Here is a 224,828-nt window from a genome sequence, read left to right as displayed (position 1 = left end):
CGCTCGGGCTTTGCCCGAGCGCTGCCGGGCCCAACGGGAGGAAAGGTTTTGCCAAAGACCTTAACGACAGGCGGGAGCGCGCTCTGCTCTTGTGTCACCACGGTGACCCCCGTATCTAGGCACAAACCGGACTTACAGGAGAAGCAACATGCTCAAAGGACTAGGCGGCCTGGGCGATATGGCCAAGATGATGAAATCCGCGCAGGATCTTCAGACCAAGATGACCGAGATGCAGGAAGAGCTGAACAACCTTATGGTTGTAGGCGAGTCCGGCGCAGGGCTGGTCAAGGCAACCGCAACCGCCAAAGGAGAGCTGAAGGGCCTGGATATCGACCCGTCGATCTTCAATGGCGACGACAAGGAAGTGGTCGAAGACCTGATCCTGGCGGCCATCAAGGACGCACAGACCAAAGCCGCCGAGCGCTCGCAGGCCGAGATGGCCAAGCTGACCGAAAGCATGGGCCTGCCCGCGGACATCAAACTGCCGTTCTGATCTCCATCTTTTCAACAATACTCCCGCCGGAGGCTCCCTCCGGCGCCAGACAGGACAGGCCGTGAGTTCCAACAGCGACATCGACAATCTGATTGACCTGATGGCCAAACTTCCCGGCCTCGGCCCTCGCTCGGCCCGCCGCGCGGTGCTGCACCTGATCCGCAAGCGTTCCCTGCTGCTAACGCCCCTGTCCGACGTGATGCAGCAGGTCGCCATCACCGCCCGCGAGTGCCTGAATTGCGGCAATGTGGGCACCACCGACATCTGTGACATCTGCAACGATGAGGCCCGAGCGACCGGAGAGCTTTGCGTCGTCGAGGACGTCTCCGACCTCTGGGCGATGGAGCGTTCAGGTGTGTTCAAAGGCCGCTATCACGTGCTGGGCGGCACGCTCTCGGCGCTGGATGGCGTCGGCCCGGATGAGCTGCGCATTCCCCGCCTCAAGGACCGGGTTGTTGCCGAAGGCGTCTCCGAGATCATTCTGGCCCTGAACGCCACCGTCGACGGCCAGACCACAGCGCATTACATCGCCGATCAGTTGGAGGGGCAGGTCCGCCTGACCTCACTGGCGCAAGGCGTGCCGATTGGAGGCGAGCTCGACTATCTGGATGACGGGACGATTACCGCAGCACTGAGGGCACGAAAAGAGCTCTGAGCATTGCAATATGACAGCAACCGGAACGCTTTCACCCCTTCCGGTTGCACACGAGACACCGCCTCGTATTTCAGGTGTAGGCGCCCGAAGAGTACGTCAATTCGTAAGAATGGCTGTAGATCTCGAAGACAATACCAAAGGGGTCTTCGACGTAGACCATTCGGTAGGGTTTCTCTCCGGGATAATAGTATCGAATCGGCATACGTTGTTTGCCACCCGCTGCAACGATTTTTTCTACCAGGCCTTCGACATCCGGGTCTTGGACGCAAAAATGGAACGTACCATTCTGGCGAAAGTCGATATTGTTTTCCGGTACATAATTCCCGTCAAACTCGAAAAGTTCGAACCCGATGCGATCAGCAGTCGCGAGATGCGCAATACGTAGTTTTTTCCACTCAGGACCAAACACATCAGTGCACATGACACCGATATCCGTATCATCCTCTACCACGTCCGTTGGCGGCATGATCACGTAGAAACCAAGGACTTCGGAGTAGAACTTTACAGCCTCGTCAACGTTTGGGACGGACAATCCGATGTGAGAGAATGTTCTTGGATGTTGCGGCATGGCTCGTTCCTTGTTTTATGGGGCAAAACTATTGTGCCACAGCCGAGTTTCAAGCGCCTCCCCGGCGAGACATAGCCGGGTTCCGCCATGCACTTAGGTCTTCTTTCGCGGTGACATCAGTCAAGAATGGCCTTTGCCTGCCGCACGCGGCGTGTACTATGGCGATGACCTTATCCGTTTGATTTTGGGAACTGTTATGAAACGCCTTTTTGCCCTCACACTTGCCGCCTTTACAGCCACTGCAGCGTTTTCGCAGCAACTGATCGACAAGGGCTTTGTCGACGGCTGGAACATCATGATGGACCCGGCGTTGGGCAATGGGTGCCTGATCCAGACGGTGTATCAGGACCTCTCGGTGGTGCGGATCGGTTATGACGCGCTTGGCAATCGCGGATATTTCGCTGTCTACAACAAGGCCTGGGGCGATATCGAGCAGGGCAAAACCTACCCGATCCGGTTTGCTCTGGACGGCAAAAGCTATGACGCCACTGCCATTGGCTTCAACGAACGTGATGTCCCCGGCGCGACCGTCTTTTTCACTGACCGGAATTTCGTCACCGCGATTGCTCAAAATAAGACGATGACGGTTTACAACCCGGCGGGCGAAGTGGTGATGGCCATCGACCTCAAAGGCACCGCCAAGGCGCTGGAATACGCGCGAGACTGTCAGAACAAAAAGCTCTAGCGAATCGGGTCGAACAGGGCGTCTTTGGCGGTGCAGTCCCGGATGACATCCCGGCCGCAGGGCACGGGATCAAGGTCGCGGGACAAGCACAGGCGCACCTCTTCGATGTAGCCCTGTTTGCAGGTGATGGTGATCATGTCGCGCTCGAGCTTAGGGTTGGCCTTTAGAAAGGCCTCTTCGACAATCGACGCGGGCAGTTTGACCGAGGTATCAAGCTGGCGGAACACCTCGGGCCGGGTCACGCGACCATACGCTTCGCGCGACAGATCCATATAGCCCTGCGCCGACAGGCCCGAACAGGTGCCGTGTTTCTTCCACTGATGCCACGCAAGACCCGCACTGCCCTGAATATCCTCCATCGCGCGGGTCATTGCGCGCGACGGCGGGGCCTCGGGCGTACGGCAATAGGAGGGCCAGCCCTGATGGAACTGCGGCCAGAGCCCGTGCAATATCCAACCGTGGTCGTGCCGGGCGTCGCATTGATCTGATCCACGCGCATCCCCTTCGCGCGCGCACCAGTTCGGAGACCAGCTCAGCGCGAGGACGAAATAGTCGAACTCACCGGCCTTTTCGCCCTCGGCCAGCGCGGCGACGGCGCTTATGGCCCACAAAACCAGCGCTAAAAACCCATGGCGCATTCGCCTCTTCCCTTCTTGCGTCGCGGCGACTATATACACCCCAAGTTCCCCGACAACGGAAACCTGCCCCAAAACCCCGGGGCCGCCGAATTCCGGCGACGGGACAGATGTATGTATAGGAGACGGGCTGATGGCAAAACCGCTTATGGCCAAGGCAACAGCCGTATGGCTGGTGGACAACACCACGATCAGCTTTAAGCAGATCGCGGATTTCGTAGGAATGCACGAGCTTGAAGTGCAGGGCATTGCCGATGGCGATGTGGCCGCTGGTGTTAAAGGGTTCGACCCGCTTGCCAACAACCAGTTGACGCAGGAAGAGATCGATGCAGCGCAGAACAACCCGCTGCACAAGCTGAAGCTCAAGTTCAACCCGTCGGCAACGGGCGAGGAAAAGCGCCGTGGCCCGCGCTATACCCCGCTGTCCAAGCGTCAGGACCGTCCGAACTCGATCCTATGGCTGGTCAAGTTCCACCCCGAGCTTAGCGACGGTCAGATCGCCAAGCTGGTTGGCACCACCAAGCCGACCATCCAGTCGATCCGCGAACGCACGCACTGGAACATCGCCAACATGCAGCCCATCGACCCGGTTGCCTTGGGCCTGTGTAAACAGTCCGAACTGGACGCTGTGGTGCAGAAGGCCGCCGCGAAGAAAGCCGCCGAAGGCGGCGTGATGAGCGATGACGAGCGCCGCAAGCTGGTCTCGACCGAGCAGTCGCTGGAGATGGATGCAGCACCGAAGATCCCGACCGCGATTGAGGGTCTGGAAACCTTCTCGCTGTCTGAAGAGCCGGAAGCCGACAAGGAAGACGGTGATCCGATCGTGGACGCCGACAGCTTCTTCAACCTGCCCAAAGGCGGTGGGGACGACGAAGACGAAGACGATCTGCGCCCCTGATTTCTGACCCGCCCCGGTCTAAACTGGCCGGGGCGTTTTCTTGGGACCTCTCATGCTCAACATTCTATCTGCCATCTTTGGCCCACACCGCGCCGTAACGATCTACGCCTTCCTAAAAACCTGGGGTTTGGGTCTGGCCGCTGCCGTGGTCATGGCTTTCATCGTCGGCGGTCTTTTCCTGTTGGGGGATGACGGCGAGCATGAGCATCATTCTTTCATGACCGTCCCGGTTCTGTCGGCCACAGCGATCAACGGGGACCTGAAAAACGGGGTCATCGCTTCGGTTCGTCTGCCGGATGGAACGGCCACGTCGATCACCTCGACCGAGGCGCCAATATCCCAATCGGTGGGCACCAGCGCCTGCGTGGAAAAACGCGTCTACGTGGAAAGCGGAGAGGCACGATACCGGTTCAAACTGCCTCGGTTCTGCGAGGCTGGTTGATCCCTAGCGAACCAGAGGAAAACGCCCGGGCACTGCGCCGGGCGTTTTCTTTTTCAGAGCATCTGGAACAAGATCCCGGCGACAATCGCGCCCCCGACCCCGAGGGTCAGATAGGTCGCAAAGACGCGCGGTTTCACCAATGACCAGACCGCAGCCATGGCCGGGATTGAGCTTACCGCCCCTGCCACCATGAAGGACATGGCCGCGCCCGCCGTCATGCCTTGCTCCATCAGCCCCGCCAAAAGCGGTGGCGCGACGTAGGAGTTCAGATAGGCGGGCATTCCGACCAGCGCGGCAACGACGATGGGCAGAACGCCTTCTCCGCCGACAACGCGCGCGATCAGGTCTGCAGGCACATAGCTGACCAGAAGCGCCTCAAGCACATAGGCCAGAGCAAGCCATTTCAGCAGGAAAATACCGTTATGCACGAACTCAGAGCGGAAACGCTGACGGCGTTCGGGTTCCTGCCAGAACTTCCAGACGGGTTTGTCATCCAGCTTGGGGCCGCAGCCACAGCAACCAGCGGGTTTGTATTCGCGCAGGGGCTGAGCGAAGGCTCCGTTGCGCATCAGAAGGCGCACAGCGAACCCGCCGAACAGGCCCAAGGCAACCGCTGCAACAGCCTTGCCGATGGCAAAAGGCCACCCCAACGCGCCTGCGGTGATCAGCAATGTCGGCGGATCAATCAGCGGAGAGCTAAGCCAGAAGGCCATCACCGCAGAGAGCGGCGCGCCCAGTGCCAGAAGCCCGGCGATGAACGGGATCACCTCACAGGAACAAAACGGCGCAAGCCCTCCGAACAAGGCAGCCAGAAAGATCATCCGGGTTTCCCGCCCCTCAAAAGCGCGCGCCACCATAACCTCGGCCCCAGTGGCCTTGAGATAGGACAGCAGAAGGACGGCGAACAGGATATACTGGCCCGTATGCGCCAGCGCCTTGGCGGCGAAGGTTACGACCTCAGCCCAGTTGCCCGGATCGAAAACTGCGACCAACGCCAGTATCGCGACGATCAAAGCCCAAGGCGTTTTGATCACATCCAGCGCGAGTTTGGCCGAGGCTTTTGGGTTTTGTGATAGTTCAGCCATCGTTTGCGGCCTTTCCTACTTCGTCTGCGCAGCATTCGCTTAGAATAAACTGCGCCAGGTTTCGCAACTCGTTGAAACAGGCGCGATTGATCGTCGTGCGCCCGATCTTTTCCTGTTCAACCACACCACCTGCAGCCAGAAACCGAAGGTGATGCGCAAGGGTGGAGGGAGCGATGCCGGTACGTGTCTGGATCTCACCCACGGTCAGACCGGCCTGCCCGGCCCTCACAAGTGTTTTCAGAACCTTCAACCGGGCCTCGGACCCCATGGCCGAAAATCCTGCTGCAGCGGTTTCCCACATCTGAACTCTCCATTAAACTAGATTTCTAGTTATTTAGGTGATTCGAATTTACTCGTCAAGCCGCATCACAAATTCACTTCGAGGCATGTAAGTCCAGATTGCCACCACCTTAAGTCCAATCTATAAGCGCGCATGGCTATTTCGGTTGACACTTTCTTTCTTGAGCTGAACGGACAAGGGACTCTGCAGGCGCAAATCCAGCAGATGATCGCCGAAGGCATTCTGTCGGGTCGGTTCCACATTGGGGAAAAGCTACCGTCGTCCCGCAAGCTGGCGACCCATCTGGGCGTCAGTCGGATTACGGTGACACTGGCCTATACCGAACTTCTGGCCAATGACTACCTGACCGCCAAAGGGCGTTCGGGCTACTATGTATCCGAAAACGCGCCGGTCCCGCCGAAATACACGCCCGTCCCGCGCAGCGAAGAGACGGTCGACTGGGACAACGCGCTGGCCCGGCGGTTCTCGGGCGGCAATGTGCTGACCAAACCTCAGGACTGGCGCAACTACAAATACCCGTTCATCTACGGGCAGGCCGACCGGACGCTGTTTGACCACGCGAACTGGCGGCTTTGCGCGGTTCGGGCGCTGGGACATAAGGATTTCGAGTCCCTAACGACTGACTACGCTGATCAGGACGATCCTCTGCTGGTCGAGTTCATTGCCCGCCACACCCTGCCGCGCAGAGGCATCACCGCCCGCCCCGAAGAGATCCTGATCACACTGGGCGCGCAGAACGCGTTGTGGCTGGCCTCGCGCATTCTTTTGAAAAAGGGGCGCACAGCGGCAATCGAAGACCCCTGCTACTACGCTTTGCGCGAACTGCTGAGCCATTCGGATTGCACCATGGCACCGATCCGCGTGGATGGCGACGGGCTGCCGCCTGAGGCTCTGCCAAACGACACGGACGTGATCTTTACCACCCCCAGCCACCAAAGCCCCACAACGGCCACCATGCCCGTCAGCCGCAGAACCGCCCTTTTGGAACGCGCGTCCACGCTGAACGCCATGATCGTTGAGGATGACTACGAGTTCGAGATGGCCTATCTGGGCGCGCCTTCACCCGCGCTCAAGTCAATGGATCGCGAAGGGCGGGTGGTCTATGTGGGCAGCTTCTCTAAATCGCTATTTCCGGGGTTGCGTCTGGGCTACATGGTCGGGTCCGAGACCTTCATCCGCGAGGCACGCGCGCTGCGGTCGCTCGTGTTGCGGCATCCTCCGGGGCATGTTCAGCGCACGGCAGCCTATTTCTTGTCCCTCGGGCACTACGACGCTCAGATCCGGCGTATGTCGAACGCCCTGGCCCAACGGCGCGAGGCGTTGGACGAAGCCGTTCAGACCCATGCGCTACAGGTCGCGGGGCGCGGTGTACTCGGCGGGTCCTCCATATGGATGCAGGCCCCCGCGCATGTGGACACCGCGCAGCTGGCGGCCACGTTGCAGGCGCAAGGGGTGCATATCGAACCTGGCGCGCCGTTCTTTTCGGGGCCAAGGCCGCCTGGGAATTTCTACCGTCTGGGATATTCCTCGATTGCACCCGACCGCATCGAGGCCGGGGTGAAACTGATCGCGGATGCGATCCGGGCCAGTTAGCCCTCGGCTGGACGTATTCCGCCGCCTCATCTGGCCCTAACGCCATCCGCACCCATACGCCAAAACCGTATCAAAGGCCGGGCTGAACCCCCCCGGCCAATTCACGCATTCAGTTTTGGAGAGCCACCGATGAAAATGACCACGGAAGAAGCCTTTGTTAAGGTTCTGCAGATGCACGGGATCGAGCATGCCTTTGGCATCATCGGTTCTGCCATGATGCCGATCTCGGATATTTTCGGGAAAGCTGGCATCACCTTCTGGGATTGCGCGCATGAAGGCTCGGGCGGCATGATGGCCGACGGCTACACCCGCGCCACCGGCAAAATGTCGATGATGATTGCGCAGAACGGCCCCGGCATCACCAACTTTGTCACCGCCGTCAAAACCGCCTACTGGAACCACACCCCGCTGCTGCTAGTCACTCCTCAGGCCGCGAACAAGACCATGGGCCAGGGCGGTTTCCAGGAAATGGAACAGATGCGGATGTTCGCAGACTGCGTCTGCTATCAGGAAGAAGTGCGCGACCCGTCGCGTATGGCCGAAGTCCTCAGCCGCGTAATCACCAAAGCCAAGCGCGCCTCAGCCCCGGCACAAATCAACGTGCCCCGTGACTTCTTCACTCAGGTCGTCGATATCGAACTGCCAGCCGTGGTCGAATTCGAACTGCCTTCGGGCGGCGCCTCTGCCGTGACCGAAGCCGCCGCTCTGCTGTCCGATGCCAAGAACCCGGTCATTCTGAACGGTGCTGGCACGGTGCTGTCCGCAGGAGGCATCGAAGCGTCGAAAGAACTGGCCGAGCGTCTGGACGCCCCCGTGTGCGTTGGCTACCAGCACAACGACGCTTTCCCCGGCTCGCACCCGCTGTTTGCCGGCCCTCTGGGTTACAACGGCTCGAAGGCTGCGATGGAGCTGATCAAGGAAGCGGACGTTGTTCTGTGCCTTGGCACCCGTCTGAACCCGTTCTCGACCCTGCCCGGATACGGTATGGAATACTGGCCGACCGAAGCAAAAATCATTCAGGTCGACATCAACCCAGACCGCATCGGCCTGACCAAGAAAGTCTCCGTTGGTATCGTTGGCGACGCAGCCACCGTTGCAACCAGCATCCTGGCACAGCTTTCGGGCACTGCGGGCGATGAAGGCCGCGATGCGCGTAAGGCGAAAATCGCTGAAACCAAGTCGCGTTGGGCGCAGGAACTGACCTCTATGGACCACGAGCAGGACGACCCGGGCACCACCTGGAACGAACGCGCCCGTGCGGCCAAGCCCGACTGGATGAGCCCGCGCATGGCATGGCGTGCGATTCAATCAGCGCTGCCGAAAGAGGCGATCATCTCGTCCGACATCGGCAACAACTGCGCCATCGGCAACGCTTACCCCTCGTTTGAGGAAGGCCGCAAATATCTGGCCCCTGGCCTGTTCGGCCCCTGTGGATATGGTCTGCCGTCGGTGATCGGCGCCAAGATCGGCTGCCCGGATGTGCCCGTTGTTGGTTTCTCGGGCGATGGTGCCTTTGGCATCGCCGTAACCGAGCTGACTGCAATCGGCCGTGAAGAATGGCCCGCGGTGACCCAGATCGTCTTCCGCAACTACCAGTGGGGCGCTGAAAAGCGGAACTCGACCCTGTGGTTCGACGACAACTTCGTCGGCACCGAATTGGACACCAAGGTCTCTTACGCCGGTATCGCAGAGGCCTGTGGCCTGAAAGGCGTCGTCGCACGTACGCAGGACGAACTGACAGCTGCGCTGAACCAGGCGATCGAAGATCAGAAGAACGGCATCACCACTCTGATCGAAGCCATGATCAACCAGGAACTGGGTGAGCCGTTCCGTCGCGACGCGATGAAGAAGCCGGTTGCGGTTGCGGGTATCGAAGCAGCAGACATGAAGCCGCAAGTCGAGGCCTGATCGCGTTGAAGCCCCTAAATCAAATTCTCGGGGCTGCGACCAGTTCCAAAAAGATCATCGCCCTTGCTGAGGGCGATGATCCACGTATTGTAGAAGGTGCGCTGAAAGCACGTGCCGAAGATGCAGCCGATATTATCCTTGTCGGCGATCAGACCAAAGTTGCCTCTTTGCTGGCTGAAATAGGCGGAGGTGATGTAGCCGGGATAGACATCCACGATCCGGCAACTTCGCCCCATTTGGAACGCTTTGCCGATGCCTATTTCGAATTGCGCAAACACAAAGGCGTAGCGCCTGAGACTGCGAAATCGCTGGTGCGAAACCGTCTGAACTACGCCGCCATGTTGGTCCATCTCGGGCTGGCTGATGGCACGGTCGGCGGTGCCGTCGAAACCACTTCGGACACTGTTCGGGCCGCTTTGCAGATCATTGGAAAAGCACCTGACGCCCATATGGTGTCCAGTTTCTTTCTGATGATCTATGACCGCGACCATCACAAAGTTCAGGGCGCCCATATTTTCGCCGATTGCGGGTTGGTCGTTGATCCGAACGAACGCGAGTTGGCTGAGATCGCTCAGGCCTCGGCCGCGTCCTATCGCACACTCACCGGGAAAGAGCCTCGTGTTGCGATGCTATCTTTCTCGACGAGCGGCAGCGCCAGCCATCCGAAAGTGTCAAAGGTGGTTGAGGCCACACAAATCGCCAAAACCGCCAATCCGGACCTGATCATCGACGGAGAGTTGCAGTTCGACGCTGCCTATGTGCCAGAGGTCGCCAGTAAAAAGGCCAAGAACTCACCTCTGGAAGGGAAAGCAAACGTGTTTGTCTTTCCCAACCTCGATGCGGGCAACCTAGGGTACAAGATCGCCCAGCGCATTGGCGGGGCCGAGGCCATTGGGCCCGTTCTTCAAGGCTTGGCGAAACCCGCAAACGACCTGTCGCGCGGCTGTTCTTCAGACGATGTGTTGCACATGATCGCCGTGACCGCCGTGCAGGCACAACAAGTGGGTTCATCGCAAGAGCCAGTTCATCCAGCTACTGCATAACCTCTGCGGCTTTGCCGCTTAACTGTAAACGTGTTCAAGAAAGATCAACGAACCGATGCTGGGTAAGACTGAACTCAAAAGCTCCTTCGGCGCGGATGTCGCCCAGACGGCTCGAACCATGTTCCCCGGGGTTATGGTGGCGATCACCGTTGCTGTAACGGCAAAATTCCTGTCGGAACACTACGCGACCCCAGCCATGCTGATGGCCTTGCTGCTTGGCATCGCACTCAGTTTTCTGGGTGAAGAGGGCAAGACTGTTCCCGGCATTGGTTTTGCAGCCAGATCCCTTCTGCGCCTCGGCGTGGCACTTTTGGGTGTGCGGATATCGATGACGCTGATGATGGGATTGGGTTGGGACCTGATCGCCCTTGTGGTTGGCGGCGTATTGGCCACCATTGGGTTCGGCCTCGTGATCGCACGGTTCTTTGGTCACAAATGGCGTTTCGCGTTCCTGACGGCGGGCTCTGTCGCAATCTGCGGCGCGTCTGCGGCAATGGCGATCAGCGCCATCTTGCCAAAAGACGAACGCTCAGAGGAGCGGCTGATCTTTACCGTTCTGGGCGTCACCGTGCTGTCGACCATCGCCATGATCGCCTATCCTATCTTAGTCCGTTCACTGGGCATGGATGACGTGGCGGGCGGTGTGTTTCTGGGTGGCACGATCCACGATGTCGCCCAGGTTGTGGGCGCGGGGTTCTCAATCTCGGAACAAACCGGCGACACCGCCACGCTGGTCAAACTGTTCCGTGTGGCGATGCTGGCCCCGGTGGTTCTAGTCGCCTCACTGATCATCCGCAGCGTCACCGACATGGACGAAGCAGGCAAGCGCCCTCCCATCCTGCCCGGCTTTGTGATCGGGTTTCTAGTGCTGGCCGCGGCCAGCTCGTTCGGACTTATCCCGACCTTCCTGTCCGAGTTACTCAGCCAGACATCCCGCTGGTTGCTTCTGATCGCGATCGCTGCGGTTGGAATGAAGACGAACCTGAAACAAATCCTCTCGGTCGGAGGCGCAGCCATCGCCCTGATCGTCGTGGAAACTCTTTTTATTGCAGGAATTATCCTCGCCGGACTAACATTCCTAACCTGACCCGCCGCCCCGACATAAGGACGCCAGATGACAATCCAGCAACCGAAGATCGACACCAGCCCGAAAGTCTCGGACGAGATCCGGCGTACCACCTGCTATATGTGCGCCTGTCGCTGCGGCATTAATGTTCACATGAAGGACGGAAAGGTTGCCTATATCGAGGGCAACCGCGACCACCCAGTCAACAAAGGCGTGCTTTGCGCCAAGGGCAGCGCCGGCATCATGCAGGTCAACGCGCCCTCACGCCTGCGCAAACCGCTGCGCCGGGTCGGTCCACGCGGCTCGGGTGAGTTCCGCGAGATCGAGTGGGACGAGGCGATCAGCACCGCCGTCGGTTGGCTGAACGAGCTGCACGAGACCGCGCCGCACAAGCTGGCCTTCTTCACCGGTCGCGATCAAAGCCAAAGCTTCACCAGCTTCTGGGCGCAGAATTTTGGTACGCCCAACTATGCGGCCCATGGCGGCTTTTGCTCGGTCAACATGGCAGCGGGAGGCATTTACACGATGGGCGGCGCGTTTTGGGAGTTCGGCCAGCCCGATTGGGACCACACCAAGCTGTTCATGCTGTTCGGTGTGGCCGAGGACCACGACAGCAATCCAATCAAGATGGGCATCGGCAAGATCAAGGCGCGCGGCGCGCGGGTGATCGGGGTGAATCCGATCCGCTCAGGCTATAACGCGGTAGCTGACGATTGGGTCGGGATCACGCCGGGCACCGATGGGCTGTTCATCCTGTCGCTGATCCATGTGCTGATGAAGGCTGGCAAGATCGACCTCGACTACCTTGCCCGCTACACAAACGCGCCGGTTCTGGTGAATGCTTCTGATGGCCCGGAAAAGGGTCTGTTTCTGCGCGATGCCGACGGAAAGCCTTTGGTGATCGACCGTGTTACCGGTGACCCGACCGCCTTTGACAAGCCCGGCGTGCGCCCGGATCTGTCCGCCACCTACGACAAGGATGGCGTAACTCACCGCCCGGTCTTCCATCAGATGGCCGAGAAATACCTCTCGGACAATCACGCCCCCGAAAATGTGGCCGAGCGCTGCGGCATACCGGCCCAGAAAATCCGCGCCATTGCCGCCGAAATTGCCCGCGTCGCCTTTGATGAGGCCATCGAGCTCGACCAGGAATGGACCGATTTCCGCGGCGAAAAGCACAGCAAAATGACGGGCCGCCCTGTCAGCTTCCACGCCATGCGGGGGATCTCGGCCCATGCCAACGGCTTCCAGACCTGTCGCGCGCTGCATGTGCTGCAGATCCTGCTGGGCACGGTCGAGGTCCCCGGCGGCTTCCGCTTCAAACCGCCCTACCCCAAACCCGTCGAGGCGCACCCGACGCCACATGGAGACCGCCGCCCGGGCCGCCCGCTGGAAGGCCCTCACCTTGGCTTCCCGCGCGGCCCCGAGGACCTGCTGCTAGACGAAGACGGCACTGCTCAGCGTATCGATAAGGCCTTTACGTGGGAAAACCCAATGTCGGCCCACGGGCTGATGCATATGGTGATCTCGAACGCCGCCGCAGGCGATCCCTACAAGATCGACACGTTGTTCATGTATATGGCGAATATGTCGTGGAACTCCTCCATGAACACCAAAGGTGTGATGGAGATGCTGTCGGCCAAAACCGAAGACGGCAAATACGTCATCCCGCATATCATCTACTCGGATGCCTATTCCTCGGAAATGGTTGCCTACGCCGACCTGATCCTGCCGGATACAACCTATCTGGAACGGCACGACTGCATCTCGCTGCTGGATCGTCCGATCTGCGAGGCCGACGCCGCCGCAGATGCCATCCGCTGGCCAGTGGTCGAACCCGACCGTGACGTGCGCGGGTTCCAATCGGTTCTGATCCAACTCGCCAACCGAATGAGCCTGCCGGGCTTCACCAACGAAGACGACGGCACACCCAAGTGGAAGGACTACGCCGACTATATCGTCAATCACCAGCGCAAACCCGGCATCGGCCCGCTGGCCGGGTTCCGGGGCGAGGACGGTTCCAAAGAAGGCCGCGGAGAGGTAAACCCGGACCAGCTGAATCGCTATATCGACAACGGAGGCTTCTACGTCGCGCATATCCCGGAAGGTGCGGATTACTACAAACCGTGGAATGCCGCCTATCAGGACTGGGCCGTTGGAATGGGTCTTTATGACAGCCCGCAGCCCTACCTGTTTCAGCTGTACTCTGAGCCGATGCGCAAGTTCCAACTGGCCGCCGAAGGACACGGACCGAACCAGCCCCCCGACCACCTGCGACAACGCATCAAAGACGCCATGGACCCTCTGCCCATTTGGTACGAGACCGACCAGCAGGGCAACGAGGGCTTCACCGTCAACGCCCTGACTCAGCGCCCCATGGCGATGTATCACAGCTGGGGCACCCAAAACGCGTGGCTGAGACAACTTCATGGGCGCAACCCGCTTTACGTTCCAACCAAGCTGATGCGCGAACACGGGCTGCAAGACGGCGACTGGGCCAAGGTTACCTCTCCTCACGGCGAGATCACCGTACCCGTGATGGAAATGGCCGCGCTGAATGAAAACACCGTCTGGACATGGAACGCCATCGGCAAGCGCAAAGGTGCCTGGGCGCTGCAAGAGGACGCACCCGAGGCCACCAAGGGTTTCCTGCTCAACCACCTGATCCACGAATTGCTACCGCCCAAGGGGGACGGTATGCGATGGGCCAACTCAGACCCGATCACCGGTCAGGCCGCGTGGTTCGACCTGAAAGTCAGGATCGAAAAGGCCGCCCCTCCGGCGGATACCGAAAGCCAACCCGAATTTGCCCCGATCAATTCCCCCGTCGGCACCGGCCCGAAGGATATCGCGTGGAAGGTAGGCAAATGATCCAATCTTCATCTGGCCAAAAATATCTCGGGGGTGAATTGAGCCAACGGCTCAAGAGGGGGCTGGCCCCCTGCCCCGCCCACCAAAGCCGAGGTTCCTTGATATGACGCAACTCCCCGAATCCACCGATCGCAAAATGGGCCTCGTCATCGACCTCGACACCTGCGTCGGGTGCCACGCCTGCGTGATTTCCTGCAAAGGCTGGAACACCGAAAACTACGGCGCACCCTTGTCTGATCAGGATGCCTATGGCGGCAACCCCTCGGGCACATTCCTGAACCGTGTCCACTCCTACGAGGTCACACCGACCGAGGGCCCTGCCCAACTGATCCACTTCCCCAAATCCTGCCTGCATTGCGAAGACGCGCCCTGCGTCACGGTCTGCCCAACCGGGGCCAGCTACAAACGCGTCGAGGATGGGATCGTTTTGGTCAACGAAAGCGACTGCATCGGCTGTGGCCTCTGCGCCTGGTCCTGCCCCTATGGCGCGCGGGAAATGGATATGGCCGAGGGCGTGATGAAGAAATGCACCCTCTGCGTCGATCGCATCTATAACGAAAACCTGCCCGAAGTGGATCGGGTGCCGTCCTGCGTCCGCACCTGCCCGGCCGGAGCGCGTCATTTCGGGGACCTCGGCGATCCTAACAGCGATGTCAGCAAGCTGGTCGCTGAACGGGTCGGTATGGACCTGATGCCCGAAATGGGTACCAAACCTGTCAACAAATACCTGCCGCCCCGCCCCAAGGATCAAATTGAGGACCAGATCGACATTCTGGCCCCGCTGCTGGCCCCCGTCGCGGAAGAGCCTAAAGGGTTCCTTGGCTGGCTTGACAAAACTCTGGAGAAGCTCTGATGCATCCGGCCCCTTCCGTTATCATCTTCACCACCCTGTCCGGCCTCGGTTTTGGGCTGCTGTTCTTTCTGGGCCTCGGAATGCCAGACGCTACAGGCTGGGTCGCCTTTGTTTTCTTCCTGATTGCGTACGGGCTGGCCGTCGGCGGATTGCTGGCGTCAACCTTTCACCTCGGTCACCCGGAGCGAGCTTGGAAAGCGTTCACGCAATGGCGCTCTAGCTGGCTCAGCCGTGAGGGCTGGTGCGCGGTGATCGCACTGGTCCTGATGGGCCTGTTCGCAATCGGCTCGGTCTTTCTGGGCGAAAGGTGGAGCCTTTTGGGTTGGCTCGGCGCGTTGTTCTCGCTCGCCACGGTGTTCACCACGTCGATGATCTACACTCAACTCAAGACAATCCCTCGTTGGAACATGAAGCTGACACCGGCCATGTTCCTCAGCTTCAGCCTGGCCGGAGGGGCCTTGATGGCCGGACAAACCTCGGTCGCCCTGCCTTTGCTGTTGATCGCCGCTCTTGTGCAGATTCTGTACTGGCGTCAGGGGGACAAGGCGCTTTCCAGCTCGGGGACTGACCTTGGGACAGCAACAGGATTGGGTCAGCGCGGGTCGGTGCGGGCGTTTGAGCCTCCGCATACCGGAACCAACTACTTGCTACGAGAGTTCGTCCACGTGGTTGGCCGCAAACATGCCGAGAAGCTGCGGATCATCTCGTTCCTGTTGGCCTTTGCGCTGCCCGTCGTCTTCATCGCGATCCCGTTAGAAGGGCTCGCGCTAAAACACCTGCTTGCGCTGCTGGCAGTGGTTTCTCACCTGGCTGGGGTTGCCGCGTCACGCTGGCTGTTCTTCGCGCAGGCGGAGCATGTGGTTGGGCTCTACTACGGCAAACGTTGAGCACCTTTGCAGCAAACGAAAAAGGGCGGCGCTCGATATTTGAGGCCGCCCTTTTCAATAGAACGTTTAATTTAGATCAGACCTGCATGCGCCATCGCGGCTTCGATCGCAGTCTTGGTGCTGTCTTCCAGTTCAGTCAGAGGTGAGCGAACTTCGGTGCTGCACAGGCCCAGTTTTCTCAGCGCGTATTTAGCGCCGACTAGGCCGGGCTCGATGAAGATCGCTTCGTGCAGAGGCATCAGGCGATCCTGATAGTCCAGAGCCTTGGCATAGTCGCCCGCCAGCGTGGCCTGTTGGAACTCGGCGCAAAGTTTCGGAGCCACGTTGGCCGTGACCGAAATACAGCCTACCCCGCCATGCGCGTTGAAGCCCAACGCAGTGGCGTCTTCGCCCGACAGCTGACAGAAGTCGGCGCCACAGCTTGCGCGCTGCTGGCTGACGCGCGCCAGATCGCCTGTCGCGTCTTTGACACCGACAATCCGTGGCAGCTTTGCCAGTTCCCCCATGGTCGCGGGGGTCATGTCGATGACCGAACGGCCTGGGATGTTGTAGATGATGATCGGAATCTCGGCGCAATCGTGCAGGGCGCGGAAATGGGCCAACAGGCCTTTTTGGGTCGGCTTGTTATAATATGGTGTGACCACCAGTGCCGCATTGGCCCCGACATTCTTGGCAAACTGGACGAATCGAACTGCCTCGACCGTGTTGTTCGAACCTGCGCCCGCAATCACCGGCACCCGACCTGCGGCAGCTTTGACCACTTCGGCTACGACGGTTTCGTGCTCTTCGTGGCTTAGTGTCGGGCTTTCGCCAGTGGTGCCTACGGGAACCAGACCAGTTGAGCCTTCCATTATCTGCCACTCTACCAAGTGTTTGAGCGTATCCAGGTCCAACTCGCCGTTGCTGAACGGGGTGACGAGGGCTGGCATTGAGCCTTTGAACATGGGTCGCGCTCCTTGAAGTGCGGTTGCAGTATTTGCGCCATCCTCGCTCACGTTTTTGGCTTTGTGAGTTGATACTGGCGGCGCAAGGTTTATCCTGAATGGCTCTATCCTCGGTTGGTTGGGAAATGCAAGGGATGACACGCGTTCTGGCCTTTTTGGCAACAGTGATTCTGTGTTTTGGGATGCAGGCAAGCGCCGCGCGGGCCGATGCTGCCGGTGATCTGCGCGCCGGGCTGGCCGAAATGCGCAAAGGTGACTGGAACGAAGCGCTAGCGGTTTCTGGCTCACGCGGCTCGGTTACGCGTGACATCATAGTGTGGCATTGGCTGCGAGAGGGCTTTGGCAGCTCAGGCGATGTGCTTGTGTTTCTTGAGCGCCGCCCCGACTGGCCCGGACTGGCCTGGTTGCGCCGCAAGAGCGAGCCGTCCTTTACCGGGGCTGATCCGGATCGAGCGATGAACTTCTACGCCGATCAGCCGCCGCAAACGGCCGAAGGCGCGCTGAACTATGCTGTTGCCCTAAAAGCCAAAGGTCGGATTGGGGACGCCGAGGCCGATATCGTCACAGCCTGGCGCACCATGCCCATGGGCTCGGGCTTGCAGAAGGACTATCTTGAGAATTTCGGCAAATTGCTAAAACCGCACCACACTGCCCGACTGGATCGGATGCTGTGGGACAATCATCTGGTCAGCGCCGGGCGTATGCTGCCACTGGTCAGCGCCGATCAGCGCAAACTGGCAGAAGCCCGAATTGCCCTGCAAAAACGCGAACCGGGCGTGGACGGTAAGATTTCTGCCGTACCCAAGGCTCTGGCAGAGTCTCCGGGGTTGGCGTTTGATCGCTTTGTCTGGCGCGACAAGAAAGAGCTGGACGACAGCGCCATTGATTTGATGCTGGCACGCTCAACTGGCCCGGACGCCCTAGGTGAGCCCGACAAATGGGCCGAGGGACGACGCCGACTGGCCCGACTTGAGATGCGGCAGGGCAGTGCGGCGCGTGCCTATGAGGTTGCCGCCAACCACCATATGACCCCCGAAATGGGCTATGGATACGCCGATCTGGAATGGCTGGCCGGATTCCTGGCTTTGCGAAAGTTAAACGACCCGGCAACGGCGGTTCGGCATTTTCAAAACTTTGAAGGCGCGGTGAAATCGCCGATTTCAAGGGGCCGTGCTGGCTATTGGCTGGGTCGCGCTTACGCGGCGCAAGGGGATGCTGAGAAAGCCTATGACGCTTATGCAATGGGTGCGGATTATCAAACGTCTTTCTACGGCATTCTGGCAGCCGAACAGATCGGGCGACCGTTTGACAGCACCCTCGCCAACCCGCCCCGCGCCGCGCATTGGCGGCAAGCCGAATTTGCGAACTCCAGCGTATTGGAGGCCGGTCTGCTGCTGCTAAAGGCAGGGGAGGACAATCTCTCCGAACGGTTTCTGACCCACCTGGTCGAAAGCCTCGATACAGCGCAAGCCAATCAACTGGGCGATCTGGTCATCGAGTTGAAAGAGCCGCATCTGGCCGTAATGATCGCCAAACGCGCGGCGACTACGGGAACGGTTCTTCCCGCTGCCTATTACCCCGTGCATCCGGTCGCGGATATCGGCCTGCCGATGGCCAAAGAGATGACATTGGCCATCGCCCGCCGTGAAAGCGAATTTGATCCGGTGGTGATCAGCGGCGCAGGCGCGCGCGGCTTGATGCAGGTGATGCCAGCGACCGCCAAACTGGTCGCGCAGGAGTTGGGAATACTAAGCGGACATAAGACTGGTCGGCTGACCGCGGACTGGGAGTATAATGCCAAGTTAGGGGCCAACTACCTGTCCAGCCTTGCGGCGGATTTCAACGGCAATGTGGTCATGATGGCCGCCGGGTATAACGCCGGACCGCGGCGGCCGATCTCATGGATGGAGCGCTACGGCGACCCCCGCGCCGGTGAGGTGGATGTGGTCGACTGGATCGAGACCATCCCTTTCAGCGAAACGCGCAATTATGTGATGCGGGTGACCGAAAGCCTGCCGGTCTACCGCGCGCGGCTGGGCAAACCCGCCCTGCCCGTGCCCTTCTCGCAGGAACTGACCGGATCAACCCTTGCGGCGTTCGCGCCATAGGGTGAACAGCCCCGCCGCAACAACCAGCCCTGCGCCGATGACGACCTCGGGGCGCAGGACCTCATTGAAGATTGCGATGCCAAGGATCGCCACCCAGACCAGATGGAGGTAGGCAAAGGGCTGCACCGCACTGGCCTCGGCCGCCTCATAGCATTTGATCAGCAACCAATGGCCAAAGGCCCCGCTGACACAGAGCGTTGCCATCCAGGCCCAATCCGCCTTTGCCATCGGCTCCCAGAACCACATACCGACCAGCGTCATGGCAACGGCTCCGCTGACGCCGGTCCAGAAAAAGCTGGTGGCGGCGCTGTCTCGGCGCGCGGCATAACGGGTGAGCAGCGAATAGACCGCAAACATAAAGGCCGAGATCAGCGGTATGATCGCCCAAGGGTTAAACACGCCGACCCCCGGTTGCAGGATGATCAACACGCCGACGCAGCCGACCCCGATCGCCGTCCAACGCCGCCAACCCACGCTTTCACCCAGAACCGGGCCGCTGAGGGCCGCAACCAGAAGGGGGTAGCAGATGAAGACCGCCATGCTGTTGATCAGACCTAGCTTGGTGAAACCAAAAACAGCGACACAGATCTCAGTCACCAGCAGAACGCCGCGAAAGATCTGGAGTTTCGGCTGATCGGTACGCGCCGCCACCTTCAACCCACCCGTAGCACGGGCCGCCAATGCGATGACAAACGCTGCGAAAAACCAATAGCGGACCATCACCACCATATAGGTGTTATACGTCCCCGCCAGATGGCGCGAGATCCCGTCCTGCAAGGCGAAAACCACTGTCGCGGCGACCATCAGCGCGATCCCGGCCGAGATATTGTTCTGCTGCGTCACGCCTTTACCGCCCGTGTCATATGCCGTTTGCGACCGTATCCGGGCGCGCGGGTGACTGCGAAACCGGCCTCTTCCAACCCGCGACGGACAAAACCTGCTGCGGTGTAGGTGGCCGCGGTGCCGCCCGGTGTCGTGTGATCGGATACCTGCTGCATCAGATCCGCGCCCCAGAGTTCGGGGTTTTTGGCAGGCGAGAAGCCGTCCAGAAACCACGCATCGGCCTTGCCGATCCAGCCCGGCAGCGCTTGGCGAGCGTCGCCCTCGATCACCTCAAGGTGCAGCGTGTCGAACTGACAGGATCCGCCGCGCCATTTCGACAGGAAGCGGTCGGTCCAAGGTTGCAATTCGGGGAAAGCGGCCAAGGCGCGCGCCATATCCTCGGGGGCGATGGGGAAGGCCTCAAAACTGGTGAATCGCAGCGGGGTGGTCTGGCCCGCGGCCTCCCACGTGGACCAGACAGTCAGCAGGTTGAGGCCGGTGCCAAAGCCCAGTTCGGCAATATGAAACCCCGGAGCAAAGCGTGCGGGCAGATTGTTACCCGACAGAAAGACATGCCGCGTCTCCTCCAACCCGTTCTGCAACGAGAAATAGGGGTCATCGAACTGGTCCGAAACCGGAATCCGGTCCTCTCTCCATGTCAATTCGGCGTGCTGGTCTGCCATCGGGGAATCCTGTAGCTAAGCGGCGCGACACTGAACAAGGAAGAGGGGTTTGGCAATGGTCGATGTGACGGTACGCGGCGCTGGCATTTTTGGCCTGTCCATCGCCTGGACCTGCGCCCGGCGCGGCGCAAAGGTGCAGGTTGTCGATCCCTTTGGCCCCGGCGCGGGCTCCAGCGGAGGGTTGGTCGGCGCCCTGGCTCCGCATGTGCCCGAGAACTGGAACGCCAAGAAAGCCTTTCAGTTCGACAGTCTGATCATGGCCGAACCCTTTTGGGCGCAGGTCGAAGCGGCCGGAGGGGTCTCAGCCGGCTATGGGCGACTGGGACGTCTACAACCGATCATGGATGAGCGCAGCCTGCAGCTGGCGCACCAACGGCATGCCACCGCGCAAGAGCTCTGGCAGGGCCTGGCCGAGTGGACGGTGCTGTCCACGTCGGAGGCAGGCCAATGGTGCCCGCCCAGCCCAACCGGCTATGTTATCCACGATACCCTGACCGCGCGCTTGCACCCGCGCCGGGCCTGTGCCGCGCTGGTTGCGGCGCTCTCGGTCATAGGGGTTCAGGTCGTCGCCGAGGCCCCGGACAAGGGCCATGTGCTGCATGCGACAGGTGTCGCCGGGTTGCAGGAGCTCAGCCAAAGCTTCGGGAAAACCGTCGGCAATGGCGTCAAGGGACAGGCGGCATTGCTGCGCTTTGATGCGGGCGCGGTGCCGCAGCTATTCGCCGATGCGATCCATATCGTGCCGCATGCAGACAGTACGCTTGCAATCGGCTCGACCTCGGAGCGAGACTATGATGATCCGACCAGCACTGACGACGCGCTTGAGGATGTGATCAACCGCGCCACCCGCGCCGTTCCAGTGCTGCACGGAGCCGAGGTGATCGAGCGATGGGCCGGTGTCCGCCCTCGCAGCAAAAGCCGCGCTCCGATGCTGGGCGCGCACCCCCTGCACGACGGTCAGTTCATCGCCAATGGTGGCTTTAAGATCGGCTTTGGCATGGCTCCGAAAGTGGCCGAGGTGATGGCGGAACTCATTCTGGACGGTCGCGATGAAATCCCTGCGGACTTCCGGCCCGAAGCATCACTCTGACTGCGCTTCGGCCTGCATACACTGTCGCCCGTCGGGGCCTCGAACCCACAGGTCCGGCCCGTTGCGGCAGAGTGTGGCCGGCTCGAAATGCAAAAGCGGCGCGGTTGCGCGGAACGAAAAGCGCGTCAGCGGGCCGGCCACCTCCTCGGCAAACAGCATCAGCAGTTGCGCCAATAACGGCCCGTGTACGACCAGCCCGCCATACCCTTCAACATCGCGCGCATAGTCCAGATCGTAGTGGATACGGTGGCCGTTGAAGGTAAGCGCGGAATACCGGAACAAAAGGGTGCTGTCGAAGCTCACCTCGCGGTGGTCTGTTTCGTCACCACGCGCCACGGGCGGCGTTGGCTTTACCTCGTCCAAAGCGGGATCTTCGCGATAGACTAGGTCCTGCCATTCGGTGACGCAGAGCGCCCCATCCTGCCAGATCTCATGCTTGAGCGTGACAAACCCCAACGGCCCAGTGCGCCCGGCTTTGCGGTTCTGTTTCTCCAGAACGGAATGCCGCTCGGCCTCCACACCTGCCCGCAGGGAGGTATGGAAGTGCAACCGCCCCCCGGCCCACATCCGGCGCGGCAGACCCATGTCCGGGATCAGATCAATCCCGACCTGAGGGTGCCCGTCGCGCCCCAGATCAGATGGTGCACGCGGGGACCAGAAGTAAAGCTGATGAAAGAACGGTGGCAACGCTGAACCGTCAGAGATCTTAGGCTCCACCCCCAGCGCAACCTGCAAGGCCGCCGCCCGGGCCGGGTCCATCACATCGCTTTGCCGATCCTGATGCATACCGTATCCGCCTAAAGACGCTCGACCTCGGCCCGCAGCTTTTGCATCAACGCATGGATGGTCTTTTCATAGCGCTCGCTAGTCAGCCGTCCCCCGTCGTCAAACGCGTTGGAGCTGTCGGCCAGATGGACCTCGGGGCCTTGCAGAATGCGCGGTTGGAACGGCACCAAATAGGCGCGAAGGACCATCTGGGCGCGCTCCCCTCCGGCCCGACCCGCAGCGGCGGACATCACCGCAACCGGCTTGTCGGCCCAAGGTTTGCCCGACGTGCGGCTGACCCAGTCCAGAGCATTCTTCAGCACGCCCGACGGCCCCTTGTTGTATTCCGGTGTGGAGATAATCACCGCATCCGCTTGCCCGATCTGGTCAGCCAGCGTTTGCACGGCGGCTGGGATACCCTCACCCTCTTCCAGATCCCCATCATAGAGGGGCAGGTTCAGATCCGCTTCGACAAAGCTGGCAGGATCAAAAAGGCGTGCCGCCTCGCGCAGAAGCTTACGGTTTGTTGCTGACTGACGCAGGGAACCGGACAGGCCAAGAAGGGTCGGTTGGGACATTGCGGGAAACTCCGTTTCAGTGTTTCCCAATAGGTAGACCGAGACGCGCCCGATCCAAACCCCATTTCTTGCACAGATCGTGCGCGTAAAAGGGCAGCCCAAAGACCGCCCGCAATGCACATAGGATTACGAGTTTGCGCTGGGTACGATCACGATCTCGACCCGGCGGTTCTGCGATTTGCCTTCCGGCGTCAGGTTCGAGGCAACCGGGTTATCTTCACCGCGCCCGATGGTGACGATCCGGCTGTAGTTCACGCCGTTCGCCTGAAGGACGTCTGCAACCGCATTGGCGCGACGCTCGGACAGGCCTTGGTTATAGGAGGCCTCGCCATCACTGTCGGTGTGACCGATGATCTGCACGTTCGAGTTCGGATAGTTCACGAGGTTCTGACCAACCCGCACCAGATCGGCGCGCAAGGCCGGGCGGACCGTCGCACTGTCAGTGTCGAAGGTGATGTCATTGGGAACGGTCACAATCAGCCGGTCGCCCGCGTTGACGATGGTAATCCCGTCATTTGCCAGCTGCTGACGCAATTCTGCGGCCTGTTTATCAAGTTGGTTGCCGATCAGGCCTCCGCCAGCCGCACCGATGGCACCGCCTGCTACCGCGCCCAATAGAGGGTTCGAATTATTCGCGATTGCGCCAACACCAGCACCAACCAAACCACCCAAAACTGCGCCCTGCTTGGCATTCTGATTCGGATCGGAGGGCAGGTTCAACGTGCCCGGATCGGTACAGGCCGCCAGAGTCATGGCCGAGCATAGCCCGGTTGCCAGAAAAAACTTGGAAATCGTCATGGTATCACCTTCTGCTCGGGCACCCGTTGATCGGGTTTGCCTTGTTGCAGATCAGTATATCACGGCAGCGTTGCGCGGGCTCAAGCAACAAAGCGGTGAAGTCGGCGAATCCCCGCCCATACTTGTTCAGATGGTCTGCGCGGCCGGATCTTTGCCCTCCTGCTCGTTCCACAAATCCCGGAGCGAACTGCCTTGGCCACGGAAACTTTGGCCCGTGTCTTCACAGGCCCAGATACGGTCCGTCCGGAAATGCCGGAACCCGCCCCGCAGCTCGCACCATCCGGCGAGCATCGTGCATTCGATGTGGTAGATCAGAGCCACAGGCCGAATGACTCGCTCAGAGCGTTCGCCGGCGCCGTTTACATAGGTAATGCGCAGTTTCTGCTCGGCCCGTATGGCTTCGCGGTAGCTGGCAACCGGGATGCATCCTTTCGCAGGATCATCAACCGGCGCCCCCCAAGTCGAGACCTGCAGCCAATCGGCAGGACAGTGGAGCGCGTCGATCTTGTCACAGATGCGCCGCGCCGCCCGTTGCAGATGGCTGTCTCCGGTACGCGCCAGCATCGACAGCCCGACCCACAGCGCCTCAACCTCTTCGGCGTCGAAATTCAACGGTGGCAGATCATAGCCGCGCCGCATTAGATAGCCCACGCCTGCCTCACCCTCAATCGGTGTGCGCTGCGCCTGTAACTCGGCAATATCGCGGTAAACCGTGCGCGTGGAGACCTCGAGCTTTTCAGCCAGTTGATCGGCTGTCACAGGCGCATCTGCGGCCCTAAGCATTTGGATGATTTCGAACAACCGGGTCGAGCGGCTCATGTCGGGGTCTCCTGTCAAACTGCTGACAGCCTAGCACATCCCCCTGACAAGGGGGTGTCAGGAGTGGTGCGCGAGATTGGGTCAGATTTCAAAAACTCGGAGGCCCAATATGCCCAGTCTGGACAACCATGTTCTGATGCACCTGAAACTTGAACGCTGGTCGCAGGATCACACCCTTCGCGCCTATGAGATCGAGCGTGAACTTGCAGCCGATCGACACCGCGCACAACCCGCGCGCCGCAAAAGATCCCGTAAGTTTTCCCTCGGGAACCTGAAATTGTTGTGGACCAACGTGGCCTAAACCGAGAAATCCGCCTTGGCGCGAAACTTCATCGCCACGCCCCCCTCGGGGCTTTTCAGGCGCAACTCCTCGGAATGCAGCATGAGGCGCGGGAAATCGCGCGCTGCGCCTTCGGCGTAAAACGGGTCACCCAGAATCGGGTGGCCCAAGGCCAACATGTGAACGCGCAACTGATGCGAGCGACCGGTTTTCGGAAACAGCCGTACGCGCGTCGTACCGCCTTCGTATTTGACAACACGCCAATCGGTGACGGCCTGTTTGCCCGTGTCTTGGCACACCATCTGACGCGGTCGGTTGGGCCAGTCGACGATCAGTGGTAGATCAACCGTGCCCGTCTTGGCTTCCAGCCGCCCCCAAACACGGGCAATGTAGGTTTTGCGGGTTTGTCGCTGCTCGAACTGCATGCTCAGATTGCGTTGCGCGTGGGGCGTCTGCGCAAAGACCATCACGCCCGAGGTATCCCGGTCCAACCGATGCACCAACAGGGCCTGCGGAAACACAGCCTGCACGCGGGTCATTAGGCAATCCGCCAAATGCGCACCACGCCCCGGCACCGACAACAAGCCCGAGGGCTTGTTCACCACAATCAGTTGCGCATCTTCATGCAGCACATCCAGCGGTGTCTGGGGGGGATCGTAGGTCTCGCTCATGCCCGCGTGCCTATCCCACAGCGCCACTTCCCGCAACGTCGTCCTTGCGTGCGGCGCGCGTATCGTGAACCGTTGAGGCAAAAAGGGGAGAGGTCATGCATCCAACAATCGAACGTATGCAAGAGGTTGTCGCCAAAGGGGACGAAGCCCTCATTCACGAGCTTTTGGCCGAGGACGTCCGCTTCATGCCGCCCACCTACTACAGCACATGGACCGGCCGCGCGCCGGTTGCGGCCGTATTGAGCCATGTGGGCAAGGTATTTTCCGACTTCCGCTACCGGCGGATCATGGGCAGCGGCAATGACTGGGCGCTCGAGTTTCAATGCAAGGTCGGAGATCTGGATGCGGTCGGCGTGGACCTGATCACGCTGAACGACGACGGATTGATCCAGCATTTCGAGGTTGTGATGCGCCCTCACAAGACCATTGGTGCCCTGCGTGAAGCGATGATGGCCCGTGTGATGACCGACCCCCGGTTTCTGGAATTCAAATCCGCCCTAAGCTGATCATGTCAAATCCGATTGCCGCCGATCAGATTCTGCGTGTGCCCCTGCTGCCGGTTCTGGCGGCTCAGGGCTTGGCCGTACGCCGCAAAGCCCAGTTGCTGCCGGAACCGATTGGTCCGCGCGAAGGGCGAACGGGCCGTGGGCCTCGTCTGCGATTGTTGATCGCGGGCGATAGTTCCGCCGCCGGCGTAGGCGCGGGCACACAGGATCAGGCGCTGTCAGGCCATTTGGTCAAACACTTGGCACGGCATCACTCGGTCGAATGGCGGTTGGAAGCAACAACCGGACACACAACACGAGACACGCTTGAGAGGTTGCAAGCGATTGATGGCACATTCGATGCGGTCGTGACAGCGCTCGGCGTAAACGACGTGACCCGAGGCGTGACCTACAAACGCTTCGTCGAACGGCAAAACCAGTTGGCCAGGATATTGACCCAACGCCTCGGCGCGCGACGCGTTGTGGTGACAGCAGTGCCACAGATGAACCGCTTTCCGTCCCTTCCCCATCCTTTGGCTTGGGTTTTGGGTCGACAATCCACGCGCCTGGATCGTGGTCTGCAACAGGTCGTTGCCGCCCATCCGCAACTCCGACACTTGTCACTGGATTTACCGGATGATCCCGCTCTGGCGGCGCCGGATGGATACCACCCCAGTCCCAAAACCTACGCGATTTGGGCTGAAAGCGCCGCGCGGCTTCTACTTCAGGCCTGAGCCCGCGCCTGCCGGATCATCGGGATCGAATACACCACAAGCGCCGCCCAGATCAGAGGGAAGGCAATCATTCGGGCCCGGTCAATCTGTTCTCCGAACACGGCGACTGCGGTTATGAAGATCATGGTGGGCGCGATGTATTGCAGAATGCCCATCGTCGACAGCCTGACGAGCTTGGCCCCATTGGCATAGACCAGCAAAGGCACCGCCGTCACGACGCCTGCACAGGACAGCAAGACAGTATCCGAGGCCAAAACCCCGAAATGCCCAGTCCCTTGAACCGCCAGCCAGGTCACATAGGCGATCGCCGGGATCAAAAGGATCAGAACCTCAAGCAGAAACCCCTGATTGGGGCCAATCGGCAGAGACCTTTTGAAGAAGGCATAAAAACCCCAACTCACCATCAAACCCAGCGCCGCCCAAGGAAGACGCCCAGCCTCGACCACCAGAACCAGAACACCCATAGCCGCCAAACCGACGGCCACCAGTTGCATGCGCGTCAAAGGTTCTCGCAGCAACACAGCGCCCAAGGCTATACTGAACAAAGGGTTGATATAATACCCGAGCGCCGCATCCAACGCATGGCCGGTTGAGATCGCCCAGACGTAAATCGCCCAGTTCACCGAGATCAGCCCCGCCGTCAAAGCCGCCATTCCCAACATCTTGGGATTGCCCAACGCCGCCCTAAGGTCTCGGGTCCGCCCCAGAATGACCAGAAGAAGCCCTGCCACCGGCACCGACCAGATGACCCGATGCGCCACAACCTCAACCGGGCCAATATGGCTCAGCGCTTTCATATAGAGAGGCAGGAAACCCCACATGACATAGGCTGAAACCGCCAGCACAAACCCTTTTGGGGTGTCCGCATTTTGTGAAGGTGAGGAGGCAGTCGCCACGGGAAATCTCCGACAAGTATCGGACCCATTTACGGCAGTTCCTGAAGGGTTGAAAACTCTGAAAACAGTGAAGTCGCACATAACGAATTGTGATGGGTCGATTTCGAACTCGCGCTATTTTGCGAGGCTCTGCGTCGCGCTCCAGGATATTTTTGGCCAGATGAAGACCGGATCCCCTGCTTCATCTGGCCCTAAATATCTCGGGGGAGTCGCGGCTTGCCGCGGCGGGGGAAAGTCCCCTGTTCTGCGGTCTAGACTTTCACGCGCTCGGACTTGGGATCATACATCGGCTTCAAAGACGCCTCGGCCTTTACTTTGACACCGCAAACGTCGATTTCGTAGCTCGATGCAAGAACATCCGCAGCTTTTTCGCCTTCACACGGAACGTAGCCAAGACCGATCGCGCCACCCAGAGTGTGTCCGTAGTTGCCCGAACTCAGATAGCCGACATATTCACCGTCACGCACGATAGGTTCGTTGTGGAACAATAGCGGATCGGCATCGGTCAACTTGAACTGCACCAAGCGGTTTTTGGGGCCAGTCTCTTTCCGCGCGATCACGGCTTCGCGGCCGATGAAGTCGCAGCCCTTGTCGACCTTCACGGCAAAACCAAGCCCGGCATCAACCACGTGGTCTTCACAGGTGATGTCATGCCCAAAATGGCGGAAGCCCTTTTCGATGCGGCAGCTGTCCATCATGTGCATACCACACAGCTTTAGACCCATATCCTGCCCGGCTTCGTGTAGCGTCTCGAACGCATGACCTGCCATGTCAGAAGAGACATAGATCTCCCAACCCAGCTCTCCCACATAGGTGACGCGGTGCGCGCGGGCGAGGCCCATGCCAAGCTCAATCTCTTGCGCGGTACCAAATGGGTTGGTCGCGTTCGAGAAATCGTTGGGTGAGACTTTTTCGAGCAAAGCGCGCGCGTTCGGTCCCATGATAGCCAGAACGCCTTCGCCGGCAGTCACATCCGTGATGACCACGTTGAAGTTGCCCGCATTACGCTGCATCCATGTTTGATCCGACAGACGGGTCGCGGCTGGCGTGACGACCAAATAGGCGGTCTCGGTCAGGCGGGTCACGGTTACGTCGGCCTCGATCCCGCCGGTGCGGTTCAGGAACTGGGTGTAGACAATCTTGCCATTCGGCACCGAGTAGTCGCCACCGCCGATATAGTTCATGAATGCCTCGGCGTCGGGGCCTTCGACGCGGATTTTCCCGAAGGAGGACATGTCATACATGCCGACATTCTCGCGCACCGCGCGGTGTTCTGCGGCAGAGTTTTCGAACCAGTTCTGACGCTTCCAGCTATATTGGTATTCGCGTTCCTGACCTTCATTCGCGAACCAGTTGGCCCGCTCCCACCCGGCCAGTTCCCCCATGACCGCACCTTGCTCAAGCAGGTGGTGGTGAAACGGAGTTCGCCGCACCCCGCGTGCAGTGGCTTTCTGACGGTACGGGAAATGATCAGCGTAGAGCAGGCCCAGAGTCTCTTTCGAGCGCTCGAACAGGTACTGCTTGTTGCCTTGGAACGGCTGCATCCGGCTTATGTCGACATCGCCCAGATCAAACGGCTTCTCACCGCTGTCCATCCATTCGGCCAGCGCCATGCCCGCGCCACCGGCCGACTGGATACCAATGGAGTTAAAGCCCGCCGCGACCCAGACATTGTCCATCTCGGGCGCAAGACCCAGGTGATAGGCATCATCGGGGGTAAACGATTCAGGTCCGTTGAAGAAGGTGTGGATACCGGCTTCGGCCAGCATCGGCATACGGTTCACCGCCGCTTCGAGGATGGGTTCAAAGTGGTCGAAATCCTCGGGCAGTTGATCGAACTCAAAGCTGTCGGGGATACCATTCATGCCCCAGGGCTTGGCCTTCGGTTCAAACGCACCCAACAGGATTTTGCCCGCGTCTTCTTTGTAGTAGGCGCATTCATCCGGGACGCGCAGAACCGGCAGCTGGGTCAGGCCATCGATACCCTCGGTCACAATGTAGAAATGCTCACAGGCATGCAACGGAACGTTCACGCCTGCCATGCGACCCACTTCGTGGCCCCACATCCCGGCGCAGTTCACCACCATATCGCATTCGATATGGCCGGAGGCGCTGCCATCGTCGGCAACCCAGTCTACACCGGTGACCTTGCGTCCTTGTTTGACGACATCGGTGACCTTCACACGCTCTTTCACAATGCCACCGCGCTGGCGCGCACCTTTGGCCAGAGCAAGCGCGATATTCGCCGGGTCACCCTGCCCGTCCAGCGGCAGATACACAGCCCCTTTGACATCTTCGATGTTGAGATGCGGATACAGCTCGGCCACGCGTTCATTCGAGATCTCTTCGACCTCAACGCCAAAGGCGCGGGCCATGGCGGCCTGGCGGTAGATCTCTTCCTTACGCTCTTCGGTCAGCGCGACGGTGATTGAGCCACAGCGTTTGAAACCTGTCGCAACACCGGTTTCTTCCTCGAGCGAGCCGTAGAGCTCCTGACTGTACTTCGCCAGCTTGGTCATGTTCGCCGTCGCGCGCAGCTGCGCGATCAGACCGGCCGCATGCCAGGTCGTGCCGCTGGTCAGTTGCTTTCGCTCAAGCAGCACAACATCTTTCCAGCCCTTCTTGGTCAGGTGATAGGCAACCGAGCATCCGATCACGCCGCCGCCGATGATGACCACGCGGGCCTTGCTGGGAAGATCAACCATAGTGAAGACTCCGTTGGTTCAGGTTTGTCCCTGAATGGCATGAAAAATCGGCGCGGAATCCATCAAAAACGTCATCGCATCCGCAAAAATCATCTCTGCGCGGCTTGTCTCTTTTGTTGGCGCATCACAAAGGGCGTCACACCGAAAAAACTCCGGTAAACCGATGAGAACCCGTTCGGGAAACCGCAGGCCAAACCTATTTCACGCACGCTCATGGTGGTGTTCAGCAATAGGTTGTTGGCCTTGGCAAGCCGCATTTCGCGATAGAACCCGTTAGGTGTGGTGCCGAAGAACGCTTTGAACTTCCGCTCAAGCGATCGGTTCGAGATATTCAGGCTGTCCACGAGATCCTGGATCGGCAAAGGGTCTTCGATGTTGGCCTGCATCAGCTTGATGCACTGATCCAGCTTCTTATCCCCAGTCGCGGTGTTTTTCGCGCCCGAGAAGGGCTGCATCGACGAAAAATCGCGGATGTTTTCATGCAGCATGACGTCCGCCACGGTCAATTGCGTGGGCCCCGAGATATGCCGCCCAATCACGACCAGCGCGATATCGGTGGTGGCCCCCATACCTGCACAGGTGACAACTGCGCCGCGCTCGGTTGCGATGGACAGTTTCGCCTCGAACCGAGCGCCGCGCTCACGCAGGAATGAGGCGTTTTCCCAATGGGTTGCCAGATCGGCTGTGCCCTGCTCGTCGATATACCGGCTTGCCGCTTCGGCCAACAAAAACACCTGTGCGCCGCGATAGGTATAGTTCGACACCACCCGACCCAAAGACAGGTCGGGGTGATCCGGGTTAGAGTTTCCGATCACAAACAGATAGGTGGCAGCGGGTTGGGTAGGCACGGTTTCGGTCTGAACCGTTGCGTCGCTGCTGCTGGCCACCGGACCACCACGTAGGGATCGGTAAGTATAGGTGAACGGCGGCGTTGCAGACACCCGATTGGAAATCCGCAGAACATCCACCAGAGACGCGAGTTCCAACAGCACAAAGCCCGGCGCCACCAGAATGTCGAAATGCACGGGGCTGGTCTGAAGCGTTGTGGGGGCTGGCGATGGTGTCTCGGACATACCGTTCCCTTGTCGGTTCAGACGATCCGATGACCGGCTGCTTCCAGGCGACGCGCGAGGGCCTCGATATGATCCGGGCCAATCTCGCAGCATCCGCCAACGATTGTCGCGCCTTGGTCGACCCAGGCCATCGCGTGGTCGGCATAGGCCTCGGGGCTGAGATCGTGGCGCTGTGCGAGACTATCAACCGTGGGGGCGTCTTGCAAAAACCCCTCGGCGATATGCGTGAAGCCGTTGGCATATGCACCATATGGCAGCCCCATGCCTGACAATATCTCAAGCCCGGCTGGAACCGCTTCGGGACGGGTGCAATTGATCAGCACCGCTTGCGGATTGTAACGCTCGACCAAGGGGGCAATCTGATCCAACGGCTCACCGGATCGCAGACGCGTTCCGTCCTCATCCATCGGAGACAGGGCCAACCACACTGGTTTCCCGCAGCCAGCAGTGCCCCTCAGGGCGCCTTCGGCCTCCATCACCGAAGAGACGGTTTCGATCAGAATCAGATCCACACCATCCCCCATGAGCGCGACCAGTTCAGCGAATTTGCGTCCGGCCTCTTCCGGATCAGGCTCGAGATCGGGTCTGTAGGAGGCCAATAGCGGCCCGAGCGCTCCGGCAATGCGCCCGCCATTCCCTGCGCGCGCCAGATCGGCCTGAGACACGGCGGTGTGGATCAATTGCGCCAACTGGTCCTCGATCCCTTCGCGCACAAGGCGCGAGCGGTGGACGGCATAGGTGTTGGTTGTCGCAACTGTGGCCCCGCGCCGGAAGTATTCGGCATGAACCTCGCGCACCAATTCCGGTTGATCCATCATCACCCGCGTCGACCAGAGCGGCGTCGGTTGATTACCGCTGCGATTGACCAGCTCCTGCCCGATCGAGCCATCTAACAGAGTAATTTCGGCCATGTCATAAACTCCTTACGGGATCAGCACCAATTTCCCCGGCAACGCTTTGGATTGGAAATCCTCTTGTGCCTTAGCAATATCCCTTAGGGGATAGGTGCGGGAAATCAAAGGCTTGATCCGACCGGCATTCATCAGCTCAGCCAGACGGCCAAACACCTCAGGCGATTGGTGAGTGCAGCCGTGAATGGTAATATCGCGCAGGTAGATGTCGCGCAGATCGGCCTGCACCATCGGGCCTGCAATCGCACCTGATACAGCGTAGTGCCCGCCGGGTTTCAGGGCCAGCACGAGGCGCGCCCATTTAGGGCCTCCAACCACGTCAATCGCGACGTCGAACATGTCTGCAGGTAACGCAGCATCGCGATCAAAGGTCTCAACCGCGCCTTGGGATTTCACAACCTCGGCCTTGGCGGCACCGGTTATGCCCCAGACGGACGCGCCGCGCAGGCGGGCCAGTTGCACCGCCGCCAGACCGACACCGCCCGAAGCGCCCGTGATCAGCACCTTGTGGCCAGCGGTGACCCCGGCGCGGGTCAAAAGGTTCTCGGCCGTGCCAAAGGCGCAGGGAATGGCCGCGATCTCGGTATCTGACAATGGCGAGGCAGAGACATCGTAGAGATCATTCGCTTCGACCAGACAGTATTGGGCAAAGGCGCCATCAATCTCAGAGCCTAAGGCAATAAACCCCTGTGGATGGCCAGGTCGCGGGCGCGGCAGATTGATCGGGCAGGTCACGCGCTGACCGGGTTGAAACCCTGAACCCGGACCGGCTGCTTCGACAATGCCGCACAGGTCGCCGCCTTGAATTCGAGGGAATTGAAGCGCGCCGCCCCACCCTCCGGCATCGATATCCTGATCGACGTCATCGGTGGCCCCGGTCACGTCCGAAGAGTACCACCCGACCCGCGTATTGATATCGGTGTTGTTGACCCCGGCAGCTGCGACGCGGACCAGAACCTGCCCGGGACCGGGCGTTGGAACGGGAATATCCTCGCGCCACTGCAAAGCCTCCGGCCCGCCGTGATGAGTGAGGTAAACGCCGGACATATGTGCAGGGATCGTCATTTCAGCCTTCCGATTTGGACTTTGGTGAAAGGCAGACTGGGGCCCGCCATGGGCCCCAGCTTGGAGTTTTGTGCCAATTTGGCAATCCCCAAAGGGATCAGGCGCGCAGACGCTCGTTGGCGGGATCCCAGAGCGGCTGGTCTTCCTGCACCACAGCCCGGTACTTCTGGCCGTAGATCTCAACCTCAAGCTCTGTGCCCGGGTTTGCGACCTCGGTCTTGACCATGCCCAGCGCGATAGACTTGCCAACACGATAGCCCCATGCGCCCGAGGTCGTCTCGCCCACGATCTGATCGCCCTGCCAGATGCAGGACATGTAAGGCGCGTCGCAATTGCCTGCGTCCACTGTCAGCGTGACAAAGGATTTCTTCACGCCCTGCTGCTTTTCGTTCAGGATCGCGGCCTTGCCGGGGAAGTCTTGCGGTTTGTCCAGTTTAACGAACCGCTCCAGCCCGCCTTCCAGCAGCGAGTAGTCGGTCGAGAGATCACCCTTCCAAGCGCGGTAGCCTTTCTCGATCCGCAGCGAGTTCAGGGCGTACATACCGAACGGGGTTGCGCCGGCGTCGAGGATAGCGTCGTAGATCGCTGGCATATCCTCGTTGAGGGCGTGAACCTCCCAACCCAGCTCTCCGGCAAAGGAGACGCGGATCAGGAAGGCCGGTTTGCCCGCAACCGTCGCGGACTGATGCGTCAGCCAGCCGGTGGACAGATCCGCATCGCTGAGGCCCGAGAGGATCTCACGCGATTTCGGGCCGGTCACGATCAGCGTGTCGCGGGTGGTGGTGACGTCCTCGACCGAAACACTTGCCGGCATGGCGGACAACAGGATGTCGCGGTCGTGCCACTGCGCGGTGGCGGCTGTGATCATCACGAACTCATCCTCGCCCAGACGAATACAGGACATCTCGGTCAGGATACGGCCACGGTCGTCCGAAATGTAGACGAGGTTGATGCGGCCAATCTTGGGCAGACCACCGGTGATCAGGCCACGCAGAGCTTCTGCCGCTCCTTCACCTTTGACCATGAAACGCGAGAAGCCCGGCAGGTCCAGCACGCCGCAATTGTCGCGGACAGCTTCGCACTCTTCCTTGATGCGCTGCTCCCACGGGCCCGAGCGGCCCCATGTATGCGTGGCCTCAAGCGAGGTGTCGTCGCCAGGCTTGGCAAACCAGTTGGCGCGTTCCCAGCCGTTATAGACGCCCATGACTCCGCCCAGTTCTTTGACCTTGGCGTGGACTGGCGACAGCTTCTTGTCGCGCGCAGCAGGCCATTCATGGTGCGGGAAGTGCATGGCGTATTCGTTGCCGTAGACCTCCATGCCCTTCTGGTTGCAGTAGTCCTGATCGGTGTAGTCGGTGTAGCGGCGCGGATCGACGGCCCACATATCCCACTCGGTGTGGCCATCGACGATCCATTCGGCCAGCACCTTGCCTGCACCGCCGCCCTGCGCGATGCCAAAGGTGAAGCTGTGCGCCTCAAACGCGTTTTTCACACCGGGCATTGGGCCGATCATCGGCAGACCGTCCGGCGCGTAAGGGATCGGGCCGTTAATCACGCGACCAACGCCCGAGGTTGCCATCAGCGGAACCCGTTCCATCGCGTCCGTGATGATGTCCTCAATCCGGTCCAGATCGTCGTTCCAAAGCTGGAAGCTGAAATCCTCTGGCATCGGGTCGTCTTCTGTCATCCACTCGCCCTTGCAGTTGGGCTCGTAGGGGCCAAGGTTGAAGCCGTTCTTTTCCTGACGCAGGTAGTATGAGATATCCACGTCGCGCAGCAGAGGCAGTTTGCCACCGTTTTTCTTCGACCACGCCTCAACCTCGGGGACTTCGTCGGTCAGCAGGTACTGGTGGCTCATGACCATGGCGGGCACCATGCGGCCGCCATAGGGTTTGAACATCTCACCAACGCGCTGCGCGTAGTATCCGGCTGCGTTGACGACATAATCACAGGCGATATCGCCCTTTTCGGTGTGAACGGTCCAAGTGCCGTTATCGTGCTGTGTTACATCGGTGGCCGGGCAGAAGCGGATGATCTTTTGGCCCAGATCACGCGCGCCTTTGGCGAAGGCTTGTGTCAGCTGCGCCGGATCGATGTCGCCATCGGTCGGGTCGTACAGCACGCCCTCAAGATCGTGGGTTTCGAGGAACGGGTAGCGCTCTTTCGCCTGCTCCGGGGTCCACATCTCCATCGGAATGCCCTGGTACAGGCCCATCGACATGGCGCGTTCGAATTCCTGCATGCGCTCTTTGCTATGCGCCAAACGGATCGAACCCGAAACGTGGTAGTTCATCGGATAGTCGACCTCTTCGGCCAGACGCGAATATAGCTCGGTCGAATAGCGCTGCATGTTCATGATCGCCCACGAAGTCGAGAAGGTCGGCACGTTGCCCGCCGCGTGCCATGTAGACCCCGCAGTCAGTTCGTTCTTTTCCAGCAGAACGCAGTCCGTCCAGCCCTTTTTCGCCAGATGATACAAGGATGAGCAGCCGACAACGCCGCCACCGATGATGACCACACGGGCCTTGGTTGGAAAATCACTCATGTGTTTTGATCCTCTGTTACTGTGCCCGCTGGGGCAGATCGTCTGAGATGTCGTAGTAGTCACCCTTGTCCGCGACAAAGATGTGCTTTGAGAGTTTCAGGCCCGTCGGTGCGCTGAGCGCCCCCATCGAGATCGAAATCGTGTCTTCTTCATTGTGCTGCCAGAACAGGAATGAACCGCATTCGCTGCAGAACCCGCGCCGGGCGGTCTCTGAGGCGCGGAACCAACGCAGCGTGTCACTGGCGGTGAAGCTCAGGTTGTCCTGATGCGTCCATGTCGATGACCAGACATGACCCGATTGTTTGCGGCACTGACCGCAATGGCAGGCAGAGGGCGGCGAGAGGTCTCCGTCAATCGTAAACGCAACTTTGCCGCAAAGGCAGGATCCCGTCTGCATATAGCTACCCCCTTGCTGCGGGCGCAGAGCTGGCACCCAGCAACACGCCATAGATGATGAAACAGGTCGCCATGATCCGGCGGACCCAGATATTGAACACAGTGCCCAACGCCGCCTTGCCCATCAGCGCGCCCAACAGCGTAAAGCCGGTGTAGCTGAGCGTCGTAATGACCAGAGCGGTCGGCATGATCACCCCCATCTGCTGCCAGATCGGGACGTCGGGCTGCACAAATTGCGAAAAGGCCGCCAGATAGCCAGCAACGCTTTTCGGGTTGATCGTCGCCACCGTCAGCGCATGCAGATAGACGTGCCGCGCCGGGCGTTCAGTGGCAGGCGCTGGCCGTTTCGCGTTGATCCATCCGCGAATACCCACCCAGATCAGGAACCCTGCCCCGACCAGTTTAGCGAAGAAGAAGGCGGTAGGTGAGGCTGCGATCAGGGCCGTTACACCCAGCGCTGACAAGATCAGAAACGCGCTGGCCTGTGTCAGGATCGCAAGCACCCCAAGCATCGCCTTCGGGAAGGGCAAGCTCATGCCGTTTGAAATACAATTGACCGCATTCGGCCCCGGAGTGGTGACGAACACCACCCAGAACAGCGCGAAAATGGTCCAGGCCTCAAAGCTCATCAGTACACCGGAGGCGCAATGACCCAGATGGCCACGGCGGGCTCATCATAGGGGTTTGCCCATTGATAGGGTTCGTGTTTGATGCGGAAACTGTCACCCGGCCCGACCTTGAAGTGCCGTGCACCGATCGTCAGGTCCAGTTGGCCCGAGATCATATATCCGACCTCCTGCGTTGGCCGGTCCGCGGGTTTTTGCATTTTGGATCGGGGCTCAAACGTGGAATGCACCATCTCGAAATCATCGGTCAGGTCTGGCGACAGCAGTTCTTCGATCAGACCTTCTTCACCCGAGCCCATAGGACGTCGTGAAACGGCGCGAACCACATAGCCTTGCTCCTCAACCGGAGCGGCAGAATGCGAGAACAGCATCGACATGGGAACGCCCAGGCATTCCGCGATCTGACGCAGGTCCGAGATTGAAGGGTCGGACATATCCCGCTCGACCTGACTCAGCCACCCGACCGAGCGGTTTAGGCGGTCGGCAATTTCAGTCAGCGTCAAACCTCTTGCCTTGCGTAAGGCCCGCAAGTCCGCTCCGAGCGTCGCGCGCTGAGGGGTTTGCGTGTTCAAAGCCAGACTCCGATTCTCGTGAAATTCCTTTTACGTTTTTCACGATGCCTCAGTTCCGTGAAATTTCAAAGCATTTTTTCACGACAAATCATAAGACCAGAGACCAAACCCAAGTAACACAAGGATTTAGTTAGGGTTGCAGCTAGGCGGAGAAAACGTTCTGAAGAATTTTGGTCAGTTCGGACGCGTCCACATCCGTGAAAGCATCCGGCTGGTCGCTGTCGATGTCAAACACAGCAATAACGGCGCCCGAGGCATCGTGCACCGGCAAAACAAGCTCTGACATTGTAGAAGATGCGCAGGCGATATGACCCGGAAAGGCATCCACATCCGGAACCAGCTGCACCTCACCCGTGCGCGCGGCTGCGCCGCACACGCCGCGCTCGAACGGGATGACCAGACAGCCGTGACCACCCTGGTACGGGCCGATCTTCAGCAGGCCCGGTTCGGTGACGCGGTAGAACCCTGTCCAGTCAAAGCGATCATCGGCGTAATGCACCTCACACGCGATGGTCGCCATCAAGGAGATCTGATCGGTTTCGCCTTCGGTCAGCGAGGCGATGGTTTTGGCAAGGGTGTCATAGTCGACGGTCATATTAGCGTTGCTCCGATCCGGGTCTTGGGGGGGGGCAACGCCCCCAAGACCCGGAGTATTTGCAAAAGCGCAGAGGGTCAAACGCGTTCAATGGCGATTGCCGTGCCCTCTCCGCCACCGATACAGATCGCAGCGATCCCACGTTTCAAGCCGCGTTTTTCCAGAGCGTTCAGAAGGGTGACCATGATCCGGGCACCAGATGCGCCGATTGGATGGCCCAGGGCGCAGGCTCCGCCATTGACGTTGACCTTGTCGCGCGGCAGGCCCATTTCGTGCATGAAAGCCATCGGAACCACGGCGAAGGCCTCATTCACCTCCCACAGGTCGACATCGTCTTTGGTCCAGCCCAGACGCTCCAGCAGCTTTTGGGCGGCAGGAACCGGAGCGGTTGTGAACAGGCCCGGTGCCTGTGCATGGCTGGCGTGGCCCAAAACGCGCGCGCGGACGGTTAGTCCTTTCGCTTCAGCGGCGTCTGCCGAGGCTAGAACCATAGCGGCCGCTCCGTCAGAAATGGAGGAGGAGTTTGCCGCCGTCACCGTTCCATCCTGACGGAAGGCTGGTTTCAGCGTCGGGATTTTCTCGGGTCTGGCGGATTTGGGTTGCTCATCCGCCTCAAGCACCAGCGCCCCTTTGCGGGTTTGCACGGTGATCGCAGCAATTTCCCCATCAAAAGCGCCACTGTCCTGAGCGGCCAACGCGTTCGAGAGAGATCGCAGCGCGTATTCATCCTGCGCTTCGCGGGTGAACTGATAGGTCTCGGCGCAGTCTTCGGCAAACGTTCCCATCAGGCGGCCTTTGTCATAGGCATCTTCAAGCCCGTCCAGAAACATATGGTCCACAACCTGCCCGTGCCCGATCCGCGCACCGCCGCGCATCTTGGGCAGCATATAAGGCGCGTTTGTCATACTCTCCATCCCGCCCGCGATCATGGTATCTGTGTGGCCCAATGCGATCTGATCAAACGCGATCATGGCGGCCTTCATACCCGAACCGCACATCTTGTTGAGGGTCGTTGCGGGCACCTCTTCGCCCAACCCGGCGGCAAACCCCGCCTGACGCGCTGGGGCCTGCCCCTGCCCCGCTGGAAGCACGCAGCCCATCAGGACTTCGTCGACAGTGTCCGCACCTGCCTGCTGCATGGCGGCGCGAATCGCGGTTCCGCCAAGTTCGGTTGCGGGAACACCATCGAACATGCCCTGGAACCCTCCCATTGGTGTACGGGCCGCGCCTGCGATCACTACGTCTTTCATCGAAAATCCCTCCTCTTGCCGGAACTTGAATACCGAATGGTAAGATTTGCCGTCTAGCGTATTTCTACGACGCAATTTCAGCTGAAAAGGGCGGTCAATCATGGGGCTGACCAGCACAACTACCGAAGGGGCACAGATCATCACCGTTCATTCGGAACGGATAGATGCGGCCATCGCGATCCAGTTCAAGGAAGACATGCGTCGCGAAACAGAAACCGACGCAACGCGCATCGTTCTGGATCTGGCAGGCGTGGAATTCATTGATTCAAGCGGATTGGGGGCCATCGTCGCCTCGATGAAACAAATCGGTGGCGAACGCCGGCTGGATCTGGCCGGGCTGCAACCCGTGGTCGAAAAAGTGTTTCGCCTAACGCGAATGGACACCGTTTTCAGGTTGTTCGATTCCCTCGATGACGCGCTGTCGGCGCAAGCAGAGTAATGCGGCCAACGTAGATGTGCGTTGCGCCGTCCAGTGATCAAACCTGCCTGCAGCTAAGCTTTCCGGCGATTGAAGCGGAAGCCAGCGCTGGCATTGCGGAATTGAGTGCAGGCCTGGCCCGCCACGGCTTGCCTGTCGAAAAGACGGATGACGTAAAGATTGCCTTGGCGGAAGCAATCAACAACGTCGTCGAGCATGCCTATTCTGGCATTGAACCCGCCAAAGTGCAGGTCTGTTGCCGGTTGGAACACAACCAGCTGGACATTCTGATATCGGATACGGGGCGTCCGCTGCCTGGCTGCAAACCCCCGGATGGGACACCGGCCTCGGTTGAGACCAGCCTGCAGGACCTGCCAGAAGGGGGTTTCGGGTGGTATCTGATTCACGAACTGACCAGCGAGATTCGGTATGAGCGTCGCGATGGCTGCAATCTGTTGTCACTGCGGTTCGACGTCCCAATACCCGAATGACCTGAGGGATTTGACGCGAAATGGCCACAATAAGGCCTTTTTCGAACCATTACGCCGCCCCAAACGACTGTCAAACATGTCACCGTAGCTCAGATAGCTTCCCTCGGCGCCAAGTGTCACAGCCCCCACCCAGTGAACGGCGCCGAGGAACCTCCCTCCCCTCATTGAAGAACTGGACAATCATTCCCTGCGCGATAGTTTCGCGGTGTTCAAAGTAAGGGGATGATGATGCGGGATTTACACAAGCCGGGCCGGTCCGAAGTTCTGGCCACAAATGGGATGTGTGCGACTTCGCACCCCCTTGCAGCGAAAGTCGCCGTCGACATTCTGGAACGCGGCGGCAATGCCATGGATGCAGCCATTGCCGGGGCGGTCTTGCTGGGAATTTGCGAGCCGCAGATGACCGGTTTGGGCGGCGATTGCTTTGTCCTCTACAATCGCGCGGGAGAAACCGAGATTCGCGCGTTGAATGGCTCAGGCCGGGCACCTGCTGCTGCGCAAGCCAGCGCGCTGCGGGAACTAGGCTTGACCTCGGTGCCTTTGACCAGCCCTGACGCGGTTACGATCCCGGGCGCGGTCGACGCGTTCTGTCATCTTAGCCAAACCGAAGGCCGAGTGGGGCTGGATGCAATTCTGCAACCGGCCATTCACTATGCAGAGCAGGGTGTGCCGGTTGCTCCACGCGTTTCTTTCGACTGGCACAACGGCGAACCGACCCTCCAAGGGGCCGCGCGGGATCACTATCTGATCCACGGGCAAGTCCCCAAGACAGGTCAGGTCTTCCGCGCGCCAAAACAGGCGGAGGTCCTGCGGCGGGTCGCAAAGGATGGCCGGGAGGCCTTCTATTCAGGTGAAATCGCGGAGGATATGATCGCCACCCTTTCCGCCTTGGGGGGCCTCCACACCGCCGAGGATTTCCAATCGACCCAATGCACTCCCTCCGAACCGATGCGTGGCACCTATCAGGGCATTGATCTGGTCGAGCACCCCCCCAACGGCCAAGGCGCAACGGCGATTTTGCTACTGAATATCCTCAAGCATTTTGACCTTGCCAGCATGAACCCATTGGGCGCGGAACGGGTCCACATCGAGGCCGAAGCTACGAAACTGGCCTATGACGCACGCAACCGCTTCATCGCAGATCCCGATCATATGGCGCGGGCCGAGCGGTTTTTGGACAAAGACATCGCCACATACCTCGCGGCTTTGATTGATCCAAAACAGGCCATGCCCGCTGCCGCCCCGCTGACCGAAGCGATCCACAAGGACACCGTCTACATTACCGTCGTCGACCGCGATCAGATGGCCGTGTCGTTGATCTATTCGATCTTCCACAGCTTCGGCTCGGGGATCGCATCCGAGAAATACGGCATCTTGCTGCAAAACCGCGGCGCAGGCTTCACCCTGCAAGCCGGGCACCCAAATGAGCTGGGTGGCGGCAAACGCCCGATGCACACGATCATTCCCGGCATGCTGGCCGAGAACGAACGCGTTACGATGCCCTTCGGCGTCATGGGTGGGGCGTATCAACCCACAGGACATGCGCGGTTCGTGTCAAACCTGATGGATTTCGGTTTTGACCTGCAAGAGGCCATCAACGCCCCCCGTGCCTTCGCCGACGGAGGCATCCTGAAGCTCGAGCGCGGGTTCCCCGAAGCGGTTGCTCAACAATTAAGCGAAATGGGTCACACTGTGGAGGTCCCAGAAACTCCACTGGGTGGCGCACAGGCCATACGAATCCGTGAAGACGGTGTTTTGGAGGGGGCCAGTGACCCCAGAAAGGACGGTTGCGCGTTAGGATATTGATCAACGCGCAGACGCGTCGCCCCGCTCAGTTCAGATGGAAGTGCAGCGGGTATGACCCATCTTCGAATGGGCCGAACATGTTGGGGATGTCGGGATGCTCAACCGGCTCACCCGATCGATCCTCGATCAGATTTTGTTCTGAAACATAAGCTACATAGAAGGATTGGTCGTTCTCAGCCAACAGGTGATAGAACGGCTGATCCTTGATCGGCCGACTGTCTTCGGGGATGGCTTCGTACCATTCCTCGGTATTCGAAAACTCTGGATCCACGTCAAAAATCACCCCTCGGAAGGGATGTTTCTTATGTCGCACAACTTGTCCCAGGCCGTACTTGGCATGTGTCTTTAGCATTGTTTCAGCCCCCAAAGAGGTTACTACCTCTTTCCGGGCAGAAAAGCCAATCATTGATGTGAAATTAAGGGAAACAGTCTGTGAACCTCTTACTGACAGTGTTCGAAATTGCGGCACCAGTGTTCCTTTTGTCAGCAATCGGCTTTGTCTGGGTCAAGCTTGGCTTTGAATACCGCCTACAATTTGTGACGCGTTTTGCGATGACGCTGGCAGTCCCCAGTCTGATTTTCGTGGCCTTGATGCAGACCGAAATTCCGGGTGGTGACCTGTCACGGTTCACTCTGGCCACCATTGCGGCCAATCTGGTTCTCGCGGTCGTGTTCTGGGTCATAGTAAAGGTGCTAAAGCTTGAGCAACGCACCTACCTTTCGCCGCTGATCTTCGGAAACACCGGCAATTTAGGCCTTCCCCTATGCATCTTTGCATTTGGTCAGGCCGGTTTGGGATATGCCGTGATCTTTCTGGCCGTGACCGCGCTGTTTTCCTTTACCTACGGGATCTATCTGGTCGCGGGCAAAGGCGCTTTTGGACAGGTCATCCGTCAGCCCATGGTCTGGGCCACGCTGCTGGGGGCGCTGTTCTTGTGGCAAGACTGGGAAACACCTCTGTTCCTAACCAACACCTTGGATTTGCTGGGGCAAATGGCTGTTCCGATGATGCTTGTAACCGTTGGTGTGGCAATCGCGCGCCTGACCTCTCGCAGTCTTCACCAGGCCATTTGGCTGTCGCTTCTCAAGCTGGTGGTCTGCTTTGCCCTCGGATGGGGCGTTGCCATCCTCTTCGGGCTTGAAACCATCGCATTCGGTGTTCTGGTCTTGCAAATGTGTACCCCGGTCGCTGTCACTTCATACCTGCTGGCCGAGCGGTTTGAGGCCGACGCAGACGCCGTAGCAGGCATGGTTATGGTCTCAACGGTGCTGTCTGTCGCCGCGTTACCGGGTGTTTTGGCTATCGTTCTGTAACGATTGTGATTTCCTCAGCGCTCAATCTGCGCTAGAATGCCTGAAAAAAGGCACGAGGCACATGAGCAGAATTCTATTCGTACTCCTAGGGGTGCTGCTTTTGGCATCCTGTGGTGGCGGGTCCAAACAGCCACCCAGCAGACTAAATGACGCGTGCAGCATTGCGCGCGAGAAACCTGACTACATCAAAGCCTTCAAAAAAACCGAGCGGAAATGGGGTGTCCCTGTTCACGTTCAGATGGCGACGATCTATCAGGAAAGCCGCTATCGTCACGATGCGCGCACCCCGCACCGCTATGTGCTGGGCGTGATCCCGATGGGTCGGCAGAGCAGCGCCTTTGGCTATAGCCAGGCCCTGGACGGCACGTGGGAAGAATACCAGCGTGAAACCGGCAAACGCCGCGCCAAGCGAGATCGTATTCGCGACGCGTCCGATTTCATCGGCTGGTACATGAACAAAACCTACGAGCGGAATGGCATCAACCTGGGCGACACGCGCAACCAGTATCTGGCCTATCACGAAGGCCATACGGGTTATGCGCGCGGCAGCTACAACCAGAAATCCTGGCTGTTGAATGTGGCCAGCGATGTCGATGCACGGGCCAACCTGTATCAAGCTCAGCTGGCCAGCTGCCGCTATTGACTTGGGCGGGTCAGCGGTCGCTGGACCCGACCCGCTTTCCGTTTGAGAACAAGCTCTGATCGAGGCGTCCGCCCTCGGTCAGCTCTCCCAAAAGAACAGTGGTTTGGGAGCCTGCATTGTCGTGGATCACCCATTTACGCAGCTCGACGGGGTTGTCCGTGAACATCAGCTCAATCCGCCCCGACTCGGGGTTTTTTGGGTCCTGTGCCGTCACAACGGTTGCAGTTCCATCAAAGTCGTGACCAACGACCATATTGGCCTGCCCCAGATTCACGTTCCGAGCCAGCACAAGTGACAGAGGCGTCCGTTTCAGTGGGTACTGTTCGGGCGGCTGGTTGGATTTCGGGTCAAAGATCTGAACACTCCCCGAACGCGCAAGGACAACCGCGCTGTCGGGCGGATCATATTCGAACCGCATCTTCCCGGGCCGCTGAATCCATAGCTTGCCCGTACTTAGCGAGCCGTCATCATTCACTTGGGTAAAGCTGGTCTGAACCGTTTTCATCTTGTTCAGATAATTGGAGATCTCCGACAGCGGCAGCTTGTCCGCCGCCCATGCGGCAGGCGCGGCCAGTGTCAAAGCAAGGGCAAAAGCAATCTGTTTCATACGACTCAGATAAGGCTTCTGCCCTTGTTATTAAATATCCTACTGCTCGGGGACGAGGATTTCCCGCTTACCGACGTGATTTGCCGCCGAAACAACGCCTTCGTCCTCCATCTGTTCGACCAAACGGGCGGCCTTGTTGTAGCCGATGGCAAGTTTCCGCTGGATGTAAGATGTCGAGCATTTGCGATCCTTGATCACAATCGCCACCGCCTGATCATACAGCGCATCTTCGCCATTTGTGTTGCCACCGGTGTTTAGGCCCAGAACGGCGTCAATATTGTCGGCTTTTTCCTCAGCCGGGCCATCGACCACACCGCTCATGTAATCGGGCGGACCGAATTGCTTCAAGTGGTTGACGATTTCTTCGACCTCTTCGTCCGAGACAAACGGGCCGTGGCAGCGGGTGATCTTGGCACCGCCAGCCATATACAGCATGTCACCCTGCCCTAGCAGCTGTTCAGCGCCCATCTCACCCAAGATGGTGCGGCTGTCGACCTTCGATGTCACCTGGAACGAAATCCGTGTCGGGAAGTTCGCCTTGATCGTACCGGTGATCACGTCGACCGAGGGGCGCTGCGTGGCCATGATCAGATGAATACCCGAAGCCCGCGCCATCTGCGCCAGGCGCTGGATGCAGGCTTCGATCTCTTTGCCCGCGACCATCATCAGGTCGGCCATCTCGTCTACGATAACGACGATGTAGGGCATCGCCTCGGGCGCAAACTCTTCCGTCTCAAAAGTAGGCTCGCCGGTTTCATCGTCAAAGCCCGTCTGGACGGTACGGCTGAACATCTCGCCCTTGGCCAGCGCGTCCTTCACGCGACCGTTGTAGCCGGCGATGTTACGGACACCCATTTTGGACATCTTGCGATAGCGATCCTCCATCTCGCCCACGACCCATTTCAGGGCCACAACCGCCTTTTTCGGGTCGGTCACAACGGGCGACAGCAGATGCGGGATGCCGTCATAAACCGACAGTTCCAACATCTTGGGGTCGATCATGATCAGGCGGCATTCATCCGGCGACAGCTTATAGAGAAGCGAAAGGATCATGGTGTTGATCGCCACCGACTTACCCGATCCGGTCGTCCCTGCGATCAGGAGGTGAGGCATTTTCGCCAGGTTCGCCACAACGGACTCGCCCCCGATATCCTTGCCCAACGCCAAGGGCAGTGCATGGTTGCCATCGCCGAAATCACGGCTGGCAAGGATTTCGCGCAGTACTACGATCTCGCGGTTTTCGTTGGGCAGTTCGATACCAATGACAGAGCGCCCCGGCAGGGTCGAAACACGAGCCGAAAGCGCCGACATCGAACGTGCTATATCGTCGGCCAGACCGATTACACGGCTGGCTTTGAGGCCCGGGGCCGGTTCCAGTTCATACATAGTGACCACGGGACCGGGGCGGACACTGACGATCTCACCCTTCACCCCGTAGTCGTCCAGCACGTTCTCCAGCATCCGCGCGTTTTCTTCCAGCGCCTCGTCACTCAGATGATGACGCTGAATGCTGGCCGGGTTGGACAACAGGCCCAAGGGGGGCAGTTCAAAATCGGAATGCCGTTCCTCGAACGACAGGGTCGGCTGCGCTTCGGCCTGTGCTCGACGGGACGGCGGCGGAGTGCGACGGACGGGTTGGGCAACAACCGGCTTGCGCGGCTCGGCCACTGGGATCTTCACGGCTGGGCGCTGTGGCACAACCGGCTCAGGTGTCGCCGTATCTTCGAACACCGCGTCATCGTCGAAATCATGCGCGGCGTAGTCATCCTCGGGCATGTAGTTTGCCTCGGGTGCATAGTCGGGTTCGGGCTGATAGTCATGCGCCGTGTCTTGCCACGTCGGTTCAGCCGACAGAACAGGCTCCGGCGGCAAGCCAGCGGTCATGGACGGTTCAGGCGGCAATTCATCTGCCCCTCTGGGATTGAAGATCAGCGGGTCCGGTCCACGACCGCGGCCCTTGGTCAGGGGCAGGTTCGGGTCATGTTCCGGAGCCATCTCACCGGTCGCCACCTTACGATTGCGCACAGCGGCCGAAATCTTCGAGCGGATACGATCTTCACCCGGCATTTCATCGAAACCCTGCACAGGCATGGCTTCGACCAATTCAGGCTCTGGCAGCGGCTCGGGGCGACGGATCAGGGCAGGCATCCGGGCCAGCAGGCCGGTTTTCGGGGCAGGTTCGGGATCTTCCTCCGCCTCTTCGAAGATTGGGTCATCAAAGGCGATCTCATCGTCGAAAACGGGTTCGATCCGCGCAGCCCGGTGTTCTTTCCATTGTTCACGACGCTCTCGCGCGGACTGTACCGTGGCCGAGGCACCCCGACCCAGCAGGTTCATCAGCATGTCGTAGGACATCACCAGCCCCAACAGGAAGGCCCGCGTTCCACGCGCAACATCAACTTTGGTGAAGCCCAGAACAAAAATACCCAGCGCCAGCATTCCGACGGCCATGGCCAGCGACATCAGCTTGACCAGGAAGTGTGAGGAGATCGGCAGAAGCGTCAGCAAGGCCCCCATGACGGTGTCGCCAAACAATCCGCCCAACCCATAGCTATGGGTCGCGCGCCAAACCTCGCCTGGAACCAGAGTGGCGGCGTAAACCGAGACAATGGCAATCCAGATCGGCGCAAAGATCAGCCGCGCCACGGCGCGGTCTTCGCCGAAATGACCGGCAAAACGCACACCCCAACCAATCAGAACCAGCGCGATCCCCCAGCTGCCCCAGCCAACGATCATGAACAACGGCGCAGCGATCGAGGCACCGATCCGCCCCATCCAGTTTTGTACCGGCGCATCGGTCGAGACCATCCAGTTCGGATCTTCCGGCGTGTAGGACCATATCATTGCCGCAGCGGCCAGCCCCAACAGGATCAGAGCGATCCCGATCAATTCCTTCGTGCGCCGCTCAATCGCGGCTTGAGTCGTGCTGTCCAGTAATGGATCGCGGTTGCGCGCGTTCAATGATGCCATTTTGCCCTCGTACCTCACGAATAGATGCAGTCACGAAGCTTGATCAGCCCCTGCTGCAACTCTTTTTTTGGAGCCACCAAAGCGGCCCGGATAAATTGCTCGCCCGGGTTTTGCCCCGGGTCACCTTGAGAAAGATATGCACCCGGCAGGACCCGAACGCCAGTCTCCTGCCACAGCTTCAATGCGGTTTCTTCGCCGCTCTCGACTGGCAGCCACAGGAAAAACCCAGCCTCGGGCGGCATGTAGCCCTGCAGGCCCGAGAAGACCTCATCCGCGATGGCGTATTTTTCCTGATAGAGCGCACGGTTCTCGACAACATGCGTCTCGTCGGCCCAGACGCGCGCGGCAGTGGCCTGTAGCGGCAGTGGCAATGGTGCACCCGCATAGTTGCGCAGCTGTTTGACCCGTTTGATACTGTCCGGCCCGCCCGCAATAAGGCCCGAGCGCAGCCCGGCCAAATTCGAACGCTTGGACAGAGAGTTGAACAGCAAGACCCGCTCAGGATCAGCGCCCATCTCTTGCGCGACGGTCAGAGCACCTGTTGGTGCCTCATCGCGGTAGATCTCGGAATAGCATTCATCGGCGAAAATGCGGAAATCGTATTTCTCGGCCAACCCGATCAGCTCGGCCCAATAGTCACGCGAGGCGACGGCCCCCTGCGGGTTCGCAGGCGAGCAGATATAGGCGGCAACCGTTCGGTTCAGCACATCGTCAGGCAAGCTGGCATAGTCCGGCAAATGGCCGGTCGCGGCGGTGGCGGACACAAAATAAGGCTGCGCCCTGACCGAGATCGAGGCGACCATATAGACCTGATAAAACGGGTTCGGACACAGAATGATGGGATCTTGCCCGTTCTTCTGTTCGGGGCACAACGCCATGGCAGCATTGTACAGCCCCTCACGCGTGCCGTTCAGGGCCATCACGTTGATATCGGGGGCCATCGTCACGCCATAGCGGCGCTTGATCCAGTCGGTGATCGAACCGCGCAGCTCGGGCGAGCCTTCATTCGGGGGATAGCCCTGAAACCCGGCGGCATTTTCCGTGATGACGTCAGTGACCCAAGCGGGAAAGTCATGCATCGGCGCGCCGATGGTCATGTGAATCACGTCTCCGCCCGGTTGATGGTGGTCCAACAGGGTGCGCAGACGCGGGAATGCGTATTCCGGTAGGTTCGAAAACCGCTCGGGGAAATTCATATCTACTGCCTCAATATCGGGATCGTTTTCGCCCCGTTTGATTGGCAGATTACAGATCAGACCCCGCCCCGTCCAGACAAAGAGGTTCCGAATCAGGGGATTGTGGCATTCACGCCAATGCGCTTTCCGCCGCCGAACCCAACCGCAGCAGCGCTTCTTCCGAGCCGGGATAGCCCAGCATCATCAAGCCACAACCCGCAGTTCCCGTCGGCAGGGTCAGTGCTGCAAGCCCCATCAGATTGCCGATACGCGTGTTGCGCAGGGCCAGCAGATTCTCGGTTACGTAATAGTCGTGATCGCTGAGGAGTCTTTCCAGATTGGGCGGTAAGATAGGTGCGGTTGGGGCCAGAACAGCATCGAACCCGGCGGTCGCCGCATCCCAGGCTGCGCGGCAGGCCTTGAGCTTGGACCACGCGGCCACATAGTCGGGGCCTGATACATCTTTGCCGGTCCGGAACCGTTCAAGAATTTCGGGATACATCGCCTCGGGGTTGGCTTCGATGACGTCTTTCCACAGCCCGTATGCCTCGGTCGTGTAGAGAACACCCGAAAGCGCCATTGCGTCGTGCAGTTCAGGTACCTCCAGCGGTACAATCTCGGCCCCGGCATCGCGCAAACGATCCAGCGCATCGTCGAACGCCTGTCGCGGCGCATCGCGCAGGTCGTCCTTGGCGACGTTCTGCAAATCGGCAAAGCGGCGGCCTTTCAGGCTTGCACCACGCAGATCCGCCGGCGTGCCGCCTTCCAGCAAGGCCAGCATATGCGCGGCATCTTCGACGGAACGCGCCAGAGGACCAACCGTGTCGAACCGCAAACAGAGCGGCACGACCCCTTCAAGGCTGAGCCGCCCGGCCGTGGTTTTCAGCCCCACCAGATTGTTCCAGGCTGCCGGGATTCGCACCGACCCGCCCGTGTCCGAGCCAATCCCGCAGGCCGCCAGCCCCCAGGCCACCGAGGCCCCGGCCCCCGAGGATGAGCCGCCCGGCACGGCATCTTCATCATCCACGCAGGGCGGAGTGTCCGTGATCGGGTTCAGACCAAGCCCTGAAAACGCCAGTTCGCTCATATGGGTTTTGCCGAGGCATACGGTGCCCATGGCCGTTGCGTTGCGTAAGACCACAGCATCCGCGTCCGGCACGCGCCCTTTCAACAAGGCCGAGCCCGCCTCGGTTGCAATACCAGCCGTGTCGAACAGATCCTTCCAGCTGATCGGCACGCCATCCAGCAAGGATCGACGTAGACCCAAGGCGGCGCGCTCTTTCGCGGCTTTCGCCTCAGAACGGGCGCGGTCATGGGTGACGCGCGCATAGATGCGGTCGCGATGGGGATGGGCGTCAATGGCGGCCAGATAGGTTTCGGTCAGTTCAACGGGGTCGATTTGCCCCTTGCCGATCCCTCGGCCCAAATCACAGGCCGTCATGGTTAGCCATTCCTGCATCACACCCCTCCTTGCGTCTGACTTTCTGGGACGGTAGCGACAGGACCGCACATGGACAATCCCGAAAGGGCGCGCATATTGCTGGGCATGACACAGGCATCGAAAATCCTGATCGTGGGCGGAGGCCTGAACGGCGCGGCCCTAGCATTGGCACTGGCGCAAACCGGGCATTCTGTTTGCGTGATAGACACGTTGGGCGAAAAGGTCCGCAAGAACGCGGCATTCGACGGGCGGTCTTATGCGCTGGCGCTGGCGTCAAAGCGGTTGCTGGACGCAATCGGCGTGTGGGAGCGGGTCGAGGAACATGCCCAACCCATGCTTGAGATCAAGGTCACCGACGGCCATGCGGGTATCGGGCCGTCACCCTTTTTCATGCATTTCGACCACGCTGAGATCGAGGAAGGCCCGATGGGCTACATGGTCGAAGATCGTCACCTGCGCCGCGCGTTTTTTGAGGCGATGGCAAAAGACAATGCGATCACCCAGATCAACGGCAGAACGGTCGTTTCGCAACAGGTCGATGCAACTGGTGTGGCGTTGACGCTGGATGATGGTGCGCGTGTTGAGGGTCATCTAGTCGTAGGCTGCGACGGGCGCAGTAGTGGAACTGCATCCCGCGCCGGGATCAAGCGTACCGGTTGGGACTACGGCCAAACAGCCCTTGTCTGCGCGATTGAACACGAACTGCCGCATCACGGCATTGCACATCAGTTCTTCATGCCCCCCGGCCCACTTGCGATCCTGCCACTGACCGGCAATCGCAGCTCGATCGTCTGGAGCGAACGCACCGAGGCAGCGCAGCGCATCAACGCCCTGCCCGAGGCCGAATACCTGCAGGTCTTGCGCCCTCGGTTCGGGGATTTTCTGGGCGACATCCGCCTGCAGGGCGACCGCTTCACCTATCCATTGAACCTGACCATAGCCAATTCCTTCATCTCGGATCGCCTTGCCCTTGTGGGCGATGCCGCACACGGGATGCACCCCATTGCAGGCCAGGGCCTGAACGCCGGGCTGCGGGACGTGGGTGCCTTGGCCGAAGTGCTGACCTTGGCCGGACGGCGCGGCGAGGATATCGGGTCGGTTCTGGTGCTGGAGCGCTATCAGGAATGGCGACGGTTCGACACGGCCTCGCTGGCGATGGCGACCGATGTGTTCAACAAGCTGTTTTCGAATGACAACCCGCTGCTGCGCCTTGGGCGGGACATCGGGATGGGCATTGTCGGATCTCTGCCCGGCCTGCGCCGAGGCTTTGTTCGTGAGGCCGCCGGGTTGACCGGCGACCTGCCTAAGCTGTTGCAAGGACGGCCAATCTAGAGCGCTCTTGAGCGTTCAAAAATGCTCAGTCCAGCGCGCGGGCCTCATCTACCAGCATCACGGGGATGCCGTTGCGGATCGGAAAGGCCAGACCGGCGGCCTTCGACACCAGCTCTTGCTTATCCGCATCATAGTGCAGCGTCGTATGCGTCTGAGGGCAGATGAGCGCCTCAAGCATGTGGCGGTCGAAAGCGTGTTCAGGCTCGCTCATTGCAGTTTTTCCTCGTTTGATCCGCCCCGCAGCGCGAATTCGATCAATGTCACTAGCGTCTCGCGCCTTGTACGCAGGCAGGGGGCCTCCAGTAGGGCCTGTTTGTCTTCCGGATCAAAATCCATCAGCATCGACAGCGAATTCACCAAAAGCTCATCATCTGCTTCTTTCAGCGAGTCCCAATCCGTCGACAGATCACGCGATTCGAAGAAGCGTTCCAGCAGGTTCAGAAAGCGGCTGCGGTCGAACACATCGTCCTTCTCGGCCTTGCCAAGATCGCGGTCAAACCCCTCCCAGGACACTTCGCACCGGCGGTAAGGCGTGAATGCATCCAGTTCGGACTTGATGCGGAATCGGGAAACACCGGTCAGAGTGATCAGATAGCGGCCATCCTCAGTCTCTGAGAATTGCGTGACACGACCGGCGCAACCAATGCGATGCAGTTTTGTGTCATCGTTCAGCGAGGGGTTCGGCTGAACCATTCCGATCAGCCGCTCCTTTGTTTTCAAGGCATCGTCAAGCATCTGCAAGTAGCGTGGCTCGAAGATGTGCAACGGCAATCGAGACCGGGGCAGCAGCAACGCCCCGGGCAGTGGAAACACGGATATCGTATCCGGCAAGTCGGCGGGATGAATCATAGACCCGAGTCTAGCTCTGATCCGAAATTAGGCAAATATCATCGAGCTGAGTTTGCGCCGCCCGTTCAGAACAATCGGATCGTTAGGCTTGAGCGCATCGAAGATCGTGAACAACTGCGTTTTGGCGGCGCCCTCGTTCCACTCACGATCGCGGCGGAACAGCTCCAACAGTTGCGTCACAGCCTCTTCCACATCGCCATTGGCATGTAGGGCCTGTGCGAGATCGAACCGAGCCTGATGATTGTCCGGCTCGGCCTCAACGGCTGCGGTCAACTCAGCCACCGGGCCCGCATCCGCCGCCTGCTTGGCCAATTCCAACTGGGCATGGGCAGCTTCGAGTTCCGGAGCGTTTGAGATCTCGGCAGGCGCACCGTTCAGGATCGCCTCGGCCTGTTCCAGATCATCCGAGGCAATATGCGCACGCACCAGACCACCATAGGCAGCGGCATGGTTGGGGTCTTCGCCCAGAATCGCGGCAAAGGTCTGCGCCGCATCCACGGCTGCGCCTTCTGCCAGCATTTCCTCGGCTGCTTGTACGGCATCCTCCAGTTGACCACCGGGGCTTTCGCCACCGGCCGCCTCGATCACGCGGTCGATAAAGGCCTTGATCTCGGAACCCGGCAAAGCGCCTTGAAAGCCGTCCACCGGCTGACCCTTGAAGAATGCATAGACGGTTGGGATCGACTGAATGCGCATCTGAGACGCGATCATTTGCGCCTCATCTACGTTAATTTTGACCATCTTGACCGCGCCTTTGGCCGCGGTCACCGCCTCTTCAAGCGCGGGGCCAAGCGTCTTGCACGGGCCGCACCAAGGTGCCCAGAAATCCACGATCACCGGAATTTCCTGCGACGCCTCGACAACATCCTCCATAAAGGTGGCTTCGCTGCTGTCCTTGATCAGATCGGTGGCTGAGGTGCTTTCCGCGCCGCTCAGAAGGTCCATGGCATTCACTCTCCGGTTCAAACGTGCGCCCTATATGCAGTCCCTTGCTGCAGAAACCAAGAGCCGAGTTGCAAGTCTAAAGGTCGAAACTGGCGAAAACGGGGGCGTGGTCGCTTGGTTTTTCCCACCCGCGCGCATCGCGCAGGACACGGCTGGAATGCCCCGCGTTCGAGATATCCGGCGTGGCCCAAACGTGATCCAGTCGCCGGCCCTTGTCAGCAGCGTCCCAATCGCGCGCCCGGTAGGACCACCAACTATAAAGCTGCCCTTCAGGGATGTCCTGCCGGGTGATATCGACCCAACCGCCCGCATCTTGTGTTTCAGCCAATGCCTCAACCTCGATCGGCGTGTGTGAGACGACCTTGAGCAGTTGTTTGTGCGACCACACATCATCCTCGCGCGGGGCGATGTTCAGATCGCCGACCAGAATGGATTTCTCGGGCTTCTCAGTGTGGAACCAGTCGCGCATATCGCTGAGATAGTCGAGCTTTTGCCCGAACTTCTCGTTCACCTCACGATCCGGTACATCTCCGCCTGCTGGGACGTAGAAGTTTTGGATGGTGACGCCATTTTCCAACCGCGCGGCGATGTGACGAGCATGGCCGAGACCGGCAAAATCCTTGTCGCCGACCTCCTCCATCGGGATGCGCGACAGGATGGCGACCCCATTGTAGCCCTTCTGCCCACGGGCCACCATGTGGGTGTACCCCAGTTCCGCAAACCCTTCGGTCGGGATCTTTTCAACTGGAGATTTGCATTCCTGCAAACACAGCACGTCCGGAGCCTCTTCCTGCAGCAATTTCAGCACGATAGGCTCGCGCAAGCGGACCGAGTTTATGTTCCAGGTAGCAAGGGTGAAGGGCATGATAGGGGAATCCTCTGTCGAAGCCGGGCTTGGCTTGGCACGGCGTTGGGCGCCACGAGAACAGGCCACAAACGGCTAGGGTTCGTCAATGACTGCTATGCGGGCGATACGAGCTTTTGCTGCGATCAGTCCACGTCGCCGAAATAGACGAAACTCATTTTGTTGCCATCAAGGTCCCGAACGTAAGCTCCATAGAAGTCAGGGCCATATTGCGGGCGTGGTCCCGGCTCCCCTTCGTTGGTTCCGCCAGCAGAGAGAGCCGCCGCATGGGCTGCCTGAACTTCTTCTTCACTTTCACAAAGCAAACCGACCATATTCCCATTGCCTGGCGTTGCTGCTTCCTTGTTGAACGGCGGCGCGACCCAAATCCGTCCACCACCGCGCAGACCATAGCAAAATCCATGGGGCATGAATTCCATGACCACCGTTCCACCAATCAAGGGCAGGACGGCATCGAAGTAATCCCTCGCTTTTGCTACATCGTTTGAACCGACCATCACGTAATTTAGGGACATAGAATACCTCGCGAAATAGTTGGAACATATAGGGAACAAATGGCATCCGGTCAGACATAGCGCAACCCCCGAATTGCTTAGGCCGTAAAAGGACCTGTGCCTCAGGCACTGATTCATAAAACGAATCTTGCCGAGCAAACCAAGCTTTTTCTGAGCGTGTAGTGATAAGCGGCTCACAGCCCAAGAAAGAGTGATTACGAAGGCGCTCAACAAAAAAAGCCGGGCCATCTGGCCCGGCAGTCCAACAGGGAGGTACATGTCATTACCCGGACATGCACGGGTTGGGAGTAACCTAATTATGACTTCAGGGTATCACTTTGATCCAAATCAATCCACCTCGGATCAAGATACCAGTCGATATCCACCCGACTCTGTGACCAAAAGGCGAGCATTTGACGGATCAGGCTCGATCTTCTGACGTAGGCGGTAGATGTGCGTCTCCAGCGTGTGAGTCGTAACACCCGCGTTGTAGCCCCAGACCTCATGCAGCAGGACATCGCGCGCCACCACACCATCGGTCGAGCGGTAGAGGAACTTGAGGATGTTGGTTTCCTTCTCGGTCAGACGGATTTTCCGGTCTTCCTCGGTGATCAGCATCTTCATGGCAGGCTTGAACGTGTAGGGGCCAAGCACAAATACGGCGTCTTCGGACTGTTCATGCTGGCGCAGTTGGGCGCGAATGCGGGCCAGCAGAACCGGGAATTTGAACGGTTTGGGGACATAGTCATTGGCACCGGCATCCAGACCCAGGATCGTGTCGGCGTCACTGTCATGGCCCGTCAGCATCAGAATCGGGCTTTTGACGCCCTGCTTGCGCATCAGGCGGCACAACTCTCGACCGTCCGTGTCGGGAAGACCCACATCCAGAATCACGAGGTCATAGATCGCTTCGCGCGCGCGCTCCATCGCGGACGCTCCGTCAGAGGCTTCGAACACATCGAAATCCTCGGTCATCACAAGTTGCTCGCTGAGCGCCTCGCGCAGGTCCTCGTCATCATCCACCAACAGGATTTTCTTGAGCTGAGCCATTCTTGGGTCCTCCAAAGCCTTTCCCATCACTTGCGTGTGGAATATGCAATCAACAAGATTTACTGCAACCGTCTCACGCCTTCGTGTCAGACGCAGCGGAAATGTTTCACAATTCCAGCCGAAAGCGCTAGGAAAAGGGTCGAACGTTATAGGGTAACATAGATGAGTCTCATCCCCGATATCACCGAATTGCTGGCGCGCGCGCGGGCTGACCTGCGGATGGGCGTGCCAATCGTGCTGGTGGATGACAATGGCGGCAGCGTTCTGGCCATCTCGGCCGAGACGATCACACCCCAACGACTTGCCGATCTACGCAGTTTGGGTGGGACACCTGTGGTGGCCATCACCGGGCGACGGGCGGAAACGCTAAAAGCACGCGCATACGATGGCGATTTGGCGCGGGTATTGATCCCGGCGGATGCAGACATGGCATGGGTACAAGCCGTAGCGGACCCATCGGACGATCTGAATGCGCCGATGAAAGGCCCGCTGATGACCGAAAGGCAGGGCAATGCCAATCTGCACCGCATTGCCATCGCGCTGGCCAAATCCGCCCGATTACTGCCTGCCGCCGTGGTGCTGCCGGTCGAAGACGGTCGTGATTTCGTGGCAACCCACGGTTTGACTTGCATAGATCACTCCCGGGCCGCGCCGCATCTGGCAGATCGCAGCGCCCTGCACCCGGTTGTCGCCGCGCGCTTGCCGATGGAGGTGTCCGAGGCCGGTCGGTTGCACGTTTTCCGCCCTGAAGACGGCGGGGAAGAGCACTACGCGGTCGAGGTCGGGCGACCGGATCGCAGCAAGCCCGTCTTGGCTCGGCTTCATTCGGCGTGTTTTACAGGCGACATCATGGGCAGTCTGAAATGCGACTGCGGCCCTCAGCTGCGCGGCGCGCTAGCTCAGATGGGTGCCGAGGGAGCCGGAGTGTTGCTCTATCTGAACCAGGAAGGGCGCGGAATCGGGCTGGCCAACAAGATGCGCGCTTATTTCCTGCAAGATCAGGGCTTTGACACGGTCGAAGCCAACCACCGCCTTGGGTTTGAAGACGATGAGCGCGATTTCCGCCTCGGGTCGGATATTCTGAAATCGCTGGGCTTCAGCTCGGTCCGGTTGCTGACCAACAATCCCGCGAAGATCGCCATGATGGAGCGCACGGGGATCGCCGTCGCCGAGCGGGTTCCGCTGAAAGTCGGGGAAACCGCCCATAACCGCGGATATCTTGAGACCAAGGCTGCGAAATCCGGGCATTTGCTGTGACACCCGCAGATTTGGTGCTGACCCCCCGGGGTATTCGGTTCCGGGGGCGGTCCTTTCCCTGCTCAATCGGGAAAGGTGGGCGGAGCACCGCCAAACGCGAAGGCGATGGCGCCACGCCGGTCGGCGCCCATCGCATTGTCGGCATGCTCTACCGCGCGGATCGGATCTCGGCGCCTGCGTCATGGGCCATTCCGATCGGCCCGCAAGACCTGTGGTCGGACGATTCGAAAGACAGTCGTTACAACCAACTGGTCACTGCCCCCTATCCGTTCAGCCACGAACGGTTGCGCCGCGCGGACCCTCTCTATGATCTGGTGCTGCTGACCGATTGGAATTGGCCGAATGCGGTGCCGGGCAAAGGCTCTGCCATCTTCCTGCACCAATGGCGGAGACCGGGTTATCCGACCGAGGGCTGTGTCGCCTTCCGTCGCGACCACCTGCGCTGGATAGCCGAGCGGATCACGCCCGGCACCCGCCTGATCATTCCTGAGGTCTGACCCGTTCGCCAAAGATGGCCGAGCCGACGCGCACATGGGTGGCCCCCAGCGCTATCGCCTGTTCGAAATCGCCGCTCATACCCATCGAAAGACCCTCGAGGTCATTGCGGGCAGCAATCTTCGCCAGCAAGGCAAAATGCAGCGCGGGTTCTTCCTCGACCGGCGGGATGCACATCAGACCGCGTATGGGCAGGTCCAGCGCCCGGCATTCTGCAATGAACCCATCCGCAACTGCAGGAAGGATACCGGCCTTCTGTTCCTCTTCCCCCGTATTGACCTGAATGAAGAGGTCCGGACAGGACCCAAGCTCCTGCGCCAACCGCGCCAGAGTTTTGGCCAGTTTCGGGCGATCGACCGAGTGGATGGCGTCGCAAAGCTCCATTGCCTGACGGGCTTTGTTTGTTTGAAGCGGGCCGATCAGGTGTAGATCAATTCCTTCGAATTGTTCCTTGAACGCGGGCCACTTTCCGGCTGCCTCCTGCACGCGGTTCTCGCCAAAGCACCGATGACCCTTTTCCAGCACATCCTGCACACGCTCATTTGGCTGCACCTTGGATACGGCGATCAGCTTCACCGTCCCAGCAGCCCGCCCGGCTTTGGCTTCGGCTTTTGCGATACGGGCGGAAATCTCTGACAGCGACATAGCGATCCTTAAATCTGGTTTGCAGCGAGACAAACACCAAGTCGGCGCAAAAGAAAAGGGCGGGTCCGAAGACCCGCCCCAGAACCATGTGGTTCAGATCAACTTAGAAGTTGAACTGGGCACCAAAGTCGGCGCGGACAAAGCTGTCTGCTTCACCTTCTTTGATTTGGCCGATACCACCGCGCAGCGATACACCGCCACCCAGGTCGTAGTGAGCGCCGATACCAACGTTGCGGGTATCGCCATCAGCCGAACCGTCACCGTAGACGAACTGGATGGTGGTCGCAGCGCCAACGTTGTAGGCAACCGACAGACCGTATGCAGTGCCGTCGGTGGCATCTACTTCGGTGTTATCGTCTGCAACAAACAGAGTGCCTGCGAAGTCGCCGAACTCAGCACCCAGGGTGAAAACGAGCAGGCTTGGGTCGTCACCCGAACCACCGTCGGTCTGACCGTAGGCCAGAGCGGCAGTGATGTTGTCGAAGGTGTAGGTTGCGCTGATGTCCCAACGGTCTCCATCTTCTTCAACCAGGTCAAGTGTACCGACAGTTGCTGGCGGAACCGGAGCAACAGGGTTGCTTGCGGTGATGGTTGCAGCTTGGTCATACGACGCGCCGAATGCGAAGTCACCAACAGCGTATTGGAAGAAGACGCCGTTTACGCCTGCGCCCGACGAGCTGTAGGTTGCGAAGCTATAGTCAACACCCGAGTACTGACCCAGGAATGTTTCCAGACCAACTTCGTAGCCATAGTAGTTTGCAAGGTTGTCGAACGAACCGGCGATGTTGCCAGCGTCAACACGCAGACCACCGAAGATAACCGAGTAACGTGCGCCGTTCAGCTGAGCTGTACCAGCTTCACCTTGGCCATCGTCGTCAGCCTGTACACGAATACGACCTTCGAAGCGAACACCACCATCGGTTTCTGCGATGCCGTCAATGTTCAGACGGAAACGCGAGACCAGGATCACGTCGTCAGATTCTGTCGTACCCGAATAGGACACATCATCCGAAGTACCCGGCACGCCGTCGGCGCCAGCATCGGTAAGGGTGGTGGTTTGCGTACGGTCTTCCTGGTAACCCAGACCGAACCGGCCGTAACCGCTGAAGTTAACTTCAGCTGCTGCAACGCCTGCGGTCGCTACCAGCGCCGTCGTTGCGAAGAGAACTTTTTTCATCTTGTTTCCCTCGGTTTCAAAAAGTTTTATCTACTCGACACATGCAAAGCATATGTCTCAGCACGGACATCGTTTCGCTCTTTTCCCCCCCTTTGTGCAAGGTTGGCCTAAATACCTGGACCGCATTGAAGTTGGATTGGTGCAAGGATGCCACAGTCCTGATCACCGCCCTGTCACGCGGATATAGTGGGATTTGATAAGAATAGGCTTGTTGCGAAAAGGGTCCTTGGCTAGGAGTAGCTTCCAATGACCGCAATTATAGCGAAACAGGACCGACCAACGATGCGCTTGCCGACGACTTTGGGTTTGATCTTTCTGACTGCCACTCTTGCAGCATGCGGACAGAATCGCAGCGCCGTTACGAACCCGGACCTACTTACTTCCAACAGCACCCGCACCGATGAGCGCGAGCTGGATGATCCCGAACGTACGTCAATCTGGGATATCTTCGGCCCCAACAATGCCGAGCAGACCACAAACGTAAACCGTTACCTATGGGCGGCGTCGCTGGATGTTCTGAATTTCCTGCCCGTGCAAGAGGTTGATCCCTTTACGGGTGTAATCGTAACGGGTTACGGCACCCCTCCGGGCGGTGGGCGGCAGTATCGCGCCACCGTGCATATAAGTGACCCGGCGCTTGCCGCGCGCTCCCTTTCGGTTGCGCTGCAGTCCAGCGGGGGCTCTCCGGTAAGCGCCGCAACCACCCGCGCGGTCGAGGATGCAATCCTCTCGCGCGCAAGACAGCTACGGATTGCAGACAACAAGTTCTAGCAACCCGATCAAAATCGCTCTAAAGACCACGCCGGGTTCCTACCCGGCGTTTTCAGTTACGAAGGACCGCATGATGTCGCGCTACTCGGCCAGTGAAATCGAAGCAAAATGGCAAGAGGCCTGGGACAAGGCCGGAATCTTCACCGCCGACCACAAGGCGGACAAGCCGAAATACTACGTGCTTGAGATGTTCCCCTACCCGTCTGGCCGAATCCATATGGGTCACGTGCGCAACTACACGATGGGCGACGTGATTGCGCGGCACAAGCTGGCGACCGGCCACAACGTCTTGCACCCAATGGGGTGGGACGCGTTCGGGATGCCGGCAGAAAACGCTGCGATGGCGATTGGCGGCCACCCCAAAGACTGGACTTATGGCAACATCGCCGACATGCGCGGGCAGATGAAGCCTCTGGGCCTGTCGATCGACTGGTCGCGCGAATTCGCCACGTGTGATCCAGAGTATTACGGCCAGCAGCAGGCGCTGTTCCTCGATATGCTCGAGGCCGGTCTGGTTTATCGCAAGAACGCCGTCGTGAACTGGGACCCGGTCGATATGACCGTTCTGGCCAACGAGCAGGTCGAAAATGGACGCGGCTGGCGCTCGGGCGCCTTGGTCGAACGCCGTGAACTGACGCAATGGTTCTTCAAGATCTCGGACTATTCCGAGGAGCTGCTGGACGCCTTGGACACGCTTGAAAACTGGCCCGCCAAAGTCCGACTGATGCAGGAGAACTGGATCGGCAAGTCGCGTGGCCTGCAATTTGGCTTTGAACGCACCGATGGAGGTGAGCCGATCACCGTCTACACGACTCGCCCCGACACCCTGCTAGGCGCGTCTTTTGTCGGCATCTCGCCAGATCACCCGATTGCCAAACAGCTTGAGGCTGAAAACCCAGAAGTCGCTGAATTCGTTGCTGAATGCCGCAAAGGTGGCACCACAGAAGAGGCCATCGAGACCGCCGAGAAACTGGGCTATGACACTGGCATCAAGGTCAAGCACCCTCTGGACCCGAACTGGGAACTGCCGGTCTGGATCGCAAACTTCATCCTGATGGATTACGGCACCGGCGCTATCTTCGCCTGCCCGGCTCATGATCAGCGCGATCTGGATTTCTGCCGCAAATACGGCCTGCCCGTGGTCGATACGTTCTTTGCGCTGGACGATGAGTCTCCGGTCGACAAGCTCGCATTCGTTCCACCAAAAACCGAGAAAGTCCGCTGGGTGAACCATTTCGCGGGCCTGACCGAGGCGACCGGCGAAGAGGCCATCAACGCCACCGTCGATTTTGCTGAAAAGGCGGGTTGGGGCGAAGGCGTCACCAAATTCCGTCTGCGCGACTGGGGTCTGAGCCGCCAGCGCTACTGGGGCTGCCCGATTCCCGTGGTCCACTGCGAAAAATGCGGCACGGTGCCCGAGAAGAAAGAGAATCTGCCGATCAAGCTGCCGTATGATGATGGCAACGGCAAAGCCATCGACTTTTCGATCCCCGGCAATCCGCTGGACCGTCACCCCAGCTGGCGGGATACGCCCTGCCCGTCCTGCGGCGCACCGGCCAAGCGCGAAACCGACACGATGGACACGTTCGTCGATTCGTCCTGGTACTACGCGCGCTTCACCGCCCCACGCGCGGAAACTCCGACTGATTTGGCTGAAGCCGAGTACTGGATGAATGTCGACCAGTATATCGGCGGTATAGAGCATGCGATTCTGCACCTGCTCTATTCCCGCTTCTTCGCCCGCGCGATGCAGATCACCGGCCATCTGCCGAAAAAGGCCATCGAGCCGTTCAATGCACTGTTCACTCAGGGCATGGTCACGCATGAGATCTACCAGACGCGCGACGCCAATGGCCGCCCTGTCTATCACCTCCCCGAGGATGTGACGACGCCGGCAGCTTTCGAAGCGAACCTCGCCAAAAACCCCCAAGGGGTGCAGGTTTCTGGCGATGGGTTGGTGATTAAGCCCGACGGATCGCCCCGAGTTTCCAAGGAAACGAGTTTCGTTCTCAAAGCAACGGGCGAACAGGTTGAAGTCATCCCTTCGGCCAAAATGTCGAAATCCAAGAAAAACGTTGTGGACCCGGTCAACATCATCTCGGCATTCGGCGCAGATACCGCCCGTTGGTTCGTCCTGTCCGATTCGCCACCCGAGCGGGACGTGGAATGGACAGCTTCCGGAGCCGAGGCCGCGTTCAAGCACCTTAGCCGTGTTCATCGCATCGCCTCCGAGATCGCCGAGTCGGACGTTCCGGCCAATGGAGAAGACGAAACCCTGCTGCGCGAGATGCACAAAGCGATCCATGATGTTTCGGGGGGAGTCGAATCCTTTGGCTTCAACGCCTCCATCGCCAAGCTTTATGCGTTCACCAACACTCTGGCGAAGTCGAAAGCAGGGACCGAGGCCAAGCGCGAAGCCGCTAAGACTTTGGCGCAGTTGATGTCGCCGATGACGCCGCACCTGTCCGAGGAACTCTGGCAGCTGCTGGGTGGTGAGGGTCTTGTGGCAACAGCTGCTTGGCCGGTCGCGGATGAGGCGATGCTGGTCGATGACACCATCACCTTGCCGATCCAGATCAACGGCAAACGCCGCGCGGAAATCAGCGTTCCCAAGGATATGCCCAAGGATGAGGTTGAAAAAATCGCGCTCAACACCGAAGCTGTGCAAAAGGCGCTGGAGGGAGCCGCGCCGAAGAAGGTGATTGTTGTCCCGGGCCGGATCGTGAATGTCGTCGTTTAACCGCAGAAGTTTTTTGTTCGCCCCGCTGGCTGCCTGTTTTCTTGGGGCCGCCTGCGGGTTTGAACCGATCTATGCGCCCGGTGGGGCGGGGTCGGAACTCTTTGGCAAGGTAGAGGTATCGGCCCCGAACACGGTCGAGAGTTACCTACTGGTTCAGAACCTCGAACAAAAGCTCGGGCGCAGCGCGACCTCAGGCAATGCCTACCGTCTGGATGTCCGTGTTGAGACCGCCGTCCAGGCTGCTGCGATCACGTCCACCAACGAAATCAACCGTTTGTCCATCGACGGGCGTGCCGAATACACGCTGAAATCGAATGAAACCGGGCAGATTCTGGCCTCTGGCGAAGTCACGGATTTCGTAGGCTATTCGGCGGCAGGTTCCACCGTTTCGACCCTGGCAGATGAGCGCGACGCCCGTGAGCGCCTGATGGTGATTCTGTCGGACCAGATCGTAAATCGCCTCTATGCGACGCCGGGCCTGACCTCATGAAGTTGAGCCCGCGCGAGGCGGACGGGTATTTTGCCAGACCAGACGCGGACAAAACCGGGTTGCTGATCTACGGCGCCGACACGATGCGCGTGGCTTTGAAGCGCCAACAGGTGTTGACCGCGCTGCTTGGGGCAAATGCCGAAGGAGAGATGCGTCTGACACGAATGCCCGGCAGCGATCTGCGCGGCGACCCGGCGCTACTGCTGGATGCGGTCAAAGCGGTTGGATTTTTCCCGGGCCCCCGCGCGGTGTTCGTGGAAGAGGCAACCGACACCGCCGCCCCCTCGATCCTTGCCGCGCTTGAGGATTGGGCCCCCGGTGATGCTCAGATCATCGTGACGGCGGGCCAGCTGAAAGCCAGCTCGAAAATCCGCAAGGCCTTCGAATCGCATCCGGCAACCTATGCGGTGGGCATCTACGACGACCCGCCCTCTCGGGCCGAGGTTGAGCGAATCCTGACTCAAGCCGGCTTGCAGAACATCCCACGCGACGCGATGTCGGCGCTAGGAGAGTTGTCAGTCAGCCTCAGCCCCGGTGATTTTACCCAAACAGTTGAGAAACTGTCGCTTTACAAACGCGGCGACGATAGCAAACTCAGCCTGGAAGATATCGAAGCCTGCGCGCCCCGCTCGACCGAGGCAGCGCTGGATGATGTATTGAACGTGGTCGCCGAAGGCCGCGCCGGAGAGATCGGGCCGCTGATCCGTCGCCTGCAGGCGCAGGGCACCAACGGGGTGACGCTGTGTATCGGCGCGACCCGCCATTTCCGTACGCTTTATGCCTGTGCCTCTGACCCCGGTGGAGCGGCGCAAGGGATCGGTAAGCTGCGCCCGCCCGTTTATGGCAAACGACGCGACCGTATTTTACGGCAGGCTCAAGGATGGGGTGCGGCAAAGCTGCAGACGGCGCTGACAGTACTAACAGATACCGACCTGTCGCTCCGCTCAGCCGGGCAAACGGCCCCCGCGATGGCCTTGGTCGAACGAGCGATGATCCGGCTGGCGATGCTGGCTCGGTCGCGCTAGCGGTTCAGCCAGTCACCAGCAGCCCGTCCAGCCCAGCGCCCGGTCGCCAGACAGGCCGTGAGAAGGTAGCCGCCAGTGGGTGCCTCCCAATCCAACATCTCACCGGCGCAGAACACACCGGGCATCGCGGTCAGCATCAGTCCGTCGGTCAAGGCAGCGCGCGTGATGCCCCCGGCGGTCGAGATCGCCTCATCCATCGGGCGCAATCCTGCGTGGCGTACCGGCAGGGCTTTGATCAACGCGGTCACGTCGTCGGGTGCGTCTGGAAGGGGGCGGGCGAACTCCATCAGCAATGCAGTTCGCACCGGTCCAAGTTTCAGGGCTTTGCGCAGGTGATTGGACAGGCTCATCTTGCCGCGCGGTTTTGCCAGACGCGCGGCCACTTCCGAGATCGACAGGTCAGGCATCAGGTCGATCGTCAGGGGCGCCCCCTCTCGCACCGGCTTGCAGATAGAGTAGATACCCCCGCCTTCCAAGCCGCGGGCCGAGATCACCGCCTCGCCGCGTGTGCGCCGGGTTCCGGCTTGTAGCGCGACCCCTTTGATCGGCGCGCCAAAATGCGCGGTCATGTGATCCGACCATTCGACCAAAAGCCCAGCATTTGCAGGTGCAAACGGCGCAAGCTGCACGCCTTTCGCCGCCAGCCATGGTGCCCAAGCCCCGTTCGAGCCCAACCGCGCCCAGCTGGCCCCGCCCATGGCAAGCACAGTTGCGTCGGGCTGCAGCCGTTGCGGGCTATCCGGAGTATCAAAAACCAGCGCTTCCCCCTCCCACCCGGTCCAGCGCCAGCGAGTTCGGATCTCGACACCGCGATCAGCCAGACGCGCCAGCCATGCACGCAGCAAGGGTGAGGCCTTCATAACGGTCGGAAAAACGCGACCTGTTGAGCCGGTGAAAAGCTCTTGCCCCAAGGCGCGCGCCCAGTTCTGCACGGCCTGCGCATCAAACTCAGCCAGCATCGGGCGCAGCCAGTCTGCGGCTTCTTCATACGATTGGATCAGTGCCTCAAGGGGCTCATCCTTGGTCAAGTTCAGACCCGACTTTCCGGCCATCAGGAACTTGCGCGCGACCGAGGGCTTGGCCTCGGCCACAAGAACCGAGTGACCGGCAAGGGCAAGCTGCTCGGCCGCCATCAACCCGGCCGGTCCCGCCCCGATCACCACTGCCTGCGCCATCTTCGCCCTCTTGCCTTCGCCGCCCGCAGGCGCATCATTCCCAACCATGACGAACAGCGATCCGATCTGCCCGCTTTGCGACCGCCCCATTCCCGATGGCGGCGGTAGCCTGCATCATCTGATCCCAAAACTCAAAGGAGGCAAGGGCGGACCGACCGTCCTGCTGCACCAGATCTGCCACAAAGAGGTCCACGCCACCCTGTCAGAGGCCGAGTTGGCGCGCAGCTTCAACACGGTCGAGGCCCTGCGCGCCCATCCAAGGCTTGAGAAATTCCTAGGTTGGGTACGCAAACGTCCGCCCGGTTTCCGGTCGAAAGTTCCGGGCAAACGACGCGGGCGCTGATCAGCTAGGCAGAACCGGATCGCCAAACGCATCCGAAAGCGCGGCGGGCAGACCCTCGACCTCGATCCCCAGATAATCGGGAACAGGCGAGAATTGGGCGTCTTGCACATGCTGGAACTCCAGCGTTGTGTAGGATCGTTTCCAGAGCCATTCGCGATTCTCGACCGCCCAAAGGTCAGGATCGGGCGGAGCCTCTTGCGTGAAGGCATAGAAATGGAGGTCAAACCCATAGGCCGCCACATCCTGCATCGACAGAAGCTTCATACCCTGAGCGCGACAGAACACATCCTCGGCGGCGATATCCCCTGTGCGCAAGGTGATCTGACCCACTCGCGCCCCGGCAAGCGGGGCCGCAGGGTCGGCGGAATTTTCAGGGCGGTTGCCTTCAAAGTCATGCTGCAAAAGCTCGATCACAAAGCCTTCGGGATCGCTGAGATGCGCCATATACCCGATATCGAGGAACTGGCGCGGTTCGCTGACAGCATAGCCCTTGGCCCGCAGCGCCTCAGTTGCCAGATCGACATCGGGCAGAGTGATCCCGATCTTCCAATAGCGATGTCCCTGATCGTGGGAATACCCCCTGCCTCCCGGTAGCAGCAGCAGATCAGCATCCTCTCCAGCGTATCCGACACGCCGGGATTCGCCGATTTCCTGCACGGACATACCCAAAACGTCCCGATAGAACCCGGCCAGACAAGCCGGATGAGCGACGCGCAGCCTGACTGCGGACAACCTCAGCGACACAGCTCTGCAATCCCTGCTGCGATCTCAGGTTTGGCCGCCAGGCTGTCGGCCACCAGCTCGCGGGCCGTCGGCATTAGCTCGTCCGGCGATACGATGCGATCCACCAGACCGAACGCATACGCCTCCTCTGCCGAGATCTTCTGGCCCGACATCAGAATCAGCTTGGTGCGCGCCGGCCCGATCAAAGCGGCCAAGCGCTTGGGGTCGGAGGGCTGTGGCAGAAAGCCCAGCTTCATCACCGGATAGAAGAACTTGGCCGAAGGCACCGCGATTCGCAGGTCGCAGGCCAAGACCATGCCGTTTGCACCGCCCGCCAGCGTTCCGTTCAATGCAGCAACGGTCAGGCATGGCAGTGCCGCGATTGCACCTGACAACCGCTCCCAGACGTCCGAGGTTGCAAGCCCCGCGCGGGCTTCCTCCAGATCAGCACCAGCGCTGAAGACCTTGCCCGCGCCGGTCAGGATCAGGGCGCGCGCCTCGGTTGCGGCCTCGGCGATTTCGGCCAACTCGGTCAGCATCGCGCCTGTCAGTGCGTTGGCCTTGCCCGGATTGTTGATCGTGACCGTCCACAACCCGTCTTCCTTGGTCAGTTCAATCACGTCAGGCCGATCCTTTGGCGAATGTCGTCTTGGCGCAGGGAAATCTCGACCCCCAGATATTCGTCGGCGTCCGAAGAACACATCCACAGCAATGCCCGTGCGGGCCAATCCGCCGGGATGTGAACATCCCAGTCTAGCTGGCTGACAGGGTTGATGCCGCTGGCCTTGATGACACGCTGCATATCGGTTGCCACTGTTCCTGGCGACAGGCCCATGGCGCGGATGCCGTTATGAGCCTCTTCCAGATGCAGACATTCCGTCAGCATCTTGGCCCCGGCTTTCGAGGCGCAATAGTGGCTCCAGGCCTCAACCGGGTTCGAGGCTGCGCCTGAAGAAACGGTTAGAACGGTCCCGCCGCCCGCCGCCCGCATCACTGGCAGAGCGGCACGCATTCCGTAGAAAACACCTTTGAGGTTGATATCAATGGCCTGACTCCAGGCCCTGACATCGGCATTTGACAGGTGAAAGATCGGCTCGATCACACCGGCATTGCCGATCAGAACGTCCAAACCGCCGAAACGCGCGACGCAATCGGCCACCGCTTGTTCGACCTGCGCGAAATCGCTGACGTCGCAGGCCAGTGCCATCGCATTGTCGCCCAAAGCGGCCGCAAGCGCGTCAATCTGATCATGACTACGGGCCACCAGCGCGACATTCGCCCCGGCTGCGGCAAACACGCGCGCGGCCTCGGCACCGATTCCGCGGCTGGCCCCTGTTATGAGTACTGTTTTTCCCTGCATTTAACGCTCCTCACGTCTTGGGCTGACCTTTGGCTACAGGCGTAACGCGGAAACGGGGAAAGGGTCCAGCCCTTGCCCCCTTGACGATGCCTGCCACAACCCCGACCATGCGCGCAAATTGATCAAGAAGGGTTACCTTATGTCTGTTTTCATCCGCCGCAGCTGTGGCGCCGTTCTGGCTTATACCGTCGCAACTCAAGGTGCATATGCCGACCTGACCGCAAATGACGTCTGGAACGACTGGCAGGAGTATTTCCGGTCCGTAGGTTACACGGTCGAGGGCGAACCCAGCAGCGCTGGCGATGTCATGACCATCAACGATATGACCCTGTCCATGGACTTCCCCGAAGAGGACGGACAGTTCCAGATGACCATGCCCGAGGTCACACTGACCGAAAACGGCGATGGCACCGTCAACGTCGGCTTCCCCGGAAGCTTTCCGATGGTCATTTCGGGCGGCGTTGAAGATGAAAAGTTCACAGCAAACCTGACCTACAGCCAGACAGATTTGGAAATGGTTGTGTCAGGTGATCCGTCCGACATGACCTATGACTATTCGGCGGCGGCCCTCGGGATTGTTTTGGATTCGATCGAAGGCGGCGACGAGCCAATTCCCGAAGATGCGCTGGAAGGTGGTATCGAATTTACAGGTATGGCTGGCACATCGCGCATGCTGATCGGCGACAATCGCGAGATCACGCAGACGCTCGACGCCGACCAAATGGCCTATAAGTTCAGCTTCAAAGACCCTGAAACCGGGGAATCGGGGTTGATTGATGGGGTGCTGAACGGCCTGACATCCAGCGGCGACAGTGTCCTGCCTTCTGGGTTTGATCTGGCCGACCCGCAGGCACTGTATGACGCAGGCTTCGCCTTTTCCGGCATGGTCGCCTACGGCTCGGGCAAGACAGACATCAGCGGCGTTAGCGAAGGTGAGCAATTCACCATGGCAAGCTCGTCGCAAGGTGGCCGACTTGAGGCCAGCGTAGATGGCGAACGTGTGGCCTATGACCTTGAGCAGAATGACGCGAAACTGGCAGTGACGACCGGTGACCTGCCTTTTCCCATCGAGATCGCGATGGCTAAGGCGGGTCTGAACCTGGACATCCCGGTGCAGGAATCGGAGGAAGCCGCGCCCTTCGCCTTTGGCTTGAACCTGACCGATTTCACCATGTCTGATGTCCTCTGGAGCATTTTCGACCCCGCGGGCAACCTGCCACGCGATCCTGCCACCATTGCGCTGGACACCACCGGCACCGCGAAAGTTCTGTTGAACATCTTCGATCCGGAACAGGCTGCTGCGCTTGAAGAAGAAGGGGAAGTCCCTGCCGAGCTGCATTCGCTGAAAATCAACGAATTGCTGGTCTCGATGGTTGGCGCGCGCTTGACCGGGGATGGTGATTTCACGTTGGACAACGAAAACCTCGACGAATTCGGCATGCCCATTCCGACTGGCGTTGCGAACCTGCAATTGGTTGGGGCCAATGCACTGATCGACAAACTGATCGGCATGGGCCTGATGTCCGACAATGATGCTTTGGGCGCGCGTATGATGATGGGCATGATGGCTGTTCCGGGCGATGAACCCGACACGCTGAATTCGACAATCGAATTCTCTGAAGACGGTCAGATTCTGGCCAATGGTCAGCGCATTAAGTAATGCTATCCGGGAGGGCCGCAGGTGATCGGCCCTCCCACACAATACCGTCAGGGTCTTGCGAGAGGCGCGGTGCAAGGCTAGGTCCTTGGCAACACATCCGGAGGCCGCATGACCCGCACACCAGAAGAAATCAGCCAGCAATTGCTTGACGCCGCGCGCTTCGCCGGGGCCGAGGCGGCAGATGCCATCGTGATCGACGGATCCTCCGTTTCGGTCGAGGTACGTGGCGGCGCGCTGGAACATGCGGAACGCTCAGAAGGCACCGATCTGGGGCTGCGGGTGTTTCTTGGTAAGCAGCAGGCCATTGTTTCAAGCTCGGACAGCCGTCCCGAAACGCTGACGGCCATGGCCGAACGGGCCGTCGCCATGGCGCGCGAAGCGCCTGAGGACCCTTTCACCGGTCTGGCGGCCAGCGAGGAATTAACCAACGGTTGGGATCTCGACGCGCTTGAGCTGTTTGACCCCTCCCCAGAACCCTCTGCCGAAGCACTGATGCAAGATGCGCTGGCGGCTGAGGCTTCCGCTCTGGCTGTATCCGGTGTATCGCAAGTCTCGGACGCGGCGGCGGGCTATGGCACACATCGGGTGCATCTGGCGGCCACCAACGGATTCTCGGGCGGGTATGCGCGCAGCAGCCGGTCAACATCCTGCGTTGCGATCTCGGGCGAAGGCACCGGGATGGAGCGGGACTACGACGGCGACAGCCGCACCTTCCAAGCCGACTTGCGGGACGCCGAGGAGATCGGACGCAGGGCCGGGGAACGCGCGGTCGAACAGGTTGGCGCGCGCCAGCCCGCAACGGGCGGTTTTCCGGTGCTCTTTGACGAGCGCATTTCATCCTCACTGATCGGGCACTTACTGGCCGCCAGCAACGGCGCAGCGATCGCGCGAGGGGCGTCGTGGCTGCAAGATTGTCTGGGCGAGCAGGTATTGCCCGAGCATCTGTCGCTGATCGAAGACCCGCACCGCCCACGTATCTCGGGCTCGCGCCCATTTGACGCCGAAGGGCTGGCAACGCGCCGCCGGGCGATTGTTGAGAACGGAGTGCTGACCGGATGGACGCTGGATCTGGCCAGCGCCCGCAAGCTTGGCATGACCTCAACCGGCAATGCCGCGCGCGGCGTCTCGGGGCCACCCTCGCCCAGCAACTGGAACCTGAGCCTGACCCAGGGCACCCAAACCCGCGAAGATCTGCTGCGGGATATGGGAACCGGGTTGCTGGTCACCTCTATGATCGGATCGACGATCAACCCCAATACCGGGGACTACTCGCGCGGGGCCTCGGGGTTTTGGGTCGAGAATGGTGAAATCACGCATCCGGTCAATGAATGCACCATCGCGGGCAACCTGCGCGACATGCTGAAACGGATCATCCCGGCCAATGACGCGCGCCCCTACCTGTCGCGCGTTGTGCCCTCGGTGCTGATCGAAGGGATGACCCTTGCCGGCAACTGACCTGCCACTCCTGATTGAAGCCGCACGCAAGGCCGGAGAGATCGCGACCCGTTTCTCGGGCGCGCAGGCCCAGCGTTGGGACAAGCCCGACGGTGCCGGACCAGTGACTGAGGCCGATCTGGCGGTCAACGAAATGCTGGAACAGATGCTGCCCAAGGCGCGACCCGACTATGGCTGGCTCAGCGAAGAGACCGAGGATACCGAGGACCGCCTGTCGCGGGACCGCGCCTTCATTGTAGACCCGATTGACGGCACCCGCAGTTTTGCCGAAGGTTCGCGCACCTGGGCACATTCGTTGGCCGTTACTGAGCACGGAGAAGTCACCGCAGCTGTGATCTACCTGCCCCTGCGCGACCTATTCTATGCGGCGGCGAAAGGTCAGGGGGCGACCTTGAACGGTGCGCCAATCAGCGCCTCGAAGGCTTCGACGCTTGGGGCTGCCACAATTCTGGCCGCCAAGCCCAACATGAACAGCCACCATTGGCGCGATGGCGACGTGCCGGAGTTTGACCGTGCCTATCGCCCATCGCTGGCCTATCGCATGGCCCTGGTCGGTGAGGGGCGTTTTGACGGCATGTTGACCCTGCGACCCAGTTGGGAATGGGATATCGCGGCGGGCGACCTGATCATTCGCGAGGCCGGAGGGATCTGCACTGATCGCGCAGGCCAGCCCCTGCGGTTCAACAACGCGCAGCCTCGGCTAAACGGCGTTCTGGCCGCGGCGCAGGACATCCACACCCAGCTTTCGTCCCGGCTTGATCCGAACGGCCCTGGCATCGCCCCATGAGCAAACCGCGATCTCTGAGCCTTGCGGCCTACCGGGTCCTGTCCTGGGGGGGTGCACAGCAAAGCATCCGACCGGATCAGCCCCGCCCGGACGGAGAGCTTGTGTGGGTTCACATCGCAACACGCGACCGCTTGCGTGCGATCAGTGACTTTTGCCTTAGACTGCAACAGGCCCGACCCGGCCTGTCGATCCTGCTGAGCGCCCCGCCCGAGATCGACCTGAGCCGCTGGACAGGAATCCCCTTTCCCATGGTCAACCTACCCGCCGAACAAACCGGCGCAGCGCGGGCTTTTCTGGACCATTGGAAACCCGATCTGGGTCTTTGGGTCGGAGGGGGATTGATGCCCAGCATCATTACCCGCGCGGAAGAGTGCAAAATCCCGATGCTTCTGATCGAGGCGCAGTTGGATGTCGTCTTGTCCCGCAATGCGCGGTGGCTGCCGGATATCAGCAGATATACGTTCGATTGCTTCGAGCATATCCTCACCACCACCGATGACACAACGCGCCAGATCCGGCGGATGGGGGTTACCTCCTCCAAAGTGCGCAAAGCGCCCCCACTGCAGTTCAGTCCGAACCCGCAACCCTGGCCCGAGGACGAATTGATCGAGACCAACCACGCCCTCGCCGGACGTCCGGTCTGGCTGGCGGCGCGGGTTCAGGCGAAAGAGTTCATCTCGGTCCTCAGTGCGCATCGGCAAGCGCTGCGCATTCTGCCGCGATTGGCGCTGATCTTGCACGTGTCGGATCGGGCAGAGGCCGCGCCGCTGCAACGACGGCTTGAAACTATGGACTTGCGCTGTTCCAATTGGGATGGTGGCGGTCCTATTGAGGACACGACGCAGGTGATTGTCAGCTCTGAGCCCGAAGATCTTGGCCTTTGGCAGCGTGTTTCACCAGTGTCCTTCATGGCCAGCTCGCTGGAACGCGGCGCGGGGGGGCAGGACCCGCTGGATGCTGTCGCGCTAGGATCGGCGGTTATCTATGGCCCTCATATCGATATCTATCAGTCGGTTTATGCCCGCCTTGCCGAGGCTGGTGCCGCCCATCCGGTCAAAACCGCGACCGAGCTTGGAGATGCGGTCGTCGCCCTTCTGGCCCCGGATCGCGCGGCGGGGATGGCTCTGGCGGGCTGGCAGGCGATCACCGAAGGGGCCCCTCATGCCGAGCGGCTAGTCGACATGCTGCAGGACCTTCTGGACCAGCGGAGTAGCCACGATGCGCGCGCCTGACTTCTGGAACTCGGACCCTGCGCGCCCGGCGCTGCGTGCCCGACTACTCAGCCCGTTGGGGCGGCTTTATGCGGCAGCCACTGCGCGCCGGGTCAGCTCGGATCCCGGAGTGAATCCGGGTGTGCCAGTTATCTGCATCGGCAACCTGAATGCAGGCGGAACCGGCAAGACACCCACGGTGATCTGGGTACTGGAACAGCTGCGCGACGCGTGGCACGAGCCGCATGTCGTCACGCGCGGCCATGGTGGTTCGCTGGAAGGCCCGGTTCGGGTCGACCCCACCAAACACAGCGCCGCGCAGGTCGGGGATGAGCCGCTTCTGCTGGCCATGTTCGCCGAGGTCTGGGTCGCCAAGGACCGTGCCGCAGGTGCGCGCGCCGCGGCCCAGGCGGGCGCAAGCGCAATCGTTCTGGATGATGGCTTCCAAAATCCGGCCGTCGCTAAGGATTTCTCGATCATCGTAGTGGACGCCCAGCGCGGATTCGGCAACGGCCTGTGCCTGCCAGCCGGTCCCCTGCGCGAACCCGTAGAGGTCGGCTTGAAACGAGCCGATCTGGTTCTGTCATTGGGCGATACGCAAACCCAAGAAGACTTCGTGGCGCAATGGGGCCACAAGCTAACGGTGCCTCATGCAACGGGCGTTGTCGCGCCGTTGCAAACCGGCATGGACTGGGCTGGATCGCGGGTTCTGGCTTTTGCCGGGATCGGCCACCCTGAGAAGTTCTTTCAGACCCTGCGCCAGCAAGGGGCCGAGCTCTTGCGTGCCGAGGCGCTCGACGATCATCAACCACTGACCCCGGCGCTGATGACCCGGCTTGAAAACGAGGCGCGCCTGCTGGGCGCTCAGATGGTTACAACGGAAAAAGACGCAGTGCGCCTGCCGCAAGCTTTCCGCAACAAGGTCGTCACCCTGCCCGTCCGGCTGCAAGTGAACGACCCCGAGCAGGTCAAAGAGATGATCCTGAAAGCGGCCCCATCTCCTAAGTGACGGAAATGGTCGGCCCGAAAACAGGCCGACCAAAGAGCAATTAGCTGCCCAATTCGTCTTCGATCAGCTTCTTGAAGTCCTCATAGGACTGGTTCGAAACCTTCTTGCCGTTCACAACAAAGGACGGAGTGCCCGTCACATCATCGCGTTCAGCGTTTTCCTGGTACCACGCCACCAGAGTCTGGGCGCGTGTGCCGTCCTGCAAGCAGGCCTCAAGCTGGTCATTGTCGATACCCGCCAGACGGCCGATCTTGCGTAGCTCATCTACGATCTCCGTTGGACCACCGGCGCGGGTCCATTCGGACTGGCCCTGATAGATCAGATCGGTGATGCCAAAGAACTTCTCAGGCCCTGCGCAGCGCGCAACCATCGACGCCCACAAGCCATAGCGGTCAAAGTAGACCTCACGATAGATGAACTTGACCTTGCCGGTGTCGATGAAGTCCTTCTTCAGCTGCTTATAGGCACCCTGATGGAAGGTGGCGCAATGCGGACAAGTGTAGGAGGCATATTCGATGATCTCGACCGGCGCATCCTCGGCCCCTTGCACCATCTCGATGATCGTAGAGGTGTCGAGATTGGCCTCTTGCGCGATGGCGCTGCCAACCAAAGGATTGACGGAAGACGTGTTCGAAGCTGTCATCCAATAGCCACCAGCGGCTACGGCGACAGCCGCACAGATTACGGTTGCAATACGGCTCATTCTCAGCCCTTTCTCAGCGTTTCTGCTTGGATAAAACGTTGCGGCCCAGACGTTCAAGGGCCGCACGTAAATCTTCATCATGGACATCCTGCGAGACCCTGCCCGCTTCGGCCATGATTTCAGGTTTGATCTCTGGTTTCGCTTGTTTCGGCTTGTGGTCGAAACTGGCCTGCCCCTCGGCAAATCCGGTCGGAGCGGTCTGGGTGATGCGCACACGGCTGATCGCGTTGTAGCCGTAAACGGCGTTCACCTTCCCTCGCAGTTGTTCTTTCTGCATTTCCAGCATTGGGGCCTGTGGCCCGGTTGTCAGTACGGTCAGGGTCGCCCCCATCCCGTTCCGGCCATAGCCCACATTCACGGGTCTTGCGATGGCGGCAGTGTCCCGGCCCACGATCTCGGCCCAGTGGGTCAGAAGGCGCGAAACCGCAAAGCCCCGGCTTTCGCCGGCGCGCCTGATCTGATCGTTCAGCAATGTCGCGGTGCGTTTGAACCCGCGGGTCGAAGAACGTCTGCGCTGCATCTGGTTTCCAACTCCTGCACCGCTATTGTAGTAGGCAGGCCAGCAGGCGCCAGCGAAACCCGACAGTGAGATAGATAAAACTTGCGTGACAGCCCCGAATTTAACCTGAGCGCTGAATTGCTCGACTGGTATGACCGCCACGCGCGTGAGATGCCATGGCGTGTCGGCCCTGCCGATCGCGCCGCAGGCGTGGTGCCGGACCCTTACCGGGTCTGGCTGTCCGAGGTCATGCTGCAACAGACAACCGTCGCCGCCGTCCGGGACTATTTCACCCGCTTCACCACGCGCTGGCCGACCGTGCAGGCGCTGGCTGCCGCCCCCGATGATCAGGTCATGGGGGAATGGGCAGGCCTCGGCTACTACGCCCGCGCCCGCAACCTGCTGAAATGCGCCCGTGTAGTGGCGGATAAGCACAACGGACAGTTCCCCGACACCTATGACGCGCTGTTGGACCTGCCGGGTATAGGCCCCTATACCGCCGCCGCGATCTCGGCCATTGCGTTTGACCGGCCCGAAACTGTGCTGGATGGCAATGTCGAGCGGGTGATGGCACGGCTTTACGATATTCACGACCCGTTGCCCGGATCAAAACCTGTTCTGAAGGAGAGAGCAGCCGCACTGACACCAGAGCTGCGCCCCGGAGACTACGCGCAGGCCGTAATGGATCTGGGAGCCACAATCTGCACACCCAAATCCCCGGCCTGTGGAATCTGCCCCGTGCAGACCCCCTGCCTTGCCCGCGCTGCAGGCACGCAACCTGAGCTGCCGAAGAAGTCGCCCAAAAAGCCCAAACCCACGCGATTCGGCCATGTCTACATCGCGCAACACCCAAACGGAGCGTTCCTGCTGGAACGCCGCCCCGACAAGGGTCTGCTGGGTGGTATGTTGGGCTGGCCCGGCTCGGACTGGTCCGAGACCCCGCCCGAGGCCCCGCCGTTTTCGGCAGAGTGGCGCGCGCTGAACGGCGAGGTGCGCCATACATTCACGCATTTCCATCTGGTGTTGCGGATCTGGACCGCACCGCTGCCCGAGGGCACCGAACCCGACGGGCTGACCCTATTGCCCAAGCATGACTTCAAACCCAGCGACCTGCCGACAGTGATGCGCAAAGCCTACGACCTGTGGCAGGATCAATAAGCCCGCTGGGCAAGCCCGGTCTGTCCGGCTAGGGTTCACCTGCCTATTCGGAGCATCATGGATGATCGCGACTCAAACCCTCTCGCGCTGGCAAGCTGCCCTGCCCTATTGGGTGTCCTTCTTGCTGATCCCGCTGATCTGGGCAACGGCCTTTGCAGGGGGTTGGTGGGTTTTGCTGATCCCGCTCTCCACATGGTGGGCCTTTGCGGTTTTGGACCGCCTGACCGGCCTAAACCTGCAAAACGCCGACCCTGAAACGCCCGATGACGCGCTGCATTGGTATATCCTGCTGACCAAGCTCTGGGCGCCTGTCCAATTCGTCACGCTGTTTGGCCTGATCTGGTACGCAAACCATAGCGATCACCTGTCGAGCTGTTCGAAAATCGGGCTGTTCTTCGGTATGGGGGTCATTTCAGGCACGATCGGGATCAACTACAGCCACGAGCTGATGCACCAGAAATCCCGGTCCGAACGTTGGCTGGGCGATCTCCTTCTCGCGATGGTCTTGTATTCTCATTTCCGGTCCGAGCATCTGTTGGTCCATCACCGTCACGTCGGCACCCCGCGCGACCCTGTAACGGCGCGCTACAACGAAGGCTTCCACCGCTTCTACCCCCGCGTCCTGCTGCAATGTCTGATCTCGGCCTTCCGGGCCGAGCGCAACAAGCTGGCCCGCAAGGACCGCCTCTGGACTGACCGCTCTAACCCGTTCTGGCGCTACTGGGCGCTGCAAACCGGCATGCTGATCCTCGCCGCCCTGATCGGAGGATGGCCCGGCCTCGCCCTATTCCTACTGCAAGCGGGCGTCGCAATCTGGCAGTTAGAGCTGGTCAACTACGTGGAACACTACGGCCTGACGCGAAAACACTTGGGCGAGGGCAAATACGAACACGTTCTGCCTCGGCATTCATGGAACGCCTCGCAAAAAGCGTCGAACTGGCTACTGATCAACCTGCAGCGGCACTCGGATCACCACTACAAACCCAATCGTCGCTTCCCGCTGCTGCAGAACCACGCGCAGGAAGACGCACCGCAACTGCCCTACGGCTACCCGGTCATGACCGTCGCCGCGATGATCCCGCCCTTGTGGCGCCGCGTCATGAACCCTCGCGTCCGCGCTTGGCGGCGGCACTACTACCCCGAGATCACCGACTGGCACCCCTACAACAAAGCACTGAACCCAGGCCCAAGGGCGTGACAGCAGCGCGCACCGCGCGCTGCCCGGCCCAACTTGAGGGGCTGCATCTTTGATGCTGCCCAAACAGGCGGGAGCCGTTCACAAAACCCAGATATCCATAGGGGTTTCAACTCCGCGAACGGTCTGGCCCTGGCGTTTCTGAAACCCATCCATCAACGCTCCGCCATTCGGATTCTCGCGCAATGCCTGCTCCCGCAACGCGTCACTGACCACGATCCGGGCGTTAAAATCACGGGTTATCGCCTCCAACTTGGCCGAGACATTCACCGCATCTCCAATCACAGCAAATTCCAACCGGTTGGCCCCGATATCCCCCAGAACGACCGAACCAAAATGCACGCCGATCCCGACATGGATATCATGCTCTCCCGCACGAAGCCGTTCCTGGTTCCAATCGTCGATGACGCCAACCATCGCGCGCGCGCAGCCCAGCGCATTGGTGGCGTCCAAAGGCGTTGCGACCGGAGTGCCAAAAGTCGCCATAAGCCCGTCACCCAGATATTTGTCCAAAGTGCCACGGTGGTGAAACACCTCAGCCTCCATACGAGCGTGAAACCCGCGCAACACCTCGATCACCTCATAGGGGTCCCGTCCGGCCGCAAATTTCGTAAAGCCCACAATGTCGATGAACAGCACCGCAATATCCGCCTTGCGCACCTGTTTAAGCGGCTCGTCATTCTGGCTGAGCTCATCGACCACATTGGGCGAGAAGTAGCGCGACAGGTTGGCTCGCTCCCGCTCCAGCCCTGCATTGCTCATCAACAAGCGATTTAGCCGTCGCATCGACACGCCAAGCGTCACCGCAACCATGACGAACACGATCACCTGCTGAATGCGCTGTGGGATATCGAAACTGTTTGGGTCCAGCAGCTCTGCGACGTCCGGATAGCCCTGCAAAGCCGCCGCCACCTTCTGGCTGATCCCCGGAATCGGCGTGGCCACCCACCAAGCGATGATCCAACCCGCCGTCCAAATTAGTGCCGTCCAGGAGCCAATCGCGACAACCGTACGCCACGAATAGGCCAGCGTTCCGGCAGCCAGAATGATGAAGAAATATTGAAAATTATCGAACCGGTACTGCATGGCCAAAGGCCGCACATCATCGCTGAACGGGTTCGGCACAATCATCCCAAGCGTCATGATCAGAAGATCGACGAAGATCAGCAACAGCTCGGTCCGCGATTGCCCGACCCGTCCTGCGCGCCGGATCAACCAACCATTGGCACAGATGAGAAGCAGGATGAAATGATACCACAGCACCTCCCATTGCGGGTTCAGAAAGATTAGTAGAACACCGGTCAAGGCCATAGCAATCCAGCGTGCGCGGACGGCCAGTTCCAGACCCTCCTGCTTGTGCCGTTGCATTGCGGCTTCGGTGTATTTGTTGTCCAGATCCACAACATCTGGCTGTGTGACGGCGAACCGTTCCAGTCTGGATGGGCTGGCAGTTGTCTCGCTCATGACAGAAACCTCTGAGGCGGTGCTGGCGACGCGCCCATGCAATCACCTATGACCGGAAAACAAAAGACCCCGCCGAGAACGGCGGGGCAAGGCGTAGTGCCTTGTGTCAGGCCACAGGCACCGGCGGTTTTCGTGATATCAGTTGTGCATCTCGGCCCGGATCTGCTGGCGCAGCACATCGATCGGCACCGTTTTGCCATCGCGCTTGAAGCACCAATAGGTCCAGCCGTTGCAGGAGGGGGCGTTCTCAAGATGCGCACCAACCTGATGGATCGAGCCTTTGACATTGTCGCCAACCAACGTTCCATCCGCGCGAACCTTGGCTTTGTGGCGCTGGTTCATCGAGTAAAGCTCTTCGCCCGGGCGCAGCATCCCACGTTCGACCAATTGGCCGAAAGGCACACGCGGTTCGGCGCGTTTGCTGGCGCTGACCTCCAGCGCCTCGCGGTCGAATTTGCGCACCTTCGAGATGCGCTTCTCGGCCACTTTGCGATAGCTTTCTTCGCGCTCGATGCCGATGAACTCACGGCCTAGCATCTTGGCGACGGCACCTGTTGTGCCGGTGCCAAAGAACGGATCCAAAATCACGTCACCAGGATTGGTCGAGCCAATCAGAACGCGGTGCAGCAGAGACTCCGGCTTCTGTGTCGGATGCGCCTTGTCGCCGTTTTCGTCCTTCAGGCGCTCATGCCCGGTGCAGATCGGCAGAACCCAGTCACTACGCATCTGCACGCCTTCGTTCAGCGCCTTCAAAGCTTCGTAGTTGAACGTGTATTTCGCGCCTTCGCGCTTCGACGCCCAGATCATCGTTTCATGCGCATTGGTGAACCGCTTGCCGCGGAAATTCGGCATCGGGTTCGACTTGCGCCATACGACATCGTTCAGAATCCAATATCCCGCGTCCTGTAGGGCCGAGCCCACGCGGAAGATGTTATGGTACGAGCCAATCACCCAGATCGCGCCATTGGGTTTCAGCAGACGATGCGCCGCCTTCAGCCACTCACGCGTGAACTGGTCATAAGCACCGAAGCTTGAGAATTGATCCCAGTGATCGTCAACCGCATCCACCTGGCTGTTATCGGGGCGGTGCAACTGGCCTTTTAGCTGCAAATTATAGGGCGGATCCGCAAAGATCAGATCAACCGACGCCTCGGGCAGACTGTTCATCACATCGATGCAGTCCCCAGATAGAATCGTGTTTAAAGGGAGCGCTTTTGCGCCCTTTTTTGTGGTCGTTGTCATATCACTGCCTCAAGTATCCACGGCGCTTTTGCGCTCATTTGGTTGAGACAAGGATGAGTCAAAGACGATTCGCCGTCAATTTCTTTTTTGAATCAGCGACTTACGATTTACTCTTGATACAAGATATTGTGTACCGTCTTGAACGAACGCCTATGATGTGGGGTCACGCCAAGATTTTGCAGCGCCTCGCGGTGCTGTTTTGTCGGATATCCGGCATTTGCCTCCCAGCCGTAGCCGGGATGCTGTTGCGCTAAATCCACCATCAGCTGATCGCGCCAGTTTTTCGCGATGATCGAAGCCGCCGCAATCGACACAGATATACCATCCCCCTTGATCACGGCGTCGGACGGAATCTGCAGCCCGTTTGGAATCATATTCCCGTCGATCAGCAAGAAATCGGGTGCCGGATCCAGCGCCTGAACCGCGCGAACCATGGCCAGATGCGAGGCGCGCAGGATATTGAGCTCATCAATCTCGGCGACCGACGCCTCGGCCAAGGCGATCTCGGCCCGGTCCCGCAACTCTGCCTCCAACGCTGTGCGTCGCTTGAGCGAGAGCTTCTTGGAATCGTTCAGCCCGTCAGGAATATCGTCTGGGTTCAGGATCACGGCGGCAGCAACCACAGGTCCGGCCAACGGGCCGCGCCCGACCTCATCCACGCCTGCTATCCGGATATGGCCCTGCGCGTGCAGACCCTGTTCGAGTTCATAATTCGGTTTTGTCATCCCTTCGGAAAACCGCGTTTTCACAGCCGCCGCAACAAAAAAAGAGAGGGCAGCTTACGCCACCCTCTCTCATCGCGGTGCTGTTTTGCACCACTCCTGCTCGACCGTGTTACTTGTAAACGACGCGGTATCCGTGATGGCGCAGGCATGCAGGTTCATACGCCCGCTTCACCTTGTTGCCATTCCAGAAACCGACCTTGCACTCTTGCGGCAGGCTTTTGGCGTGTTTGTAGTGCTTCTTGAGGCACTTTGTGCCCAACAGCGGACGTTGCCCGTAATTGTCATGCTGGCGCAAGCAGCGTTGTGGCAGGTCATAGCGTGCCACGTGTCTCGGCAAAGGCTTCACCTTGTGGTGTTTGACCTGAGGCGCGGTTTGCACGTGGTTGTTTTGCCGTGAGGCCTTCTCACGATCCTTGCGCTTTTCCTTGTTGTAGTAATGCACCCCTGCGCCAATGATCGCGATCGCGGCCAGCCCACCGAGAATATCTCCCGTATCCGCAGCACGCGCCTTTGAGGCTGATACGCCGGTAATCGCCATTGCCGTCGCGATGATCAGAGCGATGAATTTCCTATGCATGATGCCTGTCCTTTTCCGAGATTTTGGCGACCCCGTGATGGACCGCGTCTTTGATGCCTCAACACTGGGTCCACCCCCCTCAGACAAGCAATATCGGCCGCGTGTTATTGGATATCAGGCACCGCAAACCCCTTTGGTCATTGAATATCAACCCAAGCCATGCGCAGGATGCAGCTTATGAAACAGATCTTCTCTTCTCTGGTCGCAGCGGCGCTAATATCGGTGGCCCCGGTGGCTTTGGCCGCCGAATGTTATGCCGACTACAAGGCCAAACAGGACAACCCGCTGCGCCTGCACTACGGCGTGATGCAAGTGTCGTCCTGCGACAAGGGTCAGGCAACGAGTGAAGTCGCCCAACGCCTCAGCGGTTCGGGGTGGACCCTGCTGAATGTCCAGTCCGTCTTTGGGCCGGAAGGGTTGGATCAAAGGAAGGCCAATGCCGGACAATTCTATCTCCGTTTCTGAGGCGCGACGCTCGGGCGTGCGTCTTTTCGGTCTGGGCATTGCCGCCATTGTCGTGATCCTGATCACCGCCGCGCTGTTCCTGTTCTGGACGCTGCCCGATGCCAACGCCTTCAACGCCCGCGTTGAACAGCTTTTTGTCGAGGCGGATCTGACCTCACAATCCGAAATCCGGTTGCTCGAGATTCTGGCCCAATCCGGGACGGCCTTTGCCGATACGCTGTCCAGTTACCGCATGGTGATCTATGTGCTGCTGGTTTTTGCCTGCGCGATGATGATCTCGGCCCTCGTGTTTCTGGTGATGCTTGCGCTGCTGAACCGGCGCATGGCACAGATCGAACGCACCGGCATCCAGGTGACATCGCTGCTGATCAGCCGCGAGGAAAACACCGTCTACCTGAACAACATGGACTTCAAACTGACCCCAGCGGCCATGGAGACCCTCTCGGTGCTGGCGGAATCCCGTTTGGATGATGAGGTCCTATCAGGCGCACAGATCGAGGCGACGATATCGGGGCGCGATGCAGCCGATTGTGACGAGGCCGCAGGCGCCACCCGCATCAAACGGCTGCGCGACGCCTTGGGCAATCAGATGGTCAGTGAGTTGCTGGTCAAGAACATCGCCAAAAAGGGCTATATGCTTTCGATCGAAAAAGACGTCATCCAGATGGTTTAGAGCGTTTCGAGTTTTCGTTGAAGCGCCCTGTATCGCTTTTTGCGTTCGACCGAAGGGAGAGGCAGCGAATAAGCGATACAACATAAACTCGAAACGCTATTGGCCGCAGGAAAACCCGCGCCCCTCTTGGAATGCCCGACCAAAACGCCCATTCTATAGGGACTCCGGGCAAGGGAGGGATGGCGATGAACGTCCACACCACACCAAAATCCAACGGTTATGACATCTCGGTCGAACATCTGTCCGACAGGATCGCGATTTTTCGCGATGGCCTCCTGTTGGCCGAAAGCCGGAATGCCAAGGTGATGTATGAAACCCGGCTACCGCCGACAATCTACGTCCCGCGTGCGGATGTGTGCGTCGATCTGAGCGGTGAAACCGGCCTGCAAACCTTTTGCCCCTTCAAAGGAACCGCGACCTATCACGATATCAACTTGCCCGGAGGTCGCCTGACCAATTCGGTATGGGCCTATGACGACGCCTTGCCAGAGAGCGCTGCAATTCGGGGGCATATTGGATTCATGCCCAGTGCCTATACGGATATCGACTTGGGCAAGAACCAACTGCGCGACACCGAAGACAGCAATATCAGCGGTCCGCTGATCGACTGGCTGATGCGTGGGGCGTCCCTGTCGGATACACCCGAAGCGTTCACCAAGGCGCTGGCTGAAAAGATGCTGGAACACGGGATAGCGATCCAGCGCCTCAGTATTCTGGCATGGTCCTTGCACCCCTTGATCGCGGGTAAACACTTTATTTGGGAGAAGGGCGAGGATGAGATCCTGACCCGCGCGCCCACCTATGAAATCTACGACCACCCTGCGTTCATCAACAGCCCGTTGCGCCATGTCTCGAACGGGTTGGGCGGCGTGCGCCAGAGGGTGAACGAAGAGAACCCGCACAACAGCTTTCCCATCATTGAAGATCTGCGCGCCAAAGGGGCCACGGACTATGTCGCCATGCCGCTGCCTTTCTCGGACGGTCGAACAAACGTACTAACGCTCAGCTGCGATCATCCCGATGGGTTCACGACAGAGAACCTTGGGTTGGTATTCGAATGCTCCGCCGTGATCGCCCGCTTTTACGAGGTGTTCATGCAACGCGAAAACGCACAGGTTCTGCTGGAAACCTATGTTGGCAAACGCTCAGGCGCGCGCGTGCTGGGCGGAGAGATCCGACGCGGCGACGGGGATGAGATTGATGCAGCCATCATGTTCTGCGATTTGCGCAACTCGACCAGCCTGGAGGAAAGCCTTAGCCGGGATGCCTATATCAATCTGCTGAACGAGTTCTTTGAAACGGTCTCGGGTATCGTGGACGAAAACGGGGGCGAGGTTCTGAAATTCATAGGCGACGCCGTTCTGGCCGTTTTCCCAGCGGGTGCGGAACCCGCGCAGGCCCGCGCGAATGCCCAACAGGCGGCAACAGAAATCGTCGAAAAACTCGCCGAACTGCGTTCAGCGGATCCTGATATCCACTGCGACTGCTCAATCGGCGTGTCCTATGGCCGGGTGACCTATGGCAATGTCGGCTCGCGCGAACGGTTGGATTTCACCGTTATCGGACAAGCCGCCAACGTCGCTGCACGTCTGGGTGAGCATAGTAAATCGACCGGGTACCGCATTGTCGTCTCGCAAGACATTGAGCCCGCATGCTGCAATGCAATCCCCCTCGGCGATATCAAACTGCGCAACGTGTCCCAGCCAGTCACGTGTTTTGCCCTGCGTACAGCGGCTGATGTTGAAGTCGGGGACCCAGCTTAAGCTCGGCGAAATATCAAGCTCGCTGCGTTTGATTTGGTTCGACCATATGATGTGCAGACTGGATTAGGTCCCATCCCACCGCCCTGACGATTGGTGCAAAAAGCACCAACTCTAGCCCGCACCCAACAAGATCAAAGCGGTCTGCGCCGGTGATATTGTGCTTTGCAGTTGCGCGATCTGACTGCGGGCCAGATACGTATCAGTCAGTTTCTGGATGGCCTCAGGGTCGGTGAATTGGGCCAGATTATCCGATCCGGTCAAGCCTGACAAACGGTCCTTGAACACCTCAAGCTGCCTGTCCAAATCGAGCTGCGAGAACGAGGATGGCAGGCCAAGCGCGGTCTCCATCATGCTGCGCAAGGGCGGCAAGCCCATCAAATCGAACCACTTCGTATCCGCGCGGCTGTCACCGGCAGCAAGTTCGCTAAGCGCATGTTGCGCGTAGAGGGAAATCCGCATCGTCTCATTTGTCTCACCGACCGAAACTTCGAAACGGGACACCAAATTGTCTTCGGCAATCTGCTCCATATTCGTGATCAGTCCGGTCTTGCGCACCTCTCCGGGGCCAAAACCGAAGGCTTGAGAAAACTCGCGATACCGTTTGTCAGACAGCCGGTTGGACAGAGCATCATCAACTCTGGTTCCATCTTCCAATACCTTTTGGATGAAGAAGCGATTGTTGAGGTCCTCTTCCAATCCGAAGGCGCCCAAAGCCACCTGTAGCAGCCGACGATCCGACACAAGGTCTTCTGCAGATTGAACCTTGCTTATGTTTTCCAGAAAATACTTCCTGTCCCTCTGGTTGACGCTGGAATTCGTAAAGCTCTCCAGTTGCGCTTCGTAGGTCCGTTGCAAAAAACGCCAGCCAACAATACCGCCAGAGGGTATGACAGGCTGGAACGTCATTGCTGGTACGCCATCAACCGCTCTTCCCGCGGCAGCAAGGAGCGGAGGGACTTGAGGCATTTATAGTATTGCTCGGCCACCAGTGCTTCGGTCGCCTCGCTCAGGACACGACGACTGTCTGAATCCGTGAACACCTGGCTCAGCTCCTCAACGCGGCGCAGCAATTGCTGGCGCGCCTGATCGGGCTCCATATCACCGGACAGCACCAGCTGCGCGGCATAGCAAACGCGGCGCACAGGCGTTGTGACTTCGTCCGGGTGGATCGCATCGCGCAGTCGCAAAACGTTGGCTTGCGATGTCATGATCGAAAACCGGCTGCGGCGGTCTCCATTCTCGATCACTACACCATTGATCAACACCCGCTCTTTCGGGGCAAGTTTCAGGACCAGGCCACTCATCCGGCGGCCCTCATGTGTCGTAGGCCGCGCAGAACGGCCATGTTGATCTCCAGCAGAGGCTCTACCGTCGCGGTGTTCCCCAAAATCTGCGCACTGTGTTGTTCCGTAAATTCGGCCAAGTAGAAAATCCGCGCGCGCAGATCCTTCGGCAGCGAGTTGTTCGAATCCGCTACGCCAGTCGCCAGCACAGTCCACAACCGCCGATTTTCATGCAGTGCCTGAACAAATCCGGAAAAATCCGTTGCCTTCCGGGCCGCTGCTGCCTTGAGCCGATGCGTGATTTTCGAGATCGCCTCATACTCTGTATCCCGCGGCGTGCGGGTCGGAGCGGCAGATTGCGCATAGGCGCGTTGAGTGTAGCTTTGCGGTGTCACTTGAAATCCTTCCAATAGGTCGTCTTCAGGCAGTCAGGACCGGGGCGTGGTGTTCACGCCCCGGCCGGGTTCCGAGTTTAACGGAACAGAGACAGGATCGACTGCGGCGCCTGGTTGGCAATCGACAGCGACTGGGTGGCCAGCTGCTGCTGCACCTGCAGAGCCTGCAAACGGGCCGAGGTTTCTTCCATATTGGCGTCCACCAATGAGCCGATGCCCGATTTAAACGAGTCAGTCAGGTTCGAAATGAACTCTTTCTGGGTCTCGATCCGGCCCTGGGCCGAACCGAATGCGGCCGAAGCGTCGATCGAGGTGTCGATCAGCGATTCAACAGCTGCCAGCGCGGCGGTTGCTCCCGGACCGGTCGACACGTCAATGCCAGTCAGCGCACCCAGACCACCCGAGCCTGCGTTCACGTACTGAGCAGAGAACGAAACGTCTGAACCCGTGCCATTAGTAACAGACAGAGTGCCTGCCGTGCCCGAGTCGTAGTCGACGGTCAGACCGGTTATGCCTAACTCTTCTATCTTGGCTTTCAAACCAACGGCAACAAGGTCACCGGTCGTGGTGGCTGCCGCATCTGCCGCAGACACGGTGTAGGAGACAACCTGATCATCAATAGCGACAACCACTTTGTCGCCCGCCGCAAAAGCACCACTGGACTCATCAGTCACCAGTGCGGTTGCCGATGTAGCACCAGCAGCAATGGTGGCACCGACCCGATCATTGGCTGTCGACGAGCCGGTCGAGCCGTCGAATACAGCCGCTGAGGTATAGCCACCGGTCGACAGGTTCTGACCCGCCACCGTGATGGAAGAAGCTGTCACAGCTCCAGTGTTGTCCCGATCCAAAGAGGCCAGGATGGATGCTGAACCAGCCGAACCATCAACAAGGTTCAACCCATTGAATTGGGCAGCACCCACGACCGAAGTGATCTGGTTCTTCAGCGCAGTCACATCATCGTTGATCTTACCACGATCCACGTTGTCTTCCTGCGCCGCGACGATCTTTTCCTTCATCTGGGTAAGAAGGTCGGTGACAGTTTCAGACGCGTTTCGCGCAACAGCGACCGTCGATTCACCCAGCGAAAGGCTGTCTTTGATCGCGTTGAAACCTTTGACATCCGATTCCATCACTTTGGAAATCGCCCAGACGGCCGAGTTGTCTTTTGCTGTTGCGACATCCTTGCCGGTCGAGATCGCGTTCTGGGTCATCTCGAGGTTTTTGTTGACCGATTTCAGAGTCTGCAGCGCAACCATCGCGCCGTTGTTTGTCAGAATACTGGACATAGTTCCATCCTTTTACGTTAGGGCTTCAGCGCCCAAGATCACCCCGCAAGATAAGCGGGCTTTGGTGTCTTTCTGACCTGTGCGATGCGCCGTCCGGCCCGTCGCGCCACCCGATGTTTCAGGTGCAGCACCACTTTTGACCTCGATCCCCTAACGGAGTGCTAAAGCGGCCCGACTCGAAATTTCGGATTTGAATCAACTCTGGCCCTATGCGCGTTTTTCCAGCTTTGCCTGACCCCGCACGGTAAAACCGTTGCGTTGCCCGTCGGCTCCATAAGTGCTGAATTCCTGCCGCACGCGACGCAGCTCTGCCATGCGGGTGGCCACCGCGCGAATCCCCTCGGCCGCGCTGTTCAGCAGCGCCTGATTGCGCTCCACCTTTTGATGGACGCGAAGCAGATCATCGCTGCTCAGCACCTGAAGATCGTTTATCTCACCGATCAGTTTCTCTTTTTCAGGGGCCATTTGATTGAGACGCTCAAGATCACCGTCCACAAGCGCGACGCGCTCAAGATCGAGAACCTCTTCCAGAGATTTGATCAGAAGGTTGGGTTCATGCGTCATCGGAATTCTCCATCAGGGATTGAAACAGAAGTTCAGACAGGCCAACGCCTCCGGATTGCGCCATTTGCCGGGCCTGTTGCTGAACAAGAAAGGACGAGAACTGGTCCTCACCGGCACCGCCACCGAACGAATCGCGTGCTTTTCCCAAGCCTGCGGATTTCAGCATTTCGGCCAGAAACGCCGCCTCGAGCTCGACTGCGGCGGCTTGCAGGCGGTCATGGGTTGAGGGCGGCGGCGGCATCGACTGGAGGGGAGGGATTTTCATCGGCTTCTCCGAAAATTGCATCGAACTTTCTTGATCAAAGACGAAAGCGGTTAAAATAAACGTAACTTCCTTTGGGCAGTTTGACGGTCAACCACGACGGAGCCGGAGCAAAATGCCCAACCCTCTTACGCTGATGACACCCACGCAAACCGCGGCCACGAAACCGGGGACGCGCGAAACCACATCCGAGATGTCCACGCGCTTTCAAGATGTTCTGGAGGAAGAGACGCCGCAGCCGGAAGCCGAGGATGAAGCCGCCGTTGAGCAGGACATCATGCCCGAGGATCCTGCACTCGAAGAGGTTCTCGCAGACCCCCTGCCGATCAAGCCCGACACTCCTGAAGAACGGGTGTTTGAGGACCTGACCGCACTGCCCGTACCGAGCGCGACGCAGGTACCGCAAGGGTCTGAAACTGCGCCTATTCCCTCAAATCTCGAGGGTGCAGAGGCGCCGAAAACCGACACAGGCGCAATGCACCAGGTTACGATTGCGGCACCGCAGCGCCCCGAGGTCGAAAACACGCACGGTTCGCATGTGCAGTCACAATACAGCGTAGCCCAGCCGGCGTCCGTCAAAGCGTCGGACGGTCAGGTCTTGCCCGCAAGGCCAATCGCTGGGCAGCCTGTTCCAACTGAGCGTGCACAATCCTCAGTTTCGGCGCTACCTGCTGAAACAGCGGCTGCGCCCCAGACAAATGCGACTCCAACTGCGCCTCAACCTTCCAAACCAACGCCAACTCTTGCGCAGATGCAGGTGATGGCGTCTGTGCGGAGCGCCGATGCCGAAACCACCACGGCGATTCCTGAAACTGATGGTGTGATTGCCACGCGCGAAGAACCGCTGTTTCAAAACGTCCGCGACACGGCTTCGCTTGCGCAGCCCGCAACGCAGTCTGCAAAGGCTGAGATCACCCGGGCCATCGCCGGGCAGATGGCGGCGGCGATTCAGGTTCGGGCGGGTTCCGGTACGATCGAGATCGCGCTCAGCCCCGAGGAACTGGGGCGGGTCTCCATCACGCTCAACGGTCGCGAGGATGGGATGGTTCTGACCATAGCCGCCGAGCGCCCCGAAACACTGGACCTGATGCGCCGACATCTGGCCGTTTTGGAGGCCGAATTCCAAAGCCTTGGATATGGCGATATCTCGTTTGACCTAAGCACATCGGACGATGCGCAGGATGATACCGCACACCCGAAGGCAAGCGACTATGGCTCTCTCCATTCGACAGAACCGGACACGCCAAACGCTCCGATCATTCCCCGAAATCTCTCGGGTCGTGGCATTGATATGAGGCTTTGACAGATGATCACTCCAACAAGTTCAGCTCAGACTGGAACACAGACCCCGACTTCGGCTGCATCACAAGCGTCCAAGCTGACCTCGGATTTTGAAACCTTTCTGCTGATGCTCACCGCACAGGCGCGAAACCAGGACCCGCTCGAGCCTATGGATTCCTCGGAATACGCATCTCAGCTGGCCCAGTTCTCGATGGTCGAACAGCAGGTTCAGACCAATGACTTGTTGTCTTCCCTGAGCACGGCCTTGGGTGGACAAAAGCTGAGTGAGCTGTCTAATTGGGTGGGCGTTGATGTTCGATCCGCTTCAGCCTTTCGATTCGAAGGCCAACCGGTCACCTTATTTGCTCAGGCCGACGCAACAAGCGATGAGGCCATCATGGTGATCCGCAATTCAACCGGTACCGTGATCGACCGCATTCCGGTCAATCACACAGACACTGAATTCCTCTGGGCCGGAACCGACGCTTCGGGCTATCCTCTGAGCCAGGGCACCTATTCTGCCACGTTGGAGAGTTACAAGGACGACGAGCTGTTGTCGCAGCGTCTGGCCGCCAGTTATAACCGCGTGGTTGAGGCGCAAATCGCTGATGGAACGGTGCATCTGTCCCTGCAAAGTGGGGCCATTGTGCGCTCGGATGAGGTGACGGCGATCCGAACAGGCGCTTGATCTGACCGGGCTGGCAGTCCAAACCTTGGCAAATCACGATTCCCTTGCTGAGCGGTACGTCCCCTGCCCCATGTCAACGCGCCTCTACCAGACCTGATTGACCAGCTGCGCACGCGCGGGCTGATCACGGGGTCCGTGCAGTTCGAACCTCTGTTTGGGGGTCGGACCAATATGGTGTGGAAAGTACTGGGGGAGAGTGGCGACACGGTATTGAAGCTTTACCGAACCAAACTGCGCAACCCCATGTTCCGCAATGACGCCCGCCTCGAAGCACAGTGTCTGCGCGCGTTTGAGCAGGACGGGTTCGTACCCCGGTTGCGGGCAACGGGGCAACATCAGGGCGACGCCTGGGTTCTGTACGATCACGCGCCGGGTCGCCCGTGGGAAAGTGACACGGCTCAGGTCGCCTCTTTGCTGCGCAGATTGCATGGCGCAACGGTCGATTTGCCGCTGCCTACAGGACGGAACGGCAGCGCTGATCTGGCTCGCCACGGGGCAGAGCTCTTGGCGTTGTGTTCCTCTGGCTTTAAAGATCGCGTCACCGCGATGCGGCCTGAGGACCCTGTGCCGCCAACAAAAAGAACGTGCCTGATCCACGGCGACCCTGTGGCCGGGAACATTCTGGTGGACGGGTCAAGCCTAACCCTGATCGACTGGCAATGCCCGGCAATTGGCGATCCTTGCGAGGATCTGGCCCTGTTCCTATCGCCTGCCATGCAGCATCTGTATCGTGGCGCACCGCTGGCCCCGGACGAACGCGCGCGATTCCTGACTGAGTATGGCGACCCCGAGACAGTTGCCCGCTACGACGCGTTGCAACCATGGTACGCTTGGCGAATGGCAGCCTATTGCCTGTGGCGGTCTGAGAACGGATCAACAGACTATGAAAAGGGCCTGCAGCTTGAGCTAAAGGCCCTTGAGGATCGCGCTATTTCTGAATGACGGCATCTTCCCAGGCCGTCAGGAATTTCCTGCGTTTGAGCGTGTCGAGATAGGTCAACAAAGCGGGCTCCAGCGTGATAACTGCGGTCTCCTGCGCCTGCTGTGAGGTGAGCAAGGGCAAAGGTGCCAGCTCAGGCCCTGCAACGATCAGGTGGCGGACAAACGCCTCGGCGAAAGCAGGATATTGCGTGTTTTTCACCACCATTGCTGTTCGCATCATGGTTGTCTGAAAATCGCTGGGCAGAATGACTTCGAGCGCCTCTTTGCCTTCAACCCGCGCCGTTGCGTAGCTGCCAAGCACGTTGTAGGCCACCGCGATCGAGCCGCTTGTCAGGTCGTCAATCATGTCGCCCGAGCAGCAATACAGACGCAGGTCCAGCCCTCCCATGACCTCCATCAGACGCCAAAAGGTCTCAGAGGCGCGAGCATCTTGCGTGGCGAACAGATAGCCCAAGCCGGATTGGCGGATATCATAGGTTCCGACCTTCCCACGGAAGGCTTCGGGGCGCGCGCGCAGGGCCTCGATCAGTTCCTGCCGGGTTTGCGGAACGGGATACCCAGCGAAGGCCGCACGGTTGATGACGATAGCCGCTGGTTCCTGCGTAAAGGCAAAAAGGCTGTCATGCCACTGGGCCCAGTCCGAACCGGGTATATTCTCCAGCGGCATTGCGAACCCATCATTGGCAAGTTTCAGCTGTAAATCCATCGCGCTGGAAATGACAATGTCAAACGCCTCAGGCGCTGCCCGCACACGCGCATTCAGATCGGCGGTTCCGGTCACCAGATACTCTACGGAGACGTCCGGGTTTTGCGTCAGGAACCCCTCGATCAACGGCGCGAAAAGCGCGGTGTCGGTGCTGGAGATGATACGCAAACGCGGACCATCAGCGGCAGCGTTGAACACCCGCTGGTCTTCCCACTCCTCGGCCGCACAGACTGAGGCCAGAAGTGTGAGGATCAAAGCAATAAGGTAACGCATGCGCCTTTGCCTTTTCGGTTGGTCAGGATCAGATCGCCGCCATGGGCCTTCGCGACATCCTGAACGATGGTCAGACCAAGCCCCGAGCCAATAGTCCCGGCCGCATTCTTACCGCGCTCGAACCGCCGGGTGAGCGTGTCAATTTCGCTTGGTGGAAAGCCCGGCCCCTGATCGCGCACGCTAATCTGCGCTTGCGTCCCTTGCGAGACCTCGATCTCGACCACACTTTCGGCGGGGGCATATTTTAGCGCGTTGTCGACCATGTTGCGTACCGCATTCTGGATCAGGATCGGATCGCCCGAATAGATCACAACGGGGTCTCCGACCAATGTCAGGGAAAGGTCCTTCATCTCGGCAATGGGCGTGAGGCGTTGAACCAGATCGCGGACGAGAGCGACTAGATCAATCTCTTCCCGCTCCAGATGATCGGCGCGAAAGGTGATCATCGCATGATCCAGCAATTGCCCCGCCGCCCGAGAGCTTTCGTCAATTGCTCGCACCATCGAGCGCAAAGCCTCTCGATTCTCTTCCTTTTCAACGCGTTGCAACGTCGCGTCCGCATAAGACCGAACCGTTGCCAATGGCGTCCGAACCCGGTGTGCGGCCTCGGCTATGAAATCCTCGGACTGGCTGAGCGACTGATCCAAACGCCCCATCAAAGAGTTCAGCGACGACACAAGCGGGGCCATTTCCCGCGGCACCGGTTTTCTGAATGGGCTGAGATCTTGTGGGCCCCGACGTGTCACCGACGTCGTCAGCTTGTTCAACTGCCCGATGGTGGCAGACGTTGCCCAGAACGATAACCCGGCGACCAGCGTGAAGAAACCTATCCCCAAATACGCCGCGTTTCGTGAAATCTGCCTGAGGGTTTCGGCTAATGCGTCTTGCGTTTGACCAAGGGCCACTTCGACTTCGGTCCGGGTTCCCAAACCCACGAGAGTGCGGCTGGCGCTGACCTGGCGAATGGTCTCTCCGCGCACCTCGCCCGATTGAAAAACCCATTCGCCATTGGGCGTTCCATTCGTGGCTGAAAGATCGTCGTAGCCGGACAACAGTTCTCCGCCCTGAAAGATGGCGTAAAACACCCGATCATCCGACGGCGTACTTAGCATCGAGAAGGCGGCGTAGGGGATGTCGACCTCAAGCTCTCCGTCCCGCAGAGCGACGGCATCGAGGATCGAGGTGACGGAGGCACCAAGAATATTGTCCTGCCCTTGCTGCGCGACGCGAGCGGCATAACTGCGCACTGTAAAGAACAAAAGCAACGCCAGAATGGCCGCGCCGCCAATCAGGGTCAGCACCAGACGATTACGAAGAGATCCTGAAACCGCGGGGCTAGCTGACATGATCCAGCCTGTAGCCCAGGCCACGCAACGTGGTAATTTTCAACCCCGAACGCTCGAGATGTTTGCGCAGGCGGGCGACATACACCTCGATAGCATTGTCCGAGACATCGTCATCGTAGGAAAACAGCCTGTCCGCCAGTTTTTGTTTCGAGAACACCTGACCGGGCGCATTGATGAAGAACTCCAACAGGCGCAGTTCCCGATTGCGCAGCGACAGAGTCTCGCCGCCGACAATCAGGTGACCGGCAACCGGGTCGAAGACGATACCGCCGATCTCGATGGTTGATTTAGCGATCCCAGATTTGCGGCGCAAAACGGCGCGGCAGCGGGCCTCAAGCTCTGCGTGATCAAAGGGCTTGGTGACATAGTCGTCGGCCCCCAGATCCAGCGATCCGATTCGATCCGAGACCTGGCTGCGCGCGGTCAAAACGATGACAGGTGTGTCCAGATGACTTGCACGGTGGCGTTTGAGGAAATCGCGCCCATCCCCATCGGGCAGCATGATGTCCAACAGGATCAGGTCATATTCCTCGGCCTCGACGAACGCGGTCGCATCGTCCAAAGTTGCTGCATGATCAACGACATGGCCGTCCAGTCGCATCCGCGAACCGATTGCGTTCGCAAGGTCCATATTGTCTTCGATCAGTAGAAATTTCATGAGGCGTTCGCAGTATTTTCGCGCATGACAGGTTGATGTCAGGTTGATGTGTTTTCTTGATCTCAATCTGTGCCGCCAAGCGGCCAGTTGTCAAATGGGAGGACATCATGACAACTTTCAAACTGGGCCGTCGCGCCCTGATCGCGGCTGTGGCCGCTGTTGGTCTTGCAGGACCTGTTTTGGCTGACGGCCACGAGGTCGTGGACAGCATCCACTTCCTGATCCCCGGCGGCGCAGGCGGCGGCTGGGATGGCACTGCACGCGGCACCGGAGAGGCGCTAACCAAAGCGGGGCTTGTGGGTACCGCGTCTTACGAGAACATGTCAGGCGGTGGCGGCGGTAAGGCCATCGGCTATCTGATCGAGAACGCCGACAGCAACCATGGCACGCTGATGGTGAACTCGACCCCCATCGTGATCCGCTCACTGACGGGCGTGTTCCCGCATAACTTCCGCGACCTGACACTGGTGTCTGGCACAATTGGCGACTACGCGGCCATTGTTGTCGGTAAGGACAGCCCGATCAACTCGATGGCGGACCTGCTTGCGGCTTATGACGCTGACCCGGGTGCAACAGCAATCGGCGGCGGCTCGGTTCCGGGCGGTATGGACCATCTGGTTGCGGCCATGGTGATGGAAGCAGCGGGTAAGGACGCGCTTGGCGTCAAGTACATTCCTTATGATGCAGGCGGCAAAGCCATGGCAGCCTTGCTGTCGGGTGAGATCGCAGCGCTTTCCACCGGCTTCTCGGAAGCGGTTGATCTGGCCAATGCAGGCGAGGTGAAAATCATCGGTGTGACTGCGGATGAGCGTGTAGACGCCGCGCCTGACGCACAGACCATGAAGGAACAGGGCATCGATACCACCTTCGTCAACTGGCGCGGTTTCTTCGCAGCGCCCGGCCTACCCGAAGACAAGCTGGCCGCCTACCAAGACGCCATTGCCAAGATGTATGAAACCCCAGAGTGGGAAGAAGTGCGCGCGCGCAATGGTTGGGTGAACATCCACAACTCGGGCGACGATTTCTCGACCTTCCTCGAGCAGCAAGAACAGCAGATCAGCGATCTGATGAAAAAACTGGGCTTCCTCTAAGCACCACTCACGGCAGAGCGGCCCGTCCGCTCTGCCACAATCAACAAAAAACACGAGGGAGGGGATGTCATGGCGCTGGATCGCTGGATCGCGCTTGTTTTGCTTGGGGTCTGTCTGGCCTATGGCTACGCCGCCTGGTTTACGATGGATGGCAGCCTGCCCCCTTTCATGCAGCGCAACCCAATTTGGCCAAGCACCTTCCCCAAAGTGCTGTCTGTTCTGGGCATCATTGCCTGCACGGTCATCCTGCTGGGGTTTGAGAAATCCGAGCTCAAAGCGGCCGATATCGACTATCGCAGACTAGGTGACTACCACCTTGATCAAGCTTTGATGCTGCTGGCACTTATGGTGATCTACGCCCTGTGCCTGCGGCCCGTTGGCTTTCTGATCTCAACCTCCGCCTTCCTGATCCTCGGCTCATTCATTCTGGGCGAGCGCAAGTGGCACATCATGCTGCCGGTTGCGTTCATCGCCACCGGCGCGGTCTGGTATCTGGTTCAGGAAGTCCTGGGCATCTACATGCGCCCCCTGCCGGGCATTTTCGGAGGCTGACATGCTTGAAGGACTTCTGATCGGCCTGCAAACGGCATTCTCAATCCAAAACCTGCTGATGGTCATCGCCGGCTGTCTGATTGGCACCTTCATCGGCATGCTTCCGGGCCTCGGCCCGATGTCGATCATCGCCATTATGATCCCGGTCGCGATTTCGATGGGCGATCCGTCGGCAGCCCTGATCCTGCTGGCAGGCGTCTACTATGGCGCGATTTTCGGCGGATCGACCTCTTCCATTCTGCTGAACGCGCCGGGGGTCGCGGGCACCGTGGCCTCAAGTTTCGATGGCTACCCGATGGCGCGGCAAGGCAAGGCCGGTAAAGCACTGACCATCGCGGCCATCGCCAGTTTCGCCGGGGGTACGCTCGGCGCCATTCTGTTGATGGTCTTCGCGCCAGCACTGTCCTCAGTCGCGTTGCTGTTCCATTCGGCCGAGTACTTTGCCCTTATGGTCGTAGGCCTGTCCGCCATCGCGGCCTTTGCAGGGTCGGGTCAGGTCGCCAAAGCAATGATCATGACGATCCTTGGCCTGATCATGGCAACCGTGGGCGAAGGCGCTTTGTTCAACCTGCCGCGCTTCACCATGGGGATCATGGACCTTCAGTCCGGCTTTGGCTTCATTACGCTGGCTATGGCGATGTTCGCCCTGCCCGAGGCGCTGTTTCTCGTCTTGAAACCCAAAGACCTGAAAGGCGACGACGGAGAAATCAAGGACCTCCGCATCACCAAGGACGAAGCGAAAGCAATTGCACCCGTCATTGGCCGTCAGTCAGTTCAGGGCTTTTTCATCGGCGTCTTGCCTGGGGCTGGGGCGACAATTGCCAGCTTCCTTGGCTACGCGGTCGAACGCAATATTGCACCGAAGCAGGAACAGGAAGAGTTTGGCAAAGGCTCGATCAAAGGTCTGGCCGCACCGGAATCTGCCAACAACGCGGCCTGTACCGGGTCATTCGTACCACTGCTAACGCTGGGCATCCCGGGGTCGGGCACGACGGCCATCCTGCTGGGCGCTCTGATCGCGCTGAACGTGACACCCGGCCCGCGCCTGATGGTGGATGAGCCTCAGATCTTCTGGGCCGTCATCATGTCGATGTTCATCGGCAACCTGGTGCTGCTGATCCTGAACCTGCCGCTGATCCCCTACATCGCCAAAGTGCTGGCCGTACCGCGCAATTTCCTGATCCCTTTCATCCTGTTCTTCACCCTGATGGGTGCCTATATCGGCCAGAACAACGCGACCGAGCTACTGCTCCTCGTCGGCTTCGGCATCTGCGCCACCGCGTTGAAATTCGCGGACTACCCCCTCGCCCCACTTCTGATCGGGTTCATCCTTGGTGGGATGATGGAGGACAACTTTGCCCGCTCGATGCAGCTCTATGACGGTATCGCCTTCATATGGGAGCGCCCGATGACCCTAGGCCTGCTGGTGATCGCCGTCCTTCTGGTGCTGCTGCCAAGCTACCGCGCGCGCCGTGCGCGGGCACGGGCTGCGGGGATTGCGGATGGGGACTGACCCTCTGGCCGGCATCCGCGTTCTGGATCTGACGAACGTGCTTGCTGGCCCTTATTGCTGCTATCAGCTGGCGCTGATGGGCGCCGAGGTGATCAAGGTCGAACGCCCCGGCTCGGGCGATCTTGCCCGGGTGTTGGGCGCTGATCCTGATCGCAACAAAGCTGGCATGGGGATCAGCTTTCTTGCGCAAAATGCCGCGAAGAAATCCGTGACGCTGGATATGAAACATGAGCACGGAAAAGCGCTGCTGAAAAAGCTTGTTCGCAACGCCGATGTTCTGGTCGAGAATTTCAGGCCCGGCGTTATGGATCGACTAGGTCTGGGCTATGAAATCCTGAAAGCTGAAAACCCGCGACTGATCTACTGCGCAATCAGTGGCTTTGGGCAGGACGGGCCACGCCGGAATGATCCCGCCTATGACCAGATCGTACAAGGCATCAGCGGTGTCATGTCCATCACCGGCGCGCCCGAAACCGCCCCCTATCGCGTCGGGTTTCCGTTAGCGGATACGGTCGGCGGGCTGACCGCAGCATTCGCCATCTCATCCGCCCTGAACGCGACCCCGCGTGGCGCGTTTCTCGATGTTGCGATGACCGAGGCGGTGATTTCCACAATGGGTTGGGTGGTGTCAAACCACCTGATCGGGGGCGTCACGCCTGCCGCGCATGGGAACGAAAACACAACCTCGGCCCCCTCGGGCACCTTTGCCACTGCAGACAGTCCGATCAACATCGCTGCAAATCGGGATGAACAATGGCAAGCACTGGCTCGGCAATTGGGTCGGAACGACCTGCTGGACGATCCAGCCTACACAACACGAGAGGATCGCAAGGCCAATCGTTACGCCTTGCGCGCGGAATTGGAGCTCACGCTGACCACGCGACCGGCAAAGGAATGGGTGCGAGAGTTGAATGATATTGGAGTGCCCACCGGGCAGGTACTGACCGTCGCCGATGCACTCGACGACCCGCAATTATCTGGGCGGGGTTTGATCGGTACGCTGGACATTCACGGTGAAGACCTACAGCTCGCTGGCAGCCCTATTGTCATGGACGGGTCGCGCAAACATCCTGGGACTGCACCGCCGGAATTGGGCGCAGACAATTCCGCAATCTGGTCTGAACTCGGGCTGTCGCAGGATGAGATCGACGCCTTGAAAAAGGAGGGCATCATATGAGCGATGTATCCGATTGGTGGCAAACCTCGATCATCGACATGGAGCCTGGCCGGATACACCTGCGCGGAGAGCCAATCCAGGATTTGATCGGCAATCTGGGTTTCGCCGAAATGATCTGGTTCATGCTGCGCGGCGAGAAACCGACCGACGCCCAAGCCCGTTTGTTCGAAGCAGCTTTGGTTGCGGCGGTCGATCACGGTCCGCAAGCGCCCTCAATTGCTGCCGCCAGAATGGCCGTGACCTGCGGTCTGCCCCTGAACAACGCGATGGCCAGCGCGGTCAACATGCTGGGCGATGTGCATGGCGGGGCCGGAGAGCAGGCCGTGCAGCTCTATCATTTTGTTGCAGGACATTCGGGCGATTTGGGGCAAGCGTTGGATGATTGGATCACCACTCACGGAAAGATCCTGCCGGGCTTTGGCCATCGCTTTCACACCCCGACTGATCCGCGCGCGCCGCGCCTGATGGCGCTGGTCACGGAAGCCGTCGATCAAGGGGCATGCAGCGGTGATTTCATGCGGATCGGGCAGGCGATTGAGGCCGAGTTGGCCCATCGCAAAGGCAAGCCCGTCCCCATGAATATCGATGGCGCGACGGCAGTGATCTATGCCGAGTTGGGCTTTGCCCCACCCTTGGCGCGCGGGTTGTTCTGTCTTTCCCGTTCGGTCGGCATCCTGACTCATGCATGGGAGCAGATGGAGCAAGGTGGCCGCAATAAGGGACCGACCCCGCCCGCCTATCGCTGGACTTATGTGGACCCCAGAACCAAGACCTAAACGTCCAGTCCTTCGGTCGACAGATCATCAAGTCGTGGCATCAGGTGCAATAGTTCCTTAGCGTAGTCCGTCTGCGGATTGGCAAACAGGGCATCGGTTTCTTGGATCTCGACCATCTGCCCTGCCTTCATCACGGCAACGCGGTCGCACATCTGCCGCACGACCGGCAGATCGTGGCTGATGAACAGCATCGTCAGGCCCAGATGCTCTTGCAGGTCCTTCAGGATGTTCAGGATCTGCGCCTGGATCGAGACGTCTAGCGCACTGGTCGGCTCATCGCAGATCAGGAACCGAGGCTGCGTCGCCAAGGCGCGCGCGATGGAGATACGCTGACGCTGCCCGCCCGAGAACTCATGCGGGTATTTCAGGCCCGCTTCCGAACCCAGACCCACCTGATCCAACAGCTCATCCACCCGACGTTTGACGTCTGAACCGCTCATGAGGCGGTGATGACGGATCGGTTCTGCCACGATCTCGTCCACGCGCATTCTGGGGTTCAGCGAGGAATAGGGATCCTGAAAGATCATCTGGATGTTCTTGCGGTACGCGTCCTGCACAGCTTTGTCGCCCAGATCGCTGACCAACTGCCCGTCAAACGTGATCGAGCCGCCATCGACCGGGTACAAGCCAGCAATCATCCGCGCCACGGTGGACTTGCCCGAGCCGGATTCACCCACAACGCCGAACACCTCGCCCGCACGGATATCAAAGCTCACGTCATCGACGGCGGTGAAATAGGTCCGATCCCAAGGCAAAAGACCGCGCCGTTGCTGGAAGCGTTTGGTCAGGTTGCGAATTTCGAAAACGGGCTTGGATGTGTCATTGTCCACTTTCGGCCAATGGCGCGCCATATCCTCGATCGCAAAGCGCGTCTCACGACCGCCATAGCTGATCTGAGGGAAACGGTGCAGCTTGAGCGTCGGCCGTGGCACCGCCGCGATCAGCGACCGCGTGTATTCGTGTTGGGGCTGCCCCATCACCTGCGCGGTTGTTCCGGTTTCGACAACCTTGCCAGCATACATAACGGTCACGCGGTCGGTCGTATCGGCGATGACGCCCATGTCATGGGTGATCAGAATGACGCCGACCTGCCGTTCCCGCGCCAATTCCTTGATCAGGTCCAAAATCTGCGCCTGAACCGAAACATCCAGCGCTGTGGTCGGTTCATCAGCGATGATCACATCTGGTTCGGTACACAACGCCAAGGCGATCACCACCCGTTGGCGCATCCCGCCCGAGAATTGGTGCGGGTACTGATCCAAGCGTGTATCGGGGTCCGGGATACCCACCCGGTCAATCAGATCTCGGGCGCGTTGATTGGCCTCGGCGTCGGTGCAACCCAGATGGGCCAGGATGGTTTCGGTCAGCTGCTCTCGCACCGTGAACAAAGGGTTCAGCGAGGTCAGCGGGTCCTGAAAGATCATCGAGATTTTCTTGCCGCGCAACCCGCGCATCGCCTCGGCGTCAAGGCCGCTGATCTGCTCGCCGCCCAGCTTGATCTGGCCGCTGGCGATCCGTCCAGGGCGTTCCAGCAGCCCCATGACAGCCGCACCTATGGTGGATTTGCCTGCACCGGATTCGCCCACCAAACCGTGGATTTCACCCGGCTCGACGGACAGGTCTGCGTGATCCACCGCAGTAAACAGCCTGCGGCGTGTTGGGAATTCGACGGTGAGGTCTTGGATGGTCAGAAGGGTCATGAAATCACCGCAGTTTTGGGTTCAGCGCATCGCGCAGCCAGTCGCCCAGCAGGTTCACGGACAGGGCGAGGGCCAGAAGGGTGCAGGCAGGGAAGAACAGAATCCACCACTCTCCCGAGAACAGGAACCCCTGTCCAATGCGGATCAGCGTTCCCAGCGAAGGTTGGGTCGGAGGCGCGCCGACGCCAAGGAAGCTCAGCGTCGCCTCGGCGATGATGGCCAGCGCCAGCGAGATGGTGGCGATCACCAGAACCGGGCTGAGGACATTGGGCAGGATATGACGGAACATGATCGGGATCGAGCCGCGACCGATCAGTCGCGCAGCCTGCACATATTCCTTGTTCTTTTCGACCAGCGCTGCCCCGCGGACGACCCGAGCAAACTGTACCCAGTCGGACAAAGCGATGGCGATGATCAGCACATAGATCGCCATTTCATCGCGATATTCCGGCGGGGTCACGCCTTTGGCGATGCCAAAGATCAGCATAGCGACCAGAATGGCCGGAAAGGTCAGCTGAACGTCGGCGATCCGCATGATCAGCGTTTCGACCCAGCCACCAAAATAGGCCGCGACCAAACCCAGAACGACTCCGATGATCAGAGCCAGCAATACGGCGGCAGCCCCGACGAACAAGGAAATGCGCAGCCCGTAGAGGATGGTCGAGAATACGTCCCGACCCTGGTCATCCGTGCCCAGCAGGAAGGTTTCCTGCGTAAACGCATTCGGTGTGCCCGGCGGTGTGAAGCCGTTCATCAGGTTCAAAGTCGCCGGATCAAACGGATTGTAAGGCGCGATCAAGGGCGCGAAAATAGCACAAAACACAAGGATCAGCACGACGGCCGAGGCGATGACAGCCACGGGCGAATGCCGGAAGGACCATGCAAAATCGCTGTCCCACGCTTTGGCAAAGCGCGACTTGGAGACGGGTTGCGGGGTTTCGATCGTATCGGTCATGTGGCCCTCGCGTCGACACGCAGGCGCGGGTCAATGGCATAGTAAAGAAGATCGACGATCAGGTTGATCGTCACGAACATGACCGAGATCAGCATCAGATAGGCGGCCATGACGGGAATATCGACGAACTGGATCGCGTTGATGAACAGCAGTCCGACACCGGGCCATTGAAACACCGTCTCGGTGATGATGGCAAAAGCGATGATCGAGCCCAGTTGCAGACCCGTGATCGTAATCACTGGCACCAGCGTGTTCTTCAACGCGTGGCGGAAGTTGATCACCCTGTCCGACAGCCCTCGGGCGCGGGCGAAACGGACGTAGTCGGCGCGCAGGACCTCAAGCATCTCGGACCGCACAAGACGCATGATCAAGGTCATCTGATACAGGCCCAGCGTAATCGCGGGCAGGATCAGTGCCTTCAGGCCCGAGGTGGTCAGAAACCCGGTTGACCAGCCCCCTATCATGACCGTCTCACCCCTGCCGAAACTGGGTAAAAGATCTAGTTCGACTGAGAAGATGTAGATCAGCAATATCCCGATCAGGAAGGTAGGCAGAGAGACCCCGATCAGACTGACCGTCATGATGATATTCGCCGCAACCCCTTGTCGTCGGATCGCCGTGAAGACGCCCAGCGCGATGCCCATGGTGATGGCGAGAAAGCCTGACACGAAGGCCAGCTCCAGCGTCGCGGGCGCACGCTCGGCGATGATGGTCGAGACCGGACGGCCTTGACGGTAGGACACTCCGAAATTGCCCTGAACCGCGCCTTGCAGGAACTTGGCGTATTGCACGACAAATGGCTGATCGAGGCCCAGTTCCGTCCTCAGCCGGTCGATATCGGCCTGTGTGCGTTCCTGACCCAGCATGTTGTCGATCGGATCGCCGACAAAACGAAACATCGAGAATGCGACCAGACCCACGACCAGCAAAACGATCACGGATTGGAACATCCTTCGAACAATATATGCGAACATTCAGAATCCCCGGTTGATCGGCCTGTCTAAGCCGCGTCTGACCAAATGGTCAAGATACCGCTAACGAAACAGGGGCCAGAACGACCCGACCCCTTTAACAGCGCTTTCAGTTTACGGTCACCCACCGCAGGATGAAGAAGTTGTCCGGACGTTGCGTCAACTCGATATTGCTGCGCGTTCCCCAGACCAGAGGTTGCACATACATCGGAACATAGACCTGCTCATCCTGAATTATGCTGGTGGCCTCGTCCAACATGGCCTGACGAGCGCCTTCATCCAGCTCGGACTGAATCTGCGGCAGCAGTTCATCGACACGCGCGTTCGAGAAGCCTCCGAAATTCCAGCTGCCCAGCTTTTTCTCTTCGTTGGGTGTCGCGACCAGAAAACGAACGGGGTGTTCGGCGTCCAACGTGCCAGGGCTCCAGCCCAGCAGGTACATGTCGTAATTGTCTTCGCGCAGCTCGGGCCAGTAGTTGCGCACCGGCATCGCGTCCAGTTCGGCAGTTAACCCGATCTGCGCGAGCATGCTGACAATCGCCTGACAGACGGCCTCGTCATTCAAATAGCGGTCATTGGGGCATTTGAGGCCGAACGAGAATCCGTCGGCGTATCCAGCTTCGGCCAGCAAGGCCTTTGCAGCCTCGACATCATAGGCCGGTCGCTCTGCATTGGCCGCCGAGTAACCGCTCATGGCAGGGCTGACGAGTTGCGAGGCCGCCTCGGCATTGCCGCGCATGATCGTGGCAAGGATGGCGTCGACATTCACCGCATGCGCCACGGCCTGACGCACACGCGCATCCCGGAACGGGTTGGGTTTGCCAGCATCGTCGGTGTATTTCAGAGCCTCAGCCTGATGATCAAAGCCCAGCATGATCACACGGGCCTCAATCCCCTGAATGACCTCGACCTCATCATTGCCCTGAAGGCGCGCCACGTCCTGAATCGGAACGGGCTCAATCATATCTACATCGCCGGACAGCAAGGCCGCGACAGCGGTAGCAGAGTTCTGGATCGGGTTGAATTCGGCGCGGGCAATGTTGTGCTCTGCCTCACCCCACCAACCTTCAAAAGGCTCCAGAACAGTACGCAGACCGGGCTCACGCGCGGTGATCTGAAACGCGCCGGTGCCGTTGGCGTTCAGCGTCGCGTAATTCCCGGTTTCCTTGTCGGGCAGAGCCGCCTCGTTGGCCTCTGCCCAGCCCTGATCCATGATCATCCAATTGGCAATGGACGACGGGAACAGCGGGTTGGGTGCTGTTGTCATGAAATCGACAGTGTAGTCATCGACCACCCTGACCTCGCTGATCGGTGCAAACCAGCTGCGGGTATCCGAGACCTCATCCGAAGCGCGTTGGTAGCTGAAAAGAACATCCTGCGCGTCGAATGTGCTGCCATCGTGGAATGTCACGCCCTCGCGCAGGGTGAAACGCCAGCCTTCGCCGTCTCCGATCGGTTCCCAACTGGTGGCCAAAGCGGGCTCGACGCTCATGTCCTTGCCGCGGCGGACCAGCCCTTCGTAGACATTGTTGAGGAAGCCAAGAACAGCAGCCGAATTGACGGCATGCGGGTCCATGGTCTGTGGATCGGTGGTCGAGGCCCATTTGAATTCGGCTGCCTGAGCGGCGCTTGCGGCCAAAAAGGCCAAACCGATGGCCGTTGCCTTGAAGGTCATGGCGATACCTCTCTGTTTTGGGTGAACAGTCGTGAAACACCAAATGACAGGGCGCTAGTCTGCGCCCTGCCCTGTCTTGGATCATGAACCTTAGTTCATGGTGAAGTATTTGATCTTCGGCGAATCTTCCGGCTCAACAATTGTGCCGACATTCGACTTCATACCCCAGTTCAGCACTTGGTGGTGGATCGGGATATACAGCTGATCGTCCTGCACAACCTGCCAGATCTCGGCGATCTGCGCGTCACGTTTCGGAAGGTCGGTTTCAGAGGCCAGCCCTTGAATCTTGGCGTCCAGTTCCGGGTTGTTGTACCGGGTCGCATTCCACGAGCCGTATTTCTCACCCTTGGTGTGAACCAGGAAGTTGAAGATATACTCGGAGTCGTAGGTCGGAACGCCCCAGCCCAGCATGTAGAAGTCGGTCTCGAGGTTCGAGAGCAGCGGGAAATGCTGCGCCTTGGGTTTGGCATCCAGATTCACCGTGACACCAATCTGCGCCAGCATGCCAACGGCAGCCTGACATATCGCTTCGTCGTTGACATAGCGGTCATTGGGGCAGTTCAGCGTGATCGAGAACCCATCTGGATACCCAGCCTCGGCCATCAGCGCCTTGGCGCCTTCGATATCGGTCGTTGAGGAACTGTCCATGCCCTCATCCCAACCGTTCACGAAAGGCGGTGCAATCATGCCAGCAGGGGCCGACTGGCCGCGCATAACGACCTGCTTGATGGCATCCCGGTTAATGGCCTTGGACATCGCCTGACGCACGCGTACGTCTGCCAGCGGGTTCTTCCCGTCCACATTGTCCGAACCCAGATCGGCATCCCCCATGTTCATGCCAAAGAAGATCACCCGGTTCTGAGGCGCAGTCCGTACGTCCAGACCATCGGTATCCGCAACGCGGGCCAGATCCTGAACGGGGACGTCCTGAATGAAATCGACCTCCCCCGACAGCAAAGCAGCAACCCGGGTCGCGGCGTTCTGGATCGGGGTATAGATGATCTCGGTCACTTCCAGGGGGAACTCATCCTTGCCCCAGTAGTTCTCGTTCGCGGTCAGAACGGTTTTCACGTCGGGTTCACGGCTGACCAGCTTGTACGGGCCGGTACCGTTTGCGTTCTTGGCGGCGAATGTATCCTCGCCCCCTTCATAGTCCTGCACCTTCACGGCGTTATTCGCCTCGGCCCAGGCCTTGTCCATCATGAACATGTTGGTCAGGTTGTTGGGCATGATCGGGTTCGGACCGTCGGTTTCGATCTCAACCGTGTATTTGTCCGGCGCGCGCACTTCTTTGACCGAGGCCAGCAGCTCTTTGTAGTCCGAATCCGGCGTCATCGCGCGGTTGAGCGAGAAGACAACGTCTTCGCTGTCGAACTCGGCGCCGTCATGGAAGGTCACGCCTTCACGCAGTTTGAACACCCAGACGTTAGGGTTTTCCTCAGACGGGGCCCACTCGGTCGCCAGCGACGGCACAAGCGCCCCGGAATGGTCGCGCATCACCAGCGTTTCCATGATCTGATGCGCCATGGCTGAGGTCGGACCCTCGTTTTGCGCATGCGGGTCCATCGTCAGCGAGTCGCCTGCGCGTGCCCAGCGCAGCGTTTCCGCAGAGGCAGTGCCAGCCAATAGGGCCATGGCACTGGCTGCGACCAGCAAGTGTTTCACTTTCATTGTAATCTCCCCAATTCTTTTTAACCCGCACGGATGGCGGGTGATCGACGAAGCGCGATCAACGTGCCCTTGATAATCCAAATCATTCTGAAACTTGCAATGCCTAATTGGATTGCTGGACCCGACGGGAACCGGCCAGATTTTGGCCGTTTGGCCGGATTTCGCTGGTCCTTTGACGATCGAGTTGCATACCCTAACTCTTTCTTCGAGACTCGGTTCGCGGTAAAAAAACGTAGCCGCATCAGGCTGGACATCGTGTCGGGGACATTGATTTGAAACAGACAAACCGCAAACCGCCCAACCCGAGGCGAGAGCTTCAGAGCGTGCGCAACCAGAGCGTATCGTTTCTGGGTGTCGCGTTTCTATTCAGCATCTTCGTCAATCTACTGATGCTGACCGGGCCACTGTTCATGCTGCAGGTCTATGACCGGGTTCTCAGTTCGCGCTCGGTCGAGACGCTTACGGCGCTGTTTCTGCTGGTTGGGCTGCTCTACGGCTTGATGGCCATGCTGGATTATGCGCGCGGCCGGATTGTGGCGCGGTTCGGCGCCAAGTTCCAATCCTCGCTGGACGAGAGGGTTTTTGACGGAACCATTCGGCGGGCACTGTATCCACAGATCCGCTCGGCCCCAGCAACGGCCTTGCGCGATCTGGAGGCCGTGCGGTCGCTTTGCGCGTCACCCGTTTTCCTCGCCGTTATGGATATACCGTGGACGCCCGTTTTTCTGGCCGCGATCTTCCTATTCCACCCGTTGCTCGGGTGGCTGGCAGTTGCCGGTGGTAGCTTGCTGATCGTCATTGCGTTTTTCAACCAGATCCTCACCAAACAGAAGGTGGCCGAAGCACAGGTTGCCTCAGGCCGAGCCAATGCCTTTGCGGAACAAGCACGACAAGCGGCCGAGGTTGTGCGTTCGCAAGGCATGCAGGGCGACGTTGCCCAGCGCTGGTTGTCACAACGCAGCGACGCCCTGTCACAGAGCATCTCGGCCAGCGACTGGACCGGCAGTTTCACGTCTTTGACGAAATCGCTACGACTTTTCCTGCAATCCGCGATGCTAGCGCTTGGCGCTTGGCTGGTGTTGCGCAACGAGATGACAGCCGGGGCCATGATCGCCGGTTCGATCTTGCTGGGCCGCGCTTTGGCACCTGTGGAAATGGCGGTGGGCCAATGGGGGCTGATCGAAAATGCGCGAACCGCATGGTCCCGTCTTGGCACCTTCCTCGATGAAACCCCGCCCGAGCAGACCAAGACCAAGCTGCCCGTGCCCGAGGCGCGTCTGGTCGCAAAAGGTCTGACGGTCATTCCGCCCGGCGTTCAAAAGCCGACCCTGCGCAATGCCTCGCTGCTATTGGAACCCGGCAAGGCGCTGGGTGTGATCGGCAAAAGTGGCTCGGGCAAGACAACTCTGGCCAAGGCGCTTTTGGGTCTGCTGACCCCCGCAGCGGGTGAGATTCGCTTGGGTGGCGCGACACTGGACCAATATGCCGCAGATGATCTGGGCCACTACATCGGTTACCTGCCGCAGCAGGTCACGCTGTTCAACGGAACGGTAACTGAGAACATCGCCCGGATGTCGCAACAACCCGATGACGCCGCTGTTGTCGCCGCCGCCAAAAAGGCCAACGCACATGAGCTGATTATGTCTTTGGAGAAGGGCTATGACACCTTTCTGGAAGGCAATGACAGCCAGCTGTCCGGCGGTCAGAAACAACGGATCGCGCTTGCCCGGGCGCTCTATGGTGATCCTGTTCTGCTGATCCTGGACGAGCCGAACTCGGCCTTGGATGCCGACGGCACCGAAGCGCTGAACCGCGCAGTGCGCAGCCTCAAGAAAAGTGGCAAGGCCGCGATTATCATGACGCACCGCCCGCAGGCGATTTCCGAATGTGATGACCTGATTGTGGTAGAGAAAGGCCAGATCGTCAAAGCAGGCAGCCGGGACGAGGTTCTGGGCTCGATGGTCCAGAATGCCGGTGCGATCAAACGACACCTCAATAAAGTGGGTGAGAAATGAGCAACCCTCCTGCGCGCCGCAGTTGGCGCATAACCTTCCCTGCAACTGTGGGCTTTGTTGCGCTGCTCATCCTTGTTGTGGGCATCGGCATCTGGAGCGTTCGGACCCAACTGGCCGGTGCGATCATCTCACAGGGTGTGATCGAGGTGCAAAGCAACCGTCAGGTGGTAGAGCATCCCGATGGCGGTGTCGTCGGCGAGATATTTGTGCGCGACGGGGATCTGGTGGAAAGCGGCGATCTGCTGCTGCGTCTGGACGATACGTTTCTGGCTTCGGAAAAGACCGTGGTCGAGACGCAATTGTTCGAACTGCTCAGCCGTCAGGCCCGGTTGGAAGCGGAACGCGATGGGGCCACCTCCGAAGAGTTGGCGGCAAAGCTGCAGGAGGTACAGCAACGCGAAAACATACCAGACGATCTGATCGCTGGTCAGCAGCGCCTGTTTGACGCTCGCAACGAGACGTTGACGCAACAGACCGAGCAATTGACTCGTCAGAAAACCCAGATCGAAAACGAAATCGACGGCACACAGGCGCAGTTGACTGCCGCCCAAAAACAAGTGGAATTGATAAGCGAAGAGCTCAAGGATCAGGAAAGCCTGCTTCAGCGGGGCTTGACACAAGCCAGCCGCGTCTCGGCCTTGCAACGGGAAGAGGCCAACCTGACCGGCGCCATCGGACGGCTCGAGGCGACAATCGCCCGGTTGACGGGGCAAATCGCCTCGACTGAGATCCAAATACTGGAGCTGAACGCGACCCGCCGGGAAGAAGCGATCACAACGCTGCGTGACGCGCAGACGCGCATCGCCGAGCTTGCTGAACGGCGCCTGTCCCTGACCGAGCGCCTATCGCGTCTGGATATTCGCGCGCCCGTTTCGGGCACTGTCTATGACAGTCAGGTTTTCGCCCTGCAGTCGGTCATCCAGCCGGCTGAACAGATGATGTATGTGGTGCCTCAGGATACGCCGCTTCTTGTGGCAGCCAAGGTCGATGCGATCCATGTGGACCAGCTGTTTCGTGGGCAAGAGGTCGCCCTGCGCTTTCCCAGTTTCAACCAGCGGGAAACCCCGGAACTGGATGGCCATGTTATCAATGTCTCAGCGGACACATTCACCGACGAGGGCACAGGCTTTACCTTCTATCGGGCTGAACTGGTCCCTGATGATGGTCAGCTGGATCGCCTGAATGGGCAAACTCTTCTGCCGGGCATGCCGGTCGAGGCAATGATCAAAACCGATGAGCGTACTCCGCTGTCCTACCTGACCAAGCCGCTGACCGACTACTTCACGCGGGCGTTCCGGGAATAACACATCGCGCCTGGGGCAACCTGTCCCAGTGTCACGACTTGCAATACCTATCGATTTAGTATACCGCCGCATACAAAGAGCATGTCCGGGCGTCAGATCCATGTCTGAGACCGGGACCTCAAGCACCTTCTAACGCCAATACGTCGGGATAGCCATGAGCCTGTATACTGATTACCTTGCCGAGATCGAAACACGCAAAGAGCAGGGGTTGAACCCCAAACCCGTCGATGACGGTGCCCTGACAAAAGAGATCATTGACCAGATCCGCGACCCTCAGAACGAACATCGCGCGGACTCGCTGCATTTCTTCATCTACAACACCCTGCCCGGCACAACCAGCGCCGCGGGTGAGAAGGCGGCGTTTCTGAAAGAGATCATTCTGGGTCAGGCCGATGTCGAAGAAATCTCGCAGGATTTCGCGTTCGACCTGCTATCGCACATGAAAGGCGGCCCCTCGGTCAAGGTTCTGCTGGATCTGGCTTTGGGTGACGATGTAGCGATTGCGGGCAAGGCGGCTGAGGTGCTGAAGACTCAGGTCTTCCTGTATGACGCGGATACCGACCGGCTGAAAGCTGCGCTCGATGCTGGCAATGCCGTCGCGAAAGACATCCTTGAAAGCTACGCCAAGGCCGAGTTCTTCACCAAACTGCCTGACATCGACGAAGAGATCGAAGTCGTCACTTATGTCGCCGCCGAGGGTGACATCTCGACCGACCTGCTGTCGCCCGGCAATCAGGCACACTCGCGCGCGGACCGCGAATTGCACGGTAAATGCCTTATCTCCGAGACCGCGCAACAAGAGATCGAAGCGCTGAAGCTGAAGCATCCCGGCAAGCGCGTCATGCTGATCGCTGAAAAAGGCACCATGGGTGTGGGATCGTCCCGTATGTCGGGTGTGAACAACGTGGCCCTGTGGACCGGCAAACAAGCCAGCCCCTATGTGCCCTTCGTCAACTACGCCCCTATCGTTGCAGGCACCAACGGCATTTCGCCGATCTTCCTGACCACCGTCGGCGTGACCGGCGGCATCGGACTGGACCTGAAGAACTGGGTCAAAAAGGTAGATGAGGATGGCAACGCGATCCTCAACAATGACGGCAACCCGATCCTGGAAGAAAAGTACTCGGTCGCCACTGGCACGGTTCTGAAAATCAACACCAAAGACCACAAACTGCTGAGCGAAGATGGGGAAGAGCTGGTCGACGTTAACTCGTCCTTCACGCCGCAAAAGGTCGAGTTCATGAAGGCAGGCGGTTCCTACGCCATCGTCTTCGGTAAGAAATTGCAGACATTCGCGGCAGAGGCACTGGGTGTCGAAGCGCCGCTGGTCTTTGCGCCGTCGAAAGAAATCAGCCACGAGGGCCAGGGCCTGACAGCGGTTGAAAAGATCTTCAACAAGAACGCCGTTGGGACCACACCCGGCAAGACCCTGCATGCCGGATCGGACGTGCGCGTCAAGGTCAACATTGTCGGCTCACAGGACACAACCGGCCTGATGACCATGCAAGAGCTTGAGTCGATGGCGGCAACTGTTGTCTCACCCATCGTCGATGGGGCGTATCAGTCCGGCTGTCACACGGCCTCTGTGTGGGATGCGAAGGCGCAAGCCAACACCCCCCGCCTGATGAAGTTCATGAATGACTTCGGCCTCGTTACCGGGCGTGACCCGAAGGGCGTCTACCATTCGATGACCGACGTGATCCACAAGGTGTTGAACGACATCACCGTGGATGACTGGTCGGTCATCATCGGCGGCGACAGCCACACTCGTATGTCCAAAGGCGTGGCCTTCGGGGCCGACTCGGGCACTGTTGCTTTGGCGCTGGCCACGGGTGAGGCCTCAATGCCGATCCCTGAATCGGTCAAGGTGACCTTTAAGGGCAAGATGGCCGAGCATATGGATTTCCGCGATGTCGTACATGCCACCCAGGCGCAGATGCTGGAACAGCATGGCGACAACGTGTTCCAGGGCCGCGTGATCGAGGTTCATATCGGCACGCTGCTGGCCGACCAGGCCTTCACTTTCACCGACTGGACTGCCGAGATGAAGGCCAAGGCCTCGGTCTGTATCTCGAATGACGAGACCCTGATCGGTTCGCTGGAACTGGCCAAGTCGCGCATCCAAATCATGATCGACAAAGGCATGGAGCATGAGAACGGCATGCTGCAAAAGCTGATCAACATCGCCGATGCGCGCATTTCCGAAATCAAGTCGGGCGAAAAGCCAGCGCTGCGCCCCGATGACAACGCAAAATATTTCGCCGAGGTTGTCGTCGATCTGGACCAGATCGTTGAACCGATGATCGCCGACCCGGATGTCAACAACGCCGACGTCTCGAAACGCTATACCCACGACACGATCCGCCCGATCTCGTACTACAATGCCGAAAAGCATGTGGATCTGGGCTTTGTCGGGTCCTGTATGGTGCATAAGGGCGACATCAAGATCGTGGCTCAGATGCTGAAGAACCTTGAAAAGGAAACCGGTAAGGTCGAGTTTCAGGCCCCGCTGGTCGTGGCAGCCCCGACTTACAACATCATCGACGAGTTGAAGGAAGAAGGCGACTGGGAAGTGCTTGAGAAATACTCGGGCTTCGAATTCGACGACCTGTTCCCGAAGGATAAGGCGCGGACCGAGTACGAGAACATCCTGTATCTCGAACGTCCCGGCTGTAACCTGTGCATGGGCAACCAGGAAAAGGCCGCCAAGGGCGACACGGTTCTGGCCACCTCGACCCGCCTGTTCCAAGGCCGCGTCGTGGCAGATGCGCCGGACAAGAAGGGTGAATCGCTGCTGGCCTCAACCCCGGTTGTTGTCCTGTCGGCCATTCTGGGCCGGACGCCCACGATCGAGGAATACAAGGCCTCGGTTGAAGGGATCGACCTGACCAAGTTCGCCCCGCCGGTTGCGAAAAACCCGGCCACTCAATCGGCGCATTTCTAACGCCGCATTTGACAAGTTTTTCATGCGCGCGGCCGTTCATCGGTCGCGCGCAAGTGTTTTCAGGGGGCGAAGCTAGCGCAGTTCGGCCTCGGTATTGCCACCATCGACCGTGATGACGTGACCGGTCGTACGCTCCATCAAGGCCAGATTGACGAACCCTTCGGCGACATGATGCGCCTCGACCTCACGGCCCAGAAGGTTGCCGCCCATATAGACCTCTTCGCTGACACCTCGCGCGGCGGCGCGTTCCTTGATGAACGCATCCGTCAGCAGGCCTGATCTGATCTTGTCGGCATTGACCCCGTTGACCCGAATACCAGCCCCCGCCAGTTCCAGCGCCAGTTGCCGCATCAGGAACATCGTAGCGGCTTTGGGGGTTCCATAGGCGCCTAGATTGCGACCGGGATTGACCGCCTGTTTGGAGATATTGAACAGGATTTGCCCACCACGCCCCTGATGCTGCATCAACTTGGCAGCGGCGGTGGCAAAGGCCTTATGCGCGAAAAAGTTCAACTCGAAAGCCGCGCGGAAGGCTTCATCCTCAAGCTCGATCAGAGCGCCGCCAGTGGCTGTGCCCGCATTCGACACGAGAATATCCAGCCCACCAAAGGCCGCGACCGCATCGGTTATCGCGGTATCGGCAGCGTTAGCTTGCGTGATGTCGAGCGCGCAGGCCGCATGCCAGCGACCCAACTGGGATAGGGCCGCATCCAGCGCCTCCTGATCCCGATCCACCAGAACGATATTCGCGCCCTTGTCGGCAAAGGCTTTGGCGGTTGCCAGACCAATCGCGCCTGCCCCGCCGGTCACCATGACGACCTGGCCCTGAAACGGCGGAGGGGTGCCTTTGCCCAGCTTTGCTTGCTCCAACGACCAATATTCGCAATCGAACATGTCCTTTTCGCCAATCGGGTAGAACCCGCCCGCATCTTCTGCGACAGCGCGCACGCGGATGTTCTGTTCAGCAAGATCAGCCGAGGCTGAGGCCGCCCTAGCGTTCACCCCAATCCCCAGCACACCGATCCCTTCGATCCACGCATGTTTGGGATCAGGGGTCAGCATGGTCTTGGGTTCCGCGGCCTGAGGGGCCTGACGGTCGAAATAGGCGCGGTAATCCACAGCGAAGGCTTCGACCTTGGCCTTGATGCTCTCTCGGTCGGTTAGGTCCGCCTGTTTCAGCACCAGCGGCCAGCCCTTGGTACGCAGCACGTGATCCGGTGAGGCCATGCCGCGAGTCGCCAGCGCGTCCACATCGCCGCGCGCCATAAACGCATGTGTCGCGGGGCCATTTCTCAGATCAAAGACAGGCATCGCACTGTCCTGATCCGCAGTGACCTCAGCGATCACGCCACGCAAGACGGGCAACATGTCCAGCCCGTTGGCAGGCAGACGTTCACCAATTGGCGTCAGTTCGGTCAGGCCGAGATAGTCCGCGACCTCATTGGTATGCTGAACGATCTTATCATAGCTTTCCTGCGCGGTGGCGCCAAAGGCGAAATGACCATGTTTAAGGAGCAGCAGCCCTTCAACATCAGGGTTGGCGTCGTACACATCCGCCGCTGCTTTCGCGAGGCTAAAACCGGGCATGATGTAAGGCACGATCCCCAGCCGGTCGCCGAAAATCTCGCGACAGACCTCTTCAGCATTGGGCAGGTCAGCCAGAATCAGAAACGGCGTAGCGTGGGTGTGATCGACGTATTTATGCGGCAGGAAAGCATGCAACAGCGTTTCCACTGACGGGTTGGGCGAGGCCGAATTCAGCAGGCTTGAGCGCTGATAGTTCACCATGTCCTCATCCGACAGCTTGTCGAGCGCGCGCAGCTTCAAAAGCGGCTCTTGCCAGACACCGGGCAGTCCGGGCGCTTCGATCGAGTCCAGATCCCAGCCCGAGCCCTTGACGTGCAGAACCGGCCGCATCTCGCCGAACAGATCGGAGCGCTCTAGCTTGACCGAGGTATTACCCCCGCCATGCATCAGCAGATCCGGGTTCTGACCGATGAGGCGCGAAGTGTAGACCCGCTCTGCCAATTCCTGATCCGCCGGATCGGCCCCGGCAGCCGCACGCCAGTCTGCGGCGGCCTGCGCCTTGTACATGTTTTCGATCATGTTTTTTGTATCCTTGTCGTTCTGCGCTCAGGCGGCTTGGCCAACCTTTTCGGGGAACATGGCTGCCAGACCATCGGCGCTGGCTTCGCAGACGCCCCGTTCGGTGATCAAGCCGGTGACCAGACGGTTCGGCGTAACATCAAAGGCCGGGTTGCCCACAGCCGAACCATCGGGGACGACACAGACCTCTCCAATACCGTCCTTTGTCATGCCAAACACATGCGAGATTTCGCGGTCCGGTCGGTCCTCGATCGGGATTTCGGCGACCCCGTCCCGCAGCGTCCAATCGATGGTGGGTGAGGGCAAGGCCACATAAAACGGCACGTTGTTGTCACGTGCGGCCAGGGCCTTCAGATAGGTGCCGATCTTGTTGCAGACATCGCCGGTCGAGGTGGTCCGATCGGTCCCGGTGATCACCAGATCGACCAGACCATGCTGCATCAGGTGACCGCCTGCATTGTCGACGATGTATTGATGGCTGATTCCATGTTCGCCCAGCTCCCACGCAGTCAAGGCCCCCTGGTTCCGGGGTCGTGTTTCATCGACCCAGACATGGATCGGCAAACCAGCGTTATGCGCCTGATACATTGGGCTGGTCGCAGTGCCCCAATCCACGGTGGCCAGCCACCCGGCATTGCAATGGGTCAACAATCGCACCGGCTCACCCGAGGGTTTGCGGGCGGCGATGTCGCGGATCAAAGCAAGCCCATGTTCTCCGATCCGGCGATTGATCTCGATATCCTCTTCGCAGATATCATCCGCCAGCGCCCAGGCCGCGGCGGCGCGTTGATCAATTGGCAGGGGCAGCAAGGCCTCCCGGCAGCGCTGCAACGCCCAGTTCAGGTTCACCGCCGTTGGCCGGGTCGCGTTCAGCACCGAGGCTGAATGTTCAAAACTCTGATCAGACGGGTCACGAGAAATCGCCTCCGCCATCCCATAGGCAGCGGTCGCACCTATAAGAGGCGCACCACGGACCCACATCTCGCGGATCGCGGCCTCAAACTCGGCCAACGAGGACAAGGTGGCGATCCGGAAATCATGCGGCAGCCAGCGTTGGTCGATGATCCTGACTTCGCCGCTTTCAGCGTCGCGCCAGATCGAGTGGTAGTGAACACCGCCAATTTTCATCTTCTGCCCTCCGGTCGGGTTTCATGGGGTCTGCCACACGTTCCAGTATTTTCACGCAGGCCTCAAGCGCCGATGGGTTGTTTCCGCACGGCTTTTAGCAGCGGATTACAGATCGGCCAGTCCCATAGCGGCATAGGCGGGCGGCATAAGGGCGCGCCGCCACCGGCCCAAAGGAAAGCGTCGGGCTGTCTCGGACATGACATTTGGCAATCCGCTGGTCTGACCCAGCGCCAACCGCGCTAGGGCACGGCCGCTATAGGTGCCCATGGCGACCCCGTTGCCATGATAGGCAAAGCCCGCAAACATCCCTGCCTGTCCCGCAACAGGCCCAACAAAAGGCACCAGATCGCGCGACATGCACACCATGCCCGACCAGATATGAGTGACGTCTACCTCGGCCCACGCCGGGAACATACGCTTGAAGTCGCACTGCACCTGCGTGCGGATCGCTGCCTCGGATTTGGGTGAGGACAGCAGCCCGCCCCGCATGCCAAACAGGAACCGACCGTCCGGCATCAGGCGGAAATAGTGCAAGAGATTGCGCGTATCGTAGGACATCTGATCCGAGGTCCAACCCTGCGCCTCCTTCTCGACCTGTGTCAGAGGACGGGTGACAAGCACCGTGGATTGGGCAGGCATGTAACGAGCCGACATCCAGGACGGGATATCTTCGCTGGAGTACCCATTGGTGCAGACCAATACCTTGTCGGCTCGGATTTGGCCTTTTGGTGTTTGTACAGCAAAGGCTGACGCGGTCTTCTCAATGCTCAGAACGGGGCTGTTCTGAAAAAACATTGCGCCTTGCGCCTGCGCGACTTGGGTTAGGCCAAAAAGGTATTTCCGGGGATTGAGGCCGAAGCCGACAGGTGTCGTGTATCCTCCGTGAAATGGCCCGTTCAGGCCTAGACCGGGCAGATCAGCAGCTTCATGCAGTATGCCGTGATCTTCGGCCTTGCGCCTCAGCGTCTCCATCGCGCGGCGGGAATGGGCCAGTTGCGTCTCACCTTTTGAATGCCGATCCACTTCGATTCCGTAGCGGTCCAGAAGGCTTGCGACGAGTTGCACCGAGTCGCTTTCAGCCTCGGAATAGGCTTGCGCCGAAGCCTCACCATAGCGACGGCACATGGCCTTGTAGCTGAGTTTTGATCCCCCCAGACAGCAGAACCCACCATTGCGTCCCGAAGCTCCCCAACCGGGTGTTTCAGCTTCACACACTGCGACGGACACGGCGGCATCCGCCAGGTGCAGTGCGGCCGAAGCTCCGGTGAAGCCGCCGCCGATGATGGCAACATCAACCTGCAAATCACCCTGCTGTTCAGGCCAGTCGGGGGCGGCGATAGTTTCGTCCCACCAGCACCCCTGCCTTGGCCCATCACCATAGGTGTAGTCTGGAAATATCCGTTTCATTCGGCGCGCACGGCGGCCATCTCATCCTGCTTTTGCCGCATCATGGCGCGTTTGGTCACCAATGAGGCGGTGATGACACCGATAGTCACAACCGCGATCATGAGGGTCGACAGCGCGTTAATCTCAGGGCTGACACCAAGCCGCACGGCCGAGAAAATCTTGATCGGCAAGGTCGTGGCAGACGGACCCGAAGTAAAGGACGCGATCACCAGATCATCCAGAGACAGAGTAAACGCCAGCAGCCAGCCTGAGATCACCGCCGGTGCGATGATCGGCAGGGTCACCAGACGAAACGCTTGCGCGGGCGAGCAGCCAAGGTCCAAGGCGGCCTCTTCCAGCGACTGGTCAAAGGTCACAAGACGCGAGGAGACAACGACCGACACAAAGCACATCGAAAATGTCGTATGGGCCAGAACGATGGTCAGGATCCCCCGGTCCAACCCGATGCCGATGAAGAGCAGCAACAGGGACAGACCTGTGATGACCTCGGGCATGACCAGCGGCGCGTAGATCATTCCCGAGAACAGGGTGCGGCCAAAGAAGCGCCCTCCGCGTACCAAGACATAGGCCGCGGCGGTGCCCAGAATGGTCGCCAATGTCGATGAGAACACCGCCACCCGGATCGTCACCCATGCCGCGTCCAGAAACGCTTCGTTCTGGGCCAGCTCTCCGTACCATTTGGTCGAGAACCCCGCCCAGACAGTGACCAGTTTGCTTTCGTTGAAACTGAAGATGATCAGGATAATCATCGGGATGTACAAGAACGCGAACCCCAGCGTCAGGGAAACCGTGTTGAACCAGCTTAATCTGTTCATTTCTCGGCCTCCGCCTGTTTCTGCTGGTTGCGCTGGAACAGCACAATCGGCACCACGAGGATCAGCAGCAGAACCACCGCCACCGCGCTTGCCACCGGCCAGTCACGGTTTGAGAAGAACTCCTCCCACAGGACCTTACCGATCATCAGGGTGCCCGAGCCGCCGAGAAGTGAGGGGATCACAAACTCACCGATCACCGGGATCATCACAAGGAAACAGCCCGCAATGATGCCGGGGCGCGACAAAGGGATCGTTACCAGCCAGAAGGCCTGGAGGCGCGAACACCCCAGATCCTCGGCGGCTTCGATCAGTGACTCATCCATGCGCTCCAACGACGAATAGATCGGCAGGATCATGAACGGCAGATAGGTGTAGACGATCCCGATATAGACAGCCGTATTGGTGTTCAGAATCGTCAGTGGAGTCGAGATGATACCCGTCCATAGCAGAAGCTGGTTCAGATAACCTTCGTTCGACAGGATACCCATCCAAGCGTAAACGCGGATCAGAAATGAGGTCCAGAACGGCAGGATCACCAGCATCATCAGCGTCGGTCGCCATTCGGCCGGCGCGCGCGCCATCCCATAAGCTATTGGGTATCCCACCAGCAACGTCAGAAAGGTTGAGATCACAGCGATCTTCAGGCTGGAGAGGTAGGCCTTCCAATACAGGTCATCCTCGGTCAGCCAGACGAAATTCTCAAAATCCAGCTGGCTGAAGAAATCCTTGATCCCGGCCCAACCCTGCGACAGGTCCAACGTCGGCGTGTAGGGCGGAATCGCCAGTTCCGTGTCCGAAAGTGAGATTTTTAGGACAATGAAAAACGGCACCAAAAACAGAGCCAACAGCCAGACATAAGGAACTGCGATCAGCAGCGCGCGGCGCATCAGCTCGCCAACAGGACCGCAGCCGTCGCTGTCCAGGACAGCCAGACCGGGTCTTCCCATGTGAATGACCGACGCGAGATGCGGCGAGTATTGGCCGTTTGCGCCTTGATGATCGTTCCGTTCGGCAGCTCGACATGATAGGTCGAGAGGTTGCCCAGATAAGCGATATCCAACACCTTGCCCTGCACGGCATTGATTGCCTCGGCAGGGCGGTCGGTTGAGATCGTCACCTTCTCGGGCCGGATCGCCAGATGGCAGGCCTGACCCTCCGAGAAGCCGTTCGCCGAGGTTGCCGTCAGCGGAGCCTGCCCTTCGGCCCAGTCGATCCGATAGGTTTCCTCACCATTCGCGGTGGCGTGGCCTTCGATGATGTTTACGTCGCCGATAAAGTCAGCGACATAGACCGAGTTCGGGTTTTCATAGATGCGATCGGGCGTGGCGACCTGCATCAAGCGACCTTGATCCATTACCGCCACGCGGCTGGCAACGGTCATGGCTTCCTCCTGATCGTGGGTGACGATCACAAAGGTCGTGCCGGTCTTCTCTTGAATATCCATCAGTTCGAACTGCGTATCCTGCCGCAGTTTCTTGTCCAACGCACCCAGAGGTTCGTCCAACAGCAACAGCTTAGGCGCCTTCGCCAGCGACCGCGCAAGCGCGACCCGTTGCCGTTGACCGCCCGAGATCTGATGTGGCTTTCGGCGTGCAAATTGCTCGAGCCGTGTCAGGCGCAGCATCTCTTCCACCCGGTCCTCAAGGTCATGCTTGGGCATGTTGTCCCGACGCAGACCGAAGGCGATGTTTTCCCAGATGCTGAGATGCGGAAACAGCGCGTAGGACTGGAACATCATGTTCACTGCGCGTTTGTTGGGCGGGATCGGGTCAATGTCCTGACCGCCCAGAATGATGTGCCCCTCTGTCGGCGTTTCGAATCCCGCCAGCATCCGCATCATCGTGGTCTTGCCGCAACCCGACGGACCGAGCAGGGCAAAGAACTCTTTCTCGAAAATGTCCAGAGACAGATTGTCTATGGCCGTGAAATCTCCAAACCGTTTGGTGACATTCTGGAATTGGATCAAGGGTTTCGCCTGCGGGTCATCCCACGGCGCAAAGACGTCAGAGTTCAAAACGGCCCCCGTTCGACAATCTGGAAGTGGGCGCAAGGCGATCCCCGCCGCCTTGCGCGAAATCGGATCAGGTGCCCGATTTGATCTTGGTCCACATACGGGTCACAACCCGCTGTGTTTTTGCCGGGTAAGGCGTCGTGATGTAGAGGTTCTGCATCGTCGCATCATCCGGATAGATCGCCGGATCACCGATCACGTCTTCCTCAAGGAACTCTTGCGAGGCCTTGTTGCCGTTTGCGTAGTACACATAGTTCGACGCCGCCGCCATGTTGTTGGCATCAAGGATGAAGTTCAGGAACTTATGCGCGCCTTCCGGGTTCGGAGCGTCCGCCGGAATAGCCATCTGGTCGAACCACATAAGCGAGCCTTCGGCGAAGGGGTGGTATTCGATCTCAACGCCGTTGTCGGCCTCGGCCGCACGGTCACGGGCCTGCAGAATGTCACCCGACCAACCAACTGCAACGCAGATATCGCCATTGGCCAGCGCGTTGATGTATTCCGAGCTGTGGAACTTCTGGATATAGGGGCGCACGCCGGTCAGAACTTCCTCGACCTTCTTGATGACGTCAGGGTCATGGCTATCCGGGTCCTCACCCAGATATTGCAACGTCATCGGGATCATTTCAGCGGGGGCATCCAGGAAATGCACTCCGCACTCGGCCAGTTTCTCCATGTTTTCGGGCTTCAGCACCAAATCCATGCTGTTCAGCGCCACGTCATCCCCCAGCGCTTCTTTCACCTTGCCGACATTCACACCAATGCCAGTGGTGCCCCACATGTAGTTGATCGAATAAGCATTGTTCGGGTCGTATCCGGCAGTACGCTCCTGGATGACATCCCAAAGGTTGCCAGCATTGGACAGCTGAGCTGTATCCAGTTCCCGGAACGCTCCGGCCTGAATCTGGCGCTGAAGGAATGTACCCGAGGGCACCACGACATCATAGCCAGAGCCACCGGCCAGCATCTTGGTCTCCAGCAATTCGTTGCTGTCGAACACGTCGTAGATCAGGGTCAGCCCTGTCTCTTCCTCGAACTTCGTTAGAAGCTCCTCGTCGATATAGTCCGACCAGTTATAGACTCGCACCTCTTCGGCGAAGGCCGCCGAAGTCCCCAATGCGAGAACCGCTGTCAGTGTCAGCGTCTTGAACATCATTTTTGTTCTCCCTGCGATTATGGTGGGTATTGTCCCGTTTTTTTGGATTTGATCAAGTTTTGCGTTTTTCGACTTTGTGAACTATGGTTCCAAAAGGTCAACAGCCCGGCAAGTCGGCACCCATCGAGACAAGGCAAACCAATTGGATTTGATCAAAAATAAGGCACCTAAGCCCAATATTGACGCCGGGAAACGGCCCGCGCACGAACAGGTCTACCACACCCTTAAATCCATGATCATGTTCGGCGAGCTGGTTCCAGGTCAGCCCGTCACCATTCAGGGCCTGACTGATTCGCTCGGCGTCGGCATGACCCCCGTGCGCGAGGCGATTCGACGTCTGATCTCGGACGGTGCATTGGTGTTTCAGGGCAATCGCCGGGTCAGTGTACCCTTGTTGTCCAGCGGTGATGTTGAGCAGGTGATCTTCGCCAGAATTGCCATAGAATCAGAGCTTTCGAGACGATCCACCGCCAAAATGTCCGCCAGCGACGTTGATCAACTGGAATCTATCGACCAGCAATTGGACCAGATGATCGCGGATGGTGACGTTCACGGCTACCTGCATCTCAACCACAGATTCCACGAAACGCTATATTCGCATGCCGATGCGCCCGTTCTGAGCGATCTGGCCGAGCGTCTGTGGCTTCGATTCGGGCCATCCTTGCGTGTGGTCTGCGGCCGCTTCGGCACTCAGAGCCTGCCTGATCGCCATAAGGACATCATCACAGGGCTACGCGCCGGAGATGCGGAAAAGGTGGCGAAAGCGACCGCTCAGGATATCGAGCAAGGCATGGAACTGATGATCGAAGCCGCCTCGGACATCTAGAAAACACCGATTCGATTGACAGGAAATAATTTGATCATATTGTGACTCGCAACCACCGTTGCAGGAGTCTTTCGGATGTCCACGATCACAAACCACATGCCCACCGCCGAATTGCAAGCGCTGGATGCCGCCCACCACATGCACCCGTTCTCCGCCAACGGAGCGTTGGGGAAAGAAGGCGCGCGCGTCATCACCCGCGCCAAAGGCGTCTATCTGACAGACAGCGAAGGCGAACAGATCCTGGACGCGATGGCCGGCCTGTGGTGCGTGAATATCGGCTACGGGCGCGATGAGCTGGCCGACGCCGCCGCCCGCCAAATGCGCGAGCTTCCCTACTACAACACCTTCTTCAAAACGACCCACGTGCCCGCAATTGCACTGGCCAACAAACTGGCCGAGCTTGCGCCGGGCGATCTGAACCACGTATTCTTCGCCGCTGGCGGGTCCGAGGCGAACGACACCAACATCCGCTTGGTGCGCACCTATTGGGCCGAAAAAGGCCAGCCCGACAAGAACATCATCATCAGCCGGCACAATGCATATCATGGCTCGTCAGTGGGCTCCGCTTCGTTGGGCGGAATGGCCGGAATGCACGCACAGGGCGGTATTCCGATCCCGAACATCCACCATATCAATCAACCCAACTGGTGGGCCGAAGGCGGTGACATGACGCCCGAAGAGTTCGGCCTCGCCCGTGCGCGAGAACTAGAAGAAGCCATTCTGGAACTGGGCGAAGACCGGGTCGCGGCCTTCATCGCCGAGCCTGTTCAGGGCGCAGGCGGCGTGATCGTCGCGCCCGATACCTACTGGCCCGAAATCCAGCGCATCTGCGACAAATACGATATCCTGCTGATCGCCGATGAAGTGATCTGTGGCTTTGGCCGCACCGGCAACTGGTTCGGATCGCAGACCGTTGGCATCAAGCCTCATATCATGACTATCGCCAAGGGCCTCAGCTCGGGCTATGCGCCCATCGGCGGGTCAATCGTCAACGACGAAATCGCCGAGGTGATCGGCGGCACGGAGTTTAACCATGGCTACACCTATTCCGGCCACCCGGTCGCAGCGGCTGTTGCGCTGGAAAACCTGCGCATCCTCGAAGAGGAAAAGATCGTCGAGCATGTCCGCGACGTCGCCGCCCCTTACCTGAAACAGAAATGGGAGGCGCTGGCCGATCACCCGCTGGTGGGCGAGGCCAAGATCGTCGGCATGATGGCGTCGATCGCGCTGACTCCTGACAAAGCCAGCCGCGCAAAATTCGCCTCGGCCCCCGGCACGGTGGGCTATATCTGCCGCGACCGCTGCTTTGCCAACAACCTGATCATGCGGCATGTGGGCGACCGGATGATCATCTCTCCGCCTCTGATCCTGACGACGGCGGATATCGACGAGATGTTCGTGCGCATCCACAAATCCCTGGACGAAGCACAAGCCGAGATCATCGCACAGGGCCTGATGAAGGCGGCCTCCTGATCCGCCCTTCATCTGGCTGAAAATATCCGGGGGGGACGCCGATAGGCGGCGGGGGCAGAGCCCCCCCTCTCTACCTCAACCGCTCAAGCAAACGAATAGACGCATAGCCATCTGGCAGCAGTCCTTGTGCCAGCTGATAGGCCCGCACCGCATTCACCGTATTCGGTCCAGTGCGGCCATCTATGCCCTGAGTATCAAACCCGGCCTGCGTCAACCGCGTCTGCAATTCCTTTTTTTCGGTAAAACTCAACACCCGGTCACCACGCGGCCAACTGGCCTGAAACGGAGCATCCCCGCTCAGACGATCCGACAGGTGACCGATTCCGATCACATAGGCATCCGCACCGTTATACGCCTCGATCACGCGGAAATTGTCAAAGATCATCAGCGCTACGCCCTGCCCGCCCGCAGGCAGCAAGATCGCCGCCCGGCCATGATCGCGCACCGGTTTGCCATCAAGCCCGACCACACCACGTGCCGCCCAGTCAGACGGCATCAGAGTGTGATCCCGCTTGGCCGTCGCATAGTCGAACCCCTCGGGCAGCCGCACCTCGACACCCCAAGGCTGCCCCTTGGTCCATCCATGCCGGGCCAAGTAAGCGGCGGCTGAGGCCAGCGCATCCGTCGGATCATCAGACCAGATATCACGCCGTCCGTCGCCATCGAAATCAACCGCGTGATCCAGATACGAGGTCGGCATGAATTGCGTATGCCCCATGGCGCCAGCCCAGCTGCCGACCATGCGACCCGCACTTACATCCCCGGCCTGAATGATCCGCAAAGCGGCAATCAACTGGGTCTCGAAAAACGAAGCGCGACGGGCATCAAAGGCCAATGTCGCCAGTGAGCGGATCGTCTGATTGCTGCCACGATAGGAGCCAAAGGAAGTCTCAAGGCCCCAAATAGCAGTTACGACCTCTTTCTCGACGCCATATTGCGCCTCGATCTGCCGCAGAACTTTCCGATGGCGCTCCAAACCCGCGCGACCATTCGCGACGCGCGTATCCGAGACGGCCGCGTCCAGATACTCCCAGATCGGCTTTGAAAACTCGGCCTGATTGCGATCCCGCTTGATGACCTTTTGATCGTAGCTCAGCCCGGCCAGTGCCTGATCCAATGTCTGCTGAGTGATCCCCTGCGCCACCGCCCGCCGCTGAAACGCGCCGAGCCATGCCTGAAAGCGGGCATTGCCTTCTACCGACACCCGAACGGCCTCAGCCGAGGGTCGCGGCACCGGCCGGAGGGAAATCACCACATCCGCCGAAGCCAGTTGTATCGTATTGTCCAAAAGTCGATTTTCTGACCTTTTTGAAGTTTCTGCTAAACCTGCCTGCATCATGGATGCCCACAATGCGGCGGTCATGACGCCGCCTATGCATTTACGCATTCCGTTTTTTCCTGATTACTGCTCTGGCGCAGAATAGCGCAAAACGGGCGGTTTTCAAAGCACGCAGACCGGTTATGACGATAGGGTCATCCGAGGATTTTCTGCCCGTTCTGCCAAACGGCCAGCAAATCCCCCTCGGGGCCGATATGCAGGACATGTGCCAGCGCGCCTTTGACCAGACGTCCGATCTGGCGATTGCCGATCAAGTTCGCGGGCACAAGGCTGGCCATCTGCAGGGCCTTAGCAAACGGCACATCGACCTGCGTGGTAAGATTCCGCGCCGCCTGCAACAATTCCAGATGCGCGCCGGCCAATGTTCCGTCGGCCAGCGTTAGCCGGTTGTCCTCCCGGTGGATTTCACGGCCATTGAGCTCAAAAACGCGGATATCCGACCCTGCCGTCGCCATGGCATCGCTGACCAGAAAAATCTCACCCGGCCCCTGCTTGGCGTTCAGCGCAGTGCGGATCATGGCAGGATGCACATGGATCATGTCCGCGATTAATCCCGCCGAGAATTTCCCCTCGGCCAATGCCGCGCCAACGGTTCCCGGCGCGCGTCCTTGCATCTGGCTTTGCGCGTTGAACAGATGCGTCACACAGCGCGCGCCGGCCTTTGCAGCAGCAACGCAGACCTCATAACTGGCATCGGTATGCCCCAAGGAGACCAAAACACCTGCCGCCGTCAGCGTTTCAATCTGGGCGATTGTGACGCTTTCGGGTGCCAGCGTCACTTTAAGAACCGGCAATAGGGCGGCGGCCTCAAGCAGTGCCGCGACATCCACATCTTCCATCGGGCGGATAAAGGCAGCGTCATGCGCGCCTTTGCGGGAGACGGCCAGATGTGGGCCTTCCAGATGCAGGCCAACGATCCCCGGAACGTCTTGCCGCACGGCCTCAATCACGGCCGATATGGCATTTGCAGTGACCTCGGGCGAATCCGTGATCAAGGTCGGCAGGATCGAGGTCGCCCCGATCTGCGCATGAGCCCCAGCCATGATCTGCAGCGCGTCAACATCCGGCTGGTTGTTGAACATCACCCCACCGCCGCCATTGACCTGCAGATCGACGAAACCCGGCGCGAGAAGTCCACCCTCCAGCGCGACTGGCACATGCCCAGAGCCAAGTTCCGACATGGGAACGACGCCATCAACCCGCCCACCCCGATGCAACAGCGCGTGGTCTTTCACGACGCCGTCCGGCGTCAGAATATCTGCTCCGATGAGGGCGTGGGTCGTCTCCGTCATACCGTCTCCGTCACCTTCTTGAGGTGCCGGGGGGCATCCGGGTCAATGCCGCGCGAGGCGGCGAAAACCTCGACCATGGAGTAGAACGAAACAATCAGGCTCAGCGCGTCGGTCAGCGGGTGTAGCGTGCGGACATGTTCGACCGGCGACGCAGATTTGACCTTGGTCGTGGTCGCAAAAACGCGGGCCCCTTTGGCGCTGATCGCGTCGGCGACCTCGGACAACGCGGGTTCCGCAGCGTCGGCAGCAGCAAAGCTGAGGACAGGAAACCCTTCTTCGACAATCGAGACCGGCCCATGCAGCACTTCGGCCGAAGAATAGCTCTCCGCGTGCAATTGGCAGGTCTCTTTGAACTTCAATGCGGCCTCGTTGGACATGGCGAGCACCTGCCCGCGCCCCAAGGTGAACAGCGACGGGTTCGCCCCAATCGCAACCCGTACCTCAGGCCAGTCGATACGCGCAGCTTGCGCCAGCCGTTCTGGCAAATCGCGAATGGCCGCCAAAAGCGCCTCGTCCCGCGCCCATTCGGCCAACACCCACAGGCCCGCCACGGCGGAGGACACAAATGTCTTGGTCGCGGCCACACTTAGTTCGGGGCCTGCCTGTATATCAATCGTATGGGCGCAGGATACCGCCAGCGGAGAGTCCGCGTCATTTGTCAACCCGATGGTCAGTGCGCCATCACGATCCGCGCTGCGGACCATCGACAGGATATCCGGGCTTTGCCCGGACTGGGACACGGCCAGACACAGGCTGTTTTGTAACCGAAGCGGCGCGTTGTAGATCGACGCGACAGAAGGGCCGACCGACGCCACGGGCAGGCCCAACAGGATTTCTGATGCGTATTTGAGATAGGTGCAGACGTGATCTGAAGACCCCCGCGCCACGCTTGTCAGAAAGGCAGGATCAAGGGTCCGGACGACCTCGGCCGTGGACGCGATGTCCTTTTGACCTCGACTGAGCAGCCGTTCGACCGCTTCGGGTATCTCATCGATTTCCCGGCGCATCCGGGTGATCTGCTGTTGCATGTGCTTTCCTAGCTGTTTGCAAGGCGCAGTTCGGCTACGAAATCGTAGGCATCACCGCGATAGACAGAGCGGGTGAATTCCACCACCCGTCGATTGGACAGGAACGAGGTCCGCACGATCCGCAGCCCGGCCACGCCAGGCTCGACGCCCAGAACGGCGGCATCGTTGGCCTCAAGGTTGATCGCTGAAATTCGCTGCATGGCGCGCACCGGGCGGTTGCCGTCGCGTTCCAGCACCTCGTAGAGCGAGGATGTTACGCCTTCTGGATGCGGCAGGATATCGACCGGCAGGGCCGCGTGCTCAATCGCCATTGGCTTGTCATTGGCCATGCGCAGGCGCGACAGCCGCGCCACCTCTTCGCCCGAGGACAGGGCCAGCGCCATGACCTCTTCGGGTGAGGGTGTGTGGATGCCACGGTCCAGCCACTCGCTGGTCGAATCCAGCCCCCGACGGGTCATGTCTTCGGTAAAAGAGGTCAGCAGAGACAGCGATTGTTCGACCCGAGGCGTTCCGTCCGCCACGAAACTGCCCGAGCCCTGACGCTGCACGATGATGCCACGCTCGACCAAATCCTGCAGCGCGCGCCGGACGGTAACACGGGACAGGCCGGTCAGATGGGCCATCTCACGCTCGCCAGGTAGCGGGGCGCTTTCGGCCAGAACACCGGCCTCGATGCTTTGTTCAAGTCGCTTGCGCAACCGCACGTAAAGAGGGCCTGTGGCCTCCTGTAGCCAGTCGGCAGATTTCAGGAATGTCTCGATAGTGTCGCTCATCAGCCCGCCCCTACCTTTGCCCGCTCGGCCAGGTGACGCGCCAGGATCAGGGCACCGTCAAGCGGCGAGCCCTTGGCCTCGGTCATGCAGGCCTGCATGTGAAGCGGCAGATAGTCTGCGTAATGCGGTGCGACCCCGCCGATCATGCAAACGGGCGATTCGTCGGTGTGACCAAGTGCACGCAGCCCTTGCGCCAGATAGTCGGCCCCGCCTTGCATCAGTTCCTGCGCCACGGGATCGCCACCAGCCGCAGCCGCGATGATCTCGGGGGCGAGGCCTGCGAAATCCGAGGGGTTCGCCTGGCCAACAAACGCAACGATTTGCATGGGATCGTCGTCATATTCCGCGCTGATTTTTCGGGTCAGCGCGCTGTGCGGTTGAATGCCGTCCATCGCCAATAGAACGCGTTGCAGCAGCTGAACGCCTAACCAGTTGCCCGAGGCCTGATCGCCGATCAAAGCTCCGTAGCCGCCAATAAACTGCGTTCGCCCATCGGCCTGACGGGCCAGAAAGGATCCCGTTCCAACGCCGATCACAGAACCGTCCTGCGCGCCCAACGCGCCCACAACCGCCGATCTGCGATCATCTTCGACCTCGACGATCCGCGAGGGAAGGCTGCGCGCAACCTCCGACGCCGCAACGGCATCCGTCACCCCAGCCAGTCCCGCGTAGGTCGGAATCTCGGCCAGATGCGCTCGGGGCAATTGCGCCTTATCGGCCAAGGCCTGCAGCCCCTCATCGAGGGTGCGCAGCGCTTTCTGACGATCCGAGAAGGCATTGGCACTACCCAATGTCACCTCGACCCGACCGTCAGGTGTGACCATCGCGAACCGGCATTTTGTGCCACCGCCGTCGATTGCAATCAGGTATTGGAAGGACTCATCCATATAGATACCTTTAGGATACCTTTTGCCGAAAAAAAAGACCTCAGCTTATAGAAACTGAGAATTGCCGGCCAAATCGGGGGTTTTTAGCATATTTTTCCAAGGAGAGGTAGACAAAAGGTATTATATAGGTATTACTCTCATCTGGGGAGGAATCAAATGCTGCCGCAAACGGAAATGCTGCGCGACGAGGTCGAAGGGCTTGACCTCCGGCCAGATGTCGACATCCTTGACTATCTGCTTGAGGCGCAGAAGGCAGCATTGGGTGGGCTTGACGGTTGCTTGGATGCCCTCTCAGAGGGGGCTGCTATTCTTACGGATACGGTGCGTCAGGGCGGCAAGATTTACTACGCTGCGGCCGGTTCCTCGGGCCTGATGGGGCTGGCGGACGGTGCTGAATTATCCGGAACCTTTGGCCTTTCGCCTGAGTCCATGGCGATCTGCATGGCAGGCGGGGTGCCACAGGGCGCGGCGATGCCCGGTCATACCGAAGATGATGAAACTGCGGCGCAAACTGTGGCGGCCAAGGTACAACCGAGTGACGCTGTAATCGCCCTTTCCGCCAGTGGCAGCACGCCCTATGCCGTCGAATTCGCCCGTCATGCGCGCGCGCAGGGTGCCAAGGTCATCGGGATCGCCAACAACGCAGAGGCCCCGCTGTTCGACTACGTGGATTGCGCCGTTCACCTGAACACGCCACCCGAACCCATCGCTGGCTCAACGCGCCTTGGGGCCGCGACGGCGCAGAAAGTGGCTCTGAATATGATGTCCACGCTGATGGGCATTCGCCTTGGCCACGTCCATGACGGGATGATGATCAACGTCATCGCCGACAACCATAAACTGCGGCAACGCGCCGAAGGGATCGTTGGAAAAATCGCCGGGGTTTCGGCAGAGCAGGCCAGTGCTGCGCTTACGCAGGCGTCCGGTAACGTGAAACGGGCAATCTTGCTGGCCGCGGGCGCCGACAGCCCGGACCGGGCCGAGGCGCTTTTGGCGCAATCTGATGGCCACCTGCGCCCAGCGCTAAAACAACTTTAAAACCAAACAAAATATCAAGGGAGAAAAGACCATGAAGAAGATATCACTAAGCGCCGTTTTGCTGGCGTCGTCGGCCCTTGCAGGCGCCGCCTATGCCGAAACGGTTCTGACTATCGAAAGCTGGCGCAATGACGATCTGGCGCTGTGGCAGGAAAAGATCATCCCTGCGTTTGAGGCGCAGAACCCGGATATCAAAATCCGATTCACGCCCTCGGCCCCTGCAGAATACAACGCGGCCCTGAACGCCAAACTGGATGCCGGGTCGGCCGGAGACCTGATCACCTGCCGTCCGTTCGATACCTCGCTTGGTCTTTATGAGGCCGGTCACCTGACGGATCTGTCCGATTTGGGCGGCATGGCCAATTTCTCGGACGTGGCAAAATCTGCGTGGCAGACCGATGACGGCGCGGCGACCTTCTGCGTTCCCATGGCCTCGGTGATCCATGGATTTATCTACAACAAGGACGCCTTCAACGAGCTGGGTATCGAAGTCCCGACAACCGAGGCTGAGTTCTTCGCTGCGCTCGACAAGATCAAAGAGGACGGCACCTATATTCCAATGGCCATGGGCACCAATGACCAGTGGGAAGCGGCCACCATGGGCTACAATAATATCGGCCCGAACTATTGGAAAGGTGAAGAGGGGCGTCTGGCTCTGATCGAAGGCTCACAGAAGCTGACGGATGAGGCATGGGTCGCGCCCTATCGCCAATTGGCGAAATGGGGTGACTATATGGGCGATGGGTTCGAAGCCCAGACCTATCCGGACAGCCAGAACCTGTTCACTCTGGGCCGCGCAGCCGTATATCCGGCAGGCAGCTGGGAGATCAGCGGTTTCAACAATCTGGCCGACTTCGAAATGGGTGCGTTCAAACCTCCGGTCCAAAATGCGGGCGATGAGTGCTATATCTCGGACCACACCGATATCGCCATCGGCCTGAACGCAGCCTCGCCCAACGCTGAGGCCGCACGCACCTTCCTGGATTGGGTCGGCTCGGAAGAGTTCGCAACCATCTACGCCAACGCCCTGCCCGGCTTCTTCTCGCTGTCGAGCTTTGACGTCGCGATGGACGACCCGCTGGCGCAGGAATTCGTAAGCTGGCGTGGCGAGTGTGGCTCGACCATCCGCTCGACCTACCAGATCCTGTCGCGCGGCACGCCGAACCTTGAGAACGAGACCTGGAACGCCTCGGCTCAGGTCATCAAGGGCGAAGAAAGCCCCGAGGACGCGGGGCAGCGCCTGCAGGATGGCCTCGCCTCCTGGTACGCACCGCACCAATAACCACTCACGAAACCAACGGGTCCGGCCTTCGGGCCGGACCCACCCAGAACAATCGAGGCACAAGATGGGCAACAGCCGGATCAAATGGCACATAGTGGTGTTCCTTGCACCCGCCGTGCTGGTTTACACCGCCGTGATGATCCTGCCGCTGTTCAACACGCTGCGGCTGGCGCTTTATACCGAGGTCGATCAATCCCGCGTCTTTGTCGGGCTGGACAATTTCCGTACCCTGTTCGGCGATCCCTTATGGTCGGATGCGTTCTGGAACGCCCTCGGCAACAATTTCTGGTTCTTTTTCATTCACATGCTGGTGCAGAACCCCATCGGCATCGCGCTGGCTGCAATGCTCAGCCATCCGCGGCTGAGGTTTGCGGCCTTCTACCGCTCGGCCATCTTCATTCCGACAATCCTGTCTTTCGTGATCGTTGGCTTTGCCTGGAAACTGATCCTGTCGCCGATCTGGGGCATCGCGCCAGACATGCTGGCCGCTGTCGGCCTGAAATCCCTCTACGCTCCGTGGTTGGGGAAAGAGGAATATGCCCTAACAACTTTGGCGCTTGTGTCGGTCTGGCAGTTCGTCGGTATCCCGATGATGCTGATCTATGCCGCCCTGCTTTCAATCCCAGAAGAAATCCTTGAGGCCGCCGAGGTCGAAGGCATAACCGGCATGGCCGCCTTCTGGAAGATCAAACTGCCGCTGATCCTGCCGTCAATCGGCATCATCTCGATCCTAACCTTCGTGGGGAATTTCAACGCGTTTGACCTGATCTATGCCGCGCAAGGCGCGCTGGCGGGGCCCGATTTCTCGACGGATATTCTGGGCACCTTCATGTACCGCACCTTCTTCGGGTTCCAGTTGCAGCTTGGCGATCCGCATATGGGCTCGGCCATTGCGACGGGGATGTTTGCGATCATCCTAACCGGCGTCTGTGTCTATCTGTTCCTGATCCAGACCCGCATCCGCCGGTATCAGTTCTGAGGGTGGTAAGATGAACAAAGCCCGCAGAAACCCGTTCAATATCGCCGCCATGCATGGCGCGCTGATCCTGTACACCCTGATCGCGCTGTTCCCGGTCTTTGTGATCATGATTAACAGCTTCAAATCGCGCAAAGCGATCTTTCGTGAGCCGCTGGCCCTGCCGGATGCCGAGACATTCTCGATGATCGGCTATCAGACGGTAATGAAACAGGGGGATTTCTTCCTCTACTTCCAGAACTCGATGATCGTTACGGTGGTGTCGCTGTTCTTCATCCTGCTGTTCGGCGCAATGGCGGCCTTTGCCCTGAGCGAGTATCGCTTTCGCGGCAATACCCTGATGGGCCTCTATCTGGCCTTGGGCATCATGATCCCGATCCGCATCGGCACGGTCGCCATCCTCGAGATGATGGTCGCGACCGGGTTGGTGAATACGCTGATGGCCCTGATCCTTGTCTACACCGCGCAGGGCCTGCCACTGGCCGTCTTTATCTTGTCCGAGTTCATGCGGCAGGTCAGCGACGATCTGAAAAACGCGGGCCGCATTGATGGTCTCAGCGAATACACAATCTTCTTCCGTCTGGTTCTACCGCTTGTGCGTCCGGCGATGGCGACAGTTGCCGTGTTCAACATGATCCCGATCTGGAATGATCTGTGGTTCCCGCTGATCCTGGCCCCAGCCGAGGAAACCAAGACGCTGACGCTGGGCAGTCAGGTCTTCATCGGGCAGTTCGTCACTGACTGGAACGCGGTTCTGTCGGCGCTCAGCATGGCGATCCTGCCGGTCATGGTTCTCTATGTCATCTTCTCGCGGCAATTGATCCGCGGCATCACTTCGGGGGCGGTTAAATGATCCGAGTCCTTATCGCAGGTCTGGGCAATATGGGCCTCAGCCACGCGCTGGCGCATCACCATCGTCCCGACGCGCAGATTGTTGGGTTGGTCAATCGCTCGGGCCGGGTCGATAAGTCGGAGTTGCAGGGCTACCCCGCCTTCTCGGACTTCCACACCGCTCTGGCCGAAACCGCGCCTGATCTAGTGGTTATCGCGACCTATTCCGACAGCCACGCTGATTATGCCTGCGCTGCGATGGAGGCGGGCGCGCATGTGTTTGTCGAAAAACCTCTGGCCACCACGGTCGAGGATGCGCGCCGCGTTGTCGCCAAAGCGGCCGAAACGGGACGCAAACTGGTGATCGGCTATATCCTGCGCCACCACCCCTCGTGGATGCGTTTGATCTCTGAGGCGCGTGGCTTGGGCGGCCCCTACGTGTTCCGCCTGAACCTCAACCAGCAATCCACCGGCCCGACTTGGGAGACGCATAAGGCACTGATGCAGACCACCTCGCCCATCGTCGATTGTGGCGTCCACTACGTGGATGTGATGTGCCAGATTACCGACGCCCTGCCCGTTCGGGTCAATGGCATGGGCCTGCGCCTGTCGGATGAGATTGCGCCGGACATGTACAATTACGGACAGTTCCAGGTGGTGTTCGCGGACGGTTCGGTCGGCTGGTACGAGGCCGGATGGGGTCCAATGATGTCGGAAACCGCGTTCTTCGTAAAAGACATCGTCTCGCCCAATGGGGCCGTTTCGATCACCGAAGGCAACAAGGGCGCCTCGGACGATGTGGACGGGCACACCAAAGTGGGCGGCATTCTTGTGCATCGCTCGGATGGAGACACTCTGATCGAAATGGACGGCGAGCCGGGCCATCAGGAGCTGTGCGATGCAGAGCAAGCCTACATACTGCGCGCCATCGCCGAGGATATCGACCTGACCCGCCATATGAGCGACGCGGTGCAATCCCTGCGGATCTGTCTGGCGGCCGATGAAAGCATTCGAACCGGGCAACCGGTTGACCTGAAGGAGGCGTGACGTGACCGCCCTGAAGCTGAGCAAAGTGTGTAAATCCTTCGGGCCGGTTGAGGTGCTGAAGAACATCGACCTGACCGTCGAGGAGAACGAATTCGTGGTCTTCGTTGGCCCCTCGGGCTGCGGGAAATCGACCTTATTGCGGGTGATTGCGGGGTTGGAGGATGCGACCTCGGGCACGGTTGAAATCGACGGCGAACAGGTCAACACAGTGCCCCCGGCGAAACGGGGGCTTGCGATGGTGTTCCAGTCCTACGCGCTCTACCCGCATCTCACGGTGCGTGGGAATATGGCGCTGGGGCTGAAACAGGCCGGGCACCCGAAGGATGAAATCTCGCGCCGCATTTCCGAGGCCAGCCGGATGCTGTCGCTTGATGACTACCTGGAGCGTCGCCCTGCCGAGCTATCAGGCGGCCAGCGGCAACGCGTCGCCATCGGGCGCGCGATTGTGCGCAACCCGAAACTGTTCCTATTTGATGAGCCGCTGTCCAATCTGGACGCCGCCCTGCGCCTGAACACACGGGTCGAGATCGCCAATCTGCACCGCCAGATTGACGCCAGCATGATCTACGTGACCCACGATCAGACCGAGGCGATGACACTCGCCGATAAGATCGTGGTTCTGCGCGACGGGCGCGTGGAGCAGATCGGCAGCCCGATGGACCTCTACAACAACCCCGCCAACCGCTTTGTGGCCGAGTTCATTGGCTCGCCCGCGATGAACTTTGTCCCGGCGGATATGATCGGCGGCCCAAAGGGCACCTATTTCGGCATCCGCCCGGAATATGCCACCCATTCTGAAACCGGGGCCCTATCCGGCACCGTGGTGCATGTGGAAAACCTGGGTGCGGATACGAATATTATGGTCGACATCGGAACCGGAAAACCCTTCACCATCCGCGCCTTCGGCCAGCACAGGGTTGAGCCGGGCGCACGGACAGGGATCGCATTCGACCAGGCCAACGTCCTCGCTTTTGGCGAGGATGGGCAGAGACTTTAGCGCTACGCGTCTTCCCCAAGCTCTTTGACGGCGGCCAAGAGGCGGGCGATTTCCTGTTCTGTGTTGTAGTGACAGAAGGAAATGCGGATGCAGTCCGATAGCCCCAATGGCCCCAGCACATTGCCCGAGTAATGGTCGGCCTTGCGCGTATGGGTTCGAATGCCCTGCTGATTCAGCGTCTCGACCACATCTTCGGATGCTTTGCCTTCGACCACAATCGACACCAGCCCCTCACGCGCTGGGTTGTCGGCCCCGGCCAGAATGGTGACGTGGTCCATATCGCGCAAACCCGGCAGGTTGCCGGTGCCGTTGATTGCGGTGTTGGTCAGATGGGTTTCATAGGCATGAATGGCACGACCCGCAGCCTCAATCCGCGCGCGCGGGTCGGTCTCGCCCGATACTTCCCCGCCCAACCAGTCGAAATAAGACACCACATCCGAGACCGTCGCGTAAGAACCCGTATCGCGGGTGCCGAACTCCCACCCTGTCGCGGGGGCGTCGATCAGCATGTCGTGCGGCGTATGGGTGAGACGGTCAGAGATCCATGCAATCCCGTATCCGTGGCGCGAGAACACTTTGTAAGGTGAGATCGCATAGCCGTCGATGTTGTAGGCATCCAGATCCAGCTGCCCATGGGCCGCGTGCTGGATGCCGTCGACGATGATCATGCAATCCGGCGCAACCGCCCGGATCGCGGCCGAGATTGCGGTCACATCCATACCCATACCCGTCACCGGTGAGGCATGCAGGATCGTCGCTACGGCCACATCTGGGGTCAAAAGTGCGGTGTAGTCCTCAGCCGTGACCAGACCGGTATCGCTGTCGTGAGGCACGTTCACATAGTCGAGCCCGGCAATCTCGGCCCAGCGGCGCGCGGCGCTGCGGGTGGCCGGGTGCTCGATGGAGGAGCCGATCACTTTGGCCCCTTTGGGTGCGGCCAGACAGGCGGTACGGATCATGCGGAACAACAGCTCAGTCCCGCTTTCGCCTGCAAAGAACTGGCCGCCTGAGGCGTTCATGAACACTCCCAGATCCTGTTTGGCCTTGTTGATCACATTCTGCGTACCCTGCCCCGCAGGGTTGATACGGCCCGGATTGTCCGGGATCGCCGCATAGAAAGCCGAGGTCTCTGCCACCGATTTCAGCGTCAGGGCGCCGCCTGCATTCTCAAAGAAAATGCGTTCGCCCTGAAACGGGCACGTGTCAACATGGGCGAACCTGTCGCGAATAGCATCAATAAGCGCGGGGTTGTCTTGGATCATGAGTCAGTCCTGTGGAAAGTCGATGCGTTCGGACCGCTTGCACAGGCGTGCCGAACAGATCGAATTCAAACACCGGTTTTGTCTTCATGACAAGAAAAAGGGCCGGTTGAAACAACCGGCCCTTCTGCGTCAGTTGAACCGAGGGATCAGTTCGAACCGGCGTTCAGCTTTTCGTTCTGCTCGCGCAGCGTGTCCGAGATGATGGCGTACCACTCGCCAGACTGGCGCATCTCGTTCAGACCTTTGTTCATCATCGCGATGTATTCGCGGGCAAACGGGTTCGAACGGTGGGCCATGAAGCTCATCGACGAGAGAGTCGAAACATAGGGGTTCTCGACGATATCGTCCGATGTCAAACCCATGTCATTCATGGTTGAGGCAAACAGCTCAACCTCGAATGCAGCAACGTCTGCTGTGCCGGTGAGAACGGCATCCAGGCATTCACGCGCTGAGTTGGGATGAATCAGGTTCAGATTTTTGCCGTTCAGGCCAACTTCTTCCAGAACAACCATGCTCCAACCCGCCATACGGCAAAGGGTTGCGCCTTCGAGATCCGAAAACTCTGTTGCGGCGGCGTATTCGCTTTCGGGCAGCGTGAAGAAGCCACCAACAACGTCGTAGATCGGAACAGACGCCACGAACTGCGTGCAGCGGGCTTCGGTTGCCTCAGACCACTCATAGGAACGGTTTGTACAGTCGGGCAGCGTCCAGGCGATCGAGATGTCGAATGCGCCCAACGGCAGTAGAGTGTCCAGGTGCGAGGACCAGTCATCCACGAAGCTGACCGAGAAGTCGCGGCTGTTGCCGGCACGCTGCAGGCTGGTCGTTGCCAGACGGGTCATGATGCCGCCACCGCTCAGAGATTCTGTCGTGAACGGTTCCCAGCCGTTGCCCGCAACCAGTTTGATCGGCGGTGCATAGACGTTCGACCGTTTCACGCTGGCCGCACGCTGTTCTTCTGCCGCGATGATTTCCTGTGCCGACTGACCGTTGGGCAGGCTTCCATCCTCACACGGCAGAGCCAAGACCAGGCCGGGCTCTAGCGAATTGGGGTTGGTGATCTCGTTGCGGTTCGCGTTGAAGATCGGCTGATAGTTCGACGTGCCATAGGCTGCGATGGCGATGGTTGCCATCGTGTCGCCGTCCTGCACGGTGTAGTTGGAACAGGCTTCCTGCGCTGCTGCAGCACCTGCGGAGAGTGTGAGGACGGCGGTTGCCGTCATCACTTTGGTATTGAGTTTTTCTCTTAGCATTTTTTATTCCTCCCATAAGTTGGAATGTGGAGATGAGGTTTTAGTTGATTGCGTCTAGCAGTCTTTCATTATGCTCATTCAGGCTATCCGAGATGATGGCGTACCATTCCCCGGTTTCACGCATTTCGTTCAGGCCCTTGTTCATCAGGGCAAGGTATCTTTGACCCTGAGGATTGGACCGGTGAGTAATGAAGCGAAGCGACGACAGCGTCGAGACATAGGGGTTCTCGACCAGGTCGTTGGCATTCAGGCCCATTTCGCTCATGGCGTCTGCGAACAGCTGCAATTCGAACGTCGCGATGTCAGCCGTTCCAGTGATGACCGCATCCAGGCATTCCCGTGCGGTGGCGGGCTGCACAACAGTCATCGTATCGTCGCGCAGCAAACCTTCTTGTTCCAGATCGTGCAGAGGCCAGCCTTCCATACGGCAGATCGTGGCGCCGTGCAGGTCGTCAAAGCTGGTGGCGCCAGCGTATTTGCCTTCGGGCACGCTGTAGAAACCGAACACAATGTCATAGACCGGGGCCGAGGCGTGGAACTGCGTGCAGCGGACCTCGGTCTCCCATGACCATTCATAGCTGCGGTTGGTGCAGTCGGGGATGTTCCAGGCCATCGATACATCGAACGCACCCAGCGGCAGCAGGGTTTCGATATGCGAGTTCCAGTCATCCACAAAGCTGATCGAGAATTGCTCGTTATTGCCACCACGCTGCAGCGTTGTGGTGCCCAGACGGGTAATGAACCCACCACCGTTCAGGGTTTCATCCGCGAACGGAGCCCAGCCATTGCCGGTCACCAGTTTGATCGGCCGTTTGAACGCACTGCTCTGCGCAGAGTTTGCAAAACGTTCCTGCTGTGCCGCGATGATGTCGCTTGCGCTCTGGCCGTTTGGCAGGTTTCCGTCCTCACAAGGCAGGACCAGAGACAGCCCGGGATCCAGCGCGTTGGGGTTGCTGATCGCATCGCGGTTCGCGTTGAAAATGGGCTGGTAATTGGACGTGCCATACGCGGTCAACGCGATGGACGCCATGGTATCGCCGTCCTGTACGGTATAATTCGTACAGGCTTGTTGGGCGGCAGCGGCTCCGGCACTGACCGTCAATACGGCAGCGGTTGTCAACGCAACATTATGGAGCGTGAAGTTGGGCATTCGGTGTTTTCTCCAGATAAAATTTGAGATGGCTTTTCAGTTTTCTCAGCCGTTTTCCATTTGATAGCGAAGAGCGGAAGAGACGATGTCTCGCCATTCGCCGGATTGCTGCATGATCGCCAGACCCTTGTTGAGCGTTTCCAGAATCGCTTCTCCGTCCGGGTTGTCCTTGTGCGTCATGACATTCAGCGACTTGATCGCCGCCAAATTCGGGTTCTCGACAATGCGGTGTTCATAGCCAAGCCGACCGATGGCTCCGTCGGCTAGGTGCGCTTCGATTGCGACAATGTCGGCCTCGCCCGTCATCACCGCCTCAAAGCACTCGTCCGGCGATTCCGGGCGCAGCAAGGTGATGATCGGCTCGTACAGGCTGACCGCATCCATGTGCGACAGCGACCAACCTTCGGGGCGGCAGATCGTGGTGCCAGCGAAATCAGCGTAGCTCAGCGCTTCGACATAGCTTGTGCCTTCGCGGGCGAAGAACGTGTCGACCACTTCGTAGAATGGGTTCGAGAAGTTGTAGGTCTCACAGCGGTTGCGGTCGTTTTCGGACAGCGCCGCAGGTTCTTCGCAATTCGGACGCGACCAGGGGAAAGTTCCGTCAAACGCAAGTGTCGGCATCAGCAGATCCAGATGCGAATTCCAGTCGTTGACGAACTGAATCTTGTAGGCCTGCTCGGGCGCGGCGCGCAGCATCGCGGTTTCCACCAGATGCGTATATAGGCCACGGTGCGGCAGAGCTTCGTCGGTGAAGGGTTGATAGTCGCCACCGGTGATCAATAGCACCTGACGGTCGCGCACCTCAGGGCGTTCGCCCGTACCGGCGTCGCGGATCAGGGCGGCGCCTTCGGCGCGTGCGGCCTCGATTTCCTCACGCGCGGCGGCCTTTGCTTCAACCACGGCCTGTTCACTGACCTGCTTGGCCTCAGCTTCGGCGGCAGCCACTCGGGCTTCGGCCTCGGCGATCGCCTGTTCTGCACGCTCTTCGGCAGCTTTGACCAGCTCGGCAGCCATTTCGGCGGCTAGACGCTCGGCCTCGGTATCAGCGAGAACCGGAGTACGACCGATATCTTCAAGGCAGGGCATTGCCAGCACGTCACCGACCCGAATGATGTTCGGATTGGATCCAATCACATCGCGGTTGGCGTCAAAAATGATGCGGAAATCTTCCGTCGCATAGACCTGAATCGCCAGCTCTCGCAGACTGTCGCCGCGCTGAATCTCGTAGTTCGAGCACGCCTCTTGCGCGGATGCTGCACCTGTAGCCGCCGCCAAGGCCAGGCTCGATATGATCAATGTGTTTTTCATGGGTCCCGTTGCTTTGCCTTATTATTGTTTCGCAAGTTTCACGACTGCGATTGAGAGATTGTCTTGATCAGGGTTGTTCTTCTCCAGCACTGCCTGTTGCAGTGCCTCTGCGATTTCTTGCGCTAGTGCCTGCGCGTGGCTGCCTACGACCGCCTGAAGCTCGTCATCGGTCAGGGTCTGCAGGCCGTCACTGCCCAGGATGAGGATGTCCGCTGCCGTCATTGCCAGCGGATCTTCCGGGCAATCCACTTTGGGAATCGCACCGCCCATGATGACCGAGGTTAGCTGATTGCGGTCCGGATGAGACCGCGCTTGCGCTTCGGTCAGCGTGCCGTCGGCAACCTGCGCGTCGATCATCGGCGCCATGGAGTGGTCTTCGTTGATCTGCATCAGCGCACCGTCCCGAAACAGGTAGAGCGGGCTGTCGCCAATCGAAATCCAGAACAGACGCTGCCCCAACAGCAAGGTGCCCAGCAAGGTGGACCCCATGTTGCAGCCTTCGCCCTGTTCTTCATTGCGGTTCGAAATCAATGCGTTGGCCTGCATGGCCGCCAATGGCAGTGCATCTATCGCCGCGCGTTCTGACAGGGTGTCGCTTTCCAGCTCGGTGTCCAACGCCTCGCGCCAGGCAGCGACAACGAGGCTTGAGGCGACCTCACCGGCCTCATGCCCGCCCATACCGTCAGCAATCACCACATAGCCTGCATCCGTCGCGTCGAACATACGCGAAGCGATAGCATCCTCCTGCGTGTCCCGCTGACCCTGGTTCAGGATCAGCGCAACGTCATATGCCGGAGTCGCGAGCATCTATCAGGAATCCCGCCAATCAAAACCTTCGTCGCAGAAGGCCATGAAACGGATCGAGGTTTCGCTGATGCGGATCAGGTCGCCATTGGACAGCGCCACGGTGCTGAGGACCGGCTTGCCATTCAGGCGCACCAGATTGGCCTTGCCGCCGTGACCCAGATAGCATTTGCGATCTTCAGGGTCATAGGCAATCACGGCATGGTTGCTGCGCGAGATGCCGGTGTCGCCGAAATCCAGCTGGATGGCCTGATCATCATTGCGACCGATCTGCATCAGACCTTCCGTGAGGGTGATGCTGGATCCACGGCCGGGGCCCTGGGTGACAACCAGCCAACCCACCGGGAAGGTCTCTTGCGCGGCTTCGGTTTTGGCGACCGGCGCGGCGGTTTCGATCAGGTCCTGAACGTGGGTATCTGCGCGTTCGAAGCCCAGGAAAGTGGTCTTCACGCGCGAACGGCGGTCCTCGGCTGGGGCCGGAGTTGGCACTGGAGTCGGTGTCGGCTCAACCGCTGCGGCCTGCACTTCGGGTTCGGGCTGCGGTTCAGGCTGCGGTGCGGGGGCTTCCGCCACCGGCTCCTGAACTTCGACCTCAGACTCGACCGGCGCGGCGGTCGGTTCCGGAGTGGGTTCGACTGCGACAGGTTCAACCGCTTCGGGCTCTGCCACTTCGACCTCATCCTGAACCGGCGCTTCGACCCGCTCGTCTTCGGACAGATGCAGGGTCACGATCTGCTCATCGGCATCCGGCTCGTCAATCGCTACTTCCTCGGCCACCTCTTCAGTCACCGGAGCCTCTTCTGCGAAGATCGACGTCTCTTCCTCGGTGCCCTCGGCCACGTCTTCGGCATCCGAAAACTCGGGCATCTCGCCTTCGGCGGTCAGCTCATCCTCTACATCATAGGTCTCTTCATACGCCTCAGAGGCCAGATTGCCGCCGCCCAGCGCCGCGCGCAGCGCGTTAAAATCCGCAATCGGTTCGGGCTTTTCCTCGGCCGGGGCTGCTGCCTCAGTCGTTTCTTCTTCTTTGGTTTTGCCGGCACCTTCTAGAAGCCGGCTGAGAGGGCTTTTGTATTTGAACATGGTGTCGACACCTTCAACTTGTTGGCACGCAATTCTGTGCCGTTTCGCTACCCGCACCACGCATGTCCGCGCTGCGGTCTTCAATCTTGAAACCAGGAAACTTTTTACCTTTCTGCGCCGGGCCGGATCCCGTCAGGGTGGCTATCTTTCGGGGGCCACCCTCAGCAAACACACGCTGGCAGATTACGTTCGAACCGGTCTGATCACTCCTGCGCAAGAGGCATGGTTGCGTTGGCATCTGCACCGTTGCGCGATACCGCAAACCGCGCCTGAGGCTGTTCACCCGACACCAGATCCGCCAGAACCGCATCGAGGCTTTCCGGTACTTCGAACGAAAGCCCTGTTTCGGCCTCGCTGACCAGCACATCCCCGGTTTGCAAGCTGCCCGACGCACCCTCGGGCACCTCTGTCACAACTGTCTGCCAACCACCGGCCCCATTGCCGTTGACGCTAAAGCCGTAGCCGTTTTCCAACCCGATCGTGCGGAATGCAGGCAGCGCCAGCAATCCGTTCTGCGCCCGTGTCTCACCCAGAGGACGGTAGCGCGCAGCTACGCGCAGATACCCGTCGGGATCCACCTGCAAGTTCTCAAGCACCTGTGCCGCAAACGAGGCATCGTCGCGCACCGGCTTGCCGTTCAAGGTAAAGATGGTGGCTCCACGCTGAACCCAATCGCCGATCACCGACATATCCTGATTGGCATCCACACCCGTGATCGAGAACATATTGCCGGTCGAGGCGCGACGGCGGGAGGTGTCAAACGGAACCTCAACATCCCAATGCGAGAACGCCACCTGAGCCTCGGCCAGATTGACCGGAGCTGCCGGGGCCTCAGCCTCAGGCGCGGTCACTTCGGGCGCGGCTGCCGTTTCTTCGGGTGCAACTGCTGTTTCTTCGGGCGCGGCTGCGGTTTCTTCGGGCGTTGCTTCTTCGGTCACCGTTTCTGCGGGGGCTGCTTCTGTGGCGACCGTCTCCGCAGTTTCAACCGGTTCCTGCTCGACAGGCTGCACTGCAGCGCTGACCTGTTCCAGTTCCTGTGAAGGCTCTTCTGTTTGGGCCGCTCCGACCGCCGCTGTTTCGGTTTCCACTGCTGCGGTTGCGGGTTCCGTCGCTTCCGTCGCAGGGGCCGCTGCCGCTGTCTCGACCTTGTCCGCATCACTGGACATCATCACATACCCACCTGCAGCCAGAGCGATGGCCACAACAGCCACACCTGCCAACAGCTTTCCATTGCCGCTCGATCCGTTTTTGACAACCGTATCAACGGCAACCGCTGGTTCTTCGCGGGGCGAGAGCTTGGTCAGATCCTCTGAGGCCTTGTCCTCATTGCCCATGACAATGTCGGAATTGCCCGCCAACAAAGCGGTCACAACCGCCTCGGCATTTTCGCTTTCGGCCTTGATCCGGGCTTTCTCGGCCTCTTTGTCCTCACGGTCCATACCAACGATGACCGAAACCGGACGATAGGCGAATGTATCAAACATCACCCCCGGCCCGCGGAACATGCGCAGCCAGTCCAGCGCCGATTGCAGACGGTCGGTGGCGTGAACCTCCATCGCCTTGTCGATCGCTTCTAGGAAACCTTCGGGATAGCCTTCGAACCGACCGGTCAGCTGGGAATAGGGATCTTCTTGTCCGTTGTTGAACGCGTTCAGGCGGCTTTGACCATCGATCGGACGCTCACCGCTGATCGCGTGATACAGCGTTGCCGCAAGCACATAGAGGTCGCTGCTGGGGCCTTGCTCAGCGCCGCGCACATAGAATTCATGGGGCGAGTAGCCATCCTTGATCACCCGCAGCGTCAACAGCGCCGCCGACTTGTTCGCCGCCTGCTCGCGCGCAGCGCCAAAGTCGATCAGAACCGGATCACCATTCTCGTCGATCAGGATGTTGTCGGGGGAAATGTCCCGGTGCAGCATGCCGCTCTGATGGATGAACGAGACCGCCGACAGCATCTTTTCGGTCACCTGAACGATGAAGTCAGGGCCGCTTTCGTTCTCGGGCTTGTCCATGTAGTCCAGCAGGTCGCACCCGCGGATCAGGTCCATGGCGATGTAAGCGGTGTTGTTGTCCTCAAACACCTGATGCACATCGACGATGTTTGGATGCACCAGCCGCGCGTGGTTACGCGCTTCCTGGATAAAGAGGTCCACGATCGCGCGCAGGTCTTCGGAGTAGGACGGATCAGCGGCTTCGACCAGGTCTCCATCGCGACGGCAGAGCGCGCCGGGGAAACACTCTTTGATAACCACGTCCCGCTCCAGGCTGTCACGGGCCAGATAGGTGATTCCGAAGCCACCATTGCTGAGATAGCTCAGGATTTCATACTGCCCCCGCAGGAGCTTGGCTCCGGGTTGCAGACCTTCAATTTTTGGTTCGTCGTGCGATGCACCGACAGCCTGGTTATGGCTCATTTCAATCCGCCCGTATTTCTCAAATCGCGGCACAGAAAACTGGGCAATCAGCCCGCGAACTCATAACCAAAAACAACCGCAGGACACTTAAGTCCGGTTAGACGTTTCAAATTTGACTTTATTGGGGCCGCCTCATGGCTTCACTATGGATCGTATTTCCCCTAAATCAACATATAGTGTTGAACCCATCTTGCAATCATATATGTGGTGAATTCACATATATGATTCGAAAACTGAATCGACCAAAACAAGCGGTTGGTCTACGAATTCGAAACAATAGGGAATCGTTTTGGACAGGCCTCGAATCGCCGCAGTGCAGCTCAATTTCAGGTGGAGAGCGTCAGGTTCCGGTCTTGGACTGCTCGGTCGCCACAGTGCTACCAGCCCAGGCGAGGTTGTCGCTCAGCTGCGCCAGAATGCTGATGGCATCACGCAGAGGCGCATCTCCGCTTTCGAATTGCAGCAGCAGTAGAAGGTCGGTGGCCTTTTCGAACTCACCGGGAATCCAGTCCGCTTCGGGGTCGATCTCGCCGCCCTGTTCCAGGCGTTCGGCAAAATCCTCAACGATTTCCTGACAGCTTTGCAGGAACGCGGCCGGTTCGATATCCGAGGATTCACGCAGGTCCTCATAGATGCTGGCAATCGCGGCCAGCCAGTCTTCGAGGATCGGGTTGTTCAACGGTGGCAGGGCCGATCCGAGCGCAGCTTGAACCGAAGGGCTTTCGGTCTCCGGCTCTGGCTCGGGGCCAGCGAGAGTTTCCAGAAATGGCTGGAACAGCTCGGCAATGTCTTTGCGGGCTGCGTTCAGGTCCTGCATCCGACGAGCGGAAGCCGCCTCGAGCACCTTCTCGGCCAGATTCTGACCGCCGCAGTTTTCCCACAGATCAAAATCTGGTTCAGGCTCTTGCGCCATAGCTTTCACAGCGACAGGCGTACCGATTGGAACCACGGCGTTGAAAAGGCCTTCTTTTTCCTTGTTCAACCGGGCAAGCACGCGGTCCAGAGCATCACGGACGTGAGGCAAATCGGTATGCGTTACGGCCAGCAGACTGTTGTCGCGCAATTCCTGCGGGACCTGTGCCCAAAGATGACGCTCGGTCTCGCGCCAGGCGTTTGTGCCGTTGGTACACCAGATGGCGCAGTCCACGAAACGAAGCAGGTCGAGCGTTGGTTTATATGTCTCGTCAAGCGCGCCCGAGCCGGGCAAATCGAACAACGAGATCTCGCGCAGCGCGGGCGTGTTCAACCCGACCGAAATGAAGTCAGGCTTATCTTCGGCCGCTTTCTCCAGCACGATCCCCGAGTAAGTCTTGGGCTCCTTGTCCCACCAGCCGACGGTGGTTTCAGGCGCATCCGCAAAGGCAACGATCACGAGGGGCAGCTTCAGATGCTGAGGGCCGATGGGCAGGATATCCGCCCCGGCCAGCATATTGGCGAGGCTAGACTTACCCGCCCCGAATTCCCCGGCAAACCCGATATTGACCGCGTTGGACAGACGCTCGGCATGGGCCAGAGCCTTCGCGCGCATATCCTCCAGCGCCGAATCCATTGGCAGGGATTCGGTTGCGTTCAGAAAGCGCTCAAGCTGCCTGACGTCCTGTTCGGTTCCGGGAAATTCGATCATTCCGCTGCCTTTGCTTGTCCTTCATCCGCGCGCACCGGGGCGAACACCGTTTCCAGTTCATCGGCGATGCGACGGGCCCGATCGAACGCATCCTGCGCTTCGGCCTGAGCATTAGTTTCACCCGAACCGGTCCGGTGTTCAAGATAGCCGCCCAACAGCGCCACATAGTGGTCCAGAACCGTTTTCAGCCGCTCCATCATGTTTTCACGCGCCGTGTCGATCAGATCATCCCCGATCAGTTCGAATTCCTGCACAATCATCCGCTCTGCGCGCGTGACGACGCTTCTGCGCGAAATCAGGCGCGACAGCCAGTTCACCCGCAACTCCACCGTTATACCGCGGGTCAGCGCCGTCGAGTCCGGACGGAACCACCGCACCGCGCTGGTGTTCATGCGGTTGTCGAAGGGATCCTGCCATCCGGGCAAGGCGCGCAGGGCCGCGTTGGCCTGCATGTCGATCGCGTAAAGCTCGCTCAGCATGCGCTGGCGGACGACCTGCGTGGCCCCCTGGATCAACTCGCGCATCCGGTCGCGCAGAGGGGTAAAGTTCAGCTCGGTCTCAGCACCTTTGGCCAGCAGAGGCGAATTGCCATCCGGGCCACGCACCACGGCCGAGACCGCCTCGGCCACCGTGTCATCCATGACGCCGCGCAGATTGGCCAACACGTCGTCCATGTCGCGCGTCATCACCTCGGTCTTGTCGGCAACAAGCGCCCTGAGTTCGCCAAGCGTCTTGTTGTTTTCGTCCAGATCGACTGTGGTCGAGCCATCCTCGGACTCCAGCGCGCGCAGCTCGGCCTGCGACCTTTCCAATTCGCCTTGCGCGAAACTGTTCAAATGCTGCCACGCCATCCGCAGCTGTTCGCTACGCGGTCCGTCGGCCAAGGCCTGCGTCACATGCCGCCGCAGATCCGGAAGACCCGAAGCGATCATGGCAGCAAAGCGCAGCACGCCTTCGCGGCTGATAGGGCCGGGGCCTTGCTTTATCTCTTCCACACCGTCCAGATACTGCTTCATCTGCTCGGGATGGGCGCGCAGCCAGGCCAGGACGTCATCGTGATTGACGCCGGTCTCATCCCCGGTAAGCGCGTAATGCGCCCATTGGGCACTGCCCATCAGCACATCAATGTCCGAGTTCCCCAGCGCTTGTTCCAGACCGTCTAGAACATCACTACGAACCTTGCCCGCATCCTCGGCCCCGCCGCCCAGCTCATCCACACGGTTGATAAAGACGACGATCTGGCCCAGCTCTAGCGCCTGCATCAGACGGAACAGCTTCAGATCAGCCCGTGACAAAGCCTGATGCGCGGACAGAACCACCACAAAGAAATCGGATTCCTTGAGGTACTGGCGCGAGATTTCCTCGCGGATCAGCAGCGGGTCGTTGACGCCCGGCGTGTCGGTAACGGTCAGCGGAAACGGGAAATGGCCGATGTCGAAGTAAACCTCGGCCTTGCGAGTAATATCGCTGTAAAGACCCCGATCCGAGCCGGGGTCGTGGGTTTCGCTATCGCTCGGATCATCGCCCGCGCAGACATAGCGGGCCAGATCGTCCGAGTTCAGGTCTTCCAGATCGTGGTGCTGACCCAACAACTGTTCGTAGCTGTCGCCCAGGCGCAGACGGGCGCGGGTTTTCATCGCCTCGACCTGCTCTTCGATCATCTCGCGCTTATAGCTGTCCTCTTCATCGGGGAACATGTTGCGCAGCTCTTCACCCTCGGCGATCAAGGCCTGCCACTGGTGATTGTCGAAGAAGTGGAACTCTGCCCCTTCGGTGCGGCCCGAAGGATGGCCGAAATGCATATCGGTGATCACCGTCGTCCACGGGTTCACATCCGAGGGCAGGTATTCGGCCTGCCCTGTGAAGCCATTGATCAAACGCGATTTTCCCGCCTTGATCTGCCCAACAAAGGCGATCGACGGTTTCAACCCCGAAAGGTCTCCAACAATTCGCGAGATGAACTGACGGGTTTCGTCATTGCTTGTCTCGTTCATGTCTTCGGCGATGCGAATAAGCTCGCGGCGACTGGTTTCACTCATAAATTTTTACCCTGGTAACAAGAAACACTGGTTTGAATTGATGGAAAATTTGAAGGATCGGGAGGCGCTCATGAGTCACCCCCGGAAAGTTTGGTCCACAGGCCAACAACGGCACCCAGCTTGCGCGCGTCATGGACGGCAATAGCGGTCTGGCCTTGATCCTGCACCACCGCCACGGCGGCCCCCTTGCCCCCCGAAGGTCGCATGACAATCAGCTGAGGTTGCTGCAGTTCGGACTGGCTATCCTCGTTCCATCCGGTCAGATCCGCCATGAAACGCGCCAGAAGACCGGCTTCTGTGCGCAGTGCAGCGTCCCCTTCGAACTGAGGATCACCTCCGTCGATCAGGCCACGCGCTTGCGCGAAACGCTCGGCACTGTCAAAGAAACCCCGCGCGGCAGAGGTGGCATCCGTTGTCTGAGGCGCAGGCTCTTCAACATCCGGTACAACCGAAACAATCGGCTCGGCCGGAAGTTCGATCCGGGCGCAGGCCGTTTCGATTTCGCCAAGCGTGACGCCGACGTCATCGGCTTCAAGCTCGGCGTCGGGTTTTAGCGAGACAAATTCCAGCGGCGCGGGCGCGTCGGCGATGTCCGACACCAGTTGCGCTAGCTTGCCGATCAATTCTTCGCGCGGTTCGGTTTCAAAATCCGGCACCATACCCGACCGGACGCGGAACACATCGGTCACGCGGGCATTGCTAACTTCGATCGCCAGCACGTCTCCGTTGGCCGCGGTAAACTCCAAGCGACGCGGAAGAACGGTGCCACGAATAGCGCGCAGCACACCAGCACGGCGCGCAACCGAGGTCTCGCCCTCGACCGGAACGGCAGGCGACAAACGTGCAACCGAGGACCGCCCGATATTGTCGAGCATGTCGAGTATGTTCGTATCCATCATACCGTGACCCCCTCTGGTCCCGTTCAGACTGCGGCCGCAACCGGCCCTAAGCTGAGATGTGATTTGGTAAGCGCCAACCCTGCATTCGCGCTGTTGCTGCAGATGTAGCAGACCACATGTTCGGGATACTCCGGGGTCCGCTGGAAAATGATCAACCTGTCGCCGGAAAACACCGCGATTTCCCCAAATCCCGGTGTTTCAGATGTATCCCCTCCTGCTTCACGCAGCATGGTTTCAAAAGCCACCACCCCGCGCCCCTGAAACAGGTTTGCCGCGGCCAAAGCCAGCGTGTCCAGCATGTCCGATGCATCAGGGTCTTTGACGCTGGTGCCCAGCAACATCCCCGTTTCCATGTCGACATACCCGGCTGCAACGCAATCGGGTATCGTCTCCATCGCCGCGGTCAGAGCAACTTGAATAGACATTTAACCCCTGACCTTCTTCGTGTCTTGTCGGCGTCGGCTACAGAACATGCCATTCTGCCCCTCTGTGTTCCCCGGCTTTGGGAATGGACCTGATCGCCTCTTTGGCCTGAGTTTCGATATGCTCAAGGGCAATCTGGTCGAACTCAGCCAGGAAGGCCAAGAACGCGCGTTGAAGACCCTCAGAATCGGTCGGCAGATCCCCGGCGGCGGCAAGCTCTCGCCACATTGCGGCTGCGCTGGGAAGCTCACCTGTGGGGATGTCCATCAGCCCCTCGTTTGCATCTTCCTCAACCTCTTCCGGTTCGGGCTGCGGCATCAGTCGCACTTCGACCAGGCCGTTGGTTTCGGGCTCCGGTTCAAAGTCATCTTCATCGCTGCCCGACTGTTCCGCCATCAATGCCGTGATCGACGAGACCGAAACCTCGATCCCGGGCGCATCAGACTGGTCTTCTGTGGCCTCCGTCGGCGCAACCTCTGGTGTGTTGGACAAGGTCTTGTTGAGCGATTCCAGAAGGTCTTCAGATTCCTCAGCCTCAGGCGCTGCCTCAGCCACATCATTTGAGGGGCTGGGTGTTTCATCCTCTTCGGCAAAGACATTCTCATCTTCGTCTTCCGCACCCGAGAATTCAAACACGTCCAGGTCCGCCTCGTTATCAGCGAAAGAGGACAGGTCCAGCGGGTCTTTGGGGTCTTCTCTGAACTGGGCGCGCAACTGGTCCTCTTCCGTCTCGGCGGGTTGAGGGTCCGGCGTCGGGACCATTTCGGCGCGCAGGCGCTCGGCCTCGTCCGCATTGATCCGCTCCCGCTCTACCTCGTCCGAGCGGCGTTCGACGCGGGACGGGCGCACTGGGAAATTGGTGACCACGCCACTGTCCTGATCTGCCACCTCCGGGGTCTCCGAAGGAACCGGATCCACCAGCTGCAGCGGCGCGACCTCAGCGGTCTCATCCTTGCGCTTGGGCCGGGTCGGGCGCACCAGCGGGCCGTCAGACTGGCTCTTGTCAATTTGGTACCGCGACAGATGGCCGGCGCGGGTGTCCATGATCTGCTCGGTGATCCCAAGGAAGCAGTCGATCATCTTGCCGCCACCACTGCGCGCCCACATCTCGGGGTCGCCAGTTTTGTCACGCGCGGTAATCGCGTCGCGGGCGGAAAACAGGATCGAACGATTAAACAGATGCCCCGCCTCGCGGTTGACCCGCCGCAGAACTTTTTGGCGGTCCTTCTGGCCCAGCGCATCAGCGCGCGTGATCAGCAGGATCGAATTGTTCTGCAACCGTTCGGGCAGAGAGACCCATGTCGCACGTTCAGTTTCCCGCCAGGCCTGTGTCGCATGGGTACACCACAGAACGCCATTAGCCTGCCCGACAGCGCGCTGCCAAACATCGGTTGAGATTTTGGGGTCCGAGATACCAGGCGTGTCGATCAGATCAACCGCCTCAAGAATATCGGCCTCAAGGAAAATTCGAATGAACTGCGCGTCGTTGACACCCACACTCTCAAGCTGATCCAGCGAGATATCTTCGGTGCTGCCATCATGACGTTTGACGTAAGCCGAGCGGTTGCCATAGCTGAACCAGACCGGCGGCAGCTGGGTTGCGGTGACTTGCGTCGGCAAGGCCTGCTTGCGCAGCAGAAAGTTCATAAGCGTCGATTTACCGGCGCTGAACTCGCCCATGAGGGCGAAAACCGGCTTACGGCGCGACCACTGCTCGATACGCTCCCAGGCCTTGGGGGTGATGAAACGGTTTTGGATGTCTTTTGCCATTTTCTACTTACGCCGCTTCGTTGCTTAGGTCTTTGAGGATGCTGCCCAGAATCTCGTCACGGGATTTCTGCAATTGCAGACCCGCCATCAGCGCCGGATTCTGCCCTGCATCCTTCTCGGCCGTAGCCGAGATATTCAGCAGGGTTTCCTTCTGCTCGCGCAGGAAGTCAGTCAGGACGGCCCGCACGTTTTCAAGCACGGCGGCGACCTGATTTTCTTCGATATCCTTGGTGATCGAGTTCGCCTCGGACGCGATCAGACGGGTGTAGTCGGATGCATAAGCTTCGAACCCTTTGCGCCGCTGCCACCAGCGCCGCCACCACGTGCTTTGCAGGTCCAGTGCGATGGTGCGGCCAATCCCCAGCGGAGGCGGTACACGGGGCACGATCGGGGCTTCGATGTTGAACTCACCCAGATGATTGCCAAGCAGTTTCTGATAGAGCGCCTCGACATCCGCCGCAGCTGCAGAATAAAGCGCGCCAGCTTCCTTGCGCATCGAACGGGCAAAGCTGAAATAGGCCGCTTTTTGCAGCGTCCGCAGACCTGCAGGATCATACTGCCACGTACCCTGTTCACCATTCTGTTCCAGATGCGAAATCAGAGAGTCCGTGGCCCGTTTGACAAAGCTCGTCTCGGCCGAGTTCAAACGCTCCAGCACCTTGTCGCGCAGCTTGGCGGTCAGGTCAGCGGCCTTTTTGTCATACTCGGCGGAAACAGCGGCAATCGCATCTTCAGGCGACGCGCCGTCAAGATCGCGGACGACGCCCTCACCCCCAGAAAGGGTCTTTGCGACAGCGGTGGCGCGAATCTGGCTGGCAATGTTACGCGCCCGGTGGCGCACGCGGTCCAGCAATCTGGCCCCTGCCCCTTCGGCGATGCGTTCGTTCATTGCCAGTAGCAGATCGGGCAGGCCCGAAAGCGCCCAAATCTTGTCGAGCGACGGCGCCTGATCCCCGAACCCTGCAGCAAGGTAGAAAGTGTTCAGGGTCTCGCGCGATTCCTCGGTCAGAATATCTGGGTTGCCTGTCAAGGCGGCCTCGGCCCAAAGGGCGCTGCCGAACACGACACTTGTGTTGGCGTCGATATTGTTCTGTTTCAGCGTGTCCTGAATCCGGTCGCGGATTTCGGGCACTTGGTTCACCGGATCAGCCAACTCATCAATACGGTTCACGAACAGGACGATCTGACGGTTTTCGAACTGAGCGATGATCCGCATCAGCGCCATATCCATCGTGGTCAGCGCCTGACTTGCGGCCAGCACGACAACACAAACCTCGGACCCGCGCAGGCTGCGCAGCGTGATCTGCTCGCGCACCATGAAGGTATCGTTCACACCGGGTGTATCGCAGAGCTTCAGCGCAATCGGGTATTGCGGGATGTCCATGTAAAGCTCGGCCGATTTGGTTACATCGGCGAACCGCCCGGTCTTGGGGTCGATATCCGGATCGTCCTCATCGCCCAGACAAACGTAGCGCTGGATCAGCTCTTCGTCGAAATAGTCGTACTGATGGCTTTGGCCTAGGATCAGGTCGAAATGCTTGCCAAGGCGCTCTTCTGATTTGACTTTCATCTCACCGATCTGGCGGCGGATATCGTCCATTTCGTCATCCGCACCGGCGCGGTTGGCCAGCTCACCCAGACGACCGCCGCCCACCATCAGGTTGTCCCATTCTTCCTGCTCGAAGAAAGTGAACTTGGACTTGGTGTCGCCTGGCGGACGCGTGTTGATGTTCAGCGTCGTGACCACTGAGGTCCACGGGTTGACGTCAGAAGGCAGCAGCGCAGGACGGCCTGCCAGAATGTTAACGATCGAGGACTTGCCTGCTTTGACCTGCCCCACCATCGTCACGCTGGCGGTGAAGTTCTCCATCCGCGTCTTGAGCGTCGCCAGACGCGCCGAGGAGCGCGCATCCGCCACCTCTGTCAGTTGGTCGATCTGCGATGTCAACGACGTCATCGCCGACGTCATCGGCATCAGAGCTTCGTTGCCCACAGACAAAAGGTGGTCATTGCGCGCCATGTTCAGCCTCCGGTTCCTGTTGCCGCGATCCGATGCGCGTGATCCGCGCCTTGAGCTGGAATCCCGGTCAGGGTGTCGATACGGGCGATTAGGTTCAGGGCGTTGCCCAGAATCTCAGCCTCAGCCCGCGGTGTGATGGTTTCATAGCCTTCGGAATCTGCCAGAACCTCGATCGAGCTGAAGCGGTCGCCGTTTTCTAGGCAGGCCACACGACGCCCGGTCGGAAAGCCGTCAGACTTGCTGGCGGGCAGCGGCATCCGCGCGTTTGCCAGCAGATAGTGCTGACCCGAATGGGTGCGCAGTGAAATTCCAAAGCCGGTATTGGGGTAGTCACGGTTCAGGGTTTTGAGTTCACCCAGAAAACTCTCACGTGCAAAGATGACGGCATCCTGCTCGTGGGCAGCGGAGTTGTTCGGATCGGTCACAGCAAAGAACCTCGAGACTGGAGTTGAGCAAAAAAACTCGTAAGGGTGCCTAAGTGGCAGAAAAGACTCATTAACTCCTACGCGACCAAGAAGCCCGTTCAAGGCGGTGTTATTTTGACGCGAATAAGATATTTTGGCGTTTCAAATGTGGCGCCATTAAGGCGCACGATTCATAAGAATGCCTCAACCCCTACGTGTACGGGGTTCTCCTTCAAAAACATCTATCTCGCGACGAACCGCATAGCCTGCAAATTGGCAACGTTGGCGGACTATACCGCAGCGCTTGGCAAATACCAGCGAATCGCAATGGCGTTTTGTTCAAGTGCAAAAACTTGCCATTGGGTGGATTTTACCCCTCGCGCTGGCGGAAAAGCTTTGCTATCCAGCGCTCCAGTTCGACGCGTAAGCGTCCGGTTGCGGGTGTGGCGAAATTGGTAGACGCACCAGATTTAGGTTCTGGCGCCGCAAGGCGTGGGGGTTCAAGTCCCTCCACCCGCACCACTGAGATCAATAGGCGATAATTTTAGCGTTTCAGCTGGTCCGCTGAGCTAGCTGTGCTTTCGAAACCAGAGGCAAGCTTCTTAGTTTCGCGACCCGAACCATTTGCGGTAAATCTCGTCATAGGTGCCGTCTTCGCGCAAAGCCAGCAGCGCCTGATTGACCTCTTCCACCAAGGGTGATCCCGTCGGGAAGGCTATGCCGTAGTTTTCGCGCAGGAAGATCCCTCCGGTCATCGTGGCGATCCGACGACCCTCATGGGCAGCGAAATAGGACAGGACTGGGGCGTCGAACACAACGGCGTTCAGGTCTTCTGCCTTGAAAGCCTCCAACATTTCATCAAGCCCCGGATAAGCCACGAATTCGATCTCGCGCCGGTTGAGGAAACTGGCAGCCGTCGATCCCTCGATCGTGCCGACATTTTTGCCGTAAAGATCATTGACCGAGTTCACATTTCCGGTGATCGCATCCACCGTCATCACACTGGTGATCCGGGCGGTGAAGACCGAGACGATGAACAAGGACGACACCACCAGTATGACGCCCAAGATCCGGCCAAAGGGCGTGCGGGGCATCCTCTCTTCAAAACCGCCATTGACGACCAGATTCAGCGCCCACCAGAAGGATGGAAACCAAGCCTCGTTCAATTTTCGGTCGAAATAGGGCTGCGCGCGACGTTCGAACCCCCACATCAGCATGCCACCCCCAAGAAGGATGGCAAAGGCCAAGCCGATGGCAAAGAACAGCTCGGCCGACAGCAGCGCCTGCAGCAGCGACGGCTTGCGTGCCGAATCCGAGGGCACCATGATCTGCAACCCGGCCTCGAAGATCGGCTGGCTGAAATCCATCTGCGTCTCGCGCAGCGCAGTGATCGAGATATTTGCGATCGCCAGATCCGCCGTTCCATCCTGAACAGCCGCCAGCATGTCACCGAAGGCCTCGACCCGTGTGACGGAATACTCCCACTCCAGCGACTCGGCGAGCGCTGCTAGCAGATCCATGGAAAAACCAGCCTCGGCACCGTCCTCGACATAGGAAAACGGTGGGCGGGTCACCGTGGTGACGTTCAAGGTTTGGGCCAGGCTTTGCTGTGCGAGAACGGCGAAAGTCAGGCTGATCAATGCGTAAAAGGCGCGTTTCATGGTCAAATTACCTGTTTCGCCGCCCTGTAGCGCGATTGAGGTCAAAACAGCAAGGTCACCGCAGGGTAAAGCACCATGTTTTATTGGCGTCTCAACTCGACACATTGTGGGAATTACCTGGGGAATCTGGCGGATTAGGGTTGGCAATCCGGCCAATTCGTTGAATCTGTGCGGGAACCTGAACGAAAACCCAACCCCGAGGCCCGAAATGACGGACGCAGTTCAATTGACAGCGGATTTGATCCGTTGCCCATCGGTCACACCCGTTGAAGGGGGGGCTTTGGTCTTGCTGGAAAATCTGCTGTCAGAAGCGGGGTTTGACTGCACGCGGGTGGATCGCGGCGGCATCTGCAACCTGTTCGCTCGTTGGGGGGTCAAGGGGCATCCGCGCAGTTTTGGCTTCAACGGCCACACCGACGTTGTTCCGGTGGGCGATGAGGCCGCATGGACCAGGCACCCCTTTGGGGCCGAGGTGCATGACGGCGTCATGTTCGGACGCGGCACAACCGATATGAAATCCGGAGTCGCGGCCTTTGCCGCCGCAGCTATTGATTTCGTGCGCGATACGCCACCCGACGGGGCCATCATCCTGACCATTACCGGGGATGAGGAAGGCGATGCGCTGGACGGCACGACGGCCCTGCTGGACTATATGGATCAATCGGATGAGCGGATGTCGGTCTGTCTGGTAGGCGAGCCGACCTGTCCCAACCATATGGGCGAGATGATCAAGATCGGTCGTCGCGGCTCAATGACTGCGTGGTTTACGGCGACCGGGTTGCAGGGACATTCGGCCTATCCGCATCGGGCGAAGAACCCTCTGCCGGCGATGGCGCAGCTGATGCATCGGCTCGCCAGTCACAAGTTGGATCAGGGCAGCGATCACTTCGATGCCTCTACGCTGGCCGTTGTGACAATCGACACCGGCAATGCCGCGACCAACGTGATCCCGGCGCAATGCAGTGGCGCGGTGAATATCCGCTTCAACGACCTGCATTCCGGGGCTGCCCTTAGCGATTGGTTGCTGCAGGAGGCCGATCAGGTGGCGCAACATTTCGGCGTCGAGGTTGAGACCCGGATCAAGATCTCGGGCGAAAGCTTTCTGACCCCTCCGGGGGCGCTGTCCGATCTGGTGTCTAGCGCCGTCAAAGCCGAGACCGGCATCACGCCCGAGCTATCGACCACGGGCGGAACGTCCGACGCGCGGTTTGTCAAGAACCACTGCCCGGTAGTCGAGTTCGGGTTGGTCGGACGGACCATGCATCAGGTGGACGAATGCGTCGAGGTGGCTCAGATCGAGCAACTCAAGGCGATCTACACCCGCATCCTGAAAGACTACTTCGCCTGACAGGCTCAGGGGGCTGCGATTTTAGTCATGACGCCGTCGCACCGCCGTGCTAGGCCAAACCCATGACTCGCATCCCCACCAAGCAAGAGGTCCTGGATTGGATCTCGGCGAACCCCACCCTGACCTCGAAACGCGATATCGCCAAGGCCTTTGGCATCAAGGGCGCGGATCGGATTGATCTGAAACGCACCCTCAAGGAGCTTGAGGCCGAAGGACATCTGGAAAAGCGCAAGCGCAGCTATCGCGACCCGGACCGTCTGCCTCCGGTCAGCGTGCTGCAGGTGAAGGCCCCCAATGAGGATGGCGACCTGTTCGCGCGGCCATTGGAATGGCATGGGGAAGGGGTTGAGCCGATTGTTCTGCTGATCACTCGCGCCAGCGACCCTGCCTTGGGCGAAGGCGACCGGATTCTGGCCCGTCTGACCGTGGTGCAGGAAGAAGACCACAATTACGAGGCCCGCCTGATCCGCCGTATCGGGACCAATCCGCGCAAAATTGTGGGCCTGTTCCGCAAAGGGGCCGAGGGCGGGCGGATCGTGCCCATCGACAAAGCCAGCCAGACCGAATGGCAAGTGCCCGAAGGTGCGGTGCATGGGGCGAAAGATGGTGAGCTGGTCGAGGCCGAACAGGCCGGACCCAAATCCCGCATGGGCCTGCCCCGCGCCCGTATTGTCGAACGTTTGGGCGACCCGTCCGCGCCAAAGGCTGTGTCGCTGATCGCGATCCATCAACATGGCATCCCCGACGATTTTCCCGACAAGGTCACCGCCGAAGCTGACAAGGCCAAGCCCGTTGGTCTGAAGGGTCGAGAAGACTTGCGGGACATGCCGCTGCTGACCATCGACCCCTCGGATGCGCGCGACCATGATGACGCCTGCTTTGCCCATGCCGATGACGACCGCAAGAACCCCGGTGGTCATGTGATCTGGGTCGCAATTGCCGATGTCGCCGCCTATGTACAGCCCGGCACCGCGCTGGACCGCGAGGCACGCAAACGCGGCAACTCCAGCTATTTCCCGGATCGCGTCGTGCCGATGCTGCCGGATCGCCTGTCCGGTGATCTGTGTTCCCTGCACGAAGGCGTCCCGCGGGCCTGCATCGCTGTGCGGATGCAAATCGACGCCGAGGGCAACAAGATCGGCCATCGCTTCGTGCGAGGTTTGATGCGCTCGGCCGCGTCGCTGCACTATGCTGAGGTGCAGAAGGCCATCGACGGCTCCCCCAATGACCGCACGGGACCGCTGTTGGAGACGGTTCTGAAACCGCTCTACGCCGCCTATTCTGCACTGAAAACCGCGCGTGCGGCGCGGCAACCGCTGGAGCTGGACCTACCGGAACGCAAGATCGTTCTGTCCGAGACGGGAGAGGTGACCAGCGTCGCCTTCCGCGACCGCTTGGACGCGCATAAGCTGATCGAAGAGTTCATGATACTCGCCAATGTCTCGGCGGCTGAAACGCTGATTGCGAAACGTCGCCCCTTGCTGTTCCGCGTCCACGAGGAACCCGCGCCCGAAAAGCTTGAGAGCTTGCGCGAAACGGCCCAAGCTGCCGGCCTGAACCTTGCCAAGGGGCAGGTTCTGCAAACCCGTCACCTGAACGCCCTGCTGAACGCGGCGGCTGGCACCGAGGATGCGGAGCTGATCAACCTGACGACCCTGCGGTCTATGGCGCAGGCCTACTACAACCCCGAAAACTTTGGTCATTTTGGGTTGGCCCTACGGAACTATGCACATTTCACCTCGCCTATTCGTCGCTATGCCGACCTGATCGTCCACCGCGCGCTGATCTCGGGCCATGGTTGGGGTGATGACGGTCTGACCGAGGATGAAATCATGCGGCTGGACGAAACCGCAACGCATATCTCGGACACCGAGCGACGCTCGATGATGGCTGAACGCGACACGACCGACCGCTATCTGGCGGCCTATCTCAGCGAACGTGTGGGCAATGAGTTCACGGGTCGCATCAGCGGCATCGCGCGCTTCGGGGCCTTCGTGAAAATGGACGAGACCGGCGCTGATGGACTGGTGCCGGTCCGATCGCTGGGGCGTGAGTTCTTCCATTTCGACCGCGAAGCGGGAACCCTGATGGGCTCGGATACCGGTCTGATCATAGCGATAGGCCAACGTGTCACCGTGCGTCTAACCGAGGCGACGCCGGTTACGGGAGGCTTGGAGTTGGAGTTGCTCTCCATCGACGATCAGGCCCTGCCACGAGGACGCGGGCCGAAGGGACGCGCAACCAGACGCAAGGCGGTCAACACCAAGCGCAAGAAGGACAAGATCAAGCGTAAGGTCGAACGGAAAAGACGCCAGCGCTAGCCTTTGTCCGCAGGTTTTGATGATCCCTGCGCAAACACGAGCAAGTCTCGCATGCGGTCGTTCAGGTGGGGCTCAATCTGTTGCCGCGCGCGGGCGATCCGCGCGCTTTCCTCCAACTTGCGGGATAGGGCGTCGATATCCACGCCGTTTCGCCTCAGCCAATGCTGCAGCGCCTGCTGATCAAGCAGGCCGTGCTGCTGCCGAAACTCTGATACTGCACGCACAAGGTCTTCGCCCGGAACGGGTTGCCCGGAGCGCTGGTCCAGCGCAAGAGCCAACGCGTCGATCTCAGCGGCAAGGCGCAGCGCGTCGAACCGATCACCGGAGGCGGTCTTGCATCGTATTAGAACCTCGGGATCGTTAATTGGGTTGTAAGACAGCACACCCGTCAGAAGGGTTTCGAACGCGTCCGTATGCCGGAACTCGAACGCTGGAGCGACGGTTAGCGTGTCGTTCTGCCAGTCGCTCTCGGCACGCAGCAAACAGGCCTGAGCATCCCGGTTTTTCTGATCAATTCGACCCTCAGGGAGCCATAGCTTCAGGCGTTCCGCGGCGGCCGGGTCCAAAGCTGCACAGTCTTCCAGGAGGCTGTCAAAGCTGCGATCAGGATAGAACCTGCGACGGGCGGCTGCGACAAGGGCATCCGCCAACTGCCGCTCAACAACCTGCGCGGCGACAGCGGCTTCTAGAGTCCAGCGGATGTTCACCAGTGGCTCGGAAAGATTGGCAAAACCAACCTCTTCAGGCGCATGGATCAGGGCGACCTCATCGTCCGCCTCAAGCCGGAATTGGGCGAACGCTTCAAAGATCTCACCGACCCCGATCATGCCAAAACTGCCAAGCTCACACGCGCGCAGAGCACCGATCGAGGCGGCACCATAGACGGGGATGCCTTCGGACAAGGCCCACAGGATTTCCTTGTGGTAGACGGCGGGCAAGGCCTCGAAATAGCCATCCAGCAGGATGATGGCACGCGGGCGAGCAAGCGCTGCCTTCAGCAGATCGCCCTGCGCCGCAGGCCCAAGACGCCGGATCGGCAACCGGTCTTCCACGTCACACCGGCGCGGCAGGGAAGGACCGGCAAAGAGGACGATGTCACCTTGGCTCATGACACCTTCCGCGCGCGCGCTCCGGGGCGGTATCCGGGCGCGTAGGATGTACCTTCAAGCCCCGGCGCAATGACCCGCATGACCGTTGCGGGCAGGTCGGGAACCGAAAGATCAACGGCAACCGGCACCTCAAGCCCGGCCCGTTCTAGCGCGGCCCGCATGCAGTCAAGGCTATCACGAGGGGAGCGGACCTGATGAAACGGCACTCGATCGAACCGGTGTGGCGTGTCCGCCTCAACGATCTCGGCGCGCTGCGACCAGAGCGTTTCCGCATTACGCCGTGCTTCATAATAGTCGCGCGTGCGATCATCCCGCGCGCCTGAGATGAGGGTCAGCCGACTTTGCGCCGCTTCGGTCAGGGCACGAGACAAGGCGATGCCCCGCGCAGGGTGGCACCCTGCCCCCGAGGCCGCCTGCAAGCCACGTCTCGTGTCATCCTGACGGTCGATGATTGTTGCAAAGAATGCGGGAATTCCAAGGTCCGAGGTCACGTCCCAGATCGCGCAAGCCACGCCTGCGGCGTCGAACCTGTCAAGAAGCGCTTTGCAAGTCGGGTCTGTGACGGAGTGCAGATCGACCCGGCAGGACGCCATGTTGCTTGGGTTGAGCTTCCACAAAGTCACCGCATCACGCTCCAGCGTTTCGGCCAGAGCCTGACAGGTAGCCTCATCAACGCTGCTGCCCGAGGCGAGGCCGGTCGACGACATCAGAAAACACCCCAATCCGGGCTGCAGGGGTAGCGTGTAATCCATGTGGACTAGTTCAAAGGGGACCCAGACCGAATGATCATCTGAGAGCGCCTTTCCCTCGGCCCAAAGCACGGGTTTGCCGCGCGAAATGGGGTGACCTGAAATCCGAGGCAGACGCTCAAGATCAATCACTTTTTCCGTCTTCGCCAAGTCATCGGCGCTTGCCAGACGCAAGGGCAAAACCGGAGTTTCGGCGCAGCTGAGCTCGACCGCCTCCATCAAGGCCGAAACCTTTGCATCCTCGACGGTCGCGCCTTTGCCTTGCGTCAAGGCCAGAGACCGCGCATTCGGACGATGCGCGGCGTAGACGGGTATGCCGATGCAATCCAGGCCAGTCAGATCAGCCAGCCGGGTGACGCCAAGGCGTTTCATATGGGGCAAGACGCGGTCCAGAACCTGTACGGACGGAACCGCGTGGGCAGGCGCTCGGTGCTGGTCTTCCCCCTCTTGCCCCATGTCTTTCAGCGGGGCTGATCCTAGCTGCGTGTGAATTTGTGCCTCTGTTTCAGCCCGTCGATATTGACCAGATAGCAGGTGCCTTCGGGTTCGAACTTGTCAGGCGGCAGGAAGTCTTTGGGCGGGATGGTGGCAAGGTTCACACCACATTCCAGAAGCTCTCGCACCAAGGCCCAGCCCTTGTCGTTCTGGTACTTCTCAGGATCAACCTGATAGGCTTTGTTGTCCCAGACCTCACGCGGGATATGCAACACTGTGCCATCATCGCTTGCAATAATCAGGTCGTGTCTAAAGTTCTCAATATCGCTTTCGGACATTATGTCTCCTCCACTCAATACAGGCACGTTCACTACAGCAAATCGAACCCGGTGCCGCAAGCTTTCCTTCGGGCTGGGGCAGTCTTGGGCCAATGGGCCGTGTTAGAGGAACCCAGAATAGCGTGCAGCGTCGATCAACGCGGCAATGCGTCTTTTGATCAGGGGCACGTCATCCGTACCAGTCAGGGTGGCGATATCTGCCACGACATTGCGCAGCGTCTCGGGCAGGTTCTGCTGGCTACTGTTCAGAAGGCGCGCGCATAGCTTTGGCACCTCGGAAAGGTCTTTCTGCGTCTGGCTGGATGCGATCAAAGGCAACAGCGCAGACCATTCAAACGGATAAGCGATCGAGGTCTTCTCAAACTGAACCATCGCGTCGCGGGCCAGCTTGCAAGCGGTGCTGTCTGCGCTGCGCTGCCAAGCCTCCCACGACAGGTTGGCGGTTGCCAATGCGATGTATTCATGCATTTGGAGTTCCCGCGCCAGCGCAATGCTTTCATGAGACAGGTGCGTGGCCTCTGATGGGTTGTGCATGCGCCGGTAGACGAGGGACAGATAAGTCATGCAGCGCAACTCGATCTTGCGGTGACCGGATTGGCGCGCGGCCTTCAGACCAGCGCTCATAGCCTCTTGTGCCTGAGGCAGGCGGATGCAGTGCAAATTGACAAACCCAAGGATAAACATGGCCGAGGCAACTATGGCGAGGTTACCAGTTTCCTCAGCCGCAGACACATAGTTCGATGCGGTTTCAATCGTGTCCTCGGTCGGATCATAACGCGACATTCTTAAGTCACGCAGCACCAGTTGATCGAAATACTCGGCGCGTTGTTCGGCGGTCATGCTGCCCACATCCTGCGCCAGTCCGGCCGCCAGTTGAGACATCGCTTCGCCGTCCCCACTCCAGTAGTGAACGTTTAGCGTATTAAGCTGGATGTCGATCCACTCCCGCAGCAGCTCGGCGTCGTCCCGCCACGCGGTTTGATCCAGCGCGGCCTCGGCGGCGGCAAGTTCGGCCAGTGATCCCGCGCGATCCTGTTGCAAGGCATTGCCGGTCAGACGGTGTAACCGAGCAGTTTTCCGCGGGTTGTCTTGAACCATCCCTACGGCCTCACGATAAGCCGCAACCGCGCCGTCAAGGTCGTGAACCAAGGTCAAGACGGTGCCAAGCTGTTCCAGCAGATCGGCACGTTCCGGCAGTGTGCCGGGGTGTAACCCGTCCGAAAGGGTGACCTGTTCCAGATGGTTCAACGCGGATTTGAAATAGGCCGTGGCCTCTGTATTCGCGTAGCGCGAACTTGCCTGCTCCGCCGCTTGCTGGAAGCACCGTGTTGCTTCCGCATGGTTGCCGGACAAACCCCAATGGCTGCCCAGAACATGGGCGGGCGTGATTTTGCGAAACCGCGCACCAAGTACAGCCGCAATACGCGCATGCACCATTGCACGCACGGATCGCAGCATGGTCTCATACGCTGCATCGCGCATCAGGGCGTGACGGAATGAGTATCTGCGAGCCGCAGCCGGGGCGGGAACAATAATCTGCGCCGATACCAACGTGTTTAAATGAGCCGACAGCGCATGATCGGATTCATCAATCACGGCAGACAGAACGTCGAAGGAAAAATCCCGACCAATGGCCGCAGCCGTCTGCAGTATCCGGCGGGATTCAGGGTGACGATCAAGGCGGGCGACCAACAACTCGTTCAGCGTGGTCGGTACCGCCGTCTCATCAATCGAGGTGCCGCCCCCATCGGTTCGGTCAAAGACCCCGGTTTCAATGAACGACTTGGAAAGCTCCTCGGCAAAAAGCGGCACCCCGTCGGACCGATCCGCGATCAATTCCAGCACCGGCATCGGCACCGGTTTCAGATCGTAGACATGTGCCGCAATCTCACCGATTTCCTCGTTGGACAGCCGGGTCAGCTCGATGCGGGTGTTGACCTCCCACGCGGTTTGAAACGCGGGCCTGCAGGTCAGCAGCACCATGACCTGCTCATCTTTGAACGTTTCAAGCAGCCGTCCCAAAAGCTCTTTTGTGGTCGGGTCGATCCAGTGAAGGTCCTCGAAGACAACCAGCACTTTCTTGTCGCGCACATACCATTCGAACAGAGCAATCAGCGCCTGAAACGTCATCTCCTTCCGGCCCAACGCATCAAGCGGTAGCGTGGTGTCGCGCCCGTGTTCGCGAAACTGCATCAAGGCATCCGCCAATGAAGCTGTCTTGCCCGGGTCCAGGGTTGTGGCCGAAAAAATTTGTTCCAACCGATGGGCTGTGTCCCCGGCCGAAAGCTGCCCCCCGCTCAAAACCATAGACCAGATTTGGTTCAGTATCGGATACAAGGCGTCATTGGTATGGAAGGGCGAGCATTGAAAGCGCAGAACGTCGCCCTCGGCCTCAAGAACATGCGATACGAACTCTTCCACCAGTCGAGACTTGCCAATCCCCGGCTCACCAGATATCAGCGTCGACCGAGGAACGCCCTGCTCGACCCGCTCCCAAGCCTTGTCCAACTGGCCCAGTTCAACCTTGCGGTTGATGATCGGCAGTTTTTCTTTTGACCGACGCTTGAAATCGGGGGTAGGGCCGTCCGTTGCGCCTTCGACGCGCCAGATACGCACCTCACCCCGGAAGCCTTTCAATTTGTGATTTCCCAGATCGGTTAGATCGAATTTGCCTTCGACAATTTTCTTGGTTTCATCCGAGATCGCCAAGGTGCCCGGTTTCGCCATCAACTGAATTCGGGCAGCCAGGTTGGGCGCGCGCCCGACAGCCTGATCTTCTTCGATGTATGAGTTGCGGATCAGGTCCCCGACAACGACATTGCCCGTTGCGATGCCAATGCGGCAATTCAGCTTAACCCCATGTGGCCGGCCCAGAAAATGCATCGAGTCGGCGATGCTCAGCCCCGATCGGATCGCCCGTTCGGCGTCATGATCATAGGCCTGCGGCCAGCCAAAATAAGCCAGAACGCCATCGCCCAAATACTGCGCGACAAAGCCGCCATATTCCTCGACAATCTCGGTCACGGCACTTTTGTAGCTGGTCAACAGGGTCGAAAGCTCTTCGGCATCTAATTGTTCGGACAGTTGGGTCGAGCCGACAAGATCCGTAAACACCACTGACAGCTGCCGTCGCTGTTGCGGCGCGACCGAGTGGCTACGATCCGCCTTTTCCGCAAAAGGGCCTTTTGCCAGGTCCGACGCCTGCCCGCTGCGCAGCAAGGCAATCGCGTTCAGCAACTGACGGCGATGGCCAACCGATGCGATCCCCATATCCCTGAGGTCTTCCGCAGTAATCGTCGGAAGCAGGCTGCCGTCCACATCATGATCATGAAACGCCGAGATGTAGCGCTCCATTCCAAGCGCGCGCAGCCAATCGTCGAGATCAATTGCCATCGTGTTGTTTCACCATTCACCCTGCCAACGGGCACTTACGGCACGACTGAAACACACCAACCGCCCGCATGAAGCGCTGCAATCTGAAAGAGAGCGCAAAAAACAATTATCATCATGATACCGATTCCACTATCCTCGGAATCGCAACATTATCAAGGGGAAGAACGTCGTCGTGCCCAACTCAAGAAATTTGCTTATCGTCGGAACCGGCAATGTCGCCAACGCGCTTGCGCGCCGGTTTTCTGCAACGGAACATGTGGTTCACATCGGCTCGCGGGATGCCGAGCGGGGGGCCGAGGCTGCGGACCGACATGGTCTAAAAGGTGGCTTTGCAACCGATCTGGTTCAACACGCCGAGGTTGTGTTCATCGCCGTCCCGTTCACGGCGCTGGACGATACATTGGAGACTCTGGGATCGCTGGAAGGCAAGGTGGTGGTCGACTGCACCAACCCCCTGACCGATGACTACATGGCTCTGACCCTGGGGCATACCACATCCGCAGGTGAGGTTTGCCAGTCGAAGCTGCCGGGCGTTCCGGTCGTAAAGGCCTTCAACGCGATCTTCGCGGATGTCGTTGACTCGGATCCGACTTATGGCGGCATCCGCCCTCAGGTGTTCCTTGCCGGGGACGATGCTGGGGCAAAAGAAACGGTGGCCGAGTTGGTGCGTGCCATCAATTATGACCCGGTCGACAGCGGAGCGATGCTGAGTGCACGTTATCTGGAACCTCTGGCCGAGTTGATCATTCAGATGGCCTATGTTCAGGGCGAAGGCACCCGGATCACGCCTGTCATCCTGCGCTCAGACGCATAGTACCGCTTGAATACCCGGTGAAGCAGGCAGGCTCGGAGGCTCTGCCTGTTTCAGAGGATTGTTACCAAAAGCGGCCACCACCGCGCATCAGGGCAGGGGCTTCGGATCGCCGTTCCTTAGCCTCCGACGTGGTCGCCTGTTGGATTGTGTCGCCCGCCATACGGTTCTTCCCAGCTTCGTGAAGCTCTTTCGATCAGAAGGAATACAGGCTTTCGTAAATACCGTCGCGGCAGCACAGAGCGACGATGCTCATCTGTCCACCGAGATCGGTCAAAACAATCGTGATCTTTTCATCGACCGAATACTGCTTGGGTGTCTAGTGTTTGACACCTTTGACCAGCCTGTCAGCCGCACCTCTCGATGCGAGGTTTATTAGAAAATATCAGAACAGTCCATCGCGCAATATTGGGCCAAAACGGCAAGCTGTCCTGACCCAGGAATATACGGTGGAGCCTTCTGGACAGTCGTCAGCTATGCGGACAATCCGGCCTGTAGCAGCTGTAATCGAAAGCTGCCAAATTGGCTTAACTCGAAACTGGTCGTTCACTGCATTTGTGTCGGGCGTCTTAGTTGCGGAATATACAGTCGCTGACGGGTATTCGGATCATCGGCACAACCGTTTGATGACAATTCTCTGCTGTCATTGACGTCCGGCTGACTTTCGGCCAGGGCAGACAAATCTATTTTCTCAATCTCCGAGAAGTCTTGGAGAATCGCGCAAAGCACTCCGGCAAGCGCCTGAGGACCTCTTTGCAGTAATTGGATATTCGCGACTGCGGGTCGAAGTGAGTTTGTCGGTTTGGCTTGCGCTAAACGTATGAGCTATGTGCTTCTGCACGACGCTGACCACGTTGGCCTTTAAAACGGCTACATATTTTCTTCACAGGGAAACGCGCTCCAAAGGCTTTTTGAGATTGCTGAACCAGCACTCTCCTCCCATGTCTCGGGGTGATCCGAGATATAGTTCACCACGATTTCACGCATTTGGTGGTTCGGAATTCTGGGAAAAACACACCTGCCGGAGCGAAGAGGATCAGTAAACTCTTTTGTGTTCTCAATTGGCTCGCTTCCCAAACCTTTTGCTGCTCGGACAGTGTGCCAAGTCGTGTCTCTTCCTTCGCGATATCCGGCCATATACCCCATACAATAGCCCAGTTGCAGCGCATCCCCGTCAGTGCAGATATCAACAAGCGTACGGCCATCCATTTCGGCAGTGGCTTGCGAAACAATGCTCGACAAAAGCACCGCTGCGGCTGAGTTTAGAATTCTGGCTGTCATTTCACGCCTCCTTACTTTCAAGCATTTGCCAGAAGTAGCGGCATTTCTCGGAGACCTCATGTTCGATCCCGAGTTGTAGATGTTTAACATAATCTCGGCATTTCCGCTTTGACGCAGATCATATTCGTGGAACTTTGACGTCTTTTAGCGTCTGCGCTTGGGAAATGTGCAGCATTGCTTCGGTCTATTCGGCGTAGCAACGCAGCAGTGAATTTGGTCGCGTCAACATCAGGCAACTTGTTCTGCAACCCGGACGTTAGCGCCTAAAATTCGCTGCACTCTTAATCAATGGCTGTTTTTTTGCCTAAAACGCGGCTGGTGGGGTGGCGGAAATTTTCTGCGTCGGCGAAATACTGGACAACAGCACTTCCAGTATGGGCTCTCTGCCGAAATTCACTGCGGTCCTTCGCCATGTATATCTTCAGTTCGTCGCCAATTTCATCGAAATGAAATGTCAGGCGGGGCGACTTAGGTGAAAAAGCCCTGAGTTCCAATTCCTGCAAACATTCAAGCAGATCGAATGCGTATGAAACGCGTTTATCTACGATGGTAGAAAACCGACCCACGTGCCCAAAGAAAATGACTGAAACAAGGTCATTCGACCGCACTGATAGCGCGATTAGCCCTGAAAGCTGGTTCAACGCATCAAGCGTCGCCTTCCACCAAAGGTTTGGGTGCTGCTCTGACCAGCCGGGGTGTTGCGAAGACGTTGTAATCCCCATTGAGGACGTCGCGAAAATTCGATCAAACAAGCTTAACCGCCGATGTCCTGGTATCAATCCCGAGATACATTCAAACCCGGCGCCTGCAGAAATACACGGAACTTGACTGGCTATTGATCTTTTTAGCGCGCGCAAAGAATATGTAAAAGTAAGATAAGATCAAAGCGGCTGTGATCCGCAGGCAGACTGGCATGACCAAAATCAAGAATATGGAAGAGTTCGCGGCGCTCAGCGGAATATCGCGGCCCACGGTGTCCAAATACTTCCACGACCCCGATAGCGTTCGCCCAACGACGAGGGCGCGCATCGAAGAGGCGCTGGAGCGGTTTGACTATCGCCCGAATATCTATGCAGTGAACCAGAACCGGAAGCTGACCAAGAATATCGGCATCGTCGTGCCCTATCTGGCTGATCCGTTCTTTGCCGAAATCGCTCGGTATCTCGAACAGAGCTGTATCGCAGCCGGGTATCGGCCTTTCCTTTTCAGCGCTCACGGGGAACAAAAGCTGGAAAACGAAATTCTGGACGGTTTGCAATCCCTGAAACCTGCGGGTGTCTTGTTGGCGCCTTTGGGGCGTATCTCTGACAAGTCAGCGATCGAGAAATTCTGCGCCAGTGTGCCGACGGTTCTGTTCGACAGTAACCTCGACGGTTTGGGCGCGGCGTTTATCGGGTCCGACAATTTCAGCTTTGTTTCTCAGACCGTGGAATACATGACCCGCACGGGCGAGCCGCCCTCGTTCTTCGAAATGCGGACACCTGCAAACCCTAATGCCAACAAGCGGCGCAAGGCCTATGTCGAGGTGATGGAGCGCCTGGGTTTTGAACCGCATGTGATCAAAATCGAAGGCGCTGGCTGGGCCTTTGAGGAGATTGGTCGACAGGGTGCGCTCAAGGTTTTGGATGAACGCAAGTTACGCACGGATTCGGTTTTGTGCAGCAATGACCGATTGGCGATCGGCTTTCTGGCGGCGTGTTTTGAGCAGGGGATTCGCGTCGGGCGGAAAGCCGATTGTATGCTGCGTGTGGCCTCGAACGACGATCATCCCTTTGCAAAGTTCACATGCCCCTCACTGACAACCGCGGCGCATGACTATGACAATGTGGCGGCCCGAAGTGTCGAAACGCTTTTCGAACTCATTGAAAACGGAGGGAAATTTGAGAAGCGGACAGAAACCCTCTTCCCGGCACGATTGGTTCTCAGGGAATCTGCATAACGTCAAAAATTAACGCGCGTAAAGTTTTTATTGACGCCGCGACAAATCTTGAACTAGTCTTTCTGCACAGCATCCAAGCTCAGGGAGGACAGGGATGTACTTGAAACACGCACTTCGTGCGGCGACAGCTTTGACGTTCGTCGCGACGGCCGCGGCCCACGCACAATCCATCACGATCGCCACAGTAAACAACGGCGACATGATCCGGATGCAGGGCTACACCGACAAATTCACCGAAGCGACCGGCATTGACGTCGAGTGGGTGACGCTGGAAGAAAACGTACTGCGCCAGCGCGTGACCACTGACATCACCACCAAAGGTGGTCAGTTCGACATCATGACCATTGGTATGTACGAGACCCCGATTTGGGGCGCAAATGGCTGGCTGGTGCCGCTCGATGGCATGTCCGCCGAATATGACGTTGACGATATTCTACCCGCCATGCGTAACGGCCTCAGCAATGACGGCACACTGTATGCGGCACCGTTCTACGGCGAAAGCTCGATGGTGATGTATCGCACCGACCTGATGGAACAGGTCGGTCTTGAGATGCCCGACGCTCCGACATGGCAGTTCATCCGCGAAGCTGCGGCAGCCATGACCGATCGCGACAACGACATCAACGGTATCTGCCTGCGCGGCAAGGCCGGATGGGGTGAAGGGGGCGCCTTCATTACCGTCACCGGGAACTCGTTTGGCGCGCGTTGGTTTGATGAGGACTGGAAGCCCCAGTTCGATCAGCCCGAGTGGAAAGAAGCTCTGACATTCTTCGTCGACATGATGAATGAATCCGGCCCGGCAGGATATGCCACAAACGGCTTCAACGAGAACCTGTCGCTGTTCCAGCAAGGCAAGTGCGGTATGTGGATCGACGCCACCGTTGCGGCATCCTTTGTAACCAACCCCGACGACTCGACTGTCGCAGATCAGGTCGGCTTTGCGTTGGCGCCAAATTCAGAAGGTGTCGACAAGCGCGCCAACTGGCTCTGGGCCTGGGCGCTGGCCGTTCCGGCTGGCACGCAACAGGAAGACGCGGCCAAGCAATTCATCGAATGGGCCACGTCCAAGGAATATATCGAACTGGTAGCCGAGAATGAAGGTTGGGCCAATGTGCCCCCGGGTGCGCGGACGTCGCTCTATGAAAACCCGGAATACCAGAAGGTTCCGTTCGCCCAGAAAACGCTGGATTCGATCCTTGCGGCCGATCCGGATAACTGCTGTGCGCAACCGACGCCCTATGTTGGAATCCAGTTTGTTGCGATCCCAGAATTCGCAGGCATTGCCACTCAGGTGAGCCAGGAATTCTCGGCAGTCTATGCCGGACAGCAAACGGTGGATGAAGCGCTGGCCAAAGCACAGGCCTTCACCGCCGAAGAAATGGAAGCCGCAGGGTACTGAGGCATCCTCCCACGCGGGCGGGCAGAAAGCTGCCCCCCGCTCACCCCTTCCACAACCCACATTTTTCTCGCAGGCTAAGCTACGCCTGAACAGAGAGGGTTTGCGTAATGGCTACTCAACATTCCCGATCCGTCGCGCGCCTGATGATGGCACCCGCAGTGGTCCTGCTACTTGGCTGGATGCTCGTGCCCCTGACGATGACGCTGTATTTTTCCTTCAAGAAATATCTTCCCCTGCGTGGCGGTGATCTGGGCTGGGTCGGCTTCGACAACTACGTCCGGTTCGTATCGTCCAGCTCCTTCTGGCCCGCGGTTCAGGCAACGCTTGTGATCGTCGGAGGGGTTCTGGTCATCACCGTTATCCTGGGTATCCTTCTGGCGATGCTCCTGGACCAACCGATGTGGGGCCAAGGGGTTGTCCGCATCCTCGTGATCGCGCCCTTCTTCGTCATGCCCACCGTGTCTGCGCTGGTCTGGAAGAACATGTTTATGGATCCGGTAAACGGCCTGTTGGCCCATCTGTGGCGCTTTTTCGGGGCCGAGCCGATCTCGTGGCTGTCCGAGGCGTCTATGACCTCGATCATCATGATCGTCTCATGGCAGTGGCTGCCCTTTGCGACGCTCATCCTGCTGACAGCAATCCAGTCGCTGGATAGTGAGCAGTTGGAAGCCGCCGAGATGGACGGCGCGCCAGTCCTAAAGCGCTTCTACCACATCATCCTGCCGCATCTGAGCCGCGCGATCACCATCGTGATCCTGATCCAGACAATCTTTCTTTTGTCGATCTTCGCCGAGATTTTCGTGACCACCGGCGGCGCATTCGGCACCCGTACACTCACCTACCTGATCTTCCAGCGTGTGCTGGAGAGCCAGAATGTTGGCCTCGGATCAGCCGGAGGTGTCTACGCAATCATCCTAGCCAACATTGTTGCGATCTTCCTGATGCGCATCGTCGGCAAGAACCTGGACGCGTGAGGAGGTAGGACCATGGCCCGCGCTGTCACAACCCGCCGCAAATCGCTAAATACCGCCCTCGCCTGGGCCGTTGGTTTGCTGATCTTTTTCCCGATCCTCTGGACCATCCTGACCAGCTTCAAGACCGAGGCGCAGGCGATCGCCAGCCCGCCGCTGTTCCTGAACTTCAACTGGACGTTGGAAAACTACGCCATCGTGCAGGAACGCTCGGACTACATGCGGTTCCTGTGGAATTCGGTCATCATAGCCGGGGGCTCGACCATTCTGGGCGTCATCATCGCCGTCCCCGCTGCATGGGCGATGGCATTCGTTCCGTCCAAGCGCACCAAGGACATTCTGCTTTGGATGCTGTCCACCAAGATGCTGCCTGCGGTCGGTGTTCTCTACCCGATCTATCTGCTGTTCATCCGGCTGGGTCTGCTGGATACGCGCGGCGGTTTGGTCGTCGTGCTGATGCTCATCAACCTGCCGATCATTGTCTGGATGCTCTACACCTATTTCCGCGAAATTCCCGGTGAGATCCTGGAAGCCGCACGGATGGACGGGGCAACGTTGAAAGAGGAAATCCTCTACGTCCTCACCCCCATGGCCATCCCCGGTATCGCCTCGACCGTTTTGTTGAACTTCATCTTGGCGTGGAACGAGGCGTTCTGGACCCTCAACCTAACCGCTGTCGACGCTGCTCCGCTAACGGCGTTCATCGCCAGCTATTCCAGCCCAGAAGGTCTGTTCTTTGCCAAGCTCAGCGCGGCCTCGACCATGGCGATTGCGCCAATCCTGATCCTTGGCTGGTTCAGCCAGAAACAACTTGTCCGCGGCCTGACCTTCGGCGCTGTGAAATAAGGAACACGACACATGGGACGTATTCAACTCAAGTCCGTGACCAAAAGCTTCGGCGACGTGCAGGTCATTCCACCGCTTGACCTGACCATTGAAGATGGCGAGTTCACTGTCTTCGTCGGCCCCTCGGGCTGCGGTAAGTCCACCCTGTTGCGTCTTATCGCGGGGTTGGAGGATATCACCTCGGGCTCCATCGACATTGACGGGGCGGACGCCACCGATGTGCCACCCGCCAAACGAGGGCTGGCGATGGTTTTCCAGTCCTATGCGCTCTACCCCCATATGACCGTGCGCAAAAACATCGCCTTTCCCCTTCGGATGGCGAAGCTGGATCAGGCCGAGATCGACAAGCGGGTCGAAGGTGCCGCCGGCGTCCTGAACCTGACTGACTATCTAGACCGCCGCCCCGGCCAGCTGTCCGGCGGCCAACGCCAGCGGGTCGCCATTGGGCGCGCTATCGTGCGCGAACCGGCGGCGTTTCTGTTCGACGAACCCCTGTCAAACCTCGACGCGGCACTACGCGTTGGCATGCGGTTAGAGATCAGCGAGCTGCACGAACGCCTGGCGACCACGATGATCTACGTGACCCACGATCAGGTCGAAGCCATGACCATGGCCGACAAGATCGTCGTCCTTCAGGCTGGAGTGATCGAACAGGTCGGCAGCCCGCTGGAGCTGTATCGCACACCTCGCAACCTGTTTGTTGCGGGCTTCATCGGCTCCCCCAAAATGAACTTCATCGAGGGTGAAGAGGCCGCAAAACATGGCGCGAAAACCATCGGCATCCGCCCGGAACATATCGCTGTTTCGGAAACCGAGGGCGAGTGGTCCGGGGTTGTCAGCGTCTCGGAACATTTGGGTTCAGACACCTTCTTCCATGTCCACGACACCGGATTGGCCGAGACGATTACGGTTCGCGCCGATGGCGAGGTTGGGTTCCGTCACGGGGATCGTATTCACCTGACGCCACGGGCCGACGTCATCCACCGCTTCGATGAAAAAGGACTGCGGATCGAATGACCCGTCTGAATGGCAAAATCGCTCTGATCACCGGAGCCGCGCGCGGCATCGGGCTGGCCTTTGCCAAATCCTATGTCGCGGAAGGCGCACGCGTTGCCATCGCGGATATCGACATCGAACGCGCCCAACAGGCCGCAGCCGAAATCGGCGCGTCCGCCATGGCCGTCGAAATGAACGTGACAAACCAGCAGAGTATCGACGACGCCATTGCCCACACGGCATCGCATTTCGGCCCGATCGACATCCTGATCAATAACGCGGCTATCTTCACCGCCGCCCCGATTGTCGAGATTGAGCGCGCCGACTACGAGCGCGTCTTTGACATCAATGTCGCCGGCGCCTTGTTCACAATGCAGGCTGTCGCGCGCCATATGATTGAGCATGGCACCAAAGGCCGGATCATCAATATGGCATCGCAAGCTGGGCGGCGCGGTGAACCTCTGGTCGCTGTGTACTGCGCGAGCAAGGCCGCGATCATCTCTCTGACCCAGTCTGCGGGCCTGAACCTGATCTCACATGGGATCAATGTGAACGCGATCGCGCCAGGTGTGGTGGACGGCGAACACTGGGATGGCGTCGATGCGTTCTTTGCCAAACACGAAGGCAAACCGCCGGGACAGAAGAAACGCGAAGTGGCCGCTGCCGTTCCCTATGGCCGTATGGGCCGGGCCGAAGACCTGACGGGGATGGCGGTGTTTCTCGCCTCGGACGAGGCAAAATACATCGTTGCACAAACCTACAATGTCGATGGTGGAAATTGGATGAGCTGATGAACCCAGTGGCACACTCAAACCCTCTGATCCAGCTGCGGCAAGATAGACTTGCAGACCTGCCAGCGACTGTCAGCACCCCTAACTATCAGCGTTCGGAGCTGATGTCGGGCATTGTTCATATCGGTCTTGGAAATTTCCACCGCGCCCACCAGGCGTGGTACATTCATCAGCTCTTGCAGCAGGGCCAAGCCTACGATTGGGGCATTATCGGAGCCGGAGTGCGCAGCTATGACGCTGAGATGCGTGAGAGGCTGTTGGCGCAGGATTGCCTGACGACGTTGATCGAGTTGGATCCACAAGGAATATCAGCAGAGGTCATAGGCCCGATGATCGACTATCTGCCGATTGAGGCAGGTAACGCAGCACTCATCCGCCGGATGGCGGATCCGTCTATCCGAATTGTGTCCCTGACTGTAACCGAGGGCGGCTATTATCTGGATGCCAACACCGGCAAGTTCAACTTGGATCATGAAGACATACAGCACGACGCCGAGAACCCGCAGCAGCCACGCACAGTTTTTGGTGCGATGGTCGAGGCATATAGGCAAAGGCGTAAGAGCGGTTTGGAACCGTTTACGGCGCTTAGCTGCGACAATCTTCAGGGCAACGGCGCAATACTAAAAACCTGCATTGTTGGTTTGGCGCGTCTGGTCGACACGGAACTGGCCCACTGGATCGCCCAAAAGGGCGCATTCCCAAACTCGATGGTGGATTGCATCGTGCCCGCGACGACCGAGCAGGTCATTTCGCAATGTCGGGCGCTTGGAATTGACGATCGTGCTCCGGTCTCGCATGAGAATTTTCGACAATGGGTCGTCGAGGATGACTTCTGTGCCGGGCGGCCACCACTCGAACAGGCTGGGGTCACGATGACCCACGATGTTCACGGATATGAAATGATGAAATTGCGCATTCTGAACGGAGGTCACCAGCTGCTTGCCAATATTGGGGAAATTCTGAATGTACCGACGATTTCAGAGTGCATGCAAGATTCGGATATCGTTGCGTTTTTCAAGAAGGTTCAGACAGAAGAGATCTTGCCCTATGTCGAAGCCGTTCCAGGCACCACGGCAACCGAATATCTTGGATTGGTTGAAAAGCGATTTGCAAACAACGCCATCCGCGACACGACACGTCGCGTGGCATTTGATGGGTCTTCACGACATCCGGGGTTCTTGCTGCCGTCATTGCGCGATGCCCTTGCCTCAGGCCGATCTCTGACTGGTTTGGCTCTGGCCGAAGCGTTCTGGTGCCGGATGTGCGCGGGCGTTCGCGAAGACGGCTCGGAAGTTGCGCCAAACGACCCCCAATGGGAGCATTTGCAAAACACCGCTCGGGCCTCCAAGGCCGATCCGAAATTGTGGATCGAGCAACGCCAGTATTATGGTGAGCTAGCTGGCAACACGCGGTTTGCAGAAGCGTTTTCCGCTTGGCTGTCCACAATCTGGCAAGTTGGTTGCCGGGCAGCGGTAACCGACTACGCCACCTCATAGGCAAAGCGACACTAGTCGTACCGCGCAATGGGCGTAAACTTCCCTAACCCTCATTGAGCGGAACCGTAGTTGCACTCAGTTCAATTCGGCCAGAAAGGAGTTGGCCTTTTCCAGATGCTTCTCTTTTGTTTCCAGCGACATCCTATCGCCCGTGCGACACATCATGGCCCAACGCGGATTTTTTGAAAGCGTGTCTTTGTGTTTGAAAATGAAGCGCCAATATAAGCCGTCCCAAATCTCGGCCCATTCGCCTTTGCCCCAATGGCTCATCTTCCGAATGTAATTTGATCCTGAAAAATAAGGCTTGGTCGTGATCAGCCCGCCATCTGCGTTTTGACTCATTGCGTAAACGTTTGGAACCATGACCCAATCGTAGCTGTCCACGAACATTTCCATGAACCACAGGTAGACGTCGTCTGGCTTGATTTCACACAAGAACATAAACCCGCCGAGGACCATCAGCCTTTCGATGTGGTGACAGTAGCTAGTCTGCAGGATCCGCCTGATCGTATCGTCAATCGGGTCTATCCCTGTTGTGCCGTCATAGAAAGAGGAAGGCATTGGTCGGTTGTGACGCCAATGATTAGTTGTGCGCATACGCACGCCCAAGTCCTCATAGGTGGCGCGCATGAACTCTCTCCACCCTATGATCTGACGGATAAACCCCTCTACAGAGTTGAGGGGCGTATTCTTACGCTGGGCATGGTCCAGAGTTGCGTCAATGACTTGCTGTGGCGTGATCAAGCCAATGTTCAATGCAGGTGTAAGGACAGCATGCCAAAGCCAGCTTTCGCCCTCAACAATCGCATCCTCAAAATCACCGAACTGCTCGAAACGCCGTTCCAAAAACTGGTGAAGCCACGCCAGTGCAGCCGCGTGCGAAGTTGGATAAAAAAGGGTATCGAGATGTCCGCGCGCGTCGGGAAATTCAGACAGAACGTTGTCTTTCGCCGCTTGGTCCACACTGTCGTGCTGCGGCCAATCTATCCAAGGCAAGCTTTGTAGCAGGGCTTTTGGAACCTTTTTGCGATTGTCTTCGTCGAAACTCCACTGGCCGCCCAAGGGCTGATCGTTCTCAAGCAAGATGTTCAATCGGCGTCGCTGGCTTTTGTAATATTCCGCCATGAACCAACGTTTTCGGCCGGCAGACCATGCCTGATTGCTGGCACGTGTGTTTAGAAAGCCGGGCGAAGGCAGGAATTCAATCGCAATTCCTGTTGCTTGCGATGCCTCACTTAAACGCTTTTCAACAACTGAATCGACGGGATCAGCCATCACGACCCGAGAAATCTGATCCAGAGAAAGCCGTTCGAACAAATGCAGGCAAGCTTTGGTAGAGCGCTCATACTCAAAGAGGTCCACATCAAAGCCCTTGATCTCGAGCTTTTGGCGATACCTGGCCATGCTCGCCCTATGGAGCCAGAGCTTCTGCTTGTGCATTTTGGCGGGATACTGCGGGTCCTCGAAGAACAACGGATCTTCGAACAAGATCACCTTTTGCAGCGGCATTTCAAATGCGGGGTGTTCTGCAAAAATTTGATTTGGAAGCACAATTGCAGCATATGTCACGGCGTTTTCCCGATTTGGTTTACTCGGCTAGCAGGTTAGATTCAGGAGCTGCAATATGGACGGGATCTTCTTCTTGAAGCCAAAGAACCCTGCTTTGGCGTGTGGCCACGCGTGCGCATCATAAGGGCGCCAGATACGATGCAGATGAATGCCGGCCTCGTTCAGCTTTGGTTCGGCACGGTCCAAGCGCACCCGTGTCGGACCGATAGGACAATAGGGTGTGACAATCGTATCAACTTTGTTTGTTTGGGCCGCCTTGATCAGGGGCTCGTACCAATCGTCCTTGGCCTGTCCAATCTCTCCAAACGGCGAAAGTGCGCTATTCATTGCGTGTTTGACAAAAGCTGATGGCAAGTCACCGACCTGACCAGGCGAACGACCATCTGTGGCCAGCAGGCCGACCACGCCTGCGGGACGCAATGATGTGATATCTGCTGCGGCCATGTCTTCCTCTGTCATCAGGAGTAGATACGGCTTCGACAGGGGTTGCTCTGACTGCGGGCGGATTTCGATGCGCGGATGATCTGTTGCTTCAACCAGTGGCTTAGCGACGTTGGCCAAGCCTTGGGGCTGAAACCGCCCATCGGTGTATTTCGCGATATTGTCGGCGCGCGCGAGATAGGTTTTTCCCTTTGTGTGGAGACCCGCCACCCAACGCCAACTCAGGGTATTTGACGCCGGATCGCCGTCGACAAGGTGGCGCATGAAGACATCTGCGCCCAGTTCCCAAGGGAGTCTGAGCGTGAAAATCCAAATTGAGGCCACCCACATCCTCACGTGGTTATGAAGATACCCCGTCGCGTTTAACTCGCGCATCCAGTGATCAAAACATTCGATACCGGTACAGCCTGACACCGCATCCCGATACGCCGCATTCAACGATGTATCGCCTTCCAAACGCTCCAATTGCGCCACCAAGTTTCTTTGGTAGCTAAACCAAACACTTGGCCGTTGCTCCAACCATCCTTTGAAATACGTGCGCCAAAACACTTCGTGAATAAACTTGTCGGCAACCTTTTCGCCATGAGCGGACAGAACGCATGACAGAACCTCTTCCTCAGTTATCAATCGGTGTCGCAGCCAGGGTGAGAGAGTAGATACATTGCCGCGTCGGTCGGGGCCAAAGTCATAATTTCGGCTTTGCGCATAGTCGCGTCCAGCGCGGGGCACGAATTGCTCCAAACGCCTCAGGCCTGCGGCGCGCGTAGGTTCGAAACTCAGCTGTGCAAAAGCGTTATCCACCCCACGAAATTCCAAAGTCATGCGGCAGCCTTGCAGCGTTTCGAGCAGTATTTGACGTCATCCCAGACCTTCTCCCACTTCTTGCGCCACACGAAGGGACGTTGGCAGACCGGACAGATCTTTTGCGGCAAATCCGCCTTCTTGCGCATCTTCACGTGAGGTCTCCGAACGGTAGGTCAAGTTGAGCCGCATTCCGCGGTGTTCTGGATTTTCTACTACGAGAGCGTTCAGCCTTTCGGCTTGCGTGTTTGGTGGCGATTGCGTGCGCTCGATCGTGAAATTCCGGCCTGCGCCTCACCGCCCACATTTTTTCTCGCGCAGCCTTTGCCGCCGCCAGGTGGTCAAACACGCGCATAGGGTATTCTCGATCAAGAACCGCGTCTGCATTGTCCGCGTTCCATGGATCATGCAGATGTGCATCCGGTATCTCTGCCAGTTCCGGCACCCACCGACGAATGAATATGCCGTTCGGATCCTGATCCAGGCCTTGTTTGACGGGGTTGTAAATACGGATGGTGTTAATGCCGGTTGTGCCAGATTGCATCTGGACCTGACTCCAATGGATGCCTGGCTCATAGTCGGTGAACATCCTGGCCAGATGCAGGCCCGGCGAGCGCCAATGGAGCCACAAATGATAGCTTGCGACTGCCATCACCATTGCCCGCATGCGGAAATTCAACCAACCTGTTGCCCGCAGAGATCGCATGCAGGCGTCCAAGAAAGGATACCCTGTCTCACCTGTTGACCATGCTTGTAGAAGCACCGCATCCGGTTTCTTGGGGCGCAAGCCATCATAGAGCGGGTGAAGGTTTTCGAACTCTATTTGCGGTTCGTCCTCCAACTTTTGAATGAAATGACAATGCCAGTGCAAACGCGCTGAAAAGGATCGCATCGATTTCTGCCATTTCCCTGCGCCCACGGGAAGCGTGCGCCGCGCATTTTCCGTCTGTTGCGCAATTTCGCGAACAGAGATCGCGCCCCATGCAATATAGGGAGACAGCCGCGAACATGCCGTCGCGCCACTCAAGGGGCTGGACATTGCACGTTGGTAGTCAATGCTCCTGTTGTTCAGAAAGCTGTTCAAAAGCCCCAGCCCCACTTTACGCCCACCCTTTTGCCGACCCGTACATACGGCCCCTGCAAGGCCAAGATCTTTGCTGCTTGGGAGCGCGCCAAGCTCTATGGGCAATGGCGCAAGCTGCGGTGCCTTTTCTGTAGGTTGCGACATCTGCACGTCCCAATGGTTCGCCCAGCCGTCTCGTGACTTCAGTCGGCGGATAACACCGTGGTTCTGAATCTCATGCCAAGGGACACCCGCGTCGCGACACCAGGCAGCGACATCTTGATCCCTGCGATAGGTCCAATCGTTGCCCGTCTCCTCGTGAGACCATAAGGCCTCCAGAAATCCCTTTTTTTTCAGCTCCTTAAGTGTCTCAATCACTGTCCCGATACGAACGGCGAGTGGCTGCCCCAACTGAGCGGTTGCCTCCCGCAATTCCGCAAGTGTTTCAGAAACAAAACTCCATTGCCGTTCTGAGGCATCAGGCTGCAGCCACAGTTCAGGTTCAACAACATATAGCGGCAACACGGGGCCAACTCTGGCCGCGCGTGCCAAGGCCGCATGATCCAAAACACGGAGATCTCGCTTGAACCAGACGACTTGCAAATCCGTACACCTCACCCAAGCCATTCTTTGAGTGATTACGCGTCATGGAATGCAACGGATCAGAAAAAGTGCTGATTTTGCAGAATGATCGCGACGTCTTTGCCTGCATGTCGGCGACTGCAGGTAGTGTCCGTTACTGCGCTTTTTCTCGGTTTAGTTGCTGGCAATAACGCGCAAAAAAAATCGCTCACGGCCAGACATCGAAGGACGGCTTAGTCCCCGTCCGCAACCTAACCTACTCCACAGTCTTGCGGTTGTAACGAATGTCAGTTTTGACCGGCCGTATTGCAGCGACGAGGTTGTTGGCCTACGGCGGAAGAAGGCCGCACGTAGCGGCCTACGGATCAGCCAATTCTCCCCAGTTTTCTTTGTCCGCCAAATAGCAGTCAGTTGAGAATGTCCGCTATTGCACCAATCAGGTTCAGAACTTCGTTCGTCCGTCGATCTACCTCGTAGACATAGTTTCCGGCCCGCACGTAGTATCCGTTTCTTTTCAGACCATATCTGTAGGGATCGTTGATGCGCACATAGCCATCATAGATGTAATCCCCAGCCCGGTATCGTTTGACTTGTCCGGGGGGGACGCACGGAACTGCTTTTTTGGCCAAGCCCGGCGGGCAATGTCCTGCTTTTGATTTCACGAAAACAGGCTGCATAGCATTGTGCGACCCAACAGTCTGTCTAAGATCGAGAGACTGGACATCAAAACTCGCACTCGCAACCGGCCCGGTTTGCATTACGAACACCGTCGCTGTGATTGCTAAAGCCGTTTTCATCCTTCTGCCTCCTTTGACTGCGTCTTCCATTTATGATCCCCGTAGGGATTTGACCAATGCATAGGCGGAGACTGGCTTTCCACTGAAGTCTCCCACTATGACGCGATGGTTCGTTGATACGACAGCCTCAGCTAACGACCTTTCAAACCGTCAAGTTGGAATGGGGTAATTGACGAGGCGCACGACCGGACAAATCGTTTGTTCTTATTTCGTAAACAACATTAACCGAACGTGAACAGTGTATTCGCAGTGGGTTCAAACAACTTTAGGCATACTGATTAAGTTGGATCGAACGAGACGTATATCGTTTGACGAAAACAAGGGGAACAAAATGGTCAAGCCTGCCTTTATGACTGAAGATCGCAGCACTGAAATTGCGATGCGGACCTCTAGCGAATCTGCCGAAGAGCGCCTGCAAACCACAATGAATTCGAGCAATAGTCGCTTCCCTCCTATTGAAAACGCACTGACAGAGATCATAAAAAACAAGCGGCTATCCGAGGCTCACCAGAACGTCTGAAGACAAACCAGCTGACCCCCCCGACAATTCTCGATTATCGTCCTAAACATCGGAATTGTAACATAAATCCCGCCCCAACTTGGGGCGGGATTTTCTTGTTGCGCATCGCAATCATCAAGAGTTTGCGCCAAGCAGGCCGACTAGGTCGACCTGCCAACTTAGTATCCGAAAGGCTTACCGGCGCTCCCGCCTTCAGTTCATCCTGAAGTGGAAGCTGGCGATGGCAGGGAAGCCTCAGGTCACAGTCCCAGCAGGGCTTTGACCTGTTCCTCAACTGCATCGGTGACTGGCTTGTTGGCAGCGGCTTCCAGGGCCTCACGTTCTGCCAGGTCTTGCTCTTCTACAAGTTCTGTCAGCTCTTCCACCTCTTCAACAGCTTCATTGTATTCAATGGCTGCCTGTCTCTCGTCATTCAAAGTCTGGGCTTCATCAATCGAAGCGTCCAATTCGGCTTGGGCCTCTTCTAGCTGCGCTTCGATATCCGGATCGCTACCGCCCGCGTCCTCCAAAGCTTGTTCAAGCTCTGTGACCGTGTCCCGGTTGGTTTGAACCTCACCCAATGCGACTTCCAAGTCATCCTCGATTTCTTGAACTGTACGATCTGGTTCTTCCAGCCCCTCAAGGAGCTCCAACTGTTCTTCCAGTTCCTCACGCAAGGGTTCTCCGGCCAGCACTGTGTCGCGGTACGTGGCAATTCTGCCAACCCGTGAATTGGGCGCAGCATTGGCGAGGGCCGTTGGACTTGCATTGGCCGCGTTCAGTGCGCCCAACTCGGACGGATGTGCACCGAGCAGCGCAGCCATACGGTTACCTTTGGTACGGGAAACGGGACGCTTGGACTCTTCTACAATCACAGTCTGACGAACCGTTTTTTGCACCTTGGCCTTCTGCGTTCGAAGGGTTGTCGTAGCAACCCTTGAGGTGGTTGCCGTTTTGCGAGTTTTGCCATTCCCGTTGAACAGATCTTTCAGAGAGAACCCGCCGCCTTTTTTCGTACCGGACCGAGCGGACTGAGACTTTGTTTTCCCTTGCCCGAATATCCCGACTCTGGTGCCGCCACGGCTTTTGTCGGCCCCGTTGCCACGGGCACCATTTCCAGCCGAGCTGTTGTCTCCGCGATCTCCCTGAGCGCCGTTGCCATTGCCGCCGCTGTTTCCATTGCCACCGCCGTTACCGTTGCCATTTCCACCGCTGTTGCCGTTTCCGCCGCCGTTACCACCACCGTTTCCGCCGCCATTGCCGTTTCCACCGCCATTGCCGCCACCATTACCGTTGCCTGGTTTGGCATAAGCAAAATCAGGAGCTGCGACGGTGGCTACAATGGCTGTTGACCCCAACAAGGCAATCGCGATCGTCGAAGCTTTAAGCAGTCCGCACTTGGTGGTTTTCATTTTCAATCTCCTCAAAACCTTCAGCAACGACAATCAGCGTGCTGAGGTTGACCACAGTGTTTCGGCAGTCTGACTCGCAGTCGAATCAAAGCCCTTGCCACTGATTTAACTTGAGGTCGCTTGAACGCAGGGCTAACTGCTTGTTCATCATCGGTTCATGTCGGGCCTAGTAGTCTTCAATGAAGGTGTTTGAGGGTGTTATGCAGGCCAAAGCGTTTTTTCTGGTTGCAGCTTTGCTAACTGCCTTGTCCGGGGGACAAGCGGCGGCAGACGCACGCGAACTCAAACAGTCTGAACTGCGCATGGCGACGTTGTCAGGCAGTGCAATACGGCTGAACCGTGTCATCAAAGGCGTGAAGAAAGCATACGGCGGAACCCCTGTTGATGCGCGCGCATTCAAAACAGACAAGATCTACTATCGTATTCTGGTCAAAAAGCCGGGCGGAAAGATCGTCAGCGTGATCGTGAACGCCGAAACCGGCACAGTCGTCTCGAACCGCTCAAGTACCGGGCGCGAGATTTCCGAAGCCGCGCGCAATTCGACCAAATCCCAAAGCAACAACGGTCAGAGCGCCTCTGCCACCCGTGGGAACAGTGCGGGCCGAAGCAATGCTGGCGGCAACGGCAACGGCGGTGGAAATGGAAACGGCAATGGCGGTGGCAACGGCGGCGGCAATGGTGGCGGCAATGGTGGCGGCAATGGCGGCGGCAATGGCGGCGGCAATGGCGGCGGCAATGGCGGCGGCAATGGCGGCAGCAATGGCGGCGGCAATGGCGGCGGCAATGGCGGCAGCAATGGCGGCGGCAATGGCGGCAGCAATGGCGGCGGCAATGGCGGCAGCAATGGCGGCGGCAATGGCGGTGGCAATGGCGGTGGAAAAAATTAGAGTTAAGATCGCGCTGATTTAGCTGTAGTCTCTGGATATGCGAATACTCCTTGCTGAAGACGAACCCCAGCTTTGTGAGCAAGTCAAAAAGCTATTGGGTGCGGAAGGTCGCGTGGTCGACGTGGCCAACAATGGTACAGATGCCCTGCATCTGGGGTCGACTGAACCGTACGACATGATCATCCTCGACATCGGCCTGCCTGAGCGTGACGGCATTTCGGTCCTGCGCGAATGGCGCAGCGCGGGTGTCAAAACCCCGGTCTTGATCCTGACGGCCAGAGATGGCTGGAGCGAACGCGTCGACGGTCTGGATGCTGGCGCGGATGACTATATGACCAAGCCGTTTCACATGCCTGAATTGGCGGCGCGGGTACGGGCCATCTTGCGACGTCAGAGCGGTCAGTTGAACCCCGTGATAGAAATGGGAGAGGTTTCTCTGGATACGCGGAATGGTCGGGTCACCGTTGGGGGCATACCTGTCGATTTGACCGCGCAGGAGATCGCTGTTCTGACCTATCTGGCGCACAACATCGGTCGGATGGTGTCGCGTACTGAGTTATCTGAACACATCTACGAATATGACGGCGACAGAGATTCCAACACGATTGCAGTATTTGTGACCCGCCTGCGCAAAAAACTGGGCTCCGATTTGATCACAACCGTCCGGGGGCGCGGCTATATGATTGATTCCGCCTAATGCTCTCGTTGCGCCAACGGGCCTTAATCGGAGGTATCGCTTCGGGAGCGTTGTCCGTAGGGGTCGGTACGCTGATGGTGTTTTCCTACATCAACACGCGCGTTCTGGAGCAGTTCGACGCAACGCTACAAGACCGGCACACGCAGGTTGTTGTTGGCCTCAGCGCCACCACGGATGACCCTGAAACCCTGCGGCAGTTGGTATTCGATCCGGCCTATAGCACGCCATATTCGGGGCGGTATTGGCAAGTAACGGACAGTACCGGTGCCATATATACGTCTGCTTCACTCTTCGATGAAACGATCGCCGAGCCTCCGCGCGGAAATGACGAAACAATCATTTGGAACACCTCCGGTCCAGATAGCGAAGCCATTCGTAGCGTCTATCAAAAAATCACGTTCGAAGATGGAACGGAGTGGGGCGTAACTGTCGCCGAAAGCAGGAGCGAACTGATCAACGAACGCAGCGCTGCACAAAGATACCTTCTCCCGGTTTTTGGATTGGTTGGTTTGATCGGAGTGGCAAGTTCTCTTTTGCTGATGTCCGCCATTGTTGGCCCGCTCCGGAAATTGCGCGCCGATGTCGCTCATCGTTGGGATCGAGGCGATGAGCTGGCTCCCGAAGACTACCCGGAGGAGGTTTCTCCCCTGGTGGAAGATCTCAACAAACTTCTGCATCGAAACCGCGAGATTGTCTCAGGTTCGCGAAGGCAAGCAGCGGATCTGGCACATGCCCTCAAGACACCGACGGCCATCTTGCGAAACGAATTGGCAGAACTCGCAGACGCCGGCGCACATACGGAGCCTGCGGAAGAAGCGCTAACCCGAATTGACGCCCAGCTTAGCCGTTCACTCGCACGCATGCGAGCATCAAACACCGGAGAGTTAACGCATTCCAGGACGGACCTATCGAACTCAGTCGAACGGCTGTCCCGGTTGTTCTCGGTGATGGCCGAACGCGAGGGGAAGACGCTTGTTTCGAATTGCGAGCCTAGTCTTCACGTTCGCATGGACCCACAGGACATTGAGGAAGTGATCGGAAACCTCCTTGACAACGCCCTCAAGTGGAGCCGGACAACATTCCAAATCTCCGCCAGGCGCACGGGCAGCGGCATCGAACTTCGCGTCGAGGACGACGGGCCCGGAATCCCAGAGGATGCCCGGCTTGAGGTCCTTCGGTCCGGCGGTCGACTCGATACCTCAGTAAAAGGAACAGGGTTGGGGCTGCCTATTTCCGTTGATTTATTGGCCGCCTACGGTGGAACGCTGGAACTTGGAACATCGAAGCGCCTGGGGGGCTTGGCCTGTGAGGTGAATATTGGGCGCGAGACATATAGCCAATAGATGAGCAAAGTGGCGACAGTGTCCGACCGCGTCGCCACACGTCGCCAAGACGGGCGTGGACAGTGTATTGATATGATGCAGTACTAAACTCCCTTCGCCTAAATTACCCGCCGCGCAGAAAACCTGCGCGGCGGGCACTTCATTTAATCGACGATCTCGCTGTAGTCCCCGCGGACTTGAACCATCACTGATGCGTCGCCAGAGTCACGGTTGCGCCAGAACCAACCATGTTCACCGGCGAAGGCCGCTTCAATCGTGCCCTCTGCACCGCTCGACCCGCGCGCTTTCTCATAGGTGATCGACTGACCGCCACCGTGACCATGTAGGTCGAAATTCACCCGACCGCCTGTAACGACCATACGGTACTCAGCCGTTGCGCCTTCTTCCATGACCAGCTTCCATTCAGCCGACTCTCCGGGCGTCAGTATAAAGCTGGTTTCATCCTGCCAGATCTCGGCCTCTTGCGCGTGGGCCGACCCGACAAAGAGGCCAAAGACGTCGTTCAGCAGGCTCGACTGATCCTGGCTTTCGAGTTTGCGGTCTGCTTCGGCTTCGTCTGCAAGTTGCGATTTAATCTCGCCCATCTCTTGCAGCCCGAGCACGCGGCCAACGCCAGTCGGGTCGATCCCGTATTCGGCTGGCAGTACCACCGTGACAAGGATCGCGACGGCAGACGCACCTGCAATGACGGTCGAGCGGAAAAGCTGAGCCGAGCTTGGCAGTTCCTCAAGACTTGGTCTTTCTGTGTTGAACATTTTCTGAACTCCGTTACGCGGCAACAAAATAGCCCGTGATCTGATAGCCCATCAGGATGAACCCGAGGGTCATCATGATGACGTTTACGCTGTAAGCTTGCTGGAAGAAGTACGGGCTTTTGCGCCAGAACCCCATTACGATAAGGATGATCGCAAGGGCCGTAAGCTGGCCAAGTTCCACACCCACGTTGAACGCCAATAGGTTGGCGAGAAGCCCTTCGGGAGCGATATCATAGTCGAGAATTTTGGTCGCCAGACCCATGCCGTGGAACAGGCCAAAAACCAGCGTCGCAACTTTGGTATTTGGCTGAAACCCCAACCAACGCTGGAACGCACCAAGATTGTCGAACGCCTTGTAGACAACCGAAAGGCCGATAATGGCGTCAACGATGTAGGCGTTTACACCCCAGCCGAACCACACGCCCAACAGCATTGTTGTCGAGTGACCAACCGCAAAAAGACTGACATAGATGCCGACATCCTTGGCCCGGTAGAGAAAGAACACGACGCCAAGAAGGAATAGGATGTGATCGTAGCCTGTGACCATGTGTTTGGCGCCAAGATACATGAAGGGAATGATGTTCACGCCCCAGATTTCCTGGATGTAGCCTGCGTCGCCTTCAGTGACGTTATGAGCCAGCACCTGAGACGTGCTCAGTGCCAGATTGGTTATAATGAGGGCCAGCAGGAGCGTCGCGCGCCTGTCTAGACCCCGTGAGATTAGATTCATGGATGTTCTCCGTTGTTATGTGATGTCGAAAACCCCGATTGGGGCGACGTCACACGCGCGGAGGCCGGTCTATACCGTAGTTCTTGGTTGGGCCGTCCGGCACTCGGTCGAACGCCCTGTCATCTGAGAGCGAGGCCAGTGACAGCGCATTTTCCGGTTCCGGTATGACCATTTGGCTGTGGTCGTGATCTGCACCATCATGACTGTGCCCGTGCATCGCCCACAACAAATCTTCTTCAAAGCCATGAGTATGCCCGTGCTCTGCAATGATCTGCAAATGCTCCTGCACGGTTTCAATCACTGTCGGGGCATGGCCCACGTTTGGCTGAAGCGACCAAAATATCAAAGACAGGCAGAGGAAAGCTGCCATCGCATTCTGCGTATATCTTTGAACTGCTCTCACGTCTTCAGTGCCTCAGCGGCTTTCTATATCCCCCCCAGGGGTTATCCCGACTTATATGATAAAACCACAAATGCTCGCAAGCCATCCAGCACGTACAACGCGGCAGAAACGCGCCTAAGAGCCTCTGCGGTCTCTTTGGCGCCTAGGGTTGGTTGGCAGTAGCTCTATTGAACAACCAAGAAACCTTCCAACGAAGTAACAGCAGTTCCTTCAAGGATGACGCGGTTGCCATCCGCTTCACAAGCAATGACTCCGCCTCGCGCAGAAAGCTGACGAGCCAACAAATGTTTTTTCTCCAGTCTCCGAGACCAGTATGGCGTCAAACAGCAATGTGAAACGCCTGATACGGAATCTTCTGGCACACCATTTGCCGGGGCAAAGAACCGTGAAACGAAATCAAATTCCCCTGTCCCTTGCGCCGATATGATCGCTGCGGGTAACGGTAGTTTTGCCAAAGCGGCAAAATCCGGAGCACAGCTCAGAATATCATTTTCGCTCTCAAAAACAGCCAGATAGTGCTTTGCAGCCAATAAAGCTGAAGGCTTCTTCCCAAGTGCTTCGATCAGACCCGTGGGGGCATCGACCACCTCTGGCACAAGTGCGGGCATATCCAGACGCAATCCGTTTTCCCCACGTCGAACAATCATCCGGGCGGATTTGGAATGGAAGGTGACCGCATCCAACCCGACCTCGAGATTGGAGAATACGATGTGAGCAGCCGCAAGGGTCGCGTGTCCGATCATATCCACTTCGCGCGCTGGGGTGAACCAACGTATGTCGAATTCGGCATGCCCTGCGCGATGGCGCGCATTTGCTCGCGGAACAAAAAACACCGTTTCAGATTGGTTCAGTTCACTCGCGATGGATTGCATGACCGGTACAGGCGGCCATTGATCCAGTGGGCAAACGCCAGCAGGGTTTCCGCTGAGCGTGCGGTCTGAAAAGGCATCGACGAAAAAGGTTCGAAGTTTCATCTATTGTCCATGTCTGAAACGCCGGATGACGGCATTCTGTCTCAAGGTAGAGGCCGCAGGACGAGGCAACCAATTGTGCAGTTTCATCCTTAGTCGCCTACGTTCGGGCGCGGGATTGTGAACGCCCCATCGTTTTCGATGGCAAACGCGGCACTAAGAACCGTGCTTTCTTCGAAATACCTGCCAACCAGCTGCAACCCTATCGGCAATCCTTCCGAGTGCATTGCACAGGGCATCGTCAGCGCAGGATGGCCGGACATGTTGAAGAAGGTGGTAAAGCGCGTGATGGCATTGCCAACTGCTTCTTCCACACCGTCACGGGTTGTCTTCACAGTTCCCAGTTTTTGCGCAATTTCCGGCGTCGCCGGCGTCAGGATCAGATCGACTTCGTCAAACAATGCGTTGGTCTCTTGCCGATAGAGTTCTACGAAGCGCTTGGCCCGGATGTAGTGTTCCGCAAGGAGAGTCTGCCCCAGCGCCAATCCGGCGCGAAAATCCTCCCCATAAAGCTCACCCCGGTCTTGTAAATAGGCCGAATGCGCGCTCAGAGCTTCAGGCATCTGAACGGTGAGAGACACGGCGCGGCTGTGTTCGAGATCCGGAAATGTCACAGGGACCAAAGCCGCGCCTTTCGCAGTCACAAAGCGTTTAACATCCTCTAATGCTGTCAAGATTTCCGGATCAGTTCGCTCGAAATAGAAATTAGTCGGAATACCGATGCGCAACCCAGAGATATCGCCATCGAGCGCTGCAGCATAGTCTTCGACCGCAAGGTTTTGCGAACCCGGATCACGAGGATCGTAGCCCGCAATGATCCCGAGTAAATCAGCGCAATCTGTGACGTCTCGAGTCATGATGCCCACATGATCTAACGTCCAGCAATATGGCACCACACCCGTCGTCGGCACTCGGCCAATGGTTGGCTTCAGTCCGACCAGTCCGTTCAACGATGCTGGCGCGCGCACTGATCCGCCAGTGTCCGTACCAAGGCTGGCAGGGACCAAGCCGAAGGCCACCGCTGCCGCTGATCCGCTGGACGATCCTCCGGCCAGTCGGCTTGGGTCATAGGCGTTCACGCAAGTTCCATAGACCTCATTTTCGCCGGTTGCGCCGTAAGCAAACTCATGAAGATTGGTCTTGCCCAGGCTCAGCGCGTTTGCCTCTCGCATACGGGCGATGACAAAGGCGTCCTCCGATGCAATTCTGTCATGAAACACGCGCGATCCAGCTGATGTCAGAACACCTTCGATGTCGAAAAGATCTTTGGATGCGTATGGAATACCCGCAAAATGCGACCGCTCCAGATCGTCGCGCGTGAGGGTCTCGGCCACCTGGCGCGCAGATTTATCTGTCACGGTGATAAAGGCTTTGGAACGGTCATTGTGCCTTGCAATCCGCTCGGCAAAAACCGCGACCAGTTCAGTTGGCGTTATTTCACCGGCTTCAAGCCTGGATTTAAGACCGCGGACAGTGTCAAACGCTATTTCATTTGTCATCTGTCTATCGCTTCTGAACAGTCAGGGCCGGAGGTATCGTGCCAAGGTCGATCTTGCGAAGGACCTCCAACTCGTCCAGCAACTCCTGAAATCCGGTAATGATGCCTAGTTTCGGGTCTACAAGTTCGTCTATTTCCGCATCGCTCCAGTCGTGCGAGGCCATCTGGTTGCAGATACCTGTCAGAGTCTCTTTTTTCAGTTTTTGCATGTTACCCATCCACGCAGGTTCCGATGAATCTTCCGGCGCGCCAATACGCGCGCCGAGCTCGTGCGTCACAGTTGCGATAGTTCAACCATTTGACAATCTGCTGGCCTGACCGATACCACCGCCTGTAGACCTATTTGCTCAGCAGGATCTCACGCGGATAGTTGGTGATGTAGTCGAACCCGGTTTCCGTCACGACCACCGAGTCACCAATCCGACCTGCAGTGACACCATCGACCGAAATGCCGCCGTCGACCGCAAAGGTCATGCCCGGCTGCAGAACTGTCTTGTCTCCGGCTTTGAGCTCCGGCGCTTCCAGATATGCAACACCGATGGATCGACCGGTACGGTAGCCGGTTTCATAACCGCGTTCCTTATAGACTTCGTTGGCGGCTGCAGCGACGTCTTCGGCCAGAACGCCCGGGCGGATCGAGTGGATCGCGGCTTGCTGTGCGTCAATCGCAGCCTGCTGCACTTCGCGGTCCAGGTCTGTCACTTCGCCGATGTGGAACATACGGTCGAAGCCCAGCTTGTACTGTTTGAACTGCGCCATGTTGCAGAAGCAGAAATAGACGGGATCAAACTTTTCATATGCTTTCACACCGGCACGACCATGCACCATCGAGGTATTCTTACCGCTTTGAACAATCTGCAGGTTGTGGATCATGGGCGAGACGAAGCTGTCCCAACCCTTGTCGGTCAGGAAAGTGGCCGCCTTGCGCGAACCTGCATCAATTACCGCCAGCGCGCTCTCGTATTCCTGTGCGCCTTCTTTCAAGGAATTATGCGCCGCAAGCATCATCACACCAGCGATCTCTCCAGCCTGTTTCATCACTTCTATTTCGAAGGGTGACTTGATGGTCCGCATCGCGCCCAGTACCGGAGAGATATCCTTGAGAGGAACGCCCGGATAAGTCTCGTCCAGATGATTGCGGACAATTGCAGGGATCGATCCCTTTTCAACCCAGATCTCGGATGGGCTCTCGCCCAAAGCACCAGCCAGCGCGCGGCCCCATGTGCGTTGTCCGATATCTTCCCAAGTGCGTACGTCTTCGACCCATGTCATCGCACCGACCATCTCCGACTCCATCAGCGGCGTGATGACAACAGGCGAGTCATCCGCGTCCACCACCAACATCGTGGGGCGCCCGAACTCGATCCCCAGGTAACCCCAGAAACCCGCCAGATAGGCCATAGAACTTTCATCGGTAAACACGGCCTTCTGAATGCCTGCGTCCTTCATGCGGCTCTGAAGCTCAGTCGTTCTTTGTTTTGCGTGTTCAAGCATGTTCCTTTATCCTTCAAGAAGAGCCAACGGCATGACACCAAAACCGATGGCAGGGTTGAACTTCAGGCCGTCCCTTCATTGTCGCGCGGGCGGCCATTTCGGTTTTCAATTTCAACACCGCCCGCCTTCCACGCGGGCGGCGCTATCGCGCCTCAGTCTAGGAGACCCGGTAAGAAGAGAGCGACCGGCGGCACGAAGGTAACGACGAAAACCATCGGCAGGTGACCTAGCAGCAGGAACTTCAAGGTCGGGCCGACATAGGTCGACAGAGGTTGTCGGGTGACGCCCCCGGCCATGTAAAGCAGCGGTGCGCAGGGCGGAGAGATGTTGCCCAATCCCAGGTTCGTACCGACAATGGCAGCGAAATGGATCGGATCCAAACCAATCTTCTGCGTTACAGGCAGCAGGATAATCGCAGCCAGAACCCCACCCGATACGTCGTCGATGATCATGCCCATGATCAGCAACAGCAGATTGATCAACAACAGGATGACAATCTTGTTTTCCGATATGGTCAGCAACAGATCGGCAAACTGTGTCGGCACCTTGGCCAAAACCATGCCGCGGCTCATGACGAACAGGAAAAACAGAACCATCAGGATCGCGCCAGTCAGACGTGCGGCTTCGACTGTTGAGGCAAACAGTTTGTCGAGCGGTAGCGTACGGTAGATCAACATACCAACGGCCAAAGTATAAACCAGCGCCATCGATCCTGCTTCGGTCGGAGTGGCGATGCCGCTGTAGATGCCACCCAAAATGATCACCGGCATGATGATCGCAAGGCTTGCACGTTTACCGGTTTGGCCGATTTCTTTCACGGTGCCCGAAAAAGAAATTTTCTCTGAAACTGTGATCGTCGTGTTGTTCCGCAGGAACCAGAAATTCAGCGCGCAATAGGTCGCGGCCAGCAGGATCCCGGGGCCCATGGTTGCAAGAAAACACTTGGCCACTGACTCGCGGATTGCAATCGCAAAGACAATCATTGGGATGCTGGGCGGGATCATCAGAGCCAGAACCGAAGAAACAGCAACAAGCGCAGTTGCATGGCCCGGCGGATACCCTTCCTTGATCATACGCGGGACCATGATTTTGCCGATGGCCGCAATCGCAGCCGAGGCCGATCCCGAAATCGCCCCAAACAGCGCACAAGTCACAACCGTGACCGCTCCCAGACCACCCTTGGTGCGTCCGACGAAGGAATTGACGAAATCCAACAGCCGCTCAGATATCCCCGAAGCGCCCATCAGAGTGCCCGACAGGATAAACAGCGGAATGGCAAGCAGCGAGAAAGCACTGACCTGCGAATAGCCGAACCCGGCATGAAACGAGATGTCTGTGCCCTGCAAAGTGCCAAAAACAAGCGCTCCGATGCCGAAGGCAAAGCCGACGGGCACTTCGATCAGCAGCAGGACGATGACGATTGCGATAGCAACGAAGAACAGTGTCAAATCACTCTCCCCCCTTCCCGGTGATCAGCGCGCGGGCTTCGAGGAAGATCTGAAGCAGCATGTAGAACCCCATCAACACGAAGCCGAAGACCATGCTGAGATCCCACATGTATTTTGGGAGTTTCATGTAAGAGCTTTTGCGGTTCAGGTTGATGTTGAACTGCGCAAAATCCCAAGCGTATTTGGCAAAAACGACCAGTGCGACCAGGCACAGGATTGATCCGAACAAACGGAGCGCAAGCAATGTCTTTCGATTTCGAAAGACCAGCGACATCACTCCACCTTCGATGTGGTCACGCTCGCGCGAGCAATACGCCATTCCGATGAAGTAGATCCACAAGGCCATCATCGGCGCCAGCTCTTCGATACCGAGGAACGGAGACGAAACGACATATCGCATGAACACTTGCGCGGCCATGACCAGGCCAAGGGCAAGCATTGCGACAAACATGATGACGCGCATCAACCACGCAACTTTGGCTTCCAGCGAGTACATGCGATCCAGGCCGCGATAGACAGGCAGTTCGCGATCCTCTGGCGCAGGCACCGGTATGATCGGCGATGGCACCAGAACATCGTCCAGACTGTCTGTGTGCAAGATATCCTTGGTCATTTTCCCTCCCATCCCCAAAAGGAAACACGCGCAAAGCTTGGTTTGCGCGTGTTCGTAAGTGGCGTTATTCCACGCCGGCCGCCTGTCTGATGGCGCCCATCACTTCTGTGCCGATGATCTCCTCCATGTAGGGGTATTCAACTGCGACAACCTTGGCACGATAAGCGTCCAGCTGATCGGGGGTCAGTTCGATGACTTCGATCCCGGCAGCTTCGATCTGCTCGAACCATTTGGGGCTTTCAGACTCGGCGTTTTCCCAGGCCCAGGTGACGGCTTCATTGGCGGCCTCTTTCACCCAGCCCTGCTGTTCCTCTGTCAGGCCATCAAACCACGCTTTGTTTGCGGTCCAGAAGGTGTGTTCGAAGTTTTCGCGCGTGAAGACGTACGCGCTCAGCACGTCCTTGAACAACAGAACTTCGGATGGCGGCGAGTAAGCCCGACCGTCAATCGCACCAGTCTGCAATGCTGTATGAACCTCGGAGAATGCCATCGGAACGGCCGAAAAGCCGGTTGCCTTGTAGCGCTCGATCGCCATGGGCATACCCGGAACGCGCATCTTGAAACCTTCTGCATCGGCCGGGAAGTCTACGGGAACGTCAACGCCTTTGCGCACAACGAAACCGGTGAAGTCGGTCGGGATCGTACCCAGCAACTCCATGCCCAAGTCATTCATGATGTCGTTGTAGACTTCATTCATTGTCGAACCGGGACCGTAGACTTCCTTGCCCGACTCCCAGTCGTTGGCGACATAGCCCAGAACGGACACGTCCCAGCGCGGATCAAGCTCGGAATGGTTCCACGACATGGTCATCTGAACAGCGCCTTGAGCGACCTGCTCAACGATCGATGTCCAATCTCCAAGATCACCGCCGGGGTGATAAGAAACCGACATGGTTCCACCAGAAAGCTCGTCCAGCCGTTCGATGAACTGTTCGGAGACTTTGTGGAAGATGTGTTCCTGATCCATGACGTGGCCCAGAATGATGTCCTGAGCCGATACACTGGACACGGCGAACCCTGCAAAGCCGAGCGCGGCAGCCCCAGTTTTCAGAAATTTTGACACCTGCATTTACGAAGGTACCTCCCTTTGATCGAATCTCGGCCTGTGCTTGAGGAACCCCAATCAGGCTGGCGGGACAGTTGACCTGTATACAGCTTAATGTCAATGATCAATTTTAGTCACTATTTTCTTATAAAAATGAGGTAGGTGCATGCATGTCATGAGAATTGATCCAGGATCCATGTTCGATGAGGGCCGCCACAAACGGGCAAAAATAGGATTCGTTCTACTCGCGACCGAGCAGACAATCGAAGACGATATGATGGAACTGATACCAGAAGGCGTCGGTGCACATTTCACCCGGGTGGCCATTCCAGACAGCATCACAGTTGACAGTCTGATCGGAGTCGGGTCCGACCTGGCACGCGCCGCGTCGACCTTGTTGCCAGATGGTAGTCTGGATGTGATCAGCTATGCCTGCACGTCCGGCAGTTTGGTCCTGGGCGAAGAAGACGTATTTCGCGAACTGCGCAAAGGCGCACCCAACGCGATCGCGACCTCTTTGATCACCTCTGCCATTCGCGCCTTAAAAGCACTTTCGGCAGAAAAGATCGCGGTGTGTACACCTTACCTTGAAGACGTGAATCAGAAAGAAAAACAGTATCTTGAAGAACGAAGCCTCCACGTCACGAAGATACGCGGCCTGAATCTGGAAAAAGACAGCGACATGATCCGTGTGCGCCCGGACGTGATTGAACAGTTGGCCCATTCGGTCGATTCCGGGGCTGCCGATGCCGTGTTTATTAGCTGCGGTGCTTTGCGGTCACTCGAAGTCATTGAGCGGCTCGAAGACGCCCTGAACAAACCCGTAATTTGTTCCAATCAAGCCATGGCATGGGATGTCTTGCGTAAAGCGGGTGTTGATGACCAAATTGCTGGGTACGGTCGGTTGTTGAGAGACTACTGATTGGTAGTCTAAGACAGCAAAGAGCACCCAGAGGGATCAGAACCGTGACTATCGCAGATTCAGGAATTGCGGCGCCCTCAAAGGCAACCGTAGACGAGATCCAAGAACAAATCTTGGAGCGAATCTGCTTCGCGCACTACCCTCCGGGCACTCAACTGAAAGAGGCTGCACTTGCCAAAGAATTCGGTGTCAGCAGAACCCCCGTCAGAGATGCCATCGCGCGCATCGGGCATCTTGGATTGGTAGAGACGCGCAATGGTGTCGGCACCGTTGTCATCGAGCTTTCAGCAGAACGTGTCCGCCATCTTTACGAAATGAGGATGGAGCTTGCCCAGATGATTGGGACCTTGTCGCCGATCACTGTCACAGAATTTCACCGCGCAGAAGCGCGTTCGATCCATGAAAAAGCCGTCGCACTGCGCGAGCGGCTGGACTCTCAGGAATACGTAAAGCTGAACCAACGCCTACAGACCCTGATCACATCTCTGATCGGAAACCACTCTCTGCGCGAATTCTGGAACCAGGCATATTTCCAGTCGTCCAGCGTCTGGCATCGCATGGAACAGATTGTTGGCATAGTTGCCTACGATTCATTGGTGCGAGAGACCTCTGACTTGGCCAAAGCACTGGAGCGTGAAGACATCGCCGCCGTCGGATTTCTGCAGAGAGTCTACATAGGATATGCTTTTCAACTGATTGAGACACATCTTTTGAAGCGACAAGAAGAACGTGAGTTTTGAGTCGATTGCTTAATGCTCGTTGGAATTTTCTTAGAACTTCAGAAAAATTGGTTTCGGCAGATCACCTGGCCTTTCCCATTGGCACAACCGCATTCTGGTTAGATTTCGAACCATTGGGAGCAAACGCTTCTGTTCGCCAAAAATTGTACGTTGGACATGACGGAGATAGAAACACCTCAGTGCGGGTGTTTTGTGAAGCGACTTTCAGTAGAGTCGCACGCTACCTTGCGCATCTCGTCAGCCCCTCCGAAAGCGACAGTTGATCATACGCGCGCAGAATGTTTGGGAGCTCCCTTTTCGGGCATTGCAATTTCTTATGGGATGTCAGCTCAGAACCTCAGCGCAATTTCTATCACTCTGACGGCCTTGCAAGTAAGTTACAGCCAAGTCTTCTAATGACGACACGCAATCCTCGGTTATGCGTTCATCCCTTCAATTAGCGTTGTTTTCATTGACACATTGCCTTGCATGCGATCCGCTGAACTACGTCATCTGTTTTAACGCAAGGATTTGATGTCATGCCAGAATCGCTCAACCTGCATAAATTTGAAAACCTAAGTCCTTTCCAAATCAAAGATGAACTTATCAAGTTGGCGCAAAAAGAGGCGCGGCAGATGGCTCTGCCATACCTAAATGCCGGTCGAGGGAACCCAAACTGGATCGCCACCAAAGCGCGTGAGGCATTTTTCCTTTTGGGGCAGTTCGCCATGACAGAAGCTCAGCGCCATCAAAACGAGCCGGAGGTCGGTCTGGCTGGCATGCCGCAAGGGCCAGGCTGCTATGACCGGCTAAAAAAGTATTGCGCCAAGTCGATTGAAGGAAACGGCCCTCCCGGTGCGGATACTTTGGTGGCAGTCGTTGATTTTGCGATTGAGAAATTTGGTTTTACGCCAGACGATTTCGTGCTCGAGTTGACTGACGGTATTGTTGGTGACCATTACCCGATGCCCGACCGTTGCATGGAGCACAACGAAGCGATTGTGCATGAATACGTTATGTGGGCGATGTGCGCAGGGCACCGACCGGATGCTAAGTTTGATATCTACGCGGTCGAGGGTGGCACCGCGGCGATGTGCTACATCTTCAAAGCGCTTAAGAACCAGAGATTGCTGAATGCTGGTGACACCATTGCGTTGGGCACACCGATTTTCACGCCCTATCTGGAGATGCCGGTCCTTGAAGACTATGGGCTGAACACGGTGGATGTCTCTTCGAAAGAAGAGGATCACTTTCAACTGAACGACAAAGATTTCGAAATTCTGTCCGACCCGAAAGTCAAAGCACTCTTTCTGGTCAACCCGGGCAATCCGTCTTCAGTTGCTATCAGCCCTGAGGTCTCAGCTCGGCTTGTCGAGTTCGTAAAGACCCGCCGCCCCGACCTGATCATTTTGACTGACGATGTTTACGGGACCTTCGTTCCAAACTTTCAGTCTATCTTGGGGCATCTACCTGAGAACACTATCGGGGTTTATTCCTACTCCAAGTATTTTGGTTGCACCGGGTGGCGTTTAGGCGCGATTTTAGTGGCCGAGAACAACATCTTCGACAAGATGATTGCGGATGCTCCGGACGAAACCAAGGCTGTCGTCAACGCACGCTACGAAACGCTGACACCTGATCCATCCTCGTTCAAGTTCATCGACCGGATCGTCGCCGACAGCCGCGATGTTGCGCTGAACCACACTGCGGGTCTGTCGCTGCCACAACAGGTGATGATGACCTTGTTTTCACTCGTCGAGCTTATGGACGAAGAGAAGGCCTATCAGAAATTCTGCTGGCGTATACTGAAACATCGCTTTGACGAGTTGGTCGACGGGATGGGCATCGAAGTTCCCGACAACCCGCTGTTCGACAAATACTACGGTATTATCGACTTTGAGTTCTGGCTTCGCAAATACGTGGGCGAAGAGGTGGTCGAGTGGATCAAAGAGAATGTCCACCCGCTGGATATATCCTTCAAACTGGCACAGGACCACGGGATCGTGTTGCTGAATGGATCGGGCTTTGACGCGCCGAACTGGTCGGCGCGGGTATCCTTCGCCAATTTGGATGATAGTGCTTACCGCCAGATCGGAAGAGCGGTGCGCGCGGTGGCCACTGGTTACGTGCAGGCCTACCGTGCCTCGAAAGGACTGCCCTTGCACGGTTGAGATCTCGCAGCAGCGCAAAGAAACGGATCAGCATGATGATGGGTAATCATGCTGATCTCACCCTTCCAAGCTAGGACCCTACTTGTTGCGCGGTCTGTCCTACGGAACAAAAGCCACAACCAACGGCCCCCAGAGTGTCAGGAAGATATTGGCCACGGCATAGGTCATGGTAAAGGCGGGTGTGGGTGTCGAGTTCCCGGCTTTTTCCAATAGTGTCGCAAAACCGGGATTGCCCGAGCGTGACCCGGTCACAACCGCACAGGCTTCAACCGGGTTCTTAATACGCAGGGCGAAGTAGTTGATCGGGAACTGCACGATCATGGGCATCAATGTAACCACAACACCCAGAAGCAGAAGTATGATCCCATATTCCTGAATTGCCTCTAGTGCAGGTTTGCCCGCATTTAGGCCAACGACGCCAACAAACACGGCTAAACCAAAGCTCTGAAGGAAATTCGCGGCCCCACGGTTAATACCGCCGATCTTGGGTTGCCGGATGCGCAAATAGCCGATGATCAAACCTGTAACCAGGCAACCGAGGCCGGACCCCAAAGCCACCTTCGTTCCTGCGATGACAAAACTGATCTCTCCGATCAGATAGCCGATGGCCACACCGATCCCCAATGCAATGAAATTGGTGACTGAGGCCGAAGGCGGCACATAGCCCGCAACCTTGGCAACTCGGTTCAAGTCGTCCTTGTGACCGACAATACTGATCTCGTCACCTGCGTGAATCTCTGTGTTGTGCAGGACGGGGACATCATGGCCCATGCGAGTGATCTTTGAGATATGAACACCGCGCCTTTGATCTGCCGTCAAAGCCTCGCGCAGTTCTGCCAAGGTTTTGCCGGTCAGTTTGCGGTTGGTGACCACGACGTTGCGACGCTCCTCCACAACCGTCAGTTCAGGTGGGTACTCTCCGATTTCACCACTGGCGCTCCCCTCGAACTGGGTCAAAGTCGCAACAAGGCCAGAGACGACCACAGTGTCTCCGGCATTGACTATCGTTTCAGGGGTTGGATCCACAGGAGCGCCATCGTGGAGCAACCGTTCGACGATCAGATCGCCATCATAACCGCCTTCGATGTCCTTGACGGATTTTCCGGCAATGCTTGCATCCGCATTTACCTGATAGGCGCGGGCGTCGAACCGATTCATGGGAAGGAACTCACCTTCCTCTAGTTTGGGTCCACCGCCGCCGAGTTTCTGAGCCAACTTAATCGCTTCTTGCCGCAGATCGACACGCATGATGATGGGAATGATGCTAACCGCCAATATCGGGCCGATTGAGCCGAAGATGTAAGTAACCGAGTATCCTACGGCGATGTTGGTTTTCAGTTTTTCCGCCTCATCAGCGGCGAGCCCAAGCAGATCTATGGCATTTCCAGCGGTGCCAATGATTGCAGATTGTGTCAGGCCGCCAGCGGCCAGCCCCGCGGCCAGCCCTTTGTCCAAGCCCGCCAATCGGGCAACAACGATAACAAAAAACAACCCCCAGAGGGTCATCATAAACGCGGCAAGCAACTTGGTCAGCGCGGTTCGGTTCAAGGCCGCAAAAAACTGAGGCCCGCCGTTGTAACCGACCATGAATATGAAGAGAGAAAAGAAAACATTCTGAACATCGGTGCTAAGGTTGATACCACCGATCTGGCCAATGAAGACCGCCACCAACAACGTGCCAGCGATGCCCCCCAATTCGAACTTGCCGACCCGAAACTTTCCGACGCCATAACCAAGACCCAGGCAAAGAAACAGTGCCATGATCGGGAAGGCGCGAAGTTGTTCTGTAATCAGTTCCATTATTAAATCTCCAGGGTTCAAACGCTGGTCATTTCTCCTAAAGATACAGCGCCCTACTGTATTGAAAACAAAAAAATTTAGACACCCGACGTCGTGCGGACTTTATGAAGCCATTCGGAACAGTTTCTTGAAATATTCGGGTGAACTTGAAATCTAAAAAGCTATTTTCGAAACGTAGATCACGCCATTCCCTCTTTGCCTTTTGGGAAAGAGCCTTTGCCATTTCGATGGATTCCTATGCTCTCTTCGACCATTTTCAGATATTCACCTAAACTGCAGCGAGTGGAGGTTGTTTTTCCGACCTATCCTGCAGGAATGAAGCGATAACATTGAACCTCTGGCTACTGTGTACAGAACAGCGTCGTCGTGAGCGCAGTTAAGTCTTTGGCCTCTTCTTCCCGATTTGTGCGACAGAGCCAAAGGTTACGCAGTTTGACAGGAGTTAGCGCGATTTCTGCAGCTACTGGTGTAGAAATTTCAGTCTGGGTGAATCGCTGTCTTCCGATCTGCAAAAATGGAGCGTGCAACAAGTTGTGAAAGCCGGCACCGACCAAAGGTTGCCCGCCAAAAGTACTCTCATATGAGGCTCAAAACCTGATCCGAAAGCTGGCACCGTGTTCTCGGGTCATTGTCTCGATCACTGCATTTGCTTGTTTCAATACAGCGGAAACAATGGACAAGCCCAAGCCAGTACCGCCTTGATCCCGTCTTGTCGTGAAGAAGGGCTCGCTGATGCGCGTGCTGTTGCGCGGGGAAATTCCCGTGCCGTCGTCAGCGACAATCAAGCTGTTTGAAGCTGCATCAAATGTAATGTCGACACGTGTTGCCCCGTGCTGGAATGCATTTTGCAAAAGATGATGCAGAACAATGTGCCCCTGATCTTTGGACAATGGTAGGCGCGTGTCGGAAGGCGCGTGACACTCAATGACGTGCTCTGAAAACTCGGCTGATGCGGCTTGGACAATATCCGCCAATGGCGTTGGAGTCGCGTCAGTTTGAATGCTGGCCCGGGCCAGTTCGCGAAGACGCACCAACAGAGCGTTCATGCGCAGACCTTCCTCCTTTATGTTGTGAACGAGTTTCTGATTTCGGTCACTGTTTAGAGCAGATGGCCCTTCAGACAACAGCTCGGCCGCACCAAGAATTGCGGTGACCGGCGATTTCAACTCATGTGTGACATGGCTCGTGTAAGTTTCAATCGCTGTGGAACGTTCTGACAAGGTTGCGGCCATAGAAACGACGTTGTTGCCCAAATCTGCCAATTCCCTCACCCCATAGTGCGGCACCGGGTCAGGCGTTGGCTTCGACCCGTTTGCGACATCTCGGCTTTGACTGCTGAGGTCGCGAATTGGCTTCGAGATCAGTCGCCACATCACCCAACCGACCCCGACCGCAGACACCAGCATGAACACGGCAACAGAACCCAGTGTGAACCGTTCCTGAAACAGAAACTTCCTTAGGTCCATGGGCGTGCGCGACAGGTAAACGGCGCCGATAACCCGATTGCCCAACACAACGGGATGTGCAACGAACACGCGATAAGACGTGTCCCGGCTGATCGAATTCAGAAGATGCCTCTTAGACGGATTGTCCCGATGCCGCAACACAGAGATGGTTTCCCCATGCAGAGCTTGAGACACTTCCGGGACATGCAGAAAGGACCCGGTGACGGATCCGCTGCTGGCAATGACTCGGCCAGAATGATCCGTGAAAACAAATCCTGACAGAGTCGTCTTCTTTGCAGACATGGCCAATTTGGACAACGTTTGAGAAATCGCCGCGTATGGCGCAGCCAGCGGTTCATCTATTGCAACCGGATCGGGTCTGGGCGGCGAAACCTCACCGCGAAGCAGGTCCAAACTGGGTGCTATGGGATGAAAGTCCTGCTGAAGCCGCGTGATCTGCTCGGGGGACAAGCTGTGGCCAACATCTGGCGTATGTTGGAATTCTGAGAAAGCCGCAGCATACACCTCGGCAAAGATAACCGCCTGAGACAGCAGGCTGCGTTCCGTTTCACGCGCGAATTGGTTGCTGTACAAGCGAGCGCCCAGAACGCTGATGATTGGAAGCGTCACCAATGCGATGCAGACCAACGCAATCACCAGCGCAAGCGAAGGCCGCCATTTTTTCTTGACGGTCAGCACCGACAAACGCCCAATTTTACACCAACCCCGTGCACGGTCTGGATCAGGTCTGGATAGCCCGACGCCCGTGCCTTTTGACGGATATTGCGAATATGGCTGTCAACTGTGCGACCGGACAGGTACGTGTTGTGACCATAGACCATTTCGATGAGCTGCGACCGCCCGAAGACCCTGCTTGGTGCCTTAGCGAGGATAGACAGCACCGAGAACTCGATCCCGGTCAGCTGAATTTCGGTTTCCGCTAGGGTGCACCGATGGGCGCTGTGATCCAGCCGCAGATCCTGAAAAACCGTCACATCATCGGGCGCCTTTGTGTCTGCCGAGCGCGCGAGGATGGCTTTGATCCGTAGAACCAGCTCACGCGGGCTGAAAGGCTTAGTGACATAGTCATCGCCACCAAGTTGAAACCCAAGAATGCGGTCAATCTCATCATCCCGTGCCGTCAGAAACAGGATCGGTACAGTTGAGGTTTTGCGCAGCTCCGTGCACGTTTCCAACCCGTCCATTTCGGGCATTCCGATATCCAGAACAACCAAGTCAGTCGGGGTTTTTCTGAACAGCTCTAATGCATCCTGGCCGGTGCCCGCCTCGGTGGTTTGAAAACCGGAATCTTCCAGTGCAAAACGTACGACATCGCGGATACGGGCATCATCATCTACAATTAAAATGTTGTTCACCGTATGTGTCCGCCGTCGAAGTCTCACCCAAGTCACGATCAGAGATCACACTGCCATTGGCCGGGTCAAGTGGGGCTTGAACACGTGGTGCGCTCCATTTGAAATCGTCCCCCAACCACCAGGCATCTGTTCGCAATTTGTATGGTATATGTCTCATGCTTCGATCCTCCGAACTCGGGTCAGACGCAGCGCGCCCAAAGCCGCCAGGACGATCAGCCCAAAAATCGTTTGCGGCTCGGGAGTGGATGATCCGCTGAACGCGGTTTTGGGATAGGCCGCAGCACCGACGCCCGCCACCTGAGGCAGGACCACGGGAGTGGCTTTTGACGGTACCTCGCCTTCATTCACAACCTGTTTAGACAGAGCGACAAAAGAGGTGAACTGCGTCTGAAGATTGAACTTCAAGCCAAGATCAGTGATCTGTGCTTCAAGCTTTCTGGGGTTACCTGTCTGAACCGCCAGAGCTCGGTCCAAATCCGCAATTTTCGTGCGTGCCCAGGTCAATGGGATTGCCTTTCCTTGGCGCATATCATCGTTAGCGGCGGGCTTCTTGGGCAGGATCAGCGACAAGGGCATTTGCGCGTCTCGACCCTGAACCAAGCCATTGATCTTGATGTCCGTAGGCCCACCGCCTTCGTACCGCGCCATAACCCGGATTGAGCCACCGTCGAACAGGTCAGGGATATGTCGGGGAACGACGTCAGTTACATTCAGCCCGCCCCAATCGACGGATATATCCGTCAGTACCGGCGATTTCAGGTCTTGGGCGAGCGTTTCAGCAACATCTGACGCGCGTTGAGTTGGGTCGACATATCGGGCATAGCCACGACCCTCTTTGGCCATCCCATCCAAAAGGTAGCGATTTACAGCAGTGCCGACACCAAAGGCATAGATCCGAGCATCACCAATCTGCTGCCGGATTGTGCGCAATACATCCGCTTCGCGCCCGATATATCCATCGCTGAGAAAGACGACGATGCGCAGTGTGTTCTCAGGTTGTCGCGTCGCAAAAGCATGACGGATTGCATTGTCGATTTCGGTTCCACCACTGGCACGGAGGTCGCGCACGTAGCGCAAACCAGACCGGATGTTGCCGCTTGTGGCGGGAACGGCTTGGGACGCGAATTCGGACGCGCGGGACGAAAACCGGATCACGCGAAAATAATCTTCGGGACGCAAACCCTGTAACGCAGCCTCCATAAAGCGCTTGCTGGCATCCAGCGGCGCGCCGCCCATTGATCCCGAGGTATCGAGCACAAAAACCAGCTCTCGCGCCGTGATTTGATCCGATTGCGGAACCTTTGGGGGTTCGATCAACAGCGACACAAAACCGCCACGCTCATCATGATGAGCCAGCACTCCGGCTGCTGTTTGATCGCTGCCAAGTTCATAACGCAAAACAAGATCACGGTTGTCGATCACGCGCCCCTTCTTGAAGGTGGCACTGATTATTCCATCGGACTCTTCAAGCTGCAGATCATGGGTGGCGCTTGTCAGATTGGAAACGGGGACCGCGCCACGCAGGTTCAGGGCCAGCGAAACGCGTGCGGGTTCAATCGTATCTGGGTTCGTCAGGCCTGGAACCGGCGGGTACTCGGGTAACTGGGAAACCTCCCAGCCATCGATCTCGGCCACGGCGGAGGCGTCCAGCTCTTCTTCGTGGAAGTCCGCCAGCACGGCATTCTCGGACGTCGGTTGAAAGTCCACCGTGTCCTGATAGCGCGGCCCGACAACCAGTGGCAGCACTAACTCATAGGCATCATCGATCTTTGGAACCGCCTGCACATAGCTCAGCGTCACTGTGATCGGCTGCCCTGGCATCAAGTTAGAAACGTTCTGCGTGAACATGTTGGGACGATGTTGGGTCAAAAGGGCTGCGGCCTTACCCTCTTGCTTTGCGGTTTCAAAGGTTTGTTCGGCCTCGTGCTTTTTCTGAACCTCAGCCTCAATCACTTCGTCGCCAACCCGCATCTGCATGGCATAGACGGCAGCCTTTTGGTTCAGTGGAAACAAGTACTCCGCCGACATTGGATCATCTGATGGGTTCACGAACACCTGCTGCACCTGAACGGTTGCAATATCGCTTTGAATATCAACGGAAAGGTCCGATTTGAGCAGCGGGAGATCCAATTGACCCGCCGCACTACTACCGACCAATCGGCCCGCGACGTCGTCTTCTGGTTGGGCGTAGACAATCCCGGGGCACAGTAAGAAGAGAAAAGCAAAGTGGCGTATCATATGTCCGTTCCTTTGATGGTTTGAATGTCCAGAGCTGCAATCGTGGCAGCGTCGAGTTGGGCGCGAAGTTCGCTGTCCAGACTCCATGGGGTAATCCTTTGCACGCTGCTCCAGGTGCCGCCGGAGCCGTTCAGCCAGCGCCAAATCGCTTCACCTACGCTGGGTGTGACGTGCCCGTTTTGTGAGACGTAGCTGACTGCGACGAACCATTCGTGCCCATTTGGGCCGATCGCGCGATAGTAGGCACTCGGAACGCTGTCATAGCGTGTGCCAAGAAAGTGAACCTTGTAACCCAGACCCCGCAGGCAGATCTCCGGTGCATGCAGATGCCGCAGTGGCGCGCGCGTGCTGACCACATTCAGCCCCAGCGGACCAAACTGAGCCTTCTGCGCCTGCCCGCCATAGGCTTCGAAGTAGTGTGCCTCCATCGCAGTCAGAGGCACGCTTCGCATAAGATGCCCGTGAATTTGTGTGGGAAGGTTCGGGGTCGCCACTCTGCCCGAAACATCCATTGGATTAGCCTTGAGGGACACGATGGCAATGCTGCCGACCAGGCAACCAAACCCGCCAAGCGCTTTGATGGGTTTCGGCAGGATAATCCGGCTGGATTGTGGGCGACCTACACATGCAACCGCATTGCGGGGCCGATAGAACAGCGCAAAGGGCGCAACCGTCAGAGCAAGCGTTACCAACCCGATCAGGCTGTGCCAAGGTTCGGCCATCACATCCAGATCATGTGTAATCCCGATCGCCAGAAGTGAAATGCGCAGACTATTGCCCAAGGCGGCGCATCCGATCACGGTCAAAACGCTGAGGGCACCGACATACAGTTTAGGACGCATGATCGCGTTCTGAGTGACCACAAAAGCCAGCGACAGCAAAAGCCCTGACGCGCCCGAGCATGGCAAGTCCACCAGAATGTCTTTCTGTTCCAAAGTGATGCGCACCCCGTCGCAAACGACACCTGAAAACAAAGAGCCAAGCATGTGACAGGACAATTCCGCCGAAACCATCTGCAACGGGAAGCCAAGCGTACGCTGCAAGACCATCTCGGCTGGTAAAGAAAACAAAAACAGAGTGGCCATCCAGAATGGTGAAAGCGCGAAGGGGCGACGATGCAGCTGCAATACCGAAACCAGCGCGAAAACATCCAATGCAAGCGCGCAAGCACTGAGGATATTGACCGCCAAAACCTGTCCTAGAAATCGGATCAAAGCGGCCAGCAACAACAAGGCAATCGCAGGTATCTGAGAGCCCACTTCTTTTGGACGGCCGCTCAGAACGCTCATGCCGGCCAAACCAAAAATCAGCAGAACATAGATATATCCGTACGATCCGTAGGCCGGACTAAGCCAGCTTTGTGCAAGCCATTGCAAAGGCTGCGCTGCAAGGATTGCGGAGGCGGTTGCGAAGGTGCACCAAGCCAAGTTATCTGCGGTCAAACGTTTCATGCCGCCAGATGTGACCGGCGAATGCGCATTTCCCCTGCCCAAGATGTGCAGATTTTGATGAGACACTCTTAAGTGAGGTTTTCATTGCAATTCTAAGTCCTCAACTTGATGCGCGTATTGCCTCTGGCGATGTAATCTCTGCAATCACACTGCCGGAAGAAACTTGGTCTCAATTTCAACGGCCTGATTGTTCGGCGCGAATTTCGGGTCTTCCAAGCAGTGAAAATTTGATTGACATTCAGATCACTGCGCCGCGCCAACTGAGCAACAGAAATCCCGGGAACGATGCTCTGCGCACAGTTCATCCGCTTCTCGTCATCGCCCCACTTCTTAAGCTGGCTCCGCTTCCCCGTTCCGGCCGCTGAAGTGCCCACTTAGCTAAGTGGACACTTTGTGACATTGGCGCACGTCTGGCAGAGCTTTCAGGCCAGACGCCTGCGGGCTTGGATGGATAAACGCCCTTTGATCTGGAGAAGAGATACGCTGTCGCTGCCTCCAACTCACTAAGCAGCGTTTCTTCTTGTGGGCTGAATCTGCGGTTTGCAAGCAGGTTTGAAGGGTACGTAGAGGACGAAGTCGACGATGCACTACAGCGGATTGCCTACAAATAAGCTGAAGGGATCTTGCCCAAGGTTAGGATTCATAGCCAATAGATGACGGTTGCTGCGAGTGCGATTGCGGAGAGGAAGACTTTGGGACACCGATTATAGCGTGTCGCTACGCGCCTCCAGTCCTAGAGCCTACCAAACATGATCTCAATTCGGTTGCGCCCTTTGTATCGATGGTTGTCATCCTTCACGGTTGTCTTGCGTTGCTTTCGACCAGAGATACCGGTGGTTATTCCTTTGTCTTTCAAAGCGTCTCGGAACCAGTCTGCATCATAGCCGCGGTCCCCGAGCAGCCAGTCGACATCTGGAATACTGCTAAGTAGCGCTCGCGCACCGATGTAGTCATTGAATTGGCCAGCGGTGACAAAAAGGCTGATCGGTCGCCATTGACTTTCACGGATAGCATGCAGTTTGTTATTCATGCTGCCCTTGGTTCGGCCAATCAGGCGGCCACGCTCCCCTTTTCGCAGCCATGCTGGTCGCGGTACGATGTGCTTTCAGGTGGGTCGCGTCCACTTCCCGGTAGTCGAAACGCAGTTTCGATGCACGGGGATCATCACGGTCTTTTCCTCGCCGTGTTCGGCTGACCAGGCGACCATCATCCGAGCGAAGATACCTTCCTCACTCCAACGCTTCCACCGGCTATAGAGCGTCTTTTGCGGTTCGTACTTTTTGAAAGCGTCTTGCCTCCGCAACCCATTTCGATTGATCAAGATAATCCCACTAAATACCCTTTTGTGATCTACCTGTGGCTTGCCATGCGACCGCGGGAAGAACGTGGAAAGTTTGGCCACATGCTCGTCAGTCAGCCAGAAAAGGTCGCTTATATCACCATTCAATTTTCCGAGCCGCGAACCATGCAGCGCTTTGAAAATCGATACATCCTGACCGTAGGCGCGGACTAAGCCGAGGTTCGAGTATTTCGCTCTGACGCCGCCTTGTATTCTGGAAGTTTGGACAAGGCAGATTTCAAGGCGTCGCCCCAACCTTCCGATATCGTTCGAAAGTACTGATCGTCACTTTCAAACCTAGACCTCGTGCCAGCCTCAAGGCTGTCTTCATCGTAAAGCAGTAGATCCAGCGGCGCCCCAACAGACAAGTTTGCCTTGATCGTTGAATCGAAACTGACGAGCAAGAGTTTCACGGTCTCCGGAAAGCTCATTTCGGGATCGTAGGCACGCACCAGAATTGGGCGGCCGTATTTTGTCTCTCCGATCTGAAAGAATGGGGTGTCGTCGCCTGCCTCGATAAAGTTGCCTTCGGGGTAGATCAGGAACAATCGAGACGGCCCGCCCTTAATCTGCCCACCCAGAATGAGCGTTGCGTGAAAGGCGCTGTCAGCTTGCTGCCCAGACCGGGCATGCTCTTCGATGACATCGTTCAACGTAGCCGCGACCAATTGCGCGACCTGAAACATTGTCGGCGCTTCCAGGATCGAGGGAGAACGATCTTCCGGCGCTTTTGTGCGCTCCTCAAGCAGGCTTACTGTGGCCTGAGTGGTCGCCAGATTGCCCGCGGTCAGCAGAGTGATCGACCGCTCACCTTCCACCGTCCAGTTGAACATCTTGTTGAAGGTCGAAATATTGTCGACGCCTGCGTTCGTCCGCGTATCGGACATGAACACCAGTCCGCGGTTCAGCCGCATGCCCACAGCATAGGTCATTAAGTTCTCCGTTACTGCTGTGCGACTTGCAACTGCACTGTCAATTGCTCACCCGCTGTCCCAATTCGGTTCCCTATTACCGGCGCAGCTTGGGCATAGTCCAGACCGGTTGCGACGCGTACATAGCGATGATCAGGCGAAATTCCGTTGGAAACGTCAAATCCAACCCATCCGAGCCCGTCCAAATGCACTTCTGCCCAGGCATGGGTCGCGTCCTGCAGCTCGGTTTCGTTCATCATTAGGTAACCCGAAACATAGCGCGCAGGCATTCCGATCTTTCGAGCGCAGGCAATGAAAATATGCGCATGGTCCTGGCACACGCCGCACCCAGCTGCGAGGGCGTCTTCAGCGCTCCAACCTGGGTGTGAACTTCCCACTTCATAGGTGACCCGAGATCGAATTATTTCGGACAAGGCGTGCATCTGCTGAAGCGGTTCGCCTTCAGGCAGCGCGCCGATCACGTCGGCAACCCCTTTTCCTGGCGTTGTCTGAGGCGTGCTCCGATTAAAAAGCCACAGCGGTGTCGACCCTTCATGGCGTCCCAGGACACCATGTGTGTCTTCCACCGCCACAACGCCTTCGGATATCAAGGAAATGCTTTGGGTATTTGCTTCGAAAATGATCAATTCCACTGTGTTGCGGTGGTAGTCTTCAAAGCTCAGCTCCTTGACCCCTCCGATGACTTCAGTGCTCCAGCTCTCGATGGTTTGATTTCGAAATGACTTTGGCGTTTTCCTAAGCTGCTGCAGCCCAAAGGGGACCGGCGCGTCGAAATCATATCGTGTCTCATGGCGAATGTGCAGTTTCATGGGCTACTCATAGAACCGGTAGTCAATCTCGATCTGACGACTTAAGTTGCCGAGATCTGTCAGGAAGTCCTGAATGTATTCATGAAGCCCCAACTCAAAGATATCGGATATCTTCTGGTCCAGATATTTCTCGTACAGTGCATTTGATGCGGCGCATGACGGCCCCGCAAAGCCATAGTCTTTCTTCAGGTAGGACAGGTTTTCCTGAATCTTTCTACAACAAAAGTGAAGACTGCGAGGCATCCTCTCATCCAAGATCAAAAACTCAGCAATGTCAGACGGTCTGGTTTTCTGACCGTGGGTCATCCGATAGCCGCCACCAGCACCGACGGAACGAAGGATGCTTTCCCACTGGATGTTGTCCAGTGACGAGCCGACTGAGAACGCCGTGGGCAATAGAACGTAGTACTTCACGTCCAAGATGCGCCCCGTGTTGTCGGCCCGTTCGACAAAAGTGCCGATGCGAGTGAAATCGAAGATATCATTGCGCAGCATGGTGCCCAAAGTGGCGCCACGGACCAGTGCGGCCTGGTGACGAATAAGCTCCAACATGGCGGGCAAATCGCGCTCATTCACGCGGCGCTTCATCGCCTCGTCAATTTGCATCCAACTTGCGTTTACCGCGCTCCAAACATCGTGGGTCAGTGCGGTTCGAACAAGGCGCGCGTTGTTCCTTGCCTGTTTGATGACCGACTTGATCGAGGATGGGTTATCGGCATCGCGCAACACCCAATCCACAGAGTTGTCTTTTGAGATGTCTTCGTACTTGGCGTGGTATCCATCTAAAACGCCCGCCGTTTTCAGTACAGAGCCCCATTCTTCGGCGGAGTTCTTGGAACGGGTCAACGCCATCCTCTGACCTGTTTCAAGCAGCCTCGCCGTGTTTTCCGCTCGTTCGAGGTAACGGGACATCCAGAACAACCCGCCAGCAGTTTTTCCCAGCATGGTCAGTCCTCCAGAACCCAAGTGTCTTTAGTCCCGCCGCCCTGACTTGAGTTCACGACGAGCGACCCCTTCTTCAACGCCACGCGTGTCAAACCGCCGGGCGTGATGTTAACTCCATCTGGGGACACCAAAACAAAGGGGCGCAGATCAACGTGCCTGGGTGCCAGCCCCGAACGCGCGAAAATCGGAACCGTCGAAAGCGACAAAGTCGGCTGAGCAATATAGTTCCCGGGCCTCCTCTTCAGCTTTTCACGGAAAGCTGAAATCTCTTTCTTGCTGGCCGTAGGGCCAATCAACATACCGTAACCGCCAGACCCATGTACTTCCTTGACCACAAGCTCGGACAGGTTGTCCAGCACATATGACAAGGACTCTGGCTCGCTGCAACGCCAGGTGGGTACGTTTTGAAGCAGGGGCTTTTCGCCCGTGTAGAATTCAACGATTTCAGGCATGTAGGAGTAGATTGCCTTATCATCCGCGATACCTGTGCCCGGAGCATTCGCAATAGTGATGCCCCCCGCGCGGTAGACATCTAGGATGCCGGGAACGCCCAGCGCGCTATCAGGGTTGAAATTCAGCGGATCTAAGAAATCGTCATCGACCCGTCGATACAGAACGTCGATAGGCTTGTAGCCCCGGGTGGTACGCATGCAGACGCGGCCATCGACAACCCTCAGATCGTGTCCTTCGACCAACTCCACTGCCATCTGGTCCGCAAGAAACGCGTGTTCGTAATAGGCTGAGTTGTAGATACCGGGGGTCAAAACCGCGACCGTGGGCTCTCCCTCTGCACAGGCCGGTGCGCAGGCTGCAAGAGACCGCCTCAAATTTCGCGGGTAGTCGGAAACATTTCGAACATTTGTGGCACTGAAGAGCTCGGGGAACATCTTTAGCATCGTTTCCCGGTTCTCCAGCATATAGCTGACACCGGATGGCGTGCGCGCGTTGTCCTCAAGCACAAAGAACTCATCTGGTCCGGTTCGCACCAGGTCAACACCGACGATATGCGTATAAACCTGACCGGGCGGCGAGACGCCAAGCATTTGCGGCAGGAACGCTTCGTTCCCGGCGATCATCTCGGCCGGTACACGTCCGGCCCTAACGATTTCTTGGCGGTGGTAGATGTCGTGAAGAAAGGCATTTATTGCCCGCACCCTTTGTTCGATACCGCGTTCCAGCCGCTGCCACTCTCGCGAGGAAATGACGCGCGGCACGATATCAAACGGTATCAACCGTTCCTCTGCTTCGGCTTTGCCATAAACGTTAAAGGTAATACCCGTCAGCCTGAAGACTTCCTCAGCCTCGCGCTGCTTGGCTCTTAGCCGTGATACATCTTCCGCGTCAAACCAACGACCGATCTCTTCGTATGGACCTCTGAGCGATCCATCGCTGTTGAACATTTCATCAAAATACTCACTCATGCGAGAAGTTTGACGATCAATTCGGGGTTTTCAAGTCATTCGGTCCTTTTTGCTAAGCACTTCTGGAAGAAACGCCTATTTTTCAAGCGAGTTGGTGCATCCACCAATTTGAACAACGCCGCTGGTTTTTTTGTTCGAATTCATGCGGCTTCGTTGCACAAATCGAGGAGAAGGCTTGCTCCCCCCTTTCCTCTGACAGACTTATCCTTCGGGCTCTGCGACGAATGCGAGCCCCCTTGGGATCAAACACTTGATCGGCGAACATTTGTCTGGATTTCGATCTCGCGACTGATACCTTGCCCTCGCATCGGTTTTTAGCTGCACAACATATGTACGGATAATTTATTGGAGCGCGCCTTTGGTCATTCCTTTTCACGTTCGGGAAATGCTTCAACGCATTAAAGCGCGATTTGACGCCGATCAGATACCCCAGCAGATGGCGCCGAGCGACGTGGAGTTTTCTACACTACGCCCCTCCCGCAAGCCGACCAAAGAGATGGTCGAACGCTTTTGGGGCAAATTGAAACCCACAGCCAGCGCAGACGATCAAGCACGGATTGCAGATCAAGCGACCATCGAAGACGCCGAAATCTACGGAGCCAATATCGAGAATTTCATCGGGACGGTTAAGCTGCCTGTCGGGGTTATTGGCCCCTTGCGCTTGAACGGGATGAACGCAAACGGGGATTTTCATGTCCCACTCGCGACCACCGAGGCCGCGCTGGTTGCGTCTTACGCCCGGGGCGCTTACGCCGCCACCCGTTCAGGCGGTGTCAGCACTGCCGTTCTGTACGAAGGTGTGCTCCGTACACCAGCCTTTGTATTTGAGAGCCTGCTAAAGGCTGGGCAATTCGTGGATTGGGTGGTGACAAATGTCGACATTCTCCAATCTGCGGCCGAAGCGACAACCCGTCATGGCAAGCTTGTCTCACTGGAGCCGTTCATCGACACCAACGTCGTTTTCCTGATTTGTCGGTATACCACAGGGGATGCTGCGGGTCAGAACATGGTGACCATCGCTACCGACGCCTTGTGCCACGCCATCGCAGATAGCTGCCCTGTCGCGATTGAAGACTGGTATGTCGAAGGTAATTTCTCGGGCGACAAAAAGGCCTCGGCTTTGGGGTTGGTGACGGGGCGCGGGCGCAAGGTCAGCGCCTCGGTCACGCTTCCGGCTGAGATTGTCGAGAAGACGCTGGGAACCACGGTCGAAGCGATGCTGGACTATGGCCGTGTCGCCAATCTGGGGGCGCATTTGTCGGGCCAATTCGGCGCGCAGGCACATTATGCCAACGGGCTGGCGGCGTTCTATATCGCAACCGGACAGGACGCGGCCTGCGTTGCCGAAAGCGCAATGGGCGTCACGCGTATGGAACCTAGAGGCGACGATCTGTTCTGCTCGGTGACACTTCCCAACATCCTTGTCGGCTCGGTCGGTGGCGGAACCGGTTTGCCAAGTCAGACAGCGGCGCTGAACATACTTGGCCTCAAAGGCAACGGATATGGCACGGCTTTGGCCGAGGTGGCCGCAGCCACATGCCTGTGCGGCGAAATCTCCATTGTTGCTGCGATAGCTGCGGGCCATTTCACCCGCGCCCATGAAAGTCTGGCCCGCCACAGATGAGCATTCAGAACCGATTCTGGATTTACCAGTCCGAGCGATTCCCGCTGAAGAAAACCGTCCCTCTGCTGCTGGTGTTTTCCTCGGCCAGCATTTGTGTGTCTGCCCGTCTGGCCAACCGTCCCCTGCCCGAGTGGCCCGCCTTTGCCGCTGGCTTTGTATTGGCCATGGCGTTGTTCTTCCAGATGCGGGTCTGCGATGAGTTCAAGGACGCCGAGGATGACCGGCGGTACAGGCCGGACAGGCCGATCCCACGCGGATTGGTCTCACCAGGCGAAGTCCTGAGTCTCGGATTGCTCACCATCCCACTGGCGCTTGCTGCGGCATGGTTCTGGCACCCTCCCGTTTTGTGGCTGTTGGGTGCGGTCTGGATCTGGCTCGCAGCAATGACGGTTGAATTCGGCGTTCCGGTTTGGCTGAAGTCCCGACCGGTTTTTTACCTGCTAAGCCATATGGCCATCATGCCCTTGATTGATCTGTTGCTGACCGGCCTCGAATGGCTGCCGGCAGGCGGGGCAGCGCCCTCGCTTTGGCTGTTTCTGGCACTGTCCTTTGTGAATGGCTGCGTCCTTGAGATCGGGCGCAAACTATGGGCGCCGGAAAACGAAATCGCCGGGGTCGATACCTATTCCGGCCTTTGGGGGCCGCGTCTGGCTGGGAGTATCTGGATCGGCTGCGTTCTAGTGTCTTACGCCCTACTTGTCGGCACAGGCAGCGCCACCGGAGTCGGCTGGTCAACCGCACTGATCGGTGCGTTGGCGCTAGTGCCCTGCGGGCTCGCCGCCCTCCGCTACACTCAGACACCCACCGCAAGAGCCGAACAAAGGATGGACACCGTATCCGGCCTATGGGTGTTCCTCTGCTATGCTACGGCTGGTTTTCTACCCTTCCTGATCGGAGCCTTTGCATGAGTTTCATCATTGCCCAAACGGGTGCCACCGATGTCTCGGTTGTCGGTGGGAAAGCAGCAGCCCTTTCGCATCTGGCGCAACACCGGTTTTCCCCGCCCGCGTTCTTCGTCATCACCAACGATGCATTTCGCATGGGGCAATCAGGACCCATCGCGCAAAAGGGCCTGAAATCGGCTGTGACCGCCGCGATTGAAACACTCGGACCCGGACCTTACGCGGTGCGGAGCTCTGGCAGGTCCGAAGATGGTGTGGACCAAAGCCATGCGGGACAGTTCGAAACGGTCCTGAACGTCCCCGGAAAAGATGTGATCGCAGCGGCCAAGCAAGTCTGGCAATCCGGTTTCTCAGCCACGATTGAGACTTACCGGGCGGTCAAAACCGGCGGTGCGGCCGAAGCCCCTGCGATCGTCGTGCAATGCATGATCGATGCCAAAGCGGCCGGTGTCGCCTTTTCCGCCGATCCGGTCAGTGGTCGGCGCAATGTGGTCGTGATCTCGGCCATTGATGGGCTTGCAGAGCAGCTTGTATCAGGCGAAGCGGACGGAGAAGACTGGGTCATCGGTGCGAATGGCACACCAGAAAATACTCCGGACATGCCCGCGCATTTGACCCTGCCCGAGGCACAATCCATCGCGGCCCTCGCCCGAAGGGCCGAGGCGCTGTTCGGTTCCCCTCAGGACATTGAATGGGCTATGGATACCCAGGGGCTGCATATTCTGCAGGCCCGGCCGATCACCACGACTCTTCGCCCAGCGCCGCTTGCAGATCAGACCCTGACCATTTTCGACAATTCCAATATCGTCGAAAGCTATCCGGGGATCGTCAGCCCGCTGACTTATTCCTTTGCCCTGCATGTGTATTCTCAGGTCTATCGCGCTTTCGTCAGGCTATTGGGCGTGTCCCGGCACACGATTGCCCGGAACCCAACCGTGTTTGACAATTTGCTGGGCCGGGTGGACGGGCGCGTCTATTACAATCTGATCAACTGGTATCGCGCGCTGGCGCTGCTGCCCGGGTTTTCGCTAAACCGCGACTACATGGAAACGATGATGGGCGTTTCTGAACCGATGCCACGTGAGGTTACGGATGCTCTTGCCCCGCCCCCCACCACTGGCTGGCGCAAGCTTTTGGAGTACGCAAAACTGTCAAAAGTTGCGGGCGGTCTGATCTGGCAAGCCATCCGATTGCCACGGACTCGGCGTGATTTTTATCGCAGGTTGAACGACATCTTGCAGGCGGGGCTGGATGTGGATGCCTCGAATGCGACCGAACTGGCCGCCGAGTATCGTCGCATTGAAAGCACCCTGCTGGATCGGTGGGATGCCCCACTGATCAACGATTTCCTGTGCATGATTGCCTTTGGTGGCTCGCGCAACCTGCTGCAAAAGTGGCTGGGCGAGGATGGGTTGACCCTGCACAATGACCTCATGATCGGGCAAGGCGATATCGTTTCCGCGGAACCCGCGCAACGCATAGCCCGGATGGGAGAACTGGTCCGGCAGGCAGGTCTTGCCGAGCCGTTAAAGGCCAATGCGCATTTGTCGGTTCTATCCGGACACCCCCAGATCGAAGCCGAGATTGATGCCTATCTTGAGAAGTTCGGCGACCGGTGTACGGAGGAACTCAAACTGGAAAGCGTTCCGCTGCGCGACGACCCGACCAGCCTGCTGCTGGCGATCGCAGCGAGCGCCGAACGTCCGCCGTCCGTGCGTCAGGAAGGTGCTGAGCCAGATTGGAAGGCGCTGTTTCCGTCAAACCCTCTCAAACGGCAATTGGCCAAATGGATTTTGGGCTGGACCAAGGCGCGCGTGCGCGACCGGGAAAACCTGCGCTTTGAGCGCACGCGTATCTTCGGCTATGCCCGGCGTGTGTTTTTAGGCATCGGCCGGGAATTCGCCGCCCGCGACCTGCTGCCCTCACCCAAGGATGTATTCTTTCTGACAACTCATGAAGTTCTCGGAGCGGTTGAGGGTTACAGCCTGTCACCCGACCTGAAAGGCATCGTTGCGCGGCGCACACGCGAGGATGACGCCTCCTCCCGACGCCCCGACCCACCCGAACGTATCGAAATCCGTGGTCCCGCTATCGCACCGATCTGGTCCGAAGATGTGGAAGCCGAGGTAGACACGGCGCGCGTGAAACACGGCACGGGTTGTTCAGCAGGGCAGATCAAAGCGCGCGCGCGTGTGATCCGCGACCCGCGCGCGCAGGCCCTGAACCCCGGAGACATTCTGGTCGCCCGCCATACCGACCCGGGCTGGATCGCGGTATTCTCGAACGCCTCCGCAATCGTTGTCGAGCGGGGGTCGCTGTTGTCCCATTCGGCCATCGTCGCGCGTGAGTTGGGCATCCCTTGCGTGGTCGGCCTGAAAGGCGCCACGCACTGGATCGAAGATAGCGAGGTGATCCGTGTCGACGGGGCAAGCGGCGCAGTGGAGCGGTGCGATGGGTAGCAGCGAGATCGAAACAAAAGCGGATTTCGACCATATCCGATATGCCCAACTGTGGGAGGACGCAGATGTCCTCACCACGGCCTTGGGTGAGTGCGCAGGAAAGACGCTGGTGTCCATCTGCTCGGCCGGGGATAATGCGCTGGCGATGCTGACACTCGATCCTGCGCGCGTTGTGGTTTTGGACCTGTCAAAGGCGCAGATTGCCTGCCTCAAGCTTCGGATCGCGGCTTATCAAGTTCTGACCCATCCCGAATTCATAGAACTCACAGGCTCACGCGCAAGTACGCGACGGGGTGCACTGTTGAACCGGGTTTTGGAGTCCACCGATGCTGAGACGCGCGCCTTCTGGAAGGCGCTGGCCCCCGAGGTTGAAAAACATGGTATCGGCGGCGTCGGCAAGTTCGAGCGCTATTTTCGCATCTTTCAAACCTGGCTGTTGCCGCTCGTCCATTCTCGTAGGACCATTGACGCAGTGTTGACCCCCCGCTCGCCGACAGAGCGCCAGACCTTTTTCGACACGCGGTTCAACACGGTTCGATGGCGGCTTTTGCTGAACCTCTTCTTCTCGCGTTTCGTCATGGGACGCATGGGTCGGGACAGTGCGTTCTTCGACCATGTTGAGGGCAGCCCCGCCCAACATGTCGCCCGGCGCATCCGTCATGCGGGGGTCACCACTGATCCCTCGCAAAACCCCTATTTGCACTGGATTCTCAAAGGCAATCACGGCGACGCGCTGCCGATGGCCTGGCGGCCCGAGCACTATGAGGCAATCCGATCCCGGTTGGATCGTCTGGACATCCGCCTTGGATCGCTCGAGGCTTTTGTATCAACCGGTGAGAAAGCCAACGGTTTCAACCTGTCCGACATCTTTGAATACATGTCCCCCGAGACCTTCCCTCAGGTCTACGGCTCTATCCTGACTGCCGCTGAGCCAAACGCCCGATTGGTCTATTGGAACATGATGGCACCCCGTCGGGTTCCGACTAAATACTTAAAACGCGTCACAACCTTGACCGACATCGAAACACAGCAGAAAGCCCGCGACATGGCATTCTTCTATTCCGATTTTGTCGTCGAAGAGGTTCAACCGTGACTGTTCTTGGGCAGATTCTGCTTGCGGCGGGGTCCGTGGTCGCCTTGATCGGCGTCATGATGGTCATACGGTATCTGGCCAAAACGGCGGGGTTGAGTTCCGAAGTACAGCGCAAACTGATGCATGTCAGCACCGGTCTCTTTGCGTTGCTTTTACCCTGGCTCTTTCCCGATCGCTGGCCGGTTTACATGCTGATTGCAGCCACAATCCTGGTGATGCTGGTGCTCCGCCTGCCCCGTTTCTCTTCGGGTCTGGGTGCAACCCTGCATGGGGTAGAGCGTACGTCCTACGGTGACTTTCTGCTCGCTCTGTCGGTCGGGCTTTGCTTTCTGTTGGCAGGGGAAAACACACTCTTCTACATCTTGCCAATCGCCGTTCTTACACTGGCGGATGCCGCCGCGGCGCTGGCCGGAACTACCTATGGAACCAAACGCTACGTGGTGGAGGATGGCGACAAGAGCTTGGAAGGCTCAGTCGTGTTTTTTGTCGTAACGCTGTTGGTTGCGATCATCTGCTTCTTGTTCATGTCGAAACTCCCGCCATCCAACATCATGATGCTTTGCCTCATGGTGGCGGGTTTTGGCACGTTGGTCGAAGCGCAAAGTTGGCGCGGGTTTGACAACCTGTTCCTGCCGCTTGGCTTGTTGATTTTTCTAAACGGCCACTACCACAGCTCTTTGGCAGAACTCGCCCTGTTGGCTGCGCTGTTCTTTGCCGCCCTTGCCAGTTTCGGCGTGGTGGGAACCAAGCTGGGCCTGACCAAACATGCGACTCGCGTGTATGTTGTTGCGGTTTTTTTGCTGCTGGCCGCCGCAAAACTGCAGAATACGGCACTGCCGATCATGGTTCTTGCTGCGCACGGATGGGCGCGCACCGCTTCTCCTTGTGACAGCAAGTACCCCGATCTGGATATCATCGCCGCCTTGGGTCTTTTGGGGTTTGGTTGGCTTGCGATGGGTCATGCAACAGGATGGGATGCGATTTCCTTTTTTGGGCTAAGTGCAATGGGGCTGGCCATGGGGCATATTGCGTTGGCGCTGCGTTCCAGCCCAATCGCGATACCGCTTGCTGCAGCTGTTTTGTTCGCCGTACGGGCTTGGGTTGTTTCCCAGAATTCCGAACAATCAAACTGGGCCGAGCCTCTGACGGCTTTGGCCCTGTTTTCACTCCTTTGCACAGCCGCAGTGCCGTTGGCCCGACCACAATGGTTCGAAAAAGACAGAGTGTTTAGGCTGACGCTGTTGGCCCTCGCCCTGCCCTTGTTTTCCTACCTTTGGATCCTTGCCGGATCACTTGGTGCAGGGGTCTTTGCCGGAGTTGGTGCATGACCAAAGAGACCATCAAAACAGCGGATGCAAAACTGACTGTCTATCTGAACGGCCCGAATTGGGACGGCGCGCCGACCGCAACTTTCGGTGATTTTTCCTGCAAAACACCTGAGGCCGGTGCGGAGATTCTGCGCGAGGGGATAGAGCGGGTGCAAGATGCGGGCCTCAATCGCATTATTGGGCCTATGTCGGGCGATACGTGGCACAGCTACCGGTTTGTCTCGGACAGCGACGGGTCTGTTCCGTTCCTGATGGAGCCCAGCAACAAACCGCATGAGCCCGAGGCGTTCCGGTCAGCGGGGTTTGCAGAGATCAGTCGGTATTTCTCGGCCCGAGTACCGCTGCAGGCCGCTGCTGCGACCGCTCCGCCGGATAGCGGCAGCTTCATGGTGGAGGCCTGGGACGGAACGGACCCCGAGGTCCTCTTTCGTCAGGTCTTTGAACTCTCAACCCGGGCGTTCTCAAACAACGCGTTCTACAAGCCGATATCCGAGGCCGATTTTCTGGCCATGTATTTGCCGGTTGTGCCGATGATGAAGCGCGACCTGATCCTGTTTGCGCGCCGCAACGACGGAACCCTGGCCGGGTTTTTGTTCGGCATTCCCAACTATGCCGAAGGCCCCAATCCGAAATCCGCCATCCTTAAGACCTACGCCAGTCTCGAACCGGGAGCTGGGCGGCATTTGTCCCACAGGTTTCACAAGACGGCATTCAGCTTGGGATACGACACGGCAATTCATGCGCTGATCCATGATGACAACACCTCGGCTGACCGCAGCGCCGCCGAAGGCGCAACGATCTTCCGGCGCTATACCCTGCTTGGGCGCAAGCTGAATGGCTGACCTGTTGTCCCATTTCGCCGCTGCGGTTGAGCGCGTTCCGAACCAGACCGCCATCGTGGACGGCAAAGGGCGCCAGATCAGTTTTCAGGCCCTACACAAACGCGTTCAGCAATTGGCGGGTCGGTGGCAGTGCAATGACATCCAACCGGGGGATCGTGTGCTGTTGGCAATGCCGGTCAACGCTGACCTCTATACCAGCCTGGCCGCCCTGTGGTCCCTTGGCGCTACCGTAGTCTTGCCGGAGCCAGCCATGGGACTGGCCGGTCTGCGCCATGCCATTCGGGCAACAAACCCAAAAGCGTTCTGTTCGGCGGGCCCGTATTCCTTGCTAAAGTTTCTGGTTCCCAGCCTTTGGACCCTTCCTTTGCTCACGTCCCGAGAAGGCCACATCACCCCGACAGTGCACAAGGTGCAACCGGATGATATCGCCCTGATCTCCTTCACCTCCGGCACGACTGGTAAGCCCAAAGCCATTCCACGCTCGCACGCGTTTTTGATGGCACAGCACGCTGCCATCGCACCCCTCCTCAACAGCGACAAGGCCGAGCGTGATCTGGTCGCCTTTCCGGTGTTCACCCTGATCAATCTGGCGGCCGGGCGCACAAGTGTTTTACCAAACTGGAAGCTCAGCAAGCTGGACCGCCTGTCGCCCACGCAGTTGGAACGGTGGATTCACGCGCAGAACGTCACCCGCGCCCTGATACCGCCATCACTGTGCGAAAAGCTGGTTCGATCCGAGGACACCGGGCTGATGCACACGGTGTTCACCGGCGGCGGTCCAGTGTTTCCAAAGCTGGTAGAGGCTTTGAGATCCCGGCACAGTCTGTCGGTTGTGTGCGTCTACGGTTCGACCGAAGCTGAACCAATCGCGGTTCTCGATGCCCTCGACATCTCGGATGAGGATTACCGCGACATGGCTTCTGGAAGGGGGCTACTCGTGGGCTACCCGGTCCCTGACATCACGCTCCGCATTCGCGACAACGAGATTCAGGTCGCCGGCGCACATGTGAATGAAGGGTATTTGGACCCGCGTCACTCACAACAAAACAAAATCAAGGAAGGTGACATTGTTTGGCACCGGACTGGTGACGCGGGCACGCTCGATGATGACGGACGTTTGTGGCTTTGGGGGCGTATCGGATCCGAAATTGAAGTCGCTTCAGGTACACTTTTCCCCTTTGCGATCGAAGTCGCGGCCCAGCAATGGCCGGGCGTGGATCGATGCGCTTTTGTCACAACGAAAGTAGGCCCCACACTCTGCGTCCAAGGAACACAAAAGTACCTCGAGGATTGGAAGCGTTCTGCGCTTGGGTTTGGCATTCCCAATGTGGTTTCGATTGAGAGCATCCCTATGGACAAGCGCCATGCCTCCAAAGTCGATCGCGCGAAACTGGAAAGCAGCCAATTAATTTAGGTATTATACGGCTCAACAATCCTTGCGTTTTTCACCCTTCAACCCTTCCTGCGAATGGTTGAAATACCCATCAACCACATACAAAACAAACAGGCGACAAGCCGTCCGATGGGCAAAGAGCTACCATCGAACAAGCGCGAATTGAAACGTCCACAAACATTTGCCAAACCTTGCAAATGAGCTGAACAAGCTAACTTGAGGCAGGTTGGTGTTGGCGACCGGTCTGTCCTAGCAGTCCGAGCTTCTGTTGGGAAAAGTACACAAATTCCGCCAACCGAATAGCTTTTTGTTCTACAAGGTCGCCAAGGTTAATATGCGCCTCGAATTGCAGGTTTCACGACCATTGGGTGTTTGTTGGCGCCATACCGAACCGTGAAGATCGCTTAGACCGGTGATATTTGAAGCTATCTCTGGTTGAGTGGTCAACCGACCTGTGTCTCCAACACACTTTCACTTACTTCTGTCTTGCATCAGACGTTCACCCTGCTTGCAGAGAACGGCCGCCGTCAGCGCAAGACGGCGATTGCTGGGATAGCCAAGTGCGGCAGCTTTGCGCAATAGAAGATTTTGCAAAATCCAATTACGGGCCGATGGCAGACCTTGGCCTTATTTCACACAATAACGGCTTTGAAGCATGACAATTCGTCTAAAGAATTAGACTCAATCCTCATTCTGCCACAAGCGCGACAATTCCTTCTCTAGGCTGGGGAGGTTGGTTCTTTGCCTCAAGCGGCTTGTCGAGCTTGCCACGATACACCAATGCGAAAACGGGCGGCGTAAAATAGAATGATACGACGGTCGACAACAGCACCCCTCCGGCGATGGCCACGGCGAATGGCGGCCAAAATGCTCCACCGCCTATGATTAGGGGAAGGAACCCACCAAAGGTCGTGACCGTTGTCGAGATGATATGCCGACTTGAACCGGTCACAACACGCGCCATAGCTGCTCGGTCGCCTTGGCTTGCGTCAACGTCTTGTTGCAACCCAGTCAGAATTATGATCGCCGCGTTGATCGAAACCCCGATTGAGCCGATGACCCCGATTATCGCCGTTATTCCGAACGGGAATTGCATAACGGCCAGCGACAGCATGGAAAGTCCTGCAGACAACACGCACACGACCAAGGTCACGAGGGTTAGTCGGAACGAATTGAAGGTTAGTACAATGGTCGCGATGGAGAGTGTGACAATCAAACCAACAGAGGCAAGCAGATTGCCTACAGTATTGGATCGGGCATCACTGTCACCACCCAAGGACATAGAATAGCCTTGTGGTAACACAAATCCGGACGCATCAAGCGCCTCTAGTACGTCCTGCAACGCCTCTTCGGGTAAAACACCGGGGACGATAAACGCTTGGATAGTGTTTTCGCGCACGCCATCCGTTCGGGTTATAACGCTCTCCGCTGGTTCGATCACCGGTGTGGCCAGTTCAGACAGCGGAACAGCAGGGAAAACACTAGTGGCGGATATGGCGGCGGCATTGGGCAGCAGGATGGGCATACTGACAATGGCGCTTAGGTCTGATCGCACCTCGTCACCAAGACGAACTCGCACCGGCAACTGTTCAGTCCCTTCGATCAGTGATCCTCCGGTGACGCCAACAAGTGCCGTGTCCAACTGACCGGCTATGTCGGCCACGTCCAATCCCAGCAGACGGGCTTTGACCTCATCAATCTCGAACCGGATTTGAGGATTGCCGCCGTTCACGCTGGCGCGCGCCTGCGTCACCAGGTCGAGATTGGCCATAACTGAACGCACCTCGTCGCCAAGATCGCGCAAAACCGTGATGTCCTGCCCCTGAATTTTTACTTCAACTGGTGCGTCGACCGGAGGGCCCTGCACGAGACTACGAATGATGATCTGCGCGTCAGGAAAGTCGGTATCCAAACGACCCTGCAGGGCTCCGACAAGGCGGGCTGCGTCGTCGGCAGTGTCGGTCGTGATCATGGCCTGTGCAAACCCGGGCTCGCGTGAACGGTTGCCAACGATGTTGTAGTAGAATGCCGGGCCGGATTCTCCGACCGTCCAGTAGACACTTTTGACGCCGTCATCAGTCAGCAGCATCTCATCGATCTGGCGGGCGGTTGCTTCGGTGGTGGCAATTGATGTTCCCCCCGGCATGTCGACCTCGATATAGAATTGGTTTCGGTCGACGCCCGGGAAGAATTGCGCGGTCAGCGTTGGAAAGGCCGCAAAGCCAAGCACGGGCAAGACCAGTGCCAACGCGATGGATCGCACCGGATTAGTGACTGACAATCGAATTGAGGCCTCGAACATTCGGGCAAGCGGCGGGATGCTGATACCGCGGCTCAGCATTCCTGCGTCGGGGCGGTCGGACAGTACCCAGCCTGCAATCGCGGGGGTCACCGTCAAAGCGACAACTAGTGACCAGACAAGCATAAGCACCACGGCGATAGCGATAGCACCAACAAAGTCGCCGGCGGGGCCAGGCAGCAAGATCATCGGCGTGAAGGCGAGCGCCGTTGTTACAGTCGACGCCAGCAGAGGCGCAGCCAACCGGCGAACAGCATCTCGCACGGCTGAAAGTCTCTCCATCCCATCCTGCAAACGACGACGAATTTCATCCGTCATCACGATGGCTGCGTCAACGAGCAGACCGAGGGCAACAATCAGGCCCGTCACGGACATCTGGTGAATTGGCAATCCAATCATGTTCATCGTCGCAAGAGTTGCCAATGAGACAACCGGCAATACCAAGGCCACAATCGCAGCTGCACGAACGCCCAACGTAACAAACAAGACTGCCACGACCAGAGCCACACCAATGGCCATGTTGATCCCAACCTCTGACAAACGATCCGTCGTGTACTGGCTTTGATCAAACAGCAGTATTTCCTGCATGCCCAAAGGTACCGCTGCGGCGCCGGCCTCAAGCTCATCCCGTAGAAAGCCTGTCCAGCGGTCGATCTGCACGCCGTCCTGCGCCAGAATCCCCACCAAAACGGAAGGCTTTCCGTTGGCAAACGCGATTGAGAACTGCGGTTCGCGTGCGCCCCGGTCTACGCTGGCGATATCTCCGAGCTGCACCACGGCACCGTCTGCGTTTTCACGCAGGACGATGCTCCGAATGCGATCCAAACTCTCAATTTCTCCGCTGACGCTAATGGTCAGGTCGACATCGGATTGCAGCCGCCCAGACTGGACCTTCCCATCTGCTTCGGCGA

The 224,828-nt window shown here is 58.3% G+C and carries 203 protein-coding genes, 1 tRNA gene and 1 pseudogene (1 of these 205 only partly in view); 85 read left to right on the top strand and 120 right to left on the bottom strand.

Annotated features, from left to right (window positions below; translation table 11 throughout):
- Positions 1–148 precede the first annotated feature (148 nt).
- Positions 149–493, top strand: a complete 345-nt coding sequence (locus ACXAH8_RS11580) for a YbaB/EbfC family nucleoid-associated protein (RefSeq protein WP_170328851.1) — start codon at positions 149–151, stop codon at positions 491–493.
- 61 nt (positions 494–554) lie between these two features.
- Positions 555–1,148 (top strand): recombination mediator RecR, encoded by a 594-nt coding sequence (recR, locus tag ACXAH8_RS11575; protein WP_475218534.1) that lies wholly within the window; start codon positions 555–557, stop codon positions 1,146–1,148.
- 70 nt (positions 1,149–1,218) lie between these two features.
- On the opposite strand, the gene ACXAH8_RS11570 is transcribed toward recR, so the two are convergent.
- Positions 1,219–1,716: a lactoylglutathione lyase family protein gene (locus tag ACXAH8_RS11570; RefSeq protein WP_170483306.1), complete on the bottom strand. Its 498-nt coding sequence runs from the start codon at positions 1,714–1,716 to the stop codon at positions 1,219–1,221.
- A 196-nt stretch (positions 1,717–1,912) separates the two neighbouring features.
- Here ACXAH8_RS11570 and ACXAH8_RS11565 point away from each other — a divergent pair, with 196 nt between their 5' ends.
- Positions 1,913–2,401 (top strand): hypothetical protein, encoded by a 489-nt coding sequence (locus ACXAH8_RS11565; protein ID WP_170661519.1) that lies wholly within the window; start codon positions 1,913–1,915, stop codon positions 2,399–2,401.
- Here ACXAH8_RS11565 and ACXAH8_RS11560 read toward each other — a convergent pair.
- Positions 2,398–3,039: a ribonuclease T2 family protein gene (locus ACXAH8_RS11560; RefSeq protein WP_475218531.1), complete on the bottom strand. Its 642-nt coding sequence runs from the start codon at positions 3,037–3,039 to the stop codon at positions 2,398–2,400. The genes ACXAH8_RS11565 and ACXAH8_RS11560 overlap by 4 nt on opposite strands.
- Before the next feature lie 130 nt (positions 3,040–3,169).
- Here ACXAH8_RS11560 and ACXAH8_RS11555 point away from each other — a divergent pair, with 130 nt between their 5' ends.
- Both ACXAH8_RS11555 and ACXAH8_RS11550 read left to right on the top strand, forming a co-directional pair.
- Positions 3,170–3,934, top strand: coding sequence for a DUF1013 domain-containing protein (locus ACXAH8_RS11555; protein WP_475218529.1), 765 nt, complete (start codon positions 3,170–3,172; stop codon positions 3,932–3,934).
- 52 nt (positions 3,935–3,986) lie between these two features.
- On the top strand, positions 3,987–4,376 hold the full coding sequence (locus ACXAH8_RS11550) for a hypothetical protein (protein WP_170661522.1): 390 nt from the start codon (positions 3,987–3,989) through the stop codon (positions 4,374–4,376).
- 53 nt (positions 4,377–4,429) lie between these two features.
- On the opposite strand, the gene ACXAH8_RS11545 is transcribed toward ACXAH8_RS11550, so the two are convergent.
- Positions 4,430–5,461 carry a permease gene (locus ACXAH8_RS11545; RefSeq protein WP_475218526.1) on the bottom strand — a complete coding sequence of 344 codons (1,032 nt, stop codon included), beginning with the start codon at positions 5,459–5,461 and terminating at the stop codon, positions 4,430–4,432.
- Positions 5,454–5,762: an ArsR/SmtB family transcription factor gene (locus ACXAH8_RS11540; RefSeq protein ID WP_170375462.1), complete on the bottom strand. Its 309-nt coding sequence runs from the start codon at positions 5,760–5,762 to the stop codon at positions 5,454–5,456. Before ACXAH8_RS11540 ends, ACXAH8_RS11545 begins: the two co-directional genes overlap by 8 nt.
- A gap of 132 nt (positions 5,763–5,894) precedes the next feature.
- On the opposite strand from ACXAH8_RS11540, the gene pdxR reads away from it, so the two are divergent.
- The 7 genes from pdxR to ACXAH8_RS11505 all read left to right on the top strand — a co-directional run bounded on the left by pdxR (position 5,895) and on the right by ACXAH8_RS11505 (position 15,983).
- Positions 5,895–7,355, top strand: a complete 1,461-nt coding sequence (pdxR, locus tag ACXAH8_RS11535; RefSeq protein WP_475218524.1) for a MocR-like pyridoxine biosynthesis transcription factor PdxR — start codon at positions 5,895–5,897, stop codon at positions 7,353–7,355.
- A gap of 129 nt (positions 7,356–7,484) precedes the next feature.
- Positions 7,485–9,263 (top strand): sulfoacetaldehyde acetyltransferase, encoded by a 1,779-nt coding sequence (gene xsc / locus ACXAH8_RS11530; protein WP_170642664.1) that lies wholly within the window; start codon positions 7,485–7,487, stop codon positions 9,261–9,263.
- Between the two features lie 5 nt (positions 9,264–9,268).
- Positions 9,269–10,306, top strand: a complete 1,038-nt coding sequence (pta, locus tag ACXAH8_RS11525; protein WP_475218521.1) for a phosphate acetyltransferase — start codon at positions 9,269–9,271, stop codon at positions 10,304–10,306.
- A 55-nt stretch (positions 10,307–10,361) separates the two neighbouring features.
- Positions 10,362–11,393, top strand: coding sequence for a YeiH family protein (locus tag ACXAH8_RS11520; protein ID WP_475218519.1), 1,032 nt, complete (start codon positions 10,362–10,364; stop codon positions 11,391–11,393).
- A gap of 27 nt (positions 11,394–11,420) precedes the next feature.
- The gene (locus ACXAH8_RS11515; RefSeq protein ID WP_475218517.1) at positions 11,421–14,243 is read left to right on the top strand and encodes a molybdopterin oxidoreductase family protein; all 2,823 of its coding nucleotides are present in this window, start codon (positions 11,421–11,423) and stop codon (positions 14,241–14,243) included.
- Between the two features lie 103 nt (positions 14,244–14,346).
- On the top strand, positions 14,347–15,096 hold the full coding sequence (locus tag ACXAH8_RS11510) for a 4Fe-4S dicluster domain-containing protein (RefSeq protein WP_475218515.1): 750 nt from the start codon (positions 14,347–14,349) through the stop codon (positions 15,094–15,096).
- Positions 15,096–15,983 (top strand): dimethyl sulfoxide reductase anchor subunit family protein, encoded by an 888-nt coding sequence (locus ACXAH8_RS11505; protein ID WP_475218513.1) that lies wholly within the window; start codon positions 15,096–15,098, stop codon positions 15,981–15,983. Before ACXAH8_RS11510 ends, ACXAH8_RS11505 begins: the two co-directional genes overlap by 1 nt.
- 71 nt (positions 15,984–16,054) lie before the next feature.
- On the opposite strand, the gene dapA is transcribed toward ACXAH8_RS11505, so the two are convergent.
- Positions 16,055–16,927: a 4-hydroxy-tetrahydrodipicolinate synthase gene (gene dapA / locus ACXAH8_RS11500; RefSeq protein ID WP_475218511.1), complete on the bottom strand. Its 873-nt coding sequence runs from the start codon at positions 16,925–16,927 to the stop codon at positions 16,055–16,057.
- A 134-nt stretch (positions 16,928–17,061) separates the two neighbouring features.
- On the opposite strand from dapA, the gene ACXAH8_RS11495 reads away from it, so the two are divergent.
- The gene (locus tag ACXAH8_RS11495) at positions 17,062–19,035 is read left to right on the top strand and encodes a lytic transglycosylase domain-containing protein (protein ID WP_475218546.1); all 1,974 of its coding nucleotides are present in this window, start codon (positions 17,062–17,064) and stop codon (positions 19,033–19,035) included.
- Here ACXAH8_RS11495 and ACXAH8_RS11490 read toward each other — a convergent pair.
- Both ACXAH8_RS11490 and mnmC2 read right to left on the bottom strand, forming a co-directional pair.
- On the bottom strand, positions 19,009–19,878 hold the full coding sequence (locus ACXAH8_RS11490) for a DMT family transporter (RefSeq protein WP_475218509.1): 870 nt from the start codon (positions 19,876–19,878) through the stop codon (positions 19,009–19,011). The genes ACXAH8_RS11495 and ACXAH8_RS11490 overlap by 27 nt on opposite strands.
- On the bottom strand, positions 19,875–20,540 hold the full coding sequence (gene mnmC2, locus ACXAH8_RS11485; protein WP_475218506.1) for a tRNA (5-methylaminomethyl-2-thiouridine)(34)-methyltransferase MnmC2: 666 nt from the start codon (positions 20,538–20,540) through the stop codon (positions 19,875–19,877). The genes ACXAH8_RS11490 and mnmC2 overlap by 4 nt, the downstream gene beginning before the upstream one ends.
- A 55-nt stretch (positions 20,541–20,595) precedes the next feature.
- Between mnmC2 and ACXAH8_RS11480 the strand changes: the two genes are divergently transcribed.
- Positions 20,596–21,630: an NAD(P)/FAD-dependent oxidoreductase gene (locus ACXAH8_RS11480; RefSeq protein WP_475218504.1), complete on the top strand. Its 1,035-nt coding sequence runs from the start codon at positions 20,596–20,598 to the stop codon at positions 21,628–21,630.
- Here ACXAH8_RS11480 and ACXAH8_RS11475 read toward each other — a convergent pair.
- The 4 genes from ACXAH8_RS11475 to ACXAH8_RS11460 all read right to left on the bottom strand — a co-directional run bounded on the left by ACXAH8_RS11475 (position 21,622) and on the right by ACXAH8_RS11460 (position 24,590).
- Entirely contained in the window at positions 21,622–22,416 is a 795-nt protein-coding gene (locus ACXAH8_RS11475; protein WP_475218500.1) for an HTD2 family dehydratase, read from the bottom strand. The genes ACXAH8_RS11480 and ACXAH8_RS11475 overlap by 9 nt on opposite strands.
- A gap of 11 nt (positions 22,417–22,427) precedes the next feature.
- The gene (locus ACXAH8_RS11470) at positions 22,428–22,973 is read right to left on the bottom strand and encodes an NADPH-dependent FMN reductase (RefSeq protein WP_475218498.1); all 546 of its coding nucleotides are present in this window, start codon (positions 22,971–22,973) and stop codon (positions 22,428–22,430) included.
- 126 nt (positions 22,974–23,099) lie between these two features.
- Positions 23,100–23,771: a YiaD family glycine zipper/OmpA-like lipoprotein gene (locus ACXAH8_RS11465; protein WP_170638298.1), complete on the bottom strand. Its 672-nt coding sequence runs from the start codon at positions 23,769–23,771 to the stop codon at positions 23,100–23,102.
- A 126-nt stretch (positions 23,772–23,897) separates the two neighbouring features.
- A complete protein-coding gene (locus tag ACXAH8_RS11460; RefSeq protein ID WP_475218496.1) occupies positions 23,898–24,590 on the bottom strand; it encodes a helix-turn-helix transcriptional regulator in 693 nt (230 codons plus the stop codon).
- 109 nt (positions 24,591–24,699) lie between these two features.
- On the opposite strand from ACXAH8_RS11460, the gene ACXAH8_RS11455 reads away from it, so the two are divergent.
- The gene (locus ACXAH8_RS11455) at positions 24,700–24,891 is read left to right on the top strand and encodes a hypothetical protein (protein ID WP_475218494.1); all 192 of its coding nucleotides are present in this window, start codon (positions 24,700–24,702) and stop codon (positions 24,889–24,891) included.
- Here the strand turns inward: ACXAH8_RS11455 and ACXAH8_RS11450 are convergent.
- Positions 24,888–25,541 (bottom strand): RluA family pseudouridine synthase, encoded by a 654-nt coding sequence (locus tag ACXAH8_RS11450; protein ID WP_475218492.1) that lies wholly within the window; start codon positions 25,539–25,541, stop codon positions 24,888–24,890. The genes ACXAH8_RS11455 and ACXAH8_RS11450 overlap by 4 nt on opposite strands.
- 95 nt (positions 25,542–25,636) lie before the next feature.
- On the opposite strand from ACXAH8_RS11450, the gene ACXAH8_RS11445 reads away from it, so the two are divergent.
- Together ACXAH8_RS11445 and ACXAH8_RS11440 are read left to right on the top strand one after the other, a co-directional pair.
- A complete protein-coding gene (locus tag ACXAH8_RS11445; RefSeq protein ID WP_475218489.1) occupies positions 25,637–26,047 on the top strand; it encodes a nuclear transport factor 2 family protein in 411 nt (136 codons plus the stop codon).
- A 2-nt stretch (positions 26,048–26,049) separates the two neighbouring features.
- Positions 26,050–26,760 carry an SGNH/GDSL hydrolase family protein gene (locus ACXAH8_RS11440; RefSeq protein ID WP_475218487.1) on the top strand — a complete coding sequence of 237 codons (711 nt, stop codon included), beginning with the start codon at positions 26,050–26,052 and terminating at the stop codon, positions 26,758–26,760.
- Here the strand turns inward: ACXAH8_RS11440 and rarD are convergent.
- The 11 genes from rarD to ACXAH8_RS11385 form a co-directional block, all read right to left on the bottom strand.
- Positions 26,751–27,656 carry an EamA family transporter RarD gene (rarD, locus tag ACXAH8_RS11435; RefSeq protein WP_475218485.1) on the bottom strand — a complete coding sequence of 302 codons (906 nt, stop codon included), beginning with the start codon at positions 27,654–27,656 and terminating at the stop codon, positions 26,751–26,753. The genes ACXAH8_RS11440 and rarD overlap by 10 nt on opposite strands.
- A 251-nt stretch (positions 27,657–27,907) precedes the next feature.
- On the bottom strand, positions 27,908–30,361 hold the full coding sequence (locus ACXAH8_RS11430; RefSeq protein ID WP_475218483.1) for a GcvT family protein: 2,454 nt from the start codon (positions 30,359–30,361) through the stop codon (positions 27,908–27,910).
- Between the two features lie 89 nt (positions 30,362–30,450).
- Positions 30,451–31,434 carry a GlxA family transcriptional regulator gene (locus tag ACXAH8_RS11425; RefSeq protein WP_475218481.1) on the bottom strand — a complete coding sequence of 328 codons (984 nt, stop codon included), beginning with the start codon at positions 31,432–31,434 and terminating at the stop codon, positions 30,451–30,453.
- Positions 31,435–31,451: 17 nt separating this feature from the next.
- On the bottom strand, positions 31,452–32,345 hold the full coding sequence (locus tag ACXAH8_RS11420; protein WP_475218479.1) for a homocysteine S-methyltransferase family protein: 894 nt from the start codon (positions 32,343–32,345) through the stop codon (positions 31,452–31,454).
- A gap of 12 nt (positions 32,346–32,357) precedes the next feature.
- Positions 32,358–33,410: an alcohol dehydrogenase family protein gene (locus ACXAH8_RS11415; RefSeq protein ID WP_170690658.1), complete on the bottom strand. Its 1,053-nt coding sequence runs from the start codon at positions 33,408–33,410 to the stop codon at positions 32,358–32,360.
- A gap of 97 nt (positions 33,411–33,507) precedes the next feature.
- Positions 33,508–35,955 carry a GcvT family protein gene (locus ACXAH8_RS11410; RefSeq protein ID WP_475218477.1) on the bottom strand — a complete coding sequence of 816 codons (2,448 nt, stop codon included), beginning with the start codon at positions 35,953–35,955 and terminating at the stop codon, positions 33,508–33,510.
- Between the two features lie 16 nt (positions 35,956–35,971).
- Entirely contained in the window at positions 35,972–36,352 is a 381-nt protein-coding gene (locus ACXAH8_RS11405; RefSeq protein ID WP_475218475.1) for a GFA family protein, read from the bottom strand.
- A 4-nt stretch (positions 36,353–36,356) separates the two neighbouring features.
- On the bottom strand, positions 36,357–36,980 hold the full coding sequence (locus ACXAH8_RS11400; RefSeq protein ID WP_475218473.1) for a LysE family translocator: 624 nt from the start codon (positions 36,978–36,980) through the stop codon (positions 36,357–36,359).
- Positions 36,980–37,549 (bottom strand): helix-turn-helix domain-containing protein, encoded by a 570-nt coding sequence (locus ACXAH8_RS11395; RefSeq protein ID WP_475218471.1) that lies wholly within the window; start codon positions 37,547–37,549, stop codon positions 36,980–36,982. Before ACXAH8_RS11395 ends, ACXAH8_RS11400 begins: the two co-directional genes overlap by 1 nt.
- Before the next feature lie 142 nt (positions 37,550–37,691).
- A complete protein-coding gene (locus ACXAH8_RS11390; protein ID WP_475218469.1) occupies positions 37,692–38,144 on the bottom strand; it encodes a GAF domain-containing protein in 453 nt (150 codons plus the stop codon).
- Between the two features lie 77 nt (positions 38,145–38,221).
- Positions 38,222–39,394, bottom strand: a complete 1,173-nt coding sequence (locus ACXAH8_RS11385) for a thiolase family protein (protein ID WP_475218467.1) — start codon at positions 39,392–39,394, stop codon at positions 38,222–38,224.
- A 100-nt stretch (positions 39,395–39,494) separates the two neighbouring features.
- On the opposite strand from ACXAH8_RS11385, the gene ACXAH8_RS11380 reads away from it, so the two are divergent.
- The 3 genes from ACXAH8_RS11380 (at position 39,495) to ggt (ending at position 42,109) form a co-directional block, all read left to right on the top strand.
- Entirely contained in the window at positions 39,495–39,833 is a 339-nt protein-coding gene (locus tag ACXAH8_RS11380; protein ID WP_475218465.1) for an STAS domain-containing protein, read from the top strand.
- Positions 39,834–39,847: 14 nt separating this feature from the next.
- On the top strand, positions 39,848–40,303 hold the full coding sequence (locus ACXAH8_RS11375) for an ATP-binding protein (RefSeq protein ID WP_475218463.1): 456 nt from the start codon (positions 39,848–39,850) through the stop codon (positions 40,301–40,303).
- Between the two features lie 228 nt (positions 40,304–40,531).
- Positions 40,532–42,109, top strand: coding sequence for a gamma-glutamyltransferase (ggt, locus tag ACXAH8_RS11370; protein WP_475218461.1), 1,578 nt, complete (start codon positions 40,532–40,534; stop codon positions 42,107–42,109).
- A gap of 25 nt (positions 42,110–42,134) precedes the next feature.
- On the opposite strand, the gene hspQ is transcribed toward ggt, so the two are convergent.
- Positions 42,135–42,461, bottom strand: a complete 327-nt coding sequence (gene hspQ, locus ACXAH8_RS11365; RefSeq protein ID WP_170375556.1) for a heat shock protein HspQ — start codon at positions 42,459–42,461, stop codon at positions 42,135–42,137.
- Positions 42,462–42,541: 80 nt separating this feature from the next.
- Between hspQ and ACXAH8_RS11360 the strand changes: the two genes are divergently transcribed.
- Together ACXAH8_RS11360 and ACXAH8_RS11355 are read left to right on the top strand one after the other, a co-directional pair.
- Positions 42,542–43,423, top strand: coding sequence for an AEC family transporter (locus ACXAH8_RS11360; RefSeq protein ID WP_475218458.1), 882 nt, complete (start codon positions 42,542–42,544; stop codon positions 43,421–43,423).
- A gap of 61 nt (positions 43,424–43,484) precedes the next feature.
- A complete protein-coding gene (locus ACXAH8_RS11355; RefSeq protein WP_170375559.1) occupies positions 43,485–44,066 on the top strand; it encodes a transglycosylase SLT domain-containing protein in 582 nt (193 codons plus the stop codon).
- A 10-nt stretch (positions 44,067–44,076) separates the two neighbouring features.
- On the opposite strand, the gene ACXAH8_RS11350 is transcribed toward ACXAH8_RS11355, so the two are convergent.
- From ACXAH8_RS11350 to ACXAH8_RS11335, 4 genes are all read right to left on the bottom strand, one after another.
- Positions 44,077–44,673, bottom strand: a complete 597-nt coding sequence (locus ACXAH8_RS11350; RefSeq protein ID WP_475218456.1) for a LolA family protein — start codon at positions 44,671–44,673, stop codon at positions 44,077–44,079.
- Positions 44,674–44,712: 39 nt separating this feature from the next.
- Positions 44,713–47,643 (bottom strand): DNA translocase FtsK, encoded by a 2,931-nt coding sequence (locus ACXAH8_RS11345; RefSeq protein WP_475218454.1) that lies wholly within the window; start codon positions 47,641–47,643, stop codon positions 44,713–44,715.
- A gap of 14 nt (positions 47,644–47,657) precedes the next feature.
- The gene (locus ACXAH8_RS11340) at positions 47,658–48,839 is read right to left on the bottom strand and encodes an aminotransferase class I/II-fold pyridoxal phosphate-dependent enzyme (RefSeq protein ID WP_475218452.1); all 1,182 of its coding nucleotides are present in this window, start codon (positions 48,837–48,839) and stop codon (positions 47,658–47,660) included.
- A 109-nt stretch (positions 48,840–48,948) separates the two neighbouring features.
- Complete coding sequence (locus ACXAH8_RS11335) at positions 48,949–50,277, bottom strand: amidase (RefSeq protein ID WP_475218450.1); 1,329 nt, start codon at positions 50,275–50,277, stop codon at positions 48,949–48,951.
- 87 nt (positions 50,278–50,364) lie between these two features.
- Here ACXAH8_RS11335 and ACXAH8_RS11330 point away from each other — a divergent pair, with 87 nt between their 5' ends.
- A complete protein-coding gene (locus ACXAH8_RS11330) occupies positions 50,365–51,591 on the top strand; it encodes an FAD-dependent monooxygenase (protein WP_475218448.1) in 1,227 nt (408 codons plus the stop codon).
- A gap of 25 nt (positions 51,592–51,616) precedes the next feature.
- On the opposite strand, the gene ACXAH8_RS11325 is transcribed toward ACXAH8_RS11330, so the two are convergent.
- The 6 genes from ACXAH8_RS11325 to ACXAH8_RS11300 form a co-directional block, all read right to left on the bottom strand.
- Positions 51,617–51,802, bottom strand: coding sequence for a Trm112 family protein (locus ACXAH8_RS11325; protein ID WP_170460087.1), 186 nt, complete (start codon positions 51,800–51,802; stop codon positions 51,617–51,619).
- On the bottom strand, positions 51,799–52,440 hold the full coding sequence (locus tag ACXAH8_RS11320; RefSeq protein ID WP_475218445.1) for an LON peptidase substrate-binding domain-containing protein: 642 nt from the start codon (positions 52,438–52,440) through the stop codon (positions 51,799–51,801). Before ACXAH8_RS11320 ends, ACXAH8_RS11325 begins: the two co-directional genes overlap by 4 nt.
- Before the next feature lie 27 nt (positions 52,441–52,467).
- Positions 52,468–53,385 (bottom strand): thioredoxin, encoded by a 918-nt coding sequence (gene trxA, locus ACXAH8_RS11315; protein ID WP_475218443.1) that lies wholly within the window; start codon positions 53,383–53,385, stop codon positions 52,468–52,470.
- A gap of 76 nt (positions 53,386–53,461) precedes the next feature.
- A complete protein-coding gene (locus ACXAH8_RS11310; protein ID WP_475218441.1) occupies positions 53,462–54,250 on the bottom strand; it encodes an exodeoxyribonuclease III in 789 nt (262 codons plus the stop codon).
- A gap of 125 nt (positions 54,251–54,375) precedes the next feature.
- The gene (locus ACXAH8_RS11305; RefSeq protein WP_475218439.1) at positions 54,376–54,765 is read right to left on the bottom strand and encodes a VOC family protein; all 390 of its coding nucleotides are present in this window, start codon (positions 54,763–54,765) and stop codon (positions 54,376–54,378) included.
- Between the two features lie 342 nt (positions 54,766–55,107).
- Positions 55,108–55,794, bottom strand: a complete 687-nt coding sequence (locus ACXAH8_RS11300) for a response regulator transcription factor (protein WP_170375588.1) — start codon at positions 55,792–55,794, stop codon at positions 55,108–55,110.
- A 162-nt stretch (positions 55,795–55,956) separates the two neighbouring features.
- Between ACXAH8_RS11300 and ribA the strand changes: the two genes are divergently transcribed.
- Positions 55,957–57,051 carry a GTP cyclohydrolase II gene (gene ribA / locus ACXAH8_RS11295; protein ID WP_475218437.1) on the top strand — a complete coding sequence of 365 codons (1,095 nt, stop codon included), beginning with the start codon at positions 55,957–55,959 and terminating at the stop codon, positions 57,049–57,051.
- Complete coding sequence (locus ACXAH8_RS11290) at positions 57,048–57,548, top strand: L,D-transpeptidase family protein (RefSeq protein WP_475218435.1); 501 nt, start codon at positions 57,048–57,050, stop codon at positions 57,546–57,548. Before ribA ends, ACXAH8_RS11290 begins: the two co-directional genes overlap by 4 nt.
- Here the strand turns inward: ACXAH8_RS11290 and ACXAH8_RS11285 are convergent.
- Both ACXAH8_RS11285 and ACXAH8_RS11280 read right to left on the bottom strand, forming a co-directional pair.
- The gene (locus ACXAH8_RS11285; RefSeq protein ID WP_475218433.1) at positions 57,532–58,191 is read right to left on the bottom strand and encodes a YggS family pyridoxal phosphate-dependent enzyme; all 660 of its coding nucleotides are present in this window, start codon (positions 58,189–58,191) and stop codon (positions 57,532–57,534) included. The genes ACXAH8_RS11290 and ACXAH8_RS11285 overlap by 17 nt on opposite strands.
- A 103-nt stretch (positions 58,192–58,294) precedes the next feature.
- A complete protein-coding gene (locus ACXAH8_RS11280) occupies positions 58,295–59,368 on the bottom strand; it encodes a porin (protein WP_170719731.1) in 1,074 nt (357 codons plus the stop codon).
- 282 nt (positions 59,369–59,650) lie between these two features.
- Between ACXAH8_RS11280 and ACXAH8_RS11275 the strand changes: the two genes are divergently transcribed.
- The 4 genes from ACXAH8_RS11275 to holA all read left to right on the top strand — a co-directional run bounded on the left by ACXAH8_RS11275 (position 59,651) and on the right by holA (position 64,394).
- A complete protein-coding gene (locus ACXAH8_RS11275; RefSeq protein WP_170376039.1) occupies positions 59,651–60,139 on the top strand; it encodes a DUF3576 domain-containing protein in 489 nt (162 codons plus the stop codon).
- Positions 60,140–60,212: 73 nt separating this feature from the next.
- Positions 60,213–62,879 (top strand): leucine--tRNA ligase, encoded by a 2,667-nt coding sequence (gene leuS / locus ACXAH8_RS11270; RefSeq protein ID WP_475218431.1) that lies wholly within the window; start codon positions 60,213–60,215, stop codon positions 62,877–62,879.
- Complete coding sequence (gene lptE / locus ACXAH8_RS11265) at positions 62,866–63,369, top strand: LPS assembly lipoprotein LptE (RefSeq protein ID WP_475218429.1); 504 nt, start codon at positions 62,866–62,868, stop codon at positions 63,367–63,369. The genes leuS and lptE overlap by 14 nt, the downstream gene beginning before the upstream one ends.
- The gene (holA, locus tag ACXAH8_RS11260; protein ID WP_475218427.1) at positions 63,366–64,394 is read left to right on the top strand and encodes a DNA polymerase III subunit delta; all 1,029 of its coding nucleotides are present in this window, start codon (positions 63,366–63,368) and stop codon (positions 64,392–64,394) included. Before lptE ends, holA begins: the two co-directional genes overlap by 4 nt.
- Here holA and ACXAH8_RS11255 read toward each other — a convergent pair.
- Positions 64,391–65,569 carry a TIGR03862 family flavoprotein gene (locus ACXAH8_RS11255; RefSeq protein WP_475218543.1) on the bottom strand — a complete coding sequence of 393 codons (1,179 nt, stop codon included), beginning with the start codon at positions 65,567–65,569 and terminating at the stop codon, positions 64,391–64,393. The genes holA and ACXAH8_RS11255 overlap by 4 nt on opposite strands.
- 46 nt (positions 65,570–65,615) lie before the next feature.
- Between ACXAH8_RS11255 and ACXAH8_RS11250 the strand changes: the two genes are divergently transcribed.
- Positions 65,616–65,912 (top strand): HNH endonuclease, encoded by a 297-nt coding sequence (locus ACXAH8_RS11250; RefSeq protein WP_170552338.1) that lies wholly within the window; start codon positions 65,616–65,618, stop codon positions 65,910–65,912.
- On the opposite strand, the gene ACXAH8_RS11245 is transcribed toward ACXAH8_RS11250, so the two are convergent.
- From ACXAH8_RS11245 to ACXAH8_RS11235, 3 genes are read right to left on the bottom strand one after another with little or no spacing between them, the layout of a single operon-like run.
- Positions 65,913–66,644, bottom strand: a complete 732-nt coding sequence (locus ACXAH8_RS11245; protein WP_475218422.1) for a VOC family protein — start codon at positions 66,642–66,644, stop codon at positions 65,913–65,915. It abuts the gene before it with no gap.
- 2 nt (positions 66,645–66,646) lie between these two features.
- Entirely contained in the window at positions 66,647–67,255 is a 609-nt protein-coding gene (locus tag ACXAH8_RS11240; RefSeq protein ID WP_475218420.1) for an enoyl-CoA hydratase/isomerase family protein, read from the bottom strand.
- A complete protein-coding gene (locus ACXAH8_RS11235; RefSeq protein ID WP_475218418.1) occupies positions 67,252–67,995 on the bottom strand; it encodes an SDR family oxidoreductase in 744 nt (247 codons plus the stop codon). The genes ACXAH8_RS11240 and ACXAH8_RS11235 overlap by 4 nt, the downstream gene beginning before the upstream one ends.
- A gap of 139 nt (positions 67,996–68,134) precedes the next feature.
- On the opposite strand from ACXAH8_RS11235, the gene ACXAH8_RS11230 reads away from it, so the two are divergent.
- The 5 genes from ACXAH8_RS11230 (at position 68,135) to lpxK (ending at position 74,117) form a co-directional block, all read left to right on the top strand.
- A complete protein-coding gene (locus ACXAH8_RS11230; protein WP_475218416.1) occupies positions 68,135–69,655 on the top strand; it encodes a DUF2125 domain-containing protein in 1,521 nt (506 codons plus the stop codon).
- A gap of 108 nt (positions 69,656–69,763) precedes the next feature.
- Entirely contained in the window at positions 69,764–71,110 is a 1,347-nt protein-coding gene (locus ACXAH8_RS11225; RefSeq protein WP_475218414.1) for a TldD/PmbA family protein, read from the top strand.
- Positions 71,097–71,897 carry an inositol monophosphatase family protein gene (locus ACXAH8_RS11220; RefSeq protein ID WP_475218412.1) on the top strand — a complete coding sequence of 267 codons (801 nt, stop codon included), beginning with the start codon at positions 71,097–71,099 and terminating at the stop codon, positions 71,895–71,897. The genes ACXAH8_RS11225 and ACXAH8_RS11220 overlap by 14 nt, the downstream gene beginning before the upstream one ends.
- Positions 71,894–73,129, top strand: a complete 1,236-nt coding sequence (locus ACXAH8_RS11215) for a 3-deoxy-D-manno-octulosonic acid transferase (RefSeq protein ID WP_475218410.1) — start codon at positions 71,894–71,896, stop codon at positions 73,127–73,129. The genes ACXAH8_RS11220 and ACXAH8_RS11215 overlap by 4 nt, the downstream gene beginning before the upstream one ends.
- The gene (gene lpxK, locus ACXAH8_RS11210) at positions 73,116–74,117 is read left to right on the top strand and encodes a tetraacyldisaccharide 4'-kinase (RefSeq protein ID WP_475218408.1); all 1,002 of its coding nucleotides are present in this window, start codon (positions 73,116–73,118) and stop codon (positions 74,115–74,117) included. The genes ACXAH8_RS11215 and lpxK overlap by 14 nt, the downstream gene beginning before the upstream one ends.
- 40 nt (positions 74,118–74,157) lie before the next feature.
- Here lpxK and ACXAH8_RS11205 read toward each other — a convergent pair whose 3' ends face one another.
- Together ACXAH8_RS11205 and ACXAH8_RS11200 are read right to left on the bottom strand one after the other, a co-directional pair.
- Positions 74,158–74,820, bottom strand: coding sequence for a DsbA family protein (locus ACXAH8_RS11205; protein WP_170642622.1), 663 nt, complete (start codon positions 74,818–74,820; stop codon positions 74,158–74,160).
- Positions 74,821–74,833: 13 nt separating this feature from the next.
- Positions 74,834–75,340 (bottom strand): DUF721 domain-containing protein, encoded by a 507-nt coding sequence (locus tag ACXAH8_RS11200; RefSeq protein ID WP_475218406.1) that lies wholly within the window; start codon positions 75,338–75,340, stop codon positions 74,834–74,836.
- An 81-nt stretch (positions 75,341–75,421) separates the two neighbouring features.
- Here ACXAH8_RS11200 and mutY point away from each other — a divergent pair, with 81 nt between their 5' ends.
- Positions 75,422–76,477, top strand: coding sequence for an A/G-specific adenine glycosylase (gene mutY / locus ACXAH8_RS11195; protein WP_475218404.1), 1,056 nt, complete (start codon positions 75,422–75,424; stop codon positions 76,475–76,477).
- Positions 76,478–76,538: 61 nt separating this feature from the next.
- A complete protein-coding gene (locus ACXAH8_RS11190; RefSeq protein ID WP_475218402.1) occupies positions 76,539–77,675 on the top strand; it encodes an alkane 1-monooxygenase in 1,137 nt (378 codons plus the stop codon).
- Positions 77,676–77,753: 78 nt separating this feature from the next.
- On the opposite strand, the gene ACXAH8_RS11185 is transcribed toward ACXAH8_RS11190, so the two are convergent.
- From ACXAH8_RS11185 to ACXAH8_RS11170, 4 genes are all read right to left on the bottom strand, one after another.
- On the bottom strand, positions 77,754–79,136 hold the full coding sequence (locus ACXAH8_RS11185) for an adenylate/guanylate cyclase domain-containing protein (RefSeq protein WP_475218400.1): 1,383 nt from the start codon (positions 79,134–79,136) through the stop codon (positions 77,754–77,756).
- Between the two features lie 138 nt (positions 79,137–79,274).
- On the bottom strand, positions 79,275–80,378 hold the full coding sequence (locus ACXAH8_RS11180) for a site-specific DNA-methyltransferase (protein ID WP_170471442.1): 1,104 nt from the start codon (positions 80,376–80,378) through the stop codon (positions 79,275–79,277).
- Positions 80,379–80,485: 107 nt separating this feature from the next.
- Entirely contained in the window at positions 80,486–81,103 is a 618-nt protein-coding gene (locus tag ACXAH8_RS11175) for a ribonuclease HII (protein WP_475218398.1), read from the bottom strand.
- 109 nt (positions 81,104–81,212) lie between these two features.
- Entirely contained in the window at positions 81,213–81,680 is a 468-nt protein-coding gene (locus ACXAH8_RS11170; RefSeq protein ID WP_475218396.1) for a hypothetical protein, read from the bottom strand.
- A 177-nt stretch (positions 81,681–81,857) separates the two neighbouring features.
- Between ACXAH8_RS11170 and ACXAH8_RS11165 the strand changes: the two genes are divergently transcribed.
- The 3 genes from ACXAH8_RS11165 (at position 81,858) to ACXAH8_RS11155 (ending at position 84,581) form a co-directional block, all read left to right on the top strand.
- Entirely contained in the window at positions 81,858–82,145 is a 288-nt protein-coding gene (locus tag ACXAH8_RS11165) for a hypothetical protein (protein WP_170483167.1), read from the top strand.
- Positions 82,117–82,818, top strand: a complete 702-nt coding sequence (locus ACXAH8_RS11160; RefSeq protein WP_475218392.1) for a winged helix-turn-helix domain-containing protein — start codon at positions 82,117–82,119, stop codon at positions 82,816–82,818. Before ACXAH8_RS11165 ends, ACXAH8_RS11160 begins: the two co-directional genes overlap by 29 nt.
- A 185-nt stretch (positions 82,819–83,003) precedes the next feature.
- Positions 83,004–84,581, top strand: coding sequence for a DUF427 domain-containing protein (locus ACXAH8_RS11155; RefSeq protein ID WP_475218390.1), 1,578 nt, complete (start codon positions 83,004–83,006; stop codon positions 84,579–84,581).
- Positions 84,582–84,692: 111 nt separating this feature from the next.
- Here the strand turns inward: ACXAH8_RS11155 and ACXAH8_RS11150 are convergent, their stop codons facing one another.
- From ACXAH8_RS11150 to ACXAH8_RS11125, 6 genes are all read right to left on the bottom strand, one after another.
- Positions 84,693–85,487, bottom strand: a complete 795-nt coding sequence (locus ACXAH8_RS11150) for a DUF1217 domain-containing protein (protein ID WP_475218388.1) — start codon at positions 85,485–85,487, stop codon at positions 84,693–84,695.
- Positions 85,484–85,885 carry a flagellar biosynthesis repressor FlbT gene (flbT, locus tag ACXAH8_RS11145; RefSeq protein WP_475218386.1) on the bottom strand — a complete coding sequence of 134 codons (402 nt, stop codon included), beginning with the start codon at positions 85,883–85,885 and terminating at the stop codon, positions 85,484–85,486. Before flbT ends, ACXAH8_RS11150 begins: the two co-directional genes overlap by 4 nt.
- Positions 85,882–86,259 carry a flagellar biosynthesis regulator FlaF gene (gene flaF / locus ACXAH8_RS11140; RefSeq protein ID WP_475218384.1) on the bottom strand — a complete coding sequence of 126 codons (378 nt, stop codon included), beginning with the start codon at positions 86,257–86,259 and terminating at the stop codon, positions 85,882–85,884. Before flaF ends, flbT begins: the two co-directional genes overlap by 4 nt.
- Before the next feature lie 77 nt (positions 86,260–86,336).
- Positions 86,337–87,548 carry a flagellin gene (locus tag ACXAH8_RS11135; RefSeq protein WP_170375639.1) on the bottom strand — a complete coding sequence of 404 codons (1,212 nt, stop codon included), beginning with the start codon at positions 87,546–87,548 and terminating at the stop codon, positions 86,337–86,339.
- A gap of 207 nt (positions 87,549–87,755) precedes the next feature.
- Complete coding sequence (locus ACXAH8_RS11130) at positions 87,756–88,112, bottom strand: flagellar biosynthesis protein FlgN (RefSeq protein ID WP_475218380.1); 357 nt, start codon at positions 88,110–88,112, stop codon at positions 87,756–87,758.
- Entirely contained in the window at positions 88,102–88,377 is a 276-nt protein-coding gene (locus ACXAH8_RS11125; RefSeq protein ID WP_475218378.1) for a rod-binding protein, read from the bottom strand. The genes ACXAH8_RS11130 and ACXAH8_RS11125 overlap by 11 nt, the downstream gene beginning before the upstream one ends.
- Before the next feature lie 112 nt (positions 88,378–88,489).
- Here ACXAH8_RS11125 and ACXAH8_RS11120 point away from each other — a divergent pair, with 112 nt between their 5' ends.
- The 3 genes from ACXAH8_RS11120 (at position 88,490) to ACXAH8_RS11110 (ending at position 91,285) form a co-directional block, all read left to right on the top strand.
- A complete protein-coding gene (locus ACXAH8_RS11120) occupies positions 88,490–89,677 on the top strand; it encodes a flagellar hook-length control protein FliK (RefSeq protein WP_475218376.1) in 1,188 nt (395 codons plus the stop codon).
- Positions 89,678–89,680: 3 nt separating this feature from the next.
- The gene (locus ACXAH8_RS11115) at positions 89,681–90,343 is read left to right on the top strand and encodes a flagellar hook capping FlgD N-terminal domain-containing protein (protein ID WP_475218374.1); all 663 of its coding nucleotides are present in this window, start codon (positions 89,681–89,683) and stop codon (positions 90,341–90,343) included.
- 135 nt (positions 90,344–90,478) lie between these two features.
- The gene (locus ACXAH8_RS11110) at positions 90,479–91,285 is read left to right on the top strand and encodes a phosphotransferase family protein (protein ID WP_475218372.1); all 807 of its coding nucleotides are present in this window, start codon (positions 90,479–90,481) and stop codon (positions 91,283–91,285) included.
- Here ACXAH8_RS11110 and ACXAH8_RS11105 read toward each other — a convergent pair.
- Genes ACXAH8_RS11105 through ACXAH8_RS11095 form a run of 3 tightly spaced genes read right to left on the bottom strand, consistent with a single transcriptional unit; the run spans position 91,272 to position 94,268 of the window.
- Positions 91,272–92,264: an ABC transporter substrate-binding protein gene (locus ACXAH8_RS11105; protein ID WP_475218367.1), complete on the bottom strand. Its 993-nt coding sequence runs from the start codon at positions 92,262–92,264 to the stop codon at positions 91,272–91,274. The genes ACXAH8_RS11110 and ACXAH8_RS11105 overlap by 14 nt on opposite strands.
- Positions 92,243–93,610 (bottom strand): sensor histidine kinase, encoded by a 1,368-nt coding sequence (locus ACXAH8_RS11100; RefSeq protein WP_475218365.1) that lies wholly within the window; start codon positions 93,608–93,610, stop codon positions 92,243–92,245. Before ACXAH8_RS11100 ends, ACXAH8_RS11105 begins: the two co-directional genes overlap by 22 nt.
- On the bottom strand, positions 93,600–94,268 hold the full coding sequence (locus ACXAH8_RS11095; RefSeq protein ID WP_475218363.1) for a response regulator transcription factor: 669 nt from the start codon (positions 94,266–94,268) through the stop codon (positions 93,600–93,602). Before ACXAH8_RS11095 ends, ACXAH8_RS11100 begins: the two co-directional genes overlap by 11 nt.
- A 107-nt stretch (positions 94,269–94,375) precedes the next feature.
- Here ACXAH8_RS11095 and ACXAH8_RS11090 point away from each other — a divergent pair, with 107 nt between their 5' ends.
- The 5 genes from ACXAH8_RS11090 to ACXAH8_RS11070 all read left to right on the top strand — a co-directional run bounded on the left by ACXAH8_RS11090 (position 94,376) and on the right by ACXAH8_RS11070 (position 99,377).
- Positions 94,376–95,359 carry a tripartite tricarboxylate transporter substrate binding protein gene (locus ACXAH8_RS11090; RefSeq protein ID WP_475218361.1) on the top strand — a complete coding sequence of 328 codons (984 nt, stop codon included), beginning with the start codon at positions 94,376–94,378 and terminating at the stop codon, positions 95,357–95,359.
- A 69-nt stretch (positions 95,360–95,428) separates the two neighbouring features.
- Complete coding sequence (locus tag ACXAH8_RS11085) at positions 95,429–95,911, top strand: tripartite tricarboxylate transporter TctB family protein (protein WP_475218359.1); 483 nt, start codon at positions 95,429–95,431, stop codon at positions 95,909–95,911.
- A gap of 1 nt (position 95,912) precedes the next feature.
- The gene (locus ACXAH8_RS11080; protein WP_170471470.1) at positions 95,913–97,424 is read left to right on the top strand and encodes a tripartite tricarboxylate transporter permease; all 1,512 of its coding nucleotides are present in this window, start codon (positions 95,913–95,915) and stop codon (positions 97,422–97,424) included.
- Positions 97,414–98,601: a CaiB/BaiF CoA transferase family protein gene (locus tag ACXAH8_RS11075; RefSeq protein WP_475218357.1), complete on the top strand. Its 1,188-nt coding sequence runs from the start codon at positions 97,414–97,416 to the stop codon at positions 98,599–98,601. The genes ACXAH8_RS11080 and ACXAH8_RS11075 overlap by 11 nt, the downstream gene beginning before the upstream one ends.
- Entirely contained in the window at positions 98,598–99,377 is a 780-nt protein-coding gene (locus ACXAH8_RS11070) for a citryl-CoA lyase (RefSeq protein ID WP_170690732.1), read from the top strand. The genes ACXAH8_RS11075 and ACXAH8_RS11070 overlap by 4 nt, the downstream gene beginning before the upstream one ends.
- On the opposite strand, the gene ACXAH8_RS11065 is transcribed toward ACXAH8_RS11070, so the two are convergent.
- The 5 genes from ACXAH8_RS11065 to ACXAH8_RS11045 all read right to left on the bottom strand — a co-directional run bounded on the left by ACXAH8_RS11065 (position 99,374) and on the right by ACXAH8_RS11045 (position 106,349).
- The gene (locus ACXAH8_RS11065; protein WP_475218353.1) at positions 99,374–101,077 is read right to left on the bottom strand and encodes an ABC transporter ATP-binding protein; all 1,704 of its coding nucleotides are present in this window, start codon (positions 101,075–101,077) and stop codon (positions 99,374–99,376) included. The two genes, ACXAH8_RS11070 and ACXAH8_RS11065, sit on opposite strands and share 4 nt — an antisense overlap.
- Before the next feature lie 4 nt (positions 101,078–101,081).
- Positions 101,082–102,032 (bottom strand): ABC transporter permease, encoded by a 951-nt coding sequence (locus ACXAH8_RS11060; protein WP_170375658.1) that lies wholly within the window; start codon positions 102,030–102,032, stop codon positions 101,082–101,084.
- Positions 102,029–103,006 (bottom strand): ABC transporter permease, encoded by a 978-nt coding sequence (locus ACXAH8_RS11055; RefSeq protein WP_170375660.1) that lies wholly within the window; start codon positions 103,004–103,006, stop codon positions 102,029–102,031. The genes ACXAH8_RS11060 and ACXAH8_RS11055 overlap by 4 nt, the downstream gene beginning before the upstream one ends.
- 106 nt (positions 103,007–103,112) lie before the next feature.
- The gene (locus ACXAH8_RS11050; RefSeq protein WP_475218350.1) at positions 103,113–104,678 is read right to left on the bottom strand and encodes an ABC transporter substrate-binding protein; all 1,566 of its coding nucleotides are present in this window, start codon (positions 104,676–104,678) and stop codon (positions 103,113–103,115) included.
- A 90-nt stretch (positions 104,679–104,768) separates the two neighbouring features.
- Entirely contained in the window at positions 104,769–106,349 is a 1,581-nt protein-coding gene (locus ACXAH8_RS11045; protein ID WP_170375664.1) for an ABC transporter substrate-binding protein, read from the bottom strand.
- A 272-nt stretch (positions 106,350–106,621) separates the two neighbouring features.
- Between ACXAH8_RS11045 and ACXAH8_RS11040 the strand changes: the two genes are divergently transcribed.
- From ACXAH8_RS11040 to ACXAH8_RS11030, 3 genes are all read left to right on the top strand, one after another.
- On the top strand, positions 106,622–108,364 hold the full coding sequence (locus tag ACXAH8_RS11040; RefSeq protein WP_475218348.1) for a type I secretion system permease/ATPase: 1,743 nt from the start codon (positions 106,622–106,624) through the stop codon (positions 108,362–108,364).
- Positions 108,361–109,668 carry an HlyD family type I secretion periplasmic adaptor subunit gene (locus tag ACXAH8_RS11035; RefSeq protein ID WP_475218346.1) on the top strand — a complete coding sequence of 436 codons (1,308 nt, stop codon included), beginning with the start codon at positions 108,361–108,363 and terminating at the stop codon, positions 109,666–109,668. The genes ACXAH8_RS11040 and ACXAH8_RS11035 overlap by 4 nt, the downstream gene beginning before the upstream one ends.
- A gap of 154 nt (positions 109,669–109,822) precedes the next feature.
- Positions 109,823–112,612: a bifunctional aconitate hydratase 2/2-methylisocitrate dehydratase gene (locus ACXAH8_RS11030; RefSeq protein ID WP_475218344.1), complete on the top strand. Its 2,790-nt coding sequence runs from the start codon at positions 109,823–109,825 to the stop codon at positions 112,610–112,612.
- Between the two features lie 72 nt (positions 112,613–112,684).
- On the opposite strand, the gene ACXAH8_RS11025 is transcribed toward ACXAH8_RS11030, so the two are convergent.
- The 7 genes from ACXAH8_RS11025 to ACXAH8_RS10995 form a co-directional block, all read right to left on the bottom strand.
- Positions 112,685–114,718: a bifunctional aldolase/short-chain dehydrogenase gene (locus tag ACXAH8_RS11025; RefSeq protein WP_475218342.1), complete on the bottom strand. Its 2,034-nt coding sequence runs from the start codon at positions 114,716–114,718 to the stop codon at positions 112,685–112,687.
- A gap of 27 nt (positions 114,719–114,745) precedes the next feature.
- Positions 114,746–115,846 carry an S-methyl-5-thioribose-1-phosphate isomerase gene (mtnA, locus tag ACXAH8_RS11020; protein WP_475218340.1) on the bottom strand — a complete coding sequence of 367 codons (1,101 nt, stop codon included), beginning with the start codon at positions 115,844–115,846 and terminating at the stop codon, positions 114,746–114,748.
- A 105-nt stretch (positions 115,847–115,951) separates the two neighbouring features.
- Positions 115,952–117,253: an NAD(P)/FAD-dependent oxidoreductase gene (locus ACXAH8_RS11015; protein WP_475218338.1), complete on the bottom strand. Its 1,302-nt coding sequence runs from the start codon at positions 117,251–117,253 to the stop codon at positions 115,952–115,954.
- Entirely contained in the window at positions 117,250–118,068 is an 819-nt protein-coding gene (locus ACXAH8_RS11010) for an ABC transporter permease (protein ID WP_170375678.1), read from the bottom strand. Before ACXAH8_RS11010 ends, ACXAH8_RS11015 begins: the two co-directional genes overlap by 4 nt.
- Entirely contained in the window at positions 118,065–118,955 is an 891-nt protein-coding gene (locus ACXAH8_RS11005; RefSeq protein WP_170376046.1) for an ABC transporter permease subunit, read from the bottom strand. The genes ACXAH8_RS11010 and ACXAH8_RS11005 overlap by 4 nt, the downstream gene beginning before the upstream one ends.
- The gene (locus ACXAH8_RS11000) at positions 118,955–120,082 is read right to left on the bottom strand and encodes an ABC transporter ATP-binding protein (protein ID WP_170375680.1); all 1,128 of its coding nucleotides are present in this window, start codon (positions 120,080–120,082) and stop codon (positions 118,955–118,957) included. The genes ACXAH8_RS11005 and ACXAH8_RS11000 overlap by 1 nt, the downstream gene beginning before the upstream one ends.
- 67 nt (positions 120,083–120,149) lie before the next feature.
- A complete protein-coding gene (locus ACXAH8_RS10995; RefSeq protein WP_170375682.1) occupies positions 120,150–121,235 on the bottom strand; it encodes a polyamine ABC transporter substrate-binding protein in 1,086 nt (361 codons plus the stop codon).
- 142 nt (positions 121,236–121,377) lie between these two features.
- On the opposite strand from ACXAH8_RS10995, the gene ACXAH8_RS10990 reads away from it, so the two are divergent.
- A complete protein-coding gene (locus ACXAH8_RS10990) occupies positions 121,378–122,061 on the top strand; it encodes a GntR family transcriptional regulator (protein WP_475218334.1) in 684 nt (227 codons plus the stop codon).
- Positions 122,062–122,136: 75 nt separating this feature from the next.
- On the top strand, positions 122,137–123,534 hold the full coding sequence (locus ACXAH8_RS10985) for an aspartate aminotransferase family protein (protein WP_475218331.1): 1,398 nt from the start codon (positions 122,137–122,139) through the stop codon (positions 123,532–123,534).
- Positions 123,535–123,604: 70 nt separating this feature from the next.
- Here ACXAH8_RS10985 and ACXAH8_RS10980 read toward each other — a convergent pair whose 3' ends face one another.
- From ACXAH8_RS10980 to ACXAH8_RS10960, 5 genes are all read right to left on the bottom strand, one after another.
- Positions 123,605–124,921, bottom strand: a complete 1,317-nt coding sequence (locus tag ACXAH8_RS10980; protein ID WP_475218329.1) for a lytic murein transglycosylase — start codon at positions 124,919–124,921, stop codon at positions 123,605–123,607.
- A gap of 86 nt (positions 124,922–125,007) precedes the next feature.
- Entirely contained in the window at positions 125,008–126,165 is a 1,158-nt protein-coding gene (gene nagA / locus ACXAH8_RS10975) for an N-acetylglucosamine-6-phosphate deacetylase (protein ID WP_475218327.1), read from the bottom strand.
- Positions 126,162–127,193: an SIS domain-containing protein gene (locus ACXAH8_RS10970; protein ID WP_475218325.1), complete on the bottom strand. Its 1,032-nt coding sequence runs from the start codon at positions 127,191–127,193 to the stop codon at positions 126,162–126,164. Before ACXAH8_RS10970 ends, nagA begins: the two co-directional genes overlap by 4 nt.
- A gap of 8 nt (positions 127,194–127,201) precedes the next feature.
- On the bottom strand, positions 127,202–127,966 hold the full coding sequence (locus ACXAH8_RS10965; protein ID WP_475218320.1) for a GntR family transcriptional regulator: 765 nt from the start codon (positions 127,964–127,966) through the stop codon (positions 127,202–127,204).
- Positions 127,966–128,853 carry a glucosamine kinase nucleotide-binding domain-containing protein gene (locus ACXAH8_RS10960; protein ID WP_475218318.1) on the bottom strand — a complete coding sequence of 296 codons (888 nt, stop codon included), beginning with the start codon at positions 128,851–128,853 and terminating at the stop codon, positions 127,966–127,968. The genes ACXAH8_RS10965 and ACXAH8_RS10960 overlap by 1 nt, the downstream gene beginning before the upstream one ends.
- A gap of 156 nt (positions 128,854–129,009) precedes the next feature.
- On the opposite strand from ACXAH8_RS10960, the gene ACXAH8_RS10955 reads away from it, so the two are divergent.
- The 6 genes from ACXAH8_RS10955 to ACXAH8_RS10930 all read left to right on the top strand — a co-directional run bounded on the left by ACXAH8_RS10955 (position 129,010) and on the right by ACXAH8_RS10930 (position 135,024).
- Positions 129,010–129,891 carry an N-acetylmuramic acid 6-phosphate etherase gene (locus ACXAH8_RS10955; protein WP_475218316.1) on the top strand — a complete coding sequence of 294 codons (882 nt, stop codon included), beginning with the start codon at positions 129,010–129,012 and terminating at the stop codon, positions 129,889–129,891.
- 31 nt (positions 129,892–129,922) lie between these two features.
- A complete protein-coding gene (locus ACXAH8_RS10950) occupies positions 129,923–131,173 on the top strand; it encodes an ABC transporter substrate-binding protein (protein WP_170638116.1) in 1,251 nt (416 codons plus the stop codon).
- Positions 131,174–131,237: 64 nt separating this feature from the next.
- Entirely contained in the window at positions 131,238–132,152 is a 915-nt protein-coding gene (locus ACXAH8_RS10945; protein ID WP_170459957.1) for a carbohydrate ABC transporter permease, read from the top strand.
- Positions 132,153–132,162: 10 nt separating this feature from the next.
- Positions 132,163–133,002, top strand: coding sequence for a carbohydrate ABC transporter permease (locus ACXAH8_RS10940; RefSeq protein WP_475218310.1), 840 nt, complete (start codon positions 132,163–132,165; stop codon positions 133,000–133,002).
- Entirely contained in the window at positions 132,999–134,027 is a 1,029-nt protein-coding gene (locus ACXAH8_RS10935) for a Gfo/Idh/MocA family protein (protein WP_475218307.1), read from the top strand. The genes ACXAH8_RS10940 and ACXAH8_RS10935 overlap by 4 nt, the downstream gene beginning before the upstream one ends.
- Before the next feature lies 1 nt (position 134,028).
- The gene (locus tag ACXAH8_RS10930) at positions 134,029–135,024 is read left to right on the top strand and encodes an ABC transporter ATP-binding protein (protein ID WP_475218305.1); all 996 of its coding nucleotides are present in this window, start codon (positions 134,029–134,031) and stop codon (positions 135,022–135,024) included.
- A gap of 2 nt (positions 135,025–135,026) precedes the next feature.
- Here ACXAH8_RS10930 and ACXAH8_RS10925 read toward each other — a convergent pair whose 3' ends face one another.
- From ACXAH8_RS10925 to ACXAH8_RS10860, 14 genes are all read right to left on the bottom strand, one after another.
- Complete coding sequence (locus ACXAH8_RS10925) at positions 135,027–136,286, bottom strand: aminotransferase class V-fold PLP-dependent enzyme (RefSeq protein WP_475218303.1); 1,260 nt, start codon at positions 136,284–136,286, stop codon at positions 135,027–135,029.
- Positions 136,287–136,432: 146 nt separating this feature from the next.
- On the bottom strand, positions 136,433–137,539 hold the full coding sequence (locus ACXAH8_RS10920) for a LysM peptidoglycan-binding domain-containing protein (RefSeq protein ID WP_170471522.1): 1,107 nt from the start codon (positions 137,537–137,539) through the stop codon (positions 136,433–136,435).
- 40 nt (positions 137,540–137,579) lie between these two features.
- On the bottom strand, positions 137,580–138,689 hold the full coding sequence (locus ACXAH8_RS10915; RefSeq protein ID WP_170375715.1) for a LysM peptidoglycan-binding domain-containing protein: 1,110 nt from the start codon (positions 138,687–138,689) through the stop codon (positions 137,580–137,582).
- Between the two features lie 45 nt (positions 138,690–138,734).
- Positions 138,735–139,997 carry a transporter substrate-binding domain-containing protein gene (locus tag ACXAH8_RS10910; RefSeq protein WP_170375717.1) on the bottom strand — a complete coding sequence of 421 codons (1,263 nt, stop codon included), beginning with the start codon at positions 139,995–139,997 and terminating at the stop codon, positions 138,735–138,737.
- Positions 139,998–140,018: 21 nt separating this feature from the next.
- Entirely contained in the window at positions 140,019–140,804 is a 786-nt protein-coding gene (locus ACXAH8_RS10905; RefSeq protein WP_475218299.1) for a PP2C family protein-serine/threonine phosphatase, read from the bottom strand.
- A gap of 3 nt (positions 140,805–140,807) precedes the next feature.
- Entirely contained in the window at positions 140,808–141,884 is a 1,077-nt protein-coding gene (locus tag ACXAH8_RS10900) for an FHA domain-containing protein (RefSeq protein ID WP_475218297.1), read from the bottom strand.
- Between the two features lie 203 nt (positions 141,885–142,087).
- Entirely contained in the window at positions 142,088–144,298 is a 2,211-nt protein-coding gene (locus ACXAH8_RS10895) for a protein kinase domain-containing protein (protein ID WP_475218295.1), read from the bottom strand.
- A gap of 340 nt (positions 144,299–144,638) precedes the next feature.
- Entirely contained in the window at positions 144,639–145,922 is a 1,284-nt protein-coding gene (locus tag ACXAH8_RS10890; RefSeq protein WP_475218293.1) for a dynamin family protein, read from the bottom strand.
- Positions 145,919–147,961, bottom strand: coding sequence for a dynamin family protein (locus ACXAH8_RS10885; protein ID WP_475218291.1), 2,043 nt, complete (start codon positions 147,959–147,961; stop codon positions 145,919–145,921). The genes ACXAH8_RS10890 and ACXAH8_RS10885 overlap by 4 nt, the downstream gene beginning before the upstream one ends.
- A gap of 68 nt (positions 147,962–148,029) precedes the next feature.
- Positions 148,030–148,860 carry a hypothetical protein gene (locus ACXAH8_RS10880; RefSeq protein WP_475218289.1) on the bottom strand — a complete coding sequence of 277 codons (831 nt, stop codon included), beginning with the start codon at positions 148,858–148,860 and terminating at the stop codon, positions 148,030–148,032.
- 23 nt (positions 148,861–148,883) lie between these two features.
- Positions 148,884–149,285 (bottom strand): hypothetical protein, encoded by a 402-nt coding sequence (locus ACXAH8_RS10875; protein WP_475218287.1) that lies wholly within the window; start codon positions 149,283–149,285, stop codon positions 148,884–148,886.
- Between the two features lie 37 nt (positions 149,286–149,322).
- A complete protein-coding gene (locus tag ACXAH8_RS10870; RefSeq protein ID WP_475218285.1) occupies positions 149,323–151,053 on the bottom strand; it encodes a dynamin family protein in 1,731 nt (576 codons plus the stop codon).
- A gap of 7 nt (positions 151,054–151,060) precedes the next feature.
- Positions 151,061–153,073, bottom strand: coding sequence for a dynamin family protein (locus ACXAH8_RS10865; RefSeq protein WP_475218283.1), 2,013 nt, complete (start codon positions 153,071–153,073; stop codon positions 151,061–151,063).
- Positions 153,074–153,075: 2 nt separating this feature from the next.
- Entirely contained in the window at positions 153,076–153,498 is a 423-nt protein-coding gene (locus ACXAH8_RS10860) for a hypothetical protein (protein ID WP_170459901.1), read from the bottom strand.
- Between the two features lie 416 nt (positions 153,499–153,914).
- Between ACXAH8_RS10860 and ACXAH8_RS10855 the strand changes: the two genes are divergently transcribed.
- Positions 153,915–153,999 (top strand) — tRNA-Leu (locus ACXAH8_RS10855).
- An 80-nt stretch (positions 154,000–154,079) separates the two neighbouring features.
- Here ACXAH8_RS10855 and ACXAH8_RS10850 read toward each other — a convergent pair.
- A complete protein-coding gene (locus ACXAH8_RS10850; protein ID WP_475218281.1) occupies positions 154,080–155,138 on the bottom strand; it encodes a transporter substrate-binding domain-containing protein in 1,059 nt (352 codons plus the stop codon).
- Between the two features lie 208 nt (positions 155,139–155,346).
- Here ACXAH8_RS10850 and dapE point away from each other — a divergent pair, with 208 nt between their 5' ends.
- On the top strand, positions 155,347–156,486 hold the full coding sequence (gene dapE, locus ACXAH8_RS10845; RefSeq protein WP_475218279.1) for a succinyl-diaminopimelate desuccinylase: 1,140 nt from the start codon (positions 155,347–155,349) through the stop codon (positions 156,484–156,486).
- A 62-nt stretch (positions 156,487–156,548) separates the two neighbouring features.
- On the top strand, positions 156,549–158,807 hold the full coding sequence (gene rnr, locus ACXAH8_RS10840) for a ribonuclease R (RefSeq protein WP_475218277.1): 2,259 nt from the start codon (positions 156,549–156,551) through the stop codon (positions 158,805–158,807).
- Here the strand turns inward: rnr and ACXAH8_RS10835 are convergent.
- From ACXAH8_RS10835 to ACXAH8_RS10820, 4 genes are all read right to left on the bottom strand, one after another.
- The gene (locus ACXAH8_RS10835) at positions 158,804–159,916 is read right to left on the bottom strand and encodes a TfuA-like protein (RefSeq protein WP_475218275.1); all 1,113 of its coding nucleotides are present in this window, start codon (positions 159,914–159,916) and stop codon (positions 158,804–158,806) included. The genes rnr and ACXAH8_RS10835 overlap by 4 nt on opposite strands.
- Positions 159,913–161,121, bottom strand: a complete 1,209-nt coding sequence (locus tag ACXAH8_RS10830; protein ID WP_475218272.1) for a YcaO-like family protein — start codon at positions 161,119–161,121, stop codon at positions 159,913–159,915. The genes ACXAH8_RS10835 and ACXAH8_RS10830 overlap by 4 nt, the downstream gene beginning before the upstream one ends.
- A 20-nt stretch (positions 161,122–161,141) precedes the next feature.
- A complete protein-coding gene (locus ACXAH8_RS10825; RefSeq protein WP_419739375.1) occupies positions 161,142–161,438 on the bottom strand; it encodes a hypothetical protein in 297 nt (98 codons plus the stop codon).
- 102 nt (positions 161,439–161,540) lie between these two features.
- Positions 161,541–164,831, bottom strand: a complete 3,291-nt coding sequence (locus ACXAH8_RS10820) for an adenylate/guanylate cyclase domain-containing protein (RefSeq protein ID WP_475218270.1) — start codon at positions 164,829–164,831, stop codon at positions 161,541–161,543.
- Positions 164,832–165,003: 172 nt separating this feature from the next.
- Between ACXAH8_RS10820 and ACXAH8_RS10815 the strand changes: the two genes are divergently transcribed.
- Entirely contained in the window at positions 165,004–165,645 is a 642-nt protein-coding gene (locus tag ACXAH8_RS10815; protein ID WP_475218268.1) for an NADPH-dependent F420 reductase, read from the top strand.
- An 867-nt stretch (positions 165,646–166,512) separates the two neighbouring features.
- Here the strand turns inward: ACXAH8_RS10815 and ACXAH8_RS10810 are convergent.
- Complete coding sequence (locus tag ACXAH8_RS10810) at positions 166,513–166,923, bottom strand: Rap1a/Tai family immunity protein (RefSeq protein ID WP_475218266.1); 411 nt, start codon at positions 166,921–166,923, stop codon at positions 166,513–166,515.
- Between the two features lie 281 nt (positions 166,924–167,204).
- On the bottom strand, positions 167,205–167,675 hold the full coding sequence (locus ACXAH8_RS10805; protein WP_475218264.1) for a hypothetical protein: 471 nt from the start codon (positions 167,673–167,675) through the stop codon (positions 167,205–167,207).
- 161 nt (positions 167,676–167,836) lie between these two features.
- Between ACXAH8_RS10805 and ACXAH8_RS10800 the strand changes: the two genes are divergently transcribed.
- From ACXAH8_RS10800 to ACXAH8_RS10770, 7 genes are all read left to right on the top strand, one after another.
- Entirely contained in the window at positions 167,837–168,862 is a 1,026-nt protein-coding gene (locus tag ACXAH8_RS10800) for a LacI family DNA-binding transcriptional regulator (RefSeq protein ID WP_475218261.1), read from the top strand.
- A gap of 94 nt (positions 168,863–168,956) precedes the next feature.
- Complete coding sequence (locus ACXAH8_RS10795; protein ID WP_475218259.1) at positions 168,957–170,261, top strand: ABC transporter substrate-binding protein; 1,305 nt, start codon at positions 168,957–168,959, stop codon at positions 170,259–170,261.
- A 107-nt stretch (positions 170,262–170,368) separates the two neighbouring features.
- Positions 170,369–171,235 (top strand): carbohydrate ABC transporter permease, encoded by an 867-nt coding sequence (locus ACXAH8_RS10790; protein ID WP_170375757.1) that lies wholly within the window; start codon positions 170,369–170,371, stop codon positions 171,233–171,235.
- A gap of 12 nt (positions 171,236–171,247) precedes the next feature.
- Positions 171,248–172,078 (top strand): carbohydrate ABC transporter permease, encoded by an 831-nt coding sequence (locus ACXAH8_RS10785; RefSeq protein WP_068333782.1) that lies wholly within the window; start codon positions 171,248–171,250, stop codon positions 172,076–172,078.
- 12 nt (positions 172,079–172,090) lie between these two features.
- Complete coding sequence (locus tag ACXAH8_RS10780) at positions 172,091–173,095, top strand: ABC transporter ATP-binding protein (RefSeq protein WP_170642572.1); 1,005 nt, start codon at positions 172,091–172,093, stop codon at positions 173,093–173,095.
- Positions 173,092–173,865, top strand: coding sequence for an L-iditol 2-dehydrogenase (locus ACXAH8_RS10775; protein ID WP_475218256.1), 774 nt, complete (start codon positions 173,092–173,094; stop codon positions 173,863–173,865). The genes ACXAH8_RS10780 and ACXAH8_RS10775 overlap by 4 nt, the downstream gene beginning before the upstream one ends.
- Positions 173,865–175,361: a mannitol dehydrogenase family protein gene (locus tag ACXAH8_RS10770; protein WP_475218254.1), complete on the top strand. Its 1,497-nt coding sequence runs from the start codon at positions 173,865–173,867 to the stop codon at positions 175,359–175,361. Before ACXAH8_RS10775 ends, ACXAH8_RS10770 begins: the two co-directional genes overlap by 1 nt.
- Before the next feature lie 75 nt (positions 175,362–175,436).
- Here ACXAH8_RS10770 and ACXAH8_RS10765 read toward each other — a convergent pair whose 3' ends face one another.
- The 5 genes from ACXAH8_RS10765 to ACXAH8_RS10745 all read right to left on the bottom strand — a co-directional run bounded on the left by ACXAH8_RS10765 (position 175,437) and on the right by ACXAH8_RS10745 (position 180,644).
- Positions 175,437–176,930, bottom strand: coding sequence for a cryptochrome/photolyase family protein (locus tag ACXAH8_RS10765; RefSeq protein WP_475218252.1), 1,494 nt, complete (start codon positions 176,928–176,930; stop codon positions 175,437–175,439).
- Between the two features lie 27 nt (positions 176,931–176,957).
- Positions 176,958–178,193: an FAD-binding domain-containing protein gene (locus ACXAH8_RS10760; RefSeq protein WP_475218250.1), complete on the bottom strand. Its 1,236-nt coding sequence runs from the start codon at positions 178,191–178,193 to the stop codon at positions 176,958–176,960.
- Positions 178,190–178,321, bottom strand: a complete 132-nt coding sequence (locus ACXAH8_RS10755; RefSeq protein WP_170552600.1) for a DUF2256 domain-containing protein — start codon at positions 178,319–178,321, stop codon at positions 178,190–178,192. The genes ACXAH8_RS10760 and ACXAH8_RS10755 overlap by 4 nt, the downstream gene beginning before the upstream one ends.
- Before the next feature lie 2 nt (positions 178,322–178,323).
- Positions 178,324–179,862, bottom strand: a complete 1,539-nt coding sequence (locus ACXAH8_RS10750) for a cryptochrome/deoxyribodipyrimidine photo-lyase family protein (protein ID WP_475218248.1) — start codon at positions 179,860–179,862, stop codon at positions 178,324–178,326.
- A 362-nt stretch (positions 179,863–180,224) separates the two neighbouring features.
- Positions 180,225–180,644 carry a hypothetical protein gene (locus tag ACXAH8_RS10745; protein WP_475218246.1) on the bottom strand — a complete coding sequence of 140 codons (420 nt, stop codon included), beginning with the start codon at positions 180,642–180,644 and terminating at the stop codon, positions 180,225–180,227.
- A gap of 301 nt (positions 180,645–180,945) precedes the next feature.
- On the opposite strand from ACXAH8_RS10745, the gene ACXAH8_RS10740 reads away from it, so the two are divergent.
- Positions 180,946–181,134 (top strand): hypothetical protein, encoded by a 189-nt coding sequence (locus tag ACXAH8_RS10740; protein ID WP_170375770.1) that lies wholly within the window; start codon positions 180,946–180,948, stop codon positions 181,132–181,134.
- A 239-nt stretch (positions 181,135–181,373) separates the two neighbouring features.
- Here ACXAH8_RS10740 and ACXAH8_RS10735 read toward each other — a convergent pair whose 3' ends face one another.
- Positions 181,374–182,525, bottom strand: coding sequence for a hypothetical protein (locus tag ACXAH8_RS10735; RefSeq protein ID WP_475218244.1), 1,152 nt, complete (start codon positions 182,523–182,525; stop codon positions 181,374–181,376).
- Between the two features lie 179 nt (positions 182,526–182,704).
- On the opposite strand from ACXAH8_RS10735, the gene ACXAH8_RS10730 reads away from it, so the two are divergent.
- From ACXAH8_RS10730 to ACXAH8_RS10720, 3 genes are all read left to right on the top strand, one after another.
- The gene (locus ACXAH8_RS10730) at positions 182,705–183,412 is read left to right on the top strand and encodes a PepSY domain-containing protein (protein ID WP_475218242.1); all 708 of its coding nucleotides are present in this window, start codon (positions 182,705–182,707) and stop codon (positions 183,410–183,412) included.
- Positions 183,413–183,449: 37 nt separating this feature from the next.
- Positions 183,450–184,109: a response regulator transcription factor gene (locus tag ACXAH8_RS10725; RefSeq protein WP_170375774.1), complete on the top strand. Its 660-nt coding sequence runs from the start codon at positions 183,450–183,452 to the stop codon at positions 184,107–184,109.
- 74 nt (positions 184,110–184,183) lie between these two features.
- A complete protein-coding gene (locus ACXAH8_RS10720; RefSeq protein WP_475218240.1) occupies positions 184,184–185,452 on the top strand; it encodes a sensor histidine kinase in 1,269 nt (422 codons plus the stop codon).
- 143 nt (positions 185,453–185,595) lie between these two features.
- Here the strand turns inward: ACXAH8_RS10720 and ACXAH8_RS10715 are convergent, their stop codons facing one another.
- The 10 genes from ACXAH8_RS10715 to dctP all read right to left on the bottom strand — a co-directional run bounded on the left by ACXAH8_RS10715 (position 185,596) and on the right by dctP (position 194,433).
- Complete coding sequence (locus ACXAH8_RS10715; RefSeq protein WP_475218238.1) at positions 185,596–186,207, bottom strand: transmembrane anchor protein; 612 nt, start codon at positions 186,205–186,207, stop codon at positions 185,596–185,598.
- A 13-nt stretch (positions 186,208–186,220) separates the two neighbouring features.
- The gene (locus ACXAH8_RS10710; protein ID WP_475218236.1) at positions 186,221–186,937 is read right to left on the bottom strand and encodes a HupE/UreJ family protein; all 717 of its coding nucleotides are present in this window, start codon (positions 186,935–186,937) and stop codon (positions 186,221–186,223) included.
- Between the two features lie 49 nt (positions 186,938–186,986).
- Positions 186,987–187,307 (bottom strand): hypothetical protein, encoded by a 321-nt coding sequence (locus tag ACXAH8_RS10705; RefSeq protein WP_475218234.1) that lies wholly within the window; start codon positions 187,305–187,307, stop codon positions 186,987–186,989.
- 197 nt (positions 187,308–187,504) lie between these two features.
- Positions 187,505–188,314, bottom strand: coding sequence for a PhzF family phenazine biosynthesis protein (locus ACXAH8_RS10700; protein ID WP_475218232.1), 810 nt, complete (start codon positions 188,312–188,314; stop codon positions 187,505–187,507).
- An 89-nt stretch (positions 188,315–188,403) separates the two neighbouring features.
- The gene (locus tag ACXAH8_RS10695) at positions 188,404–189,810 is read right to left on the bottom strand and encodes an amidase (RefSeq protein ID WP_475218230.1); all 1,407 of its coding nucleotides are present in this window, start codon (positions 189,808–189,810) and stop codon (positions 188,404–188,406) included.
- A gap of 4 nt (positions 189,811–189,814) precedes the next feature.
- Positions 189,815–190,018, bottom strand: coding sequence for a hypothetical protein (locus ACXAH8_RS10690; protein WP_170471590.1), 204 nt, complete (start codon positions 190,016–190,018; stop codon positions 189,815–189,817).
- A 130-nt stretch (positions 190,019–190,148) separates the two neighbouring features.
- A complete protein-coding gene (locus tag ACXAH8_RS10685; protein ID WP_475218227.1) occupies positions 190,149–191,303 on the bottom strand; it encodes a M24 family metallopeptidase in 1,155 nt (384 codons plus the stop codon).
- 152 nt (positions 191,304–191,455) lie between these two features.
- Complete coding sequence (locus tag ACXAH8_RS10680) at positions 191,456–192,751, bottom strand: TRAP transporter large permease (protein WP_475218225.1); 1,296 nt, start codon at positions 192,749–192,751, stop codon at positions 191,456–191,458.
- Between the two features lies 1 nt (position 192,752).
- Positions 192,753–193,364 (bottom strand): TRAP transporter small permease, encoded by a 612-nt coding sequence (locus tag ACXAH8_RS10675; RefSeq protein WP_475218223.1) that lies wholly within the window; start codon positions 193,362–193,364, stop codon positions 192,753–192,755.
- Between the two features lie 64 nt (positions 193,365–193,428).
- A complete protein-coding gene (dctP, locus tag ACXAH8_RS10670) occupies positions 193,429–194,433 on the bottom strand; it encodes a TRAP transporter substrate-binding protein DctP (protein WP_475218221.1) in 1,005 nt (334 codons plus the stop codon).
- A 172-nt stretch (positions 194,434–194,605) separates the two neighbouring features.
- Between dctP and ACXAH8_RS10665 the strand changes: the two genes are divergently transcribed.
- From ACXAH8_RS10665 to ACXAH8_RS10655, 3 genes are all read left to right on the top strand, one after another.
- A complete protein-coding gene (locus ACXAH8_RS10665) occupies positions 194,606–195,331 on the top strand; it encodes a maleate cis-trans isomerase family protein (RefSeq protein ID WP_475218219.1) in 726 nt (241 codons plus the stop codon).
- Between the two features lie 44 nt (positions 195,332–195,375).
- Positions 195,376–196,071 (top strand): GntR family transcriptional regulator, encoded by a 696-nt coding sequence (locus ACXAH8_RS10660; protein ID WP_475218217.1) that lies wholly within the window; start codon positions 195,376–195,378, stop codon positions 196,069–196,071.
- Between the two features lie 518 nt (positions 196,072–196,589).
- The gene (locus tag ACXAH8_RS10655) at positions 196,590–198,221 is read left to right on the top strand and encodes a bifunctional aspartate transaminase/aspartate 4-decarboxylase (protein WP_475218215.1); all 1,632 of its coding nucleotides are present in this window, start codon (positions 196,590–196,592) and stop codon (positions 198,219–198,221) included.
- A gap of 99 nt (positions 198,222–198,320) precedes the next feature.
- On the opposite strand, the gene aspT is transcribed toward ACXAH8_RS10655, so the two are convergent.
- The 5 genes from aspT to xrtT all read right to left on the bottom strand — a co-directional run bounded on the left by aspT (position 198,321) and on the right by xrtT (position 206,531).
- Positions 198,321–200,021: an aspartate-alanine antiporter gene (gene aspT / locus ACXAH8_RS10650; RefSeq protein WP_170552053.1), complete on the bottom strand. Its 1,701-nt coding sequence runs from the start codon at positions 200,019–200,021 to the stop codon at positions 198,321–198,323.
- Positions 200,022–200,608: 587 nt separating this feature from the next.
- Positions 200,609–202,165: an ATP-binding protein gene (locus ACXAH8_RS10645; RefSeq protein ID WP_475218213.1), complete on the bottom strand. Its 1,557-nt coding sequence runs from the start codon at positions 202,163–202,165 to the stop codon at positions 200,609–200,611.
- The gene (locus ACXAH8_RS10640) at positions 202,159–202,842 is read right to left on the bottom strand and encodes a response regulator transcription factor (protein ID WP_475218211.1); all 684 of its coding nucleotides are present in this window, start codon (positions 202,840–202,842) and stop codon (positions 202,159–202,161) included. Before ACXAH8_RS10640 ends, ACXAH8_RS10645 begins: the two co-directional genes overlap by 7 nt.
- A 153-nt stretch (positions 202,843–202,995) precedes the next feature.
- Positions 202,996–204,972: a VIT and vWA domain-containing protein gene (locus ACXAH8_RS10635; RefSeq protein ID WP_475218209.1), complete on the bottom strand. Its 1,977-nt coding sequence runs from the start codon at positions 204,970–204,972 to the stop codon at positions 202,996–202,998.
- 104 nt (positions 204,973–205,076) lie between these two features.
- Positions 205,077–206,531: an exosortase T gene (gene xrtT, locus ACXAH8_RS10630; RefSeq protein WP_475218207.1), complete on the bottom strand. Its 1,455-nt coding sequence runs from the start codon at positions 206,529–206,531 to the stop codon at positions 205,077–205,079.
- A gap of 467 nt (positions 206,532–206,998) precedes the next feature.
- On the opposite strand from xrtT, the gene ACXAH8_RS10625 reads away from it, so the two are divergent.
- Positions 206,999–207,142: a DivIVA domain-containing protein gene (locus ACXAH8_RS10625; RefSeq protein ID WP_475218540.1), complete on the top strand. Its 144-nt coding sequence runs from the start codon at positions 206,999–207,001 to the stop codon at positions 207,140–207,142.
- A 29-nt stretch (positions 207,143–207,171) separates the two neighbouring features.
- Here ACXAH8_RS10625 and ACXAH8_RS10620 read toward each other — a convergent pair.
- The 5 genes and pseudogenes from ACXAH8_RS10620 to ACXAH8_RS10600 form a co-directional block, all read right to left on the bottom strand.
- Positions 207,172–207,966 (bottom strand): annotated as a pseudogene (locus tag ACXAH8_RS10620) (IS5 family transposase).
- Positions 207,967–208,040: 74 nt separating this feature from the next.
- Entirely contained in the window at positions 208,041–208,802 is a 762-nt protein-coding gene (locus ACXAH8_RS10615; RefSeq protein WP_475218204.1) for a proteasome-type protease, read from the bottom strand.
- Positions 208,803–208,813: 11 nt separating this feature from the next.
- Positions 208,814–209,611, bottom strand: a complete 798-nt coding sequence (locus ACXAH8_RS10610) for a transglutaminase family protein (RefSeq protein WP_475218202.1) — start codon at positions 209,609–209,611, stop codon at positions 208,814–208,816.
- 3 nt (positions 209,612–209,614) lie between these two features.
- Positions 209,615–210,556, bottom strand: a complete 942-nt coding sequence (locus ACXAH8_RS10605) for an alpha-E domain-containing protein (protein WP_475218200.1) — start codon at positions 210,554–210,556, stop codon at positions 209,615–209,617.
- Positions 210,557–210,558: 2 nt separating this feature from the next.
- Positions 210,559–211,977 carry a circularly permuted type 2 ATP-grasp protein gene (locus ACXAH8_RS10600; protein ID WP_475218198.1) on the bottom strand — a complete coding sequence of 473 codons (1,419 nt, stop codon included), beginning with the start codon at positions 211,975–211,977 and terminating at the stop codon, positions 210,559–210,561.
- A 496-nt stretch (positions 211,978–212,473) separates the two neighbouring features.
- Here ACXAH8_RS10600 and ACXAH8_RS10595 point away from each other — a divergent pair, with 496 nt between their 5' ends.
- Genes ACXAH8_RS10595 through ACXAH8_RS10565 form a run of 7 tightly spaced genes read left to right on the top strand, consistent with a single transcriptional unit; the run spans position 212,474 to position 221,639 of the window.
- Positions 212,474–213,601 carry a hydroxymethylglutaryl-CoA reductase gene (locus tag ACXAH8_RS10595; protein ID WP_475218196.1) on the top strand — a complete coding sequence of 376 codons (1,128 nt, stop codon included), beginning with the start codon at positions 212,474–212,476 and terminating at the stop codon, positions 213,599–213,601.
- Positions 213,598–214,509 carry a UbiA family prenyltransferase gene (locus tag ACXAH8_RS10590; RefSeq protein WP_475218194.1) on the top strand — a complete coding sequence of 304 codons (912 nt, stop codon included), beginning with the start codon at positions 213,598–213,600 and terminating at the stop codon, positions 214,507–214,509. The genes ACXAH8_RS10595 and ACXAH8_RS10590 overlap by 4 nt, the downstream gene beginning before the upstream one ends.
- Positions 214,506–216,962, top strand: coding sequence for a PEP/pyruvate-binding domain-containing protein (locus tag ACXAH8_RS10585; protein ID WP_475218192.1), 2,457 nt, complete (start codon positions 214,506–214,508; stop codon positions 216,960–216,962). Before ACXAH8_RS10590 ends, ACXAH8_RS10585 begins: the two co-directional genes overlap by 4 nt.
- Complete coding sequence (locus ACXAH8_RS10580) at positions 216,955–218,055, top strand: BtaA family protein (RefSeq protein ID WP_475218190.1); 1,101 nt, start codon at positions 216,955–216,957, stop codon at positions 218,053–218,055. The genes ACXAH8_RS10585 and ACXAH8_RS10580 overlap by 8 nt, the downstream gene beginning before the upstream one ends.
- Positions 218,052–219,383 carry a hypothetical protein gene (locus ACXAH8_RS10575; RefSeq protein WP_475218188.1) on the top strand — a complete coding sequence of 444 codons (1,332 nt, stop codon included), beginning with the start codon at positions 218,052–218,054 and terminating at the stop codon, positions 219,381–219,383. Before ACXAH8_RS10580 ends, ACXAH8_RS10575 begins: the two co-directional genes overlap by 4 nt.
- Positions 219,380–220,225, top strand: coding sequence for a hypothetical protein (locus ACXAH8_RS10570; protein WP_475218186.1), 846 nt, complete (start codon positions 219,380–219,382; stop codon positions 220,223–220,225). The genes ACXAH8_RS10575 and ACXAH8_RS10570 overlap by 4 nt, the downstream gene beginning before the upstream one ends.
- On the top strand, positions 220,218–221,639 hold the full coding sequence (locus ACXAH8_RS10565) for an AMP-binding protein (protein ID WP_475218184.1): 1,422 nt from the start codon (positions 220,218–220,220) through the stop codon (positions 221,637–221,639). The genes ACXAH8_RS10570 and ACXAH8_RS10565 overlap by 8 nt, the downstream gene beginning before the upstream one ends.
- A gap of 667 nt (positions 221,640–222,306) precedes the next feature.
- On the opposite strand, the gene ACXAH8_RS10560 is transcribed toward ACXAH8_RS10565, so the two are convergent.
- On the bottom strand, positions 222,307–224,828 hold the 3' portion of the coding sequence (locus tag ACXAH8_RS10560; RefSeq protein ID WP_475218182.1) for an efflux RND transporter permease subunit. The gene runs 622 nt beyond the window's last position; only the last 2,522 of its 3,144 coding nucleotides appear in the window; its start codon lies off the right edge, out of view; it ends in the stop codon at positions 222,307–222,309.

Source organism: Ruegeria sp. ABV3_008, from assembly GCF_056161185.1.
Note: the sequence above shows the minus strand (reverse complement) of the source record. Positions and strands in the feature narration are given on the sequence as shown.

Coding starts and splice junctions, on each gene's coding strand:
- ACXAH8_RS11015 (WP_475218338.1), bottom strand. CDS start 117,253: ATGAAACGGATATTTCCAGACTACACCTATGGTGATGGGCCAAGGCAG.
- ACXAH8_RS10970 (WP_475218325.1), bottom strand. CDS start 127,193: ATGCAACAGCAGATCACCCGGATGCGCCGGGAAATCGATGAGATACCC.
- aspT (WP_170552053.1), bottom strand. CDS start 200,021: ATGGAACTGATTACAGAACAACTTCGCGCCTTCCCGATCATGGCACTG.
- ACXAH8_RS11475 (WP_475218500.1), bottom strand. CDS start 22,416: ATGCATCAGGATCGGCAAAGCGATGTGATGGACCCGGCCCGGGCGGCG.
- ACXAH8_RS10850 (WP_475218281.1), bottom strand. CDS start 155,138: ATGAAACGCGCCTTTTACGCATTGATCAGCCTGACTTTCGCCGTTCTC.
- ACXAH8_RS11120 (WP_475218376.1), top strand. CDS start 88,490: ATGCCCAACCCTCTTACGCTGATGACACCCACGCAAACCGCGGCCACG.
- ACXAH8_RS11165 (WP_170483167.1), top strand. CDS start 81,858: ATGAAACAGATCTTCTCTTCTCTGGTCGCAGCGGCGCTAATATCGGTG.
- ACXAH8_RS11520 (WP_475218519.1), top strand. CDS start 10,362: ATGCTGGGTAAGACTGAACTCAAAAGCTCCTTCGGCGCGGATGTCGCC.
- ACXAH8_RS10690 (WP_170471590.1), bottom strand. CDS start 190,018: ATGCAAAAACTGAAAAAAGAGACTCTGACAGGTATCTGCAACCAGATG.
- ACXAH8_RS10720 (WP_475218240.1), top strand. CDS start 184,184: ATGGTGTTTTCCTACATCAACACGCGCGTTCTGGAGCAGTTCGACGCA.
- ACXAH8_RS11125 (WP_475218378.1), bottom strand. CDS start 88,377: ATGAAAATCCCTCCCCTCCAGTCGATGCCGCCGCCGCCCTCAACCCAT.
- dapE (WP_475218279.1), top strand. CDS start 155,347: ATGACGGACGCAGTTCAATTGACAGCGGATTTGATCCGTTGCCCATCG.
- ACXAH8_RS11030 (WP_475218344.1), top strand. CDS start 109,823: ATGAGCCTGTATACTGATTACCTTGCCGAGATCGAAACACGCAAAGAG.
- ACXAH8_RS11385 (WP_475218467.1), bottom strand. CDS start 39,394: ATGAAAGACGTAGTGATCGCAGGCGCGGCCCGTACACCAATGGGAGGG.
- ACXAH8_RS11565 (WP_170661519.1), top strand. CDS start 1,913: ATGAAACGCCTTTTTGCCCTCACACTTGCCGCCTTTACAGCCACTGCA.
- ACXAH8_RS11340 (WP_475218452.1), bottom strand. CDS start 48,839: ATGAATTTCCCCGAGCGGTTTTCGAACCTACCGGAATACGCATTCCCG.
- ACXAH8_RS11065 (WP_475218353.1), bottom strand. CDS start 101,077: ATGACCCTTCTGACCATCCAAGACCTCACCGTCGAATTCCCAACACGC.
- ACXAH8_RS10890 (WP_475218293.1), bottom strand. CDS start 145,922: ATGATCGAATTTCCCGGAACCGAACAGGACGTCAGGCAGCTTGAGCGC.
- dapA (WP_475218511.1), bottom strand. CDS start 16,927: ATGTTCAAAGGCTCAATGCCAGCCCTCGTCACCCCGTTCAGCAACGGC.
- ACXAH8_RS10960 (WP_475218318.1), bottom strand. CDS start 128,853: ATGGATGAGTCCTTCCAATACCTGATTGCAATCGACGGCGGTGGCACA.
- ACXAH8_RS11465 (WP_170638298.1), bottom strand. CDS start 23,771: ATGACGATTTCCAAGTTTTTTCTGGCAACCGGGCTATGCTCGGCCATG.
- ggt (WP_475218461.1), top strand. CDS start 40,532: ATGCGGGATTTACACAAGCCGGGCCGGTCCGAAGTTCTGGCCACAAAT.
- ACXAH8_RS10580 (WP_475218190.1), top strand. CDS start 216,955: ATGGGTAGCAGCGAGATCGAAACAAAAGCGGATTTCGACCATATCCGA.
- ACXAH8_RS11480 (WP_475218504.1), top strand. CDS start 20,596: ATGGTCGATGTGACGGTACGCGGCGCTGGCATTTTTGGCCTGTCCATC.
- ACXAH8_RS10800 (WP_475218261.1), top strand. CDS start 167,837: ATGACCAAAATCAAGAATATGGAAGAGTTCGCGGCGCTCAGCGGAATA.
- ACXAH8_RS10950 (WP_170638116.1), top strand. CDS start 129,923: ATGAAGAAGATATCACTAAGCGCCGTTTTGCTGGCGTCGTCGGCCCTT.
- ACXAH8_RS10740 (WP_170375770.1), top strand. CDS start 180,946: ATGGTCAAGCCTGCCTTTATGACTGAAGATCGCAGCACTGAAATTGCG.
- ACXAH8_RS10810 (WP_475218266.1), bottom strand. CDS start 166,923: ATGACAGCCAGAATTCTAAACTCAGCCGCAGCGGTGCTTTTGTCGAGC.
- mnmC2 (WP_475218506.1), bottom strand. CDS start 20,540: ATGGCAGACCAGCACGCCGAATTGACATGGAGAGAGGACCGGATTCCG.
- ACXAH8_RS10795 (WP_475218259.1), top strand. CDS start 168,957: ATGTACTTGAAACACGCACTTCGTGCGGCGACAGCTTTGACGTTCGTC.
- ACXAH8_RS10870 (WP_475218285.1), bottom strand. CDS start 151,053: ATGGCAAAAGACATCCAAAACCGTTTCATCACCCCCAAGGCCTGGGAG.
- ACXAH8_RS11455 (WP_475218494.1), top strand. CDS start 24,700: ATGCCCAGTCTGGACAACCATGTTCTGATGCACCTGAAACTTGAACGC.
- ACXAH8_RS11580 (WP_170328851.1), top strand. CDS start 149: ATGCTCAAAGGACTAGGCGGCCTGGGCGATATGGCCAAGATGATGAAA.
- ACXAH8_RS11155 (WP_475218390.1), top strand. CDS start 83,004: ATGAACGTCCACACCACACCAAAATCCAACGGTTATGACATCTCGGTC.
- ACXAH8_RS10820 (WP_475218270.1), bottom strand. CDS start 164,831: ATGGCAATTGATCTCGACGATTGGCTGCGCGCGCTTGGAATGGAGCGC.
- nagA (WP_475218327.1), bottom strand. CDS start 126,165: ATGACGGAGACGACCCACGCCCTCATCGGAGCAGATATTCTGACGCCG.
- ACXAH8_RS10790 (WP_170375757.1), top strand. CDS start 170,369: ATGGCTACTCAACATTCCCGATCCGTCGCGCGCCTGATGATGGCACCC.
- ACXAH8_RS11095 (WP_475218363.1), bottom strand. CDS start 94,268: ATGAAATTTCTACTGATCGAAGACAATATGGACCTTGCGAACGCAATC.
- ACXAH8_RS11250 (WP_170552338.1), top strand. CDS start 65,616: ATGACGAACAGCGATCCGATCTGCCCGCTTTGCGACCGCCCCATTCCC.
- pdxR (WP_475218524.1), top strand. CDS start 5,895: ATGGCTATTTCGGTTGACACTTTCTTTCTTGAGCTGAACGGACAAGGG.
- ACXAH8_RS11060 (WP_170375658.1), bottom strand. CDS start 102,032: ATGACCGATACGATCGAAACCCCGCAACCCGTCTCCAAGTCGCGCTTT.
- ACXAH8_RS10700 (WP_475218232.1), bottom strand. CDS start 188,314: ATGAAACTTCGAACCTTTTTCGTCGATGCCTTTTCAGACCGCACGCTC.
- ACXAH8_RS10595 (WP_475218196.1), top strand. CDS start 212,474: ATGGTCGAACGCTTTTGGGGCAAATTGAAACCCACAGCCAGCGCAGAC.
- ACXAH8_RS11460 (WP_475218496.1), bottom strand. CDS start 24,590: ATGAGCCGCTCGACCCGGTTGTTCGAAATCATCCAAATGCTTAGGGCC.
- ACXAH8_RS10915 (WP_170375715.1), bottom strand. CDS start 138,689: ATGCCCAACTTCACGCTCCATAATGTTGCGTTGACAACCGCTGCCGTA.
- ACXAH8_RS10900 (WP_475218297.1), bottom strand. CDS start 141,884: ATGTTCAAATACAAAAGCCCTCTCAGCCGGCTTCTAGAAGGTGCCGGC.
- ACXAH8_RS10750 (WP_475218248.1), bottom strand. CDS start 179,862: ATGGCTTGGGTGAGGTGTACGGATTTGCAAGTCGTCTGGTTCAAGCGA.
- ACXAH8_RS11350 (WP_475218456.1), bottom strand. CDS start 44,673: ATGAAACAGATTGCTTTTGCCCTTGCTTTGACACTGGCCGCGCCTGCC.
- ACXAH8_RS11025 (WP_475218342.1), bottom strand. CDS start 114,718: ATGATCGAAAACATGTACAAGGCGCAGGCCGCCGCAGACTGGCGTGCG.
- ACXAH8_RS11150 (WP_475218388.1), bottom strand. CDS start 85,487: ATGACGTTCCAGCCTGTCATACCCTCTGGCGGTATTGTTGGCTGGCGT.
- ACXAH8_RS11380 (WP_475218465.1), top strand. CDS start 39,495: ATGGGGCTGACCAGCACAACTACCGAAGGGGCACAGATCATCACCGTT.
- ACXAH8_RS10905 (WP_475218299.1), bottom strand. CDS start 140,804: ATGCTCGCGACTCCGGCATATGACGTTGCGCTGATCCTGAACCAGGGT.
- trxA (WP_475218443.1), bottom strand. CDS start 53,385: ATGGACCTTCTGAGCGGCGCGGAAAGCACCTCAGCCACCGATCTGATC.
- ACXAH8_RS10610 (WP_475218202.1), bottom strand. CDS start 209,611: ATGAAACTGCACATTCGCCATGAGACACGATATGATTTCGACGCGCCG.
- ACXAH8_RS11070 (WP_170690732.1), top strand. CDS start 98,598: ATGAGCGATGTATCCGATTGGTGGCAAACCTCGATCATCGACATGGAG.
- ACXAH8_RS10785 (WP_068333782.1), top strand. CDS start 171,248: ATGGCCCGCGCTGTCACAACCCGCCGCAAATCGCTAAATACCGCCCTC.
- ACXAH8_RS11180 (WP_170471442.1), bottom strand. CDS start 80,378: ATGACAACGACCACAAAAAAGGGCGCAAAAGCGCTCCCTTTAAACACG.
- ACXAH8_RS11300 (WP_170375588.1), bottom strand. CDS start 55,794: ATGGCTCAGCTCAAGAAAATCCTGTTGGTGGATGATGACGAGGACCTG.
- rnr (WP_475218277.1), top strand. CDS start 156,549: ATGACTCGCATCCCCACCAAGCAAGAGGTCCTGGATTGGATCTCGGCG.
- ACXAH8_RS11375 (WP_475218463.1), top strand. CDS start 39,848: ATGTGCGTTGCGCCGTCCAGTGATCAAACCTGCCTGCAGCTAAGCTTT.
- ACXAH8_RS10695 (WP_475218230.1), bottom strand. CDS start 189,810: ATGACAAATGAAATAGCGTTTGACACTGTCCGCGGTCTTAAATCCAGG.
- ACXAH8_RS11555 (WP_475218529.1), top strand. CDS start 3,170: ATGGCAAAACCGCTTATGGCCAAGGCAACAGCCGTATGGCTGGTGGAC.
- ACXAH8_RS11235 (WP_475218418.1), bottom strand. CDS start 67,995: ATGCAGGGAAAAACAGTACTCATAACAGGGGCCAGCCGCGGAATCGGT.
- ACXAH8_RS10825 (WP_419739375.1), bottom strand. CDS start 161,438: ATGTCCGAAAGCGATATTGAGAACTTTAGACACGACCTGATTATTGCA.
- ACXAH8_RS10920 (WP_170471522.1), bottom strand. CDS start 137,539: ATGCTAAGAGAAAAACTCAATACCAAAGTGATGACGGCAACCGCCGTC.
- ACXAH8_RS10730 (WP_475218242.1), top strand. CDS start 182,705: ATGAAGGTGTTTGAGGGTGTTATGCAGGCCAAAGCGTTTTTTCTGGTT.
- xsc (WP_170642664.1), top strand. CDS start 7,485: ATGAAAATGACCACGGAAGAAGCCTTTGTTAAGGTTCTGCAGATGCAC.
- ACXAH8_RS11230 (WP_475218416.1), top strand. CDS start 68,135: ATGTCTGTTTTCATCCGCCGCAGCTGTGGCGCCGTTCTGGCTTATACC.
- ACXAH8_RS11430 (WP_475218483.1), bottom strand. CDS start 30,361: ATGGTTGATCTTCCCAGCAAGGCCCGCGTGGTCATCATCGGCGGCGGC.
- lptE (WP_475218429.1), top strand. CDS start 62,866: ATGTCGTCGTTTAACCGCAGAAGTTTTTTGTTCGCCCCGCTGGCTGCC.
- hspQ (WP_170375556.1), bottom strand. CDS start 42,461: ATGCTAAAGACACATGCCAAGTACGGCCTGGGACAAGTTGTGCGACAT.
- ACXAH8_RS10940 (WP_475218310.1), top strand. CDS start 132,163: ATGAACAAAGCCCGCAGAAACCCGTTCAATATCGCCGCCATGCATGGC.
- ACXAH8_RS10835 (WP_475218275.1), bottom strand. CDS start 159,916: ATGAGCCAAGGTGACATCGTCCTCTTTGCCGGTCCTTCCCTGCCGCGC.
- ACXAH8_RS11010 (WP_170375678.1), bottom strand. CDS start 118,068: ATGAACAGATTAAGCTGGTTCAACACGGTTTCCCTGACGCTGGGGTTC.
- ACXAH8_RS11005 (WP_170376046.1), bottom strand. CDS start 118,955: ATGCGCCGCGCGCTGCTGATCGCAGTTCCTTATGTCTGGCTGTTGGCT.
- ACXAH8_RS10605 (WP_475218200.1), bottom strand. CDS start 210,556: ATGCTGGGAAAAACTGCTGGCGGGTTGTTCTGGATGTCCCGTTACCTC.
- flbT (WP_475218386.1), bottom strand. CDS start 85,885: ATGAGTGGCCTGGTCCTGAAACTTGCCCCGAAAGAGCGGGTGTTGATC.
- ACXAH8_RS11305 (WP_475218439.1), bottom strand. CDS start 54,765: ATGTCCCTAAATTACGTGATGGTCGGTTCAAACGATGTAGCAAAAGCG.
- ACXAH8_RS11560 (WP_475218531.1), bottom strand. CDS start 3,039: ATGCGCCATGGGTTTTTAGCGCTGGTTTTGTGGGCCATAAGCGCCGTC.
- ACXAH8_RS11325 (WP_170460087.1), bottom strand. CDS start 51,802: ATGAGCGAGCCTGAACACGCTTTCGACCGCCACATGCTTGAGGCGCTC.
- ACXAH8_RS11410 (WP_475218477.1), bottom strand. CDS start 35,955: ATGAGTGATTTTCCAACCAAGGCCCGTGTGGTCATCATCGGTGGCGGC.
- ACXAH8_RS11205 (WP_170642622.1), bottom strand. CDS start 74,820: ATGAGCCGTATTGCAACCGTAATCTGTGCGGCTGTCGCCGTAGCCGCT.
- ACXAH8_RS10655 (WP_475218215.1), top strand. CDS start 196,590: ATGCCAGAATCGCTCAACCTGCATAAATTTGAAAACCTAAGTCCTTTC.
- ACXAH8_RS11045 (WP_170375664.1), bottom strand. CDS start 106,349: ATGAAAGTGAAACACTTGCTGGTCGCAGCCAGTGCCATGGCCCTATTG.
- ACXAH8_RS11130 (WP_475218380.1), bottom strand. CDS start 88,112: ATGACGCATGAACCCAACCTTCTGATCAAATCTCTGGAAGAGGTTCTC.
- ACXAH8_RS10735 (WP_475218244.1), bottom strand. CDS start 182,525: ATGAAAACCACCAAGTGCGGACTGCTTAAAGCTTCGACGATCGCGATT.
- ACXAH8_RS10865 (WP_475218283.1), bottom strand. CDS start 153,073: ATGGCGCGCAATGACCACCTTTTGTCTGTGGGCAACGAAGCTCTGATG.
- ACXAH8_RS11320 (WP_475218445.1), bottom strand. CDS start 52,440: ATGATTCATCCCGCCGACTTGCCGGATACGATATCCGTGTTTCCACTG.
- ACXAH8_RS10830 (WP_475218272.1), bottom strand. CDS start 161,121: ATGGGGCAAGAGGGGGAAGACCAGCACCGAGCGCCTGCCCACGCGGTT.
- dctP (WP_475218221.1), bottom strand. CDS start 194,433: ATGCAGGTGTCAAAATTTCTGAAAACTGGGGCTGCCGCGCTCGGCTTT.
- ACXAH8_RS11085 (WP_475218359.1), top strand. CDS start 95,429: ATGGCGCTGGATCGCTGGATCGCGCTTGTTTTGCTTGGGGTCTGTCTG.
- ACXAH8_RS11420 (WP_475218479.1), bottom strand. CDS start 32,345: ATGGCCGAAATTACTCTGTTAGATGGCTCGATCGGGCAGGAGCTGGTC.
- ACXAH8_RS11470 (WP_475218498.1), bottom strand. CDS start 22,973: ATGTCCCAACCGACCCTTCTTGGCCTGTCCGGTTCCCTGCGTCAGTCA.
- ACXAH8_RS10675 (WP_475218223.1), bottom strand. CDS start 193,364: ATGACCAAGGATATCTTGCACACAGACAGTCTGGACGATGTTCTGGTG.
- ACXAH8_RS10775 (WP_475218256.1), top strand. CDS start 173,092: ATGACCCGTCTGAATGGCAAAATCGCTCTGATCACCGGAGCCGCGCGC.
- ACXAH8_RS11355 (WP_170375559.1), top strand. CDS start 43,485: ATGAGCAGAATTCTATTCGTACTCCTAGGGGTGCTGCTTTTGGCATCC.
- ACXAH8_RS11540 (WP_170375462.1), bottom strand. CDS start 5,762: ATGTGGGAAACCGCTGCAGCAGGATTTTCGGCCATGGGGTCCGAGGCC.
- ACXAH8_RS11170 (WP_475218396.1), bottom strand. CDS start 81,680: ATGCATAGGAAATTCATCGCTCTGATCATCGCGACGGCAATGGCGATT.
- ACXAH8_RS11075 (WP_475218357.1), top strand. CDS start 97,414: ATGGGGACTGACCCTCTGGCCGGCATCCGCGTTCTGGATCTGACGAAC.
- ACXAH8_RS10875 (WP_475218287.1), bottom strand. CDS start 149,285: ATGTCTATTCAAGTTGCTCTGACCGCGGCGATGGAGACGATACCCGAT.
- ACXAH8_RS11570 (WP_170483306.1), bottom strand. CDS start 1,716: ATGCCGCAACATCCAAGAACATTCTCTCACATCGGATTGTCCGTCCCA.
- ACXAH8_RS10710 (WP_475218236.1), bottom strand. CDS start 186,937: ATGAATCTAATCTCACGGGGTCTAGACAGGCGCGCGACGCTCCTGCTG.
- lpxK (WP_475218408.1), top strand. CDS start 73,116: ATGCGCGCGCCTGACTTCTGGAACTCGGACCCTGCGCGCCCGGCGCTG.
- ACXAH8_RS10565 (WP_475218184.1), top strand. CDS start 220,218: ATGGCTGACCTGTTGTCCCATTTCGCCGCTGCGGTTGAGCGCGTTCCG.
- ACXAH8_RS11345 (WP_475218454.1), bottom strand. CDS start 47,643: ATGGCATCATTGAACGCGCGCAACCGCGATCCATTACTGGACAGCACG.
- ACXAH8_RS11225 (WP_475218414.1), top strand. CDS start 69,764: ATGACCCGCACACCAGAAGAAATCAGCCAGCAATTGCTTGACGCCGCG.
- ACXAH8_RS10715 (WP_475218238.1), bottom strand. CDS start 186,207: ATGTTCAACACAGAAAGACCAAGTCTTGAGGAACTGCCAAGCTCGGCT.
- mtnA (WP_475218340.1), bottom strand. CDS start 115,846: ATGAAAATTGGCGGTGTTCACTACCACTCGATCTGGCGCGACGCTGAA.
- ACXAH8_RS11050 (WP_475218350.1), bottom strand. CDS start 104,678: ATGACCTTCAAGGCAACGGCCATCGGTTTGGCCTTTTTGGCCGCAAGC.
- ACXAH8_RS11515 (WP_475218517.1), top strand. CDS start 11,421: ATGACAATCCAGCAACCGAAGATCGACACCAGCCCGAAAGTCTCGGAC.
- ACXAH8_RS10600 (WP_475218198.1), bottom strand. CDS start 211,977: ATGAGTGAGTATTTTGATGAAATGTTCAACAGCGATGGATCGCTCAGA.
- ACXAH8_RS10955 (WP_475218316.1), top strand. CDS start 129,010: ATGCTGCCGCAAACGGAAATGCTGCGCGACGAGGTCGAAGGGCTTGAC.
- ACXAH8_RS10770 (WP_475218254.1), top strand. CDS start 173,865: ATGAACCCAGTGGCACACTCAAACCCTCTGATCCAGCTGCGGCAAGAT.
- ACXAH8_RS10985 (WP_475218331.1), top strand. CDS start 122,137: ATGTCCACGATCACAAACCACATGCCCACCGCCGAATTGCAAGCGCTG.
- ACXAH8_RS10760 (WP_475218250.1), bottom strand. CDS start 178,193: ATGACTTTGGAATTTCGTGGGGTGGATAACGCTTTTGCACAGCTGAGT.
- ACXAH8_RS11495 (WP_475218546.1), top strand. CDS start 17,062: ATGACACGCGTTCTGGCCTTTTTGGCAACAGTGATTCTGTGTTTTGGG.
- ACXAH8_RS11505 (WP_475218513.1), top strand. CDS start 15,096: ATGCATCCGGCCCCTTCCGTTATCATCTTCACCACCCTGTCCGGCCTC.
- ACXAH8_RS11445 (WP_475218489.1), top strand. CDS start 25,637: ATGCATCCAACAATCGAACGTATGCAAGAGGTTGTCGCCAAAGGGGAC.
- ACXAH8_RS11415 (WP_170690658.1), bottom strand. CDS start 33,410: ATGACGATCCCTGCACATATGTCCGGCGTTTACCTCACTCATCACGGC.
- leuS (WP_475218431.1), top strand. CDS start 60,213: ATGTCGCGCTACTCGGCCAGTGAAATCGAAGCAAAATGGCAAGAGGCC.
- ACXAH8_RS11405 (WP_475218475.1), bottom strand. CDS start 36,352: ATGCAGACGGGATCCTGCCTTTGCGGCAAAGTTGCGTTTACGATTGAC.
- ACXAH8_RS10880 (WP_475218289.1), bottom strand. CDS start 148,860: ATGATGGATACGAACATACTCGACATGCTCGACAATATCGGGCGGTCC.
- ACXAH8_RS11175 (WP_475218398.1), bottom strand. CDS start 81,103: ATGACAAAACCGAATTATGAACTCGAACAGGGTCTGCACGCGCAGGGC.
- ACXAH8_RS11285 (WP_475218433.1), bottom strand. CDS start 58,191: ATGTCGCTGTCAGAGATTTCCGCCCGTATCGCAAAAGCCGAAGCCAAA.
- ACXAH8_RS11440 (WP_475218487.1), top strand. CDS start 26,050: ATGTCAAATCCGATTGCCGCCGATCAGATTCTGCGTGTGCCCCTGCTG.
- ACXAH8_RS10570 (WP_475218186.1), top strand. CDS start 219,380: ATGACCAAAGAGACCATCAAAACAGCGGATGCAAAACTGACTGTCTAT.
- ACXAH8_RS10685 (WP_475218227.1), bottom strand. CDS start 191,303: ATGCTTGAACACGCAAAACAAAGAACGACTGAGCTTCAGAGCCGCATG.
- ACXAH8_RS11190 (WP_475218402.1), top strand. CDS start 76,539: ATGATCGCGACTCAAACCCTCTCGCGCTGGCAAGCTGCCCTGCCCTAT.
- ACXAH8_RS11310 (WP_475218441.1), bottom strand. CDS start 54,250: ATGCCCTTCACCCTTGCTACCTGGAACATAAACTCGGTCCGCTTGCGC.
- ACXAH8_RS10885 (WP_475218291.1), bottom strand. CDS start 147,961: ATGAGTGAAACCAGTCGCCGCGAGCTTATTCGCATCGCCGAAGACATG.
- ACXAH8_RS11255 (WP_475218543.1), bottom strand. CDS start 65,569: ATGGCGCAGGCAGTGGTGATCGGGGCGGGACCGGCCGGGTTGATGGCG.
- ACXAH8_RS10925 (WP_475218303.1), bottom strand. CDS start 136,286: ATGATCCAAGACAACCCCGCGCTTATTGATGCTATTCGCGACAGGTTC.
- ACXAH8_RS11510 (WP_475218515.1), top strand. CDS start 14,347: ATGACGCAACTCCCCGAATCCACCGATCGCAAAATGGGCCTCGTCATC.
- ACXAH8_RS11425 (WP_475218481.1), bottom strand. CDS start 31,434: ATGTCCGAGACACCATCGCCAGCCCCCACAACGCTTCAGACCAGCCCC.
- ACXAH8_RS11135 (WP_170375639.1), bottom strand. CDS start 87,548: ATGTCCAGTATTCTGACAAACAACGGCGCGATGGTTGCGCTGCAGACT.
- ACXAH8_RS10615 (WP_475218204.1), bottom strand. CDS start 208,802: ATGACCTATGCTGTGGGCATGCGGCTGAACCGCGGACTGGTGTTCATG.
- ACXAH8_RS10665 (WP_475218219.1), top strand. CDS start 194,606: ATGTTCGATGAGGGCCGCCACAAACGGGCAAAAATAGGATTCGTTCTA.
- ACXAH8_RS11545 (WP_475218526.1), bottom strand. CDS start 5,461: ATGGCTGAACTATCACAAAACCCAAAAGCCTCGGCCAAACTCGCGCTG.
- ACXAH8_RS10945 (WP_170459957.1), top strand. CDS start 131,238: ATGGGCAACAGCCGGATCAAATGGCACATAGTGGTGTTCCTTGCACCC.
- ACXAH8_RS10780 (WP_170642572.1), top strand. CDS start 172,091: ATGGGACGTATTCAACTCAAGTCCGTGACCAAAAGCTTCGGCGACGTG.
- xrtT (WP_475218207.1), bottom strand. CDS start 206,531: ATGAAACGTTTGACCGCAGATAACTTGGCTTGGTGCACCTTCGCAACC.
- ACXAH8_RS11100 (WP_475218365.1), bottom strand. CDS start 93,610: ATGTCAGCTAGCCCCGCGGTTTCAGGATCTCTTCGTAATCGTCTGGTG.
- ACXAH8_RS11400 (WP_475218473.1), bottom strand. CDS start 36,980: ATGAGCTTTGAGGCCTGGACCATTTTCGCGCTGTTCTGGGTGGTGTTC.
- ACXAH8_RS10910 (WP_170375717.1), bottom strand. CDS start 139,997: ATGAAAAACACATTGATCATATCGAGCCTGGCCTTGGCGGCGGCTACA.
- ACXAH8_RS10995 (WP_170375682.1), bottom strand. CDS start 121,235: ATGATGTTCAAGACGCTGACACTGACAGCGGTTCTCGCATTGGGGACT.
- ACXAH8_RS10590 (WP_475218194.1), top strand. CDS start 213,598: ATGAGCATTCAGAACCGATTCTGGATTTACCAGTCCGAGCGATTCCCG.
- ACXAH8_RS11390 (WP_475218469.1), bottom strand. CDS start 38,144: ATGACCGTCGACTATGACACCCTTGCCAAAACCATCGCCTCGCTGACC.
- ACXAH8_RS11275 (WP_170376039.1), top strand. CDS start 59,651: ATGCGCTTGCCGACGACTTTGGGTTTGATCTTTCTGACTGCCACTCTT.
- ACXAH8_RS11090 (WP_475218361.1), top strand. CDS start 94,376: ATGACAACTTTCAAACTGGGCCGTCGCGCCCTGATCGCGGCTGTGGCC.
- ACXAH8_RS11080 (WP_170471470.1), top strand. CDS start 95,913: ATGCTTGAAGGACTTCTGATCGGCCTGCAAACGGCATTCTCAATCCAA.
- ACXAH8_RS11035 (WP_475218346.1), top strand. CDS start 108,361: ATGAGCAACCCTCCTGCGCGCCGCAGTTGGCGCATAACCTTCCCTGCA.
- ACXAH8_RS10965 (WP_475218320.1), bottom strand. CDS start 127,966: ATGAGCGACACTATCGAGACATTCCTGAAATCTGCCGACTGGCTACAG.
- ACXAH8_RS10585 (WP_475218192.1), top strand. CDS start 214,506: ATGAGTTTCATCATTGCCCAAACGGGTGCCACCGATGTCTCGGTTGTC.
- ACXAH8_RS10745 (WP_475218246.1), bottom strand. CDS start 180,644: ATGGAAGACGCAGTCAAAGGAGGCAGAAGGATGAAAACGGCTTTAGCA.
- ribA (WP_475218437.1), top strand. CDS start 55,957: ATGAGTCTCATCCCCGATATCACCGAATTGCTGGCGCGCGCGCGGGCT.
- ACXAH8_RS11185 (WP_475218400.1), bottom strand. CDS start 79,136: ATGAGCGAGACAACTGCCAGCCCATCCAGACTGGAACGGTTCGCCGTC.
- ACXAH8_RS11160 (WP_475218392.1), top strand. CDS start 82,117: ATGCCGGACAATTCTATCTCCGTTTCTGAGGCGCGACGCTCGGGCGTG.
- ACXAH8_RS10705 (WP_475218234.1), bottom strand. CDS start 187,307: ATGGCAGCTTTCCTCTGCCTGTCTTTGATATTTTGGTCGCTTCAGCCA.
- ACXAH8_RS11550 (WP_170661522.1), top strand. CDS start 3,987: ATGCTCAACATTCTATCTGCCATCTTTGGCCCACACCGCGCCGTAACG.
- ACXAH8_RS10980 (WP_475218329.1), bottom strand. CDS start 124,921: ATGCGTAAATGCATAGGCGGCGTCATGACCGCCGCATTGTGGGCATCC.
- ACXAH8_RS11115 (WP_475218374.1), top strand. CDS start 89,681: ATGATCACTCCAACAAGTTCAGCTCAGACTGGAACACAGACCCCGACT.
- ACXAH8_RS11330 (WP_475218448.1), top strand. CDS start 50,365: ATGACACAGGCATCGAAAATCCTGATCGTGGGCGGAGGCCTGAACGGC.
- ACXAH8_RS10725 (WP_170375774.1), top strand. CDS start 183,450: ATGCGAATACTCCTTGCTGAAGACGAACCCCAGCTTTGTGAGCAAGTC.
- holA (WP_475218427.1), top strand. CDS start 63,366: ATGAAGTTGAGCCCGCGCGAGGCGGACGGGTATTTTGCCAGACCAGAC.
- ACXAH8_RS11280 (WP_170719731.1), bottom strand. CDS start 59,368: ATGAAAAAAGTTCTCTTCGCAACGACGGCGCTGGTAGCGACCGCAGGC.
- ACXAH8_RS11215 (WP_475218410.1), top strand. CDS start 71,894: ATGAGCAAACCGCGATCTCTGAGCCTTGCGGCCTACCGGGTCCTGTCC.
- ACXAH8_RS10935 (WP_475218307.1), top strand. CDS start 132,999: ATGATCCGAGTCCTTATCGCAGGTCTGGGCAATATGGGCCTCAGCCAC.
- ACXAH8_RS11200 (WP_475218406.1), bottom strand. CDS start 75,340: ATGCAGCGCAGACGTTCTTCGACCCGCGGGTTCAAACGCACCGCGACA.
- ACXAH8_RS11105 (WP_475218367.1), bottom strand. CDS start 92,264: ATGCGTTACCTTATTGCTTTGATCCTCACACTTCTGGCCTCAGTCTGT.
- ACXAH8_RS11055 (WP_170375660.1), bottom strand. CDS start 103,006: ATGTTCGCATATATTGTTCGAAGGATGTTCCAATCCGTGATCGTTTTG.
- ACXAH8_RS10895 (WP_475218295.1), bottom strand. CDS start 144,298: ATGAGCCATAACCAGGCTGTCGGTGCATCGCACGACGAACCAAAAATT.
- ACXAH8_RS10755 (WP_170552600.1), bottom strand. CDS start 178,321: ATGCGCAAGAAGGCGGATTTGCCGCAAAAGATCTGTCCGGTCTGCCAA.
- ACXAH8_RS11450 (WP_475218492.1), bottom strand. CDS start 25,541: ATGAGCGAGACCTACGATCCCCCCCAGACACCGCTGGATGTGCTGCAT.
- ACXAH8_RS11335 (WP_475218450.1), bottom strand. CDS start 50,277: ATGCAGGAATGGCTAACCATGACGGCCTGTGATTTGGGCCGAGGGATC.